The organism is Dysgonomonas sp. 37-18, from assembly GCF_001899125.1.
GTDB lineage: Bacteria > Bacteroidota > Bacteroidia > Bacteroidales > Dysgonomonadaceae > Dysgonomonas.
Genome location: NZ_MKVC01000040.1, coordinates 1 through 230,686 on the forward strand (window position 1 = coordinate 1; position 230,686 = coordinate 230,686).

Genomic DNA, 230,686 nt, shown 5'->3' on the forward strand with positions numbered 1-230,686 from the left:
AAACCGATATACAGAAGCTCTTCAAACAGAGAAAGGAGCATATATAGTGGAGGAAGACGCGAACTACGACATCATCCTGCTGGCTTCAGGATCGGAAGTATCGACACTCGTTGACGGGGCAAAACTGCTGAAAGAAGACGGCATAAAAACTCGTATTGTTTCCGTTCCATCCGAGGGAGTATTCCGCACACAAAGTAAAGAATACCAGGAAACCGTATTGCCGCAGGACAAGAAAAAGTTCGGATTGACGGCCGGGCTACCCGTGACATTACTTGGGCTCGTTGGCGACAATGGAAAAATTTGGGGTATGAATTCTTTCGGGTTTTCCGCTCCTTACAAAGTACTTGACGAAAAACTAGGCTTTACACCTGATAATGTATATAAACAGGTCAAAGAATATCTGAAGTAATATAAAAAACAAAAAACAATGACAATTACGATACAAGGAGATAAACCGATAGGATTGGCTAGCGATCATGCTGGATATTCTATAAAGCAATATATTATCAGCCTCTTTGATCAACAGGGAGTTAAATATATTGACTATGGAACTTATTCTACAGAAAGTACCGATTATTCTGACTATGGTCATAAATTGGGAACAGCTATTGACAATGGCGAATGCGATTTTGGTGTTGCTGTTTGTGGTACAGGCAATGGCATTAATATGACATTGAACAAGCATAAGAAAGTACGTAGCGCGCTTTGCTGGAATGTAGAAATAACTCAATTAGCAAGAGCACACAATAATGCGAATGTACTTGCATTACCGGGAAGAATGATTTCTCCTGAGGAAGCTTCTCAAATGGTAGAAGCCTTCTTCAATACTCCTTTCGAAGGAGGAAGACATCAGAGACGCATCGACAAAATCCCTTGCATCTAATCTGGTTATTATAAATAAAATAAATGGAGGCATTTCGTTAGAGTGCCTCTATTTTTTATATATTCTAAACTTCTATTTTGAGTAAATAGTCAACATCGGCAAAAAGAGCATGCAACAATAAACTATTCTCGATATATACTCGAATCATACGCTAGATTTACTATTTTTGTGTATTGCTATTTATATAAACATAAACACTATGAAAGGAATTATTCTTGCCGGAGGAAGTGCTACACGACTTTTCCCACTCTCTAAAGCAATATCGAAACAGATAATGCCTGTGTACGACAAGCCAATGGTTTATTATCCGCTATCAACACTTATGCTGGCAGGTATTCGGGAAATATTGGTTATATCTACTCCTCGTGATCTCCCTATGTTCAGAGAGCTACTCGGCACAGGGGAAGAACTAGGCATGAAATTCGAATATGTGACACAAGAGGTTCCGAACGGGCTTGCACAGGCTTTTGTTCTTGGAGAGAAATTCTTGGATGGTGAGCCGGGTTGCCTTATCCTCGGCGATAATATGTTTCATGGGCAAAACTTTTCGCAGATGCTAAAAAAAGCGGCCTCTATCGAAACCGGCGCCTGTATATTCGGATACTACGTAAAAGATCCTCGTGCATACGGTGTTGTAGAGTTTGATGAGTCAAAAAAAGTGTTATCTCTGGAAGAAAAACCTCAAAAGCCAAAATCAAACTATGCTGTACCGGGACTATATTTTTATGATAAAACGGTAACAGAGAAGGCTAAAGCTTTAAAACCATCGGCAAGAGGTGAGTATGAAATTACAGACCTAAATAAATGCTACTTGGAAGAAGGAACGTTAGAAGTACAATTATTTGGTCGTGGTTTTGCATGGCTTGACACAGGAAATTGTGATAGCTTACTAGAGGCAGGAAACTACGTAGAAACAATACAGAATAGACAAGGATTCTATGTTTCTTGTATCGAAGAAATTGCATGGCGCAACAAGTGGATTGATGATGATCAGCTGGCTACCCTTGGGCAAAAACTAGATAAAACAGCTTACGGACAATATATCTTAAGTTTGGTCAAGTAAAAATCACATAAAAATAGAAACACATTATATCAACAAGAAATCGTATACTGAAAAATGAAATTTACGGAACAATCCATCAAGGGAGTCTGGGTAATAGAGCCTAAAGTATTTAATGATGAGAGAGGATACTTTATGGAGTCATATAAGAAAAATCTTTTCGATGAGCACATCGGTAAGATTGATTTTATTCAAGATAATGAATCTAAGTCTACTCGTGGAGTACTAAGAGGATTACATTATCAAATAGGAGAATATTCTCAGGCTAAATTAGTTAGAGCACTTAAGGGATCTGTTCTGGATGTTGTAGTTGATTTAAGGAAAAGCTCTCCTACTTTTGGACAATATCTGGCAGTAGAGCTAACAGAAGAAAATAAAAAGCAACTATTTATGCCAAGAGGTATTGCTCATGGTTTTTTGGTGCTTAGTCAAGAAGCGATTTTTTCTTACAAAGTAGATAACGTATATGCTCCTGCACATGAAGCGTCTCTACTGTGGAGTGATCCATCAGTCGCTATCAACTGGGGAATAGATGAAAAAGAACTAATCTTATCACCCAAAGATAAAGCCGGAAAATTGTTATCCGAAGCTATTTTATTTGACTAAGAGTAAATGGCAAAAACAGTACGAAAAAGGGTAAACAGGAGAAAATCTAAAAAAAGTAATTTAAAGAAATATATCCTGTCGATGAGTGTAGCTGTATGCTTAGGTATTGCAGCTTTCTTCGTTATTAAAGGATTTTTTGAAGAACCCGAATCTTTCGATTCTAGTAAATATTTTGTGAAGGGTATAGATGTTTCACATCATAATCCAATTCTTAATTGGGATAATGTAATGGAACAAGATATAACATTCGCTTATCTTAAATCGACAGAAGGGACGACACATGAAGACCGGAATTATCCTTTCAATTATGATCTGGCTCGAAAGTCTAATATAAAGGTAGGCTCATATCATTTCTATACGTTTGCCTTATCGGGAGAAGAACAGGCAAAACATTTTCTTAAAACAGCAAAATTTAATAGCGGAGACCTGATTCCTGCTATAGACGTGGAACATTCTCCGGCAAACCCGTATAGCAAAGACAAAGAATTTGTAGGTACTGTTGTCAAAGAGCTTAAAATAATGGAAAATAAGCTCTATGAACATTTTGGAGTTCATCCTATAATTTATACCAACAGAGACTGTTATAAGCTATATATAAAAGGTAATTTCACTAAGAATATTATATGGATGTGTGATCTACACAACGAGCCATCAGACGATGTTAATAACTGGAAAATATGGCAATTTTCCCATAAAGGAGAGTTACCGGGAGTAGACGGGCATGTTGATTTGAATTACTATCGATATACATTCAACGAGTTTAAAGAATTATTACTACCTTGAACACTCAAAATTAAGCTGATGAAGTATCTATATATTGCCATATTCGCCTGTTTCTTTTTTACATCTTGTTTTAAGGAAGATAAGTTCGAGAGCTCAAAGAAGGGAAACTTCGAGGCTCTTTGGCAAATTATGGATGAGCATTATTGCTTTTTTAATTATAAGGACGTAGATTGGAACGAGGTCTATAATCGTTATTCGCAACGTATAAGCGAAAATATGGATAACGATGCATTATTTGCTGTCTTAGGCGAAATGCTTGCGGAGGTACAGGATGGACACGTAAATCTAGTTGCCTCGCACAATGTAGCTCGTTATTGGAAATGGTTTGAAGATTATCCCGACAACTTCGACTCTAAGATACAAAAAAACTATCTCGGAACAGATTATGGTATTGCGGGAGGACTTAAGTACAAGCTGTTGGATAATAATATAGGATATATATATTATGGCAGCTTTTCGAGTGGTATCGGCGAAGGAAATATCAATCAAGTGCTCGACCGGTTTGCACTATGTGATGGTATCATTCTCGATGTGAGAGATAATGGAGGAGGCCTGATGTCCAATAGCGATAGACTGGCATCCCATTTCTTTAACGAAAAAACATTGGTTGGTTATATGAGACATAAAACTGGAAAAGGACACGATGACTTTTCCAAACCATATGAAATATATGTAGAACCGACAAATGGTGTCAAGTACCAAAAGAAAGTGGTTATACTTACAAATCGTAGTTGCTACAGTGCAGCGAATGATTTTGTTAATGCTATGCGATATGCTCCCAATGCAACTATAGTTGGCGACAAAACCGGCGGAGGAAGTGGACTTCCATTTTCTTCAGAATTACCGAACGGTTGGTCTATACGTTTTTCTGCATCTCCTATCATGGATGCAGAAATGAATCAACTGGAATTTGGAATCGATCCGGACATTAAAATAGACATGACAGAAGCAGATATGGACAAGGGTATAGACACAATAATAGAAAAAGGGAAAGAAATAATTAAAAGCTCTAGCGAAAACCTATCTTTTTGAAATTAAAAAATCTAAATACAAACCAATTACAAAACATATAACGCCACACAGGTGTTATACAACATATAATAAAGATCAAAATGATTTATTAAAATATAAATATTTTGAAATTCATTTTGTATAACTTTGTATAAAGCAGAGATTTCATCTACAAACCTGTAAAACATTAATAATCATGCCTAAAGTTACAAAAGAAGCCGCCTTGAAATATCACAGAAGTGGAAGACCCGGAAAAATAGAGGTTGTACCTACTAAGCCGCATAGTACTCAAATGGATCTGTCTCTGGCATATTCTCCGGGGGTGGCAGAACCATGTCTCGAAATAGAAAAAGAGCCTCAATTGGCGTATGAATATACGACCAAAGGGAATCTAGTTGCTGTTATTTCGAATGGGACAGCAGTACTTGGGTTAGGCGATATTGGCGCACTGGCAGGCAAACCTGTCATGGAGGGCAAAGGGCTCTTATTTAAAATATTCGCAGGTATTGATGTTTTTGATATTGAGGTGGATGAAAAAGATCCTGAAAAATTCATCCAAACAGTAAAGGCAATTTCTCCTACTTTCGGGGGTATTAACCTAGAGGATATAAAAGCACCCGAATGTTTCGAAATAGAAAGAAGATTAAGAGAAGAGCTTGATATTCCGGTAATGCATGACGACCAACATGGCACAGCAATCATTTCTGCAGCAGCTTTGATAAATGCATTAGATATAACGAATAAAGATATATCCAAAATAAAACTTGTAGTAAATGGAGCCGGAGCTTCTGCCATAGCATGTACAAATCTGTATATGAGATTTGGTGTGAAAAAAGAAAACATCATTATGTGCGATAGCAAAGGTGTAATCACTACCAAACGCCCTAACTTAACAGATACTAAAAAAGAATTTGCGATCGATAGCGATATTACAACGCTAGAACAGGCGATCGAAGGAGCAGACGTTTTCTTAGGATTATCTACTGCTGATATTCTTACAAAGGAAATGATACGGAAAATGAATAATAATCCGATAGTATTTGCTTTAGCGAATCCGAATCCTGAAATTTCGTACGAAGAAGCAATGGAATCTCGCGATGATATTATTTTTGCTACCGGCCGTTCCGATTACCCCAATCAGGTAAATAATGTTTTGGGATTTCCATACATTTTCAGAGGCGCATTAGATGTAAGAGCTACAACAATAAACGAGGAAATGAAACTCGCTGCATCTAGAGCGATAGCCGACCTTGCAAAAGAGCTGGTTCCGGATGTTATTAATTCAGCCTATGAAATAAAGAAATTGACTTTTGGAAAAGACTATATTATCCCGAAACCGCTAGACCCAAGATTGTTAACATCAGTATCCACCGCCGTAGCCAAAGCCGCAATAGAGAGTGGAGTAGCTCAAAAGACAATCACCGACTGGGTAGAGTACCAAAACAGGATATCAGAGATGATGGGATACAGCAACAAGCTAATCCACCGTCTGACAGCTCTTGCCAAAAGCGAAAGAAAACGTGTTGTATATTGTGAAGGAAACCACGTTAATACTATAAAAGCTGCCATTATTGCGTATAAAGATAATCTGTGTGAACCTATTTTACTGGGTAGTGAAGAGCGAATACAAAATATAGCCAAAGAGAATGGACTTGACCTCAATGGAATAAAAATAATAAATCACAGAAATATATCTGAGGATGTACGCAGAGCACGCTATGCTCAGCTATTGAGCGAGAAGAAGTCTAGAGAAGGTATCCGCTACCAAGAAGCATTCGAGAAAATGAGTGACCGCAACTATTTCGGAATGATGATGGTAGAGACTGGCGATGCTGATGCAGTTATCACAGGGATATATAGCCACTACCGTGAGTTTGCAAAAACAGCATTGGAGGTCATCGGATTAAAACCTCAGTATAAACATTTTGCAGCCATGCATATTGTACAAACAAAAAGAGGCCCTTATTTTCTTGCTGACACACTTATTAATCGTTGGCCGGAAGAAGATGTATTGATCGAAATAGTAAAACTGGCACACGACACTGTACAATATTTCTCTACTGAGCCGGTGATTGCAATGCTCTCGTTTTCCAACTACGGAGCTGATGATAACGGAAGCCCTAAAAGTATAGCAAATGCAGTAAGATATTTTCATGAAAATTATCCAGATTATAATATTGATGGAGAAATGCAGCTGAATTTTGCGATGAATAAAGAGCTAAGAGATAAAGCATTCCCATTCAACACTCTTAAAGGAAAGGATGTAAATACATTGATATTCCCCAATTTAAGCTCAGCCAATATATCCAGTAAGCTATTGATGGAGTTGGGTATTGCAGGTGAGAGCTTAGGACCAATTCAGATGGGATTGCGCAAAGCTGTCCACTTTACAGATATAGAAAGTTCAGTAAGAGACATAGTCAACTTAACGGCCGTAGCTGTTGTAGATGCAATTGCAAACAGCCTACAAAATAAGTAAGTATGTTGCTTCGGGAAATATTGAAGGGTAAAAAGCTATATTATACTGATCATAAGAAAAAGAATGCAACTGACTTTAACTCCGGTACAAGATTCGGACATCGAGTTATTAAGCGAATGGTTACATAAGGACTATATCCTGCAATGGTACCATGATGCTGATGAATGGATTCATGAAATAGAAGAAAGAGAAGGAAGCTTTAACTTCTTATCTCACTATATTGTCCTTGAGAATAATAGGCCTATTGGATTTTGTCAATTTTATGATTGCTTCGACGCCAAGGAAGATTGGTATTCGGTGGAATGTCCAAACAAAATATATAGTATTGATTATTTAATTGGAGAAGAAAATTTTCTAAGGAGAGGATATGGCAAAGAAATTGTGAGAATTCTTACAAATAAAATAATCCGGGACAAAAATCCAGAGGCAATAATAGTTCAACCGGAACAAGAAAATGTAGCATCATGCAAAGCTCTTTTAGCCAACGGTTATATTTATGACTTAGATAATAATTATTACATACTAAGATGCTTATAAGTATTATTCAATTGAATGTGTAATAACTAAGGTTTATTCTTTAGTGAAGATTTCATGGAAATTGTTAGCTTTACACAAAACAAATCAGTATGAATAAAAAACATAAAGGAACCTGCTTATGTGGTAAAGTTGCGTTTGAAATAATAGGGACTTTTGAACGTTTCTTCCTCTGCCATTGTGAATATTGTCGTAAAGATACAGGCTCTGCCCATGCTGCAAACTTATTTTCTACGACAGCTAAATTAATATGGTTATCAGGAGAAGACAACATTAAGACCTTTGATTTCGAATCATCAGGACATATTAAAAGTTTCTGCCTCGATTGCGGCTCTGCACTTCCAAATATTCAGATGCATGGAAGTTTGCTTGTTGTTCCCGCAGGCTGCCTTTATACAGATATTTCTATTGTCCCACAAGGTCATATATATTTTTCGCACAAGGCTAATTGGGATAATGATTTACACAAAATTCAAATATTTGAAGAGCTCCCATTATAAGTGATATAAGTCGTTCATAAAATATTAAGTACTTGTTTGGAAATAGAACAAAGAATCTAACTCTTTTGTGAAGATTGGAGAGAAATTGTTAAATTTATGGAATATTTTAAAAGATAGTTATGATAACCAAACAGAAAATTACAATATATTTAAAGTATCAAAATATAGATAACTTTGCTCGTTTTGCTAATGCTAAAGAGAAAAATATATTGGTAGATAAAGATTGGGCTCTTATCGAAAATTTAATACAAGATATCCATTTATTAAAAAACAATATGTTGTCTAGTGAAATGAGAGATAAAATAGAAAACAAAATCAAAGATTATACGGAAGACGAAAATGAACTTCATGAGAAATATAATATATGACTTTGCTCGTTTTGTAAGAGCCAGAATCAGATTTTACTTCCTTAAACTCATAGGGTTTCCTAAACCACTTAAATATTTAGAAGGTAATTCTAATGACTATGCAAATAAGATTAGCCACGGATGCATTAATACTATTATAGGAATTGCTTACTTATATTTCACATATTTTAATTAAAATAAAATCCCCACACATTTCTGTATGAGGAGTTTAAAATTATTGTGGAGCATATCGGACTCGAACCGATCACCTTTAGACTGCCAGTCTAACGCTCTAGCCAGATGAGCTAATGCCCCCGATGAAAGCTGTGCAAATATATACAATTTTCGCTAATAATGCCAGATGTATAAATAAAAAGAGAACTTAACTCTATTTAACTGTATACTGCGAGCAATATTCCACAGCAGACTTAATATCTTCCGGATTATCAAAATCCAGCTTATTTTCCTTAATATATTTCTTGATTTCTTCTTTGTGAACTTTAAATAACTTTGCTAATGAGTCTGGTGAAGAAAAGCGCTTCTGTGTATTATTGATCTTTATATAATAGAAATTATCAGGCTTGTAATTAAATTTCTCGGAAACGTTCAGTGGAATAGCACGTCCTTCTTTGTTAATTACACTTACACTCGTAATAGCACTTGTTGTAGATGTCATACCATAACCACTCGGTTTTCCCTCCGATACAGCTTTATATCTCCATTGTATATAAAAAATGAAGTTATTATAATTAATCCGTTCGTAGAATAAATTGCCTTTTATTTGCTCAAACATTCGCCCTTCAATATTGATATATGAAATATCCGAAGGATTGACTATCTCTAGTAAAGCATTATCCGAAGGTGAGAGGAAGAGCATTCTTTGATTTAAAGGATCATAATTAAGTTTTGCATATACAACTGCGCCATTTTTATATACAGCTTTTCCATTTTTAAATTCATCGAATATATATACATTGTCTTCTTGAGCTTGCAGTTCCAATGATACCCAGAAGAGACTAAAGAATAATGATAGAAGAAGATATTTGTTTTTCATAACAGGCATTTATTTAAAGCTTTAACAAAGAAAATAAAGTATTTATTAATCTACAAATAATTCAGTATTTATTCTACTTAAACAGTGAAAGTCCTGATAGTTTCAGGACTTTCTTATATTATGTTATACAGAAAATTCAGATCAAATATCCACAACGAACTTTTTTAGCTCTAAACTCAATAGAGGTTGGGGTACCGATTGCTTTATTTCCGAAATTATTATATCCAAAACTCTTTCTCTCAAAAATTCTTTACGAGTAACCAAGCTGATTTCTCTTACCGGCGAAATACCTTTCAGTGGACGCACATTCTTTTTTTGTTGTTCGGTAAGATCTTCTATTGCCATTTCGGGAATAATAGTAAGCCCGCTATTGTTATCTACAATATTGATCAATGTGCTTATGCTTCCTGCTTCATAAGAGAATAAAGAATGTGAGCTTTTACGCTTACGCATATTACAGATTCTCAATATTTGCCCTCTGAAACAATGAACTTCTTCAAGCAACCACAAACGGTTTATATTCAGATCATCTTCTTCCAGCTCTTTTTTTGCATAGAGTGACGTTTCGCGGGGAGAAACGTAAGCATAGAATCGTTCGTAATATATAGGATGTTCCGATATTTTGTCATTTTTCAGAGGTGTAGCCAATATCGCTCCATCTAAAGCCCCATTCAACAACTTCTCTATTATCTGACCGGTTGTAGTTTCTTCTATTACCAAAACAATATCATAACCATTTTCGTCATGAACCTTCATAAGTTTCGGCAATAAATAAGGCGCGATAGTAGGGATTATACCCAATTTAAACACTCCTTGTACTATTCCTTTTTCTTCTTGGATTATTTCTTTTATCTGCTTTACTTGCGATACAATGACACGAGCCTGATTTATGATCTGAATACCAATAACAGTTGGCTGAACAGGCAACTGACTACGATCAAATATTTTAACCCCCAGTTCATCTTCCAATTTCTGGATCATCATACTTAGGGTAGGCTGCGTTACAAAAGAGGCTTCAGCCGCTTTTGCAAAGTGGCGGTGATTGTCCACTGCAATAATATACTCCAGTTGCTGTATGTTCATATCTACGGTATTTAGTTAGTGTTAGTATTCTCTTTGTCCAAATATTGAAGAACCTACTCGTACTATAGTAGCTCCCTCCTCCACTGCTATTTCATAATCATCAGACATTCCCATAGAAATTTCGGAAAACGAATCAAAATCATGGAAATAATCTGCTTTAAGTTCATCATAGAATAGTTTCAGGCTACGAAACTCTGTTCTTATGAGGTCTACATTGTCCGTAAAGGTAGCCATACCCATTACCCCTCCAATATATGCACACTTCAACTGCTCCCAAAGACCTTCATCCAGCATCTGCCGACAAGTATCAAATGATAAGCCATATTTAGAATCCTCTTCTGCAATATGAATTTCTAAAAGACAGCAAATACGCTTATTTACACTTGTTGCCTGCTTATCTATTTCCTGTAAAAGCTTCCAACTATCAACACTATGAATAGTATGAACATATGGAACGATTGCTTTCACTTTATTTGTTTGAAGATGACCTATAAAGTGCCATTCTATATCTTGTGGCAACTTACTATGCTTCAGATCTACCTCTTGCATCCGACTTTCACCAAAAACCCGTTGACCGTTATCATAAAGTTTCTGTATAGCTTCTACAGGATGAAATTTAGATACAGCGACAAGTTTTACAGTCTCAGGTAAAGTCTCTTTTATTTTATGTAAGTTATCTGATATATTCATTTCAAGCCGGTAACACAATATAATTTATCAACCATAATTTTATGGCAAATCATACCAATACTACTTTCTTCTTTTCGTCTTCTGAATAAGGAAACACATCCATAATAGTAGTCTCGGATAATGAAGCAATAGTATAATCAGCCAAGGTTCCCTCCATGCCTTTTTCTACAACCTTCAGTGCTTCTTTTATATCAGATGCCTGAGCTAGCATTTGTACTGCTGTTTTCTTTTCCGTTCCACTTTTTTCATCCAAACTAATAAACATTACTTTAGCTTTAAAAAAACGATCTCCATTATCATTAAAGAATAATTCAGACAATTTAGCTCTTTTAATATCTGCTATTGTAAATTCTCCGGATATATAAGGTTTTATTTCTTCAATTATACGGGCTTCCGCCTCGGTGAAAGATAGTGCATCTACTAAATATGGTTCAGTTACTTTCTTTTGCATACCATTTTCCAGTACTTTTTCGTAGCTTACTTTGCATTCAAACCAATTATGCATATAGTCTAGGTTATTGTTTTAATCTATAATTTATTGATACAAATATAAACAATTTAATTCATTATATCTATCAATTGATAAAAGTTCTCTATTGCTTAATTATAAGATTCTTCTATCACAAAAAAAAGAAAATAAAGAACAAATCTATGTATATTTAAGCTATAAAAATCTATATTTCTCAAAAAATATTTAACCTCATCTTTTTTATTATTATTCAACTTATGAGATAGTAATAATAACATAAAGGCAGGATATTTTAAAATAATAAATTAATATATATGTTAGAATAAAGAGAGCTTTCTGTCTCAAAAAAAGCCTGCAATTACACTGCAGGCTTTCGTTTATTATTTAAATAATTTCTATATTATTCTCTGTCTTGATATTTATAATCGTTCAGCAGTTCTTGAAGACGTTTACGAGCAAAGAAAATACGACTCTTAACCGTACCTATTGGTAAACCTAGTTGTTGAGCAATTTCTTCATATTTATAACCCGACACGTGCATTGTAAAAGGAACTTTATATTCGTCGGCAAAACTATTTATCACTTTTACTATTTCAGATACCGTATATGCGCCTTCTGGTGTATCAAAACCTGAATCTTGAGGTAAATTTAAATGATATAAATTTTCAGTTTGATCTATCATAGTCTGACTGCGAACTACACGACGATAGTTATTCACAAAAATATTATGCATGATAGTAAAAACCCAACCTTTGAAGTTTACGTTTTCATAATATTTCTCTTTGTTGTCCAAAGCACGTAAAGTTGTTTCTTGCAACAAATCTTTCGCCTCTTCTCTATTGGATGTTAGAGTTAGTGCAAAGTTCAACATATTATTTTGCAAGTCTATTAACCTGTCTTCAAATCCTTTATAAGTATTATTTAGTGTTGTCATTTTTTTGTAATTTTTAGTCGGCTAATGCAAATTAAGTAATCTTGTATGGCTTTTTAAGCCAAAATATAGTAAAACAACGCTTTGTTTTATAATCTCTTTTCATTAATTCTTAAAACAAATATACTCTTTTTTTCATCAACCAGAAAAAACTTTATAAAAATATACTTTTTTTCAGAAAAATAAGCAAAGACAAAACACATAAACAACTGATAATATGCATTCTCAAATATTATTTGAATATTAATATAAGTTATAAATTATTTCTATAAACTTCATTAATTAATCAAAATAAACCTAACATACTACGACAAATTGTCACTCAGGTACTCTTTGGCATTTATTTTGTCTTAACAATACATAATTAACAAATATAACTGGTAAAATATTATACAACATGGAAAAAACTGGTAAAATTGGGGTTACGACCGAAAACATTTTCCCTATCATCAAAAAATTCTTATATAGTGATCATGAAATATTTCTTCGTGAATTAGTATCTAATGCCGTAGATGCTACTCAAAAATTAAAGACATACGCATCTTTAGGAGAATTCAAAGGAGAAATGGGCAGCTTGTCGGTAAGTGTATCTATTGACAAAGACAAAGGTACTCTTACAATCTCAGATAAAGGTATTGGGATGACCGATGAAGAAATAGACAAGTACATCAATCAAATAGCATTTTCTTCAGCAAACGAGTTTCTCGATAAATACAAGAAAGACGCTAATTCTATTATTGGACATTTTGGATTAGGTTTTTATTCATCTTTCATGGTATCCAAGAAAGTAGAGATCATCACCAAGTCTTTCAAAGAAAATGCTCAAGCGGTAAAATGGAGTTGCGACGGATCTCCTGAATTTACGTTAGAAGCTGTAGAAAAAGCAGAAAGAGGGACTGACATTATTTTATATATAGATGATGAGAATAAAAACTTCCTCGAAAAAGCAGAAATAGACAAACTATTAAAAAAATACTGTCGCTTCTTACCTATACCCGTAATATTCGGAAAGAAAACAGAATGGAAAGACGGCAAATCTGTAGAGACAGAAGAAGACAATGTTATAAATGATACAAATCCCCTATGGACACGCAAACCTGCCGATCTGAAAGATGAAGATTATAAGAAATTCTACCAAGACTTATATCCTTTCTCTGACGAGCCGATGTTCTGGATACATCTAAACGTTGATTATCCGTTCAAGCTGACAGGAATATTATATTTCCCTCAAGTTAAAAGCAATATAGACCTCAATCGCAACAAGATACAATTATATAGCAATCAAGTATTTGTTACCGATTCAGTAGAAGGTATAGTTCCCGAATTCTTGACATTGATGCATGGAGTCTTGGATTCACCGGACATTCCTCTTAACGTTTCTCGCTCGTATCTGCAAAGTGATCAGAATGTAAAAAAGATATCCAATCATATTACTAAAAAGGTTGCAGACAGGCTGGAAGAAATATTCAAAAACGATCGTAGTCAATTCGAAGACAAATGGGATAGTCTCAAGCTCTTTGTTGAGTATGGCATGCTTACCGACGAGAAATTCTACGACCGTGCTCAAAAGTTCTGTTTATTGAAGAACGTTGACGGTAAAGCATTCACATTTGAAGAATACAAAACACTTATATCTTCTGATCAAACAGATAAGGATGGCAATCTGATTTATCTATACACCAGCAACAAAGAAGAGCAGTTCTCTTACATAAACACAGCGAAAGACAAAGGATATGATGTAATCTTATTTGATGGTCAACTAGATGTACATATGGCAGGACTGCTTGAACAGAAGTTTGAGAAGAGTCGCTTTGTTCGAGTAGACAGTGACACAGTGGACAATCTGATCTTGAAAGAAGACAGCAAAGAGATCAATCTAACTGATAAACAAAAAGAAGAGTTGAATGAAGCCTTTACTTCTCAACTACCGAAGATTGATAAAACTGAATTTACTGTCGACTACAAATCGTTGGACGAAAAGGCACAACCAATACAAATAACTCAGAATGAGTTTATGCGCCGTATGAAAGAAATGTCTGCTATGCAGTCGGGTATGGGATTTTATGGTGAGATGCCGAACAATTATAATCTTGTATTAAACATCGAGCATCCATTAATAAAAAAGATAATGGCTGATATAAATAACAAAGATAAAGAGGCGGTAAGTGCTTATGCTAATGAGAATAAAAATATCCGTCAATTGATAGATTTAGCTCTGCTGTCAAACGGTATGCTGAAAGGTGAAGCTTTGAGCAACTTTATCAAGAGAAATATGGAAAATATATAATCTACAGAATATATTAAATTTAACAGGCAATAGCGGAGCTTAATGTCACTAAATAAAGAAGACATTTTGCTCCGTTTATTTATTGTAATAAATTTTCAAACCAAAGTTTACTTCCGTCCAAAATCTGCGGGAATCTCACCCCATTCATCAGTTTTCCATTTAAGGATTGTAGTTGTATAAGTATTTGTTTTAAGCCAGTTCTCGGCACGTTCTATCATGTAGAAAAGAGATTCATTTTCGGGAATCCGCTCCAGCTTGGTCTTACATTTCTTTTCTTTTACCCACTTTATTGCATTTACACTATCTGAATAAATGGGAATAGAAAAGCCTTTCTGCTTCAACAAAGCCAAGCCGTGTACCAATGCGAGGAATTCTCCAATATTATTTGTCCCTTGCTCAAATGGTCCTTGTTTGAAAATCTCCTCCCCGGTCTTCACATATACTCCGCGATACTCCATCAAACCGGGATTGCCACTACAGGCGGCATCGACGGAAAGGCTATCTTTTATAATCTCGGGAATGTTATGTATCGAAACTTGCTTCTTTTTTTCAGCATTCTTACCTACATACAACCAAGGACTTTCATTGTAAGCTTTCTCAGCCTCGAGTTTCGATGGAAATGATTTATAAATAGCACCATCATAACCTTCTACCTGAGCCTTGCATTCTGCCCATGAAGAGTAGACACCGGTCTTTACTCCATTCCACACCACATAAAAATTCTTCTTCGCCACCTTATTCCAACAGTATATATCACAAAAATATCCGTAAGCTGTACTTACAGATATTCTAAATCTTTTATTACTCTAATTATTTTTCGTTAAAAAAATCAGAAGCTTTTTTTCGTGCCTTATCTGCAAACTCATCAACCTTATCTACAAATTTTTCAGTATAACTTTGCGTATGCTTCGACACGTCTTCAAATAAATCTTTAGCCTTAGTTAAAAAATCTTCTGTTTTTCCTTTAAAGAATTTATCCCAGTCTATATCAAGACCTTCCTTATCCATATAATCTTTAACTACAGAAACAGCTTTAACGGCCTGTTCGTATGTAAGCCCAACCTCATCTTGCAGTTTTTTTATCAAGTTTTCCATGATTATAATTTTTGATGGTTTTTATTTATAGAAAACAACAATCAGACAGACAAAGTTCAGACTATAAAACACATACCAATAGGCTAGAATCTGAATCCGAACGAAACAAAAAAGTTTCGATTTTTTAATTCAGGACCGGTATATGCAATATTGTAGAGCCCATATTCGTACCCTATGTTTATTGTATATATATCATACACCAGACCAACTTTCGCGTTCAAGCCATAATCGAACCTTCGCCATCGGTCAGGAGTAAATGATTCGAATTCGACCTCAGGAACCGTTGTAACAACAGGCTTCCCTATATTATCGGAAATCACTGTAACGCTGCTTGTTGTACCTGTCCCTTTATATCCATAAGCGGCATATAGTCCTCCATTAATATTAAATGCCCATGACTTCGTGAAATACAATTCATATCCCAAATTAAAAGGCATCTGTATATAATTGCCTGTGGCATTATAATATCCGTCATAGGTAGTTACAGAAATATCACCATTTTTCTCTACAGTATGAATATGTCTTTTCAATCCTTTCTTAGTAACAAACAACCCTGTTTGAAGCTGCATATTACTCCAGAATTTATAATTTACATTGAACCCGATATTAACTCCTACTTTGGCTTGCTTATATGTATTTTCATTCTTAATATCCATTCCGGCGAGGTTTAATCCCACATGTATATCCGAAGTGATACGTTTTTTAGGATACTGAGCATTTATAGTTCCAATACTGCAAACAAACAAAGATATAAGTAAAAATATTTTTAAGATTGTTTTCATAAAGTTAGTATAGTTAATGCAAAGTTAAGAGAATTAATCATATATTAAAGTAAACAAACCTCTTTCATCAAAAATTTCGTTACTCACAGCCAGTATTTGTTCTGCCGTCACGGCTTCTATTTTTTGAGCGGTTTCCGCCAATGTATTGAAGTGATTATGATGCAAAAAATTCTTACCCAAGGCTAATGCCAGATTCTCATGATTGTCTCCCATCACACCTATCTGCCCAATGAGTTGCTTCTTGGCTGTACTTAGTTGACTTGATGTAAGCTTCTCTTTTCTTAATCTATTTAATTCTTTATGCACCAAACTGATACACTTATCCACATTTTTCTTATCACAGCCAAAATAAATTGAAGTTATCCCCGTATCGGTATATGATGTGATCGACGAGTCTACGTTATATACATAGCCTCTTTTCTCTCGTAAAGAGATATTCAAACGGCTATTCATTCCCGGGCCACCCAAAAGGTTATTCAAAAGATTCAAGACTCTTCTATTGGGGTCACACAATGAATATGAACGTCCGCCAATCAGAACATGTGCCTGCGAAGTCTCTTTATCCTCCCTCTTATTTACTGATGAGATGTCAACCGGCTTTATCCGCTGTATATCTGATTTTATATCAGGAATAGCCGACAAATATTTCTCGGCATAATAAACAATCTTCTTAAAGTCTGTTCTTCCAAGTGAAAAAAACACCATATTGGAAGGATTATAGAATTTGTTCACGAAAGCCTTAGCCATCTGCCCATCAAAGTTCTGCAACAGCTCGGCACTTCCTAATATATTATGCCCTATCTGGGACTGATCAAAAACAAGGTTTTCGAATTCATCAAAGATCAGTTCTGATGGACTATCTTCATACGAATGTATTTCGTCTATTATAACCTCTACTTCTTTTTCGATTTCCGATTGAGGAAAATTCGAATGAAAAGTAATGTCTGAAAGTAACTCTATCGCACGGCTAAAGTGTTGCTCAAGAAAGACTGAGTAAACAACCGTTTCTTCTTTATTAGTAAATGCATTGAGCTCTCCACCCACATTTTCCATACGGTTGATAATATGATACGCCCGTCTTTTATCCGTACCTTTAAACAGCATATGCTCTACAAAGTGAGCCATACCGTACTGATCGGGAGCTTCATCGCGTGTACCTGCATTGACTATAAAACCACAATAAGAAACATTACTTTCTATTGGTTTGTGCACAATACGAAGTCCGTTGGATAATGTATGAGTGAGATAATTTATCATTTCTTCATGTAAAACGCCCTTTCTTCAGGGCTTAATTTTTCTATTGAGTAACGCAACATCGTACGAGGCATCTCTTTACTATAACGATCGAGAAAATCAGTTAATTGCATTTTATCTCTCTTACCCATCTCTCTTAGCATCCACCCGATAGCTTTATGCATCAGATCGTGCTTATGATATAATAATCGTCGGGATAAATCTAAAATATCTTGATAATCGTTTCGACGGATAAATGCGAATGTGGCAATAATAGCAATACGTTGATCCCACAACAGAGAACTGTCTGCTAATTGATATAAGACTGACCTATCTTTATCTACAAGATACTCTCCAACAATATCTTTTGCACTGAGATCTACCAAGTCCCAGTTATTGATACGATGTGTATGAGCCAAATAAAAATCTACAATCTCTTGTTTTCTTGTCTCGTCCTTTGTCTTTTTAAATAACTCTACGAGAATAAGCAAAGCGCACAGGCGACACTCATGATATTCATTATTGAGAAGTTTTGCTACCTCTGTAAAAGGAATATCTTTATATTTCTTAGCTACTTTTCGAGTATCAGGAACAACAACTCCCAGAAACTTGTCACCTTCTCCATATTGACCTTTCCCTGTTTTGAAAAAGTACGGGAGAAATTCCCGTTTTTCAGGAGTTGAATAAGCATTTAGCTCTTCTTGTATCTGTTTAGCTATCATTATATTCTCTATAAAAGGTGACAAAAGTGACAGATTTCAGGCTATTTTCATTTGTCACTTTTTAAAGTTCATAAAAATAGCCTTCGATGTATAATAAGATAAATATTGATGTTTCAGATAAAGAGAAAACGGCTTATTTCAGTTTCCATTCGGCACCATCCTTGCCATCCTTTATTTCAAATCCAGCTTTAGCCAATTCGTTGCGAATCTGGTCTGATGTTGCCCAATCTTTATTTTCTTTTGCTTTTTGGCGAATCTCGAGCAATAAGTCCACAGCTTTACCAAACGCTTCATTATTACCACTGTTTGCACCTATTGCATCGTTACGGATACCGAGTATACCGAACAAAAAGATATCAAAGACTTCTTTAAGCTCATTTATATCTTCCTGACTCAATGTTATATTACCGGCATTTGCAGAATTGATTGTTGTTCCGGCTTCACATAGATGCGCTATTACAATTGCCGAATTCAAATCATCATTTAATGCCTCATAGCACTTGTTCCTAATATTTTTGACATCTACAGAAGATGTAGCTGAGACAGGAATTTTCTCTATACGTGCGTATGCATCATAAAGTCGTTCGAGGCTCTTTTCCGCAGCTTGCAGGGCTTCATTACTGAAATCTACTGTACTACGATAATGCGCCTGTAAAATAAAGAAACGAATTGTCATAGGGCTATACGCCTGTACCAGCATTTTATGAGAGCCTGTAAAGAATTCATCCAGTGTAATGAAATTCCCTAGAGATTTACCCATTTTCTGCCCGCCGATAGTTATCATATTGTTATGCATCCAGTACCTTACTACCTGATGCCTTTCCATTGCCGTATTCTGGGCTATTTCACATTCGTGATGGGGGAACATAAGATCGAGCCCACCTCCATGTATATCAAATTCTCGGCCAAGATATTTTATACTCATTGTTGAACATTCGATGTGCCACCCGGGAAAACCATCACTCCAAGGCGAAGGCCAACGCATAATATGTTCAGGTGCAGCTTTTTTCCACAGAGCAAAGTCAACTCTACTCCGTTTCTCTTCCTGACCATCGAGCTCACGTGTAGTGTTTAGCATTTCTTCGATATTGCGATGAGAAAGAATACCATAATCGTAATCCTTATTATATTTTTCTACATCGAAATAAACCGAGCCATTACTTTCGTATGCATATCCGGCTTTCAATATACCTTTGATCGCCTCTATCTGCTCTATGATATGCCCCGAAGCATGAGGCTCTATAGATGGAGACAGTACGTTCAAGGCATCCATTGCCTTATGGTAGCGATTTACATAATACTGAACAACTTCCATTGGTTCCAACTGCTCCAAACGTGCTTTTTTGGCTATTTTATCTTCACCCTCATCGGCATCGTTCTCCAAGTGCCCCACATCCGTGATATTGCGAACGTAACGCACCTTATAACCTAAATGTGTGAGATAACGAAATAGTATATCGAATGTTATAGCAGGACGGGCATGTCCGAGATGGCCATCTCCGTATACGGTTGGTCCACAAACATACATCCCCACATGCGGTGCATGAAGCGGTTCGAATACTTCCTTTTTTCGTGTCAGAGTATTGTAAACCAATAATTTTTGTTCCATAAACAGTCTGTAATTTTTTTAGCAATACAAAAGTAAGAAAATTATATAGAAGTAAGGAGGTTACACACCGAATATTAAGTGTGTAACCAAACCTATGTATTATTAAATATTTAGGGGTTATAGGTTTCTTTATTCCTATTACCGAAAACTCAATTTATATTCAATTGTTTGATTCCATCTGAAATTGCTCTGGTATAGTATCCATAATTTCAAAAAGTTCATCAACGGACTCTGTTCGCAACATCGCCACTCTTACTTTCTTAAAATCGGGCAACCCTTTAAATAATGAGCTTGCAGCCAAATGACGCCGACTGTGAATAATTCCGCCACGTTCCCCTGAATGAGCAACATTTTTGCGGATCATCTCTTTTAGAACATCCAAATACCATTCGAATTCTTTCTTCGGAAGCGTTTCACCTGTTCTCAAATAATGCTTCACCTCTTCAAATATCCACGGACTGCCGATACTCCCCCGCCCTATCATTACGGCATCTACTCCTGTTTCGTCGAAACGACGTTTGCATATTTCGGGACTAGTTACATCACCATTTCCTACTATCGGAATATGTATACGAGGGTTATTTTTCACATCGCCAATCAATTTCCAATCGGCCTCTCCTGTGTACATCTGTGAGCGTGTGCGTCCATGTATTGTCAAGGCTTGTATCCCTACGTCTTGCAATTGCTCTGCCAGCTCCACAATAATCTTTGACTCATGATCCCAACCTAAACGAGTTTTTACTGTTACAGGGATTTTTACGGCTTTTACCACTGCAGCAGTTATTTCAACCATCAGTTCGGGGGTTTTCATCATACCCGAACCAGCTCCTTTCCCTGCTACTTTCTTTACCGGACATCCAAAGTTTATATCCAAAATATTCGGATTGGCTTCTTCACAGATTTTTGCAGCTTCCACCATTGCATCGACTTCCCTTCCGTATATTTGTATAGCCACAGGACGCTCTTCTTCACTGATGGTGAGCTTAGCCTGAGTTTTATTCACATGACGAATAAGTGCATCGCTGGATACAAACTCAGTATATACCATATCTGCCCCAAATTGCTTGCACATAAGACGAAATCCCATATCTGTTACATCTTCCATAGGTGCAAGAAAGACAGGGTTTTCAGAGAATTTTATATTGCCTATTTTCATTATATTATAGTGTAGATTCTTATAGATATTTATTAAATATCGGGCACAAAGATAAGTATCTTTTATCAGAAGATAAAAAGATAGAATTGATCTTAACTATATTATAAACGCTGAGGAAATGAATATAAAAAGAATACAGAGAACAGAGACGAGACATCAACCTGTTTTTGTAGCACGCAGCATTTCTCTTTTTCCGGGAGGTCCGGGAAGTCTTTCAGTTTTGTAGCCTGCTTGTTGTAACATTCTACGCACAACACCTTTAGCACAATAAGTAACTAATATCCCATTCTGGGCTGTAACAGAGTACAATGAATCAAAGATTGATTGCGTCCACATTTCGGGCTGCTTATCGGGAGCAAATGCATCGAAGTAAATGAGATCGAAAGAAGATCTTAGTGAGGAGAAATCAAACTTTGTAAAATCACATTCTATCTTCGACAAATAAAACTCAGGTAAAATTTGAACTTCCTTATCCCAATCAGCATCATGTAGTTTATTATATAACACCTTAGCTTGCACTGAGTGTTTATCCGAATAGTTCAACTCCTCTATAATTGATTTAGGCAAAGGATATAACTCTAACCCTGTGTAATGAATAACTCTTTCAGTATTGGTTACATCCAATGCTGTCAGAAAAGCATTTAAGCCTGTTCCAAAACCAATTTCAAGAATATTGACACTCTCTTTTTTGCAATGATGCAATCCTGTCTTAATAAATACGTGGGTTGATTCTTGTATAGCTCCATTTACCGAATGATAGTGTTCATTCAGGTCGGACATGAAAAGAGTGTGAGACCCATCAGCGGTTAATTCTATTTTGGGTTTCACACTCATTTCTTTTTGTGTCTAATTATCACTTTTTTTCAATTAAAGCAACGGCGTATGCGGCAAAACCTTCCTCACGACCTACAAACCCCATTTTTTCTGAAGTTGTTGCTTTTATCGATATATCATCTACCGAGATTTCTAAAATCTCAGCCATCACTTTCTGCATCTGAGGGATATGAGGGTTTATTTTAGGACGTTCGGCACAGATAGTTGCATCTATATTGCCTATACTATATCCTTTTTCGGTTATCACCTCTAATGTTTTCTTCAATAAGATCTTACTGTCTATATCTTTATACTCTCCGGCTGTATCAGGAAAATGAAAACCTATATCACGTAAATTTGCCGCACCAAGAATAGCATCGCAAATAGCATGTATAAGCACATCAGCATCGGAGTGTCCTAATAGTCCCTGACTATGTTCTATCTTGATTCCACCTAACCACAAATCTCTATTATCAGCGAGGCGATGCACATCATAGCCAAAACCTACCCTTATCTTCATTATATCAAATAACTTTATCTACGAAACAATAATTTACTTAAATAAATTTTTCATTGCATCAATATCAAAACCTAGAGAAAAACGCAATGTTTGGTCTAGTGGATTTTGTTGAGCGGTAGCCAACAAATATGCTACATCCAGTTGGAATGCACTTAGCTTAAATCCTGCACCAAAAGAAAGATACTGACGATTACCTTTCATCTTGTTTTCGTGGAAGTAACCGGTACGTAAACGAAATTTATCATTATAATCATATTCTGCACCAAGCGACCATGCGATCTCTTTCATTTCTTCCGAGAATCCACCGGGAGCATCACCAAATGATTTGAAGATACCCGCTATCGGGTTAATATCTCGATAATCTGCCATGCGTTTACTGAATTCATCATTGGTTTCCCCTTCTTTTTTAACAGGAGGAGTTGGAACCAAATACTTGTTCAAGTCTGCACTGAATGATATTGTACTCACCTCGTTGATTGGATACATAAGAGAAGCACCTAAACGCAGATTGGTTGGTAAGAACTCGTTTCGAGAATCTCCGTTGGTAGAAATTTTCGTACCAATATTAGAAATATTGAAACCAAAACTTAGTAGACTTTCTGAACTCCCTGTACGGATATAAGATTCGTTATAACCCGAAATATCTGCGGCAAAAGCATTACCTACTGAAGTTTCTTCAGAAGCTCCTGTATAATCGGCACGAATATAACGCACAGTTACAGCTCCGGAAAAAGTCTCTGTCAATTTACGGGAATATGCTAAGTCAATAGCCAACTCGTTCGGACTTAATACAACACCATTAAAGTCATTCAAATCTGTGACAACCTTCACATCTCCGATAGAAAAGTAACGGATAGATGCACTTAATGCCTGATTATTTTCATTCCCTAATTTATAGTAACCAACACCATAAACTAGTGCTATATCATTAATGATCTTTCTCAACCATGGAGTATATGATATTCCAAAACCTGCCTTACTTGGGCTAAATGCATATTTAGCAGCATTCCAGTGTTGGGAATACACATCCGGTGCTGTAGCCACTCCGGCATCTCCCATCCCACCTGCACGGGCATCAGGAGCTATATTTAATGACGGCATAGCCGTTTGTATCGGATTCACGTCATCTTGTGCATACGCGCCTAATGCAAGTAATGCAAAAATATTTACAAATAAGATTTTTCTCAAAAGACTCTTCATTTATTCTACTATTTAAGTAATTAATTTATTTGCTAAGGTTTAATTATAGTTTGTTCGGATTTCTTATTTAATTATTCAGTATGTATAGATAACAATTTTTTATAATATTTATTGTTATCTAGTATAAATTTAACATTCTAATTTGTCAGCAAATAGATATTTCCAACAATTTCTCTCCTTCTATCTCTCCTGACAAATGATTTCCTATTTGCACCTTCCCTACTCCGGCGGGTGTGCCTGTAAAGATTAAATCGCCGGTTTTGAGCGTAAAAAACCGACTGGCGTATGCAATTATTTTATCTATCGGATGTATCATTTCGGTAGTGTTAGCCGATTGCACCGTCTTACCGTCAATAGACAAACTGAAGTTCAAATCATCCATCTGTTTGTCCCATTTACCTTTCGAAACAAACTGTCCTACGGCTGCCGAGTTATCAAAGGCTTTAGCTATTTCCCAAGGAAGTCCTTTTTTCTTAAGTTCAGATTGTATATCTCTTGCCGTAAAGTCGATACCAAGAGTAACTTCTTCGTAATACCGATGAGCAAATCGTTCTGCTATATTTTTACCCATCTTACTTATCTTAACTACAACTTCAGCCTCGTAGTGTATATCGGCAGAAAAATCAGGAATATAAAAATCTTTCTTGTCTCCCGAAAGCAAAGATGTATCGGGTTTCATAAAAAGAACAGGATCATCGTCGCTATTCGATAATGCCCTGTTCATTTCTTTATTATGTGATTGATAATTTTGCCCTACGCAAATAATCTTCATCTTTTTGCTGTATAAAAAATATACAACAAAGATACACAAGTTTTTATTTCTTTCTGTGAATTCCGCCAAACATTTGCCTCAAGCGCATTGTAATTACACCGATTACACCTTCAGCAAAAATACCGGAGCTCATTTTTGAAGTACCCAACATCCGATTAACAAAAATAATAGATACCTCTTTTATATTAAATTTCAAACAATGTGCCGTATACTTCATTTCCACCTGAAAGGCATATCCTTTGAAGCGAATATTGTCCAAATCAATAGTTTCTAGAACTGCACGCCGATAACAAACAAATCCGGCTGTAGAGTCATGTACCTTCATGCCCGTAATAAAACGCACATATCTGGAAGCAAAATAAGACATCAAGACCCTGCCCATAGGCCAGTTTACAACGTTTACGCCACTACAATAGCGTGAGCCTACCGCTAGATCGGCTCCTTGATTAACACATGCCTCATACAAGCGGAGAAGATCGTTCGGATTGTGAGAAAAATCAGCATCCATCTCATACACATACTCATAACTGCGTCCCAAAGCCCATTTAAACCCTGCGATATACGCCGTTCCAAGACCAAGTTTACCGGCTCTTTCCACAAGATGTAACCTTTCGGGAAACTCTGTTTGAAGCCTCTTTACAATAGAAGCGGTTCCATCAGGAGAACCATCGTCTATAATCAGAATATCGAACTCTTTTGGTAGATCGAACACTGCCCTTGTGATGGCCTCTATATTCTCCTTTTCGTTATAAGTCGGGATAATAACTATTGAATCTGACATTTCCTACAATATATTAAGTTACAAATGTAGCATTTTAAGTATTGATAAATAAAAATTTGCCCGACAAAAAAAACTAAAATATTACGATATCCATTTCGCTAAAAGAACTTTTTCAATGAGATTAAAAAAAATTAATACCTCTTTATGGAATTTCAGAGACTTTAATATCTATTAAGTAGAAAAAGACAAGATTAAGTAACAATTTAAAACATACAGTTATGAAAAACGCAGTAAACCTAAACTCAACAGAATGGTGTGACATAGTTTTTGAAGGGAGAAACAAATCATATGGTGCATTCGCTTTAAGGCAATCTTCTTGGAAACGACACATTCTCGCTTTTGCTATCATCTTAGTTTTTGTAGGTTTTGTAACAGCTCTACCGTTAATCATCAGTACAGTAAAAGCTGCAACAGGTATAAAGCCGGATAATATAACAGATAAATATACAATAGTAGTTATCGATCCGCCATTAAACAAAGTGGATGAGATTGAAAAACCACCAATTCCTGAACCACCTAAATTTATACAAATGACGAAGTTTGTTCCACCAACAATTGTTGATGACACTAAAGTCAATAATGAAGAAGAGATGGTGACAATGGAAGAGGTTGCAAAAGGCAAAGACGCCATTGGAAAATACAAGGTAGAAAATGGTTCTACTGACCCTGATGCTGTCCGAAAAGATATAGAAATCATAATGACACCAACAGATAAGGGCGGAACAGAAAAGAAACCCGAGACATTTATTGCAGTAGAAATCATGCCCCAATTCCCTGGTGGTGAATCCGAAATGTATAAATTTATAAGTGCCAACCTTAAATACCCCGTTGTAGATCAAGAGATAGGAACACAGGGACGTGTTATAGTAAGATTCGTTGTTAGTAAAACCGGTGAAATATCCAACTTGGAATTATTAAAAGGTATCAGTCCGACATGCGACAAGGAAGCAATGAGAGTTATAAAAAGTATGCCAAAATGGATTCCTGGGAAGCAAAGCGGAAATCCTGTTCAGGTATATTTCACAATTCCGATTGTATTCAAACTGAAACAATAGAAGTACTCTGCCCAAGAAGGCTGTATAGCGTTTTTACCTTATCCGATATTGATTTCTCTTCGATCAGGATGATAAAGGACAAGAAAAACACTATTATAGCTTTCTTATTGCTTTTCAGTAAGGTATTTCCAAAAACGTTTTGGCATGTGCTGACGATGCAGTTTTGGATTTATACGTTCTTTTATGGTCATCGACTTAAAATAACCTTTCCACAACTCTTGAAATAACTTTTCATCTTCAGCCATCAACTTTTCATCTAATTTTCCACCCAGCAAATGTTCATCATTATCAAGGGTAATCTCTACCATTGTATCCAGATCATAGTAATACCCATATTTTCTTTTCATATCATAGATAACCCATTTTTGATCCGAAAAGCGATCTTTGAAATGACCAATAGCCAAAGGAAGAGCATTATATCGGGAAAATACAGGTGCAAAGAATATATCGTCAGCAGCTTTTTGAAAACGCACAAACTGTTTCAGATAGAGTTCCTCGTGGGACACTTTCCTAGCCAGTTGACTCATCTGCAAAACATCGCTATCTGCAAAATTCGTTTCTATAGAGATTTTATTATCAAGCGCTTTACGAATATAACGGAACATAAGATCGTCACTTCCTTCTTCCTCCGAAAGCCAAACATAGGTAAGCATGTTGCATGCTCCTTTCGATAGTTTATTTTCTAATCCTTTCCAAACCCGAGTAGCTTTGTCTTCTTGCGTAACCACCGTATAGCTATCATCCATAAACATGGGAGCAATATCTCCTTCTGCAAGTAATTTGTCGGGAAATACTTTTCGGCTATATGCATCAAAGATGGCGGTCAATAAGCCTTCGAATGTTTTATCGTAAAAAAACACTATCATCAGTCGGGGAATATTATAGACAACTGGCTATCATCACCTTTTCGCTTTTTAGGTTCAGTAAGGATTTTGCGAACATACTCCGGCGTAGCTTCGTTGACTGTATACATGGGCAGCTCGTTGCAAGTAATAAAATACTGCGCTTTCTTCATCACCACTCCAATCTTTTTAAGATGTGAGGCATTCAATCTACCATGCCGACGCGAAGTTACAATATACTGGGCTGACTTAACCCCAATACCGGGCACACGAAGAATCATTACATAGTCGGCTTTGTTAATATCCACCGGAAACATCTCGGGATGCCGCAGTGCCCATGCCAATTTCGGGTCTATCTCGAGATCAAGATCAGGATATGCATCGTCTACGATTTCGTCAGCTCTATACTGATAAAAACGCATCAGCCAGTCGGCCTGATATAAGCGATTTTCCCTCACCAATGGAGCCTGCTTTAGTGCTGGCAAACGAGTATCATAACTATTTACCGGAATAAAGCCCGAATAGTATACACGCCTCATCTGTGTCTGTTGATAAAGAACGGAAGATACGCGCAAGATATCCTTATCCTGCTCATTGGTTGCACCTACTATCATTTGCGTACTCTGTCCGGCAGGAACAAAGCGTGGTGCAGAACGAAACTTCCGCCTGTCTTCTATACTTTGTTGCATCCCCTGCTGAATATAACGCATCGGCTTGTATACACTGCGATGATCTTTTTCGGGAGCCAAAAGTTTCAGATTTACCTCTGTAGGTATTTCCAGATTTACACTCATACGATCGGCATACAATCCAGCTTCACTAATCAATTCCTGACTAGCACCGGGTATGCTTTTCATGTGAATATATCCGTTGAATCGTTGTACAGTTCTGAGATTTTTTATGACTCTCACCATACGCTCCATCGTATAGTCTGGGTTGTTGATAACGCCCGAACTAAGAAAAAGACCTTCGATATAGTTGCGACGATAAAACTCAATTGTAAGATCAACCAATTCTTGGACGGTGAAAGTAGCTCTACGAATATCATTACTCCTACGGTTGATACAATATGCACAATCATAAATACAGTAGTTGGTTAGCATAATTTTCAACAAAGAAACGCAACGCCCATCTTCCGTAAAACTATGACATATCCCCATACCACCTACAGTATTCCCGAGTCCGCCCGCTTTATTTTTGCGGACAGTTCCACTGGAAGAGCAAGAAACGTCATACTTTGCCGACTCTGCCAATACCTTCAGTTTTTCGAGTACATTATCATTCATAGAAATACAAAGAAAAGCATTTTAAAAGAGAGGCTATTATAAAATAATTTAAAATAAGACCTTTTGTTGAAAAATAATTAAAGCACTAATTACATGCAATTTACAATAAAATATTTTATTACTATTAAGCAAAATGTATCGTTAAAGTCGAGCATAAAGGCACATGCATCAAATTAGTGTTTAGATATATATTTTAAACTATTTTAACCATGCAAAAAGAGAAAACACAAAGTAAAACTCTGCGGAAATCCTTATTTTGCATATATTTGTAATATCACATCTAATAAATTATTCAGGCCTGCCGTTATGAAAAAAATATGCACACTGATTGCTTTATGTATATGTTATTCTGTATTATATGCGCAAAATACAGACAAACAAATTTACAAGCATGCAGAACTAGAGACAATCCTCAACAATATCAGAGAGAAACATATCCCTGACAAAAGAGTAAAAGTGTTTGATATAAAAGTAGATGATCACGAAAAGAATCCTACATTATCAGGAGTTACATCCGACATTGCTGCATATAATGAATTAATAAAGCAGTCTGAAAAAATCTATGGGAAAAACTTCACGGATAAGATAAAATTATTACCCGATAAAGATTTAGGAGACAAAACTTATGGTGTGATAACCTTATCTGTTGCCGACATCCGAGTTGAAGGCAAATTCTCGGCAGAAATGGCTACTCAGGCTACCCTCGGAACACCAATCCGAATTTTGCAAAAAGATGGATGGAGTCGCATACAAACACCTGATGGATACATAGCTTGGACTCAGGAAATAAATTATCACCCGATGACTAAAACTGAATTTGAGAATTGGAACTCGGCTAAAAAAATAATATTTACAGACTATTTTGGGTTTGCATATTCTGCACCTGATACACAAAGTCAGACTGTATCGGATCTAGTCAGTTGCAACATCCTGAAAGAGGAAGGCGAGGTTGGAGATTTTTATAAAGTATCATACCCCGATGGACGAAAAGCATATATACTAAAAAGCCAAAGTAAAAAATATGAAGACTGGCTTGCCGGAATTACAATATCAGGGGACGACTTTGTGAAAAAGGCATACACCTTGATGGGGATTCCCTATGTATGGGGTGGTACATCGGTAAAGGGTATGGATTGTAGCGGATTTACCAAAACAATAGCACTGATGCACGGTATTATTCTGATGAGAGATGCCTCACAACAGGTACATACGGGCATACCGATTGATGTAAGCAATGGATATGGAAACTTACAACCCGGAGATTTGATGTTTTTTGGAAAAAAAGCTGAAAAGGATAAAAAAGAACGCATACGTCATGTCGCATTTTATATTGGCAACAATAAATTTATTCATGCATCAGGGTATATACGTATCAGCAGCCTCGATCCTAAAGACAATGATTATGACGAAGTGAATACAAAAGAATTTATCAGAGCTTCGCGCATAATAGGGGCCATAGATAAAGAAGGATCGGGAATATGGTCTATATCAAACAATTCATTCTATAAGTAATTCATCATACCTAATATATCGAATCATGTCACAATCGAGACGTAATTTTCTAAAAACAGCAGCTTTAACAACAATAGGAAGTGGATTATTCCCCGGCAATCCATTAGCAGCATTTGCTCAAAACAATAAGAAGACTATTTCATTAAATAAGAAAATGAAATTAAGCTTTAAGCCATACGATCTGCAATTGCGCCATGTATTCACTATTGCTAATTCTTCACGCACAACAACACCTGTTGTACTGACTGAAATTACATACGATGGTATAACAGGCTATGGAGAAGCTTCTCTCCCTCCCTATTTGGGCGAAACCCAAGCTTCGGTAATCGAATTTCTGAAAAAAGTAGATCTCGAACAATTTTCCAGTCCGTTTGAACTGGATGATATACTCACCTATATCGACAAAATAACAGAGAATAATACTGCGGCTAAGGCTTCTATAGATATTGCATTGCATGATTTGGTAGGCAAAATAATGAATCAGCCCTGGTATAAAATATGGGGGTTGGACAAAGAGAAAACACCATCTACAACGTTTACGATTGGTATCGATACGGATGAGATTGTTAAACAAAAAACCAGAGAGGCTGCACCATTATACAATATACTGAAGGTAAAGCTCGGAAGAGAAAATGACAAGCAGATGATAGAGGCTATACGGACAGTAACCGACAAGCCTATAGCCGTGGATGCCAATCAGGGATGGAAAGATAAACATTATGCATTGGACATGATCAACTGGCTAAAAGAAAAAGGTATAGTCATGATCGAACAACCAATGCCCAAGTACAATCTGGAAGATGCCGCATGGATTACAGAAAGAAGCCCGCTACCTATATTTGCTGATGAGTCTTTTCAACGTCTTCAAGATGTGCTGCGGCTAAAAGGAGCTTTCACCGGAGTAAATATCAAGTTAATGAAGTGTACAGGCATGCGTGAAGCTTGGAAAATACAAACTGTAGCACGGGCAGCCAACATGAAAGTAATGATAGGCTGTATGACCGAAACGTCTTGTGCCATCTCTGCCGCAACGCAATTATCACCGGCTGTAGATTGGGCCGATCTGGATGGGAATCTATTGATCAGTAATGACTGCTTCAAAGGAGTAACAGTTATAAATGGTAAGTTACATCTGGATGATAAGCCCGGAATCGGAATAGAGAAAGTCGGGTGATCTAAATAGTTTTTTGATGATGAATTATATTTATTTATCTATCTTTGCATAAATTTAATACATAAGAATACGTGATATTACTAGCTGAAAGCGGCTCTACAAAGACAGAGTGGTGCCTGGTGGACAGAAGTGGAATTGTAGAACATTTCTTGTCCGATGGTATTAATCCTTTTTTCCAGACAAGAAAGGAGATAAGTCGTTCTATTCGGCTACAATTGCCACCGATCTTTTTTAAGACTAAATTCCATACCATACATTTCTATGGTGCGGGCTGTTCTTCACTTGAAAAGAAGAATGTAGTAAAAGCTTCACTTGAAGCCCAGTTTAAAACACCATCGATCATCGAAAGTGACCTTTTGGGTTCGGCTCGTTCCCTATTTAAAAACGAAGCCGGCATTGCTTGTATTTTGGGAACCGGCTCTAACTCGTGTCTATATGATGGGGATACTATAATAAAGAATGTGAAACCTTTGGGATATATCCTTGGGGACGAGGGAAGTGGCGCTTCCTTAGGTAAGATATTTCTTGCAGATTGTTTAAAAGGATTAGCTCCTACTGAGCTTATAGAGCCATTCTACAGAAAGTATAAGATTGATCCGGATGAGATCATGGATTATATTTATTCTAAGCCATTCCCAAACAAACTCTTATCCGTCTTGTCATTCTTTCTATACGAATATCTCGAACATCCTTATATCAATAATTTAGTCAGAAAGAATCTACGATCTTTCTTTGAAAGGAATATCCTTCAATATGAATATACGGAATATCCTATACGCTTTGTAGGATCTATAGCAAAAATGTACTCCTTCATCTTAAGAGAAATAGCTCAAGACTTAGGAATATACATTGATGTTATTATTGAAAATCCGATAAAAGGACTGATTGAATATCATAAGGAAAACGGACAGTTAATATAGATAAGGTATCTATATTACTTTTTATCTTCCTTATTAGCCAGAGTGATTCTTACAGCATTCATACCTTTTTGGCCTCGCTCCAATTCGAATGTCACCATATTGCCTTCTTCAATGGGAACTAAAGTGCTGCTTACATGGAAAAAGTATTTTTCTGTGCTACCTGTGTGTTTAATAAAGCCATACCCCTTATCCTGATTAAAGTATTCTACACGGCCATTGAAGATAGGATCTTCTACATCTTCTTTCTTAGGCGTTGAAATAGCGATATCTTCTATTTCTATATCTTGTTTATTTGTCTGAGTGGGAGGTGTACTGGTTATAACACCATTTTCATCCACATAAGCGATCATATCTTCAAATGAATCGACAGGAGCATTTCGCCTTTCCTCTCTTTTCTGTTGTTTTTCTTTTCTCTTTTGCTGTTTGTTTTTTTCTATTTCTCTTTTGTTAAATGAATTTGATTTTGCCATTAATTATATATTTATGTTTTTATATTTGTTACGCTGGAATTGATAATTGATTCAACTTCTTTCCTGTTAGTTTCTGAATATCATTTAGCATTGCATTCTCTTCCGCCGAACAGAAAGTAAGAGCAGTTCCACTATTACCTGCACGTCCGGTACGGCCGATACGATGCACATAAGTTTCGGGAACATCGGGCAAATCATAATTGATAACCAACTCCAGTTGATCCACATCTATCCCCCTTGCAGCAATATCCGTAGCAATGAGAACTCGTGTTTTTTGCGACTTGAAATTATTCAACGCACGTTGACGTGCATTTTGAGATTTGTTGCCATGAATAGCTTCGCTACCGATCCCTGCTTTACAAAGAAGACGTGCAATTTTGTCTGCTCCATGCTTCGTGCGGGAAAAAACTAAAACAGATTGCTTTTTATCTTTTTTCAACAAATTGATTAACAAGTCTTTCTTTTCTTGTTTCTCTACAAAATACAAATATTGTTTAATAGTATCTATAACAGATGATGCAGGTGTAACTTCTACCTTAAGAGGATCTCGCAGAATAGAGCGAGACAAGGAAGCTATTGTAGATGGCATAGTAGCAGAGAAAAACAAAGTTTGTTTCTCTTTCGGCAACTTAGGCAGCAGACGTTTAATATCATGAATAAAACCCATATCTAACATACGGTCAGCTTCGTCAAGAACGAAATGACGTATAGAGTCCAGATTTATAAAACCCTGATTAATCAAATCCAATAGTCGTCCCGGTGTAGCAACTAATATATCAATTCCTGTTTTTAGTTCATCTGTTTGCGCTTTTTGCTTCACTCCTCCATATATAACACAGTGACGAAGTCCTGTATACTGAGTATAGTCATTGAGGCTGTCGTTTATTTGGATTGCCAGTTCTCGTGTAGGAGTTAATATTAAAGCTCTTATTTCTCTCTTTTTGCCACTAACTTTATTCAAATAAAGTTGCTGAATGATAGGCAGTGAGAAGGCGGCGGTTTTACCTGTACCTGTTTGTGCCAATCCTAAAATATCCCGATTAGTTAAAGCCGGAATAATAGCTTTTTCTTGTATAGGAGTTGGCGTTGTATATCCTTTTTCTTCCAGAGCCTTTAATATCGGCTCAATAATATTTAATTCTTTAAATGTCATAAATAGTTTAACTGTAATCTACTACAGATTTTATAATTGAATAATGTGTTACGAACACTGTGCAACACATTTCCGTAACTTGTTAATAAAATAAACAAGAAAGTTAATTTTGACGTCATTTTTTACGATGGGAAGTTCCGCTAAAACAGTGGCGGAGCAAAACATTGCGAAGAAAGATACAATATAAACTCGATTGTTCAAAAGACAAAGATACGAAAACAAATCGACTTATTGTATTCTTCGGGTTTTATTTGATAAAACCCTCTAGTATATAGGGGAATAAAACGACATAGACGAAATAAAAAAGTGTCCTGAAATAATTTGTATTATTCCAGGACACTTCCTCCTTTTTCCTTTATTTAAACATAAAAGAAAGAATATTTGACATCAGACTGTCTCTTTCTGCTTGATCTTTTATCGCTTCGAAAGGAAAACCAATTACACATGTTTTGTAATCGCCATCATGAGCAATACCGGCACTAAGATTATTCTCTGTATATCTGAATACTGTATAACTATTATCTCCGGCTGGTTCTAAAGCATCAGGTGATTCTACAGCATAAGCTAAGGAATTGAGTTTTGTATAAAACTCATAGTTACCAGAAAATGCAGGGAATGGAGACGCTATTGTTTTTACTTTCCCCTCAACGGCTGCACGCCCTACTCTCCATTTATATTTTAACACATCAGCAGCAAACTTTTGATCTTCTATTTGAGGTTTTTCCGTATCCCACAGATCAGAAGCTACATAAGCTCCGCTTATAAAGATATTTCCTCCTTGTTTACAATAATCAGTAATTTTGCTTTGCAACTCTTTAGTAAATGTCTTGAACTCAACAGGACTTACTCCTCTACCAATTTTTGTCTGTCGTTGTTTCCCTAATATCAAATCTACTAATTTGTAAGAGTTCATATTCACAGCTCCGTCCAATATAGCATCACGGCTTACAGACACGAACGAGTATCCTGCTGCAGCAATAGATCGCCCATGCATAGACGGATAGTCAAATGTATTTCCGGCAACAACTGTTGTTTCATAATTCGCATTGCTTGCACCAAAGCCTGCTGCATCGTCATCCATCCAAGGTATTACCCTCCTGAATTCGTATTGGCTTCCAATATAATTATACTCTACTTTATCCGGCACTCCATGGTCAATAAAGTCTAAAAATCCACCAATGCTATCTCTCGAAGCAAAACTATAAGGAGCAGATAGTCTATCAAATCCATTGACAATAAGCACTTGCCCTTTCTCTTCCGACTTCTTACATACCGAAAGTATTTCAGAAGGAAAGCTTTGCCCTCCTTTGTTTACAGCGGTTATCTTGAAGCTATATAATACTTCTTTTTCGATCGGCATAATCGCACTTGTACCATTCACCACCTTCCCATTATCAAAGTCTCCATCGCCTATACGTGTATATACGATATATTGATCAGGCTTTGCGCTTGGCTCAGTAACATCATCTACCGGCTTCCATTTTAATTCCACCTGAGTATCCCCGGAAAATTGCGCACTAAACGATCTTACAGGTAATGGCTGCACAACATAATCATAGCCATATTGATGAGCCACGAATTTGAGCATACCTTTATATATGGAACGGCTAACGGTAAAACGAAAACGAGGATCGAGCCCATATTTCATATCTGCAAAATTCTGATGCGACAGTAATTCCAACAACATGGTAGGCACATGCGGAACACGGGCTTCGCTATAAGAACGGTTCCACATCTGACGACGAGTCCACTGCGGTTCATACTCGCGGCGAATATCTTTTACGATCTCATCCATTATCAGTTCGGTAAGGTCACGAGAAGCCCAGCGAGTCTTACCATTTTCAAACTTTTCATCATTGTGATGAGTCATATAAATACCGAGGCTTCCAATAATAGAATCGTTGAAGGTAGTACCGGCATCGGTATGAAAAGCCATCGCAAGGTCTATCGGAATATTCAGTCCGTCCTTTTTAGGTAATACCGAAGAACCCCCTGCAATATAATTTACCCAGAAACCTCTACTTTGATAATCGTCGGTATAGTCATTTTTTCCTTCGCTCTTGTTGTATATACTATCGGGAGCACCAGCCCATTGCAACCAGTAACGAGCACCCTCTGTATAACGAGGATAACCGCTCACCTCAGGTTTATAATCTATCGCCGGAAGTTTCTTTATATTGTCATTTTCAATAGTTTCGGAACTTTTAGTATTGTCGGTTACAACACCGCTGGCATGAGGCAGTCTTGCAATATTACCCATTCCTCCTCCTATTTTAACAGCATCAGCAGTCAATATACGTCCGGCTTTATTGCTTTTATTGGTCAATACAACCTTACAATTTTCATTTATACCCTTATCAAAAGAAAAATAACCCAGAAATATCCATGTACCTCCACCCATCTTTTGATTAATACTAAAGTCAGTTTTTCCACCCTTATGATATACTGTATATCGGGCATCATCTGTACTATTAGCTAATGTCTTATAAGATATATACACCCCATATTTACCCTTTTCAGGAATATCAGGAATCCATTCACATCGACTTTCTTCTCCGTTCTTCATTGTCTTTACTTCTTTGTAAGAGCCTGATCTGAATGGATTTTCTCCATCCAGATATGACTCTTTCAAATATGCAAATCCTTCATAGTAGCCAGCTGTCCAGCTGTCTTTTCCATTAATTTCTTTATATATCGATTTATCTTTGTTTCTATCGTTATCTACAATTATTTCATGTCGCTGTATATCACGTTCGCGAGGCAACAAAACATTTGCACCTGCATTTTCGAGCATAGGTACTAAGTATGGCAATACATAACTTTGAGTATATAAATCTTCCACAGTCTGAAAGATACGAGCCCGCTGCCACTCCCAGCGTGCTAACTTTTGTTCGTAATACCATCCGTGGCTTTGCCATATAGCCAGGTGATGATTCAGCAACCCTTGGTCAGCAATGTACGGTTGAGAGAGGTTTGCCACTAATGGTTTATCAAGCATGTTAGCAAATAGCTGCTTTTTTTCTTTTCCAAACAAAACCAAATCTTCTACTTTTCGGGTATCTGTAATCAATTCGACTTTGTATTTTTTATATTTTTCAGGAAGTAGATTTTTGATTTTATTATAAATGGCATCTACTTCATTTTTCTGAAAAGGAATATAGGAAAGGTTTACTCCAGCAAAGAAGCTTATAGTTTTCCCTTTCATGTTGACAGAGTCTATTTTTATTCTCCCTGTTTTTACATCCTTGTTGGCAAATTCTGTCAGGTATGTTCCAATATTATCTTTAATACTATCGGGAATAATTTGAGCTTTTATTTCATTCACTATAAAAAATGAGAGAAATAAAAGAGAAACATTGAAAAAAAAACTCCTTTTCATTATAATTTAATTTATCATAAACGCTCAAAAGAATAACCTCTTTTTGCTAAACCTTTTATAATTTCATTTAATCTCAAATATAATTTATCTTTTCTATCAGGATGAGTTCCTGGATGAATAAGAATTATAGCGCCATCCAATGTATTTGCTTTTTCATATGCAAACAGCTGGTCTATTATCTGTTGAGAAGACATGTAGTTTTTCATATCCGGGGTCGTATAATCGGCAGCTGTTCTCAATCCGGGAGTAAAGTTAATCGTTATCTGATTTTGCGATTCAATTAAGTTCACATTTTCCTTATTATACCACTCATACGGAGGCAAATAATAATTCACATCAGATTGTTTTACTCCATGCTTTTCGAGTTCTTTCATATTTTGCCTTAAATCATTAATAAGGCTATCTGATGTAACAAGAGACTGACCCCTATTTCCCCAAGATGCATACAACAGATGCTTATCTGAATGTCCTCCTACATAATGTCCTTTTTTAATAATTTTATTAATCATTTCTTTATGTTCTTTCATTCGCAGGCAATTTCCTGTAAGAAAAAAAGATGCTTTAATTTTATTATTATCTAAAGTATTGAGAATAGATGAAGCTCCCTCAAATACTGAATCTGCAGAAAAAATTAAATGAATTACTTTTTTATCCGTATTGATTCTAACAGTGGCTCCATAGGCATCAGTTACCGTATTATTTAGTTTACTAGACTGTTTTCTTCCTAATTGCTCCATTATGGAGAGGTAATATATCATGTAACAAGTACCATCGATCACAGGCTCATTAGTTCCATAAGAATCTTGATGAAATACAGCCGGACCATTCTGAAAGGCAGCTAAAGGATCATTACTGCGACTCACTTTTGGGACGCCCAAGAATGTATCATGCCAACCTTCATTAATGGGACCGTCAACCAATCCCCCCAAACGAGTTTCGTCTGTTCTGGAAGAAACGCCTCCTTCAGGAAAGCCTCCTATAAAAGAGAATCCCCAAAGATTACAACCTAAAATCCAATCACGTAAAGCAGCTTCCATCTCTTGAAAAGAACTATCTCCTGAGACCTCTTTATATTGATGAGCATAAGAAGCGGCACCAATAACGGCAAAGTTAGCACACCACACATAAGGCACACCATTCATAAACGGCTCATTTCCTGCACGGTTTCGAATAGTTTGTAATCCTTGACGCATAAAGTCGGTGAATTTTTTACTTGTTACTGTATCTTGAGATTTTGCCATCAGGTGATGTCCTTGATTAACAAAAGGATAGAATTGATAGTGACGTGCAAATCCAAATGCCCACAAAGGATTAACGGGTTCAAGTTGTCCCCAATAGTCTCCTTCGGCACGCCATTTAGGCTCTTTGGTAAGAGTATAAAATGTAGCAGCCGCTAACTCTATATCATCCACATAATTGTCTTCTTCGTAAAAATAAGGGGAAACTACACAAACTGTTTGAGTATTTCCGGGATGCTCAAGAGCAAATTGATAGGCAGGCTCTGCCTTATCTGATAGTACTTGAGCAAAAGTAGGATCTATATTCTTGAAAAGTTCGGCTCCCAAAGCAAAACAGGAAGCAAATTTACCTGCAGAGGAAGCCACTCCGGTAGTACGGTTCAGTTGAATCTCTCCATTTCTGGGATTAGGTAAATCTTGAGGCTCTCCGGTAATAAAATAAACCGGTCGCCCCTTACCAGGTCCCCAACCATAATCAACATTATCGTTTTGAGGCAACCCATAACCGGCATGGTCTCGATCATCAGCTATCTGGTTATACATTTCTTTAGGCGCAGGGTTCATTCTGGATAGCCAGTCTAATCCCCAACGGATTTCATCTAAGATATCCGGAATTCCGTTACTGCCAGGACTAGCATCAGCACGATAATTGTCTTTAAAAATTGTTTTATCTTTTGCCTGATAATAAGCTAACATCATGTGATAGATAGCACTTGCTGTGGTAGTAACATATTGTAATTTATCGTCTGCGTCATGCCAACCACCACGAACATCAATATGTTCCCCAGTACGGGTAGGATGCTCAACAATAAAACCATCATGTTGGTGACAAACGGTACCTAAAAAATTATTATGCCCGCAACGTTGACGGCGCATATAATTGAGCATAAAGTCAACAGACCCTTCGTAAATATCTGCTCCAATCTTAAATTGAGGAGATTTAACGCCGGCAGCTTCAATATAATAATCGCCTTCTCCCTGAACAGAAGAAAAATCGAGACGAAAAGCCGATTTTAATCCCCAATATGCAGCATCTGCAATTTTTCCCAGTCCGCTGTATACTACTTTTCCGGTTTTTGCATCAACAAGAGAAAAATCAGGGGTACCATGTTGAGTTGTAGGCAACACGGGAGGTTGTCCTCTATTGCCACGAAAAGATAAATCGGGGGTAATTTCTTCAGTTGAGATCAACACTGCAACTTTGATATCTTTGGGTAGATATCCCAATTGATTTATCCTTACCCATGAAGATTGTCCATAAGACAGGGAAACCATCATGCAAAAAATAAAAAAAGCGACTAAGCGATGCTGTTTCATGTAACAAAAGATTAAGATAAAAGAAGGAGACAACTTGGCATCCCACGATGTCTCCTTCTATACAGAATGTATAAATCTAATTATATAAAGAAGGTAGAATTTATAACATTATTTATTCCATCCTGGATTTTGAGGTAAATCAACACCTTCCCCTTTATATAAATCGATTTGCCCTGTTGGAATTGAATTTAAATAATTTTTACCAGCATCAAATACTCTATTGTTACTAGGATATACTTTAATATAACCATCATCGTTTAACGTTATATTTTTCTTTTCATTCTCTGATAATTTACTTTTATCTAAATATGCACCTAAAGCAACATCGGGATTTGAAGTATAATCAAGATAATCTCCCTTTTTCCAACGCATAAGGTCATAATAACGAAGCTCTGTCCATGTCATAAGTTCTGCTCTGCGCTCACGACGAATTTCCCATATAATAGAAGAAACAGCTCCTGTCTTATTTTCTAAAACACTTGTACGTTTTGGATCATTGATTGTTACTCCGTCAACCTGAACATTATCCTCAGTTACATATGTAAGTTTTTTTATGCCTGCTCTGGCTCTTAATAGATTGATAGATTTATCCAAATCCGCTTGTGTAATTTCCTTTAGCTCCGCACTCGCTTCTGCATAATTTAGCAATACCTCTGCATAACTAAATATTGGAGCATCAATTGTATTTTGTCCTGTGGTTGTTATATTAGGAGATGCAGAGTTATAGAATAAACTAATAACATATCCTGTAGACGATTTTCTCGATCTTGATAATGATTTATCAGAACCTCTAAAACTTATACCCTCTTTTTCAACCGCTGCTAATAAACGAGGATCCCTATTCTTTAATGTTTCTTGAAAATCCTTAGTTGAAGTATACAATGGTGATTGAGAGATTGGAAGACCATCAGCACACACATAATTTTCAAAAGCTGCCTTTGTCATCCCATTTACAACTGTAGATGTGTTCGTATAAGCCTGAATAGAATTAGCCTGTACTCCAAGAATATATGACTTATATAAAATCATTTCTGAGTTTTTGCTTAAGTCTTCCGAATTATAAACAGACTGATAGGCATCTGCTCCTGTAACTAATTTAAATTTCGTTGAAGCAATAATATCCTCAGCAGCACTTTTAGCATCTTGTAAGAAAACCTTTCCATCCCCAGCATTATGATATTTTCGGTAAGTACCCTCATAAAGACCAATCCTAGCTTTAAGAGCAAGCCCTACATATTTATTTACAGAATTAGCTTCATCGGCTTCCCTTAACAATGTTACGGCTTTATTTATATCTTCACGAACCTTATCCATCACATCGCTACGGCTAGTTCTAGGAAGATACACTACCTGCACATTATTAATATCCGTCACTCGTTTATCGTAATATGGGACATCTCCAAAGCGTTGAACCAATTTATAATACGCTAGAGCCCTATAGAAACGAGCGACACCTTCCCAATGATTTTTGGCTTCATCTGTCATTGGTACAGTAGGTATCTTTTCGAGCATAATATTTGCTCGATTAATATACTCATAATTATCTCTCCATTCTGTGTTAGAGCTACTTGGATTGGGCTGATATGGCAAATAAGAGTTTGCTGTTATATCATCTGAGAAGTTAGCACAAGTTGTAGCTCCTGCACTTTGAAAAAAGAACTCAGCAGTTGTGCCTGTACCGATACCATACGCTTTAAATTGATTGTAAAATTTCCATGCATATGTTTTCACATTGGCTTCACTTGTCCAATAATTTTGATCTGTAAAACCATCGAGAGGGTCTCTTTCAAGGAAATCATTACATGAAGTAAAGAAAGCCATTGTTCCTCCGATTATAGCCAGACTTATATATTTTTTAATTTTCTTCATAATCGTAAAATTTAGAAATTAACTTGTAATCCAAATGACAATGTTCTTGGATATGGATATGTACGCCCCCAAGCAGCTTCTGTCTCATTAATCTCAGGATCGACAGGCAAACGGCTATTCTTAAATTCAGCAAGGTTTTGACCACTGAAATAAACCCTTACTTTATCTACGCCTATTTTGCTAGTTAAAGTAGTCGGTAAAGTATAACCAAGTGTTACATTCTTTAGACGAAGATATGCCATACTTAACAGATATCTTGATTGAGACACAAAATTATTTGATCCGGTTACACCTTGACCTACAGCATTACTTGCATGAGGAAAATATGGATTCGGGAAGAATGCGTCAGTATTATCTTCTGTCCAATAATCCATTTGATGGGCATATAAAGCATCGGCACGGTTATATAAAGGCAAAATTAAGTCAGAACTAGCCCAATAATCACGTTTACCTACTCCTTGGAAAAATACATCGATATCAAATCCATAGAAATTAGCCCCAACACGGAAATTATATTGATAGCGAGGTGTAGAATTTCCTATCACTTTCATATCTCCAGGATTATCTGCAGTACGATCTCCCGATGTGATCTCTCCATCTTTGTCTAAATCTTTATACTTAACGTCTCCAGGACCATATTTAAAGCTACCAGTTATTAATTTCGATTGACTTGCAATTCCTGTTTTAAATGTTCCATCAGCATTAAAATCATCTTTCTGGAAAAGGCGATCAGTCTCAAATCCCCAAATTTCTCCAACCTTCATCCCTTTATAAAATTCGCCTAAAGAATTTGTAGGATTATCCCATTTTGTTACCTCTGTTTGATAATCAGATAAAGCAGCACTAGCATATATCGTTATATCCTTGTTGATCGGATAATTAAAATCTACAGAAAGTTCATACCCTCTAGTTCTTATATCTCCTGCATTAGTTAATGGCGCTGTAGTCCCTGTACCTTGAGGTAGAGTCTTTCCATATCTCAGAATTCCCTTATTTTCGCGTTGATACCAATCAAAACTTATACCGAACATATTGTTTAAGAACTTTGCATCGAGTCCGATATCATATGTTCTTATTTTTTCCCACGACAAGTCTTTATCTACTAAGCCCGGAGCAGCAACTGTAGGAACTAATGTTCCTCCAACAATCCAGTCAGCACTTTCAATGTTCATCATTGGTCGAAAAGCATTTGCCTTTACATTCTGATTTCCAACAGATCCCGCTGATGCTCTTAGCTTCAAGTCATTCATAATATTTTTAATCCCTTGCATAAATGGCTCTTCTGTTATACGGTATCCGACTGACCCTGAAGGGAAAAATGCCCATAAATGACCTATAGGGAAATTAGAAGACCCATCGTATCGTCCGTTAAGTTCTAGTAAATATTTTCCTTTATAATCATAATTCACACGTCCGAAAAATCCAGCAATAGCATATTCGTTGTGCGCAGGTTTTAATATATTCCAAGTCGATGTTGTATATTGAGCCCCCGTTGCAAGCTGTATATCTGGTAGAGCTTGATCCATAACATTTCTACGTTCTGCATAAAAACGCTTGAACTCATTCTTTTCAATATTCGTACCTGCTGTTACTTTTAAATTATGATTATCTGATATTCTTTTAGAATATGTTCCGTACGCATTCAATACATGAGTTTGATCTTTACTATTACCTAATGCAATTTTATCATATGCACTACCTACTGCCTGTACATATTTATATGCTGTTCCCATTATGTTATTAGGATCCCAACCTCCAGACCAAAAGTCTAATAATTGAACAGGATGTCCATTTATTGTACGATCCATTGTTTCAGTTGTAAAACTATATTCTGCTTTAAACTGCAAATCTTTTGTTATATCAGCAGTTAAAGATGCATTAAGTCTCATCAAGTCTGTTTGAAGGGTATTCATATTAGCTGCGTTCATAAAGCCTGGAGCATGACGGAAATACTTTCCTTGATATGTTCCATAAGGGAAATATTGTCCCCAACGCATATAATACCCAAAATATCCGTTTTCCCCTTCGATAGTATTAAGACCGCTGGAATTATAATAATTGAAAGGCTCTTTAAAATCTTTACGAGTAAATAACATACCAACACTTGAAGTCAACCATTTTGCTAGCTTTGTATCAAGACTCAAATTTGCATTATAACGCTTCAATTTATCTGTGTTGATTCTCATGAAACCAGACTGATCAACATAACCTAATGAAATAAGGAAAGTCGAGTTATCACCTAAGCGACCTTGTGCAGAAAGATTATGAGTCTGTTGCGGAGTCCAATCTTTTAACATTTCTTTGTGAGCATCCCATACCCGATAGGTATAAGCACGCCCATCAATAATTTCCCAATCTTCACCATAAATCATTTCTTTGTTATCAAAGGATCTGCTAGAGGCATATTTTTCCTTCCATTTTATAATTCCTGGAAGCAATACATCATGATACATCCCAAAAGATTCAGACCTTGATCCTGGAGTATTACGCTGAGAGGCAGCCATTAGCACAGGAAGCTCATCAACGGGATCTACAAATTTAACCAGATTGCTAGGTTTACTAAAAGCCATATTACCACTATAACTGAATTTAACCTTGTCTCCTTCTGCCCGTCCTTTTTTGGTGGTAATCAATATCACACCAAAAGCAGCTCTTGCTCCATAAATAGAAGCAGAAGAGGCATCTTTTAGAACAGATACATTTGCAATATCAGCCGGATTTATTAATGTCAAATCAGTAGGAACACCATCAACCAATACTAGAGGCTCTCCGGCTTCCTTTCCGTCAATAATAGTTCCAACACCACGAATGTTCATTTTAGCTCCTGCACCTAAATTTCCACTATTATATGTAATTGTCAAACCAGGCGTAATACCTTGCAGCGCTTTTGTCACATCAGTAAGAGGCTTACTACCTAATGCCTTCTCTACATCAACAGAAGCCACAGCCCCTGTTAAGTTTTCTTTTTTCTGCACACCAAAACCAACAACAACAACCTCGCTCATCATTTGAGCATCTTCTATCATTGTTACATTAATTGTTTTTTGATTCCCTATCGCTATTGATTGTGGTTTATACCCCACATATGTAAAAGTCAACGTTGCATTAGCTGTAGTGGAAATACTATATTCCCCATCCATATCAGTGAGAGTTCCGTTTGTTGTTCCTTTCACGGTTACGCTAACACCAATCAGTGGTTCTCCTTTAGAATCTATAACTTTCCCTTGAATAGTTACCTTTGCTTGTTGTTGCTCCATAAATGTATTTAACTTCGTCCCCGAAGCATAAACACTCATGGCAAATGAGCAAACCAGCCCAATAGCTAACAAACAAAGAATTCTCTTTGACAGTGTTTTTCTGTTTGTTTTTGAGTTATTCATAATACTTTGTTTATTAAAATTTTAAAAATACTTTTTCTTAATAAGTATAAAACATGAGAAGATTAAGGATTAATTTTAGGCTTATAGCTTTTTTTTCATACGTTTATTTAATAAAAGGTTATACAAATATTTAATTTCTGATTTTCTTTTTTTATTGAGCAGACAGAACACCAACAATCCCTTCACTAGAAGAAAATAGACATTCTTTATTGCCTACAGGAACTACTGTATTTATTAATGAATTACCTTTTTTATGTTTCCATAATAGTTTGCCCGTTCTCGCATCTAAAGCGAAAACAACTCCATTCTTGGTACTGCCATATACAATATTATCCTTTTCCACTGGCATTGATGGGGCATGATCATATCCATAAACGGCATTAACAGACCATATTTTATTCGGTGTATCACTTAATGCTGAATAACAAACAACACTATCTTGCATTGTTTTACTATACAGTCTGGTTTTATCGATGGATAGGCCTATTGTCTCACGAACCATTGATTCTTTTGTGCGCCAAACTGTGTTGCCCGTTTGTGCATCTACAGCGGTCATTACCCTATCCGGAGCTGTAAAAAACACCTTACCATGTGCGGCTACAGGCCACACTGCTGCCGGAGAAAAATGCATACGAGTCAAACCGCCATTCCATTTCCACAAAAGACCACCCGTCTTTCTATCCAAAGCGTACATATTATTATCCCAAGCTCCGAAAATAACCTTGTCTTCATAAATTAAAGGACGAGTCTCTATATACCCTTCAACCTGACTGTACTCCCAGACAAGCGAGCCATCTTTTATATTTATAGCTCTCATTGTATGATCACTAGCCCCAATATAAGCAATTCCATCTTCAATTGCGACGGCTCCTAAAACAGCTTCTTTAGCCGGATATTTCCATATCTGGTTACCGGTATTTGCATGTATTCCATATATATACTTATCTGCAGACCCAAAAACAACAATATTATTACTTACAGCTGGAGTACCAACAATTCTGTTATTTGTTTTAAAGCGCCAAATCTCCTTCCCGTCTCGCAAAGCCAAACAAGATAGAATGCCCGAATCATCTCCAACATAAACTTTATTCTGATAAACAACAGGGGATGAATATATAGTGTTGCCTATATTTGTAATCCATTTTTCTTTTACTTGAGGATAAATGTGATTTACAGAGTCTGACGGTCGCTTATAAATAGAATTATCTTCAGTGTAATATTTTTTAGATAAAGAATACCCGCCCCATTTTTTAGGCTCTTGTCCTATTTTATGTTCATAAACCAATATTGAGTCTGGTGTTACTCTATATAAGGAATAGCCTCCCAATCCATCCGATTTATCTCGCAAGTTAGATCTATTCAAAATACCGGGTATCCCATCATAAGAAAACAATAGGTTACGATGATAATGACCTCCTAAAATTACTTTAACGTTGTATTTCCTTGCCAAATCTGTTACTTCATACCAATTATCGACATCTCCATCTTGTAAAGGATAGTGTGTTACAAGAACAAAAGGAGTGTTTGGCTTAGCAGATGAAAATTCATTTTTCAACCATGCGATATCTTGCGGAGCAACATGCCCATCCATCATCCGAATTATTGGCCCTGTAGCAAATCCTAGAAATGTAATTCCATTATATTCGAACTTAAATCGTTCTGAGCCGAAAATATGTCCAAAATCAGTAGCACCGGATTCGCTCCATTTAGTCTCATGATTGCCCGATAACGGATAATATTTCACATTAAGTTGATCCAACAAACTTTTTACCTTTTCTAAAGATGCCCTATCTCCCTCTTCAGTTAAATCACCCGTAACCAAAACAAAACTAATATCGGGCGTTTTATTGATCTGATCAACAGTACGTTTTAAATCATTACAAGCCAAAGAATCTTTCGTTACATGCGTATCTGTTACTAGAGCAAAATTGAAACTTTGCCCTTTTATTATTCCAGCAAGCAACAATAAGGATATTAATAGAGGTAAACGGCAAGATAGGTTCTTCATATAAACAAGGTTTGTATAGATTAAGCTGAATAAATAAGATCACTTCCCGACTTGAACTATACAAATATATAAGGTTTTTAGATACATTTTTTGAGTCATTCATCAATTTTAATATTTATTATATTTTATACATAAATTTTATACAATATAATATTCACAAGAGTAAAATAGATACCTAATAGATAATATGTTAGACATATAAAAGAGAAAAAGCACACGAACCCAAATAAGCAGAAAACAATATATATTAATATCATCAAACCACTCCAAATACTAAAAACAACTATAAAAAGAGAAAATACAGACCAAAAATAAGAACTAAACAAAGATACTTAAAGAAATAAATATATAGCAGCATTGCCAACAAAGCAAATATTTGTATATAACACTAAATTATTGTTAATTTAACAATTTATTATAACGATAAAGATGCCTAATTAAAGATATCCTCTTATATTTGTTGTGTAATCCTAATAAAATTAAAGCCACTGAACTATATAATCTCTAATCTCTTATCTTTGGAGTTCGAATTAGAATTAACAATCAAAGGATTAAACTATGAAAAAACTTTTGAATATAGCCCTTTTATTGCTTTTTATGGCAAACATGTACGGACAAAATAGCCCGACGGTTGCTGCGGAATTAACAGAAGAATACATACCATTATTAAAAGATAAACGTATAGCTGTATTATCTAACCATACAGGCATGGTTGGAAATAAACACTTAGTAGATATATTAGTACAAGAGAAAGTTAATGTAACGTCTATCTTCTCTCCCGAACATGGATTTAGAGGTGATGCTGACGCAGGAGAACATGTTTCGAATTCGGTGGACAAAAAAACAGGTATACCTATAAGATCCTTATATGACGGCAATAGTCGCAAGCCAAGTAAAGAAGCGATGGATTCATTTGATGTTATGCTATTTGACATACAGGATGTTGGTCTTCGATTCTACACCTATTATATTACAATGGTAAGACTTATGGATGTATGTGCAGAATATAACAAAAAATTTATCGTCTTAGATCGTCCTAATCCAAATGGACATTATGTAGATGGGCCGATACTAGACATGAAATATAAATCTGGCGTAGGATGGCTCCCGATACCCGTAGTACATGGAATGACTTTAGGAGAGTTGGCTCTGATGGTGAATGGAGAACATTGGCTTAGTGAAAACCATATATGTGACCTGACAATCATTAAATGCAAAAATTACACTCATAAAACTCTTTATGAATTGCCGATAGCTCCATCTCCGAATTTGCCGAATATGAAATCAATATATCTGTATCCATCAACGTGCTTATTCGAAGGGACACCTGTGAGTTTGGGACGAGGTACAACTTATCCATTTCAGGTATATGGTCATCCTCAAATGAAAGGATACGCATTCTCTTTCACACCCAAAAGCATACCCGGAGCAAAGAATCCGCCTCTTTTAAATCAAAAATGCTATGGAGTTGATTTAAGAAACATATCCGACGAAGATATATACAAGAAAGGAATTGATCTCTCGTATATTATAGATGCATATAAAAATTTAAACATGGGAGACAAGTTCTTTACTCCTTTTTTTGAAAAACTCATTGGAGTAAGCTATGTACGAAATATGATCAAACAAGGAAAATCTGCCTCAGAGATTAAAGAAATGTGGAAAGATGACGTTGAAAACTTCAAGAATCAGCGGAAGCCTTATTTATTATACGAAGAATAAAAAAACAGTTGAATGAGTCCTATATTAGTACTATTAACTATAGCATTTTATTTTAGCATACTCTTTGCCATATCATATATAACAGGACGCAAAGCAGACAATCAGGGATTCTTTACCGGAAACCGTAAATCGCCATGGTATGTCGTTGCCTTTGCTATGATTGGATCTGCTATATCTGGAGTAACTTTTGTATCTGTCCCGGGTATGGTTGCCACCAGTGGATTTTCGTATATGCAAATGGTGATGGGGTTTGTTGTTGGACAATTTATTATTGCATTTGTTCTGGTTCCTTTATTTTACAAGATGAACCTGACATCCATATATGAATATTTAGAAAACCGCTTTGGCATTGCATCATATAAAACAGGTGCTTGGCTGTTTTTCATATCAAAGATGCTGGGGGCTGCCGTACGATTATTTTTAGTGTGCATCGTATTGCAATTATTAGTTTTTGCACCACTTAAGCTTCCGTTTATTTTGAATGTGGTATTTACAGTAGGGTTGGTATGGTTGTATACGTATAAGGGTGGAGTAAAATCATTAATATGGACGGATTCTTTAAAAACATTCTGTTTGATTGTTTCGGTAGGATTATGTATCTATTATATTGCATCAGACTTAGGGCTTAATTTTTCGAGTATGTTATCAACCATTAACGAAAATGATTTCTCCAAAACTTTCTTCTTTGATGATATAAATGATAGACGCTTCTTTTTCAAACAGTTTCTTGCCGGCATATTTACTGTGATAGCCACAACAGGACTAGATCAAGATATGATGCAGAAAAATATGAGCTGTAGGAATTCCAGCGATTCTCAAAAAAATATTATTATCAGTGGTTCAATGCAATTAATAATTAATCTATTGTTCTTAATGCTTGGGGTTTTATTATATACCTATGTATTTCAGAACAATATATCTACTCCCGGAAAAAGCGATGAAATATTTCCCCTACTAGCCACGGGCGGATACTTCCCTACCATAGTCGGCATATTGTTTATTATCGGTTTGATATCTGCGGCCTATGCTGCTGCCGGATCGGCATTGACAGCTCTGACTACATCTTTTACAGTAGACATACTGGAAAGCACAAAGAAAAAATCAGAGAAAGAGGTTGCACTGATACGGAAAAAGGTCCACATAGGCATGGCTATAACGATGGGAGTGACAATCATCATAATAGACCAACTTAACAACACCTCCGTTATTGATGCCGTATATATTCTGGCCAGCTATACGTACGGTCCTATATTAGGCTTATTTGCCTTTGGTATTTTTACGAAAAAGGCAGTCAAAGACAGATATATACCATTAGTTACAATTATAGCACCTATAATCTGTTTTATTCTGGATAAAAACTCCGAAATATGGTTCAACGGATATAGGTTCAGCTACGAAATATTGATTATAAATGCGATATTAACATTCATAGGATTATTTATCCTTACAACTAAAAATAAATCAACAGTAGAATATTATCAAACGAAATAAACTGAAAACGATGAAGATCAATTGTTTTATACCTTTTCAAAGCGTAAGTCAAGTAAAAGAGACTGTATTATCTCTTAAGGAATCTGAGTTAGTAAATAAAATATATCTGCTAAAAGAAAACGATAATCAAGAAACCATTGAAGGTTGCGACATATTAGATATAGATACGCTACGCTCAACAGCAACAATAAAGAAAATAGCATCTAAAGCCGATGCTGAATATACCCTGATCTACACCAAGTCTGCAAGTCTACGCCTTGGCATGTTCGCCTTAAACCGTATGTTGCAAATAGCGGCTGACTCAGGTGCAGGAATGGTGTATGCCGATCATTATCAAATAGCAAATAACGAAAAGAAAAACAGTCCTGTAATCACATACCAGAAAGGGAGTTTGCGGGACGATTTCAATTTCGGGTCTGTATTAATATACAAGTCTGATAGATTGAAAAAAGCTGTAGCCGATATGGAGACAGAGTATAAGTTTGCAGGCATATATGATCTTCGATTAAAAGTATCTCAAGAATCCGAGATTGTACATATAAATGAATATTTATATACAGAAATAGAAAACGACACTCGCAAAAGCGGCGAAAAAGTTTTTGACTACGTAGACCCAAAAAATCGGGAGGTACAAATAGAGATGGAGAAAGCATGCACAAAACACTTGAAGAAAATTGGTGCATACTTAGCTCCTAACTTCCGAAAAGTAGAATTTGATCAGGTAAACTTTGAGTACGAGGCTTCGGTAATAATTCCTGTCAGAAACCGTATCAAAACAATTTCTGATGCGATAAAATCTGTACTAAGCCAGAAAACAAACTTTAAGTTCAATCTTATTATCGTAGATAACTATTCTACCGATGGCACCACCGAAGCTATTGACAAATTTACAGACGAACGCCTTATACACGTTATTCCCGAAAATAAAGAACTGGGAATAGGAGGTTGTTGGAATGCCGGTGTACACCAGCCGAAGTGTGGAAAATTTGCAGTCCAATTGGATAGTGATGATGTATATTCTGATGAAAATACCTTGCAAAAAATAGTAGATGCATTCTACGAACAAAACTGCGCCATGGTAGTAGGAACATATATGCTTACCGACTTCGATATGAAAATGATACCTCCGGGTATTATTGATCATAAAGAATGGACACCAGACAATGGACGAAACAATGCTTTGCGTATAAACGGCTTGGGTGCTCCACGTGCATTCTACACGCCTGTTCTGAGAGAAATCAAAGTACCTAATACCAGTTACGGAGAAGATTATGCGTTAGGCTTACATTTTTCGCGCAACTACCAAATAGGACGTATATATGATGTCTTATATCTCTGCCGCCGTTGGGATGACAACTCTGATGCATCATTAGACATAGTGAAGATGAATGCACACAATACATATAAGGATAGAATTCGCACATGGGAAGTTGAAGCTCGTATTGCTCTTAACAAAAGCAATAGGTAATTGTAATTAAAAAAGTTTGAAAAAATGAGGGTTGGATTTACTACTCATGAAAAAGCCCTCATTTTTTGATGCCAAATAAAAAGATATGGATCGTACATCTAAAGAAGCAAAAGAGCTATTACAATCTCAGTTGAAAGAATGGGATTTGGCAAGAATAAATTTTGAAGTTCTTAACCGTGTAAAAACAAAAGAGTTTCATTTTGATGGATTTAAAATAAGGGTTCAATTCAATCCTGCACGCATTCAATCATCTGCTGCAAAAGTAGATGCGAAATCCATACAGGAAAGAAAATGCTTTCTTTGTCCAAATAATCTACCAAAAGAACAAAGAGGAATTGACTTTGCCAAAAACTATCAGATACTTGTAAATCCATTTCCTATTTTTCCTGAACACTTTACAATACCAACATACGAGCATACCGATCAACTTATCTTCAACAGATATGGTGATATGCTCGACTTGGCAAAAAGCCTGTGTGAATATACTATATTTTACAATGGACCTAAATGTGGAGCTTCAGCACCCGACCACGCGCATTTTCAGGCGGGGATAAAAGGATTCTTGCCAATAGAAAATGACATAGAGTCCCTGCCAAAAGAAACGATATATACAACCGAATCAACAGCGGTTTCTGCATTAAAAAACTATCAAAGAAATTGTTTTTTGATTGAGACAAAAGATAGAGAAGAAGCCATCCGTTTTTTTAAGCTGTTATATAACCTCCTTGAAGTAAAAGAAGACGATCAGGAGCCAATGATGAATATCATCACTTGGTACAACAATGATATATGGTACAGTTGCATCTTTCCTCGAGAAAAGCACCGTCCGGCTTGTTTCTTCGCCGAAGGTGAAGAAAACTTGCTAATCAGCCCTGCCTCTGTAGATTTGGGAGGTGTATTTATCACTCCTCTTGAAAAAGATTTTGAAAAGATTACGAAAGAAGACATTTCTCTCATATTAAAAGAGATATGTATCGACAGCCAACAAATGCAGTCTATTACCGATAAGATAAAACAAAGCGTATGGAACCAAAAGTAAGTGTCGGCATTTTATGGAATAAAAAAATAACTTTTATTCTCAATCAAGCCTATTTATACCAAGGACTAGAAACTTCGGGAGAAAACACCGTTTCTTTCAGCGATGGAAAAATCGTATGGAATGGAAGTGCTTATGATGAATTATATTTCGAACCAAAACATAAAGATGCATCATTCACTATTAAAGATGTAGTAATTGGCATCAACTTCCACTGGGAACGCAAGGAAGATCAAGAATTTCAAGGAGCATTGAAACTAATAGTAGAGAATGATACAATCTCCGCAATCAATATTATCGGTGTAGAAGATTACCTGACAAGTGTTATATCTTCCGAGATGAGTGCTACCGCTTCCCTCGAATTACTAAAAGCTCACGCAGTGATATCTCGTAGTTGGCTCTTAGCCCAAATAGAAAAGAATCGCGAGATTATTGCACAAGAAGAAAAATATACCACTTTCATCGAAACCGAAGATGAAAGAATTCGTTGGTACGATAGAGAAGACCACGTCAATTTTGACGTATGCGCAGACGATCATTGTCAGCGTTATCAGGGCATAACAAGAGCCAACTCAAATATTGATATCGTTAAACAAGCTATAGAAGAAACCAAAGGTCAAGTACTAAAGTCTGAGAACAAAATATGCGATGCTCGTTTCTCTAAATGTTGCGGAGGAATTGTCGAAGAGTTTCAAAACTGCTGGGAAGATACAAAATTCCCCTACCTAGTAAAACTAAGAGATGATGACAGTACAAAGGATATACCTGATCTGATACAAGAACAGGAATCCATAAAATGGATACATACTCGTCCTTCTGCATTTTGCAATACGCAAGATAAAAAGATATTAAGTCAGGTTCTGAATAATTATGATCAGGAAACAACCGACTTTTATCGTTGGCAAGTAGTATATACTAAAACAGAATTATCCGAATTGGCATACAGGCGTTTGGGTATAGATTTCGGAACAATTCAAGAACTAATCCCTATAGAAAGAGGAACATCAGGACGATTAATCAAGCTGAAAATAGTAGGATCAAAGAAAACCATGACCATCGGCAAAGAATTGGAAATCAGGCGTACTTTGTCCGAATCTCACTTGTATAGTTCTGCTTTTACTGTCGACAAAAAAGATGATCAATTCATCTTAACAGGAGCCGGCTGGGGACATGGTGTCGGTCTTTGCCAGATAGGTGCTGCAGTGATGGGTGAAAAAGGCTATCAATACAATCAAATATTGTTGCATTATTATATCGATGCAACTATTGAAAAGTTATATTAAATAAATTTATACGAAGGATAAAACCATGAAAGAAAATAAAAAATCACCGTGGGCATGGATTCCATCTCTTTATCTGGCTGAAGGACTGCCTTATGTTGCCGTAATGACTATTTCGGTGATCATGTATAAACGAATGGGTATATCTAACACAGATATAGCCTTGTATACCAGCTGGCTATATTTACCGTGGGTGATCAAGCCCTTCTGGAGTCCATTCGTAGATTTATTAAAAACAAAACGTTGGTGGATAGTAACTATGCAAATACTTATCGGCGCAGGCTTTGCAGGAATTGCTTTTACTATTCCCCTACCCGTCTTTTTCCAGGCAACACTGGCATTCTTCTGGCTATTAGCCTTTAGTTCTGCCACTCATGATATTGCAGCCGATGGATTTTATATGCTAGGATTGAACACTAACGACCAAGCAAAATACGTAGGAATCAGAAGTACATTTTATCGTATCGCTAACATTATGGGGCAAGGTGTACTTATTATTCTTGCCGGCTTTCTGGAAAGTACATCCGGATGTGAACCTCTGAAAGTGAATATCGATGTATCCCCACAATACACCCAATCTACTTTATTTGTACCGGAAGTACAAAATATTACTGAAAAAGATGGGGATATACACTTCATCGTAAATGAAGCTGTAGTAAAAATCGGTACGCATGGAGTAAATAAAGATAGCCTCAAGGTCTTTATGGATAGTGTTGCAAAATTGAATCAGAACAATGGATTTACAGCAAAAGAGCATACTTCGAATACACTAATTATAGAAAAGGAAGAAAGCTTATGGAGTAAGAATGTATCCAAACCTTTGGGAAACTGGATAAAAACAAATTTCGGCGAAAAACGATTTGTAGCCAAGTCTGAGCATACCGGCAACATAGCCTTAGTTGCTGTATGGTTATCTAAACGTCCCGAAGATGGGAAAGAGATGGTTTTAAACACGTCGATAAATAGAGGCGACAATAGTATTTCGCTGATACATGGAGAAAGACTCGCCTTTACCGAAAGCAACTGGAATAAACCCGCATACCTTATTTTTCAGGTAGATCCCAAATTAACTACTGCTAGTTCAGCAGAATATAAGGGACTATCGGGAAATATTCCTTTTGCATGGTCTATTACCTTCTTCGTATTAGCAGGATTATTTATATTCTTCAGCTTTTATCATCGGGTTGTGTTACCTAAGCCTGATTCAGATAAACCTCACCAACATATTACAGCCAAATCTATATTCAAAGAGTTTGAAGTTACATTCTGTTCGTTTTTCAAGAAACCTCAAGCAGCAGCAGCAATATTTTTTATGTTGACATATCGTTTCTCCGAAGCCCAATTACTAAAACTGATCAATCCATTCTTATTAGATTCGAAAGATATCGGAGGATTGGGATTAACTACAGGTGAAGTTGGATTGGTATACGGTACAATCGGTATTATCGGGCTTACACTAGGTGGTATTATCGGCGGATTTGTGGCGGCAAAGGGCGGATTAAGGAAATGGTTGTGGCCAATGACACTAAGCATGCTGCTTACTATTGCTACATTCCTATATCTAAGCTTTACGCAAACCGATAGCCTTATAATAATAAATATCTGCATTTTTATTGAGCAATTTGGTTACGGATTCGGATTTACAGCTTATATGTTATATCTCATTTATTTTTCAGAAGGAACACATAAGACTGCCCATTACGCTTTCTGTACAGGCTTTATGGCATTGGGTATGATGATTCCGGGTATGTTTGCAGGATGGCTTCAAGAACAATTAGGATACAATCACTTCTTCATTTGGGTAATGATCTGTAGCATTATTACGATCATTGCAGTTTCTTTACTGAAGATAAATCCAAACTATGGTAAAGCAACGGATAAAGAATCTTAAAAACAATAAAAAACAATCAACAATGAAAAAAGTATCTATAATATTATCACTATTATTCTTGTTCTCTTTCACAACCTTCGCCCAGAAGATAAAGATTAAGACAGGAATTGAAGTTCTAAAAGAACAAAACTTTAAAATATTGGAAGGAAAGCGTGTGGGACTTATAACAAATCCTACAGGAGTAGACAATAATATGAAATCGACTATTGACATTCTTCATGAAGCAAAGAATGTACAGTTAGTTGCACTTTTTGCTCCCGAACATGGAGTAAGAGGCGATGCGCACGCCGGAGACCATGTAGATAATGTAACAGACCCGAAAACAGGATTACCCGTATATTCATTACATGGAAAAACCCGTTTTCCTTCTGCCGAGATGCTTAAAAACATTGATATGCTAGTATACGACATACAAGATATAGGTTGCCGATCATTCACTTACATTAGTACAATGGGACTAGCAATGCAGGCTGCTGCGGAAAACAATGTGGAGTTCGTAGTTCTCGACAGACCAAATCCTCTGGGTGGTTTAAAAGTTGAAGGCGGACTGGTTGACGAAAAATTTATTTCCTTTGTAAGCCAGTTCAAAATACCTTATGTATATGGGTTGACTTGCGGTGAATTAGCATTGCTGCTAAACGGAGAGAATATGCTAAGCAAACAGTGTAAACTGCAAATAGTAAAAATGAAAAGCTGGAAGCGTAAAATGACGTACGAGCAAACAGGATTGCAATGGATTCCATCTTCACCTCATATTCCACAACCAATTTCAGCAGTTATGTATCCCGTATCCGGAATCTTAGGAGAATTAGGCTATATGTCTATCGGTGTAGGTTATACAATTCCCTTCCAGATGTTTGCTGCCCAATGGATCAAAGCTAGCGATCTGGCAGATAATCTCAACAAATTACACTTGCCGGGAATACATTTCAGACCAATATATTTGAAACCGTTCTATTCTGTAGGACAAGGAGAGCAACTGGAAGGTGTACAAGTACATATTATGAATTATGAAAAAGCTCGTTTATCCGAAATACAGTTTTATGTGATGCAGGAAATAGCTAGATTGTATCCTGAAAAAGCTATTTTTGACAATGCGAATGATAAACGCTATAGAATGTTTGACCAGGTTTCGGGAAGTGACTATGTAAGACTTACATTTTCTAAGAATAATAGATTTGATGATATAAAAGATTTTTGGTATAAAGAAACAGAACCGTTTAAAAAGACATCTAAAAAATATTATCTATATAAATAGTTATTTGAGATACCAATTTGAAAATTACATAGCAAAAGGTTACAATATAAACATACCGAAAAAGTGTCACTTTTGTCACCTTTTAGCACCATAATACTTGATTATAAGCAATAAAAAAAAGTAACAAATGACTCAAAAACCAAGCAGCAGACTCCTATCTCTCGACATACTGCGGGGAATAACCATTGCCGGAATGATAATGGTAAATAACCCGGGTTCGTGGAGCTATATATATGCGCCTCTGGGACATGCAGCGTGGCATGGACTAACTCCTACCGACTTGGTTTTCCCATTTTTCATGTTTATTATGGGAATATCAACTTATATCTCGTTACGAAAATTCAATTTTGAGTTCAGCAAGCCTACACTCTTCAAAATTCTAAAAAGAACGTTAGTGATATTCCTCATCGGGCTTGGATTGGGCTGGATTTCATTGTCATTCAGAACTTTTAATAACCTGTTGAGTGAAGATATTGGCTTTTTTGAAAGATTTATAACAGCCATTACAAACTTCGAGCATATCCGAATACTCGGAGTTATGCAACGGCTGGCACTAACATACGGAGCTACAGCTCTGATAGCTATATTTGTAAAACATAAGTATATCCCTTATATCATAGTTGTTACACTCATTGGATATTTTTTACTGCTCTTATTTGGCAACGGATTCGACTTTAGCGAGGATAATATTATCTCAGTCTTTGACAGAGCTGTTTTGGGTACAAATCACATGTATAAAGATAGTGGTTTGGCAATTGACCCTGAAGGGCTATTAAGTACAATTCCTGCAATCTGCCACGTACTAATTGGATTCTGTTGCGGAGAAATTCTCCTAACAACCAAAGACAATAACGAGCGAATACAACGTTTATTTATAATCGGAGCGGTAATGACATTCTTGGGCTTTTTACTTAGTTACGGTTGTCCGATTAACAAAAAAATATGGTCTCCTACATTTGTTTTGGCAACATGTGGGTTAGCATCAACGTTGCTTGCTCTTCTGATATGGATCATAGATATAAAAGGGCATAAAAAATGGAGTGTATTTTTTGAATCATTCGGTGTAAATCCTTTATTTATATATGTTGCGGCAGGCATTTTCTCTATTTTGCTCGGAAACATAATTTTTACATATGACGGAAATATAATTAATTTAAAAAATTTCATATACCAAATCTCCCTACAACCTTATCTGGGTAATTACCTCGGTTCGCTTGTATATGCCCTTTTGTTTGTAGGATTTAATTGGATAATAGGAAACATATTGTATAAAAAGAAAATCTATATTAAAATATGATATTATTAGCAGATGGCGGCTCTACAAAGGTCGATTGGCGTTTAGTAGAGGGTACTAAAGAGATCAAACAGATTTCTACCAAAGGAGCAAATCCATTTTTTCGGTCTCGAGAAGATATTAGTGAAGAAATAAAGAAAGTTATTAACCCCGTCCTCAATGGACACACAATAGATTCTGTCCATTTTTTTGGTGCAGGATGTGCATCCCCCGAAAAGAATAAAATTGTAAGAGATGCGATAGCAGATAACATAAAGACATCTCACATTGAAGTAAATAGTGATTTGGTTGCAGCGGCAAAAGGATTATGTGGGACAAAAAAAGGTATCGCTTGCATACTTGGCACAGGATCAAACTCTTGTTTTTACGACGGAGAAGAGATTGTTGAGAACGTTTCACCTCTTGGCTATGTATTAGGTGACGAAGGAAGCGGTGCTGTACTTGGCAGGTTATTCTTAGGAGCATGCCTGAAAAACCAATTAACAAAAGGGTTGAAAGAAAAATTCCTGAAAGAATTTGATCTCACCCCAGCAGCTATTCTGGATATGGTATACAGACAACCTCTTGCAAATCGTTTTTTGGCAAGTTTATCACCGTTTTTGGTAGAGAATATACACGATAAAACGGTGTATGATCTAGTATACAATGCTTTCAAAGACTTTTTTGTGAAAAATGTGATGCAATATGACTACAAAAATAATGATGTGCATTTCACCGGGTCGGTAGCATACTATTATAAAGATTTGGTGCGCAAAGTTGGTGCTGACTTGCATATTAAAGTAGGTATCATCTCTCAGTCTCCGATGGAGGGCCTCATAAAATACTATGCAGGCGAATGTCAAACAATACATAATTAATTCAACATGGCTTTTGTAAAGATAACAGAGCAACCGTCGCTATATGACAATCTTGAGAACAAGTCTGTACTTGAACTCTTGACAGATATAAACAATGAAGATAAAAAAGTAGCTTTAGCTGTAGAAAAGGCGATACCACAAATAGAAAAACTTGTTTCGCAAATAGTACCCCGGATGCAACAAGGAGGGCGTATTTTCTATATGGGAGCAGGAACTAGCGGACGTCTTGGTGTATTGGACGCTTCCGAAATTCCACCAACATTTGGTATGCCAAAAACATTGGTTATCGGGCTCATTGCAGGAGGTGATACAGCATTGCGCAATCCGGTAGAAAAAGCCGAAGACAATATGGAATCTGGGTGGACAGAGTTACAAGCTCACAACATTAATGATAAAGATACAGTAATTGGGATTGCAGCATCAGGTACAACGCCATACGTTGTAGGAGCTTTACGTGAAGCTCGCAAACATGGAATTCTTACAGCATCCATCTCTAGCAATCCCGATTCGCCTATTGCTCAGGAAGCAGAAATAGCAATAGAAATGATAGTTGGTCCTGAATATGTTACTGGTAGTTCGCGTATGAAATCCGGCACAGGTCAAAAAATGATATTGAATATGATCACTACGGCTACCATGATAAAGTTAGGACGGGTGAAAGGTAACCGAATGGTCAACATGCAATTATCGAATGCAAAACTTGTAGACAGAGGAACACGCATGGTATCCGAAGAGTTAGGCTTGGATTATGAACAAGCAAAGCATTTACTGTTACTACATGGTTCTGTTAAAAAAGCTGTGAATGCATACAGAACTGACAATAAATAATCACTCTAAATAGTAAACATATAGATCACTACTATACAGAAGATTATACACTTATTCGATACGTCAGCATTATTGGGTCATTCGTCCCAAAAAGTAGATTTATACAAAGTGTTGCTGCTGAGCAGTAAGTGTTTTATACATAATTCATTATCTTTACCGATAAGTTTAACCTATTTATAAACCAAAATCAAATATGATGTTTACAATTAAAAAACAGACTCCTAAAATCCTACTGACACTATGCTCCATTGTGGCAGTATCTTTTACAGCCTGCATCGGTGGAGAAAAACCCAACACTCTGACCGAAAAAGAGAAGCAAGAAGGTTGGCAACTTTTATTTGATGGAGAAACACTTAATGGATGGCGCGACTACAATGGCACATCACTCACAGAGCCTTGGCATGTTGTAGATGGCTGCATTCAGGCTAAAGGTGATGGTAGCGATGCCAGTGGATACATTGTTACAGAAAAAAAGTATGAAAATTTCGAGCTATCTTGGGATTGGAAATTATCGAAAGGTGGGAATAGTGGTATGCTATATCATGTAGTGGAAAGACCCCAATATAAAGTTCCGTATGTTACAGGACCTGAATACCAATTGATAGACACCCCTAATTTCGCGGAAAAACTTGAAGCCTGGCAAGATCTGGGTGCAGATTATGCTATGCATATTCCTGATACAACAAAAATGAAAGTCAATCCTCAGGGAGAATGGAACAATTCTAAAATTGTATTTGACAATGGACATGTAGAACACTGGTTGAATGGTGTAAAAATATTAGAGTTCGAAGCATGGACTGATGATTGGTTCGAACGAAAGAATAGTGGAAAATGGAAAGATGCTCCAGAATACGGACTGGCGAAAAAAGGTGTATTATGTCTTCAGGATCATGGATATCCGGCATCGTTCCGCAATATAAAGATTAAAGAACTACCAACGAAATCGAAAGAAGTAAATCTGTTCAACGGGACTGACCTGAAAGGCTGGGACGTTTATGGAACAGAAAAATGGTACGTACAAGATAAACTTTTGGTATGCGAAAGCGGCCCTGACAAACAATATGGATATCTCGCTACGCGCGAATATTATGATAATTTTGATCTGACTGTTGAATTTAAGCAAGAAGCAGATGGTAATTCGGGAGTATTTATCCGTTCGTTTATCGAAGAAGATGTAAAAGTGAATGGCTGGCAAGTAGAAGTAGCGCCTAAAGGTCATGGAACAGGTGGCATCTACGAATCGTACGGTAGAGGATGGTTGATTCAAATACCTAAAGAGAAAGAAGAGTTTCTTAAGGTTGGCGACTGGAATACTATGCGTATACTCGTTCAGGGTAACAAAGTAACGACATGGCTTAATGGACAAGAGATGGTCAACTTTGATGATGAGAAAATCGGTGCAGGACAAGGACGTATAGCTCTTCAAATACATGATGGCGGCGGCATAAAAGTTCTATGGCGTAATTTAAAGCTAAAAACACTGTAATAGAAAAGGTAATTCATATAGAATTAATAGAGTGGCGGTTATATCTTAATCGCCACGCTTATTTTAGAATCCTAAAAAAATATGCAATTGAGTATAAATATATGATTCCTACAGACCAATTAAAGTTGTATGTATTACAAAAAACCAATACCTTTGAAGCCATAAAATAAATAAGTATATGAAATATAAATCCATTATGGCATTAGTTTTAGGTGCAGTCTTGGCCGCATGTAATTCTGCCGACAAGAAGGCAAGTACAGAAAAAGATGAACCCATCATAGGTAAAGCCTCCGTAAAGGTAGAAAACGGAATAATGACGCCCGAAGTATTGTATAGTTTTGGACGTGTATCTGATGTTCAGGTCTCACCTGACAAATCGAAGATATTGTATGGTGTAACTTATGTAAGCATTGAGCAGAATAAAACAAACAAAGAACTATTTACGATGAATGTAGATGGTTCTGACAAAAAACAAATTACCCAAACGCCTAAAAGTGAAAACAACGCTATCTGGGTGAAAGGCGGTAGTAAGATTGCCTTTTTGAGTAGCGAAAGTGGATATTCTCAAATATGGGAAATGGATCCAGATGGTAGCGGCCGTAAACAAATAAGTAATATAGAAGGTGATGTTAATGGGTTTTCTTATTCTCCTGACGGAAAAAAAATTATGTACATCAAAAACATAAAATTCGGAGAGCGTACAACAGACCGTTACAAAGATCTTCCTAAAGCGTCAGGACGAATTATTGATGACCTGATGTATAAACACTGGTCTGAGTGGGTTGAAGAAATCCCTCATACTTTTGTAGCTGATTTTGATGGAGAAAAAGTATCAGACGGAATTGATATTCTTGGCGATGAACCATACGAATGTCCAATGCTTCCATTTGGAGGTACCGAGCAGTTGGCTTGGAGCCCTGATAGCAAGTCCATCGCATACACATGTCGCAAGAAAAAAGGATTGGAATACGCTTTGTCTACCAATTCAGACATTTATCTATTCAATATAGAAAGTAAGCAAACAGTAAACCTCACAGAGGGGATGATGGGATATGATATAAACCCTGTATTCTCTCCCGATGGCAGATACATAGCTTGGCAAAGTATGGAACGTGAAGGCTACGAGTCAGACAAAAACAGAATGTTTGTCATGAATTTAGCAACAAAAGAAAAGACATACGTGACCGAAGCATTCGATTATAATACCGATTTCCTTTTATGGAGTGATGATAATCAAAGCATTTATTTTGTTTCTTGTGTTGAAGCTAAAACTCAATTGTTCCAGGCTTATATTCACACAAAAGAGATAAAACAAATCACCAAAGGCGATCATGATTATGAATCATTTGAGATAGCCGGAGACAAACTTATAGCACTTCGTCACTCATTATCTAAACCGAATGAAATATACTCTGTAAATATTTCTATAGGAGAAGCGACTGAACTAAGTTTCGAAAACAAAGATATACTCAGCCAATTAACGATGGGTAAAGTAGAGGAACGCTGGATAGCGACTACCGATGGGAAGAAAATGCTAACATGGGTTGTTTATCCTCCAAACTTTGACCCGAATAAGAAATACCCTGCAATATTATACTGCCAGGGAGGACCACAAAGTACTGTGAGCCAGTTTTGGTCTTATCGTTGGAATTTACAAATGATGGCAGCTAATGGATATATCGTTGTAGCCCCTAACCGTAGAGGTTTACCTGGCTTTGGTCAGGAATGGCTGGAGCAAATAAGTAAAGATTATGGCGGTCAGAATATGAAGGATTATCTTTCTGCAATTGATGCTTTAGCAAAAGAGCCTTATGTAAATGCGGACAAATTAGGATGTACAGGCGCTAGTTATGGCGGGTTCTCGGTATATTGGTTAGCCGGAAATCATAACAAGCGGTTTAAGGCATTCCTTGCGCATGCAGGAATCTTCAATTTGGAAGCACAATATCTTGAAACTGAAGAAATGTGGTTTGCAAATTGGGACCTAGGCGGTTCTTTCTGGGATAGAAGCAATTCTATTGCTCAACGCTCGTATGCTAACTCTCCTCATAAGTTTATAGACAAGTGGGATACACCTATTATGATCACTCATGGCGAACTTGACTACCGAATTCTTGCATCTCAAGGTATGATGGCATTCAATGCTGCAAAACTTAAAGGCATTCCAGCCCGAATGCTGATTTATCCAAACGAGAACCACTGGATATCTCAACCTCAAAACGGAATCCTGTTCCAGAGAGAGTTCTTCCGTTGGTTTGATGCATATTTAAAATAAAAATTTAGCACTCATAATAAAAGGTTATTATCTTAATTGGTAATAACCTTTTTTGTTTGCTCTATTTAATTCTATTATTATTAATCTACACAACGAAAATTTAACTATTTTAGAACAAACATTTGTTAGATTAAAAAATATAAAAAGTAACTTTGTATATAGAGAAGTATACAGTTTTCACATTGAAGTTTACGAATTATGAGATATATAAGATTATTTATTATTCTAATCTTAGCCTTTACGTGTTTTGCATGTAACCCCGGATCAGAAAATGCTGAAAGGTATATTTTTGAAGCAGAATCGCTTATAGACAACAAGCCCGACAGTGCTCTTGCTCTATTAGATTCTATTTTATATCCCGAAAATCTGAATAAAGAAAAATTCAACAAATACAATCTCTTAAGAATTCAGGCTAGAGATAAAAGCAACAAAGATATTTCGAAGGATACTATAATCTTCAATGTAAAAGACTATTATATAAAACACAATGATATGGTTAACGGAACCCTCGCTAGCTTTTACTCCGGCAGGGTTCTGAAAGATCAAAAAAAGAACAAAGAGGCTATGAGTGCCTATATGGAGGCTGAAACCTATGCAGAGCAAACAATAAATAATTTCAATATTAAAGGGCTAATTCAATCCCATATAGGATATTTGTATTATAATGAACTCTTACAAGATGAATCTCTCATTCGTTTTAAGAGAGCTGCCAACTATTTTGAAAAAGCAGGAAACTATAAGAATGAAGCATTTTCACTGAGAGATATAGGAAATAGTTTTTTATTGAAAAAAGAAAATGACAGTGCGTTCTATTATTATCAAAAAGGACTTGAAATTGCCGATATTACAAAAGACTCGATTTGTCAATCAAGCATAAGGCATAATTTAGGACTCATATTTAAAAAAGAAGGGAATTTTGCTAAATCAAAAGAATATCTGAATAAAGCGATCCCTTTCGCTAACAGCAGCATTACCAGAGCTAAAATATACTCGTCTTTGGCGCAAGTACTTTATAGTGAAAATAAAAGTGATTCAGCTATTTTCTATTTTGAGAAATCTCTGAAATTTTTGAAAGAGAGTAATGATCCATTTCTAACATCTAGAATATATGAATCTTTATCTATGATAGAAGAAGAAAAAAACAATTATAGACGAGCATTAGACTATAATAAAGATTGTATTAATAATCTTTATAATATTTATGAAAACAATGAAAATCAAGCTATTCTGGATATACAGAAAAAGTATGATTATGAGCTGGTAAAAAACACGAATAACCGACTGTTAATTCAAAGGCAATTTTTGTTTATCATATTATTAGGACTTGGACTTACTACGCTTATTATAGGGTTCTTCTTTTATTATAAAACACAGAAAAATGGTCGAGAATTATTAGAAGCCGAACAAAAAATAAGCCAATTGAACCAAATGGCTAAAAGTTACGATAAAAAAGAAGATTCATTCAGAAATAAATTACTACACCACTTCGATATCCTAAAGAAATCAGCTCTGCTGGAAGGTTTTTTACGCGAAGATGAAAAGAAGCATGGAGAAAAACTACTAAAGAAGTTTAATGAAATTGTATATAATCAAGCTAGTCTTGATTGGGATTTGCTATATCAAACAATGAATGAACTACACGATGGATTCTTTGATTCGCTGAGAGAAGCCTTTCCTCAGCTAGATGAATCTGAATTTAGAATATGCTGCCTTATATATTCAGATTTTACGAATGCTGAAATAAGCATTATCATGGAACAAAGCATTAATACCATTACTTCGAAAAGATCATCGATTAGAAAGAAAATTGGGGTAAAAGATTATGGAAATATAGTCGATTATTTGGATAGTAATGTTGCAAAGAACCAAAACGAGACATTTTCAACACCGACTAAGTCAAAATAAAAGTCATATTTCAGTTCCTCTCTAACAGAAATAAACAACTGTAACAAAAAGACTTATCAAAAATGAATAGTCAAAAAAAGTCATATCCACCTATATATATAGCACAAGCATAGCATATCTTGAGTAATTTAGTGTCTGGAATTACAAACATTAAATTAATGCATGTTATGAAAAAATATCTTTACCTTCTATCATTTATTTTTCTTTTACTGCCGGCAACTATAAATGCTGATACAACTTCTATCAACGATAACAAAGTACAAATAAAAGGTGATATTAGTGATGAAGGGATGACTAAGACTTCAGGTGTAGAGCCTATCGATATGTACATCGAAGGGACTAATCTAGATTTGTATTTTTATACGAAGAGTGAGTTTAAGATAGAAGTATACAATGCTGCAAATACATTAGTATATACTAAAACTGTTGTTAAATACGGAGGTAAAGTATTATCAATTGACATGGCAACCTGGGCTTCAGGATCTTATAAAATTGTATTAAATAACGTTACCTATAAAAAGTCTGCAACAGCTAATTTTATCTTATAAAGTTAGCATAAAAATATAGAGTGGTTTTTCTGATTTTCATTACCGTAGTGCGGCAATTATTTTGCTTTTCAATACTTCTTATTTACAGCTTGCACTACGGTTACTTATTTTCATTCAATTAAATTATTGTAAAAGTCTATCGTTGTGGTAATGACAGACTTTTATTTTTTTATTTAATTGATCTTTTCTATTTTAAACCCTGCTTGCTGAACAGCATTGACAATATCTGATTCCACAACCTCATCAGATATAACAGACAATACTTTATTTTTATCAGCTGTATCTACGTCCCACTTAGTTATACCTTTCACAGAGTTTAGATAAGGAGTAACTTTAGCTATACACCCGCCACAATTAATGCTTGTTTTGAATTTCAAAATATTATTTTCCATAACTTTAATATATAAATTAACTATTTAGTCCATTTCAATCTCAAACTATTACTTACAACACTCACGCTACTTAATGCCATTGCTGCACCGGCTATCATAGGGTTTAATAAGAATCCATTTATTGGATAAAGAACTCCTGCAGCCAAAGGAATGCCAATCAGGTTGTATACAAACGCCCAAAATAAATTTTGGCGAATAGTAGCGATTGTTTGTTTTGATAATTTTATAGCTTCAGATATCTTTGTCAGATCCGAAGAGATAATGGTCATTTTAGCCACATCTATGGCGATATCACTCCCCTTTCCCATCGCAATACTCAAATCCGCCTGTGCTAATGCAGTACTATCATTTATACCATCTCCAACCATAGCCACAACTTTACCCTCTGATTGTAACTGCTTCACAAACTCAGCTTTATCCTGAGGCAAAACTTCTGCATGAAAATGATTTACACCTACTTTTGAAGCTATTTCTTTTGCCGTGGCATAATTATCACCTGTTAGCATATACACTTCTATACCTGAAGATTGAAGCTGTTGTATTGCTGATAAAGATGTGGTCTTTATTTCATCTGTAATAGCTATTAAAGCAATGGCCTTTTTACTGTCAGAAAACCATATCATAGTTTTTAAAGAATGGCTTGAATTTTCCATCTTTTCAAGTAGCACCTTGTCGACAATTACGCCGTTTTCATCGAGGAATTTCTCATTTCCAACAAAATATTTTTCTCCATCAACAAGCCCAATCACACCCTTTCCTGTAATACTCTCAAATTCCCAAATAGGCACTGAAACAATACCAGCCAAATAATTTGTTACAGCATCAGCCAAAGGATGTTCAGATTGTTTTTCTAGGCTATACAAAACATCTTTTTTATTATCATCGCCATTCAGCCAATAAATATCAGTAACAACTGGTTTACCTTCTGTTATGGTTCCGGTTTTATCTAACACTACGACATCTACTTTTTTTGCTAACTCAAGACTTTCGGCATCCTTTATCAATATCCCTTTTTCGGCACCTTTTCCTATTCCAACCATAATAGCTGTAGGTGTAGCCAATCCCAAAGCACAAGGACAGGCAATGATTAACACGGCAACCAATGCTAAGATACCATGAGTAATCCCATCAGAGCCTCCATATATAAACCAAACAGCAAGAGAAAGGAGGGCAATAGACATCACGATGGGAACAAATATACCTGCAATTTTATCTACCAACTTTTGTACAGGGGCTTTACTTCCCTGAGCTTCTTGTACCATCCTGATAATTTGAGCGAGTATTGTATCCGCTCCTACTTTTTCTGCCTGAAACAAAAAAGCCCCTTTCTGATTTATTGTTCCGGCATAAACCTTCTCCCCTTCTTTCTTTAATACAGGTATCGGTTCACCACTAAGCATACTTTCATCAACATAAGATGAACCTTCTATCACCACTCCATCAACAGCGACTTTTTCACCGGGTTTCACAACTATTATATTGCCAATATTTACCTGCTCTATGGGAAGCTCTGTATAATTCCCATTTTCGGAAACTGTAACTGTTTTAGGTTGGAGCCCGATCAGTTTTTTTATCGATGAAGATGTATTCCCTTTGGCTTTTTCCTCTAATAATCGTCCAAGCAAGATAAATGCTATAATAACACAGGCTGCCTCGAAATAAACATGAGGATGGACTCCCCTATCTAGCCAAAATTGAGGAAATAAGGTATTGAAGACACTAAACAGATATGCGACACTTGTACTCAGAGCAACCAATGTATCCATATTAGCCGAACGATGCTTCGCCTGCTTCCATGCGTTGATAAAAAAATCCCTTCCGAGCCAGAATATAACAGGAGTGGAAAGCATCCACATTATTTCATTGGCATACGGAATATCCATAAAGAGCATGCCGATAATAACAACAGGCAGTGAGAAGATAACTGCAAAAATTGTCTTCTTTTTTAAGACATTAAACTTTTTGATATGCATATCTTCTAATACATCAGCCGCAGCATCCTTGTCATCCTCTATTAACAAGTCATATCCTCCATCTTGAACGGCTGTTCGTATTTGCTCAGGGGTAATCACATCTGGTTGGTATTCTACGCTTAGAGTTGCCGTAGCAAAATTGACTGAAGCATTGTTTACACCATTCAACCCTTTCACTATGCTTTCGGCACTAATAGCACAAGAAGCACAACTCATTTGCAATACAGGAAATGTTTTTTTTACTCTATTATCAGTTCTCATAATTGTATTCTTTTGTGGTACAAATATGGAAACAATAGCCTAGAAGGCTGTTATATTATTCCTAGAAAAGTTTATGAGATTTACACCTCATCTAAAGGTTTGCGCTTATTGGTTTTGATCTGTTTAAAATGACTAGGCGTCAGTCCTGTTACTTTTTTGAACTGCGAACTTAAGTGTGCCACACTCGAATAGTTTAACTTAAACGCAATCTCATTCAACGTCAGTTCATCATATACGAGTAGCTCTTTTACCCTCTCTATCTTTTGTGCTATAAAGTATTTTTCAATTGTTGTGCCTTCTATTTCCGAAAAGAGGTTACTAATATAATTATAATCATGATGAAGCTTATCGCTTATATAATCAGATAGATTCACCTTCAGATCATTATTATTATAATGCACCAGTTCTATAATTGCATTCTTGATTTGCTCTATCAGGCGTGCTCTTTTATCGTCTATCAGAGCAAAACCCAAGTCTTCAAGTTTTTTACTCAACGTATCTTTCTGTTCAGGACTTAAACCTCCCGACAAGGTTACTTCACCTAATATAATAGATGCAGGGCTTATTCCGAGTTTTTCAAGTTCGGATTTCACAACCATTATGCAACGATTGCAAACCATATTCTTTATATATAATTTTTCTTCTAACATATCCGCCTCCTAGTTTACTAACTATTTATATACAAAAATAGCACCAAATAATGCAATTATCAATGCTTGTCTTCTATTAGAAAAGGTGACAAAGCAGAAAAATATAACACACTAATAAACAAAATAATACAATCAAAAGGTGACAAAAGTGACAGATTACAACATGTTTTTTAATGTCACTTTATTAATTACCTCTAATTACATAAAAGTTACTTTATATTAGATAATTATAATTATCCAATATAAACAACTGATAGGATTAATAAGACCAAATATAAAAACAAAGAAAAGAATAGTGTGTAAAAAAAGAGCTAGAAGCTATAAAAACTTCTTATAGGAGTTTATCGAAGAGAGGAAGGGCTAAAATAAAACAATTAACTACTTATCATTAATTATTTTAGAAATATCAACATGTTTGAATATTTCTTTAAATATTTTCAGTATCTCCATATATGTTGGTGATAAATTATTTATAGCTTCATAATTATCAAAGATATTATAATCATTCACGTTCATATTCTGAGTTGTTTTTATACTGTAGACTTTTGACATAATATTTTATATTTTATAAAGTTTATAATCCCATCTGTAATAATAGCAAAACAACAAAATAACCCGATCTGAAATTATAAATAGTTCTACTACTATACTCTATAACAAATATACGAATAATATACTTTTTTTACTAATTTTAGGACAACAAAAAGCTTCGAAAAGTTTCGACTCGAAACAAACCAACATCTACATCTATAAAACAATCAATTACAAGACTTTGAAAACGCTATAAGATACGATGCACAAATTAAAAAAGTAAATCATCAGCTCTATATGAAAAAATATAGGATAAGATACCTTTCGCTATCCTATAAAACACCAAAATGATCGAAACCCTATTCGAAACCACGTTATACTCTACTTAATTTATCATCTCCATCTCTAAGCCAAAGCTTCTGCCAATATAGAAATTGGATGTTCACAACGTTTTGTAGTCGACATTTCTATCTGCCACTTACAGGTTTCGCAATCCGTCACTATATAATCATAATCCTCTGCTTCAATTTGGTTAAAGAGAGACTCTCCTATATCTTGCGATGTTTTATAATTTTCTTTCTTGAAACCATAAGTACCGGCTATACCACAACATTGAGAGTCTAATACTTTGAGCTCGATATTCGGAATTAATTTCAACAGCTCTATCGAATAATATGACCAACCCAGCTTCTCCATGTGGCACGGTGTATGATATGCTACCTTTATTCTTTTATCTCCCAACTTCAGATTTGTATCAGATGTACTCAATAACCTGTAGATATAACGTGTAGCAAGCTCAACATGCTCTCTGACATCCTTGGTATCAATTCCCAATAAGTGCGGATATTCATCTCTTATCGTGAAAGTACAGGTAGATGATGTTGCAACCACTGGAATATTTTTCTCCAATATAGATTCACGGATAGATGCAATATTTGTCCTAGCCTGTTTTTTGGCTTGATCAATAAACCCATTAGAAATCAATGCAACTCCGCAACACTTTTCTTTCTTTAGCAACTGTACACCTATTCCCAATGAGTTGAAAACCTTAACCAAATCTTTCCCCAACTGCGGATTATTATAATTGGCATAACAACCATGAAAATAACTCACTTGTTTCGGAAATACCTTTTGTTCATAAGCATGCTTCTTATACCAACCCTCAAATGTACCCAACGAATACTTAGGAAAAGTTCTGCGATGATCTATCTTAAATACAGAATCGAGTACAGACTTTACAGGGCTCAAACCGAGTGTTGCATTCACAATTGGAGCAAATGGAGTAGCAAAGCTACCAACCAGATCCGTATTTGCTAAAATAAAATCCCGAACCTTGGGTTTCTTTTTACTATATTTAATTCTGGCAGATTGTATTATATCGCCAATCTTAACATTCGACGGGCAAGCAACCTCACATCTTTTACAATTGATACAATACTTCAAAGCCTCATCATAAAAATCAGCTTCTTTCAAACGCAAGCGTTCACCATCCGGCCCGGCTTGCTTAGGCCCCGGATAATCGGGATTAACAGCAGCTACAGGACAATAAACAGTACAAACGGTGCATTTTATACATTGTTCAAAGTTGTTTTCACTTATATTATGTTGTTGCAAATTCATAATTCTCCCTATTTATTTTTATTATGCTTTCGGCTATACTTAGTGCACTCAGAATAGACACACCGGCTCCACAGCCTTCTTTTATAGGATTGAATCCTTCGAGGATAGCTCCTGAAACATATAGATTATCCAATGCAGTTCCGTTAAAAAGTCCTCTGAAATTATTATCTATTTTAACACCAAACTGCTGATAACCTTGTGTATCAAACATTTTTGAGCTATACCATTTTTGCCTGTTATCTGAATATGCGACATCCAGGTTAAAAATCGGCTCATATATCCGATCCGATGTGGCAATCAGTCCTTGACTGAAATAGCTTCCGGTAGCCAAAATATAGTTTTTACCCACAAAAGGAATGTCTCCATGATTGAATGAATAAACCCTCTTTATCGTATTATTCTCAATTTCTGCTTTTTTGATACTATCACCAAGCATATAAACTCCCCCCAGCTTCAAAAAATGATCATGAAGATATTGTTGTGTATAAATCCCAACAATAGAAGGCGGCATCGTGGGAATCAGGAAGATTGGTTTATTTACCTCTTTTTGTAAATTCTGAAAGGCTATTGCATTTAGCCCTATACATGCAGGTAAAATAATAGCTTCAGCATCTGCACTTTTATCATTTAATATTTCAGCCACAAGGCTTATATTTCGATCCAAAACCCGAGCAATATTAGTTGATCGCATTTCGGTCGGATTACGCCTGAGATAATCTAAATCGGGAATATCAAACAAATGAATCTCGCTCTCTGTGCCTAGCTTGAAGAATTCATCAGCTATAAACTGCGGATAAAAATCAAGAAAGCCTACAGGATTGAATATCGAAACTTTTTTCCATCTTAGCCTATCAACTTGTTCGCTTGTCGCAAAGCCAAAAGAGGTCAACCATGTTGGCCTTAGTGTCCCCATTGGAGTAATTCTGTAGTGATTCGCATCACCACTCCCAAACATTGGAAGCCCAACATTTGTAAAAAAACTTTCTGCATCAGAAACCAAACGTCGAAATCGTTCTACTCCCAGTTTTGCATAAGGATGGTTGGGCATTTGCTTTATTAAATCAGGCAAAGCGGACAAAGGATTATCCACCGCTGTTCCGTCAGGTAATGCATTCAATAGATCGCACGAACCGGAAGAAAAATGTAAAGCACTTTGTCCGGAAGATACAATAACACAACGTTCCCCCTGTTGAGCCAATTTGATACCACAAATAAGCCCCGACAATCCACCTCCTATTATAATTGTATCAAACTTCATAATATTATTATTTTTCAACTGAATCTAACCCGCACACACCCTGATAAACCCAAGCAGTATATTCGCTTTCACGCAAAGTATCACCCCATGATATAGGATAGATACCCTTCCAACGTTCAGTCAAGAAAGATGACAAATCATCTTTTGCTCTCTTGGTACAAAACCGTTCAGTACTTCGCATTACACCGGATGCCCGACAAGCACAAAGCTCACCTTGGCAAGTCCCCATTCCAATACGTGTTCTTCGTCTTAGATCGACAAGACTTTTCACATTCAATTCATCCAAAGCATATTTTACTTCACCTACCGATACGCCCTCACACTCACAAACCAGACTATTATCTAATTGTGTATTGTCTATGAGCTTTTCAGCTAAGTCTCCATGGCGATATATTGCAGCTTTTCGTTGCGTAGCGGGTAACGAAACTATTTTTTTATTTATTTCTTCTATATTTTCTCGAGATCCCGGCAATCTCTCTTCGGCCGTAGTGCATGGCGACGAAACATTCAACTTCTTACACACAAGGTCTGTTGCCCATTCTGCCATCAAACGATAAGTCATCAGCTTACCTCCCGTTATCGTTATATAACCTTGCAGCCCATCACGTTCGGCATGGTCTAGCAGTACGATACCACGACTAACATTTCGTCCCGTAGGATCATTATCGGATGCAACTAACGGTCTGACTCCGGCATAAGCTCTCAAGATGCGAGTTTGCGCCAATCGTGGGGCAAGCTTTTCTCCTTCCCTTATCAGAATATCAACTTCTTGGGGAGTCACTGTCATGTTATCAATTTCATCGTATGGAATATTCATCGAAGTTGTACCGATCAGAGAAATAGTATCTCCCGGAACCAAGATATCCGAATCGGCAGGTTTTCGGCATCGATTAAGCACCACATTATTAACACGGTGACCAAAAATCAATAGAGAACCTTTGGCGGGTAACATTTTCACTGTAACACCTGCAAATATAGAAATATGCTGTCCCCAAATTCCTCCGGCATTGACAACAATCGAACCGTATATCTTTTTTGTTTCTTTCTCTTTATGATCAAATACCTCTACTCCAATTATGCGATCCTGTTCTCTCAACATCCCTATTACTTCATGGTATGTCAATATCTTTGCTCCATGATCTCTTGCATCTATCATGTTGGATGCCGTCAGACGAAACGGATCTACTGATCCATCCGGAACTTTTACAGCTCCTACTATCGACGGATTGGCAGAGAGCTCGAGTAAGAGTGCTTCTTTTGGATCTATTATATCAGCTCTTATCCCTGCAATGTTACAAGCCTCTACAAATTTTGCCTGATAGTTTATATCATCTTCCGGAAGTGTTAGAAACAAACCATTGGTTTCTTCGATACAATGGCTGGCTATTCGTTTCAATATTATATTTTCTTTGATGCATTCTTCAGCAGACTCTCTATCTGTTACAGCATAACGCGCACCACTATGCAACAATCCATGATTACGTCCTGTAGCACCTGTAGATATATCGTAACGCTCGAGCAAAACAGCATTCAATCCCCTACGGGAGCAATCTCTAGCAACACCCGCTCCGGTAATTCCGCCACCGATGACTATAACATCAAAAACATCTGAAGAATATTTCATAAGAATAACTTTTATGATGATTCACAAATATACGAAACTATTCGAAATACAAAAGAAATATATCGAAACATTTTATAAATAAAATAAGAGGATAGAAATTAAATCTACCCTCTTATTACGATGTTGATATATAAAACTATATATAATTAAAAGACAACTTGAAGCCTGCCTTGAATAGCATTAATAGTTTCTCCTGCAGCTAAAGGGTTTGTATTACCTAAAGAAACATTAGAATAGTCTAATCTTAACATTATATATTTATTTAAATAATAATTTGCGGCAAACGTCCAATCACTCATTCTACCTCCTTTTACCCCTGAGTTTTTATTATCAAGATCGGTATAGTTATACCTCAATGCAAACTCTAAAGACTTCGGTTTTGGAGTACCCATCCTCGCCCAAGAAGATGAATAAGTATAATTGCCACCAATAGCCAAGAAACCGATTTGAGCATAAGCTCCACTGGCTTTATATGCAGGCAGATCATCTTTCCTTTCCACATTACTATGAAAATATTCAGCTTGAAGATACAAAGGGCCATATGCTCCAATGAGTTCCACAGCATATTTAGCCTGATAATCGGCATTTGATATACTCGCCTGAATAAATTTACGCTTTTCTACATTTGTGATCAACGAACTTCCATAGCTGATTACTTTGGGCTTCTGTATACCGTTAGCATCAAATCCATTAGCATCAGCCTTACGGTAAGAACCGGCTAAGCCGATATGGAATATTTTACCATCTTGCTGCAACGGATTAAAGACAACACGACCTGTTGCCGAATATCCATCATCTCCTTCAATGGAATTAGTCATAGAATCTCCATCTGCAAATGCTCCTATGCCTACCCATGCATATTTATTCCAACCGATATACTCAACTCCCAGTTTTCTTCCCGGAGAGAAAGCAAACGATGTAGCATTGGCTGTAATAAACTTGATGTTAGCAGAACTCTCCATATGATCGATACCAAATGGTTCGGCAAAATGTCCACCTCTAACATAAGATGTTTTATTCAGATTATACTGCAAGAAAATATCCTTATAACCTACTTTCCCTCCGGCAAATCCGAGATCAACTTTCATATCGAAACTTTTATATTTCGCTTTCAGTCCTAACCGGACATCTGACATAGCTACCCCATTACTTAGGTCTGTTCCGTCTTCTATATAAGTTGCTCCGTCAAAATAAAAACGACCCATTGGAGTTATTTTCACGGTCTCGTCTGCGATTTTCACATCCACAGATTGGGCAAACAACGAAGAGAATGCAAACAGAGAAAGAGCAGCCAATATAGTTAATCTACAACTAGACATGGCTATTGTTTCTTATTGGTTTTATTAACTTTCACGCCCCATTCCTGAGTAGTATATTTATAGTTTCCTTCGGGAACATCGTTACAATAAACAATAACACAATTAGGATCTTTATCCCAATATTGTTTTACTGTCATACCTTCCATATTTCCGGCATGTTCTTTTTCTATCTTCACATTATCAGGGTTAACCATTAACTTCAATCCTACGGACTCATCCATCATTTCCATATCACCACGGCTATTACCACCAACGATAATCGGACGAGCTTTTATAAACGTGTGAATAGTTTCAGCTTTACCCCAATCCTGAGGTGTTGGCAATACTAATTCGTCTGTTGTCTTTCCATTTCTTACAGCAGATTTCACTCCGATAATACGGTCTACAGGAATACCTAGCTGTTCGTGAACAAAGCGTTGATATAAAAACTCGGGAGATGCAGTCAATACCCATATTTCGATTCCATACTCTTGTAGATTTGCCAAGAACTCTTTCATCTCAGGATAGAACTTTCCTTGAAATTTTTCGTGATAGCAATCATTCCCTATTGTAGATATTTCGTCTGGAGATAATCCAGCAAAAAATCTCACACGCTTTTGCACATAAGCGATTCCCACGTTATCTTTTCCATGAAGCATATCATCTACAATTGCCATTTTTTCTTTTGCTTCTTTGTCTGTTCTGTTTCCATAAGTTTTTTGTGCAAAACCGAAAAGAGCTTCGTCCGCCAGATAATAAGGGACCTGACCAAACAGTGTACCATCGCAGTCAAATATGGCTACTTTGCGTTCTTTCATAGGAATCGTAGAGTTCAAAAAGCTCTCAATACGATCGTTAGCTTCTTTCGGCCAGCCTTTTATATAACGGTATGTTTGAGCCGTTAAAGCGAACGAAGAAGTCAAAATCATCACTACCGCAAGACATAATGCCTTACGCATAAAATTAATCTTTTTCATAACTTAGTAATTTAAAAAGGTTTTAACAACTAGATTTTGGTATTAGACATAGTTTCTACTTGATTAATAAATATAGTCCCGAAGCTAGAGCAGCACCAACTATCGGCCCGAGAACAGGTATCCAAGAGTAGCCCCAGTCGCTATCTCTTTTATTTTTTATAGGTAGTATTGCATGTGCGATACGTGGCCCAAGGTCACGTGCCGGATTAATAGCATATCCCGTAGTTCCCCCTAATGACATACCTATAGATACTATAACCAACGATACCGGAAGCGGTCCATCTATTTGTGCACCGCCGACCATCAACACCCCAAACATGAGGACGAATGTTCCGATTACTTCACTGATAAAATTATAAGTATAAGCCTTTATTGCAGGACCCGTACAGAATACCGCTTTTTTAGCATTTGGATTTTCTTCAGCATCGAAATGAGGCTTATACATCAGAAAAACTAAAGATGCACCAAGTATAGCACCCAACATCTGCGCTACTATATACCCGATTACACTCCCTTTGAAACTGCCTGCAATTGCCAAGCCTATAGTAAGAGCCGGATTAAGATGGGCCCCCGAATATGGAGCAGAAATAAAAGCAGCAACAAAAACAGCCAAGCCCCAACCGAAAGAAATCACAACCCAACCGGAACTATTACCCAATGTCTTCTTGAGATTAACATTTGCACAAACACCTGCACCCAATAAAATGAGTATAGCTGTGCCTATAAATTCGAATCAAATATCTTGTCCCATGGTATATAGATTAGAATATTATCTCACCCACGATTGGGCACGGTAAACAGCTTCAGACCATTTTTTCTTAGCCAAATGCATATCAATTTTAAGATCAGGCTCGAATTTAGTATCAATATGCCATTGTTTCTTTATCTCCCCTACATTCTCCCAATAGCCAACAGCAAGCCCGGCAAGGTAAGCAGCCCCCAGAGCGGTGGTTTCGGTAGTTTGAGGACGAATCACTGTTTGCCCAAGCACATTAGCCTGAAATTGCATCAGTAAATTATTCTTAGCAGCGCCACCATCTACTCTGAGCTCTTTAAGCCCTACGCCTGCATCCAAGATCATTGCATTGATTACATCCATAGTCTGATAAGCAATACCTTCAAGTGCAGCACGAGCAATATGTGCAGAAGTAGTTCCTCGCGATATTCCAACAATTGTACCCCGTGCATATTGATCCCAATAAGGAGCCCCCAAGCCAGTTAAAGAAGGCACGAAATATACATCTCCATTGTCTTTAACCTGTGTAGCCAATTCCTCTATTTCGGAAGAAGAGTTTATAATTTTAAGGCCATCCCTGAGCCATTGTACTATTGCTCCACCAACGAAAATACTTCCTTCGAGAGCATAAGTTGTTTTTCCATCCAACTGCCATGCTATCGTAGATATTAAATTATTTTTTGAAACAACGGGTTTATCCCCTGTATTCATCAAGATGAAACATCCTGTTCCGTATGTATTCTTCACCATTCCTTGTTCAAGGCACATTTGCCCAAATAGTGCGGCTTGCTGATCGCCGGCAATACCCGAAATAGGAACTTTGGAAGCAAAAATTGTAGTTCTCGTATGTCCATACACCTCACTGGAAGCACATACCTTAGGCATCATGCTCACCGGTATGTTAAACAACTCGAGAAGATCATTATCCCATTGCAAAGTATGAATATTGAACAACATTGTACGTGAAGCATTCGAAACATCAGTTACATGTACCGAACCCCTTGTTAATTGCCATACAATCCAAGTATCAACCGTACCGAACACCAATTTTCCTTTTTCTGATTTTTCTCTCGCCCCCTGAACATTATCCAGTATCCATTTTACTTTTGTAGCACTGAAGTATGCATCAACAATCAGGCCTGTTTTTTCTTTGATAACAGGAAGTAGCCCTTCATTTTTCAGAGCATCGCAATACTCGGATGTTCTTCGGTCTTGCCATACAATAGCATTGTATACGGGCTCTCCTGTTTCACGATCCCAGACAATGGTAGTTTCGCGCTGATTGGTAATTCCGATTCCTGCGATATTCGTACCATTGATTCCAATTTTTGTAATAGCTTCAGCAGCTACGGCAGCTTGCGAAGCCCATATTTCGAGAGGGTCATGTTCTACCCAACCACTCTGTGGAAAAATTTGCGGAAACTCCTTCTGGGCTACAGAGCATATCTCCCCCTTGCGATTGAAGACGATAGCCCTTGAGCTGGTAGTACCGGCATCAAATGATAAAATGTATTTCTGTTCCATGGTATATTAGTTATATGATTAGTTTTTCTGCTATCATTCCATATGCTAAGGTATATAATTCGGCTTATAGTCTACTAATAAATAATGCTGAGCCAGTTCCACAAATTCACGAACTTGTATCGCCTCCCACTCCTTATCTTTGTCCATCTCTATAGCCATAATCGATGCAACTTGTGGAGCCATATCAATTGCTGCACGTGCATCTAAAAACAAAATTCTAAAACGTCTTGCAAGTACATCTTCTACAGTCAAAGCCATTTCTTCTCGAACAGCCCACAGAACCTCAGCCACCGTATAATCATAATCGGGATGTAATTTTTCGGCAAATTTCAGAGATTGGTTCTGAAGCTTAACGATCTTATCAATATCACTTCCGTAAACATAGTTAAAGTTGGATCTGTCTACCTTTTCCTTGTATCCATGTATTCGCAGATCTTTGGTAACACACTCTTTGCGAGGCAATCCCCCTATAGTAATACCTTTATCAACAACATCCTGAGCCATATCTCTATAGGTAGTCCACTTACCACCTGTAATAGTAATGAGTCCACTATCTGATATTACAATTTTGTGGCTTCTTGATATTTCTTTTGTTTTCTTACCGTCAGATTCCTTTTTAGGCGCAGCCAAAGGTCTCAAACCAGCAAAGACAGAAAGGACATCGTCCCGTGTTGGCTTCTTCGCTAAATATTCTCCGGCAGTTCTCAGAATAAACTCTATCTCCTCTTCCAATGCCTGAGGTTCAAGAACAAACTCTTTTAATGGAGTGTCTGTTGTACCTAAAACAACCTTATCGTGCCATGGCACACCAAACAGAACACGTCCATCACTCGTTTTTGGGATCATTATTGCTGTATCTCCTCCTAAAAATGATTTATCTACAACAAGATGGACACCCTGACTCGGACGAACTATATTGTCTTTTTCCGGAGCATCCATCTTCATTAAGCCATCCACAAATATTCCGGTAGCATTCACCACAACTTTTGCTTTTAGCGAATATGGCTGCTTACCTATTTCATCATAAACATTTACTCCTGATATTTTGCCAGAATCATCCTTTATCAAATTGGTCACTTTAGCATAATTAATAACAACTGCACCTTGTTCAGTTGCAGTCTGCATCAAGTTGATCCCCATACGAGAGTCATCAAACTGACCATCATGATAAACAACACCTCCTCTTAGTCGAGTCTTATTTATTTGAGGTATCTCACATTCTACAGCCTTCTTTGTCATTGGCAAAGAACGCCCCAAACCTCTCTTCCCAGCCAACAGATCATAAATGGTAAGACCAATTGTATAAAATGGCTTTTCCCACCATTTATAATTTCCGATGATAAAACGCTGATCTTTCACAAGATGTGGAGCATTCTTTTTCATCAGACCTCTTTCGCGAAGAGCCTCAACAACCAAACTCACATCTCCTTGTGCCAAATAACGCACACCACCATGCACAAGTTTTGTACTGCGGCTGGAAGTGGCTTTTGTAAAATCAGCCTGCTCCAACAGCACAACCTTGAACCCTCGTGAAGCAGCATCAACTGCAGCACCAAGCCCGGTTGCTCCGCCTCCGACAACAACAAAATCCCATATTAGAGATTTATCTGCTATTTGTTTTATATAATCATCTCGTTTCATTGTATCACATCTATATACACACAAAATTAATTAAGAGTTTGAAATAAACAAATAAATTCGAAACTTTTTTATTATAATTCGGAGTTATTTATAGTTAATTCGAAATAAAAACATACAATTACGAAATGAAATACATATAACAAAATAAAAAACTTAACAATAAAGATGCAAGGCATATTACATAAACAATAGAAATATTTATACCTTTGCAGCAAGATCTAACAACTAATTAGCAAATAATATGGGAAATATAGCTAAGCGACATAAATATATACTGGAGCAACTTAAAGAAGACGGATATGTAAAAGTTCTGGACTTAAGCGAAAAACTGGGAGTTTCGGAAGTTACGATACGAAAAGATTTAAAGTTTCTCGAAAGCAAAAAAATGTTATATCGTAATCATGGAAGTGCCAGTAGTCTCAGTTCAATTATATCAGACAAACATATAGATGTGAAAGAAAAGCTGAATATGGATGAAAAATCATCGATAGCAAAAGCAGCAAGTAAATTATTGGAGCCAAACGATAAAATTATAATAGCATCGGGAACAACCCTACTCGCTTTCGCAAACGAAATAAATGCCAGCGAAGGTATTACTGTAATCACATCTTCGGTAAAAGTTTCATTAAGCTTATGCTACAACCCGAATATTGAGATCATTCAATTGGGAGGCATTATGAGAAAAAACTCGGTATCAGTGATTGGACACTATGCTGAAAACATACTGGAAAGCCTCTCCTGCAACAAGCTATTCTTGGGGGTAGACGGAATTGATCTCGATTACGGACTGACAACCAGCGACATGAGCGAAGCTAGAATCAATCAGCAAATGATAGATGCCGCACAAAAAATTATTGTACTTACAGACTCGTCAAAATTTGGAAGAAGAGGGTTTTGTAAAATATGTGATTTAAATAAAATACATCACATCATTACAGACAAAAACGCACCGGCCCATATAATTGAGATGATGAGAGAAAGAGAAATAGAAGTAACCCTTGTCTAAACTAACATTTAATATTGAGTTCGAGCAATACGTTTCTTATTTGCTCATAGGTAGTTATACGTGTAGGAACTAAAGGCAGACGAAGTTTATTTTGAATATAACCCATCATATTGAGCATACATTTTACTCCTGCAGGATTTCCATCCACGAAAAGAAGGTTGAATAGCTCGTTGAAACTATGATGTATAGTCAAAGCACTGGCATAATCACCTTCAAGTGCCAAACGAGTCATACGACTAAATTCGCGAGGGAATGCATTGCCAATCACTGATATGACACCAACAGCGCCGAGGGTTATCAAAGGAAAAGTAACCCCATCATCACCTGATATCACATCAAAATGTTCGGGCTTACGCTTTATGATATCATCCATCTGAGTCATATTTCCGGAGGCTTCTTTTACCGCAACAATATTTCTGAACTCATTAGCAATACGCAATGTTGTATCAGCCGTCATATTAACCCCTGTCCGTCCCGGAACATTATAAGCTATAATAGGCAGGGAAGATGCTTCCGAGATAGCTTTATAATGCTGATATATACCTTCCTGCGATGGTTTGTTATAGTAAGGAACTACCGAAAGGATACCATCTATGCCGGCATAATCATTTTTCTTTAACTTATCGACAATGGCACGTGTATTATTTCCACCTTCTCCTATAATAACAGGAATTTGACCGTTGACTTTATTTACCACCAATTCGACAATCTGTTTTTTTTCTCCTTCGGTCAATGTTGGGGTTTCTGCTGTTGTACCAAGTACAACCAGATAATCAGTTCCATTTTGCAACTGATAATCAACAAGCCGAAGCAGGGCATCATAATCGACACTCTCATCTTCTTTAAAAGGAGTAATTAAAGCAACTCCCATTCCTCTCAGATTTATCCTGGACATAAAGTCAATCTTTATCTTTAGAAAAGTGTATATCTCTTTTCAGTTTGTGCAAAATTAAGAATTAATTTACACCCTATAGCACTTTGCTCAGGTAATTTTTTATTTGCTGATAAGTTTCCTGTAGATTCATTTCATCAGTTTTGAGCACCAGAAAGTCATAGTAAGGCTGATCCGGCTTTGTAATACCGATACTAAATTCAGAAGAATTATGGGCCAACAGATATTCATAAACCTTACTTTCGGTAGTAGTCAAGTCAATAAGCGTATCATATTCCAATACCTTGAATTCATTCAAGACGGATGGAGCAAGTATCTGAAGGAAAGACATTTCCTGAGGATGAATAATTCTCACATTCGCCGGAAATATTGTATTCCCCGGAGCCTTCTTTGTAGATTGATACGTCCACAAGACAACTTTTTTACCATTTGCTGCTAAATCTTTTGATATAGCATCTATAGCCGACCAATCGTTATATGAGAACAGAATAAGTACACTTTTCATGCTCTCTAAATTTCGGAAAGCATGTTTTCTTTTATTATCTCGGAAAGCAGAATTTATTTTCCATTTTACTAAAAAATCAAACATAATAATTTTGTTGTGTTAGATATCATAATAAACCAGCAGTCGTATATTTCGTTTTCAACCGGGAAAAATAAATTCTGCTTCTATTACTTTTTATAATTTTCTGGCACCATCACTGATCACCACATCGTATACCTTCGGCTTGATTCTGAACTTTTGCTCATAGCTTTCGGTAGCACGTTTGATGAAATCATCATGAAGCTCATTTTTCACAAGATTGATAGTGCAACCACCAAAGCCACCTCCCATCACACGAGATCCGGTTACGCCACACTGACGTGCGATATCATTTAGGAAGTCAAGTTCTTCGCAGCTAACTTCATACTTACGGCTAAGCCCGATATGCGTTTCGTACATTTTCTTACCAACGGTTTCGTAATCACCTCTTTCCAAAGCATCACACGCTTCGCTCATACGTTGAATTTCTTCGATAACGAATTCGGCACGCATGTAATCTTCGGCACTAACTTCGTTAGCCACTTCTTTCAACATGTCGATTGTAGCATCACGCAATAACTGCACTTCAGGATGATACTTACGAATGTATGATGCCGCATTTTCGCACGATTCGCGACGTTTGTTATAAGCAGAGGAAGCCAACTCATGTTCTACGCAAGTATTTAACAACACCAAACGGTATCCTTCCGGATTGAACGGAATATATTTATATTCAAGAGAGCGACAATCTAGGCGAATTAATGATCCGGCCTTACCAAAACAAGACGCGAACTGATCCATAATACCACATTTGACTCCTACATAATTGTGCTCTGTAGCTTGCCCTATTTTGGCTAGTTGAAAACGGTCTAAGCCAAGATTATACATATCATTGATCGCAAACCCGAAACAACTTTCCAAAGCTGCTGACGAAGACATTCCTGCTCCGAGAGGCACATCACCGGCAAACACGCAGTCAAAACCTTGAACTTGTTTTCCTAGCTTCATTATTTCGTGACATACGCCGAAGATATATTTCCCCCATTGTTTGATCGGAATATCATCTAGTCCGAACTCATCCATTTCAGACAAGTCCATAGCGTATGCTTTAATACGGTCGGGCGTTCCATTGGGCTTGATCACACAATACATGGCTTTGTCGATTGCTCCCGGCAACACAAATCCGCCATTGTAGTCTGTATGTTCACCAATAAGGTTGATACGCCCCGGCGATGTATACATTGTACCTTCAGTTCCGAATAGCGATTTAAATTTTTCTTTTAATAAATTTAGCTCCATGGTCGATTTTAATTATTTAGGGTTTATACAAAAAATTATTCCAACATTTTGAGAAAATCATCTTCATTAATAATAGGAATACCCAGACTTTTCGCTTTCTCGAGTTTAGCAGGCCCCATATTGTCACCGGCTAAGACATAATTAGTTTTTGAAGATATAGAACCGCTGTTCTTACCTCCATTCTGTTCTATCATACTCTTGTATTCATCGCGGGAATATTTTTCGAAAGTCCCGCTAATTACGATTGACAAGTCTTTCAGTTTTTCTGTTCTCTGGGCAATAATAGATTCACTAAGCTCAAATTGCAATCCAAATGTACGAAGTTTATTTATGACTTCAAGATTGTTAGGATTACTAAAATATTTAACGATGCTTTGAGCTATCCGATCACCAATTTCATCAACCTGTGTCAAGTCTTCTATTGTAGCGGCTTGTAACAAGTCGATATCAGGAAAAGCCAATGCTAGTTTTTTCGCTACGGTTTCGCCGACATAACGGATACCCAAAGCAAAAAGCACTCTTTCGTAAGGTACGGATACCGATGCATGAATGCTATCTATTAGATTCTTGGCACTCTTCTCAGCCCAACGCTCAAGACGAGAGACATCCTGCCACTTTAGTGTATATAGGTCTGCAATATTTCGAATATATCCGGCATTGTAGAGATGTTCTACAGTCTCTGTTCCTCCGGCAATATTCATCGCTTTTCGGGTCAGAAAGTGTTCGATACGCCCTTTTATCTGAGGTGGGCATGACACGTCGTTGGGGCAATAATATATAGCCTCTCCTTCATCTTTGACAAGAGGTGTACCACATTCGGGACAATCTTTTATAAACTCGACTTTAGCATCAAATATATTTCTTTGGGCAACATCTACCCCGGTGATCTTAGGTATTATTTCTCCTCCTTTTTCTACATAAACCTGATCATTGATATGTAAATCAAGAGAGTTAATATAATCTTCGTTATAAAGTGACGCTCGCTTAACGGTAGTTCCTGACAGCTTTACCGGTCTAAGGTTGGCCACAGGTGTAACAGCTCCTGTTCGCCCCACCTGATATGAGACAGACTCTAGCGTTGTAACAGCCTGCTCTGCCTGAAACTTGAAGGCAATAGCCCAACGAGGAAACTTAGAGGTAAAGCCTAGATTCTTTTGCTGTGTCAGCGAATTTACTTTAAGGACTATTCCATCTGTAGCTACAGGCAGGTTTTTACGCTCCTTATCCCAATAGTGTATATATGCGAATATTTCGTCTAAAGTCTTACACTTCTTGGTTGCATCCGAAATTTTAAAGCCCCATTCCTTCGCTTTCATCAGATTTTCGTAATGTCCGTCAGTAGGCAATTCTTCTCCTAACAAATAGTAGAGATAAGAGTCAAGCTTACGTGAAGCCACTATTTTAGGGTCTTGCTGCTTAAGTGTTCCTGATCCGGCATTACGCGGATTAGCAAAAAGGGCTTCTTCCTGTTCGGCTCTTTCCTTATTTATTTGATCAAACACAGACCACGGCATCAGAATCTCTCCTCTGATTTCAAACTCGGCAGGATAATCTGTTCCATGCAATCGCAAAGGAATACTACGAATAGTACGCACATTAGCTGTCACATCATCACCCTGCACACCATCGCCACGTGTAACGGCCTGAGTTAACTGACCGTTGATATATGTAAGAGAAATAGATGTTCCATCGTACTTTAATTCACATACAATTTCGAAATCATCATTCAACCCTTTCTTTACCCGATTGTAAAAATCTGTAATTTCTGCCTCTGTATATGTATTTCCCAACGATAACATGGGATATTTATGAGGGACTTGTTTGAATGATTTATTAATATCGCTGCCAACACGTTGACTCGGAGAATTAGGATCGAAATACTCAGGATATTGAGTTTCCAAATCGGTCAATTCTTTTAATTTCTTATCAAATTCAAAATCTGAAATAGTTGGTGCTGAAAGTACGTAATAGTCGTAATTATGTTTGTTCAACTCTTCCCGAAGAGTATCAATTTGGTGCTTTATATGATCCATTATTTCGTTAAAATCGTAAATACAAATATAAAAAGAAATAGGTTGAAAATGTGCAAAATTAGATATTTTTCAGAAATCTATTTACACATTGACTTATCTTCAGCTAACGGAATATCAAGTTACTTCTCATATTTTCTTTTTCTATACAGAGAAATCGAACCCATGACCAAAGCAATAAAAAACACAGGAAAAGCAATATTTAGTATAGCATATTGATTTCTTTTCTTATAAGCCTCTTTTTTGTTCAGGATATATAGCTTTTGTTGCTTTGTCCTCAACTGCATCAGTCCATCATCTCCTGTCAGCCAATTTACGGCATTCACAATAAAATCACGATTACCGAACTGCTGTTGCGAAACTCTATCATAACCCATAGGTAATACCTGTGAGCTTTGTCCATGCCCCTGAATCTCATTTGTTATGATATCGGAAGATGAAACAACGATCATTTTTGTTCTTTCACTTATATTCTTAGTTTTATAACTATCAGCTTTAATGCTATCAGGCATCATCCTATTTTGGAACACAGAAGTAAATACACCTTCGAGACTTACCGCCACAGGGACAAATTGCAGATCGAAATAGTCTTTATTATTTTGTATTTTTGCAATATCAAAATCAATCGCATCAGGCACTTTTACTAAATGCGTGTTAGCTGAAGTAGTCAATAATATATGCTTTGTCACATTAGTAGAATTGTTTACAATATCGATAGAACTGGCAAACCCGGCTTTTACGTCCCTTATATTCTTTGTAATGGGAAAATCCTGGGACGGGATCAACAGTGGCTGAAAATAACTGGGCACAACCGAAGCTGACTGACTTCCGCCATCACTCATTAAGTATGTAGAAACACACTGGCTATCCTGAATAAGGTTTGAATTTATGCGTACACCGTATGAAAAAAGCATATCATCGAGATTGACATCATTTTTCATACTTGCAGAATGTCCTAATTGAGCGAGATCCTGATGAGAGTAAAAAGCTCCATCGATAAGCCATAAGACCTTACCTCCCGACATTATATACTGATCGAGGATATACTTATCCGTTTCGCTATATTTTGATAAAGGCCCGGCAATAATCACGGCATCAAAGTTGTCCAATATATTAATTTCGTTACCAATCTGCCCCCTATTCACTGTGTAGTATTTAGATAATACTTCCTCGGCATCATATACATACGTACGTGAAATCTCATTATGACCTTCAATAAAGGCAATAGACTTAGATGCTTCCTGATTTAGTAAGCGAATAGCGTCTGTAAATTCAAACTCCAGACCTTCGATAGATGCATTTATGTTTTCTTCCGCTGTGTACCCTGCAATATTTTTGAGCAAAGGAACAACCAGAGTATCTTTTCCATTTGATATCTGGGCGCATGGATATATTATTTTTTTGCTGGCTTTCCCTTCCCTATCGATCTCGTTAAGAATAATACCAGGCATACCTCTTTGTGCCATCGCCTCATATATCTCGGAGGCAGAGCTTTCGGACTGATATATATTCGTTTGTCTTATTTCGAGATTACTATTCACATATCGGTTATAATCATTTAATAGATTAACGGTTGCATCCTGCAAACGCTGGAATCCATAGTTGAGATCTCCACTCAAATATATATTTATATTAAGAGGAATCTCATTCTTCGTACCCTTCAAGAGGTTTATTGTATAATCACTTAGTGTATAACGCTTATCGGATGTAAAATCAATTCTATAATTAGGTATAAAGTACAATCCAACATTAAGTATAACAAACAAAACTCCCCCCCTGACTAAAACTCTTAATTTGCTCCCACTTAATACTACAAGAGCAAGAATTACAAACAAAACCAAATAATTAACAACAACAAGCAAGTCCTTAAATCGTATAACCCCCTTTTGCATCAATTCGTAATGATGAAGCAGTCCCAGAGATGACACGGCAGCCTGTGTTTTTCCGGTAAGAAATAAGCCGGAGAGCAAATCGAAGCCATAGTAAACAAAAACACTTAAAATTACTGAAGTGATAAGTGCTACAACCTGATTCTTAGACAAAGCCGACCCAAATAGACCGATAGATACAAAAACCATAACCAATAATAGCAAAGAAAAATACGAGGCAAAGATAGCATTAAGGTCAATGTTTCCTACCGGATTGGCTAGTTGCGATAAAGAGTAAACATAAATATATGTAGACAGTAAGGTAATAAATACGAAGATAACTGCAGCCAGGTATTTACTCAGATAGATATGGAAGATACTAACAGGTCTCGTCATTAGAATATCTAAAGTTTTTCCCTTTCGTTCTTCTGAAAAAGAGCGCATGGTAAGAGCCGGAATCAATACCAAAAGTAGTATGGGAGACAAAGCGAAAAAGCCGCTCAGATCAGCGTAACCGGTATCCACCAGATTGTATTTCCCTGAGAAGAACCACAGTAAACCTCCTATAATGAGAAGAAAAGCTAAAGAAAAGAACGCTCCGAAAGAAGAGCAAAAAACAGACTTAAGTTCTTTAAATACTAAAGCTTTCATATATCTTTGTATAAATTGATGTTTAATTACACAATGGCTAAACGAGAGATAAAGATAGTTATTTTATTTGTTCTGATAATTGCAGTCCTTATCGGAGGATGGCGATTATATAATAAACTTGAAAAGAACAAACAATCTTTCTCTGTTGATATTTATGAATATATATCTCCTCAGGCAGTGGCTGTAATAAATATCAATAGAGAGTATAATCTGGATATGCTATACCAGTATGATCCTGCGCTTCGCAGCTTAACGGGTGTACTCGGAGAAAATTTATCTTTTCCTACGATTATTTCAAAGTATAAAGACAATAGTGGTATTTTAATAACAAAAATAAAACAAGAGAAAGAATCGGAGATAGCAGATTATATAAGAAATCAGATAGCATCGGATTTTCCTCCTTACAAAAGAGAATATAAAGATGCAATCGTATGGTATTTTACTCAGCCGGATGATAAATTTCTCGTTTGCTCTTTTTACAAAGGAATGCTTGCCATCAGCAACCATCTCAGGCCTATTGAAATATTTATTGATTCTGACTCGGAAAACACATTCTTTTCGGACGAAAATAACATCGAGCTTATAACCAAAATTCGAAATAGCACACCTGTCTGTATTTTCACAAAAGTGCAGGAAAAAACTTTGGCTCTTAATTATCTTCCTTATGACAGCTCAATACAACTAATAGGCTATATACTAGAAAACAAACAGAAGGCAGCAAATGACTCGATGGCATTCGATTACGCAACAATCCCCTTATTAATGGATTTGCCGGATAGAATGTGCATCGATAGCATAAACATACAAAATGGTAGCAAACCGGTAAGCGTAAAAATATTTCTAAACAAAAAGTTTTAAATTCGTGTTTATAAAAATATATTACAATTTATCAATTTAATAAAATAATTATGTCGGTATTAAAAGAATTAAAGGAGTTTATGATGCGTGGCAACGTAGTTGATATGGCTGTCGGTGTCATTGTAGGTGGAGCATTCGGCAAGATTGTATCATCGCTTGTAAGCGATATTATCATGCCTCCAATTGGAGTTGTACTTGGCGGTGTCAATTTTTCGGACCTGAAGGTAACGCTAAAAGATGCAGTAGGTGACGCAGCAGCTGTAACAATCAATTATGGTTCTTTTGTACAAACTGTTTTTGATTTTGTTATCATAGCCAGTGCCATATTTTTTGCTATCAAGGGTATCAATATGCTACAAAAGAAAAAAGAAGAAGCCCCTGCTGCCCCTCCGGCTCCAACTAAAGAGGAAACGTTACTAACAGAAATCAGAGATTTATTGAAGGAACAAAATAAAAATTAAATATATACCTTTTATAAATTGAACTTAACAAACAAGCATTATGGTAAAGTATTTCCCTATTTTATTTATAGCGATGTCGCTATTGTTCTCCAGTTGTGGCAGCGTACCTGTAACCGGACGTAAACAATTGAATCTGGTTTCGAACCAAGAGGTTCTTTCGTTGAGTTTACAGCAATATCAACAATTTATAAAATCTGCGCCAATATCAACCGATAAGAAGAATACGGCATTGGTACAGAAAGTTGGTAGAAATATAGCGAATGCTGTTGAAACTTATCTGAAAAACAATGGTTATGCAGATGAATTAGCATCGTATGCATGGGAATTCAACCTCGTGAAGAGTGCTGATGTAAATGCTTTTTGCATGCCCGGCGGGAAAATTGTCGTATATGAAGGAATACTGCCTTATACTCAGGACGAAACTGGTCTGGCTGTTGTCTTAGGACATGAAGTCGCGCATGCTGTTGCAAAACACGCAAATGAACGTATGAGCCAACAAATGATGACTGAATATGGTACAGCTGCAATAGGTACAGCTCTCGGAGGAACTTCTACCAGGGTGCAGCAAGCCGCTGCGGCAGCAATTGGGCTCGGTTCTCAATATGGAATTTTATTACCTTATTCGCGCAAACAAGAATTAGAAGCTGATAAACTTGGTCTGATATTTATGGCAATGGCAGGATACAACCCGAGTCAGGCTGCTGCATTTTGGACTCGCATGTCGCAGCAAGGAAGTAGCACTCCTGAATTTATGAGTACTCACCCTTCAGACAACACACGTATCCAACAGATAGAAAAAGATTTGCCTGAAGCTATGAAATACTATAAAGGTGGAACAGGAGCAACGAATACGAATTCGTCAAAAACATCTAACAAATGGAAGTTCTAATTGAATAAAACATAAAACAGAAGAGGCTATTTCGTGTAAGAGGTAGTCTCTTTTATTTTAGAATTCTTTATAAAACGGAAAATCTGCAATATCTAATAACGGTTTATCCCCCCTACTGTCCCCGTATACATATAGCTGATAAGTATCTCTATAAGGATAAAGTTCCAGGAAACGTTTGACCTTCTCTACTCCGTAGCAATTTTCACCTTTGAGCTTCCCTGTTATTACGCCTTCTTTAACTTCAATCTCCGTACTGATAACGTTCTCAATACCGATTGATTGAGCCCAAGGCAAAATCCAATTGTAAATAGATGCGCTATTAATGAGCACTATATGCCCGTCCTGTTGATGAAATCTGATCTTATCGATCGCTTGTGATCTTAATGTCTGATTTATTCGATTCTTGTATTTTTCACAAATAGCATTAAACTCCGATAATGTCTTTCCTTTAAAGAAATAAGAAAACAGCCGTTCCTTTGCCTTATCATTTGGGATAAACCCTAGTTTAAATAAGATCAGAACAGGAGAGAGAGCAAACAACCCCCAAATCAACCTTGGAAATCCATAATAAAAGCGAATAAAATCGAATAAGGTATCTTCGGTCGTTATGGTTCCGTCAAAGTCGAAAACAGCTATTACCTTCGATGAATTTACATCTATCATTACCTAAAGAATTTTGTGATAACAAAGAAAGATATAATCCATAAGATTATAATGATACGGATAAAATTATCTTTGAGGAATATCAATGTTGGATTACCACTCCTATCTTCCACAAATATAATTTGTAAATATCGGAACAACCCGACAAACACAAAAAAGGAAGTCAAATAAAGATTATCTCCATTACGTTCTGTTACTTCCTGCGAAATAGTATACATAATATAAGCAACCATCATTACCGCGGCTACAACCACAATCGCCACATTCAGAAATGGAATATTATACCCATCGACATTCTTACGTACTTTATCACCTGTTTCCTCATAAATTACTACATCATCACGCCGTTTACCCAAAGCCAAGAATATAGCCAACAAGAAAGTCATAACCACAATCCAGCGAGAAAGAGGAGTATCTGTAACAACCCCACCTATAAATATACGGATAACAAATCCTATAGCCACAATACTAATATCAATAACCGGTATATGTTTTAACCTTAGCGAGTAAAATATGTTTAGAATAAAATAAGACACTAATAATGCCAATGCGATATAGTTTCCTAAAACAAATATATACACAGATAGACTGACCGCCACTAAACTAAGAATCATCAACAATGCCTCTTTTTTATTTATAGCTCCCGAAGCCAAAGGTCTATTTCGTTTCTCGGAATGAAGCAGGTCTGTTGCAATATCGTTCCAGTCGTTGATAATGTATATAGAACTAGCTATTAAACAAAAGCCGACAAAAGCCCATAAATCGGCAATCAACAATGAAATATGATCCATTTTAAAAGAAAAGAATAGAGGTAAAAAGATGAAAAAATTCTTTACCCACTGATGTAGTCGCATCAATTGTAAATAGTGTTTTATTTTATTCATTATTTGTTTATTCTGTTGGATATAAAGATTGTGCCATATTAATAAAATCCGTGAGATGATACAGATTGTTTATAATCAAACCGACAAACATGCATATCAAGAATACGACAAAGGCCTTTGCTTGTTTTTCTTCCAACTTATTATACAGCCATCCGAATAATAAAGGAATACAATACACCCAGTGTGCACCGTAGATAAAGGGCTGATTGATACCAAATTTCATTACACAGTGTATAATGATATCGATAAGGAATAGTAAGAAAATCATTTGTACAAAAGGGTTCTTATAATTCTTTACCAAAGCAGCTACAATGATTGCCAGTATTAAAGCAACGAAGGTATATTGCCACCAATAAGAATAATTTCCTTCGATTATATACTGCATCGTTGAATTGTAAGCTGTATAATTCATCATTGGAGGAAAGAAGATTGGAGAGCCAAAAAAATGAGTAAAAACCATCTGGAATAAAGAGGAGCCTCCCAAAGCACTATTGGTAAAAGATTCTCTGTGTATGAAAATCGACTCAAAAAAAATTCTTCGAAAGAAAAACTACACTAATAAGCTGAACAATAGATAATATTGCAAGAAATATTACCCCCAATAAAACGACCTTCTTTAATATACTTATTTTCTTTTCTTTAAAAAATAACACAGGGACAATACCTTTTGCAACATTAGTAAGTGTAATTCCTCCTAAAATAAAATCTGCTAAAACTATATTTGAAAGAAATGGGGGTGATTTTTGTTTCTTTATATAAGATGAATTATAATAAACATTAAATGCCAAAAACATAGCAGATAGCGTAAAGCTTTCAGGTGTAAAGCTCAAGAGTAGGTTTGTAGAAAAAAATGCGAAAAATAATGTCATCAAATAAGCTACAAACCTTTTTATTTCAATAATCTCTCTCAGATATCGAAAAATATAAACAGAGGACATACTTATCATCGAGGAGGACAATAAAACAAAGAGGAGAGTTTTAGCTTTGAATGTAACTAAATATGCAAGTCCGTTGCCAATAAGAACAAAAGGGTAATAAAATAACATCAGGAGAGGATGCCCGCTTATCTGTGTCCGTCCAAGCTTTAAGATTAAGGGGTTATCATAAGAAAAATAAATATCTGTTTCATACGACATATTATCTATCACAGATGTGCTTAATGCTATATATATCGAATAGGATAAATAAATTAATAGCAGTATAAGGAATAGTAATTTTTCTTCTTTTTTCTGGGGCAAAAGGGCTTTCGATAAAAATTTAAAATCAGAAATTTTAAAACGAATACTTTTATTCATATTTTATGCAAGTAAGTGTTAGTCTGGGATACACCGATCTTTATTAAGTTTGATAGGCAAGCTCAAAAAATAAAAGCCAAAATTACATTAATTATTTTTAAATTACACAGATAATAATTGAAAATTAAAGAATTAGACTGTACAAGCTGTGTCAAAAATTTATTATTAAAATCTGATCTCTGTAGAAATAAGAAGTATAGTATCTTGTTTTGTTTATAAAATAATGGAGTTTCGTGATGAAGTTGCTTCAAAAAGAATCCTGCTAATCTCACGACTTGCAGGACCCCAACCTTAACACAAACTTTACAAAACTACACAATATATTTTTATTTATTTTTCTATCCTTTACGAAGCATTTATTTACCTCTGATCAATATTCTAAAACATACCTATCTGAGCGTCGAGCCTCGCCCTATATTCCGACGGAGACTGCCCTGTATGCTTTTTGAAAAATCTACCTAAAGAAGCTTGACTCGAAAAATGTGTATCCAATGTTATTTCCTGAATATTTAACGCTGTATTATTTAACAACGATTTTATTTCCAACAAAGTATATTCTACAATCCAGTCTTTGGCAGATCGACCACTTACATCCTTTATCACCTTAGAAAGATACTTGGGTGTTATACCCAATTGCTTCGCATAAAAAGACATTTCTTTATTTTCGTGGTAATGCTTTAGTATTAAAAGAAAAAATTGATATGCCAAGTTCTCTTTCCTCGAACAAGGAGTAGCATTCGTTGACAATAAGCTATTCTTAAAACTATAATAAACATCCAAATAAAAAAGTCTTATTAAACTTACTATATATTCCCGCTGAAACATACAGTCTGACGTAAGAAATCTTTCATTAACAAGATTATAGTATTCAGAATACCGAGACATCTCATTCTTAGTCAGTTTGTAAAAGTGCTTTTGCCTCATATATATGAAGAATAGTGGCGAAAAGCGTGAAATACCACCTAGAATATCATCTGTTATTGTTTGGGAAAGTAAAAAATAATCAATTTTAAAGTCGTCGCTTTTATCTTTTACCGATATAGTCTGATTTGGCAATAAAACGATCATCTCTCCTTCTACAAAACGATGCTCTTCTTGACGCTGATGGACTTCGATAGTAATAGCTCCTTCATGACAAATACCAACTATACCAAAAGTCGCACAAAATGCTAAATGAGGAACTGGTAAAGAGTGAGCATTCTTATATAATTTAAATTCGTTCTCTAACGAATATCCAAGCTCGTTACTTTCCTTTTCTAGCATGACTTTTGTTTAGTTTTGTTATGTGTTATTTATCATGAAATATTGCTCTTAATATTTCACGGTGCAAATATAGAATTTAATTTCTTAATAGCGAAAATAAATGGACTTTTAGTATAATATTTATAATTATTTAAAGCTTTACTCTTCACTTCTTTTACTGATAGAGATTTTCTGTCATTTTCGATCCTTTTTCTTCATTCATTGACAGTTTTAATAAAATGTTCAATAACAGATCATTAATATAAGAAGAAAGATATAATTACTCTCAGTTGTATTAAACTATAAGTCTACTAATCTTTAAACTCATTATTTTGATAAATAGTTATTTTTTTTTGAAGATAAACTCCCAGCAGAACCTGGATATATATTTAGAAAATCTCGTTTACACGAATATCATCCTAGTGTTTCTATTTGTTTTGTTAATCTTTTGAATGATACCAATCGATTAAATAACTCATAAAAAACCGTCCTGAGACGGGCAATCTCAGGACGGTGAGAGGACAACCAAAGCAATCCTCATTTTCGGGAACTTTATAACTACCTTATAACAAGGCTTTGTCATATAGACAAATGTTTCACTAAAAATTATTATCAATATTTATATGCCTTGCTAGATTATCATCAGTGTAAGAATGGATATATTATTCTATTTCAAGATTCTGATTATTTTATAATTATAATACATAGTTAGCAAAGACTCGCTTCAATAACAATAGGATACAACTTTTTGGCACAGCACAAAACGCATAAGATTCTACAGATAAAGAGATTAACCCCTTTCTTAAAACATTAAAATATGACTTTTTAAGGAGTAAAAAAAATGCTATAACTTTTACCTTATAGCATCATATATCTCTTTGATTGTAATTTACTCTTATATTCAGCCTGTGTATTATTTCATTTGATGTATTTTCATTTCCAAAAACTTAAAAAAATCATCCGCATAAAAATCATCATCTTCATTCATATAATCACGACAAAAGACTCTATACTCATTGCCTTTTAGCCCGGGCTCAATTAAGAAATAATACAAAGCATCCCCCTCTCCTTCTTCCAAAATAGTCAATTCATTCTGAGATGTGGCGTTATTTATCGTCTGAGACTTGTATAAATATAAAATGCTATCTACATCTGCAATATTATAATTTTCGGGAGGAGATACATATTTAACATATTCATCTTCCACTTTGAAGTACTCAAACTCCTGCGACCACCACTTATAAGAGTCAGGTAAAGAAAATCCTAATTCTTGCTCCGTGTAGTCAATCCACTCTTGCTTTACTACACCCTTCTTTCCGTGTTTTATTTTATATTCATTAGCTCTGAATAACTCAAGGAACTTATGATACGCGGGGGTCATCTATACTAATTTTAATTGTTTGAGATACAGAATACATTTAGTTTAAAAGTTAACAAATGGCCAATTAAACTAATAATTCGACGTAAATATATTTACAAAGATACAATTCAAAATCAAATACGACCTTACTTGTCAGTGGCAAAATAAAACTTTCGAGATCAGAAACATTCTGCTATTAAATGGAAAAGGCATGCTTTAAGCATGCCTTTTCCATTTAATTTTGTTTTCAAGAATGGCCTAATTCATACTAAACTTATACCCTAAAGTCAATAGACCTTGGAATGAGTTTGTCTTCAAAGAAGCTTTATCTGCTCCTGCAAAAGAATACAAATCTGCCTTTTGAGATTTCATTACAAAGGCAACATCTGTGTAAAAGTAACCATTCGACCAATCGGATTTACCTCTTCTTTCAGGAATAAATTGATATCCTAATCCATAAGTGATATAGTGAGTATCGGCATCGAATGCATATTGTGTAACAGGACGAGGATCTGTAGTGACCTCATTTCCATTATTCTTTATTTTTGAGTCAAAAGGACTTTGCACCCATGAATAACCTACGCGACCTGAAAATTTGCTGGTAAAACGATATTCAAGACCAACACGTAAGGCTGATGCCATTTTGAAATCGTTTTTAATATATTCATTCGGATCCGGGGAAAATGCTTTACTGTTACGATTAAACAGCTTCATATTATTCTTATAGTTTGTCAATTCATAATCTGCACTTATGATAGCCTTTGTCCCTATAACTCCCGCCATACTAAATGTCCATTTATCGGGTGTACGCAATTTATAATCAAAAACAGCATCTTCCCGCCCATCATAGCTTTTTACTGTTCCTGCTACATAATCGGGATCAAGACTAGAACTCGATACTCCTGATAAATTATGACTCAAATCGGCAGCAAAATGATCTGTCATTTTATACCATGTTGGTGAGTGGTAAGCAATACCTATACGGAATTCTTGAACCGGTTTTATTATAACTCCGGCTTTTACTTGCCAACCTGTTCCATCCGTTCTATTCCAATTATACAAATCAAATCTGCGATTATCTGCCAGTGCACCATTTCCATCAGGCATATACTCTGTATATTGAGAATAGAGACGATAGTTTATATCTGTCATAGAAATTGTAGCACCAACGCTCACAATATCAGAGAAAGAAGTTCCGATATTGAAATCATATGAACTAATATAACCTTTCTCTTCCACAAACAAATCATTAGAAACGTTGTTTGATATTGCCGGACTATAGCTACTTCCGTTAGAACCTTCATTTATCAAAAAAGAATTGTAGCCTAATACCGTCAACCAATCCTGACTGTCCCATACTCCCCAAAAGTCATTATCTTTTAGAGATAGGCGTGAAGCTGGAACTTCATTAAAATTCGCTCTACCAGCCATATAACCCGTAAGAGATCGAGTATTATCGCCCATTACGGCATATTTCCTATCAAAGCTTTTTAAACGGTTATAAGAAAATCCAAAATTAAGAAAAGGAACTACGTCATCATATAAAGGAAAAGTTCCCACAAAGGCTAAATTATCAAAAGCAAAAGTAAATTTATTTTCATTTTGCTTACCTATATTCAACTGACCTTGTGACTTTGTATTCTGAAAATTCATTGTTGTCACAATTTCAGACTTTTGATAAACTCCTATACCGGCAGGATTTATTGCAATACCGGAGATATCACCTCCCAGTGCACCAAATGCACCCCCCATAGCCACAGATCTTGCCGTACCGGTTAAATCATTCTTGGAAAATCTGTATGCATCCATTTCATTTTGAGCATAAACCATTCCTACCGAAAAGGCAACAGCAAGCATTAATAATGATAATTTTTTCATATTTCAATATTTTTTATCTAACAGATGAAATTTGCATGTTTAAACTCTTTCGAAACGAAACATACACATTTCAGAGTATATTAAATGTTCTATTTTCTTATATTTTCCATAAAAAGCTGTTCCAATAACCACGTTTGTTGAAACAGCTTTTATATTTTTTATTATGATACGATCGTATTATCTGCGTCCGCTACTACTTCTACCACCGCCACCACTGTATGATCCTCCACCGGAAGAACGTCCCGAAGAAGAACTACCGGAGCTGTAAGACCCCGAGCTTCTTGAAGAAGAGCTACTGGAAGAACTACTACTATAACTTGGGCGTGAACTTGAAGAAGACGAACTGCTGCTATTATAGCTTGGTCGGCTACTAGAAGAGCTACTAGACGAACTGCCACTGCTGTAACTTGGACGGCTGCTACTAGAAGAGCTCCTTGATGGGCTACTACTGTTATAGCTTGGTCTTGAGGAACTACCGGACGATCCACTATTATAACTTGGTCGGGTACTGTTGGACGAACCACTATTGTAACTTGGACGGCTACTATTTGATGAACCGCTGTCATAACTTGGGCGTGTGCTCGGACGAGTACTTACATCGGATGAAGAACCTCTTCCCGAAGATGTTCCGCTATTGTAACTTGGACGAGTAGTAGGTCGTGTACTAATACCACTTGACGATCCTCTACCTGTAGATGTTCCACTATTGTAGCTTGGACGAGTAGCCGGACGGGTGCTCACACCGCTTGACGACCCTCTACCTGTACTATATGATGGTCGAGTACTTACGTTACTTGATCCTCTACCCGAACTATATGATGGTCGAGTACTTACACTAGAAGAAGAACCACGTCCTCCGCTATATGAAGAATATCTGCCGGAGTTATTATATCCGGAGTTGTAGCGTCCTGAATTATTGTAAGCCGAGTATCTGCCGCTTGAGCTATATCGTGGACGTCCAGAATACGAATAGTTTGAACGATGATAATGTCCACCGCCATACCAGCCTCCGCCGCCGTACCAGCCGGAATACCAGCCACCATACCAAGGACTATTCCATCCCCAACCCCAAGAGCCTCCATACCAAGGTCTGCTCCACCCCCAGCCCCAAGAGCCATAGTACCAAGGATCATACCATCCCCATGCATAAGAAGGGGAATACCATGAATCGTACCAAGGATAATATCCATATCCTCCCCAGCCCCAGCCGAAGTTTACGTTAAAATTCCAACCTCGATTACGATAATAGTTGCTATATGTGTCATTTACAACATATACATTAATCTCGTTATCACTAGAAATTTTAACACTATTAGCGGGATCGTGGAATCTTACTATACGATCGGTATATTCATAATCATTATATCCATCTGCGTTTACAATAGAGTCGTCAGGCATCTGTGTTTGCTCGGCATCGTATACGCTTACATTTCCTCTACGGTTATAAGCATCTACATCGATATTCACATTTCCTGTTCGCTCCAATGTTATATCCCCATTGTCTTTCACTACCAAAACCTGAGTTTGGTCTACTTGCTTTTGGGGAGCAGTAGTCTTTACTTTTACTTCTTTCTGTTTCGATTCTTTCGATTTAGAAGTAGCATATATGTCATCCCATTCCTGAGCAAAAGCCAAGAACGGTATAGCTGACACGAGAATCATTAGAAACATTTTTTTAGCTTTCATAATCTGCTCTCCTATAATTATTATTTACTAATTTAGTTTTGTATTCACTTACTGTACAATATACTTTCATGTATATATCTTAGACTAAACATTCGTCAAAAGGTTTAAAACTTACAGTAAGATCTTATGGTATATAAAACAAATGTACGACTTTTATTTTTCAATTCAATATTATATATACTAAAGATGCGAAGAAACAAACCGATGTTGCTCCCTATTGTGTTAAAAATAGTTATCCTTAGGTTATTTCTTCACATAACCTCGTTTATACCAATAAAAAGATGCTTCTTGGTTTAGAAGTTACTTTTAGCTACGTTTATTTTTCGAATTATAGAGAACGTGATGAGGTAAAAGAAAAAGCGTATTTATAAAAGTCACATTAAGCGAATTCATGATTGAATTTTCTCTCCATTACAATATAATCATAGCCATTTTTAGAGAAAAATTCATCGGTTTCACTATAACCAAATTTTTTATAAAAATCGGTTGTTTCACTGCGAGCATTGCACCATAGACAATCTAGCTTTAAATCGTTTGCATAAGATATAAGCCACTCCATTAGAGCTGTAGCATATCCTTTACCTTGCATTTCGCTGCGAGTTGCTAGTTTTCGGAACTGAACGTCTCTACCATGCAGAAATATAGACATTACAGACACTAAGTCATCATTTTCGTATACACCAATATGCAAACCTCTGTCATCGTCAGGCAATTTTACGAACTCAATATCTTTATCCGGATACATCACTTGCCTGCGCAAGCCCAAAACATCTTCATATGGGGCTTCGGAAATAATCATTTTATTAAAATTTATATGTTAGCATTAATCGACCTTCTGATGTTTTAGAAAACACATCATCAAAATATCTATAATTTGTGTCGCGCATATAGTTGTAATATATACCCGTTAAAAACAAATGGCTTCTTAATTTTATATCTGTACGAAGACTGATCGCATGTAGAATTGCTTGCGATCGATCCCCCTGATAATTAAACTCATGGACATCAATATTATCCCAATCTATATCTTTGGGATATCCCTTCCAAGTAAACATACGATAGACCTCATAATTACCCGACATACTGATCCAATCCTTGTACGTCAGATTAAAACCTAACTTTGTACTGAAACCACTGGCAAGGTTATAATTACGCATATCTACCACATAATGATCGCTAAGTGCTCCACCAAGCAACACCAGATTTGTATGCATAAATGCATTAAATCCTACATTCTGTATACGTTTACTTTGATAGATGAACCCCGCCCCGAATGATGCAGGAGTACAAAACTTGTATGGAATTTTACCCGAAACATCTGATATTGTATCCGAATCATAATAATCGAAATGTTGATAGAATCCTAAACTTAGAAAATCATTTTTTGTATCTACCAATTCTGTTACATACAGTCGACCAATAATATTTAGTTGGCTAAGCATTGGCTGCGAACTGTGTATATTGAGATTACTCTTAAAGGTGAAATAATCATAGGGTTTTTCATTCTCATCTGAAAATCGATCACCATATTCGATGTTTACATCCATTGCAGCCCCTACCCCCTTGTCGAGAATCTCACCTTTCAGCTCCAAAACTCTAACTCCGGCAGATACCTCTACACTTACATCGGGCACTCCAAACTGTTTGCCAGTAGTAGAACGTCTACGCCAAGCATCTCCATTCAGTATTCTTGTCAGCCCTCTGGTTGGAGCTATTACAAAGGCTGCTAATTCGCGTCCAAAGCGATGGCTTCCTTCGCGGCGATCATCCAACACTAGATCGGACGTCCGATAAAGCACCTCTCCAAGCGATAGACCACCAATAGGCGTTGCTATTATATCATTTATTGATGGATACTCATTTTCCATAAACAACTCCCACATGGCACTACCACCGAGAGCAAAAAGCCCCGACTCCCAATAATTAAAGCCTCTGGAACGAGCCGAGTTGTAATATAGATTACCATGATAAGGGTGCAGAAACATATTTGTTCCCATCTGGTCATTATCCCAAACAAAACCACCCTTTAGATTTTTCTTTATGGTATGCATATTTATATATGCAAAATCTTCCTTCATTACAAACCGATCAAATCCCCAGATAGCCATATTCAGACCAAAATTCTGAGTTGTCGCTTCCCAAAACTTTTTCTTAGAATAAAAAGCTATGTCAATCGAATCAGCCGGCTTGGGTGGAGCCACCTGATAACGAATAGCAAACTGAGCTTGAGCGTAAAATGAGATTAATAAAAATGTAAAGAATAAGAGAAACTTATTTTGCATCGATTAACCTGATTTATTAAAAATATTAAATTCAAATAGCAAATATAATTCATTGCTTCTTCTAACGATACATATAGTATCGCTTTTTTATTGAAATCGCTACTTTAACTTAAATCTAACTTTTAGCAATACCTCTGTAGGCCTCAACATATATGCAGAATAATAACGACTGACATCGTTGTATGAAGCAGAAACAAACTGTTTGGAATTGAATATATTTGTATAATCAAACATAAACTCTAATTGTTTATACTTGTACTTTGCACTTATATCACCAAATGTCATAGATCGACTTCCCGATATAATTGCATTATTATAAAAACTTTCACACTTCAGGTTTAGCGACAACCCCTTGAATGGAAATATACTCAACTGAACATTATGAGACATTGTGCGTATTGGATCAAATGTTTTTTCCTCATTTTTCACCTTACTGATACTTTGTGAATATTTAAACTCATATTGTAAATTAACAGAAGGGCTTATCTTAGTTATTATACGAGGAGAAAAAGAGTATCCCTGATTATTATAATCGATAAGTCGTCGTTGTGTAACCTGAGATGAGCGACTAATCGTATAGTTCCCTCCCAGAAAAACAGTTGAGCTTAACGTTTCAATATCTTTACTGAGTTGTATATCTGCTCCTAGCCTTTCGGAAGTAGAAGGGGCTAAAATTGAAGAACGTAAGGTAAGGGTTCCCAAATAAGAATAATCAGACAAAAGGTTCGTCCTAACATTGGAATAGCTAATATTAAACATCCCAAATAGAGTTGTAATAGGATCCCTATAATACAAAGATGCGCTTGCATTATGCGCCTTTTGTTCAAAAACATCCCCATCATTTTTCAACAAGCTACGATACGACGATAGAATATATCCTTTATACAGTTGGTTGATCTTACCGATAGAAGTTTTATAGCTGTAGTTGCAGTAAGACGTCCAATAACCAGATATCTTATAATGAAGAAATAAAGAAGGATTAAAAGAAAAATTATTTTTGCGGCGCTTATCATCAGAAATATTGTTCTTTACATCAAGAAGTGTGTAATTAAAAGGTAATGACAATACAGAGTTTAGCTTTCCTTTAGCATAGGTATAAACGGGGCTAAATATTAGCTCATATTTACCTTGTCGGAGATCATTCTTCAATGAATCAGCCACATTTGTAGTATTACCTGTTCCCAATTCAGAACTTAAACCTTGTATATCGGCACGCATGCTTACAGCATACTCCTGCTTCCAAGTTCCTTTGCCGAACCCTAATGAGACCTTATTGTATGCAGCCAAATTATCTTGTTCTACACTCTGTATCATCCTTGATGAATAAGCTGAAGGACTTAACAAATCTTGATACAACACAGGCTCTATAGATAATGTATGCGCAGATGAATTGTATCCGAAAAAAGAATAAAAGTTCCATGTATACTTTTCTCCTGTTTTCACCATATTGAAGGTATTATTAATACTATAGTACGGCTTTTTAAGATATTGACTAACGTTATCAGCAGAAATGACATCACCCCTCTCCCTATCCCATATACCCTCAAGCTTCAAAAGGTTATTAAAATAAAATTTGTCTTTATTCGCATTCAATTGAATATCTCCAGTCAACCGGTCTTTTCTTAGGCGAGAGTTCATATATTCTTCTATCTTCAAAACACTATCATTTGCCAAATAATATTCAGTAAAAGCATAGCTATCTTTCCGTTGCAGATCGTTCAGGTAGCTAACGTTGGTGGTCAATTGATAATCATTCTTTAAAGACCACAAATTATTCGCAGACAATATATTTGCTTGATTATTCAGATAGCGTTTTTCTGCTATGGATGGAGATAAGGGGCTCTGCACAGCCAGAAGACCTCCTTTATCCATATTGGAAGCATCATTCGAATAAAAAGAAGTCAACTCTCGAGTGACATCATCACCCGAATTGTTTCCCTTATAGATTGTTATATTCTGCAACTTCTTAGCTATGTACATCCCTGTCAATTCGTTGTTCCAAAGCAGAGGTGAACCGCCTAATCCTAGCTGTGTATTCGCAATGATAGTTCCTTTGGCCGAATCTTTCAGTTTCAGATTAATAGCCGCATCTTCCGACAATTCCTTGTCTTTTAGAGCTTTAATTGGTTGGTGATTTTCCAACACTTGCACCGTTGATACATCTTTTGCATCGATATTGTTTGTAGCAATACCATAACGCCCTTGCAACAGATCGGCATTCTCTATATAGAATTTGTTTATAGGACGATTCTGATATAAAATCGCGCCATTTTCCTGAACCTTTATTCCGGGCATCTTTTTCAGCACATCACCGATTGTTCTATCATTAAGATCTGAAAAGCTTTCTACAAGATAATTCAACGTATCACCCGCTTGCCTGATTTTAGGGGGCGTTATTTTCACTTCGTTTAATAAAATTGATGCCGATTCTATAGAAAAATCTATATTCTGATTTCTATTTTCTACAATCTTAGTTTGCTTCTGCACATTAAAGCCAGATACAGTAATTGCAATACTATCAGCCTTGCCTTTATATTCGAGCTTGTATGCACCCTTCACGTCAGTCATAGCAAAGCCAAGAGTCAATCGCCCCGATTTCTCTTGCAAGGTTACATTTATGTCTGCCATAGGATTACGCTTCTCATCACGAACTATTCCGATTATTATAGTTTGAGCCTGAGCCATAGCCGAAATCAAAATAAGAAAGAGGGAAAAATATCTTTTCATGTTTTATGTCACATCAAGCAACCGGTTATTCCTTTTCTAATGATATGTACTCATTATTATTCTTTTTACGAACCATTATAACATTGCCTCCATTAACATTCACTGCCATACCCCCGGATCTCTTTTTTTTGAGCTTATCTAAATCCTTAAGGCTGGCGTTGATATAATCCTCTTTTGCCAATAAAATTTCTACAGTTGGGGTTAAATGCTCCAAACCTATAATCTCAAAAGAGAAAATATTTTCGGTATCATTCACTTTTAAAATCAGCCCGGGTAGTCCATAAAACTTCCAAGGACCATCGTTTACCGGAATATCAGAGGCAAACCAAGCATCATACGTTCGGCCTCTAAAAGTTGTACTCGCTTTCTGACATAAATAGCCCAAAATAGTCAAGGTATCCGTTTTTATATCCCATTGAAAAAAAACCTTATCTATACATTTATATTTATTAGGAGCATCTTCGGATCTGTCTATAATTATAATCTCACCGACTTGCTTCTTTTTATACAAATGTGCAGTCTCACCTTTCTCTTCCGATTCGAATGTTGTCCCCACGTTGCTATCAAACGACGACATATCTCCATTCTTCACAACCGAAATACTCTGTATTGTTGCCGGATTCAGCTTATTGTTCATAAAATCACCAAAAATCGAATCGCGTCTAGCTCTCGTAGCATCATAATAATGGGACACTTTTGCTCCGATATCGAGTGTTAGAGTGTCTATCTTCTGTTCAGTTTTCTGACTTATCGTTACCGGCTGCACGAACTTGTAGTAGCAACGAATACCGGCTTCATCAAGATTTTCGGATGAAACATTACCTTTATCAAGTTTAACAACTTTCACATTATTTGCAGATATATTCTGTGAAAAAGCTTGCATACAAGCAGATAAAAGGATCAATAAAACAAATATCTTCTTCATATTATTTCTTTCTTTAAAGTTCTCCGACAAATATAGTCTAAAAAATTAGACAGACAATATTTAGGTCTAACAAAATAGACTAAATACCAAAATAAAAGTTTTGCTGCTAAGAATGACTGGAATATGAAATATATCAGTTACTTCTATTTATCATCTCTAAAAGTAAAAAGTTAGAAAATATTGAATTAATTTTGGAAAATGATTAAGCAAATATTATTAGTAGGACTTGGCGGGGCTGTAGGAAGTATATTGAGATTTCTTACATCTGCTTTTATCGTAAGGATTGAGCCATTCCCTTTTCCATTAGCTACATTTCTAATCAACATTCTCGGATGCTTCTGTATCGGCTTATTTGCAAATCTGGTTCCCTCCAACAATTTACGAATGCTACTTATTACAGGATTTTGCGGAGGCTTTACTACATTCTCTACTTTTGCTAGCGAAACTTTAACATTGGCAAACAACAACCAATCAATACTGGCATTTGTTTATGTATTGGCAAGTTGTGTTATCGGAATATCTGCCGTTTGGCTAGGAATGTACCTAACAAAATAACACATTATATATATTTAACTTTTTTGATTGTGCTTTTGGCACCTCCTTTTCATCTATAATATATTAATAAGAAATACAAAACATAATAATATGAAAAAGCATTTATTCTTTATTCTTTTATTCTTTTCATTAAGTAGCATTATGAGATCACAAACTTCTAACAATAAATATGAAAATGAATGGAAAAACATAGAGCAACTTGCATCTGAAGACTTACCCCAATCTGCATTACAGTCGGTAGATGATGTACTGAAGATGGCAATCGCCGAAAAGAACAATACACAAGTAATAAAGGCACTTATATATAAGAATAAGTTCAAAAAAGAAATCGATTTTAGTGATAATGAAGGCATATTAAGTGACCTCCAGAACCTCCTAAGGCAGTCAAATGATGTTACAGAAAAAGCACTGTTAAACTCTATGCTTGCCGAAGCTTATCTAGACTACTACAATGCAAATAGCTGGGAGATCAATAGACGTACCAACCTTTCTGATGTAATTCCGGATGATATAAAAGAATGGACAGGAAATATATTTGTTAATAAAATTGCATATCATCTCAAGCTTTCAGTTGCAGATATTGCAACACTAAAAAAACATACAACAAAAGAATATGATGATATAATCAACCTTGGTAAGGATACTCAAAGATTTCCCACATTGTATGACTTCTTGATAAAAAGAGCCATAGAGATAGCAGAGAATATACAAAATATTGATAACAGTGAATTTGACCCTACCCTTATAGATTTAGACATCAAACAACTAATCCTCCCGGCTGATGAGTTCGTTAAGCTTAACATGAAGTCAGCTTCGGGTAATAGAATGCTTGCATATATATATTATCAGCAATACTTGAAAGATCTATTGGATAGAAATATGACTGCAACAATCATATCAATGGAGATTGGTAAGATAACTTTTACTCAAAACAAGTCGAATTCATTTACGCCAAAAGACGTATTGGATACATATTTGAAACTTGAGAAAAAATATGAATCAAACGAAAACTGTTCCGAAATAATAGCTAAAATAGTTGATGCTTATAATTACGGAGCGGATGGTATGGACATAGCTAAAAGAAATGAAACCATATATGCATGGTTGAAAAAAGGATTAGATAAATATCCTAAATCGTATGGAGCGAGAATTTTACGACAACAATTGAACGTTCTTGAATCTCCAATCCTTCTAGTCAATGGTAAAAATCTGCAATATCCGAATGAGGAAATCCGACTAAAAGTAGAATATAAAAATGTAAAAACAGATAGCATCGCACCATTCAAACTATTGAGAAAATTAAATGGGAAATATTCCTTAATAAAAGAATACTCACTGAATCTGACATCTAAAACAACATACAACGCTGATACATTAGATTTGAATATAGGAAAACTTCAACCCGGCGAGTATACATTCACAACCCGAACTATTGAAGAACTTAACAAAGAAATACCAAAAGGTGAAGAAGAAGATATGCTTTATAATAGGTGGGATGACAACAAATTCAAATTTATTGTTTCTTCTCTAATGACATTCTCTCGCAATAGCGCAAAGAATGAATACGAAATATTTGTAGTTGACCGAAATTCGGGCAAGCCTATAAAAGATGCTACAGTAAGAATACATTCTATAGTCAGAAAAAAGGATGATAAAAAAATATTGCTAGCTCGATTAAAAACAAATGAAATAGGTATCGCAACATTCATAGATTCGCGCGATATCAAAGACCTATACTCTGTAGCTAAATACAAAGTAGAACTTGGTGCAGACTCGTGCTTGCAAGCAGAAAATTTGAATTCAAACTCATACAGATGGGAACGTACTGTTCCTTACAGCACCCAAGAGAATACGATTAATATATTTACCGACAGAAGCATATATCGTCCCGGGCAAACTGTTTACTTCAAAGCCATCGTAATCGACAAAGAGTCCAAAACATTAGCAAATCATACTTGTACAATAGAGTTACTGGATGCGAATAATGAAACGGTTTCAGAAAAAGAAATCGTCACAAATGAATTCGGTTCTGCATCAGGAGAGTTTATCTTACCGCAATCGGGTTTATTAGGTCAATATAGCATAATGGTAACCGACGGCGGAGCAGGAACTAACTATTTCAATGTAGAAGAGTACAAACGACCAACCTTTGAAATCACCTTTGATAAATTAAAAGAAACGTATGCTTTCGGAGAAGAAATAAAGCTGAAAGGTTATGCAAAAAATTATTCGGGTGTAAGCCTCCAACAAACGGATGTAAACTACACTATAACCCGTAAAAAGCTGGATATCTGGCGCTGGGGAAGAGGCTATAAAGCTCCTTTTGCTGATGGTGTAGTAAAAACAAATGAAGATGGTTCATTCGAGGTTGTATTTACCCCACAGCCTGGAGATGAAAAAATATATACTCCTTTCAACCAACAGAATTACACATTTGAAGTTACAGCCACAGTGACGGATGTAAATGGAGAGACTCAGTCGAACCAATACTCTATTAACGTTGGTAATATCTCGATGGCTATCAATATAGATATACCTAGCCAGATAGAAAAATTGGGAAATGATAAAATAAATATAGGCGCAAAAAATTTACAAGGGGAAGACATCAGGACTTCCGGAACTTATATTCTTTATAGTTTATCGGAAAATGACTCTATCAATAAGAAAGTATTTGACGGCACATTTGAAACAGGAGAACAAACTAAATTAAAGTCTTTTTTACAAAGTCAGCCTTCAGGTAAATACCAACTAAAAGTAAAAGCCCTTGATAGTAAGAATAACGAAATAGAAGAAAAGGCTAATTTTATTTTATACAGCTTTAAGGACAAAAAGCCGCCGATAAAGACGAACGAATGGCTTGTGAAAAAGAACACATCTTTTAGTCCCAATAAGCCGGCCGAGGTTATATTCGGAGTATCAGACAAAGATATATATGTATTGTACCAACTAAATAACAATAAAAAAGTATTTGAACGTCGCTTCATAAAAATGAGTGAGGCGAATCAATTGTTCACTGTTCCTTATAAGGCTGAATATGAAGACGAGGTATATATGTCATTTACTTTTGTAAAAGATGGAAAGCTATACAATCAAAATGTATCACTAGCAAAAGAAACCGAAAAAACCGACACGAAGTTAAATCTTAAGCTTGAGGTCTTCCGTGATAAACTACGTCCCGGACAGGCAGAGACATGGACAATCAGTGTAAAAGATACAACCAACACCCCTTCTATAGCCGAAGTGTTGGCATCTATGTACGATGTATCACTGGATAAGCTATATCCGTATATGGCTTGGAATTTCAATCACCCATACATCGGAAAAGAAGCAATATATCCTATTTCGTTCGACTATCCATCACGCTATTGGAATGTAGATCAATCTAAGTGGTTTTATGCAGGCTCGTTATATGTGGTAGAAATGAATACGTCTGAAGAAAAAACACCTGCGAGAAGATTTGACCAACTAAATTGGTTTGGATATATCAATCAATCTTTTGAGGAATATATTTATGAAAAAAGTAATCTAAGTATCGGAATTATCACCTCTAGCGGTATAGGTTCTGACGGGATATTTGCAGCAGATATGGCTGTATTAAATGAAAGTATGGTCACGGGGGTAGAATCAACGCCTGCACCTCCACGCCTAGCTCAATCAAAAAGGTTAGATGGTTACTTCGCAGCAGACTCGATCACTAGACAAGAGGAAACTGTCAACGAAGAAAACAATGCACCCACACCTCAAATCCGTCAAAACTTTAATGAAACCGCATTTTTCTATCCTCAATTGAGAACAAATGAAAAAGGCGAAACTCTGATATCCTTCACTGTACCCGAAAGCAATACGACATGGCGTTTCAGAGCATTGGCGCATGACAAGAATTCGAGAGTAGGGACATTGGAGCAATTTGTAACAACACAAAAGGAGCTGATGGTGACACCGAATATGCCTCGCTTTGTTCGTCAGGGTGATAAGACTAGTATTTCTACCAAAATATCCAATTTGTCAGAAAATGCTATCTCGGGAAATGTAAAAATAGAATTCTTCGATCCTGCTACAGATAAAGTGATTGACCTCAGAATTCCAAATCAAGATCAAACATTCTCTGTAGACAAAGGTGCATCAACCTCTGCCCAGTGGACTTTTGATGTACCCGAAAGCATTGAACTGATCGGTTGCCGCATTATAGCACAAAACGAAACATTCAGTGATGGAGAACAGCATGTTTTGGCTGTACTATCAAACCGTATGATGGTGACAGAAAGCATGCCTATAGATGTTACAAAAGCAGGAACTAGTACATTTACTTTCGATAAATTATACAACAATACGTCATCCACTGCAAGTAATTATAGACTCACTTTGGAATATGCATCCAATCCTGCATGGTATGCTATACAAGCACTGCCTTCATTCAGTAATCCTACCAGTGAAAATGCGGTGAACTGGTTTGCTAGTTATTATGTGAATACGCTCGGTTCTTCTATCATCCGTCAGTATCCGAAAGTGGGTGCTATGATAGAAGCATGGAAGAAACAAGGAGGTGATAAACAGACATTCGTATCGAAACTACAGAAAGATGAAGAGTTGAAGAACGTATTGTTAGAAGAAACACCGTGGGTGCTAGATGCCAAAAACGAAGCAGAACAAATGCAGCGCCTTTCTTTATTATTTGATCTGAATAATACAAAACAGATGACCGATGCAGCTACCAAAAAACTACAAGACCTACAAAACAGTAACGAAGGCGGATGGTCGTGGTACAAAGGGATGTACCCTAGCCGTTCTGTTACCCAATATATTCTGTATGGCTATGCTAAACTACAGCAAGTTGGGCAAATAGAATATCCTGAGGATGTGAAGATGATGCAAATGAATGCTCTCAAATTTATTGACAGTCAGATATTGAAAGACTTTGAAAGCCTGAAAAAGAATAATAAGAATTGGGAAAAAACATCGTCTGTGTCAACCAATCAGTTAGAATACGCCTATGTCCGTTCATTCTACCGAGACATACCGATTGATCAGGGAACACGTGCCGCCGAAAGGTTCTACACGAATGTTGCAAGTAAAAACTGGCAAAAACTCGATTTGTACGAAAAGTCTATCCTTTCGGTTGTATTAAAAAGAAATGGAGAGAAAGAACTTGCCAATAAGATCATCAAATCAATACGCGAATATGCTGTTAAAAATCAAAAGACAGGTATGTATTGGCCAAATAATCGTAATCAGGTATTTATGTCCCTATCTGCAATCAGTGTACATACATTCTTAATGGATGCACTGCAAGAAGTTGGTTCATCGCAAGAAGAAATGGATATGCTGAAACGATGGTTGATAAATCAGAAACGAACTCAGATATGGGAATCAACGCATGCTTCGATAGACGCTATCACTGCATTGTTAAGCACAGGATCTGATTGGTTTGCAAGTGAAGGAACGCCAGCAATCTCTGTAGGGAATGAGAAAATAGAACCTGAAAATAAAGAGGTAGGAACAGGCTATTTCAAAAAAGTATGGAACAAAACAGAGATTAAAAACGAAATGGGTAAAGTAGAGGTGACAACACCAGATACCCGTCCGGCTTACGGAGCTTTATACTGGCAATATTATGAAAACTTGGATAAGATCACAGCGCATAAAGGAGACCTGAATGTAGAGAAACAGTTATTTAAAGAAATCAACACAGCGACAGGTAAATCGTTAAGTCAAATTACAGAGAACAATCCGCTTGCTGTGGGAGATAAAGTAGTAGTACGCCTAACTGTTAGGACAGACAAGGATATGGAATTTGTTCATCTGAAAGACATGCGGGCTTCTTGTTTCGAACCTATTCAAACGATATCGGGTATAAAATGGAATGAAGGATTGATGTATTACCAAACGTCAAAAGATGCATCTACTAACTTCTACTTCGATATTATGCCAAAAGGTACTTATGTATTTGAATACCCTGTATATGTAAACCGTACAGGTGAATACGCTAATGGAATCACAACAATACAATGTATGTATGCGCCTGAATTTGTATCACATACAGCCGGAATAAAAGTAACTGTAAAAGAAAAAGAATGAAAACATATCTTCCGATAATAGCTGTAATATTGCTTTTTACCGGTTTTGTATCTTTCATTTGCTATAAATCAAATAATAAATCGACAAAACAAAGCGAAGAAAGGGAAATAGTAGAATCCTCGGAATCGAAACAAAAGAAAGAAGAAAGAAAAAAACTTTATGCAAGGCTTAAAGCAAAAGCAGATGAAGCCAAGGTATATAGTAAACAACAAGGACTAAGCTCGAAACACTGTATACTGATTGATTTCAGTATACACTCGGGCAAGAATCGTTTCTTTGTATGGGATTTTGCAAAAGACAGTATAAAGTACGAAAGTCTTTGTTGTCATGGATACGGACAGAAGAGCACACAGTCTAAACCCGTATTCAGTAATGTTGAGGGCAGTTATTGTTCTTCATTAGGTAAATATAAAACAGGAGCACGATCATACAGCACTTGGGGTATAAATGTACACTACAAACTGCATGGTTTAGAGAAAACCAATAGCAATGCATTCAAACGGATCATAGTGCTTCATTCGCACAATCCGATTGCGAATAAAGAAGTTTACCCAAATCATCTGCCATTAGTTTGGAGTCAAGGATGTCCTGTAATAAATAATGAGGTAATGCGCAAATGCGATGCTTTACTCAAAGAGAGTAAAAAGCCTCTACTGTTATGGATATATAATTAGTACAATACTAAATATTGCTAAATTCTTAAAAAATAGTCATATTTATTACTAACTTTGTAAGACGGTTATAGCTAATGCCTAACTACATAGTTAATAACTTAAAGTAAAATAAAGAAAATTAGGTATATGAAAAAGATTGGTTTTATACTATTGGCTTTGGTATTATCTACCAGCTTTATGATGGCTCAAAATGGAGATAAAGCTCCCAAGGCTGTCTTTACAAAAGATGTACACGACTTTGGAAAAGTGGATGAAAGTGCCGGTTCTGTTACTTGCGAGTTTACGTTTAAAAACACAGGTACTGCTCCTCTTCTAATTCAACGCGTACAAACAACATGCGGATGCACAACTCCAGACTACACAAAAGAACCGGTTCTTCCTGGAAAAACAGGGGTAATAAAAGTAACTTATTCGACAACAGGTCGTCCGGGAATTTTCACTAAAGAAATTACAGTATTTACAAACGTTCCTGATTCGGTTTACAAAGTTCGTATCAAAGGAGAAGTTATTCGCAACAAATAAAATAATAGGTTCCAGCATAGTACAATAAACAGCTAAGAACCTATAAAACAATTAAAAACAAAACAGGAGAAAGACTAGTCTTTCTCCTGTTTTGTTTTTTAATATCTTATTAACTTCACAAACGTTTTATTTATAACCATCGGAAGCTTTAAATAGAATCTACGTATTACTCTTTACTCTTTCGGGTCGGGTCCGTATTGATTTTGTCCATGAGTACCATCAGTACAAAGAAGGATTAACAACCAAATACCACCAATTAGAGGTATAAGTGAAACAAAATACATCCAGCCACTATGATTTGTATCATGCAACCTTCTAACTGTAACTGCTAAACTTGGTATAAAAACGGCCAAACTGTATAAACCAACCAGTACCATGCATATTATAAAAGGAATTGAAGATTCGTTCATGGCGAATAATATGCCGCCAATAATCATCAAACCTATCGGAATAAAAGAGTTGAAAAGATAAAACATCCAATATTCCGTGCGCCTAGCCCTACCACTAAAGTCAGCATACTGCTTCAATACTTTCAGATACCATTCCATAATTTTATTGTTTTTATAGTATTAAAAAAATATGGGATAAAAATAATATAATATTCTGAAAATGAAAGGAAAAAGAAATGTTATTTATAACACATCTTTTTCCTTTCTCACCTAAAAAAAACTACTTTAATAAAATACTACATTGTAAGAACAATGTTATTTTCTTCTGCCATACGGCGCATATTAAGGATGGCATAGCGCATACGGCCCAACGCCGTATTGATGCTAACTCCTGTTTGGTCTGCTATTTCTTTAAAACTAAGATCTTGGTAATAGCGCATTTCTAAAACTTCGCGCTGATTTTCAGGCAAAAAAGATATTAACTTTCTAATATCAGATGTTATTTGCACCTTGATCAGTTCGTCCTCAATAGTGCCATCACATAGTGTAGGGTTATTTAATAAGTCAACCGGAGCCTCGTCATTTGATACCGTATTTTCGTTTTTCTCCTGACGAAAATGGTCAATAATCAAATTATGGGCTATCCGGGAAATCCATGCACGAAACTTACCCGATTCGGTATAACGTCCCTGCTTGATAGTAACGATTGCTTTTATGAATGTTTCTTGGAAAATATCTTCTGCAAGTTCTCTATTACGCACAGTAAAAAAAATGTAATTATATACACTTCTTTTATGACGTTCTAGCAGGATATCAAAAGCAAGATTGTTGCCGTTAGAATAATCACAGACCAATTGTTCATCAGTCATAGTAATTAATGTTTCCATTATCTCTTATATTTAAAAAATTTAGAGTAATGTCTATTCTATAGGCGTTTATTTTTTGAGGTTTATAAATAAAACTATGTTAATGATGCAAATAAAGAATAAATTTACCAAACTTACAAATACAGAAAGAATATTTAACAATAAGGAGACGATGCATCAGATGTAGTCTCTTGTTGGCATGTTGATCGATAGGATAATAAGAATGAGACTGTTTTATCTATGCCAAAATAGAAGACGCTTACGAGTGCATAAGATTCGAACAATAAATTGGAATGTTATAAGAAAAAAGAAAGTTTTTTAGCTTTCGAATATTTTCTATTAACGTCATTGTATATATTTGTATAGAAATCTATTAAACACTAATCATTATGAAAAGACATCTGTTATTCCTTGCAGTATTTACGGTTTTAACTACAAGTTTGTTAGCTCAGGGATATGAAGTTCCTAAGAATTATAAATTTGAAAGTAAAGACGCTTATACGGCATACGAACCCCAAGTAAAAGAGACTATAGACTGGTTACTAGACACGCCGTTAGGAAAAGAGCCTATTAAAAGACAAGAAGCAAATGCCTTTTTTATGGCCTGGCTTACAGGTACACCGAATGTTAGTGTGGGTGTAGATAGCCGAGTTGTAGATTTCATAAAAGTCAATCCAGAACTATTAATGCCTTTTATGCTGGGTTGGACTAGATACTCTTTTGATAACAACTACTCAAAAGATAATATCCTATGCACAAAGGCGGCATTAGAAACGGTTGCAGCGTTTTATCGAAAAAACAGAGGATATCTGAAAAAAGATGGAAGCGTGGAAAAGTTAGAAAAATCAATAGAGAAAGGGAAATTAGAAGAAGAAATAAGAAAGAAACTTAAATAATAAGTTCAACGAAGGAAAGGCTTAAGTATAAATTTCTGAAAGATAGAAACAGAACTATAAATATAAAACAGATTATGAAAAAAATTGTATTCCCTTTATTATTAGGATTAATCCTAATGGCTGGCTGTACACATAAGACGCAGACAGGACAAGACGATACTATTGTAATAAAATCGGATATGGAAGACGAAAGAACAGGAGATGAGCTCAAAATAGTTGCAATAATGACCGTTAAACCGGAGGCTATAAAAGAAATTCTACCCATTTTTCAGACATTGGTTCAGGGTAGCCAAGAAGAAGATGGCTGTATCAGTTATAATCTGCATCAAGATATTAGCGACTCTACAAAGTTTGTAATGCTTGAAGAATGGAAATCACAAGCAGCTATAGATTATCATAATAACACCGAGCACTTTAAAACATTTAAAGAAGCTTCGAAAGGTATGATAGAAAAATCGGAAGTAAGTATTTTAAAGTTGGTGTATTAATCACCTACCCCTCCTTTTATAGATATCTTAGATTTGTATTTTTAGATAACAAGATTGTCTAATATAAAGATCTTTGATATAACAGATAGGTAGCTGACAGACAAAAAGTGATACAGAAAGAATAGAGTAAATACTTGATGTCTCAAAACACATAAAAACAAAGCGAGACAAGAAAAGTAACAAACAGAAAATATACTTATATCTGTTACTTTTGTTACTTTTGTAACCTTAAAGATTATAAAAGAATAAAAGCTATGACAGAATTGAAGATTGTTGCTGTAATTGTAGTTAAAGCCGAATTTCAGGAAGAATTGGAAAAAGTGTTTCAAAACGTAGTAGATGGCACACGTAAAGAAGATGGGAATATCTCATACGATTTGCATCAAGATGTAAAGAATCCTTTAAAGTATACAATTCTAGAAGTTTGGAAGTCTCAGACTGCAATAGACGAGCACAATAATACAGATCATTTCAAGGCTTTTGTAAAAGCGATAGAAGGAAAAGTGGAAAGTCTGTCTGTAGATATAATCAAAAAAGTGTATTAAATATCATCAAATAATATATATGTATAGGAATCATACGTGCGGAGAATTAACTCTTGCAGATGTTAACAAAGAAGTAACGTTAGCCGGATGGGTAAACGCTGTTCGCAAGCTTGGTGGTGGAGTGACATTTATCGACCTCCGCGACCGTTACGGTATTACTCAATTGTCATTCAGTAAAGATATCAATGCCGACTTGTACGAACGAGCGAATAAAATAGGTCGCGAATACGTATTGCAGGTGACAGGAAAAGTAGAAGAGCGTTCGAGTAAGAACCCCAATAGGTCTACCGGCGATATTGAGATTATCGTAAACGAACTTGTAATATTAAATACATCAGATACACCACCATTTACGATAGAAGACAATACTGATGGCGGCGATGATTTAAGAATGAAATACAGATATCTCGATTTACGTCGCGATGTGGTAAGAAAAAACCTTGAACTTCGTCACAAAATAGCATTCGAAACACGTCGTTATTTAGACGAGCGTCAATTCCTTGAGGTAGAAACGCCTGTTCTCATTGGTTCTACTCCTGAGGGGGCACGTGACTTTGTTGTACCATCCCGTATGAATCCGGGTGAATTTTATGCACTTCCACAATCGCCGCAATTATTCAAACAATTATTGATGGTTTCGGGATTTGATCGATATTTCCAGATCGTTAAATGTTTCCGTGACGAAGACTTGAGAGCAGACCGTCAACCTGAATTTACTCAGATCGACTGTGAAATGTCGTATGTTAATCAGGAGGATGTGTTGAATATGTTTGAAGGATTAACAAAGCATCTGTTCAAAGTTGTAAAGGGAATTGATATTCCTGATTTTCCTCGTATGACTTATGCGCATGCCATGAAGTATTACGGTTCAGATAAGCCGGATACACGTTTTGGTATGGAATTCGTAGAAATAAAAGACTTGACAGAAGGTAAAGATTTTGTCGTATTCGATTCATCTGAATACGTAGGGGCTATTTGCGCTAAAGGAGCAGCTTCATATACCCGTAAGCAGATTGATGCTCTGACTGACTATGTAAAACGTCCGCAGATAGGAGCAAAAGGGCTTGTCTATGCCCGCTATGAGGCGGATGGCTCATTAAAATCTTCTGTAGATAAGTTCTATAGCCCTGAGGATTTGAAGATGTGGGCAGAACGCTGTCAGGCAGAACCGGGAGACCTTATACTAATTATCTGCGGTGAAACAGAAAAGGCACAGAAACAGCTAGGAGAACTTCGTCTAGAAGTAGCAGATCAACTTGGGCTAAGAGACAAAAATAAATTTAACTGTCTATGGGTAATCGACTTCCCTCTGTTAGAGAAAGATGAAGAGCTGGGACGTTATTTCGCAAAACACCATCCGTTTACAAGTCCTAAAGAAGAAGATATAGCTTTGCTTGATAGTGATCCGGGAGCAGTTCGTGCCAATGCCTATGATATGGTAATCAACGGCGTAGAAGTAGGAGGAGGCTCTGTTCGTATTTTCAACAGTCAACTACAGAATAAGATGTTCCAAATACTTGGCTTCACTGAAGAAAAAGCTCAGGCACAGTTTGGCTTCCTGATGAATGCATTTAAATATGGAGCACCTCCACATGCCGGTTTGGCATTTGGTTTAGATCGTTTGGTGTCATTGTTTGCAGGATTGGATAGTATCCGTGACTGTATTGCATTCCCTAAGAATAACTCGGGACGTGATATGATGATAGATGCTCCGGCAACTCTTGATCCGGCTCAACTTGAGGAGCTGAACTTGAAAGTAGAAATAAAGGAATAAAACAGATCCTATATAAGTCAAAAGCGCTCTAACTATCAAGTTAGAGCGCTTTCTCGTTTTAAAAACACGTGTTGTTATCGGTTGGATAGTCTCAGTCGATAAGAAGCTCCGGTCTATATTCAAAGTGCATTGTATCATAATGATACCACTTGCCTCCCCAAATAAATCCATACTTCTCGAATATATCGACTATAAGTTGCGGTATTCTGTTTTTATACTGTAAAGTTGCGTCCTCTGATTTACAACAACAGTCCCATTGCCAATAATTGGAATATTTCACATTCAGATCAATAGCAGTACCAAAGCTATGGCTGCTCAGCCTGTTTGTTCCTCTTATCTTTCGCCAGTTAAATACGCCCGAACTATACAGGTATTCCCGTAATTCGGGATGCTTATCTAATTCATCTGATACTTTCTGCAATTGCTTCGCAACACCATTTATCTTCGTCACTCTCAGAGTCTGGTTTACAAGCGTTGGACACCAAGTGATGGTAACCAAATTAGCTTGCACTTCCGCTGAAGTAGACCCATACATTAACTTTAAGAGCTCTTCATTTCTTATTCGTCCCGGATCGTAATTCTTAGAAATATTCTCAACCTTTCCTTTGATGTAAGGATATGTAAAGATATCTCCTAGATCATTACTGTTCATCAGGTCAGAGTGAGTCTTCGTTCCTCCTTCGTTATATTTGATAGTTCTTCCGTCTTTTAAGACAATATTAGAATTATCAAAAGCCACAATACTCTCGGGATAAGCCTTCATAAGCTTATATACAGCTATGGGATATTGATCTTTATTCTGAGAAAAGCTTATTCCGGCAATGAAGAGAAAGAGCAGGACTATAACTGTCTTTTTCATATACTAAAGATAAAAATTTAAAAGGATATATCATGATAATATATCCTTCTTTTATCATTAAAAACGGATGTTTTTTACTTCAGTATTTTCTCTATCAAGGTCAACTCTTCGTCAGAAAAGTTGGCATTATCTTTAGCCTTCAGATTATCTTTCAACTGATTCAAAGAACTTGTTCCAATTATGACAGATGTAACCTGTTCGTTATGTAACAGCCATGCTAAAGCCATTTCTGCTAAAGTTTGACCACGCTGTAGAGCCAAGTCGTTCAATGCAGAAACCTGTTTTATCACATCCTGAGTAATTTCACTTTCCTGTAAGAAGCCATGACTTTTATGAGCTCGGGAAGTTTCAGGAATACCATGCAGATACTTATTCGTAAGCAACCCTTGCGCTAATGGAGAAAATGCAATAAACCCTACTCCATATTCTTTATTAATAGCCATATGCTCAATTTCGGGATTGCGAACAAGCATACTATACTTGTCCTGATAAATCAAACAAGGCACATTCTGTGACTTCAATATTTCATAAGCCTTTATCAACTGCTGCGGAGGATATTTTGATACACCTACATACAAAGCTTTCCCTTGGCGAACAATATCGACTAAGGCTTGCATCGTTTCTTCTATCGGAGTCTGAGGATCATACCGATGAGAGTAAAATATATCGAAATACTCCAAACCGGTACGTTTCAGGCTCTGATCAATACTTGCCATAATATATTTTCGCGAACCGCCATCACCATAAGGGCCATTCCACATCAAGTGACCTGCTTTTGATGATATAATAAGCTCGTCTCGGTGTCCTTTAAGCTCTTTAGCTAACACTTTTCCAAAGTTAGTCTCTGCACTTCCGGGAGGTGGACCATAATTATTGGCTAAATCAAAATGTGTAATACCACTATCAAAGGCATGTAAGATCATAGATGTAGCCATTTCAAAATCATCTACATCTCCGAAATTATGCCACAGTCCTAATGAGATTTCAGGAAGCTGTAACCCACTGTTTCCGCAAAAGTTATATTTCATCGTTTTCGTTTTATTTTGAATAAAGATAGTTTATTTTCTTTTAGGATTCTCGTATTTATTAAATTTTTAGATGATACTATTTACCCCTTATCTATTCATAATATTTAACAATGGAGCATTAATATTTCCATAATCGAAAAGAATTATGAGCCGAATCTTTATATACTTTTACCCGATTTTTTAACATACATAACATTTATGAAAATTATAAACTATCTAAAATTAACTTTAACAGCTGTAACACTCTGTTTGATTACCGTTTCTGTTTATGCTCAAGAAGCAAATGAAAATCCTTTAGCTCTACTTAAAGAAGGAAACCTCCGTTTTGTATCAAGTACTCCATTACACCAACATCAGGATATGGCTAGAGTTGACGAACTCAAAAGTGGGCAACAGCCTTTTGCTGTCATTGTCAGCTGCTCCGATTCCCGTGTATCTCCTGAAATCATATTTGACCAAGGACTCGGCGATCTATTTTCAATCCGTACAGCCGGTAATGTTATGGCTGACTTTGAAGAAGGAAGCATCGAGTATGCTGCAGAACATCTTGGCTCAACGCTTATAGTTGTTTTAGGACATACCAGTTGTGGTGCAGTAAAAGCATTCATGGATATCAAGCACAATCCGGATCACCAGCATGCGGATCATGCTGAAAAATTAGGTCATATAGAATCTATTGTAAATAAGCTAAACAGTGAAGATGAAGAAAACGAAGTCTTCAAAACAGAAGGTTCGGATAAGTACCAAAAGGCTATCGAAGCAAATGTTATACATGGAGTAAAGCAATTAAGAGAATCTACACCTATATTATCAGAAAAATATAACGAGGGAAAGATTCAAATAGTGGGAGCTATTTACCACATTGAATCAGGAGAGGTTGAATTTTTAAACCTTTAATAAAATCTTCGTTTTTGATCATAAAAAAGCTCAGCCTTTGCGGCTGAGCTTTTTCATTATATGCTTTATTTTAGAATAACATATTCTTAATATCTGGATTTGTAAGAAACTTAGCAAATTCGATATCTTTCGCTATCTCAGCTGGAGAAACTCCATTCTGAATAGCAGACTTCAAGTTTCCGGCAACACCTGATGCACTATTTGTTCTTGCAGCTACAATAGCAGCCAAATAATATGTAGTAGCATCTTTAGTTGGTACTGCATCCAATATTTGTTGAGCACGGCTATAATTCTTAGTCAAAATCTGAGCCAATGCAGCATTGTTAGATACAGTGTTACCAAACGATTGAACTGCACGGTTATATTCTCCTTTTTGGATATACATCAATCCTATTGTTTCACCTAACGAGTTAGCTCCTGCTGCATTACCAAGTAGTTGCTCTGCTTTAGCAGTATTTCCATCAGCCAATGACACTAAAGCTAAGTTCATATTCGCTTCAGCTGCACGAGACGAAACTTCAGCAGCCTTATTGAAAGCCTGAACCGCTCTGCTGTTTTGTCCATTCTTATAATAGTATGCACCTAGGTTATTCCATCCACGATAGTCGTTAGGGAATTTTTGAGTAACGAAAGTATATACTTTCTCTTTAGATACACCATTCAAGTTAGCAGCATATAACAATTCTTCTACTGTAAGGTCTCCAAGGTTACCGCTTACTGCAACATTTTTCAGTTCCTCATCAGTTTTACCAATTATTTCTACATTAGCCAAAAGGCGAGAACGACGAAGTTTTGGTAAAATAGTTTCAGCTAGATCAGAGTATACAACTGAGATATTCTTAATTTCTTTTTCTCTGGTTTCTGGATCTGGATACATAGACAATACTCTAAGAACAAGATCTTTGTCTTGTAAGCTAGATGCTTGAACTAATTTTTGGAATCCATCCCAGTCTTGAGCTGTATATTTAGCATTAATTTCAGTATCAATACTATTTTTCTTGAATTCTTTAGTCAAATAGTTTGTTGTATTCTTCTCACGTTTTTCAGCTAGCTGATCATTCAGTTTGAACCCTCCATCAGGAGATGCATATGCCGAAATTTCAACATCTACTTTCTTGCGCTCGTTGCTATCTGCTTCTTTTACCAATTCTTTCCATGCATTCAGGTTTGTAGAATTCAATTCGCTAGAACGCAATTCTGCACGTTGGATCAAGAACATTATATCAGCATCATAAGCTTCTTTGATTATGCGTTGGAAAGCGTCAGGAGCAACAGCAGGAGCTGAAGTGCCCGCATTTGCAAGCGCTTGAGTTGCAACTACACCATCAGCAATTTTTACATCGCCAAAGCCAACCACTTGTTTTCCGCCTCTGTAAAAATCGAAGCGTAAAAATAATTCCGATTTTTTCATTGCCGGAATATAATCAAACTCAGACTTCATTGTTATAGCACTACCAGCTTCATAAGGTACTACGATTCCGTTTCCGGCTACCTTTTCGCCCTGATATGTATAAGGAGTTCCAAGAGTTTCACCTCCTGTATACTTCAATACCGGTGTAACTACAACTGTTGTACTTTTCTCGAACCATTTAGCAGGAAAGCGTCCGTTTATTGTAACAGGAACTTTAGTCCCTACCAATTCTAACGGCGAAGGATTTGTTGTAAATAAAGAATTTGCCAAAGGAGGCATTGTTTTTTTGCCGCACGATGTTGCTATGATAGCAACAAAGGCTACTAACGAAAGGAATTGAATGAGTTTCTGCCTTTTCATAACACTTAAGTAATTTAGTTTTATATATTTATTAAATTCCGATTCTTCGTATCACAAAGCTACTTGATTTCCATCTGAAAATAAAATACAATTACCTTATTTTGAATATTCCTAAGACTTTTAATTTTTTTTAATCTTTCAGCATTTTCACACTCAGTGTTGATGCGGTATAGATCCCTTTTTCGGAGAAAGACTTATATATATTCTCGTTCAAACAGACACTTGTATTTCCATAATCCTCACTATTCACCCATACCCGTATTGTTACATTGATAACGCCATTCGAAACATCTGTAACACCCACAAAAGGTGTAGGGGTATCGTTTATTGATTTGTTTTCTTTAATAACTGATAGCAATAAACTTTTTACAAGGTCAATATCTGTTCCATAATTAATATTAAACGTGAGGTCAATACGCCTCTGTTTCTGGGCTGAATAGTTCGTTATATTCCCGGTAGATAAAGGGCCATTGGGTATAAATATAGTGACATTATCGCCTGTCAGCAAAACAGTATATAATATTCCAATAGACTGAACGACACCATCCGTACTTTGGGCAACAATACGATCTCCGACTTTGAACGGTTTGTTTATTAACAGCATCACACCTCCTGCAAAATTAGAGAGATTATCTTTCATAGCCATACCTACGGCTAATCCGGCAGCAGCTAATATAGCAGCAAAAGAAGTAGTTTGAATGCCTAGTATATTTACTATAAAAAGAAACAATACAATCTTTAATGAAATATTGATCAGGCTATCCAAAAACGAGCGTACTGTTTCCTCTATCCGTCGGCGAAGTAGAAACTTATCAAAAAACTTTCTTATCCACCCAATCACCCAGCGGCCAACAATAAATACAATAATTGAAGCTACAATTTTTGTACCTAGCGCCACCGAAACATCAAGCAGGTAGTCAAGCAACTTATCGAGGGTTGAAACCGTGGCTTCTGCATTCACAACAGACAGACTATCAGTAGAAAATATATCTAACAACATAAACTATATAACAAGTGCAATAATTCGAGCATAAAATTATATATTTATACAATACAATTGTCATTTTATTCGGGATTAAAATAGATTTTTAACAATCAAATTTTACAGATTCGAATGGTATATTTCTAAGAGTAGATAAATGATCTCGCATTTGTCGAACATCCAACAGACAAAGAGCAAGACTTTCTGCTCTTTTGTTTTTTATATCTTTGTCCTACCAAAATAGATTGACAAGTGAAAGGTATAAATATATTTGATCTCAAAAACTTCCTCGACCAGAAAGTAGAACAGTACAACACCCCTGCTTTTATCGATAACGATCCGATCTCCATTCCTCATAGCTTCACAAGCAAACAGGATAAAGAAATAATGGGTTTCTTTGCTGCTATTTTTGCATGGGGACAACGCAAAACCATTATCAATAAATGTAAAGAGTTGGCAGAAAGAATGGACAACGATCCATATAACTTCATACAAGGACACAGTGAAGAAGACTTGAAAAAGCTCCTACAGTTTAAACACAGAACATTCAACGATACAGACTTGCTATACTGTATCGACTTTATGAAAAGACACTTCACTCAATACAACAGCCTTGAGGAAGCTTTCTTCCCATCCTCCGACATGAATGTAGAGGCAGCCCTCAATCACTTTCAGGCATACTTCTTTTCTCATCCCGATGCACCTCACCGTACACGAAAGCATATCCCCTCCCCCGTTCAAAAATCAGCATGCAAACGACTGAACATGTACTTGCGATGGATGGTAAGGAATGATAACAAAGGGGTCGATTTCGGGTTATGGAACCAAATCAGCCCATCTAAGTTGATTTGTCCACTCGATCTTCATGTAGAACGTACCGCCCGCAAGCTAGGTCTGCTGGAACGAGACAAACCCGATTGGAGGGCAGCGCTAGAACTAACAGAAAGCCTAAAAACACTGAATATCAACGACCCTGCCAAATATGACTTCGCTCTATTTGGTATTTCTATTGAAGAAAAATGTATTATCCCTTAGAATAAAAAGTAACAAAGGTGACAAAAGTGACACATTTTACACATATTTTTCATGTCACCTTGCTGCTCTCAAATTTCAGTTGTTATAGATGTCAAAGACCTCATTATATGACAATTTTATTCTAAATAAATAAACACAAATAAAATTTCTGTATTTTTTTTATTTGCAATATACAACACCTTTCTCATTTTGAATTCAAAGCAAAAAAAACTATCTTTGAGCTAGTTTTTTAGTAGCTATTAAATCCAATAAACACATATGCTCCCTGAAGATATTATTGACGAACCAGAGAATTTAGATAACGACGAACCAATATTGGATGATGAGTTGGAGAACGCTGATGCAGCATCCCATTCAGACTATAAAGTCCCGATAAAAGATACGGCTGACAATCAGACACATCTTTCGGGTATGTTCCAAAACTGGTTTCTCGACTATGCATCGTACGTAATACTCGAACGTGCGGTACCTCACATATCTGATGGTTTCAAGCCGGTGCAACGTCGTATCATGCACTCTATGAAGCGCATGGATGATGGTCGCTACAATAAGGTCGCTAATATCATCGGGCATACTATGCAGTTTCACCCCCATGGTGACGCCTCTATAGGGGATGCATTGGTGCAACTGGGACAAAAGGATTTATTGGTAGACTGTCAGGGAAACTGGGGAAACGTGTTTACAGGAGACGGAGCTGCAGCTCCTCGTTATATAGAAGCTCGCTTATCAAAGTTTGCTTTGGAAGTGATTTTCAACCCCAAAACCACAGAGTGGAAACCATCATACGATGGACGTAATAAAGAGCCTATTACGCTACCGGTTAAGTTTCCTTTACTTCTAGCTCAGGGTGCAGAAGGTATTGCTGTGGGACTTTCGTCGAAGATTCTTCCTCACAACTTCAATGATCTTTGCGATGCAGCCATAGCGCATCTTCAAGGGGAAAAATTTGCATTCTATCCCGATTTTCAAACCGGGGGCTATATAGACGTCAGCAAGTATAACGATGGCGAGCGAGGCGGATCAGTAAAAGTTAGGGCTAAAATATCTAAACTGGACAACAAAACGCTTGTTATAAGTGACATTCCCTACGGACGAACATCATCGTCTGTTGTGGAATCGATCTTGAAAGCCAACGATAAGGGTAAAATTAAAATCCGCAAGGTAGATGATATCACTGCTCAGAATGTAGAAATACAGGTACATCTGGCAGCAGGCGTCTCTTCCGATAAGACAATAGATGCTCTATACGCTTTCACCGATTGTGAAATAAGCATTTCGCCAAACTGCTGTGTGATCGAAGATAATAAACCTTATTTCCTAACAGTAAGCGACATACTCCGTCATACTACAGACAATACGTTAAGCCTGCTTCGTCAAGAACTGGAGATACAAAAGAGTGAACTGGAAGAAAGCCTTCACTTTTCTTCGCTGGAAAAGATTTTCATCGAGGAGCGTATATACAAAGACAAAGAGTTTGAGAATGCTGACAATATGGATATGGCTGTAGAGCATATCGATAAGAGATTAGCTAAATATGCAAAACAGTTTATCCGTGAGGTTACACGTGAGGATATACTCAAATTGATGGAAATCAAGATGGGACGTATTCTCAAGTTCAATTCCGACAAAGCAGATGAGCTGATAGCCAGATATAAAGACGAAATAGAAGAAATAAAGCACAATATAGAAAACATTGTAGACTATACGATCTCGTGGTTTGTAATGTTGAAAGAAAAATACGGAAAAGATTTTCCTCGCAAAACAGAAATCCGCAGCTTTGATACCATCGAAGCGACAAAGGTGGTAGAAGCAAACGAAAAACTGTATATCAACCGCGAGGAAGGCTTTATCGGTACATCACTGAAAAAAGATGAATTTGTCTGCAACTGTTCCGACATTGACGATATAATTATTTTCTTCAAAGACGGTAAATACAAGATTGTAAAAGTGAGCGACAAGATGTTTATCGGTAAAAATATTCTTTATCTATACGTCTTCCGCCGCAACGACAAGCGCACGATCTATAACGTGGTCTATCGCCACGGCAAGAATGGCCCTTCATACATCAAGCGTTTTGCCGTAACGGGCATAACCCGTGACAAGGAATATGATGTTACACAAGGTGAAGATGGTTCTCGTATCACCTATTTCAGTGCAAACCCGAATGGTGAAGCTGAAACCATACGTGTAATACTGAAGCCAAAACCTCGTCAAAAAATACTTGTATTCGAAAAAGACTTTAGCGATATTGTCATCAAAGGACGTCAGTCTATGGGAAATATCTTAACGAAAGCTGAAGTACATAAAATATCACTGAAACAAAAGGGTGGATCAACACTTGGCGGACGCAAAGTTTGGTTCGATCAGGATGTGTTGCGCCTAAACTATGATGGCAGAGGCAAATTCCTTGGAGAATTCCAAAGCGAAGATCAAATATTGGTTGTACACGACAATGGAGAATTTTACACCTCCAATTTCGATGTAACGAATCACTACGAAGCCGGAATCATCCGTATCGAGAAATTCGACGTAAATAAAAATTGGACAGCCGTTCTGTTTGATGCCGACCAGCAATTTATGTATCTGAAACGCTTTACATTCGAATCTTCTGCAAAAAAACAGAATTTCCTTGGAGATAATCCGAACTCGAAACTGAAGATTCTTACAGACGTTGTTTATCCTCGTATTCTTGTCACTTTTGGCGGGCGCGACAGTTATCGTGAAGCCTTGGAAATAGATGCGGATGAATTTATTGCAGTAAAAGGCTTCAAGGCTAAAGGTAAGCGTTTATCGACATTCGAAATAGGCGACATCAAAGAACTTGAACCTATCCGCTTTCCTGAACCGGAAGAAGAAGAGGAAAAGAAATTTGAAGTACAGATAGACGATGACGATGATGAAGTGGATAATCGCCCTATCTCGGATATTTTGGATGAAATAACAGGGCAGAAATCGTTATTTAAAGATGATGATAAGGAGGAGGAAGAATAAATATATATTTCTATTATTTCTGAGTGTATGCGTTTTTATTAATTTACAAGCTCAAAACCTTGTTGATAAAACACATGCTCTTGATTCAGTAGAAATTGAAGGTTATGCCCCTCAAAAGAGAACGATAGTTATCGATGATTCCTCTTTAGGGGTTCCTATACCTTTAAGGACGAACAATACCCTATCGGTCTCTATAGGTTCTGCTAACATGTATGACACATACCTATCGCCATTAGAATATAAGGGTTTCTCTATTCATTTGATGTATGAGCAGATGCGCCGTACGACGTGGTTCGATTATAAGTTCTATAAACAGCAGATATTCGAAGTGGATCTTTCGAAAGGAGATAATCCCGCAAAAAATGTATCGGAATACTGGGCACTTCTTAGCTATAGGATAGGCGGTCATTATATGGTGTATAATACCGACAACTTCCGTGTCGGGCTGGGAGGACTATGGGATATAAATGGCGGTGTATTATACAATGAACGAAATGGAAACAATCCGGCTTCTGCCCGTGCATATTCCAATCTCAATCTGTCTGTTACCGCCTCATATAAATTCAAATGGGGTGCTGTGCGCTGGCAGATAGATTCTCCGTTTATAGGAATATTGTTCTCTCCTAAATACGGACAATCGTACTACGAGATTTCGTTAGGCAACTCTGTCGGACTTGTCAATTTCGCATCCTATCACAATCAACGAGCATTGCGCAACTACATATCGATGGATATCCCGATAAACAAATATACAATCAGAGTCGGGTATATGGGCTCATGGTATCAGACAAAAGTAAATGAGATACAAACGCATCAGTATACAAACAGCTTTGTGATTGGATTCCCTATAGAAGGGGTAAAGAAACCAAAAGAAAAAGCCCGTATCGACTATTGGAATGGGAAATAAGCAGTAAAAGGCTTAAATGAGAGATATAAAAGAAATAGAGAAAAGATATAAAGATCCGAACAGGATACCTAGAAGGGGCTCACATTTATTAAAAAAGAGGTATCTTCTTTTTATCGTATTGCTTATTGCCTTTATTACAAATCCGAATGAAGAAAAACACAGAGAAGCCGTTAAACATAAAATAAACAGCATTGTGCTTCCACCTGACCCTTCGGGTTCGGGATATGTAGGCCGCCATCCGAGTGTAGACCCATTGGTGAATAATCATATCTCTGTTAATAATTACTTTCTGTTCTCTACTACAAAAGCTTTCTGGAATAATGAGGAAGCAACGATCGGACTGGGAATTTTTGGGCATGTATTTATTTCCGATATGGTAGACAAAGCTATAAATAGAAGATTAAATAATTAGTATTTAAAACAATATGTTCAGAGAAGTAAGAAGACAAAATAGAATACTTGAAGATAAAGCTCGCATAAGCGAACTATTGAACACATCAGAATACGGATTTCTTAGCTTAGGAACATCCGAGAATGGATATGGCTATGGCATCCCAATCAGTTATGTTTATGATGAGGAAGCTAATACACTTTATTTTCATTGTGCTCCCGAAGGTCAGAAACTAGACCTGATAAACCAAAACAATAAGGTGTCATTTTGTGTAGTAGGTGTAACAAAACCCATTGCCGAACAATTCACCACCTTATACGAAAGTGTTATATCCTACGGTAAAGCTGATATAAATCTATCTGATGAAGAAAAACGAAAAGCTCTCAGACTATTGGTAAATAAATATTCAAAAGGATTTGAAGAAATAGGTGAAAAATATATAGACAAATCGTGGAGCCGTACAGCTACATTCAAAATAGAAATAGAACACATAACAGCCAAAGCAAAATATAGTCCACATTGAATTTCTTTTTACCCAAGCTCAGCTATATGTAACTCATAGCAGCAAGATAGAGGAGATCGGGAAAAGTAAAATATCGCTAAATTATACTTTCTCTCAAATAGATTTTCAAAGAAAGTGATTAGCTTTGCACAACTTTATAAATATATCGTAGCAACAATAAAAACTTATTAATTTGTTGATTGTGAGTTCATCTAATAATTCTTACTTCGGAAAAGCAATCTTGTTTATTGTTTTATCCGTAGGCTTCTTTTTACTCTGTAAACAGTTGCTTCCCAACCGCTTATTCCCTGAGAATAAAATAACAACCGAAAATATTGTTGTAGACAGCCTGATGCTGAATGCAATCAATGATACTACAGCCATTGACGATTCTCCACATATAGCCAAGGCTGACAGCACAAATACAACAGACAGCTTAAACATCCAACCCGAAGAAATCGACGAAGCTATAAACCCTTCGCTCAATGCAGATGGTTATCAAAATCTAAAACGATTTTATGAAAAGCTGCATCAGCTGGAAGCAAATAAGTCAGGCAAAATAAGAATAGCTTATTTCGGCGATTCTATGAACGACGGCGATTATATTGTACAAGACGTCAGAAGTGAATTTCAGAAAAACTATGGAGGACACGGAGTCGGTTTTGTTTCTATATCATCTCTTTCTGCTGCTTCACGGGGATCTATCTCTCACCAAGTTTCAAAAGAATGGATTGTGCAATCTTTTATAAAAGTAAAGAAACCAACCAGACCATTTGGGATAGATGGCCAGGTATTCTTTACACGTGGTTCAGGCTCTAATTATTGGGTAAAATATAAAGCTCAGGCTCAACCCTATTCAACTGCATTATATAATCCTATACTTCTATATGGTAGTTCCAATAATGCAAATGCGTCTATTACGATTCGTGCTGACAAAGACTCGGTATCTACCAAAAAGCTTACCCCTTCACATTTACTCAATACGCTGCCACTTACATCTTCAAGTGTAAAATCATTGCAGGTTACATTTGCGCATGCCGATTCTATACCTATTTATGGATTCAGTTTCGACGACGAACAAGGAGTACATGTAGACAATTTCTCCATGCGTGGCAACTCCGGCCTTCCACTTTCTATACTCAATCCATCGCTAATGAATGCGTTCGATAAAGTTTTAGGGTACGACCTTATTGTTCTTCAATATGGAACTAATGTATTGGGCTATGGTACTCTAAATTATAGTTGGTATGAAAAAAACATGACAACGGTTGTAAACAACCTACATCAATGTTTCCCGAATGCTGACATACTGATTATTTCCACAGCGGATAAGGCGAGCAAAATTGAACAAGAAATGAAAACAGATCCGGCAGTAGTTCCGTTGGCAAAAGCACAAAGGAACTATGCACGCAAAACAGGATCTGGCTATATAAACCTCTATGAATTAATGGGTGGCAATGGATCGATGGTAAAATGGGTCGATGAATATCATTTGGCAAATAAAGACTATACCCACTTTAATGCGTCAGGTTCGAAAAAGATAGCCAAACTACTTTATGACGAGATTAATAAAGGCTACCTGAAATACAAACAACATAAGACCGAAACAGAGATTAAGAAATGATATTTTCGAAAAAAATACGGACAATCTGTTTATTTACATTATTCTTATTCTACCCTCTTACATTTTTCTATTGTTCAACGAAAGATGCGAGAAGAGTTAAGGACATAAAGAATAATGTTTTTGCGAATCAGGAATTATTAAATCCCATCTTCAATAAGTTATACAACTTGGAGAAAAGCAAAAAAGGAAAAATTAATATTGTCCACATAGGTGACTCTCATATTCAGGCTGATTTTTTCACGAATGCCATAAGAAGCGAACTACAGTCAAAATTCGGAAACGGAGGATATGGCTTTACTTTTCCTTATAGTCTGGTAAAAACAAACGGAACCCGAAATGTAAGATACAGCAGCAATGCCTCTTGGCAGAGCCTCAGGAATGTACTACCGATAGCGGATGTAGGCGTAGGACTTAGCGGAATTGCATTATATACTTCTTCTAACGACTTCGTATTGCAGCTATATACAGAAGAAGGATATGAGTTTACCAATGTTAAAGTAATATATCCTGATAAAGAGTCTCATTATAAAATGAGCATATCAGCCGACCCTCTTGAAGTAACCGGAGCAGCACCAACTGGCTCAACGTCGGGCACAAGCATTAAATATCACAAGGTAAAAAAAGGAGAAACACTGTCTTCCATAAGCCGGAAATACAGAGTTACGGTTACTCAGGTAAAAAAAGCAAACGGAATGAAATCGAATACAATCCGATTGAACCAATCGCTTAAGATACCAACGAAAACTACAGCCAAGCCTGTTCAGGTTAAATCGAGGGAAACCAACTTGGATACGGAGAATCTGAAATTTGTGAATATGTTATCCAAGCCATATTACTCATCGTATACGAGTGATTCAGCCATAAACAGGATTACCCTTGTACCCGATGGTAAAACGGCGATGTACAACCTCAACGGATTTGTAATAGAAAACAATGACCCGGGAGTTGTATATCACACAATAGGTGTAAACGGCGCTAAAATGACGGATTACATTAAATATCCTCTATTTTTCAAACAACTACCGATACTCGAACCCGACCTTATCATCCTATCTTTTGGAACGAATGAATCCTTCGGAAAAATGAGCGACACGGAGTATATCTTTCAGCTGAATGAGTTTATCAACAATATAAAAGCATATTGTAAAAATGCAACTATACTCGTAATGACCCCTCCTCCGTCTATGTTTCGAAAAGGCAGGCAAAATACATTCGTTGCCGACTATAGCGTTGCCCTTATGGGGATTAATTACCTACCGGTATGGGATTTATACTCACGCATGAGTGGCGATTCTGCCATCAGACCAAGAGGAGATTATGCTTCGATGATAGCTCGCGACAAAGTACACTACACAACCGGCGGGTATGAAGCTCAGGGACAATTATTTATTTCTGATTTTCTTGACGCTTACAATAATTATAAAAGCAAATATGATAAGTAATATATTTGAAAGTATAAGAGATTTCTACTTACCTGATTTTTTAGAAAAGGTAATCAACGATATAGCACCATATTTTATTTACGACCCGTCGCGACCACTCCTGTTCAATAGTGCCTTCTTTCTTGGGTTCTTCCTTGTCTTCTATATGGTATATGTAGCCAGTAAGAAACACGACCATTTCAGGAAAGTATACCTTATCGCTTTTTCTCTTTACTTCTACTATCTGGCAGGGGGAAATACAATGGATATAAATCTTTTCGGATTTCATTTTCCGCTCAACTATTTTGTACTACTGGTTATCTGTGCTGTAGCAACACACTGGCTAGCTGTAAAAATGCATGAGTCAGAGAAAACGGGAACACGAAAATTATTTTTGACTCTTATTATTGTCGGCAACTTATTGATGTTGGCATACTTTAAGTATACGAATTTCCTTATCGATAATATCAATGCAATTTTCAATGGGAACTTTGCATTACATAATATTATATTACCAATCGGTATATCATTCTTTGTATTCGAAGCGATAAGCTATGCTGTAGATTTGTATCGCAAGCAAATGAAACCAGCCGATTCCATTTTGGATTTCTGTTTTTATATAACTTTCTTTCCGAAACTGGTAGCAGGGCCTATTATACGAGCGAAAGATTTTCTGCCGCAGATGAAGAATAAACTGCATCTGACCAAAGAAGACGCAAGTGCTGCTATATTCCTTATACTTATCGGTTTGATAAAGAAAGCGATTATATCAGATTATATCTCTACCAACTTTGTTGATCGGGTGTTCGATTCACCAATGAGCTATACTGCATTCGAGAACCTTATGGCTGTATATGGATATACGCTGCAAATATATTGTGACTTTTCGGGCTATTCAGACATTGCGATTGGATTATCCCTCTTGATGGGCTTTACAATACCGCCTAACTTTTTAACGCCATATAAATCCCAATCAGTCACCGAATTCTGGCGTCGCTGGCATATATCCCTATCTTCTTGGTTGCGGGACTATCTGTATATTTCGATGGGAGGTAATCGTAAAGGCAAGATTAGAACTTATTTCAACCTATTCATGACAATGCTGATAGGAGGATTATGGCATGGTGCATCGTGGAAATTTGTTATTTGGGGCGGATTGCATGGAACAATGCTGGCAATAGAGCGATTCTTTAAGCAATTTATAAAAATACCTGACAACCGCTTCACCCGGATAATCTGTATCTTACTAACTTTTCACTTCGTAGCATTTTGTTGGATATTCTTCCGTGCCGGAAGTTTCGAATTGGCTGGAAGCGTTATTTCAAATATTGGTAAACTAACATTTGCTCCGAACGAATGGCTGGTTATTATAGAAGGATACAGAAATGTATTTATCTTACTAATTGTAGGATATATTATGCACTTCTTACCCGAAAAATTGGTTAACAATATAAAAGCGGGCTTCGATTCTATCCCATTATTCGGGAAAGCTGCTTTTGCAGGTCTTATCTTTTGGATGATATTTGCAACAGCATCTAGCGGGCCGCAACCATTTATTTATTTCCAATTCTAAAAATATATTTAGTTGAACATCCACTACTTTAATCCCGGACACGAGACAGCAGTCAACAATGCGTCGCCTTACTATACACCTCCGGCGAATATAGCGGCTATGCAAGAAGAATTGTCTTTTCTGCCAGCGTGGTACGCCGATCGGGGAGATAAAGTTTTGGTCGATAGGAAGGACGAAGTATATTATTCATACTTAACAAAAAAATTCTCTACCCTAGCTCAACCAGTATCTAAGAACGAGCTGAAACTATATAAAGATGCAAATGTATCATTATGGGGAGTATCTCCTCAAGCGATTCGCTACTTCGAAGAACAAAATAAGGAATTAGAAATTAATCTGAATATTCCTCAATGGAGTGAAGAATATAAATATCTTAACAGCAGGCTCGCAGCGAGAGACTGTCTGTCTGAATTAATAAACTCTATCCCCCTACTCTCTCAAGCAGTCATACCGCAATTCTATACAAACCTGGACAATATAAACAGGGCTGTAAATGCCTCGGCATATCAACTATTAGCAAAGGCTCCTTATTCATCCTCGGGCAGGGGATTGCTATGGCTACCGGCAATAGGATTAACCCGCACCGAAAATCAGATATTACATGGAATTCTAAAAAAACAAGGGAGTGTCTCTATCGAAAGAGTTTTAGATAAACAAATGGATTTTGCCATGGAATTTATGGCAGATGGAAAAGGAAATATTGCCTTTGCTGGCTATTCTCTTTTTTATACCAATGCGAAGGGCGGCTACGAAGCAAATTATATAGGCTCACAAGAAAGCATAATAGAACAATTGTCTGAAAAGATATCGCTAGACCTTCTTGATTCTGTAAAGGGCAAGCTTATCAACATATTATCAGAAAAGCTTACAACACTTTACAATGGCTGTATCGGCGTGGATATGCTTATTTATTTAGAAGACAATGAGTATAAATTACATCCTTGCGTTGAAATCAATATGCGATACAATATGGGATTTCTCACTTGTCGGTTGTATGAAAACTATATAGCTACGCAGTCTTGCGGGAAATTCTATATAGATTTTAATCCTAAATCAGAAGAGATGTATAACAACCATCTCTTGATGGAGGAAAAGCACCCTATCCGAATAGAAAATGGCAAAATAACCTCAGGATACCTTTCGTTATGCCCAATCAACAGAAGCAACAGATATAGAGCTTATGTATTGGTTGAAAAAGGCTTTTAATACCCTCTCCTATTAATAACTACAAATTTCTTCTTCTGAATTCAGCGCAAATAATTGCTGTAGCTATAGCTACATTTAACGACTCCGATGTGGGATTACCTACAGGGTAGTTTGGTATATACAGTTTCTCGGTAATCAATTTTTCTATTTCAGAACGGATTCCATTGCCTTCATTTCCCATAACAATAATCCCATCTGATGTAATCTTTTTTTCGTACATATTTTCTCCATCGAGAAAAGTTCCGTACACGGGCAAATGTTTATTCCGAGTCAAAAAATCTGACAAGTCTGTATAATGAATATTAACCCTCGCTAAAGCCCCCATTGTAGCTTGTACCACCTTCGGATTGTAGACATCAACAGTATCTTGCGAACAAAATATATGATGAATACCATACCAATCAGCCAAGCGTATGATTGTACCCATATTACCGGGATCTTGAATACCATCCAATGCCAAAACCAGCTCATCATCAATCTTTATATCAGCCACATTTTCTGATTGGTAGAAGACAGCTAACACCTGTTGTGGGTTTTGCAAAAAACTCGCTTGAGCCAGCTCGCTATCATTCACTTCTATTACTTCTTCGGCATTCGCCACATCTGTCGATCTCAAAAATTCGGAAGTAGCAACGAGTAACTGACATTTTATAAATGGCAGTAAATCGCTTACCATCTTATGACCTTCAGCGACAAAAGTTCCGAACTCGGTACGATATTTCTTCTCTTTCAAAGAGCGAATATATTTCAGTTTATTTTTGCTTAAACTCATTTATTTATTATCCAAATTTTACTTCACACGATACCTTAATCTAACTAAAACATTACCTCTAACCTATTTCCTTCAGGATCTAGCGTTTCAAACTCATAATAGCCATCGCCTGTTTGCCGAGGACCTCTTAATATCTGATATCCCACATTCTTTAGTTCCTCAGCTTTCTTATCCACCTCTTCTATAGAATCAACAACAAACGCCAAATGAATAAGTCCTTTGTGCTGGGTTCCCACAACATCATTTGCATTATCAGGAATATCCGTTCTGTGCATTATTTCTAATTGCCCGCCTGATTCGAAACTTAAAAAATAGCTTCTGAATCCTGTGGTTTTATTTTCGTACAGTTGATTCGCTTGGGCTCCAAAATATTTAACATAATACTCCTTTTCTTTTTCAAGGTCTGTAACCCAAATTGCAGCATGGTGAAGTTTCATAAACTATTCTATTTAAAATCAATTTATACTCTTTTTAATAACAAAACTACAAAAAGAAACAATTAAAACCCTAAATTTGTCGTTCAATTGAATAAATAGAGTTTGCTTCAGGTTATTTTCTATGAGACATAAGTTTTTGATTCCCTTCTTTGTAGTAATACTTCTTACGATCTTCATACAGTCGTGCAGTACAACGAAATATATCCCGGACGGAGAATATTTACTGGCAAGCACTACAGTAAAGAGTGACAAAAAGGTCATGTCAACCATGGATATGGAAACCTTTATCAAACAAAAGCCTAACTATAAAACCTTTGCAATATTCAAGCTACCTCTTTTCTTATATAACCTATCCGGAAAAGATAGTACAAAATGGGTTAATCGTACGTTGCGTAATGCGGGAGATCCCCCTGTACTATATGATAGTACTATGCTAGAGCAGACAGTAGTCAACCTGGAACGTATGATGACAAACAAAGGGTATATAGATGCAAGAGTTACCCCCATAGTAGAGCTAAAAAATAAAAAGGCAAAAGTAATTTATGATATAAAAGCAGGTGCGCCTTATCGTATAAAGGATTATACTATCAACATCAATGACAGTGTAATAAAAAAAACAATAATACCTGCCCAGCAATACCAGCCATTGATTAGCCGAAAACGAGACAGAGGAAATTTGCCAATGAGCATCGATAGTATTTTATCTCGGAACACATTAGTACACAAAAACTCTTTACTGGATTTAGATGTTCTCGATCAGGAAAGAGAACGAGTATCATCTTTATTCCGTCGAACGGGATACTATGCATTTAATAAAGAGTACGTAGGATTTGATGCAGATACCACACTCGGCAATAATATGGTTAAGCTCGATCTCACTATCGAGCCATTTGCTACACGTGCCGCAGATGGACAAATAACAGAAGTTCCTCACAGACAATACATAGTAGAAGACGTAGTCTTTCTGGTTGACTATAATCCTTTAACAGACCAAAGCGTTAATGAATTTGAACCTACAAGTGTATACGAAGAAGGTAGATATAAAATAAAGTATGGACCAAGAGAGCGTTACATCAGTCCTAGAACGGTTTTGGATAATTGTTATATCATGCCGGGAGCATTGTTTAATGAGAATGCAACATCCCTTACATACAGCTCGCTAGCTCAACTTAAGATATTAAAAAACATAAATATCAGTTATTACGAATTTATCGATAATGATTCGACTAAACTGCATTGCGTAATTACCTGTGTTCCGGATAAAAAACAAGGTATTTCTGCCGAGGTGGAAGGCACTAACTCAGGAGGTTATTTTGGTGTAGGAGCCAGCGCAGGATATCTTCACCGAAACGTATTTAAAGGATCGGAGCTGTTCAGCGCGCGTTTGCGTGGAGCCTACGAAGCTATTACCCCTAGCTTCTCCAGCTTCTCAGACAACTATTTTGAAATTGGAGGAGAGACCTCACTTACATTCCCAAGCTTTATGTTTCCACTTTTGAGTAAAGAACAAAAACGAAGGATACACGCCTCTACGCAATTAAATGCGAGCTATTCATTCCAACGGCGACCGGGATTTTTCACCCGTACCGTATTAGGATCGGGAGTGCAGTATATATGGCAAGACAGACGACAATCTCTTAACCGTCATATATTCGACTTGATAGAGATCAGCTATATTCACCTTCCATCTATCGACTCAACATTCGAAAGCAAACTTTCTGCGGCAGCTAAACAGTATAGTTTTAAAGACCACTTTATTCTGGGAACAGGGTATACTTTTTCACGTACCAATGTAGCAAATGTAAACAGACGATCTTATCAACCGATATATTCGTTACGAGCATCGATAGAAACTGCCGGAAACCTGCTCTCTCTAGCTGCTAAAATGTCAGGAGCAAAACCAGATTCTTTAGGTTCCAGACAAATATTCGGGACGAACTTTGCTCAATATGTACGGGCAACTATAGACTATAGTAAAGCATACCAAATAGACGAAAAGAACTCACTGGCATGGCATCTCGGCGGAGGCCTAGCCTATCCGTATGGAAATAATCAGCAGATACCTATCCAAAAACGCTTCTTTGCAGGAGGTGCAAACAGTGTAAGAGGGTGGTCGATAAGAGAACTTGGCCCCGGGTCTTATTATTTTAAAAAATCGGCAGATGGTAATGATAAGGACAACTTTTATTATCACTCGGGAGACATACGGCTCGATGCAAGTGTAGAATATAGAAGTAAGTTATTTTGGATTATAGAAATGGGAGCATTTATCGATGCCGGAAATATATGGACTGTGAAGAACTATGAAGATCAACCCGATGGGGCTTTCAAATTAAATAAATTTTATAAAGAAGTTGCTGTAGCATGGGGATTAGGATTACGCCTTAATTTCGATTTCGTACTTATTCGCTTAGATTGCGGATGGAAAGCTTATGATCCTTCGGGAGATCCCAATATAACCCGATGGCCTATTAAGGAACCTTGGCGCATAGCCAAAAATACAGCTTGGCACATCGCCGTGGGCTATCCTTTCTAATACTACATTAGCAAATTATAACATCTTAAGACTCCGCCCTATAAGTTTTAATTCTTTTTAGGCAATATGTTTTAAGCAAGCGAGTTAATAAGATGTACTTTTGCAATAAATAAAATTTCTATTTATTTGATGAAAAAATTATACATACTATTACTACTCCTTACTTTCGCAACTATTACGTGGGCTCAGACATACGAAGATATGGTGAATAGAGCCATGGACTACATAGATATGAAGGATTATGCCGCTGCGGAACAAGCGCTAAAGGCTGCATTGCGTAAAGAACCTGCAAACCCGAACAATATCATGCTGATGGTTAACCTGGCTACAATACAACGAAACCTGGGAGAATACGAAGAGGCTCTTGTATCTTATAATGTAGCAATAGAACGATACCCCGATCGGGCTTTCCTGAAACATAGCCGTGCAGCATTATATTGCGATATGGGACGATATGACGATGCCATGAAAGACTACAATACCGTATTGCTAAACGACCCGAAAGATATAGAGGCGCTTTATCGACGAGGTCTGTTGCATCTCAATAACAATAATATATTTGCAGCCGAAGAAGATTTTGAAAAGACCTTAAAAGAAGCACCGGATAATCTACAAGCTAAACTGGGACAAGCTCTGATAATGAAACGAAGGGGCGAATTTAAAGAGGCAGAAGAGCTATACAGCGATTTAATATACAAACACAAAAACAACGCAGACCTGTATTTCAACAGAGCAGAATGCTACTTGCAGTTAAACAAACTGGCACGGATGAATGAAGATATAAATAAGGCTCTGGAACTAGGCTTCAGCGATCCGATTATCTATCTATTGAGGGGTCAGTTAAGACTGGCTCAGTATGACAAACGTCTGGCTAAAGAAGACTTTCTGAAAGCACAGGAAATGGGAGTTAGCCAAACAATTGTAGCCGACTTTCTCAAATTGTGCAAATAACAAAAAGCCTCTCCTTCATCAAACATAACATTTATCAATATTAACATAATTATTATCTATTTGATTTATTAAGATTATGCTTCTATATTTGCAAGTATAACAAATAAACTAATAATTAAAATTAAGTAATTATGTCAGTATTAGTAGGAAAGAAAGCACCCGTATTCAATACAAGTGCTGTAGTGAATGGAAATGAGATAGTAGAAGGCTTCTCTTTGGAACAATACAAAGGGAAAAAATATGTATTGTTTTTCTTCTACCCTGCAGATTTTACATTTGTATGTCCGACAGAAATTATCGCATTCCAAGAAAAAATTGCAGAATTCGAATCACGTAACGTAGCTGTTGTTGGAGCTTCTACCGACTCAGCTTTCTCTCACTGGAAATGGTTACAAACAGAACAAAATGATGGAGGTATCAAGGGGGTTAAATATCCATTGGTATCAGACCAATCACTCATGATTTCTACTGCTTATGATGTACTGGCAGGATCATTTGACTACAACGATGAAGGTGAAGATGTATTCAACGGTGCGCCTCAGGCTTATCGCGGACTTTTCTTGATCGACAAAGAAGGTGTTGTACGCCATCAGGTAGTAAATGACATGCCGCTGGGACGTAGTGTAGACGAAGCTATACGTGTAATCGATGCACTTCAATTCACTGAAGAATACGGCGAAGTTTGTCCTGCAAACTGGAAGAAAGGAGATAAAGCTTTAAAAGCAACCCAAGAAGGGATTTCTGATTATTTATCCCATAAACATTAGTTCTGTCTTGTTTATAACGGATATAAGTTTAAGTTAATTTAGTTCATAAAAGCCGTAGTCCTTCTGATTACGGCTTTTTAATACATAAAAGGAATATATTGCCCTTATTTTTCATACTTTTGTACTCGTTATTTTTAATTTAACTCAAAATGAAATATAATTTCGATGAAATTATCAATCGCAAGGGGACCAATGCCTTAAAAACAGATGCTCTTGCGGCACGTTATGGTAATGCCGAACTCATTCCTTTATGGGTTGCAGATATGGACTTCAAGTCCCCACCGGCAATAACGGAAGCCATCATCGAACGAGCTCATCACGGCATTTTTGGTTATACTTGTGCATCTCAAGAATATTATAATTCTATTATAAATTGGGTTAATCGCCACCATAACTGGCAAATCCAACAAGAATGGATTACATTTATTCCCGGAATAGTAAAAGGAATAGCCTTCGTTTTAGATTGCTTTACGTCCAAAGATCATCAAATAATAATACAACCGCCCGTATATCACCCTTTTCGTATAATCCCGACTTTGCACCATCGTATTGTTGTAGACAATCCTCTAACATTGGAAGCCGGACAATACAAAATGGATTTGGAAGGATTGAAGAATATAATCAATCCGGCTAGTAAAGTACTGATACTTTGCAATCCTCACAATCCGGGTGGAAGAGTCTGGACACGTCAGGAATTAATTGATATAGCTGAAATATGTTACGAGCACAAAATATTGGTTATATCAGATGAGATTCATTCAGATTTGGCCTTTGCTCCACACAAGCATATTCCATTTGCCAGTGTGTCAGAGAAAGCTGCGCAAAACAGCATTACATTCATGGCTCCTAGCAAAACATTTAATATAGCGGGTATTGTAAGCTCATATTCAATTATTCCGAATGACGAACTCAGAAAAAAATTCAACAAATATTTAGAAAGCAGCGAGCTTGACGAAGGTCATATATTTGCTTATTTGGCAGCACAAACCGCATACGAGCACTGCGACGAATGGTTGGCACAAGCTAAAGATTATATATGGAATAATATCAAGTTTGTGGACGAATATCTAAAAGCGAATATTCCTCAAATAAAAGCAATGACTCCTGAAGCATCATTTCTTGTATGGCTAGACTGTAGAGAATTGAATCTTTCTCAAAAGGCATTAGTTTCTCTATTTGTAGACGATGCCAAATTGGCACTGAACGATGGCGAGATGTTTGGACAAGGGGGAGAAGGATACATGCGCTTAAATGTGGGTACGCCTTTGGTCAACATACAAAAAGCGTTGGATAATCTTAAAAAGGCAGTATACGCAAAACAAATACATGACTAGAATTGTTTCTATTACAATTTTGGGCACGATTATTGTCATACAAAAATAAAGTAAAAATAGGTCTTAGGACTTGGTTATTAATCCATATAAACAATTAATAAATAAAATGAAAATTTCAACTAATAAGTTTGTTGCTCTATCTTATGACCTGACAGTTGGTGAAGGTGAGGAACGTGAACTAATGGAAAAGGCTACAGCTGAGACTCCTCTTGAATTTATCTTTGGTACAGACTCTATGCTTCAGGCTTTTGAGAAGAACATCGATGGATTAGCTGAAGGAGATTCTTTCGATTTTACACTCACACCGGAAGAAGCATACGGCGAATACGATGATGATCATGTGGTTGATCTCCCACGAAATATATTCGAACAAGATGGTGTATTGAATGAAGAAGTAATCTTTGAAGGAAATACAGTTCCAATGATGGATACAAACGGAAATCGTTTGAATGGTTCTGTTGTGGAAGTAAAAGAAGATGTTATAAAAATGGACTTCAATCACCCATTAGCTGGAGAAACATTAAATTTCTCAGGAAAAGTACTAACTGTAAGAGAATCTACACCTGAAGAAATTGCAGCATTGTTTGCACCTCAAGGTGGTGGATGCGGATGCGGTTCAGGATGTGGTTGTGGCGACGGAGAAGAAGACTCTTGCGGATGCGGCAGCGAAAAAGAAACAACTGGCGGATGCGGTTCAGGATGTGGATGTCACTAAAATTTGATTGACATTATATAATATATAAAAGACAGATGCTAAAAAACATCTGTCTTTTTCTTTTATCCGATTATTTCAATCCGGGCAAACTTTAATAATAATTGCTTTACTCCGGAATTTTCAAATTCTACGGTTGCCTTACGACTATCTACATCACCTGTTACTGCGGTGACTTTTCCGATGCCAAAACGTTCGTGTTTGATAATAGCCCCTACACCTACCTCGCCTGCATTACTACCCGCCGATGTTTTAGGTGTAGCTGTTCTAGCATTTACAAATTTAGGTTGACCGAAGCTTTCATTTTTCGGTTGGGGTAGAAGAGTTGATTCTCTTTGTAAAGAACGTTCCGCATGAGTAGTCCGAGTATTAGATGAGTAGTCAAACAGCTCTTTGGTATATGTCTCTGGACGATTGAGAACACCAAAGCCTCCCGATCCGAGTACTCCGGCATTTACATTCAGATAATCCGTATCGATATCCCTTAAGAAACGACTTGGATTACATGCATTAATCTGACCATTACGAAATCGGCTTTTCGCATAAGTTATCATACAAAACTCCTTCGCCCGTGTTATTGCCACATAGAACAAACGCCGTTCTTCTTCAAGTCCTCTGAACTCATCCTTTGCCATAGCCGAAGGAAAAAGATCTTCTTCGAGCCCTACGACAAAGACATTATTAAATTCCAATCCTTTAGCTGCATGGATTGTCATCATGGTCACCTTCTCTTTATCTGCCTCCTTGTCGGTATCTTGATCACTAAGAAGAGATACTTCGGACAGAAAGTCCATCAATCCAATTCCGCCGAGCCCTTCTTCCTGACGGCTCTCACAGAACTCATGAATACCTCCGAGCAATTCCTGTAAGTTCTCCTGACGGCTCATACCTTCAGGAGTCTGATCTTGGTATGCATCAGAAGCAATACCACTTTCCTTCACAATACGGGTAGCCAGTTCGTAAGCAGAGAGTTCTTGCAATTGAGCGATAAAGCTTTCTATCAGTTCTTTGAATCCGGCCAATTTCTTTGCAGTACCGGCATTAACATCCAGATTGAAACCCAACGGATTGCTGATTACCTCCCATAAGCTTACATTATGCAGGCGTGCTGCATCAGCAATTTTATTTAAGGTTGTATTGCCTATACCCCGGGTAGGGAAATTAACGGTACGGCGAAAAGCTTCCTCATCGTACGGATTTACCACCATGCGAAAATATCCTATTACATCTTTTATTTCTTTACGCTGATAGAAAGATAGTCCACCATAAATACGATAAGGTATATTCTTCTTTCTCAATGCTTCTTCAAAAATACGAGACTGAGCATTTGTACGATATAGAATTACAAAGTCACTGTATGGAGCATTCTTATCACGGCGCAGATCCCATATCTTATTAGACACAATCACCCCTTCCTCAAAATCGGAGAAAGCACTCGCCACTTCGAGGCGATCTCCTTCTTCATTTTCGGAATATATTGTCTTTTTTATTTGATCTTTATTTTGTTTTATGAGACTATTTGCTGCATTTACAATATTCTGGGTAGAACGATAGTTTTGCTCCAGTTTAAACATCTTAGCTTCCGGGTATACCTCCTTAAACTTTAATATATTTTCAATATTGGCTCCACGAAACGAATATATACTCTGGGCATCATCTCCTACCACACACACTCGATGATGTGCATCAGCAAGCTGTTTCACAACAAGATACTGTGCAAAATTCGTATCCTGATACTCATCTACAAGTATAAACTGATAACGCTCCTGATAGGCAGCTAACACATCCGGGTGATCTCGAAACAAGCGGTTGGTATAAAACAGAAGGTCATCAAAGTCCATTGTATTCGATGCCCTCAACCGATTGTTATATTCTCTGTATAGATCTTTTATCATGGGCATCTTTGCTCGCTGATCGTACTCTATAAGCTCTTTGTTCTGAGCATACATTTGTGGAGATATCAGAGCATTTTTTGCATTCGATATGATCGATTGCACACGTGCCGGCTTGTAGACTTTATCATCAAGCTGAAACTGTTTTATTATGTTTTTTATAAGATTACGGGAATCAGCAGAATCGAAAATAGTGAAGTTGGCTGTAAATCCTATTCTTTCTGCTTCGGTGCGTAAAATTCGTGAAAAAACAGAGTGAAACGTACCCATCCATAAGTAACGGGCATATTTCCAGCCAATAAGTTGCGCGATACGTTCTTTCATTTCACGTGCAGCCTTATTGGTAAATGTTAGTGCCAATATACTTTGAGGATGATAGCCTTGCTGCATCAGATAGGCTATTTTGTATGTCAATACACGAGTCTTGCCCGACCCTGCTCCGGCAATAATTAGAGAAGGTCCGCTATTATATTCTACAGCTTCGCGTTGTTGCTTATTTAATTGATCGAGTAAGTTATTCATAAAAAGTTGAGATAGGATAACAAAGGTAATGCTTTTTCAGCGAACAATAATAAGCTTATCACCTACAGAAGTACATGTATTTTTCATACTCTTCAAATTAATCTATATAAATATTATAAGGTAGAAAGAATATATCTACTAACTTTGTTTTTGTTACAGTAAAATAAATATCCAAGAGTATTAATCATAAATCGAAATAGATAGATGTATGTATTTATATCTCCACATTTTGACGATGCCATAGGGTCGGCCGGAGGTGTTATAAACAGACTCGTTGAATCTGGGGAAGAATGTTGCGTAATGACTATTATGACAGCGATACCATGGTATCATCCCAAATATGCATATTATGTATTACACAGACAATCTGAAAACAAAAGAGCAGCCAAGGCATTAAAATGCAGTGTAAAAAATGCCCCGTTTCTGGATGTTGTATATAGAAAAGGGATGAGAAAACAGATGAAGCAGGCGAAGAAAAAGTTGTTCACTGTAGAAGTTACAGAGTATGATTTGATTGAAAAAATCCGAGATTATATTCTGATAAATACAAAGCCTGATGATATATTGATTGCTCCGGCAGGACTCGGTAATCATATAGATCACCGTATCGTGAATATCGCAGTTCAAGATCTGGATAGACGTGTTTATTTCTACGAAGAATTCTATTATGATATTGAACAGACAGAATCGCCATTGACAGCCGATTATGCATACGTGTATTTAACAAAGAATGAAATTTCTGAAAAATTAGATGCAATGTTGATGTACAAGAAAACCCTACGAAAACTATTTCGCAGAAATTGGAAAGAGAGAATGGCCCACTATTATATGAAAGAACGTATACATGCAGGCAAGCCTTATGAACGGTTTAACGATATTACTTTTCTAGATGGAAAATAAAAGAATGATAGGATCATTAACTTCGTATCCGGCTAGGATAACAACTGTTCACCGTGTAATTGTAACTATTTTAAATCAATCGGTACCGCTGGATAAAGTTATTCTGTATCTGGCCGATGAACAGTTTCCCGATCGACAATTGCCACAAACATTAACTGATTTGGCAAAAAATGGAAAATTTGAAGTCCGTTGGTGGGCACGCGATATAAAATCATTTAAAAAATTGATTCCGGCATTAAAAGAGTTTCCGGATGATAATATTGTTACATTCGATGATGATATTTTGTATCCGCCCAATATAATTGAAAGATTGATAAAGAAACACCAGAAATACCCACATGCTATTTGCGGATGCCGCATTAGGTTAATAACCACTAAAAATGGGGATATTGGAAAATATGAAACATGGAAGCGATGTAAAAGATGGCGACTATTTTTGTACGGAGGCAAACCAAAATTTAGAAATCTAGCGACAACAGGTGGTGGTACTTTATTTCCGCCGCATTCTTTACATTCGGACGTTTTCCGCGATGATATATTTATGAATCTTTGTCCAACAACTGATGACCTATGGTTTTGTGCAATGGCAATTCTTAATGGTACAAAAACAGCTCCGGCAGGAAGCTCTGAGAAAATAAGAGTCATAGAAGAGTCTCAGACTGAGGCTTTGATGTATGACAACACGCAAGGGAAAAAACTCAATGACAAGAATATGAAGAATATTATAGATGCATATCCCGAAGTAAGAACTCGCCTCATCAATCGGAATATAAAGTGACAAAAACAACGGTAAAAAAACGCTGTTTTTTTACCGTTGTTTTTCTTTCGAATATGTTCTACTCTTCTATTTTATAACTAATGAGTACAAACTTTACTTACATCTACAGTAAATCCATTATCATTTGAAGGCATAAATTTCCCTTTATTCTTTAAAAACACTATTAATTCATCAATATCCATATCTTCTGCTGAACAAGCATAAAACTTTTGATCTTTACCAAATTGTTCAATAATGGCCTCCTTTAAAGAAGACTCCGTGTAATTATTTCCTTCCATCATATGAAGTACTTCATGAGCATGCAATTGTTCCATAATTATCTTATTCTTAGTTTTCCATACAAAGATAAGGAGTAAACACCCAGAGCAAACGTAACATATGTTACACAAATATTCCTCTTTACTTAAAAATATTTTTATTTAGTTTTCTATTTTGTTGTATCTTTATGTGTTCAAATCTAAAATCAAAAAAGTTCATGAGAAAAACCCTTAAAACCATTTGTTATTTTTTACTTGTAACCGCTACATTAGCCGGATGCGAGAACAAAATTCCACTAAAGGCTAATTACGAGGTTATACCATTACCTCAAAGTATAACTTTGGCGGGAAATGAAAGTTTCACGTTAAATAGTAATACTCAGATTAGTTATTCGAAAGGCGATGAGATACAAAAGCAAACAGCCGAATTTCTGTCCGAGTACCTCAAATTGAGTACAGGTTTGAGCCTAAAAGTAACAGATAAAAAAGTATCTAAAAACTCGATTATACTGAAAGCTGATTATCAGGGAGAGAAGCCTGAATCATACAGTCTTATTGTAAACAGCAAACAGATAATCATTAATGGGGAAGACAATGCCGGAACATTTTACGGAGTACAAACATTAAGAAAATCGATCCCCGAAGATGCATCAAACAGTACAATTATCTTTCCGGCTGTAGAAATAAAGGATTACCCACGTTTCCAATACCGAGGAATGATGCTTGACGTAGGTCGCCATATGTTTCCTGTAGAGTTTATAAAAAAATATATAGATATCTTAGCTCTACACAACATGAACCGTTTTCACTGGCACCTTACTGATGATCAGGGATGGAGAATAGAAATAAAAAAATATCCCGAACTCACCAAGGTAGGGTCTCAACGTGCTCAGACTGTTATCGGAAGAAACTCTGCTAAGTATGATGGAAAACCTTATGGTGGTTATTATACACAGGAGCAAATAAAAGAGATAGTAGCGTATGCTCAAAAACGTTTTATAACCATTGTTCCGGAAATAGACCTTCCGGGCCATATGTTGGCAGCATTATCAGCCTATCCTAATCTTGGTTGTACAGGAGGCCCATATAAGGTGGGTGAATCTTGGGGTGTATTTGACGATGTGCTATGTGCCGGTAATGAAGAGATATACACTTTCCTGGAGAATGTATATTCTGAGCTTATAGATCTATTCCCATCTAAACTTATACATGTAGGTGGTGATGAATGTCCTAAAGTGAGATGGAAGGAATGTCATAAATGTCAGGCTAAAATTAAAGAATTAGGACTTAAAGGAGATGCAAAACATACGAAAGAAGACATGCTACAAAGCTATGTAATATCTCGTATGGAGAAATTCTTGAATAGTAAAGGACGTGAAATCATTGGTTGGGACGAAATACTTGAAGGAGGATTAGCTCCTAATGCTAAAGTCATGTCGTGGAGAGGTATGGAAGGCGGTGCATCTGCTGCAAAAATGAAACACGAAGCAGTGATGACTCCTACATCGCATTTATATTTCGATTATTATCAGACAGATGACACAACGGGAGAACCTCTTGCTTTCGGAGGGTTTGTTTCTGTAAAGAAAGTATATAGCTTCGAACCTGTTCCTAGTGAACTTACTGCGGAAGAAAGCAAATATATAATAGGTACTCAGGCTAACTTATGGACAGAGTATGTAGTAGACTCTAAACAGGCAGAATATATGGTATTGCCTAGAGCTGCGGCATTAAGCGAAGTGCAATGGACAATGCCGGAAAAGAAAAACTATGAATTTTTCCTACCTCGCCTTGGCAAATTGATGGACCTATATAAAAAGCTGGATTACAACTTTGCAACGCATGTAGTAGACATTAGTTCCGAAATTATTCAAGATGCAGACAAAGGAGTAGTAAATGTAAAACTTTTCACCTATGATAACGCACCTATATACTATACTCTAGATGGTAGTACGCCTTCGACTAAGAGTATAAAATATGAACACCCTATCGAGATTAGTTCAACAGCAACTATAAAGGCTATAGCATTCCGAGAAAAGGAACAAAGTAAAGAATATACCGAATCTTTTGAGTTCAATAAGGCCACATTCAAAAACATCAAACTGGAGAATGCCCCTCACAAAAATTATACTTACAACGGAGCAATCACGTTGGTAAATGGAAAAAGAGGCGGCACCTCTCACGCGAATGGTGAATGGCTCGGCTTTTATAATACAGACTTCGTTGCAACTATTGACATGAAAGAACCGACAGAAATGTCAGAGGTTATTACCGGGACTTTTGTTAGTCCGGGATCGTGGATTTTTGGAGCAACAGGATATATTGTATCTCTTTCTGAAGATGGAGAATCTTTCAAACAAGTATTCGAAGAAAAATATCCAATAGTGGATAAAGATAGCCCAAGTGACAGAGTGCAAGATTTAGTAGCGAAATTTCCAACACAGAAAGCTCGTTATGTAAAAATAACAGCAAAAGTTACCAAGTCAATCCCTGAATGGCATGTAGGGAAAGGAAGTCCCTCATTTGTATTTGTAGACGAGATAATCATTGAATAAGAAAATGTAATGATAAAAAGCAAAGGAGCTGTCTGATTAGACAGCTCCTTTGCTTTTTATATAGAATTATACTTATTTCAACAGTTATACACAACACTATATATTTTACTGCGAATATCTACCAAGTTACGCTCAATATCAATGTCTCCGTAAGACATTAGTTTCATCGGAATGGCATTCCCATCATTATGATAAGCCGGTTGCTGATATTGTACATTCTCCCACAATCTGAATCCTAAACGCTGATAGAAACCAACACGACGCTCGGATAATATAGTCGTAGGAAGTTCTACTTCAAGAATTATAGGCCTAGGGGCTTGCATAAACAACTCCATCACTTTACGTCCGTAACCTCCATTACGAAAGTCGGTTGAAATAGCAAAGTGTTCTGCAAAAATAAATTTATCTAAGTCCCAATATGTGAGAAAACCAACTAATTTGCCATCTTCTATCGTTACAGATATAACAAATGGGCTCTTGCCTTTATGCAAATCCAGCATTTTCTCGAAAGGACGTCGTTCGCTAAGAGGAAAAGATTCGATATAAAGATTTTCTATAAACGAAACCTCTGCATGATTTGATATATCTAATTCCTTAATCTCCATTTTCTTGTGTTATTTTTATTAATTCCCTTGGCTGGTTTTTACTTCTTTCAAGTAACCGTCTTCGCATTTTACGATGCGCCCAGGATATTTTTGTACAACGGCATAATTATGCGTCGACATGACTACAGCCGTACCATTTCCTGCTATGGTATGAAGTAATTGAACAATCTGCCCCCCCATCTCAGGATCTAAGTTTCCGGTTGGCTCGTCAGCCAATATAACCTCCGGTGAGTTGAGTAGAGCACGAGCAATAACAATTCGTTGCTGTTCTCCACCCGAAAGTTCATGAGGCATTTTATAGCCTTTATTTTGCATACCAACCTGAGTCAGTACTTCATTAATCCGTAGACTTATTAAATCTTTGTTTTTCCATCCGGTAGCCCGTAATACAAATTCAAGATTCTTTTCTGCCGAGCGGTCGATCAATAATTGAAAATCCTGAAAAACAATACCGACCTTTCTTCTCAGATAAGGAATTTGTTTCTTTTTGATATTTTCCAACTCATAGTCCAAGACTTTTCCTGTTCCTCTAACTAAAGGTATCTCATGATACATACTTTTGAGAAGAGTACTTTTCCCTGAACCAACTTTGCCAATCAGATAAACAAAATCTCCTTCTCTGATAGTCAGATTAATATCACTTAATATTGTGTTGCCATCTCGTTCGAGATCAACTCCTTCGTATTTTACAATTACTTCTTTTTCTGTATCCATAATTACTCTATTTCAACAGTTAAACAATTAGCAGATACTATTTGCTCACAGTCTACGTCTTTTATTTCTTATGCCTCTTCTGAAGCTCTCTAGCTAAATCTTCAATACTCAAACCTTTTGATGTTAGCAAAACAATCAAATGATAAAGCATATCGGCAGATTCATAAATCAGGCGATCATCAGTACCATTACATGCTTCTATTACAGATTCTAATGCCTCCTCTCCGACTTTCTGAGCCATACGGTTTATTCCTGACTGAAAAAGAGATGTTGTATATGAGCCTTCGGGCATTTCTTTGTAACGTTTCTCTATAAAATGCTGCAGATATTTAAAGAAAAGAATATCTTCTTTATTATCCTCCTCAAAGCAGGTATCAGCACCTGTATGACACACAGGGCCAACAGGATTCACCTTAATGAGTAGCGTATCATGATCACAATCGTCTTTTATACTAATCACATGAAGAAAGTTTCCACTCTCCTCTCCTTTTGTCCACAAACGTTGTTTCGTACGGCTGAAGAATGTAACCTTTCCTGTCTCCTGAGTTTTATTCAGAGCCTCTTCGTTCATGTAACCCAGCATTAGAACTTTGTTTGTTACATTATCTTGTATAATTGCAGGGATAAGTCCGCCTACTTTATCGAAATCAAGTTTCATCTTACATTTATATTTTCTTTTTTCAAATACTCTTTCAAATCTTTTATCGCAATCTCCCCAAAGTGAAAAACACTTGCAGCAAGTGCTGCATCGGCTTTACCTTCCACAAAGACATCCCGAAAATGTTGCATGTTTCCTGCGCCTCCGGATGCTATGATGGGGATATTTAATGTTTCGGATAACATGCGTAACGCTTCATTCGCATAGCCTGTCTTCACTCCATCGTGATCCATACTAGTAAATAGAATCTCTCCTGCTCCTAAATTTTCAACTTCTTTTGCCCACGAGAAGAGTTCTTTATCAGTCTTGTTGCGCCCACCACTCGTATAGCAAGACCACAGTCCATCTTTGAGACTGGCATCTATCGCACACACACATACCTGAGAACCAAAATTCTTGGCTATCTCTTCTATTATCTTCGGATTTCTGATAGCCGTAGAATTTACCGATATCTTATCAGCTCCCGCATTCAAAAGTCTGTCTACATCAGAAAGCTCATTGATACCACCACCTATAGTAAAAGGGATATTAATATTTGCAGCAATACGCTTAACAAGATCTATAAAAGTTTTACGTTCTTCGTGCGACGCTGTAATATCGAGAAAGACCAATTCATCGGCTCCTTGCTCACTATAACGTACTCCCAATTCGACCGGATCTCCAGCTTCTCTGAGATTTACAAAGTTCGTCCCTTTTACGGTTTTCCCATCTTTTACATCAAGACAAGGTATAATTCTTTTTGCTAACATTTATTCTTTTTATTTTATCTCCTACTCAGTTCTTTTAGTGTCACTCTATTCTCATAAATAGCCTTTCCTAAAATAACGGCAGGCACTCCCGATTTTTCTAAATCAAGTATGTCCTGAAAACAACTGACACCACCACTGGCTATGAGATACAAATTCGGAAAAACATTTAATATATCCTTATACAAATCAATTGATGGCCCCTGTAACATACCATCTTTGCTTATATCGGTACAAACAACTTTCGATATACCTTTTTGGTTATAATCGCCGATAAAAGGAATTACCTCAACTGAAGTTGCTTCCTGCCAACCCGATACGGCAATCTTATGATCCTTACAATCGGCACCAAGGATAATCTTGTCTGCTCCATATTTGGTTATCCAAGAAGTAAAAAGCTCCTTATTTCGGATAGCAATGCTGCCTCCGGTAACCATCGATGCGCCCGAATTAAAAGCGATTTCAATATCCTCATCACTTTGCACACCTCCTCCAAAATCAATGATAAGAGATGTGTTGGATGCGATTTTCTCCAATACTGATTGATTGACTATATGCTTTGCCTTAGCTCCATCAAGGTCTACCAAATGCAAGCGCCGAATACCGGCACCTTCAAACATTTTGGCAACCTCTAAGGGATCTTCATTATATACTTTTTTGGCTTCATAATCTCCTTGCGAAAGTCGTACACACTTCCCATCAATGAGATCTATAGCCGGAATTATTTCTATCATTTATATCAGGTAAAAAACGGTATGCTTAGAGGATATTTCCAATACTCTCCATTATTGGCTTTTAAGGCAGCAATAATAATGAACACAATCTCAATTATTCCTAAAGCGATAAGCATAGGTATACCAATAAGGACGAGACAAAGTATGATTGATATAACTATATAGATAAGCATACTCAACATAAAGTTGGCGATATTCTTGCCATGCCTGCTTACAGCCTCACTCTTATCTGCATTAACCAACCACATCACAATTGGTATAACAAAACCCAATCCGGCAATAATGAATCCGGCAAACTGAGAAAGGTGCATCAACATCAAGTATGTGTTTTCTTCCATACCGAGTGAATTTTTCGTTTGGCCACTAAAAGAGGAATTCAGGATTTTATCCTTTTCCCTTTGATATTCTTCTTCTGATATGGCTCCTTTCGATCTTAGATCTTCCAATATTCTCAAATCCTCATATTTATCCATAACAAAATGACGTTTTTTTAAAGTAAAACGATAATCCTGTAAAGATAATATAAAGTTGTAAGTTATAATATAAGTGTTAGGCGTTTATTACACGTACTTTACCCGATATCATTCCCAATTCGCCACGATCAACTAAAAAGCGGATGGTATCCAAGATGTCTTTTTGATTATATTCCGGCAAAGAACCGACAATATGATCCACAGACAATAAATCACTTTTTATCAACTCCTTTACAGCCTGAGATATTTCATTAAACGTCTTATTATTCAGCCCCGAACCATTCTTTGCCAAGCATATATCACACTGTCCGCAATCATTTATTTTCTTTTCTCCAAAATAAGAAAGTAAGATACGGCTTCGACAGATTTCATTTTGTTCTGCATAATGACTAATCGCCTCTATGCGTTTCTCGAAGCGAAATCTACGATCTTCGTTCACTATTCGGGGGATATTAAGGTACTTAACATCTATACGAGGTTGGGTATAAGCAATCAGTGGAGTTTTTTTATGAGGTATAAAATCAATAATATTTCTTTTATCTAGCACCTTGAGCATCTCATAAACTGCATTCCGCGACTTATCCATCCTTAAAGCTATCTCAGCCTCATTTATAGCTGCATAATTAGTAAAAAGTCCGGTATAAAGTCGCAATATTGTGTTTACCAATTGCTCATACTCCTTATCAAAATTATAATGGTATAAATCGTCTCGGTAAACAGTAAACATGAGCCTAGAGCGATTATCTACTTCATCCGTATATTCAATATAACCGGCAAGATCAAGAATTTTCAAAGCATTATGTACAGGTAATATCGGTAACTTATACACCGAACAGAACTGATGAATATTAAAATCATAGATCATACCTGTTCCATAGCCTTCAGCTATTTGAAAAAAATAAGCCAAAGATTGATATACATGAAAGATAAACTCTCTTTCAGGAAATTCATCTCTTATGCGCTTTTTGAGTTTAGCAGTGTCATTTCTATCGTACAGTATAACTGCATAAGACTTTTCTCCATCACGCCCTCCACGTCCCGCTTCCTGAAAATATTCTTCGATAGAATTAGGTAGATCGGTATGTACTACCAAGCGGACATCAGGCTTATCGATTCCCATTCCAAAGGCATTTGTACAAACTATTATTCTGATCTCATTATTCTTCCATGCATTTTGCTTGCGTATTTTATCCGAAGCATTCAATCCTGCATGATAGAAATCGGATGAAAAACCATTTTTAATTAAGAAATCAGAGACATCTTTCGTCCGCAGCCTGCTACGCACATATACAATGGTAGACCCTCTTATTTTTTCGAGAATCCGAACTAACTCTTCTTGTTTTCCCTCTGTGCCACGAACGATATATGCCAAATTCTTGCGCTCGAAACATTTTCGGAATACATTTTTTTCCTTAAAGTGAAGCTGCTCTTGAATATCTTCGATCACATCAGCTGTTGCAGTCGCTGTAAGAGCCAATACCGGCACTTCTGGTATATGCTGACGTATTTCTACTATCCGGAGATAAGACGGACGAAAATCATACCCCCATTGAGAGATACAATGCGATTCATCGACTACAAGCAAGCAGACATTCATATGTTGAAGCTTACTCAGGAAAAGTTGTGTAGCAAGTCTTTCAGGGGATACATATAGAAACTTATAATCACCAAATACTGCATTCTCCAGTGTAGTTATAATCTCTTGGCGAGTCATTCCCGAATATACAGCCAAGGCTTTAATTCCTCTTTCACGAAGATTATCCACCTGGTCTTTCATCAATGCAATAAGAGGGGTAACAACGATACAAATACCCTCCATAGCCATTGCCGGCACCTGAAAAGTTAGAGATTTTCCTCCTCCTGTGGGCATAAGCCCCAATGTATCTTTCCCTTGGCTAACGGAATGGATAATATCTTCCTGTAATGGACGAAACTCATCGTAACCCCAATATTGCTTTAATATTTTGTGATATATATCCATTCTAAAAAAACCTATTAATAAATATGCCAACATCCCAATTTGATTATAATATTGGCATATTGGCACATTAAATTCAGTTTATTCCTATATTAGTTTTTCATTGGACGAATCTCTAATTTTATATTAGTACCATCCAAGGATTTTCCTATTTTTTCCTGATCAAATTCTGACATGTGATAAGGGTAAAGAACTTTCGGCTGTACTTTTTTAGCAGCGTCAATAAACATGTCGTCATTCATTGTATAAGGAAGATTTTTGGGTAAGAAAGCGATATCTATTGTACCTTTCAACTTATCCATTTCAGGAATATTTTCGGTATCCCCAGCTACATATACTCTTTTATCTCCAAATGCTATAATGTATCCGTTTCCTCTACCTTTTGGATGATAGGCTTCTCCATCCGGCTTTTTATTGACGATGTTATATGCAGGCACAGCATCTATATGCAGATTAGCCCAGTGAACATGATCACCATTGTTGATTACATCACCGTATTTAAGGATTTCATTACATACTTTAGATACAATAAAATGTGTATTTGCTTTTTTCACGGCAGCAATAGCAGCACTATCGAGATGATCTCCGTGCTCGTGAGTGAGCAGTATCAGATCGGCCTTAGGCAACTTCGAATAGTCTGCGACTTTTGAGTACGGATCTACATGTATTATTTTCCCTCCAAACTCGAACATAAGTGAGGCATGACCAACCAGAGTGACTTTCAAAGGCCCAGCAGTGGTTTCATACACATCCGCTTTAATATATTGAGGTTGAGTATTCATACTTAATGAATCGGTTGGCGCTACAGATGAATTTGCTGTAGATTTATTACCACAAGAAACGAATAAAACTGTAGTTAATACGAATATTGATAATAATGATTTCCTCATAAGCTTATAATTTTGAAGTTAGCAAAATTGTCCGGTATCAATATCTTTCACATAAAGCTGAATATTAGTCTTGCCATTATGCGTATTTTCTTCCAATGTATAACATATATCGAAAGGCTTACCACTTTTAACCTTATCTGAACTATCCTGTTGCCTGAAAGCAATTCCATTAACAGGTGTCGACATTGTATCGTCTATCATTTCAAGCTTGAGATGAACATTATCTTTTCCCACCAATTTGCTTGTACCGTAATCCATAACATTGCACGTAACAAATATAGGATTCAGGTTTTCAGGACCAAAGGGAGCAAAAGCAGCTAAATCTTCAGTAAACTTCTGATTTATTTCCTTAAACGAGAGTTCAGCATCGACACGTATCTGAGGACGCATCATCTCGGGAGCAATCATTTCGAGAGAAAGGGCTTCGAAACGGCTTTTGAATTCCTTTAAATTTTCTTCTTTCAATGATAATCCGGCAGCATAGGTATGTCCTCCAAAGTTTTCTAAGATATCTTTGCAGGCTTCAATCGCCTTGTAAACGTCAAAACCCATTACAGAACGGGCAGAACCGGTAATTAACCCCTGAGACTGGGTAAGAACGACTGCCGGCCGTAAATATTTTTCAGTCAAACGTGAAGCGACAATCCCGATAACACCCTTGTGCCATGTTTCATTGTAGATAACGATACTTTTCTTCTCTTTCATATCTACATTTTCATCGATAAACTGTATTGCTTCTTCTGTAATTCGTTTATCGAGCTCGCGGCGATCATCATTATAATGGTCTATATTCATACTTTTCTCACGAGCATCTTCGATCGTGCTTGACAAAAGTAAATCTACAGCCTCTTTTCCTTTCATCATACGACCCGAAGCATTGATACGTGGTCCGATTTTGAAAATTATATCATTGACTGTAATGCTCTTATATGTTAAGCCACAAATATCAATTATACCTTTCAATCCTAAACTGGGATTGGAGTTTATCTGTTTCAATCCAAAATAGGTAAGTACCCTATTTTCTCCTGTAATAGGTACAATATCGGATGCCACACTTACAGCTACCAGATCTAGCAAATCTGTAATTTCTGAAAAATCGATTTTATTACTCTGAGCCAATGCCTGCACAAGCTTAAAGCCGACTCCGCATCCCGAAAGATGTTCGTAAGGATAGGTAGAGTCTAAGCGTTTGGCATCTATTACCGCTACCGCATCGGGCAAGACATCATCGGGCATGTGGTGATCACCGATGATGAAATCGATCCCCTTGCTTTTAGCATAGTCTATCTTCTCATTTGCCTTTATGCCGCAGTCGAGCGCAATGATCAACTTAACGCCTGTTTCCTCTGCATAGTCTATACCTTGTTCGGATATCCCATAACCTTCATCGTAACGGTCGGGAATATAATAATCCAGATTGGTGGTAAACTTCCGAAGAAACTTGTACACAAGAGCAACCGCAGTTGTTCCGTCTACATCGTAATCTCCGTATATAAGTATACGTTGTTTTTGTCCCAGTGCCTTTTCTATTCTCTTTATAGCCTTATCCATATCAGGCAACAAGAAGGGGTCGTGCAAGTCTCTCAAGCTAGGATGAAAGAACTTACGGGCCTCTTCGGCAGAAGATATCCCTCTCTGAATCAAGAGCTGGCAAAGAACAGGGCTTATGCCTAATTTCTTAGCAAGCTCATCTCTCTGCTCTTTTTGCTGGGTTGTTAGGGCTTCGTAATTCCATTTGTAAATCATTATATATAGTTTTTCTTTCTTCTGTCTCAAGAGAGATCGGCTAGCATTTTTTTGTTAAATATGACAACAATATGCCCTTTTGCCAATCTCTTAGTACGGCTATTTATATCGAAAAGTAGCCTAGTACGAATTCGTAAAGATAATATATATAAGTGAAATCAGTATCGCCGATTTTACTTTTTATTTTTTATTATGATAGAATAATCTATGCGCAAAACACAAATACAATCAGGCTATCGAGTGATTTATATGTATAAAAAAAGTCTTACTATTTTGAGTAAGACTCTATATCATTCGGAGCATATATTACTTTACATTACTTGCTTTCAATCCTTTGATAACCGATGAAGTAAACCCCGCATGCTCCATTTCATTAAGTCCCTTTATTGTTATACCTCCGGCAGTGGTTACCTTATCAATCTCGGCTTCGGGATGGGAGCCATTTACCTCAAGCAGCTTCACTGCACCCAACAACGTCTGCATCACTATTTCTTTAGCCTGATTTGGATACAACCCCATCTCCACACCACCTTCCATCGCCGCTCTAATATAACGAAACGCGTAGGCTATACCGCACGATGCTAAGGATGTTGCTGCAGATAGTAACTTTTCATCGATTAATTCTGTTTTTCCTAATTCATTAAATATATCTACAATCTGTGATATATCTTCTTTTTGAGCATTCAGAGTAGAGACAAAAGTCATACTTTGTTTTTCGGCAATCGCTGTGTTTGGCATCACCCGAAAGATGCTTTTCCCGACTACCGACCAACTCGCTAACTGCTCTAATGAAATACCGGAAGCAACAGACACCAATATCTGAGCTGGATTTTTCAATCTATCTTTGTTTTGCAACAATACTTCCTCTATAAGCCATGGTTTAACTGCAACAATTACAATATCGGCTGTATCTAATGAATCGTACTCACTGGCGACTACATTTAAGCCTGAACCCGAGTCTTTCATCCGAGTAGCCGAAGCCGAGGTCTTCGTAACGACCGTTATATCCTGTGCTTTAAAAAGTAAGCCGGTAGACAATCCTCGAGCAATAGCTCCACCCATGTTTCCTCCGCCTATAATCGATATTTTCATATACTTATTTATTATAGTGTTTCTTTATATAGTCTTTATAATCTTCTTCCAATTTATCTATCTCATTTATGAGGAAATCATAGAAATTACCATCAAATATAATCCCTTCCTCTTTTATTCCATTTTCTAAAACAGTTATTATTCCTTCACTGTTTATATATGCCCTATAAAGATTTCCACTTCGTTTATAAAACATCTGTCCATAATCCCCATTGCCAGAACTTGCCGTCTCCTTGTATTTTTCATCATAAGTAAGCCATGATAGCATATCTTTATCTGAGGATAATCCATAAATAAACATTCCATACCCAAATTCCCATGCCGGAACTACATCATATTCTTGAGGTCTAGGCCAAATTTTCTCTTCTACTTCGAGTATTACAGCACCTAATGAGAGTAAAAACGTCTTTACTTCTTCGTTAAAACTTATCCCATAGGATCTTTCATAATCTTCAATTTGTTCTATTGTTGCCGGACTGTTTTTATAATTGTACCACATAAAATCATCGTTCAACAATTCTATACGGTCTAAAAAGTCATCTAATATAGCCATTCTTCGCTGTTAAGCTTCTTTTGTTGTAATTAAAAAATAGTTAATGTTTTACTCGTTATATTATTTCTTTATCACCATTTACTTTTTTTTGCATTCTCTATTTTAATGCCTGATTGATATCAGTAAAACGTAAAATTATCAAAAAATATTTCTTTTTTATCTAAAACACCTCCATTTACAAGATAATTATTTCATTTTCCTTACTTTTGCACAAATTCTAAATTATGCTCGATAGATTATTCAAGAAAAAAGACATTTCGGTTATACTTACAGAGCCTTCAGAAAACAAAGAAGGGCTTAGAAGAAGTCTGACTGCTACCAACCTTATAACCTTAGGAATTGGAGCCATTGTAGGCACAGGTATTTTTGTTATTACCGGTCAGGCAGCTTCAATGTATGCGGGCCCGGCTTTAACTATTTCTTTTGTTATATCAGCACTGGGATGTGTTATGGCTGGTTTATGCTATGCTGAGTTTGCCGCAATGATACCGGTATCAGGAGGAGTGTATTCCTACAGCTATACTACAATGGGCGAAGTATTAGCTTGGTTTGTAGGTTGGATTTTAGTTCTTGAATATCTTTTTGCATGCTCCAGCGTTGCTGTGGGATGGTCTGGTTACATGCTCAGCTTATTAAATGAATGGGGAATACATTTTCCCGAGCAAATAGCAGGAGCAACTTTCGATCACCTGAAAGACGGAAGCTGGGTGTGGACAGGGAAAATTATCAATTTTCCTGCTGTATTTATCGTAGCCATAGTTTCCGCATTTCTTATAGGAGGCATAAAGCAATCAGCTCTTGTCAATAATGTCATTGTTGTTATAAAAGTCGGTGTTATTCTATTATTCATAGGTTTTGGTTTATCATATATCGACACAAGCAACTGGGTGCCATATATCCCTGAAAATACAGGAGGGTATGGAAACTTCGGATGGACAGGAATCCTTCGTGGGGCTGCTGTTGTTTTTTATGCATATTTAGGTTTCGATGCCCTGTCTACTGCTGCGGGAGAGGCTCGTAATCCTCAAAAAGATATGCCAAAAGGTATCCTCATATCATTACTGATCTGTGCTGTTCTTTATATTGGTGTAACAACAGTATTGACAGGAATAGTAAATTATAAAGACCTCAACGTAGATGCACCCATCGCATTAGCGATCGACCGTGCAGGTGAAGGTCTGGCATGGCTGAGTCCCTTTATCAAGCTTGGAGCTATTGCCGGACTTAGTTCCGTAATCTTAGTTATGATGTTAGGACAATCGCGAATATATTATGCTATTTCAAAAGATGGTTTATTACCAAGTATCTTCTCTAAAGTAAGTCCTAAACATGGTGTTCCTCATAATGCAACTATATTCGCCAGTATTGTAACAGGGTTAATAGCGGGTCTATTTCCATTGCATGTACTCAGCGAATTGGTATCAATCGGTACGTTAATGGCATTCACTATAGTTTGTATATCAATTGTTATACTACGTAAAACTCAGCCAGACCTAAAGCGTCCATTCAAAACACCACTTGTACCATTTGTTCCACTCTTAGGTGCTGCTATATGTATCGTACAAATGGTATCTCTACCTTGGAGCACATGGGAAAGAATGATTGGCTGGACTATTCTAGGATTCATTATATATTTCACTTATGGCATTAAGCATAGTAAACTGAATAATAAGTAAGGCATTGTGCAGAAGGAGTAAGTTCGTACAATCCTCTCAGCACCAATATGCACCTTTAAGAAATTTAATTTCGACATTTACAATCATTTTGACACACAACTAATACAAAATATTTCAAAAAGTTATTATTTTTGTCAACACGCATAAAATATAACAACTTAATGAAAGAACAACTACTCCGCAAGAAGGATATTGCATCCATTCTCAAAGATTCCCTCCAAGAAAAGGGTGGGTTGAAAAGGACCTTATCGGTCAGGCATTTAATCGCCTTAGGCATAGGAGCGATCATAGGTACCGGAATATTCGTTCTTACAGGAACTGCTGCTGCAAACTATGCAGGCCCTGCGCTGACAATTTCTTTCATTATTTCTGCATTAGGATGCGCAATGGCCGGCCTTTGTTACGCGGAGTTTGCATCCATGATTCCCGTAGCAGGAAGTGCCTATTCTTACAGCTATTCTACATTAGGAGAATTCTTTGCCTGGTTTATAGGATGGGATCTAATACTCGAGTATCTGTTCACGGCCGGAACTGTAGCTGTTGGGTGGTCGGGATATTTTGTGAGTTTCCTCGACGACTTCGGATTGCATATACCAATGAATATGCGCCTAGCTCCATTCGATCACACCTCCGCCGGAGGTTGGGTCACAACCGGTAGCATTATAAACTTCCCGGCTATGTTTGTTGTGGCAGTTATGTCTGTACTGTTGATTCGGGGAATAAGTCAGTCTGCTACGTTAAACAACATCGTAGTTGTCGTTAAAGTTGTTGTTATACTATTATTTATAGGTTTTGGGCTATCATTTATAGACACTGCCAACTGGACACCTTACATTCCTCAAAATACAGGAGAATTTGGCCATTATGGTTGGAGCGGAATATTTCGTGGTGCAGGAGTTATCTTCTTTGCTTACATTGGATTTGATGCTGTATCAACAACTGCGCAAGAAGCCAAGAATCCACAAAAAGATATGCCCAAAGGAATACTGCTATCGTTACTTATATGTACTATCTTATACATTGCCGTTACGGTTGTGTTAACGGGAATAGTAAATTACAAAGAATTGAGTGTCCCTGCTCCCATCGCTCTAGCTATAGACAATGCGGGAGAAGGTCTTGTATGGCTGCGTATGCCAATCAAAATAGGTGCCATAGCAGGATTAAGCTCTGTTGTTTTGGTTATGATGCTTGCCCAATCACGTATATTCTATACTATATCCAGAGATGGGTTACTTCCTAAATTCTTTTCGAAAGTACATCCTAAGTATAGCACACCTCACAATTCAACGATTGTAACCTGTATTGCTGTTGGTCTTATAGCAGGGCTTCTACCGATAAATGTACTCGGGGAGCTTGTGTCTATCGGAACTTTAATGGCTTTCACGCTGGTATGTATATCAATAATAATTCTACGCAAAACGCGTCCGGATGTAGAGCGTCCATTCAAAACACCTCTTGTTCCTCTTGTTCCTATATTAGGCGTTCTAATATGTCTGTCACAGATGCTTGCCTTGCCTTTGGATACTTGGCTCAGGTTGATAGTATGGATGGTTATAGGTTTCGTTATTTACTTCACCTACGGAATTAAGCATAGTAAACTAAACAAGAGATAACATAAAAGAGGTTGTACCAAAAGTAAAATACTTTTATCATTATCCGTCTTGTCATTTTTAGTGTAATGGAGAATCTCGGCTATTGAGATACGAGATGTTTCACTTCATTCAAACTTGACTGGTGATAAAAAATATTTTCGGCACAACCTCTTTAATCTTTATAATTAGTAGGTTTATTACTTCAGCTCCTTAATTTTTACATTTTTAAACCACACTTCATCTCCATGATCCTGTAGTAAAATATTGCCTTCCGCTGCATTTCCAAAGTTAGCCCAGTTTGCGTATTTACTGTAAGCAACCAATGCATTCCATTCCTGACTGTTACGTTCATACTCAACAATTTTAACGCCATTCAACCAATGTTGAACTTTATTATCAATAACTACAACAGTAGCAGTGTTAAAACCATTCTTGATAAAAGGTTTATCTGCCGATGCAGGAATCAGATCATATAACGATCCTAAAGTTCTATTCCCTTTTACGCCCAATTTTGCATCCGGGTGCTTTTCATCATCAAGTATCTGGAACTCACAGCCAATTGCAGAACCCTCTCCTTTATTTAAATCAGGGTTTACAAAATATTTTATTCCACTGTTTGCTCCTTCTGTAATTTTAAAATCTACTTTCAGTATAAAATTCTTATACTTACGGGTAGTTACGATATCTCCGCCATTCGTTGATTCGCCGCCACCGCTTTTCAGTACTTTCAAAATACCATTATCTATTACCCAACCCTTATATGGGAAAGTACTAATTCGGGCTCCTTTCCATCCTTCTGTTGTTTTACCATCCCACAATAATTTCCATCCATCTCTTGTTTCCTGCTCGGTCAATACATTATCTTGAGCAAACAGAGACATCGTAAATAAACTTATAGCAACCGCTAATATATATTTCTTCATGTATGATATCTGATTTTATATTTTATAATATTGTTCCCAATCTTTGCGCGGAGGAATTCCGGTCAGCATTGCGTTGGCAAACGCATTATTTGTTATTTGTTTTGTTCTACTGTCGAAATAAAATTTCGTATTCAAGCGTTGAGCCATTACTCCTAAAGAGAAAACCTGACTTAATGGACCATGAATTTCAAACGGAGAACGAGTCTTTTCTACTCCTGTACATGCTAGCAAGAAGTTTGCGAAATGATTTGAAGGGCTCTTCGGTACTTCCGGCAATTTAGAAGCCATATCCCTAGCCTTGCTTTCCGGTATGATAGAAAGTGTAGTACCATGTGAAGCTCCTTTGAAAATCAAATCTTTACTATAAATAATCTTTCCCGGATTTAGAGACGTTTTCTTTATTTCACCTGCTCCCGAGGCAGGAATATTAGGGTCGAGAGCCGACTCTCCATATCCTTCAGGGATTGGAGGAAGGTTATCCACGCCATCGTACCATGTTATATCACAAGCCGGCATCTCACCTCTCGGACCAAATTTAAACTGAATAGTCGAAGATGTTGGGAAAAAATAATCATTGTGGCCTGTCAATTTCACGGGATTGATTTCATAAGGTAGTCCTAAATCCAGAAATTCATGTACAGTATCTAAAATATGAGCACCCCAATCCCCTAAAGCTCCCATACCAAAATCGTACCAGCAACGCCATTCTCCATAATGATATTTTTCGTTATAGTCATGGTACGGAACAGCACAATTCCAAGTCATCCAGTCTAGTGTGGACGGAATAGGTTGCGCCTCAGGCAGCTTATAAATATTGGTATCCCATGTATGCCATCTGCGGGGATTATTCATATGAGCTACTACAGAAGTTACGTCCTTTATTATACCTGCTTCCTGCCAAGCTTTGAATTGAAAGTAATTAGCTTCAGAGTGACCTTGATTTCCGACCTGAGTCACCACATTCGGATATTTACGGGCAGCTTTCATCATCAATTCAGCCTCATAGAAAGTGCGAGCCATTGGTTTCTCTACATACACATGCTTACCGTTAGCCATAGCCAACATTGTGATCGGGAAATGTGAATGATCGGGTGTAGCGATAGCAACAGCTTCAAACTCGTTTGCTATTTTGTCGAGCATCACCCTAAAGTCTTTAAACTGCTTTGCTTTAGGATATTTGCCCATCACTTTTTGGGTATGCTTCGCGCCCATATCTACATCACATAGAGCAACGACATTCACCAAGCCCGTTTTTTCAAAGTCATCGATTATCTGTTCGCCTCTATTACCTATACCTATATAAGCAATATTCACCTTGCGATTTGCTCCCGCTACTCTGCTATAACTTGCCGCATTCAATGGGTTCATCGTACCTACAGCGATACCGGCAGAGGTCATTGCAGCGGTTTTTAAGAAATTTCTGCGTGTTACCATGTATTATATATTTAGTTTTAATAGTCACCAAGTGTTATATAAATATGAGCTATACAAAATAAGGCATATATTTATTAAAATCAAAACGTGTGTGCGAACACACAGCTGCGAAATACTTGTAAAAAACTAATATTCAAGCATATAAAAAAAACAGGCTTACAACCTTATTTTTTATGTTTTATAACATAAAATCATTATTCAGCCACAAACTACATATCGCCCTACTATTTTATTAAAGTTAACAATAAGGGTTATCTAAACATTGATTAATAATGATCTTAAAGAAGCTATTCTTTTGCTATCTTAATCCAGGTTGCTTTTTTCCACAGCCATTCCAATGGCCCATGACGATGAGAACGAAGCCACCAATGACAAAAGAAAAACTGAATAAGGAATATTCCAATACCCATCAAGAAACATACAGTAATACCTGTGTATTTATAAAGACCTAATCCCCAATTGTAAAACAGGAAGCTACCTATCAAAGACTGCGACAGATAGTTTGTCAAACTCATGCGTCCATAAGGTGCTAATTGGTGAAGAATATTTTTAAACTTTGTCAAATAATAAACAAGTATTATTCCGGCAAACAATATTCCCGTAAAAGCAAGATTCGAAAGAGATTTAAGTATAAGGATAGAAGGAACAAGCAATGCATCCCGACTCACAAATTCAGGAAGAGTAGCAATCAAGCCATAAATTGGAAAAAATGCTATGACTGCTATAATAAATACTTTAATCCATAATTTTATATTTTTCTCGGAATAAAGAAATATTCTTCCACGTCCTATTAACATACCGATCATAAATAATCCTGCAGTTTGTGTAACCCTCCCATGTAATAACATCCACCCCATATTGGCAATATTACCTGTCCATATAGCTGTTTTGCACATTTCGAAGAAAGATCCTTCTTTCTGAGCTACATTGACTATCTCCCAATATGGAGCGTCAAACTGAGCATTAATCCCGGTATATTGGGGATTGAAGAGAGCATATATTATTTGTCCCCATTCAAAAGGTTGCAGAAGAAGAACAATAGCTATAGCCATTACCGTACGAGTAGAAAAACGACAAACTGCTATCAGCACATAACCGAGTAAAGCATAGAGCACTAATATTTCACCCGGAAATAAAGTAGAATTGATACACGCTATAAAAAACAGCAATACTAATCGCCAAGTAAACCGTCCACGAAAATCTTTTCTTTTTTCTTTTTGTGAATTGTCTTGAATAAAAAAACTGAAGCCAAAAAGTAATGCAAAAATACAATAAGCCTTACCGGAAAAAGTAAAAAATATACTATCCCAAATTATTCTATCGGTAAACATCATAAAATTTGATGTTTCCTCCGGAAAACTATAGAGACTAAAACGTTCAATAAAGTGAATAAGGGTAATTCCCATTACAGCGAAACCGCGCAATACATCTGCGATCTCAATACGATTATTACTGATTAGAGTAGTAGATACGGGCATTTTTTAAGATTTAAATGTTAAGATACTCTTCTATTTTGAGATGCAAATCTAACATAAACCTTTTATGTAACCTAAAAAACACGACTTATCTCATCAGAATCTTTATTTTCTTAAATTTGTTATAATGTAGTATCATCTGCTAATTTATACTCATTATTAAAATCGATAACTTTTAGATGTTGTGCTTCATAACCTTTCTAATATGCAGAGAAGATTGTATTGCCAAAACAAATGATTAGAGTTTAGAGTTTAATAATAGACAACTCAGTAAGAAAAAAGAATTATCAATAAAAAAATGAAACTGACTTATATTTTTCATAGCGGTTATGCAATAGAAGGTAATGATTTTACGATCATTATAGATTATTACAAAGACTCGTCTGATATATCCGGCGAAGGTATCGTTTACAAAGAACTTCTGAAAAAAAAGGAAAAGATATATGTCCTCTGTACTCATTCACACCACGACCATTTCAACAAAGAAATACTAAAATGGAAATGGGAACACCCGAATGTTATTTATATCTTTTCGAAAGACATCTTAAAATACAGGAAAGCTAAAAAGAGGGATGCTATATACCTTGACAAATCGGATACATACAGTGACGAAACACTCTCGATTGAAGCTTTTGGTTCTACCGACTTAGGCATTTCTTTTTTGATAAATATAGAAGGAAAAATCATCTTTCATGCAGGAGACTTGAATAACTGGCATTGGAATGAAGAGTCTACTAAAGAAGAGATAGATGAAGCGGAGGACTTTTATCAGAAAGAACTGAATTTAGTAATCGACAAAGTTAAACATCTCGACTTAGCCATGTTTCCTGTAGATCCCAGGTTGGGGAAAGATTATATGAAAGGTGCTGAACAATTTTTAGATGCTATACAAACAAACCTTTTTGCACCAATGCACTTTGGAGAAGCTTATGATAAGGCAAACGCATTTGCTGAATATGCAGAAAGCAAAGGTTGTAAGTTTATAAAGTGGCAGCACACAGGGGAAAGCTTCGAATTTTGACATCAACAAAATATATTCAATTTATGGCGTAATTTATTCTATTTTCATTAGATTTGTACATAACAATGCTACTGTACAAAACATTTGGATACAATAGGTAAATCCATTACATTATGAAAAATATAATATCTCTATTATCGTTATCACTGACATTCTTATTTGCTTCTGCACAAGAGGGTCATAAGCTTAATGCCGGGATAGATATGTCTTGGGGAATGCATTATTTCAACAGTGAGAAGAACAACCCCACAGCTGTTGGTGGTAGCATAGGATACGAGTATGATTTTATCTTTTTCTTCGGAGTAGAAGCCGGATTTCGTTTTGGTGGATTCAATCAAAAGGTAGGTTACACAGATCCTAATATAGGACAAGGAGGGATAGGTGAAACCAACGGAGATTTCAAAGACATATACAGAGGCACATATTGGGCACCCTATATTGCCCCCAAATTATATTTCCCGATAGGTTATGACGACAAGAGAGATCGAGCTCAGTATCTGTATCTTGAGAATAGATTATCGTATACCCGAATGAATCTCAATCTGGACAAGATAACCAACATGGAGGGATCTGCTCACAAATACAGACTTCAGTACGAGATTAGGGCTGGCTATCAATTTCCTGTAACAGAAAGATGGGCTATTAACTGTTGGTTAGGCTATAATACTTTCGATTTCTCAAAAGTTAAACCGGAAGCTATTAAATCCAAAAACTCTACACCTATACAAATAGGAATAGGATTTAATTACATTATAAAACAATGACAAGCCATGCTACGAAATGCCTCCCTGCTGATTTTTCTGTCGTTTTGTTTGTTATCTATACAAGCACAACAGAATAAAATAACCAGTATTCTTGAAATACTGAATATCGAGACAGGTGAGCGAACCACAGTAAAAGAATTCCCTTATCTGATAGAAGCGCCAAACTGGACTTATGACGGACAATGGCTTATTCATAATAGCGGAGGTAAACTTTGGAAGCTCTCCCCTGCCACTCCTGATGAGCCACAAGAAATACACACAGGTTTTGCAACCAATTGCAACAACGACCATGTATTGTCTTTCGACGGAAAACAAATAGCAATCAGCCACGGCACAAAAGAAGATGGGCTGTCACGCATCTATACATTACCCATTGGCGGTGGAGATCCTCAACTCATAACCCCATTAGCACCAAGTTACCTACATGGCTGGAGTCCTGATGGAATATACCTAACTTATTGTGCCGAAAGAAAAGGCAATTATGATGTTTATTCTATTCCGGCTAAAGGTGGTGTAGAAAAACGACTCACACATTCGGACGGTTTGGATGATGGTCCGGAATACTCGCCCGATGGAAATTATATTTGGTTCAATTCAGTGCGCACAGGCCTAATGCAGATATGGCGAATGAAAGCTGACGGAACGGAGCAAACTCAAATGACATTTGACGAAACACGTAACTCTTGGTTTCCACATATATCACCCAATGGTGAGCTTGTTGTATTTATTACATATTACAAAGATGATCTAAAGCCCGATGAACACTTGCCTAATAAGAATGTAGAATTACGAATCATGCCGACTAATGGAGGAGAATCTAAAACATTGGCAAAACTATTTGGAGGGCAGGGTACTATAAATGTTAATTCATGGTCACCCGATAGTAAATATATCGTCTTTGTAAGTTATCGTCTAAACAATTAATAATAAAATGAATTATAATCCCGAACCGGAGAAAGTTACCAGTATACTCGAAATATTCGACATCTCTACAAACAAAAGTATATTAATAAAAGAATTTCCTTATCTCATAGAAGCTCCCGACTGGACGTCTGATGGAAAATGGCTCATATATAACAGTGAGGGATTAATATATAAACTATCTGCATCGGGAGGCGAACCGCAATTAATAGATACCGGCTTTGCAAACCAATGTAATAATGACCATCTCGTTTCTCCCGATGGCAAGTGGCTTGCAGTAAGCCATCGTTCATTGCCTCAAGGGAGACCTACTGTTTTTATACTGCCCGCCGAAGGTGGTACTCCCAGACAAGTGACACCATCAGCTCCGAGTTATCTGCACGGGTGGAGTCCTGATGGAAAATCACTGACGTATTGCGCAAACCGAGAAGGAGAAATGGATGTATATACTATAAATATAGATGGAACGAATGAAACTCGTCTTACTTTCTCGGAAGGATTGAATGACGGGCCGGAATACACACCTGATGGTAAATACATCTGGTTCAACTCAGTCCGTACCGGATTGATGCAACTATGGAGAATGAAAACAGACGGTTCGGAACAGACTCAAATGACTTTTGATGAAGATAGCAACTCATGGTTTCCTCATATCTCACCCGATGGCAAACATGTAGTTTATATAGCATACAAAAAAGGTGATCTTGAACCTCACGAGCATCTACGCTACAAAAATATAGAGATTCGCATAATGCCGGCTACAGGAGGCAAACCTCAGACATTAATAAAAGTTTTTGGAGGTCAAGGAACATTCAATGTCAATTCTTGGTCGCCAGACAGTAAACAGTTTGCTTATGTAAGATACAAGACAGAACTTAACTCTAAATAACTAATATGAAATCTATTAAACTTTTATTACTTGCAATACTACTTTCTACAGGGAATTATATTGCAGCTCAAAGCTCTCCATTGTCTTTTACTATAAATGCCGGAGGAAGTCTTTCCGATATGCGGGTAAAGGGTAGTTCTACCGATTCCAAATATGGATTTCGAGGAGGGGTAGGCCTGGAAATGAATCTCCCTAATAATTTATTTTTGCAAACAGGATTGGATTTTGCTATGAAAGGAGCAAATTCGAATTCAATGGCAGTCGGAGATATTAACGGAGATAGCTATTCTCCTGATTTTTATATGGCGGAAGAAAAGGTGAGAGCTTCATATCTTGTCTTACCTATTAAAGCGGGCTACAGACTGAATGTTTCAAGGGCGGTACGCCTCAATTTTACTTTTGGACCATATCTTGCCTACGGTATTGGTGGAAAATATAAAGCAAAAGAAGCTCTAAAAATGGCTCTACCGGGGGATCGTGAATTATCGAATGGTACTTATACCGAATATTCAGAGTTTGAATATGACACTTTTTCAAGCGAAACACTGAAACGCTTCGACATGGGCTTAGCCGGATCTGCAGGAGTAGAATGTAAACGTATATTACTGAACTTTGGTTACGAACATGGTTTGATCAATTACTCCAGAGGCAGTTCTTCGTCATATAACAGGGCTTTGTTTTTAACTTTAGGTTATCGGATATTTTGAATTCAGAAATAATACAAGACTAGGATTTGATTAAAAATATTTTTTGATTTATAAGATTCAATGCTGTATAATTATTTTATAGATTTGTAGATTAATAATTACACCAGAACAGATGGAAAACATTAAAGCTCAGTACTGGAAATATTCTCTTATAATACTTATTCTTTTCATAGGCGTTGTCCTGTTCCGAGAACTTGCACCATTTATGAGTGGGGTACTAGGAGCATCTACCATCTATGTTATGGTAAGAGGGCAAATGAGATACCTTACGCAGAAAAAGAATTTGGGACGGGCTTTGTCTGCTATTCTTATTGTTATCGAGGCAATATTATGTTTTCTTATCCCCATTTCTGTGGCAGTATGGTTATTAGTAGGAGAACTGAACAATATAAATCTTGACCCGTCGTCTTACATATCAGGAATACAGCATTTCAATGAGTTAATTCAACAAAAGACAGGGTATAATGTACTCAGTTCAGAAAATTTGATAAGTGCAGCATCTTATTTACCTAAAATAGGCCAGATATTACTAGATAGCGTCAGCAGTTTTATCATCAATTCTCTGGTACTTGTCTTTGTGCTTTATTTTATGCTAATCGGTGGTGAACGAATGGAGAAATATCTTTTCTCACTCCTTCCTTTCGATGATGATAATAAAAAGAGCGTTATACATTCTGTAAAAATGATGGTTACATCAAATGCTATCGGAATACCTTTATTAGCTATAATACAAGGCGTTGTTGCCACAATCGGATACATTATATTTGATGCGCCCAGCCCTATTCTTTTCGGATTCCTTACATGTTTTGCCACAATTATACCATTAATTGGTACATCACTGATATGGTTCCCGTTGGCTGTCTATTTAGCACTAACCGGCGATTGGTTTAATGCTATTGGCTTAGCTATATATGCTCTGATCGTAATATCCAACTCCGACAATCTGATCCGTTTTATATTGCAAAAGAAAATGGCCGATACGCATCCATTAATAACTGTATTCGGAGTTATAATCGGTCTTACATTATTTGGTTTTTGGGGTGTAATATTCGGTCCTTTACTGCTTTCCGTATTTATCCTTTGCATTGATATATTCAAGAGAGAGTATTTAGATGAAAAAGACACTGCAATGACTATTGACGACTATAAAGATGATGAAAACCTAAATTAATAAATATGAAAAGAACTTTTTTATTTACCATTACTTTAATCATATCAATGGTATATATCCATGCACAACAGGCATTGGGTGAGGGTTCGGACATTACGTCCCCGGAAGTGCACAGTAATAATACTGTTACATTCCGTCTATATGCTCCGAATGCAAACACGGTAGAAATAACCGGAGATTGGATTCCTCGAGATAATTGGAAGCCGGGAATGGTAAGCCTCACTAAAGACGCAAAAGGACTTTGGTCTTACACGACAGAAGCTTTACCTTCTGATCTTTATAGCTATTCATTCTTTGTAAACGGAGTAGAAACAAAAGACCCTAATAATGTATATCTCAACAGAGATGTAGCTACTGTATCTAATATATTTATAGTAGGTAACGGCAACGGAGATCTGTATAAAGTGCAAAACGTACCTCATGGTTCGGTTACTCGTCGTTGGTACGACTCTCCCGGAAATAATAAAACACGCCGTATTACAATCTATACTCCTCCGGGATATGAAACAGGTAAAGATAAATACCCTGTTTTATATTTACTACATGGAATGGGTGGAGATGAAGAAGCATGGATGGCTCTGGGGCGAACTTCACAGATCGTAGATAATCTTATTGCTCAAGGCAAAGCTAAACCGATGCTTATCGTGATGTCGAACGGGAATGTATCTCAAGAGGCTGCTCCCGGAGAATCTAGTCTGGGATTCTACAAACCCGTATTCCAGTTACCTCAAACCATGGATGGAAAGATGGAAGAAACATTTCCTGATATAATAAAATTCATAGAAAGCAATTATCGCGTCTACACAGACCGTTCGGAACGTGCTATAGCCGGTTTATCAATGGGAGGATATCATTCGCTGCATATCTCACGATATTATCCGAATACATTCGACTACATTGGCTTGTTTTCTCCTGCGATAAATCCGCCAAATAAGAATTCAAAAGTTTATGAAGATATTGATGGAACACTATCAGGACAAATAAATAATGGCTATAAACTTTATTGGATAGGAATAGGAAAGACAGACTTTTTATATAAAGATGTAGAAGCATTCAGAGCCAAACTTGATAATATGGGAGCTAAATACACTTATGTAGAATCTGAGGGTGGACACACTTGGAGCAACTGGCGTGTATACTTATCAGAATTTTTGCCATTACTATTTAAGTAATTAAAATATAATATAAGTGACGGCTGTAAAAGATGAGATATCAACTTCTTTTGCAGCCGTTCGACTTTTTTACCCACACGGAAAAACAATCCTCTTTAACTGCAAATTCTCCATAACCATACTTATCTATAAGTATATCATATTCTACATTCCGGGTTAAATCAGACCAAACTTCGCCACCTCGGTGAATGCCAACATTCATCATTTTACTCCCATCTTCACCATTGGATATGAGTAAAGCCAGACCTGAATCTAAATGATCTGTATCACCCAGTCTCACAAAACCAACAATAGCTGCATGATCGAAATAATCAACCTGATGACCGTATGCATATTTATGTCTGGCTTTTAGTAGTGTATCTATCGTTTTTCGATGATTAGATATTTTACCATTCACACCATAATAGTCTCCATAAAAAATACATGGATACCCGTCTTTCATTAATAATATCAAGGCGTATGCCGATGGCTTGAACCAATCTTCAACCTCAGACTCTAACGAACTTCCTTTCTGCGAATCGTGATTATCAACAAAAGTCACACCTAACTCAGGATGCATAACCGACAAAGAGTCTTTCAATAGATTTCTCATATCATACTCCTTTTTCTTTCTGGAAGCATCGTACAGACTATAGTGTAAAGGCACATCGAAAAGATCGATGCTCTTATCCACTGCTTCTAAATAGTTATTTAAAGTATCTACATTACCACTCCAATATTCGCCTACCGCATAGAAATCTTCGCCTCTATTCATTCTAACCCACTGGATAAACTGTTTGATAAACTTATCGTCCATATGTTTAATGGCATCCAAACGCATCCCATCAAGATTCAGTTCGTTAGCAACCCAGATTCCCCAACGATTGAGTTCGGTAATGACCGCGGGATGATTCAAATCCAGATCGTTGTACATCAAGAAATCATAATTCCCGTGTTCTAAATCTACCCCTCTACTCCAATTCTTATTTTCACCTATAATTCGAAAAATACCGCTTCTCCTTTTTATATCATCGAACCCGACACCCGAAAAGTGATACCAATGCCACTTGAAACTAGAATATTTATCTGCGCGTCCCCAAAAATCATACCCCGTCCAAGCCTGTATCTCAAAATCATCAGAAATGTCACGATTTCTTTCTTCAGGATCTACTTCTCTAACTGTAAACTTTTCAGTATAATCCCCCTCTGCCTTATGATTCATCACAGCATCAAGGTATACAGAAATATTATATTTATGCAGCTCGGCAATCATAGACTTCAACTCTTCCCTCGTTCCATATTTTGTCCTTACCGTATTATTTTGATAGAACTCTCCCAAATCAAAGAGATCATACGTCGCATACCCCTCATCTTGTTGTTCATCAGCTTTGTAGGCAGGAGGTATCCAAACAGCAGTAATACCAATTTCATGTAGATGCCCGGCATCTGCACAAAGTTGCTTCCACAGTTTACCGTCATTTGGTAAGTTCCATTCGAAGTATTGCATCATCACTCCGTTTTTCATAATCTACGATAGCTTTGATTTCTTTATTCTACAAAAGTAGATTATTTTTCAAAAGCTTAGGACATCCCCCCATTCTAATGATTAAAATAGAACGTATTTTTCAATAAAAATAGCAGCAAGTAAATTTACTTGCTGCTATTTCATCCTATATCTTATATCTTTATTATGGTGTATTAATACCGTTTAATTCAGCTTGTTTTATTGCCCACGCCAGTGCATTTGCAAAGAAAATTGAATTACAAACAGAATACATCATATTCATCCTAGAATCGATTTTATTTATGCCAAATCTAAATCTTTCAATTGGAAGCAATGTCCCGACTTCAAGTCTGAATGGCATTTTATCAGGACTGACAGGTATTGCTGGAACATAAGAGAAAAAGCCACCATCTCCTACATATATAAAATTTAGTTTTTTGTGCTTAAATGCTGTTACCGACTCAGTTTCATTTACAATTAACTCTCTAGTTGGAGTAAAACCATAACTATAAACGTCTATTTTATCGGAAGGGATTCCCTCCAATCCGCAAGTTGGAGACAAATCCTTACCCCAGTATAGTGTTCTCACATCACCAAATGGACCATTTAATATTTCATCATTTACCATTCCAAATTTATAAATAACTCCACCATTATGCATCCTTCTTTGGTAAATAGTCGTTTTACCAAATACAGCTCTCATTATATTGCCAACAGATCCTGCATCCTCACCACCATCACCATCGCTAAAGAGTAACACTACTCCTTTTTTGTTTATATAATCAGAGAGATATCCTGCTTGTTCTGCGCGAATATGAGTTACCCTGCCAATAATAACAATATCCGGTTTAGCATCTAATAGTGACTCTAAGGTTGCAGCCGGGGGAATTGAATCTGAAATAGATGTAATCTCAAATCCTTCTGAAGCTACAATACTGCTGGTAAGGGTTCCAAATGCCCGAGGATTATTCATTAAAACGTTCCCTCCTGATTGGTAATTAGCGACGTTGTTGATCCCTTGCCCTAAAGCTAATATTCTCTTTTTAGGGATCGATGTTGCAATAGTAGCTTCGCATATTGCCGCCGACTTCGTACTATTGGAAGTAATAGTCATCAACTTTTTTTTTGTATTGGTCGGTATCCCTGTGCCTATCAACCGGACTGTCTGATTAACAGATGTCAATAACCCTTCTCCACTAAACGAAATTCCATCAACTTCATTCGTTCTGAGGACATAAGTTGAACCAAGAGCCTCGCTATCAACCTTTAATGGTACATCTATGTAATGTTGACTAGCTATTAGAGAATAATTAACCTTATACACTCCCCCCACTTTAATATCTAAGCAGTTCATTAAGAATGAAGCTTTTTTTGAAGAATCAATAACATCTATATATTTTTCACATCCGGTTATTTCTTTACCATTAATATTTACTTTCATTAAATCCCCTGAAGTACCTGTCGTATGCTTGTTTGGAGTACCTGCACCGGGAACTGAGACATAATAATATCCGGTTGTTAAAAAGATTCCGCTCGTTGTAAAATAATAGCCATTGTCTTTATCTGATTTTGCAGAAATCGTATACCCACCGGGCTTAGTCACATGTAGAGGAATATTCATATAGTTTTCACTTTTTAGGGATACTCCATTCTGATATTGACCTAGAAAGAGTAAAGAATCACAGTTACCTAAAACTGCAATGGCATTTCCCATTTTATATTGGAAACAATTCCACTGATTACCATCCCATTGATTAAGACCTCGGCACAGATCTTGACTTGCATCTTCTGTCAAATTATAAACAATAAGCCCGATATGCGCAATCTTAGCATCTTTATAAGCTTGGTTATTCAAATCCACTTCATCTTGTGTAGCAAAAGGAAGTAGTTGATCCTTTTTTTTCAATTCGACTCGAGGCAACAACAGCCCACCCTTCTCGGACGTTACCCCACCCAAATCATTTAAGCTTTGAGATGTCTTATCTCTAATTTGCAAAGTTGCATACTTTTCAGCAGGTTCTCCTGCTCCTATAGTTACCTGAGAATAAATCTCCGTCATCCCTCCTGTAATATACAACAGAAAGAATAACAAAATTGATAGTTTTGTTTTCATAAGTTAATTAAATTAGTACAGTAGCAACTACAACTTTTCGAACAAAAAGTTGAAATAAATAGATTATATTTCTAATAGGATAAGTTAATTACTGTGCTATATATTTGTCTTCTCTATATTATGTTGTTTTGTATCGGATGCGAAATTAAGACATTTAGCAGACTTTTACAAATGTATTTATAAGAAAAGGATGAACAGTTCATCCTTTTCTTATAAATCATAATCTATTTATTAAAATTGTCTGATATTTTTTATTTTTCAGGATATAAACTATTCCACCAAGCAGTATCCTCCTTTAGCCATTTGCTAAACCAAGCCATTATAGAATTATTCCATTCCACACGTCTTTTATAATTTACTACTCCATGATTTTCATCTTTCACCTGAATAAATTCAACCGGTTTTCCGAGTATTTTGAGAGCCGTGTACATTTGAATGCTTTCTCCAATAGGAACATTCGTATCAACTGTTCCGTGTGTCAACAAAAGAGGTGTTTTTATTTTATCTGCACTAAACAAAGGGCTCTGTTTAACATATAAGTCCGGATTATTCCAAGGATAACTATTGGCACTAGCCCCCGAACTATATGTATAGCCCCAATATCCTTCACCCCAGTAACTACTGATAGAGCTGATTCCGGCATGGGAAACAGCAGCAGCAAACATATCAGTCTGGGTTTGAAGATACATCGTCATAAAGCCGCCATACGAAGCCCCGATACAACCAATTTTCTTATCATTCACATAAGGATGTTCTTTCACAAACTGCTTCGTTCCTTCTATTATATCTTCAGCAGTACGCTTTCCCCAAGCATTAACATGAAGAGCCGAAAACTTCTGTCCAAAGCCGGTAGCTCCACTTGGCTGCACAACATAAACAACATATCCCTGTGAAGCAAACACATGACCGGGATACGGTCCTTCGAATGTACGGGATGTAGGCATGGTGCCACCATAATAATAAACAATCATTGGATATTTTTTCGTAGGATCAAAATTCGGCGGTAAGTAGAACATTCCGGTAATCTCTGTTCCGGCTGAATTTGTAAAATTCCACCCCTCAACCTTACCTAATGTCATTTGAGATAATCTCTCTTCATAAGGGTCGGCTATCCGGATGGACTTCTGGGTCTTAAGATCATAGATATAAGCTCTGGTAGAGTTAGATACGCTAACACCGGCGTAAATACCTAAAAGGGCATTCCCCGCAGTACTAAATGTACGAATAACTTCTTCGTCTAAAGGGAGTTTAGAAAATACTTTAGTCGAAAGGTTATAAGTATACATATTCACACAATCTTTATCCGTTGTGCGAAAATATATAAGGTTATCTTTTTTATTCCAAAAATAGGTATCAATACTTGGATTAAAATCTTTAGTTATCGGATCTATCTTTTTCGTTTCTAAATCCATTATGAAAGCCAAAGTATTATAACTATTCGCAACCTGCCCTTCATCAATATTCAATCCTATACCATGAAATGCTTCACCGGCTCCCGCAACAAGGATTTTCTTTCCATCAGGAGAAAATGAAGCACTATATGCAAAGTCTTCTTTTGTCCAAAGAGTATCAACGGTCATAGTTGATAAGTCCAGTTTATACATAGAATTTGTACTGAAGGGCCTGCTAGTAATAGTCTCTTCTGATATTGAAATCAATAATTGTTTCGAATCTGCACTTATATCATTCAGTGCTGTAGAATGAGAGCCAAATGTCAATTGTTGACTTAGCCCTGTAGCCAAATCATATTTATATATAAAAGACCTGTTTCCATAACCGGATTGACGATCTTCCGGTGACCTTAAAAGCTTCAGATCACTTTTATTTTCAGCTTCTTTCTCAAGCTTAGTATAGAATAGAGTTTTCTCATCAGGCGAAAACATGATGCTTTCATCCGGTATGTTCTTTGCGAGAACAGCTTCCTGCAATGTTGCAGGATCTATTGCCCTTAGATCCGAGCCTGAATCATCTTTAGAAACATAAAACAGTTTGTCGCTCTTGGGCATCCAGGCGAGCTGGCTTTTACGACCGTCGGTATCAATCAAGAGACTACTACGAGTCTTTAGGTTATATAGCTCAGTGGTTGTAGCATTTCTTTCTCCAAATGTTTCTCTATAAGATAGCAAGGCATATTGTCCTCCTGCTGATAAACTTACATTTGTCACTCGTTTCCCCAGAAGCATGTCTGAGAAGTTTACATTTCGGTTTACAGTATTTGACATTGTAAAATTAGAGACAGAATCAGTTTTTTCGTTTTCTATTTCAATTTTCAAAGTAGGGGGTACTTCATCTTTAGCCGAAGCCAAGAGTTTTATTACAACGCGATTTTGTAGAGGATAAGGATTTATCGAAGCCGTTATATCTTTTTTGTCAGACCGAAAAGTTTTTTCTTTTGTTGTCTTTGAAGCAGCCAACTTTCCATCAATGTATATCTCCAACATATTAGGACTAGTCACCCTCAATGTTCCCTTCGCATATCTATCTGAAGTAATATAAAATGATATCAATTGCATAGAGAAGGCTCCATCCTGCGGTTTTTCAGGATATAAAAAACCATCACTATCGGCTTTCAGTGGCCTTACAAAAGCAGACTGCTCAGGTATTGATATCGACATTTTTAGCAAATCTGATTCAGAAAACTTTTCTCCTTTCAGGTTTACACTATCAATCTTTAGTGGGTTTACGATTGTTACCGGAGGGGTGGTATATGCCTGTAATAAGCTCTCTTTTTTCTGCCCAAACAAAGTGAGTGCGACAATCAAATTGAGCAATAGAATAACTGACCTGAACTTCATATCTTTAATTTTAGTGTTTTTATATAGTACAAATGTACAAATTATAGAATGAGTTTGTGTCTCTTCATAAATCTGATTTTTGAAATATTTCATATCATACCTTTAACAAATTAGATTACTTTTTAATATTATATTTATTATCTTTGTGTGTCTAATAGTAAAGCCTAAACAAAACTAAGAAAATGAAATTCTCCTCTTTTGTAATATCTAGTATAATACTTATTATCACATGCTTATCCTGCTCCGATGAGTCTATAAGATTATACCATCCTCCGCAAGAAGATCCTGAACCTGAGCCCGAAATACCTGAATACTATTGGTTATTAAAAACGGTTACTTATCCGGAAGATAATCCCGGGTTTTCTTTTCGTTATAGTCAGGAATTTACATATACAGATAATGACTTGATGAAAACGATACAAAGTTCTAACATCAAAGATTCTGCAATAGTAGTAGACTATATAAGCGACAAAAAAGTATCATATTCCAGATTAATAAAACAAAGCGAGTCTACCATATATTATGATAGCTTGTTAGTCTTTCGTAATGATAAAAAGCAAGCTGAATATGCTTTACATGTAAGATACACAGAAAGAACATCAAACGAAAAGGTCTCAAAACAGGTGACTATCAACGACTCTACCACATTTATTTATGATGATGCGGGATATATCAAACAGCTTGATCATTATGACAAAACTGGTGTTACCTCATCTTTGAATTATACGGAAAACTACACTATTAAGGATGGAAATATAACAGAGATCACAACAACTAAAGGATACAGGTTTGTGTATACATACGATGATAAAGAATACGCAGCACCATCGGACTATTGCTATGAGATGCCACGCAATACATTCAATATGGCAAGTACATGTTGGCTAATGGCAAGTCTTCCGTTTCTGTCGGAACATATGGGGACAAAAAATAAAAACAATATTATCCAAGCAGAAATTATCCAAATGGAAGGGGAAAGAAAGTATGCTGATATAAAATACAATTATACTTTTGACGAAAACAACCTTGTTTCTCAAATCGTAATGTCTGGAACAACAAAGTATAACAAAACATTTGAGAATTATATAACTTCATTCTCATACATTCAAAAAGAGAAAAAGAAAAATTAAAAAGATATACAAATGCCCCCTGATTGCAAGTAATGAGGACAGAGAAGACATTCTATTTTCATCACCCAATTAGGGGCGAGACTAAGGTTAATAGCCATATAGCGAAAGTTACTTTCCATGAGAAATGTGGATTATCTTTCCTGTTATTTTATCTATTTTAATTTCTGAAACGCCACCTTTTCCAGCATCTTTTGATGACCCGACAACAGTCCATATATTATTTTCAAGACTTACCAATAAAGGTTTTTCGGAATCGACTATTTTTGCTCCATACATAATCTTTAATTCAGATTCTGCTCTTTGTAAAACGCTTTCTATAGTGGGATAGGCAGATGTATCAATGGTTAACGGATTAGGCTTAACAGAAGCCTCTTCAAAAGGAATACTTCTAAGAGATCTACTTTTGAAGTGATATAGGGGAATGGACACAATAAACCCGATTAGACATACGGCGAACACAGACGATCGGTTACTCATAATTTATACTATTAGCGGTTAATATTCAATACCTTTTATTTAGTAGAGATTTATTCGTTTGATTTTCCATAAAAGAATAAAAAAACGCTGAAAGTATTTTCAGCGTTTCTAATCAATATGTCTTTCTCCTCTATTTTTCTAATAACCTAAGAAGCAATTCGGGCTCATCTGTTGTTATAAAATCCAGTTTTAATTTGAGTATTGATTGCATATCCTCTTCTTTATTCACCGTCCAAGCATTAGTAAGCAAATCCATTGACTTCGCCTTATCAGCTAATTCCGGATCTTTCTGAAATAATGAATAATGAAAATCAATACCATCTATATCTGCTGCTTTTAATTCCTCCAAACTTTTATCGGATCCTAAATAAAGTACCTTTGCTGCAGGGTCTAATTCTTTAACTCGAGTAAGGTATTGCATACCGAAAGATATATAATCTACCCACGCCTGAGCTTTCATACGATGTACCAAATGCACAACAGAGTCAGCGATAGCCTTTCCTTTATTTGTTCCTTTTATTTCTATGATTAGTTTTGTTTTATTTTGTGTTTTTATATAGTTGATATACTCTTCTAGAGTTGGTACAAAATCTCCATTCTTCAATGCTACAGCAGACAATTCTGCTGCTGTAGTTGATTCAACATCCTTCCCGCCTATCGAAGGATCGTGTGAAAGCACAACAACATCGTCTGATGACATCCATACATCCAGTTCTGAGCCTTCACAACCTATCTCTACTGCATGCTTCAATGAGCTCATCGAATTATGGCTAAAATCACGATCTTTCCAAGCTCCTCTGTGAGCAATCACCCTATTTTGTAAAAACTCATCTTTTACCAGCTCGAATGATTTTTCGGCGTTTCCATCTTTCAATATTATGTTATAAGAAATAGGCGAATTTGCAGTTAGCAGTTTTCCTTTCTTTAGCCTTATATTTTTTTCTTTATCGATTTCAAATAGCCCGGAAGGATCTTTTAATGTAATCTTTTCACTTCGCTCTGAAATGACTTTTCCTACCAGAGCACCCTTTTTATTTACCGGGATAGTATAACTATCCAATACAAGAAATTGGTTCTGAGAGTATGTATGGATAAAACAAACACTTAGCAACACGAATAACAAAATAACTTTTTTCATAATAAAAATCTCATCTTTTATATTGACTTGTAAAGATACCAATAATCTTTTTTTCGCTGAAAGTTTAAATTGGATATATTGTACAATAAGCCCTCTTTTTGCTTATCACGCCTACAATCTCAAACAGAAGTGCGCTATACTGAGTTAAAGGATAAGATAGAGATACTAATAATGACATCGAGGACACTATTTTTAAACATGTTGACACTTTTAGTTAGTAGCATTTTATTACCTTTGTTTCAAAAATATAATTATCATGAGCACTTATTCTGGTTTTCAAAAGTACCAACAAAACGAATTAGCTGACATTCAGTCAGCAGGATTATATAAGAACGAACGTATTATTGTATCACCTCAGGGTGCTGCAATCAAAGTAAATACCGGACAAGAAGTCCTTAATTTCTGCGCAAATAATTATCTGGGATTATCTAACAATAAGGAACTTATACAAGCAGCCAAAGATGCTATGGATGAACGTGGTTTTGGCGTTTCTTCCGTGCGTTTTATTTGTGGAACACAAGATCTGCATAAACAATTGGAAGCAGCTATTGCTAAATTCTTCGGCACAGAAGATTCAATTTTATATGCAGCATGCTTCGATGCCAACGGTGGAGTGTTCGAACCTCTTTTGAACGAACAAGATGCTATAATTTCTGACTCACTAAATCATGCTTCAATAATAGATGGTGTACGCCTATGTAAGGCTGTACGGTATCGTTATGCAAACGCAGATATGGCTGATCTGGAAAAACAATTGCAAGCAGCCCAAGCCCAACGTTTCCGAATAATAGTGACCGATGGAGTTTTCTCTATGGATGGAAATGTGGCTCCGATGGATAAAATATATGAACTGGCACAAAAATATGATGCCATGATTATGATCGACGAATCGCACTCTGCGGGAGTGGTGGGTAAAACAGGACGGGGAACAACCGAACTATTTAATCTTCGTGGAAAGGTAGAAATCATTACGGGTACGCTTGGCAAATCCTTCGGTGGTGCTATTGGAGGCTTTACGACAGGAAAGAAAGAAATCATCGACATGTTGCGCCAACGTTCCCGCCCTTATTTATTTTCAAACTCTATTCCTCCGGCTATAGCTGCAGCAGGTATTAAAATGTTTGAAATGATGGATCGCACAAATGAGTTGCAAGACAAGTTGCATGCTAACACCGATTATTTTGTAGAAAAAATGAAAGCAGCGGGGTTTGATATCAAACCTACTCAGTCTTCTATCTGTGCCGTAATGCTCTATGATGCAAAACTATCGCAGGATATGGCTGCAAAATTATTAGACGAAGGTATTTATGTTACAGGCTTCTACTATCCTGTAGTACCTAAAGATTTAGCTCGTATCCGTGTGCAAATATCAGCAGGACACGAAAAAGAACATCTCGATAAATGTATCGCCGCATTTACGAAGGTAGGAAAAGCACTGGGCGTTATTAAGTAAGTGGAATATTGAAACAAGATACAACTAAACAATCACCCTTTTACAATCAGATTTTTCTTTTATGAAAAACATTCTTATCGTAGGCAGTACGGGCCAGATAGGCTCGGAATTAAGTATTAAATTACGCTCTATTTATGGAGAGAGTAATGTTATCTGCGGATATTACAAACCTCCTTTTCCTGAAAACTTTTTCGAATCGGGCCCTACTGTAGAAATAGATGCTACAGACATACAGCAAATAGCTGACGCAGTAAAAAAATACAAAATTGATACTATTTACAATCTAGCAGCAATATTATCAGCTACAGCCGAAAAAAATCCTAAGTTAGGGTGGGATGTTGGAGTAAATAGCCTGATGAATTGCCTCGATGTAGCACGCGAATTTGGTTGTGCCGTTTTTACTCCAAGTTCTATAGGTGCTTTCGGTCCTAACACACCAAAAGACAAGACACCTCAAGACACTATCCAACGTCCGAATACAGTGTATGGAATTACGAAAGTAATGGGTGAACTACTTAGTGACTATTATTATACCAGATGGGGAGTAGACACTCGCTCAGTACGTTTTCCGGGCATCATATCCAACCTTACTCATCCCGGTGGAGGTACAACAGACTATGCCGTTGAGATATATTACAATGCAGTAAGAGAGGAAAAATTTATGTGTCCTCTTAAGCCGGGAACATTCATGGACATGATGTATATGCCCGATGCCCTAAATGCAGCAATAAATATAATGGAAGCCGACCCGACAAAACTTATCCATCGAAACTCGTTCAATATTGCATCTATGAGCTTCGACCCGGAAATGATCTATACAGCAATAAAGAAACATTACCCTAGCTTCGTAATGGAATACGAAGTAGACCCTCTAAAACAAGCTATAGCAGATTCATGGCCAAACTCACTTGACGACACTTGCGCCCGTCACGAATGGGGATGGCGTCCTGAATATGATCTGGAGAAAATGACTGCTGATATGATAAAAGTTTTGAAGGAAAGAGAAGTGTTTTTAAACGCCTAACATAGAGAACTCGTTTAGCGATAATTAAAACTTAAAAACTCCCTGCTTATACAAGATGTTAAGCAGGGAGTTTTTCATTCTCTGTCTCTATAAAAAATTTCGGTTATTTTGTTGCACAATCAAAATATATCATATTACTTTGTATTTCAAAGTAAATATTATGGATACAAATTTAGATGATATAAAGCACATACGTTCCATGATGGAACGTTCGAGCAAATTCTTATCGATCAGCGGTATGTCTGGTGTTATGGCAGGTACATTTGCAATATTGGGTGCTATATCGGCTTATTTTGTATTGATAGGCAAATTTACTTTTACAGGGAATCTTCTATATGATCTTATTTTGATTGCCACGGTTGTACTCATTAGTGCTGTTGCAGTGGGATTATATTTCTCAGCCCGCAAGGCTAAAAAAAGTAATTCAAAACTTTGGATGCCTGTAACGTTAGAGATAGCTAAAGATTTTAGCGTGCCATTAGTATCAGGAGGTCTATTATCCATTATCCTTATTTACAAAGATATTTACTTTATGGTAGCACCGTGCATGCTCATCTTTTACGGACTAGGGCTCATAGCTGCGGGTTCTCGCACATTCCGTGATGTAAAGGTATTAGGAGCATGCGAAATAATATTGGGATTGGCTGCAGCTATAACTGTAGGCTACGATCTTATATTTTGGGGAATAGGTTTTGGTATTTTACACATTGTATATGGCATACTCATTCATTACAAATATGATTTAAAATCAGAGAAAAACGGTTGATTATGAAAGATATTATATCAGGATTGAATAAAATCTTCGACAGCCGCATCCGATTAGGTATAATGTCGGTACTAATGGTAAATGACAGTGTAGACTTCAATACAATGAAAGAGCTGCTTGACGTTACCGACGGAAATCTGGCCAGCCACTTGAAGGCTTTAGAAAAAGAGGAAGTAATTGAGGTTAGAAAACAATTTCTGGGAAGAAAACCCAATACATCTTACAAGGTAACTCCTCTGGGACAGAAACTATTTAAAGAACATATAGACGCTCTCGAGAGATTGCTTAATCCTCTGTCGTAATTTTTTTTATTTATAAACTTTGAATTTCAAAGAACTTTTATATATATTATTAATTTAATTATTTATGAAAACAAAATTCGATATCGGAGTGAACATGATTTTTGTAAAAGTCATTGTTGTTGCAGTTTTAATTGCCGTTATGCTATTACCGATCAATCTGGTAAGATCACTCGTTGAAGAACGCGAAGGGAATCAGAAAGCAGTTCAAGACGAAATAAGCCAGAAATGGAGTGGGATTCAAACTATATCTGGTCCTGTATTGGTACTACCTGTACTGAGTGAGACTGATAAAAATCAAAATGTAATTACAAATTATGCTTATTTCCTTCCCGACAGCTTCAATGTTGAAGGAAATATAAAAACAGAAGAACGCTCTCGCACACTCTTCAAGACATTACTATATCAGTCTAATTTGCATGTAAGTGGAACTTTCTCTCTACCAGACTATGCTAAGTTAAACATAAAACCCGAGCAAGTAATGTGGGATAAAGCTTTCGTCCTGATTGGTATCACGTATCTGCAAGGGATTAAGAATAAAATTGTTTTTAATGTAAATGGAAAGCCACAGATCGTTCAACCGGGGATCAAGAATAATTCTTGTGTAAGTTCCGGAGTGACTGTTGAAACACCTTTAGATCCCGCTATCAACAGTTACGATTTCAATTTCGAACTGGCTCTAAATGGAAGCGAAGGATTATACTTCAACCCTGTGGGAAAAGAAAGCACCATACACCTTAGATCGTCATGGAATACCGTATCTTTTGATGGCAACTTCTTACCGACAGAACGCACCGTGAATAAAGACGGCTTTGATGCTAAGTGGAATATATTCGATTACAACCGTAATTATGTACAAATGTGGGTTGGAGATAACAACGTATTAAAATCATCTGCCTTAGGTGTAGATATGAAATTCCCGGTTGACAAATACCAGATGACGATGCGTTCGGTAAAATATGCAATCATGTTTATAGTATTCACTTTTGTTGTGTTTTTCTTAGTTGAACTTCTTAGTCGAAAAAGGATTCACCCTGTACAATATTTATTAGTAAGCAGTGGGCTCGTTATATTCTATGTACTATTACTTGCGATATCAGAGCACCTCAGTTTTGGTTTATCATATCTGATTTCGAGTTCTGCAACTACTATCCTCATTTCCTTATATTCAATAACAATGTTTCGGAGCACCAAACAAGCAGGTATGATGGGGCTATTCCTTGCGGGACTATATACCTATCTGTATATAGTATTACAGTTAGAAAACCTCTCTTTGCTATTCGGAGCTATTGGGCTGTTTATAGCATTAGCTATCGTAATGTTTGTATTGAGAAGAGTAAATTGGTACAATGATGATAATAAATCAGACCAAATAGCAGACGAGCATTCTAATCATAATTAAAAGATGAAAATAGTAGTATAAATTAAGTTTAAGATAAATCTGGGGCCTGTCTCCTATTTTCGCTGACATACCCAACTCTTTAAGCCGTGTGAGTAAGATATATAGTATCTCACTAACACGGCTTTCTTTATTATTCATATATCATTTTTTCAATAATGAACGAACAGGAAGAGTTAATTAAAGTTAATTATTCAACAGCAAAAAAACACATAAACAACTATATATCAATAATATAAACAAAACATATAATTCACCCACAGGTACTATGTATTGCATGGTACTTATATTTATTTATATATTTGCATTACAAACAACATTGTATAGGATAATATTAGGTAATAGAATACAAAAAAACAAATAGTCTAAAATATGAAAAAGGTTATTGAAGTAAGTATAGGAGGCATCAATTTCACAATGGAAGACGATGCATATTTCAGATTAAAAGATTATCTGAAACGATTCGAAGAAACTATTCCTGACAAACAGGAAGCTCGTGAAGTAATGGAAGATGTTGAAGCTCGTGTAGCTGAGATATTGCAAAAAGAAATGAAATATTCAAATCAAGTTGTAGACATGAAACAAGTACAAACAGTAATAGACCATTTAGGCGAAGTAGATTCTAAATCGTCAGAACAGGAAACTGAATATAAAAATTATAAAAGTTCAGATAAAGAATATACAAGAGGAGATAAACGCATGTATAGAGATATTGACGAAAAAATGGTATCAGGTGTATGTAGCGGTTTAGCGCTATACCTTGGTATCGACGTAACTATCATCAGGGTGATTTTTGCAGCTACATCTTTCTTGTATGGTACAGCCGTCCTTGTATACTGTGTTCTTTGGATTGTAATGCCTAGGGCTATAAGTGTAGCTCAGAAGCTGGAGCTGAGAGGTTATGCTCCGACAGCCGAAAACATTAGAAGATTTACATCACAACACAAATAATTGAACAATATGGAAACTATAAATGTAGACAATATAAAGGCTCAGATGCGTAAGGGCATATTAGAATATTGTATCCTCAGTATTCTATCTAAAGGAGACGCATACGTATCAGATATAATAAATGAACTGAAAGATTCGGAGATGATTGTAGTTGAAGGAACATTATATCCGTTACTTACCCGACAAAAAAATCAAGGGTTACTATCTTACAGATGGGAAGAATCGACACAAGGTCCACCCCGCAAATATTATGCAATCACAGAAAAAGGAAATGCCGTATTAGGAGAATTGGATGGCGCTTGGACTGATCTGGTAAGAGTAATAGACAATATTAGAAATAAATAAAATCTGATAACAATGAAACCAACAATTAGAGTTAGCATAGGAGGTTTAGCTTTCAATCTCGAAGAAGATGCATTCCGTGTCCTCGACGATTACCTGAAAGCCTTAAGAAGGCATTTTGAAAAAAATTCAGAATCGGGAGAAATTATATCTGACATCGAACTTCGTTTGAGCGAATTATTACAAATGCGTGTAAGCTCGGCTGATGGGGTCGTATCTATGGCGGATGCGTTGGATATTATAAAAATTATGGGAAGCCCAAAAGATTTTGACGATGCTCCTCAAGAAGAATACACTGAAGAAGATTCTGAAAAGAAATCTTTTGGTAAATCAGACTATGCAACCGACGACACACAAGATTTGTTCAAGAAAAAGCTATACAGAGACACTGACAACAAATTTATTGGTGGAGTGTGTAGCGGATTGGGGCACTATTTCAGAATAGACACAACTATCATGCGCCTTATATTCTCGGGAATATTCCTTTTCTTATTATTCTTCATGCACAAAGGCCCGTCATGTATGGTGATAGTGTTGATATATGGTATACTATGGGCAGTAATGCCTGCGGCTCACTCTTTCAAGCAAAAACTATCAATGACCGGATCGGATCCTTCTATTTCAAATATTGAAGAAGACCGGACTCAATCAGCCCGAAAATATAAAGGAAGCTCCTTGGCTTCGGCAATAGGTATTCTTGTGAATGTATTCATTGGTATTTTAGCTGTAAGCTTGTTTCTCATCATCATTGCGATGATTGGTTCCTTTATTTGGTTGTATTTTGACACAACAATCCTAGGTCTGAATAATTATCTTATATTATTAGGATTAAGTTCGATTAATTTAAAGATTGCATTCTTATTAGCATCTTTAATCCCACTAATGGGGCTGCTATCTCTAATGATTAAAATCTTGAAAAGATCTCCATTTACAACTCAGACATTAATAAGTTTTGTTATAGGATTTGTATTATGGTTAGGGGCTTCTTTTTATTTAGGAAATACCGGATTTAAATTCGGATTAAACCATCGTCACACTGCCGAAGCTATTGAGAGTGTAGATGCAAATACAACCTCAGATTCACTATACGTAAAATTGGGTAGCGAATATTTAAGCGCAGAATCACAACCGAACAATCCATTTGTTTTATATACCGGATCTTCGGACAATAAAAAGCTGTGTGTGTTACCTTCGATACAAACCAGTGTGGATACAACATTAACTAATTATGTAATTGAAATACATAAGAAGAATTTCGCAGACAATGAAATGACGGCTAAAAGAAAAGTTGAAGATTTACACTTAGATTACACCCTGACTGATTCTTTATTAACGATTAATCCTACATGGCATACAAATTCAAACCCATGGAGTTTAGAAACGTTTGAGATTGTGATAAAAACGCCACGTGATAAGAAAGTTATAAAAGAATATCCCTTAAACAGATCTTATAAAGATTTCAATATAAATATAAACAGATATGGTTATAATCGTTGTTTTTACAATTTTACTATTGATTGAAGTCATAATAGAACATCTTATATAAAAGATGCATTACCTACTGAATGATAATAGATAATAAGTTTGGTGTTAAGAAATCGGATAAATCTTTTTGTCCGATTTTTTATCGAAAAAGATGCAACATTTTAGCTATTTTTACGTTTAATATATGTACATTTGTAAATTATTATTAATATTAAAGCTGTGAAAGCGAAATTTTTAACATATATACTGATGGCCTTTTCTATAGGTCTCTTTATGCTGTCTTGTGATGGAGACGAAAACCCACCTACAAGCACCATAGAAGGGCATTGGATATATACAGCAACAAAAGTTGATATCTCCGTCACAGACCCGGCGTTAAAAGCAAAAGTTGAAGAATACATCAAACAAAATGTAATATCCGAGCATACAAGCTATGAATTTAAGAATGATAAGACCTATTATTATTATCTTAATTTCGCAGACCCGCTAAAAGGTAAATATAAAATGCAGGATAAAGATTATGCAACACTGGATGACTCAAGGGGATTAAAGAAAGTAATTTGCGAAGATCCTTTGATTTACGTTCAATCTGATTTGAAAAGCCAAATTGCAAAAGATTTAAAAATCAGTGAAAGCAAGATCATAGAAGCTACAATTACAGAAGTTTTCGAAAAAGGGTTGAAACCCTCGAATTAGAGAATATCATACAAACCTAAAATAAAACCTCAAAAGCTTCATTCTGCTTTTGAGGTTTTATTTTTTATATCAATACAAACGTTTAATCTTTCTTTGATCCAATCCACGTTGCCTTTTTCCAGATATATTCCAGAGGCCCATGCTTGTGGTTTTTCATCCACCAACAAGAGAATATATATTGTACTATAAATATTCCTACTCCGATGAGAAAAGACATTGTTATACTCACAGATAAACCAAGTCCCCAACTGTAAAATATAGCTCCACCGAGCAAAGATTGAGTTATATAATTGGTAAGGCTCATTTTACCATAAGGTATCAACTTTCTTAATAAGGATTGCCCTTTTTCAGTAGAATAATAAACAATAAGGACTAATGATACAAGGAAAAACAGAAATGAAACATTGGCAAAAGATTGAACTATTATACCCAAAGGCTCTAAAACTGCTTTATTTTCAATAAAGCCCGGAAGCATAAGAGTCAGCCCCTTGAGAGGGAAAAAGCAAACAACTCCAAGAATTAGCATACGAACCCATTTGCGCATATTGGTTTCGGGATGAAGGAAAAATTCTGTACGCCCTATAAGCATTCCGAACAAGAAAAGTCCGGCAACCTGACAAAAACGTCCATTTTCCCATGCCCACATAAAGCTGCCCCATTCTCCATGATGCAACATTACATTAAATATCTCACTCAAACTTGCCGATTTATCTATCAAGATAGGATTTAACTTACCATAATGGTATCCTACCATACTTTCGCCCATTACATAGTCCGGATTAACCAAAGCATATATCACCCGCCCCCACTCTATAGGCTGAAGAATAAAGATTGTAGCTATAATCAATACAGTCTTGGTAGACAAACGCGCTGTTAATATAAGCACAATACCAATGAGTGAAAACATCACCAGAACATCGCCTGTATAGAAAAGAGAATTGATCATTCCCCAAACAAAAAGTAAAACTAAACGCCATAAAAAACGAGGGCGAAAATCGTTACCTCTTTTCAACTGATTATTATCTTGAATAAAAAAACTAAAGCCAAATAATAAGGCAAATATACCATAAGCTTTTCCTGCAAAAATAAAAAAGGTAGAATCAAACAGAACCGAATCCAAAAACTTCATAAATGGAGTATCTATCGGAGTAAAATTGAAAAGATTATAGTTTTCGAGGCTATGTACTAACACTATGCCTAGTACCGAAAGACCTCTCAGGGCATCGGCAACATCAATACGGTGGACACTTTTTGTCATTTTTCTAAAATATGTTTTTTGGTATTAAAATTCGAAATACAAAATTGCACTCTCTGCATGATGCGACAAAGATAATATTTTATATAAAAAGAAAAAGCATGAGACTATAGACTAGCCTCATGCTTTACAAAAAATATCTTTCTCTTTTAATCCCAGATATGCTTTTTACTAAGAGCATATTTGCCACCACCGGTAAACACTAAAGCCAAAGCCCCAAAGAAGTACAATCCTTGCAATTCCAGCATCCAGCCTCCGGTCTCATTTAGCGAGAATACATCACCGCTATGAGCGAGCGAAACTGCAACCAACATATTAAATACAAATATCGCTGCAGCAACACGTGTACCGTATCCGAAAATTATAAACAAAGGTGCTATAATCTCTCCAACATACACTCCATAAGCGATAAAAGAAGGTAGTCCTGCACCCTTTACCATTTGTTCTATCATTCCTGCCCCATGTGATAATTTAGCTATCCCATGCAAGAGCATTAATATACCCACACTTAATCTTAGAATAAGTAGTCCTAAATCTGTATTACGTTCTAATGTTTTCATCAATATATACTGTTACTATTTACATTACAGATATAAAACAATGAAAAGTTAAATTAGTTCACATGAGAGTTATTTTCTATTTAGGTAATTCAAATGAAATAGGCAACATCACCTGCTTTGTGACAGGCACCCCATCTTTCAATCCGGGAATCCATTTAGGCATTTTCTTTATCAAATAATAAGCTTCTTCATTACAATCCGGAAACACGCCTTTAAACAACCATATCTTTGATATCTCACCTTCTGCCGACACCTCTATATTAAATATAACCCGACCTTCTATTCCATATTTAATGGCACGCTTCGGATATTTCATATTAGTCTTCAAGTAAGTATCTAGTGCCTCCTGCCCTCCCGGATATTGAGGATCAGTGTTTAAAGAGTCAGACTCTTGAACAATCTGTTTTTCTTCTATCTGTGTCAAGGTATCTGTCGGAATCATTACCAAAGATGACTCATTTGTTAATTTCTGCTCTTCGTTTTTAGGCTGTTCCTTTGCTTGTGCTATTAACGCATCGGTCAACTTGAAAGTGACAGAAAGATGCTGAGTGAAATCCACAGGATTACCATCAAGCAAGGCAGGCGACCATTTGGGCATCGCTTGCAAAACACGTATAACCTCGTCATCTGCATCCGGATCAAATCCTCTTACTATTTCTACATCTTTTACACTTCCATCTTTAGCTACGTTGAACTTCAATTCCAGATCCCCTTCCATCTTTATTTTTATCAAAATAGGAGGATATTTTATATTAGTCTCTAAAAATTCGTATAACGCCTTCTCGCCATCCTTATAGAGAGGAGGAATAACACCATTTAATGACGATGTTTCTTTTGTCAAAAGCTTTGCAGTAATAGCCTTCTGTGAATAAACAGGGGTTAATATACAAAACAAGAATATAAGTAAGGCAGTATGTACAAATTTCATTTTTGGCTCTTTTTTACAAACAAATATATACAAATTACTCAAGTCTAGTATGTATTTATATTTTATTAAACCCGTAAAATATATTTATGTTAATATTAACGTTTTTAATATTTGGAAACAATATTTTTAACAATACTATATATATCTTTACAGCCAAATAAAAAAACAATATGTGTGGAATTGTAGGATATATTGGCTTTAGAGAAGCCTACCCCATTTTGATAAAAGGTTTACATAGACTAGAGTATAGAGGTTATGACAGTGCCGGAGTAGCAATAATAAATAGCGAAGACAACCTTTCGGTATACAAAACAAAAGGCAAAGTACAGCACCTTGAGGAATATACGAAAGGAAAAGACACAACCGGCACAATCGGCATAGCACATACCAGATGGGCCACACATGGCGAACCGAGCAACTGCAATGCACATCCCCACTACTCTCAATCAGAATCTTTAGCCCTCATACACAATGGAATCATAGAAAACTATGCAGTACTTAAGGCTCAGCTAACACAAAACGGATACAGTTTTCAAAGCAGTACCGACACGGAAGTACTGGTACAGCTAATTGAATATATCAAAAGCTTAAATAATTGCGATCTGTTTACAGCAGTTCAAATTGCACTCAATCAGGTAGTAGGTGCATACGCCATAGCAGTGATAGAAAAAGGAAAGCCCGACCAGATAATTGCAGCACGCAAAAGCAGCCCGCTAGTTATCGGAATTGGTGATGGCGAGTTTTTCATCGGATCAGATGCTTCTCCTATCATAGAGTATACCAACAAGGTTATTTATTTGGATGATGAAGAAATAGCTATACTCAAAAGAGATAAAGAGCCTAAGATAATTACGATCTCCAACATACAGAAAACACCAGAGATCAAACAATTGGAAATGAATCTCAGCCAACTCGAACGTGGCGGCTATCCACACTTTATGCTAAAAGAAATATTCGAGCAGCCTGATACGCTCCAAAACTGTATGAGCGGGCGCATTAATATAGAAGGCACGAACATAACTCTATCGGGGATAATAGACCATAAAGAAAAATTCATAAATGCACGACGTATCATTATCATCGCATGTGGAACTTCATGGCACGCCGGACTAATAGGAGAATACTTATTCGAGGAGTTTTGCCGCATTCCCGTTGAAGTAGAGTATGCCTCAGAATTTAGATATAGAAATCCTGTTATCTATGCCGACGACATCGTAATCGCTATTTCTCAATCGGGAGAAACTGCCGATTCACTTGCAGCAATCGAGTTGGCACGCAAAGCCGGAGCTTTTGTATATGGAGTATGCAATGTTGTAGGATCATCAATTCCTCGCAACACCAATTCGGGCTCATACACGCATTGTGGACACGAAATAGGAGTAGCATCGACCAAAGCGTTCACAGCACAGGTTACAACCCTCATATTAATGGCCTTGACTATTGCGAAAGAGAAAAAGGTGATAGAGGACGAAAAATATATAGAAATCACCAAAGAGCTTCTGTCTATTCCGTCAAAAATAAAAAAAGTTTTATCAAGCAATGAAAAGATTAAGGAACTATCCAATATCTTTACTTATGCACAAAACTTTATTTACCTCGGTCGTGGATACAATTATCCTATAGCTTTGGAAGGGGCCCTCAAGCTAAAAGAGATATCGTACATACATGCCGAGGGTTATCCGGCAGCCGAAATGAAACACGGACCAATAGCGCTCATAGACAATGAGATGCCGGTGGTAACGATTGCAACTCATAGTGCCATATACGACAAAGTAGTCAGTAACATACAAGAAATAAAGGCCAGAAGAGGCAAAGTAATAGCCATAATAAACGAAGGCGATGAAACAATGAAGGCAATAGCCGACCATTATATTGAAATACCTACGACAATAGAATGCCTCGACCCTTTACTAACCGTCATACCCCTACAACTACTTGCCTATCATATTGCTGTAAATAAAAACAGAGATGTAGATATGCCGCGCAATCTGGCAAAATCTGTAACGGTTGAATAGACAGCTTGTTTTCACAATATATATCAAGTTTTGAATCCGATATTCAAAATATTTCTATCTTTGCATAAACTTTACACAAAAACATAAAATTATGAAAACAAACATTTTGATACTCACGTTTCTTTCTTTGTTTGCACTGAATCTGAGTATTAATGCCCAAAACTATCTTGCAACAGGAACTCAAATAACAATGGGAGACGATCTAAGAAAAGGAGTGGAAGATGTTACTGTGGGCGACGTTATTCTATCTTACGACTACACAAAAGACTTATATGAAAAGAAAAAAGTAACAGGAGTAGACAAAATCATGTTCAACAGATTAGCTCGCATTGTCTTGGAAAACAAGATGCAGGTACTTGTTACTTCTCAATATCCCTTCTGGAGCGAAAGAGGCTGGGTTTCTATCGATCCGGAAATGACAATTCAAAATCCCAAATATGCATCAGTAAAATCATGCAATGTGGGCGATTATTTAAAATTCTATGATATACTGAGTACCGGTTCGGATAGAATTGCTATTATAGAAGGCATACTCGAACCAATCATGGGCTATAATATCCAGCTCGAAGAAGGAGGCTCTATTATTGCCAACGGCTTTATCATAGGCGTTGATTAATAAAATTAAATGAAGCTGAACACCAATAACATTCAAGAACGTATTAAAGATACATTGATAGAGACGTTGAACATCACATTCATAGAATCGGATGATCAAACGTCTCTTGAAGCTATTATGCCTGTAGAAAAACATTTGAGTCAAACGATGGGCGTATTACACGGAGGAGCAACAATATCTCTGGCAGAATCTGTTGCCGGCGTAGGTTCTAACACACTATGTGCACACGATGAGCAATGCTTTGGCATGCAAATAAGTGCCAGTCATATATCTAGTGCAAGACTAGGCGATGTGGTAAGAGCCATAGGTACCTTACAACACAAAGGGCGATCTACTCACGTCTGGAATGTTGACGTCTTCTCGGAGACAACAGGAAAACTAATTTCGTCTGTGCGTGTCACAAATGCAGTTGTAAAAAAAATATTATACACAAAAGGAAAATAAAGGCAAGGAATGTAATAGGGGTTAGAATTTTTTAACCCTGGTTATATTTTCCGCTATTTCGTCCTGATTAAAGCGAAGTATCTCGAATAAGAAAAGCGAGATGTTTCACTCCATTCGGTGTGACATAATAGATTGGATGTTCTACCCCCTATTACACCCTTGCCTTTTACGAATTGAATTCTATTAAGCAGGAATGAGATTTATAAATTAAGTATTATAGAGAAGATACTATCATCTCCATTATTTGAAATATCATTAGAATAAAACAAATAATAACGACTGCAATCATAATATTTAAAATTTTGTTTGTATATTTTTTCATTTTACTTCCTTTTTAAATTGTTCGTACTGCTTTACTATATCATCGATACTTATATCGAGTAAATTCATAGAACGAAAAGTTTCGGGTAGTACTTCTTCAAAAAATTCTTTTTTCTGAAGCTTCGATATCTGTCCTCTAGCATTTTCTGCGACGTAATATCCCATCCCACGTTTCGAATATATAATTTCCTCAGACTGCATATATTCAAATGCTCTCATAGCCGTGTTAGGATTCACCTGCAATGTCATAGCCAGCTCCCTCACAGATGGAATCCGATCATTTTCGGGCCATTCTTCTGTAAGGATATGCTGAAAGCAGAAATCTACTATTTGAAGATATATTGGTTTATTTGCTTTGAAATCCATAATACTATACTTCTGTTTCTCTTAATTTGAAATACGTCAACACCCACATTCCAACAGGGAATATCGCTGCCAGTATATATTTAGCTACATCATACAGCAATGTTGCCTGTGTTGCTACAAAACGCGATGAATCGCCTTCGGGAATCCAATAGCCATTAAAGCTTAGAATAGAAATCGGATCCATAGAACTTCTTATATAGGATACCTCCGGATAGAATTGACTTATAATAATCTTAGAAACAATTATTATAAAAATAAAAAACACAGCGATTAATGACAATGTCTTCACAAAAGACCTTTTCTTCAAACATGCATACCCAAACAAAAAAACTGATTGAGCAGCATACAGCATATGATAATCCCACCAATCGTTAAACTTAACTACAGGATGTGTAGTGGATACAAATAGAGAAGATATAAAATCTAAGCACACTGACACGCCAAAAACCAGCAAAGGTATAATAACAATATATTTGATCCACAGACCCAAAAATCGTTCAAAAGTAGATACCGGCAACGTAAAATAAAAAGTACTATTAGCATCGCTTAAATTCTTATCAAAAGAAATGCTACAAATGATAATCGCAACATAAACGGGAGGAAGCATATTCCATAGCCATCCGGTATCGATAGATTCCCAAACAGTCGCAATTGTATAATACGCAGCTATACCGCATACAATAAAAAGGTATTGCTTCCAATACATTGCGAGCTCCCTCTTCTGCAAATTCCAAAAACGTTCTATATTAAATACAGCACTCATATCCATTTCGTTAAGCGTTAAATATATTTCTTATTTTTTCCTTATTCGTAACCACCGCATTAAACAAAGCTTCAATATTTAATGTACTTTCTTCATTATACTTGTTCTCCAAGACCGAAGTGTACCCCAACATAGTTTGCTCTGAGAATAAAGCGTCTTGAGGCCTTGTTGTAGAATAAGTAAACAGTAGTTTTTTAGATATCTCCTCAACCGTATTATTAAGTAGCACCTGATTGCGATCAAGAATAATGATAGGATCTATCAAACTTTCCAAATCTCGAACTTGATGAGTGGAAATCAAGATACATTTGTCTTCGTCAAATGCCGAGGCTATTACTTTTCTAAATTGAGATTTAGAAGGGATATCCAGCCCATTAGTAGGCTCATCCAACAAGGTAACCGGTGTATTCAGAGATATAGCAAAAGCAATAAGAACTTTCTTCTTCTGTCCAAAAGACAATTCTTTCATCCGAGAATCAATATCCAAATGAAAATCATTTAAATATGAATTAAACTGTTCATTGCTAAAGTTGGGATAAAATACCGAGTTCAACTTTACAAAGTTTTTAACTGTCTGCGATGGCACAATGAACTCTTCTGGCAGATAGTACAATTGCTTCAGCATATCAGGATTTCTAAATGCCGTTTCAGCACCTAATACTTGACAACTTCCTTTTTTAGGAAAACACAACCCACTAATAATGCGCAACAATGTGGTCTTTCCAACACCATTTTCTCCGAGCAAACCATAAATACCATTTTTCATTTCAAATGAAACATTCTCAAAAATAGGCTTACGCTCTCTGTAATAAAAAGTAAGATTATTTATTTCTACCATAACAGTGTACTAGTTTATTAATACACTGCAAATATATTATATATTTTGATTACACCAAAACATTTGAATATTTTTTATGCTGATTAAAAAACTTAGAAGCGATGCATAATTACTATAATTGTAAAAACAGGGAAAATATTTTTAAATCAACAAAATTTGTCTCACAAATTACCACCTTTTTCTCAAAAAGATAAAAGACAGCTTAACACTATTGAATATTACAATAAGCCATGATAAAAAACTAAATAAAGACAAAAAAGTAATTATGAAGAAAGGAAATAGATTTTCTCTTTTACAATAGAGAGAAGCCTTATGCACAAATAAGCATTATCAGTAAATATATTTAGGAAGTAGTGGTTTTTTATATACTTTTGCTGCCAAATAACATAAACGACATGGAGATCTGAAACCATACAAAAAAACGAGGCGGAACCGAAAAGCCAAAAGAGTAGGATAATTTTTTACAAAACTAATATTATAATGGAGTGGTTTTTAAAAGTAGTGAAAGAACATTACGCAGACTTTAATGGAAGAGCTAGACGAAAAGAATTTTGGATGTACAACCTTTTTGTGATGATAGGATATTTTGTCCTATACATAGTAGGTATTATCCTAGCATCAGTTTCCACAACTATTGGATCAATCGTTTTAGGATTAGTCGGATTGGCGTATCTTGCAATCCTGATCCCTTCAATCGCTGTTTATGTGAGAAGAATGCATGATGTTGGCAAAAGTGGATGGTTTATATTAATCCCTATCTACAATCTCATTTTAGCAATTACAGAAGGGAATAAAGGGGACAACCAGTATGGTTCGGATCCTAAAGCTCAATAGTCTCAGGATCTATCATAGAGTTTACACTATAAGAAAGAAGGACATAAATAATATTATTTATGTCCTTTCGCTTTATAAGATATTGATATTTATAAATTTATCCTATCAAGAATTTAATAACAATTATTTATTTAACTACTCCTGTTATTATTATTTTTTATTATATTTGTGACGTTGGTAAAAAGCGTATTCAACACTTATAGTATTAAAGCCAGAAACACATTATTCTTACTTAAACGTAAAGAATAAATAACAATAATAGAGTATACATCATAATATCCGGTATGGAGTTATTATACAAACAAGAGCATCTCACTTGCTACAATTATGAAAAAGGTAACCGGCCAACAATTGAGAAAATATCTTTACAAGATGGACAATCTTGGAATATATTTTCAGTTGAGAACAAAGTTATATTTATCATAGAAGGGTCTTTATCTTTTTCTTTGGATGAACTAACTAACCAAGTCTTTTCTGAAAAAAAAATGATGATGATACCAGCAGGTTGTCACCTAAACAGTAAAGCAAATAAAGATACCACAGTAATTATTATGAGGTTGCATAACACTAAGATGCTATGCGATTGCTTCTCGCTTGATTTACTACTAAAAGAAAAAAATGAAGAATTCGAACCAGGCCTACACTATCTGGCTATAAATGAAAGAGTAGACTCATACCTCACATTCTTAAACACGTGTATGTCGGAAGGCTTAAAGTGCACATATTATTTCGCACTGAAAGCAAAAGAATTTTACTTTTTACTAAGAGCATATTATACAAAAAGAGATTTACTGGCATTCTTTTTTCCTCTCATTAGCCACGACCTTTCTTTCTCCGAGTTTGTCCTTAAAAACCATCACAAGGCAAAAACAGTACAAGAGCTAGCTGACATGATGCACTATAGCCTTTCAGGATTTCAAAAACGTTTCAAAAAAGTATTTGGAGTACCTGCTTATCACTGGATGAAAGAAGAGCGATCAAAATCAATTTTTTATCAAATAAACAGTACCGATAAATCATTTAAAGAAATAAGTGACGAGTACGGATTCTCATCTCCCTCACATTTTAATGACTTCTGCAAAACCAATTTCGGCAATACTCCGGGCAAAATTCGCCAACAAAAAGCGACTATGAACCCTAGCCATTAAGAAAAGGCACGAATTCTGAAAAAGCAGGCAGATATCTGTAATAAACAACCCTTCCAATCTTCATATCTTCGTAGCGTAAATATATGAGGAGTATATTTATAATTCTAAACCTGACTAGATTTAGAATTTAACTCTATTATTGTGTAGTTTTGTAAAGTTTGTGTTAAGGTTGGAAAGTCTGCGAAGTGAATTTGCGGGCTTTTTGCATTTTATAAAAGATTTCAATGTAGTTAGAATACAAGAAGGCTCTTCCCAAAAATTTTCGACAAGAACCTTTTTAAACAATAAAATTTATGCTTATTTCAGAAATAAAGGACGATAGGGTCAAAACCCGCTTCGTTGCTCTGCCAAATGAATCCTTTTGCGCTCTTTCATTACAGTATACATTTGAAGTAATACAGAAAGTATGATTAACAGCAAACCGGTATAAAATGAAAAGTTTAACTCCTTAGCCTCTCCAAAAATAATCATAGCCAATACAATACTATATATAGGCTCTAAGTTATAGCTGAGATTAAGAGTAAAAGCAGATATGCTCTTCAATGCTTGTATTTGCAACATATACAGACCGATTGTACAAACCACTGAGAATATTAACAAATAGATTAAATCTGTATTACTCGGAAAAAAAGACATGACAGGAAACAATTGCAAATAAAAAGGAAGTATAATACTTAAACTAAAGAAACCTCCAATCATTTCATAAAACAAAGTAACATCCCATGAATAATTAGTATTTGTTGCAACTCTTTTATTGGCAATCACAAAACTAGCTGCCAAAGCTGACGAAATAGCCCCACATATTATACCTGTTCTGTAACGGGTATCGAAATGAAAAATCAGCGCAATCCCCAAGAGAGCAATAATGCTAAAAGACAATTCTCTGACAGATATTCGCCGACGGCTCACGACAGGTTCTAAAACAGCCGTAAAAAAACCTGTCATCGAGAAACAGACTACACCGATAGAAACATTCGAATATTTAATACTGGCATAGAAAAACAGCCAATGCAGTGTTAATAATAGTCCTACAAAACCAATCTTATAGAAATCTTTCATCGGCAATCGAACAAACCGTTTTGTCACCGATAGCATTATTAATAGTAACACAGAGGTAATCAATAAGCGGTACCAAACGAGCATACCTTCGTTCAGGGTAATAAGCTTGCCGAATATACCCGTAAATCCGGCAATTAGAATAGATAAGTGCAACTTAACAAATGCTTGTTTCATCGTTGATAAATATTCTGCAAAGATACCCTTTTAATCAAAAAAAGCCCCAAAGATTCATTCTCTTTGGGGCATATATTATTAATCAAACCGTTTAGTTTTGACCTCCAGCACTTCCTCCACTTTGTTCTCCTTGTCCTCCAGACATAACATCATCATTCTTGATACCACGTCTTGCTTTTTGTATTTGAGATTTCATCTCTCCAAAACGGAAAGATACAGAGATTCCAAAATTTTGAATTTTATTAGACATGATTGTTTCTGAATAAAACGCTTGATTATTCATTGTGCTTCTGAAATCATGAATGCGTTTAAATGGATTCTGAGCATAAGCAGATATATTCAATTTGTCATTATTAAAGCCTTTACTTACATTAAATCGGTGAAAGAAAAACGAAGAGTTTTCACTTTGTAAATTTATGTATGGAGAAAAATAGCCTACATTAACAAAAGCTTTCCACGATTTAGGAAATGAATATTGCGCACCTCCAAAGACATTCGCGGATACTCCATCTTTCTTTAATCCTGACCCATTATTTGCTTTTATATCCACATACCGTGCCCCCATATTAGAGAATATACTCAGTTGTTCCAGCCATTTATATTTATCTCCACCCATTTTAGGAGTCCATCGCAGGTTTAAAGATAAACCAATATCTTTTCTTTTTCCTATATTTTCGTAGGTAGAGGTCACTACTTTATTTTGCTCTGTCGTAATTTGTTCAATTCCATTATTCTCGAAGCTATAAGCCAAATTCACATTCAAAGTCAGATTACGGTTGAAAAGCCCATAGTTGGTACTTATCGTATGATTTTTCACAGCATCTAATGCCGGATTCCCCTTTTGTATATTATTCGGGTCGGAAGTATTCTCATAAGGATTTAATTGCCAGATACCCGGACGTGATATACGCATATTGTACCCAAAACGCAAGTTTTGCATTGGATTTATCTGATATGTAACTGTTGCAGAGGGTACGATGTTAGAGTAGTCTACTTTAAAATCTTGAGCTTTATCCTTTGGGAATTCAGCATTCAACCATGTTGCTTCATAACGCAATCCGGCTTTGAATCCCCAAACATTTCTAAACTTGGCATTGTAACCGCCATACGCAGCCAATATATCTTGTGTATGCCTAAATCTATCAGTCGGACGTTCTATGGCTACCCAATTACCTGTAGCATTAAGGCTATCTAAACCACTATTGCTATTATTTATACGGATGATATACTTTACTCCTGTTTCGACACTATGAGATAGGATATCAGACTTATTCAAAGGGGTTACAAAATCTACCTGAAAGGTATGTTCTTTCATATCTGCATCAGAATATTGTTTGTTAGTATATACATACTTAGGTAGTTCACCAAATAGTTCAGTAATATCCGAATTTGATTCCGAATCGTTAGGGTTCATACTGAATTTATAAGAAGCTGTCAGCAATTGTTCTTTTTTGTGGAAAGTGCGCTGATAATCTACATTCAGATCTGTACCGCCATACGTTTGTTTCACATGGCCTTTTTGATCATATCTATATTGGCTATCCTTATTTATTCCGAGCCCCTCATTAAATATATTACTTCTTGATTTATAATTACCTTCAAACCTATTGAATCCGATATTAATAAGATTTAAGGTATCTATCTCGTAACTTAACTCTCCTGAACCAAACTGTCCGAGTCCGTTATTCTTTGAAGGGCCTACTCCTGTAAGATATTTCGGATTATTGCTTAAGTTATATTCTCTAAAAGAAGAAGAGGTTCCTTCCGGACGTTTCCATTCGTAATAGTTATAATTCCCGGTGAAGCCAACTTTGCCATATTTCATGGTCCAATAAGCGCCTAAACCATATCCACCTTGCGAGTCTACCCTACCATTCAATGTGGCAGTATATCCACCCATAGAAGTATTGGTTATAATGTTGATAATACCTGCTACACCCTCAGCATCATATTTTGCTCCGGGATCGGTAATCACCTGTATATCTTTCACCGTATTGGCAGGCATGCTGCGGAGAACTTCCTTCGGATTGTTGGAAATCATGTTAGACGGTTTTCCGTTCAGATATATTTTAAAATTAGTAGAACCTTTCAGCTGTACATTATCTTCGCCATCAACGGTTACCATCGGAACTTTTTTCAACATTTCCAATAGGTTATTCGTCGTTGATTCAGGATCACTCTCCATACTATATACAATTTTATCGAGATCAACTTTTACCAGTGGCTTCTGTGCCGAAACTACAACCTCCGATAAGGCATTTTCATTGTCACTCATATATATTGTACCTAGGTCTACTATCTTTGCGTCACCTACAACAACAGGCTTAACAAGGGTCTTTTTGCCGATATATTCTACCGAGAGCAGATACTCTCCCTTTTTATTCATCGAAAACTGAAAGTTTCCATTATCATCGGCTGCTACAACCTTTAACGGGCTTCTCGGATTTGCCTTACCTAACAATTTAACTGTCGCGTAGGGAACTGTTTCATTTGTTAATGAATCTGTTACTACACCTTTAATCTGGACATTTATTAGTGGGCTGGATTGAGAGAATGCTAATGATGAAATTAGCAATGATAGAAAAGTTAATAAAATGCGGACATTCATAAGTTTAGTATAATTATAAATATATTTCGTTTTTTTAGTTGTTTTTCAGCTGACTAAGATATACATAGATTTAATCCGTTTGACTGAGATATGCTTACTAGTCGCCATAATTATACATTTATCACTAAAGCAATAAATATTTTATCATTTTTAACAGAACGACACTTTTTTCACAAAAAAAAGACACCAGGCTCTGCTTACCTGATGTCTCTTGCCAACTCATCTACAGATAAATTTTATTTACTAAATGGAATATCGTTTATCGGCATCACCTTACCATAGATTTCTACATAGCGAACATTTGCTGTATCTAAATACATCTCTATCCTAGTGTTCTGCCTATTTCTTTTTAGTTTCAGGTCTACGTGTAGAATGTCATCATCATGACGAGAAGCACTCCAGCCCGAAACCGTATAGATTGGATTTTTAGAATTAAAGTACAAGGTATCTCCTGTTACATTTCGGCATATATTGATATCATTTGCCGAGCTACGAACAAACCACCCTTGATTACGCCCAATCAGCCAACCACCTATAACTACGGCCACAATAATTAGAGTAAACAGAATTGAATGTAATTCTTTGTTCATATACGGAACCAATTATTCGACCTCTTTATCCTGTTCTTTCTTAGAATCTTTCCTCTCTATAAAGTAAGCAATAACAAGCCCTATACCACCAAATATGGCAGCGCATGCCGGATATAAAATAGATATAGTATTGCGAAACTCATAGAAGGCTCTTTCGTCCGCACTTGGAGGAGCGACAGCCAACAAGTCTATAACAGCGACGATAGCAACCCCTAGTCCAACGCCTACTAATAAGAGCCCAACACGAATAGCCCATGAGGTTACATAGTTGTTTACATTGCTTTTATTCGGAGACATATCCAATTGCCCTTTCAGTAGATTCGGGTCTATCCCTTCTGAAATTTTTTCGATAAAAGCTAAGCGTTCTCTACGACGAGCAAACAACTCAAACAAGCGGTAGATTGCATATGCTATTGTAGCCACAATAACCATTGCCATAATTTGATCCATAATTTTCTATTTTTATTAATTAAACATTTTTGTTTCATCCGTTTGCTCATTTTGACGCAAGCATTTTTAAAAGGTTACAACAAAATAAAAAAATATTTTTTTGAAAAGATTTTACATTACATTTGTAACCTATCAAATATTCTTGCGTCATACGGGTATGGCTGAATTTGATGATATCTATTTTATACGCCGAATAAAGGACGGACATACCGATGCTTTTATACACATTGTACGTCGATATGAGAGAATGGTATTTACCATTGTCAATAAAATAGTTTCTCGTCGGGTAGAAGCCGAAGATATTGTTCAGGAGATATTTATAAAGGTATTTCAGTCATTAAAACAGTTTCGTGAAGAATCGAACTTTGCAACATGGTTGTACAGAATCGCATACAACACAACTATATCAGAATTGCGAAAGCGTAAACATGAATTTACTGCCATTGACGATAATTTCTCAAATATCCCTGATGACGAAATATCAGAAACACTGGATGAGATTACAACTGAGGATAAGTTACAGCTTTTGGATACAGTACTAAAAAAACTGCCCCCGGACGATGCTTTGCTGATCAGTATGTTCTATATAAACGACCAAAGCGTAAAAAATATAAGCATCATCACGGGAAATAGTGAAGCTAATGTAAAAGTAAAGTTGTACAGAATCAGAAAAATTATAAACTTTGAAATAAATAAGCTCATACAATCATGAATACAGAAAATACAGATAGGCTAAAGAGTTTATTTCAGGAAATAAAACTAGACGAACCATCGACAGACTTCGAGAGTCGGTTGATGCAACGAGTACATATTGTTGCGGCAAAACAAAATCGGAAGAGAAGCATTATTTCAATTCTTTCTATTACGTTCGGCATTGTAGGAATGCTTGGAATACCGACGCTTATCTTTTGGCTTTTAGGATTACCTCTCAAGGAAGGCATTCAGAGTATGGGGGCAAATATCACATTCAATGTCCCATCAGTAGGGTTTAATCCTTTCGTGGTATCTGTAGCTTGTGTCGGAGTACTACTCCTTATAAGTGACTCGCTGATCCGCAGACGGATTAAAGAAAGGAAGCACAAAGATTAACAGAAGCTTACGGTAGAATTTAAATATAAGCAAACTATCAAACATCTAACTTCCCGGCTTTATACTCCTTATATTTAAGAGAGAGTAACCTCAAGAATGAGCTTATTTGCGATAGGGCAGATTGAGTTTCGCCCGAAATCTCTTTCTTTTGCAAGCGCATTAACAAGAAACCATATAGAGCGGCAAGGCAGGTTTCGAGTTCGGGAGTATTTTTATCTTGCGTCTTGGAACGTAACTCAACAATAAAAGGCAAGGTTTTATAATAGGCTTCAGTATATTCGTTTTCTTGCGGCGACTTCAGCAGTCTGTTGTGTAGTTCGGTCAACTCCGATATTACATTCTTATTTATAATCAGATGCCCTTTTTCCACCACGTCTTCTCTCCTCATCATGTCAATAAGGTTTTCGTACCATTCCCTTATTTCATTTTTCACATTTTGAGGCTGTTCGAACCCTGATATTATTTGCTTATCAATTATATCGATGTCTAATTTATTGGCTCTTATAATATCCTCTATCTGCCACATATACAATAGATATTCGGCGATATTTTCTTCTTTTAGTTTTTTAGCTATCAGCATAATTTATTTTAGATTTCCTTCAGTTTGACTTAACCGATTGAAGAATAAACGTTTTATATTTTTTAATTCCAGGAGCAACGATTTACAAACTATACATATTGAGCTTTTACAATAAAATACATTCAAATAATTGGGAGATAAAAGTAAATAATTTCATGGAAATCTCAAGTATATGTTTTCCCCTTATCTAATCAATAACTCTCTTATAGAAAGGAATAAAACAAACTCCTTCTTAAAATCCCATCGCTTTTTTTACTACTGTCATTTCTTCTTCCGAGGTCAGCATCTTTAATAATTCAAATGCAACAGTTGGAGCTGTTTCAGGACAATAAGACGTTATAATTTTACCATCAACTACTATTCGTTCATTCACAACATTCACCCCAAATTCTTTCAGCTCTTTTTGCCTATAGCCATTATTTAAGTGATAAGTTGTAGCCTTCCGATCTTTAAGAATTCCACTTTTTCCTAAGGGGAACGCTCCAGTACAAACTGTAGCTATGATTTTATTTTTTGCATCAAAATCCTTAATTAAGTCTAAAAATCTTTCGTCATATGCTTCTTCATAAAAGCCAAATTCGCCAAATCCACCAGGTATTGCCAATGCAGCATACTCGTCAACGTTTATCTCTTCAATTGTTTTATCTACTCTTACAAGCACATTAAATGTGCTTATAACTTCTTTAGTAAAAGCGCAGGTTTCGACAAACAAACCATGACCATAACAAACTCTTGCCCAACCAATAACATCTATGAAAACAGAAAACTCCATAGTCTCAAATGCCTTTGCCAGAAACACTAAAACTTTCTTATTTTCCATAGTTGTCAAAATTATTATTTTTAAGAATAAATGATAAACAATAATAGATTATGCTTTGTTTATATACAAAACAGAGTACAAAAGTAGTATTTTTTTATATATAAAGTTTAAGATGAATTTATACGCTATTATATAAACCTTATCTATCGCTACATAAATAAAACAAATACAAAGTATTCTGAACAAACATGTTGTCTTTGATGTTCTAATGTAAAACAGGTATGATTTACTTTTTTCATAGTGTGTTAGATAGATTGTTTAGTTGATTTTTTACCTGTTTTATCATAGTATATGTTAGTTTTATATTAGTGTTAAGAGGGGAAGGGATGATTGTGATAATCATCTCTTCTTTTTTGTATATTAGCTGAATATTTACAAAAAATGGTTGACATAAAAATAATAGAAAGCGGCTATATCCAGGCAGACGGAGGTGCCATGTTTGGAGCTATACCAAAGCGTGCCTGGCAAAGAAAATACACAAGCAATGCCGACAACTTGTGTACATTAGCTATGCGGTGTACACTCGTCATATCCGAAGACAGGGTAATATTGATAGACACCGGTATGGGAGATAAGCACACCGAGAGAATGTCTTACTACCAACCACACTCTCTGATTAACATTGAAGAAGAAATAAAGAAATATGGCTTCTCGAGTGAAGATGTCACCGATGTGATATTGACCCACTTGCATTTCGATCATTGCGGATATGCAACTAAAAGAGATAAAAATGGCAAAATAATCCCTTCTTTCGCTAAAGCTACTTATTGGTTAAGCCGCAAACAATGGGACAATTATTTAACTCCTAACATACTGGAAGCAGATTCTATCTTAGCTGAAAATATACAGCCGATACACGATGCCGCACTCTTACGCTTTGTTGACCAAGACATGCAGATATCTAAAGAGGTAAGTGTGAGATTATTTGACGGACATAGTATAGGGCAGTTAGTTGTATATATCAAGACAGATACGGGTGTATATACATTTCCCGGTGATCTGATACCGACAAGTGCTCATGTCCCGTTAGAATGGATTTCAGCTTACGACATCTGTGCGTTAAAATCGGCTCAAGAGAAGCAGCGATTTCTCGTTGAAGCAGAAAAAGAAAACTACACCCTTATTTATTGCCACGATGTAAAAGTAAAGACGAGTAAAGTAAAACGTCTGAATGATAATTATAAAGCCTACTGACTTTTATTATAAAAAAAGGATCTCAAAGCTCGGCTTTGAGATCCTTTTACTAATGTATATAATTTAACCTCTTCTATTAAAATACCATCGGCACATCTATCAGCAGTATGCGTGCATTGTCAGATTCTGCAGTGATATTTATACCATCTGTATCCCATACTCCAAGTGCATCTCTGTGATATAGTTTTTGCCCTTCGACAGAAAACTCTCCTTCAACAACCATAGCAAATACACCGTTCCCTTTTTTCTTCACCTGATAGCTTGTGTTGACACCTTTATCGAAAGTACCCATATTAAACCAAGCATCCTGATGTATCCAAAGTGCTGTATTTGAAGGATCACTCTTCGGTCCAACAATTTGGATGAATTGATTTTTATTATCTATAAAATCAAATTCACGTTGGTCGTAACGAGGTTCTACATTCTTTTGAGATGGAAAAACCCATATTTGGAAAAGACTTACCGGTTTGTACTCATTAGCATTGTATTCACTATGTGTTATACCCGATCCGGCACTCATTACCTGCACTTCTCCGGCCTTTATCACTTCTGTATGTCCCATGCTATCCTTGTGTTCCAAATCACCATACAAGGGAATAGTAATTATTTCCATATTGTCGTGAGGATGAGTCCCAAAGCCTTCTCCTCCGGCAATTATATCGTCGTTTATAACCCTTAATGCGCCAAAATGTATACGGTTGGGATCATAGTAGTTTGCAAAACTGAATGTATGGTGTGTGTTCAACCATCCATGGTTTGCTGATCCTCTTGAAGATGCTCTAATTAATGTTGTTTTCATAAAACTACCCTTTCTGTTATATCTGATGAGTAACTATTTATAATATAAAGTATATCATAGGAATACACCTTATTTTTATATTACAAAGATAAGCACTATCCATCTATTATCAAAATAAGATAAATCATACATATATATAAATATATTTATACAATATTGCAATACATAGACCAGAAAGGCAATGCAATAGAACAAGGATTTATATAAATTTATTTATGCTAATTTTATCTTATTATATAAATAACAAAAAAGAGTATGGGTAAATAAAAATGAGTAAAAGTGACAGCACAAAAACAGATAAAAACTGTTACTTTTGTCACCTTTTGGTAGGGAAACATTTACTAGATGAGCTATAAAGTATAAATCTATCAGCTATTTACAACTTCTTTTTGCAAAAAAGATATGTTTCTTTCACAATTATTTATTAACTTTACTGTTGTAGTAATTAAAAACAAGAAATCATGAAAAATCTAGTCTTTATACTACTTTTACTCGTCTCAGTTACCTCTTATTCCCAAACTGAGATTCCTAAAGATAGCTTTCCTCCTCTAAAGAAAGGATCTTTCAAATTTGATGAAAGGTTAGAGAATTATTTGAACCTGGATGTATCGGGCAACAACAAATCATCTGCAAGCAAATATGATTTGTATAAACCTTTAGAAAAAGGAGATGATGCAACTATAGACTTAATACTTCCTCCGCTTGATGTATATCCTGGACCTCCTGTAGAAAGCAATACAATTACACGGTATCCTTTTGCCAATGATTACAGCTATTATTCGGGAATGAATCTGAATGACGAAGCTTGGCTCAGTTCGTCTTCTATACAGAATACATATCCATCCATAGGCGCAGTAAGGTCTGTAAGTATGTACTTTAACTATCAACCAACAGATTGGCTGGTAATTTCGGCTGGTCCTTACGCCTCAAAATATGCACTATATGGAGGGAACTACAACGATGTGGGTGCAGGAGGAAATATGAAATTCATCTTAAGCGACAGAATAAGGATAAATGCCCGAGGACAATATTCCGTGAGAGGAAAACATAATGGTGTAGAAGGCCCAATGATGGGTATGTATCCTCAAACATATTACGGAGGCACGCTAGAGGTCAAAATCACTGAAAAATTTGGAATCGAAGGCGGTGTAATCCGTGAGCTTAATCCATTCAACGGGAAATGGGTGAACAGGCCATACTTTGCGCCGGTATTCTACAAGAAATAAACTCTCTGGATGTATATAATCAGTAATGAAAATACATTTATCTTATTTGTATATTTTAGTATCTTTATCACAAATTCCAAAATAAAGAATGAGACTTAGCCTAACAATACTCTTTACATTCATTATATCCGTCTTTATTTCTGCTCAGGAAAGCGATTTCTATAAAAGGTTATCAAATGCAGCTATAGAGCTGACTAAGGATAAAGTTGTTTATGATCCCGGCTATTACACAATCCCTTATCCGAATGGAGATGTGCCGGCAGACAAAGGTGTCTGTACTGATGTGATAATAAGAGCATATCGCAAACTAGGTATAGACTTGCAGCAAAAGATACATGAAGATATGAAAGCCAACTTTAGCAAGTATCCTAAGAAATGGGGTATGAAATCAACGGATAAGAATATCGATCATCGAAGAGTACCTAATCAAGCCACTTTTTTTAGTAGGTTTGGCTCTGTAAAGAAAATTTCAGATAAAGCAGAGGACTATATTGTCGGAGATATTGTTACATGGGATCTAGGCGGAGGGATTACACATATAGGCATAGTTACAGACCGCATGTCTGCGGATAAGAAACGGCCGCTAATAGTACATAATATAGGGCAAGGACAAGTCTTGCAAGATTGCTTATTCAGCTATAAAGTGACAGGACATTATACATACAAAAGCAAATAAATATAATATTCGCCTGTGCAAAAAAACTCAGTGTACTTAAATATAACATAACTAGATATTGAGAATTATCTTATTATATTAAAAAAATCAGTCGATAAACATATCTCGTAGAATCTTTCTCTGATTATTAAAAAATTCTGTTCTGTATAAATCTCCACTTTTAGAGATCAATGTAGAATAGCGTTTCAATGATTCAATCCATTTCTTGTTAGCTTGACATATTTCAGGAGTAAACGACCTCACTACATTAATAGAAAATACACGTATCGTAGACAATTCGAATTCAGGACACTGCATATAACTATAAGTGGTATCAAAATCGATATTGGATATGTAAAAGTTAAATTCAAAGTCATCCATCCAAATTCCTGAGACAGACATCGACTCCAGTCTCTCCAACATGCATAACAGCTCATTCTTAATATCTTCTATATCCTGATTGTTCAACAAATTAAGTTTATAAAAGTATTTTACTGTATTCAGAAATGAAGACAAAACATTTTGAGATAGGATAGATGTTGTATGACAAGAAGAGTTAGCTTCTGAAATATACTTTTTATTCAGGTCGATAACTCTCTGAGGCAAGTAGAACTCAGAAAATGGAACAGTAGGCTTGGAAGTCTGAAGCTGATATACCCATTTGTATAAATAGAACTTAGCTATTTTTTCATGAGAAAGGTAAAATGAAAAAGGTAACTCATTATTAGCACCTTGTACCTGAGAACCAGGGTACACCTTCATTCTACTAAAAATATCTGTATAAAAAATCAAAGAATTACAATATTGCTCAAAAAATGATTCTTCTTGAATCATATTTATGCTAAATAACGCTGTAGTATCATTCTTTCCCAAAACATCATCAATTGATATGCTTAACGCTTTAGATATTACAGAGAGCTCCTCTAAGTCAAAAGACACATCCCCTCTTATCCTACGATAAACAGCTTCACGCCCGATAGAAAGCAAATCCATTAAGTAGGTTGCAACCTTTATCTGAGGAGGAAGGGCTTCTTTGATAGATATAATTAATTTACTGTTTAATTCGTTTTTCATGATATTTATGTTGTAGAGAGAAAAGATTAGAAATAAATCTTGATTATTAATAATATTAAAGCCTTAATTATATTGAATATTCATCATATAAAAACAAGAGAATAATATGTTTAGTTTTACAAAATCACATAAATATGTAAAAGTAGGCCTGGAAACAATTACAAGGAATCCTAATTGTATTTTTATCACATTTTCTAGAGCCCAAAAATACGGCAGAAAAGTATAACATCTTGCCTCACTCATAGGGTTACAAAAAGAGGAACACACACCAAAAACATATTGAAATATGCATATCATAATGCAAACTTCTACAACAAATCCGCATAATAAAAGAGCAACAAATAGATTTTCCCTATTTGCTGCTATACGTTTTATATATTATTTAAAGAGATTAGATATTATTAAGCTCCCTTCTGAAAAGAAGACTATATCAAATAGTCATATCATCTTTTTCGAGCCAATATTTTTAATTTCCTTATAGACTCCTTAGTCTTAATTCGTGCCTTATACAAATCATGCCTATCCAAGTCCAGAACTTTTTCATAATCAGCGATAGCCTCATCGTATTCATTTTTTCGCTCATAAATTGCAGCACGCTTATAATATAGGCGTATATTCTCAGGATCGAGAATAAGTCCTTTATTACAATCGTCTAAAGCTTTATCAAATTCCTGGCGGAGTATATATATTTCGGCTCGGTTGGTATATGCATTTATATTCGCAGTGTCTATTTCCAATACTCTCGAATAGTCGCTTAATGCTTTGCTGGTATCTTTCATAGACAAATATATATTTCCTCTATTATTATAGATATCTGCAACATTTTTTGGTTCTTCTTTTATCGCCCGATTGTAGTCTTCAAGTGCTTTCTCACATTCTCCACCTACTTCATAGATTATACCTCTATTGTAATATGCATCGGCATAATTATTATTTAGTCTAATAGCCTGCGTATAATCCCTCATGGCAAGGCTATCATCTCCTATCGATTGGTAAATACTTCCCCGATTATAATACCCGGTAGCATCAGTAGTATCAAGCCCTATGGCGATATCGGTACATTCTATTGCCTTTTTATAATTCTTGACATTAAAATATTCATTGCTCAGATAAAAATTTGCCTCTATCAGCAACTTATTTTTTTTTCGAGGAGTTATCAAATCCTCATCGGCTTCTATGTTCTCCAATATTGTCTTCAATGCATTAATTCTTTCGGCCGGTGTATCCAAGCTATCTGCAACCCGTCCCATCTGATGCTTAAAAGAGACAATATGTTTATCTTGCCTGATATCTTTATCAAACAATCTACACGAGCCAAAAACCAAAGGGAATATAATAAGAATCAGAAAGTATAACTTACTGTGTGTTTGTGAAATCTTCTTTGTCTTGCGCATAAATTGTATTGATATATATGTTGGCAAAGGTATAAAAAAAACGGATATTCAAACTCAATTGATTTATATAAAAAAGAAGCACTTATCTGTCTCAGTTAAGTGCTTCATGGTAGTGTTTAAATAAAAAAGTGATATTATAATTATTTCTAGAAATAATAATGTTATACTTCTTATTATAAATAACGCATAAAGTATAAAGAAGTTACTCTTTTAACATAAAATATGATATTATTCTCCTTTATAACCTTTATAAAAAACAAAAAAAGACTAAAAGCGATCCACTCTTAGTCTTTTTAGAAGATGAAGCTATTGAAGTATTCTATAAAGAAACACTCAAACAGTCTTCACCCCTCTAACAACTCTTTATATAAATTACCTAGCCTCTCTCGCAAATGAAGCACGGCATAACGTTTGCGAGAGATCAGTGTATTTACACTTACTCCGGTAGCTTCTGATATTTCCTTAAAGGAAAAGCCATCAAGCTCTGTGAGCTCAAATGCCTCCCGTTGTTCAATCGGAAGTTCGGACAAAGCAGCGTCTAATTCTTCCCAAACCAAAGCCCGCAAATATGTAGTCTCGGGAGATGCATCTTTATCAAACATAAGGCTAGAGACCTCCGCCAAGAATGTATCTTCATCATCTTTAGCTGTCACATAAGGCATATCCACCTCCCTATGTTTGCGACTACGGTCTATGATTTGATTATTGGCCACAGAATACAACCACGCAGACATTTGCTCGATTGGTTTTTCTATCATATCTATTTTTGATAATTGATAAAAAACATTCTGCAAAATATCTTCTCTATCCTCCTTCGAAAAGACTCGTTTAGCTATATAATTTTTCAGCTGCACGCGATATTTATAGAAAATATCGGTAACATTCTGTTGTCCTTTAGCTAAATCGTTCGTCATTCTTTATTGTCGTTGGCCATATCTGATTCAAAACCTCTTCTTTCACATCTTTCTCTCATGTGCTTCCGAATATATTCGCGTCGCTCACTAAGAGGCATATCTTTCATTTTTGCTCTTAATGCATGCCAATAGTAGAAATCTTCATTCCGCTTATCATGGCGAGGATGTCTTCCAAATTTACCAAAACGTCCAAATCCGCCCAACAGTAACCTCGACAGTATCATAAGCCCGGCCGCCTGCCAATAATTAATAGACGTCCACCCTATTATTGAAGGTATCAGAGCATTCCACAGAAGCATTACAACAGCTATGGATGCTGCAAAAACAGCAATGAATATAAAAAAGTACGCGATCTTTTTTCTTTTAAAATTTTTCATATTATTTATCTTTTATTTCTCAAACTCTTACTTTATCACACTGAAATACAAGTGAAGTATACTAATCGTTGCCATCAGTAATGAAGCAACTATAATTGCTATAGGGACAGCCATTTTACTTATATCTTTCTTTTCCATTATTTATTCTATCTCAAAAATATCTCTATTATTTATGACGAATGAGGCAATAAAATATTTTAGAAAGATTTTTATTAAATACAAAAAAAACTAAATCTAATTCACTTACAACAAACATCAAGCCGAATATTCTATCGAATATATTTACTTTTATGCCCTTTAAAAGATAAAGAATGAGAAAAACATTACTGATAGCCGTCTTGGCTTTACTGAGTTACTCAATATTTGCTCAAAAGAACAAAAAGCAAGAGATAGATATTCACCCATACGACAGCACTAGAAACTTTCTAGGAAAAGATGTTCTACAATATACAGGACAAGAATTATTTCTTAAAGGCCTTGATAAGCCTTCACAAAAATATGGATACAGTGGATTTATTCTCAAGTATAAAAAGGATGACGACATACTAAACGACGAAAAGAACATCTATAAGCCGAATGATAATTACAATTCTCGCTATGAAGATCTGGCAGGAAAATATTTCCAGATTTTAGAAGTTTTGAATCACCCGAAAGCAAAATCAAACAAACAAGACTATGCAGATGATTATTATCTGAAACTTCAGGAAAAATCGAGTGGAGACGTATTGTTTTATAAATACAATGTCGATTCCGAATATACATTTCCATTTATCGTTACAGGATTTTTCCTAAAACAGAAAGCAATACAAACGGGAAAAGAATATGTTCTATCCGACGACATCCTGAAAATGTCACGTAATCTTTCTACCGGAAAAGCGCTATCGTTTACAACAGGTCAAACGTGGAAATGTACCGATCTGACAATAGATAACACAAACAATGAATTATCTCTGATATTAGAAAGCAAAGGTGGATTAAAAACCGCAATCCCCTACTCTCTTTTGAATAACAACGAAGGTATAAAAAAAGTATACACTGCAACTGAAGCTAATGAGTTGACAAAGAAATATAATGCAAACAATTTCCGCCGTATATTGCAAAACAAAATCAGGGTTGGTATGACCAAAGATATGACTCGCCTGGCATGGGGTGAACCTACAGAAGTCATAAAAAATGGCAATGCGGAACAATGGCTTTATCCGGCAGGACAATTAAACTTCAGAGGCGATAAAATAGTAAGTACAAAATAGTAATTTTCTTCTGCCTTAAGATATAATCAAAGACGTCATACTCAAAGATCCGGCTATAACCTTATCATTAAAAAATCGGACTTCCTCTCCTTTCTTTTGCAAGGCTAAGATATAGAGTAGCGGAATATAATGTTCCGGGGTAGGAATAGCCAGTCGTGCGGAATCGTGCAGATGGCTAAAGTCAATCAAAGCATTGTGATTCTCTTCTTGGATTTTATTTTTGAAAATATCATTCAGTTCAAACGCCCAATCATAACCATATTCCGTATTGAAGTCTCCATTTTCTACTTTCACCATTCTGAGATTATGGATCATATTGCCACTACCGATTACCAAAACACCTTTAGAACGTAGAAAAAACAGTTCTCGAGCCAGTTCATAATGATACTCTGGTCCTTTAAAGTGATCTATACTAAGCTGTACAACAGGCACATCAGCCAAAGGATAGATATGCTTCAACACACTCCAGCTACCATGATCTAAGCCCCATTCGTAATCAAGCTCTACTGCTTTTACATGATCTTTCACAATAGCTGACAAGTCTTGTGAACCGGGCGCAGCATAGCGCTGATTATATAATTCTCTTGGAAAACCGTAGAAATCATGAATTGTTTTCGGCATATCCATTGCTGTCACAAATGTCCCCCTTGTTTCCCAGTGCGCTGAGACACAAAGAATAGCACGAGGCTTTGGTAGTTCACTTCCCAGCCGATTCCACTCATGCACAAACTCATTATCTTCTATTGCATTCATTGGGGTTCCATGTCCCACAAAAACAACAGGCATCAAAGGAGTATCATCAAAAGACATAACCTTTTTATGTAATTCTTTCAGAGTCATAATTCTAATCTTATATACAAAAACAGCTCTGACCTACGATCAGAGCTGAATCTCATCTACCTATTTATAAATATATTTATTGTTGCTGAGCTGCCTTTGCTACTATAGTTATCTGTAGTTCAATATTATCGTTTACGATATTCTCTTTCAAGTCTGCAAAAAGAGTTTTAGATCCATATTTTACATTCCATTGCGTACGATCTATAGAGAATGGAACTGTAACAGCTTTATATAGACCTCCTTCTTTTGTTATCTTAGCTCCAAATGTAATATTTTTCTCTACATCTTTCAGTTTCAGGTTGCCACTCACTTCATAGTTTACACTATCGGTAGGATGAGCAGCCTTTGCTATTTTAGTAATAGTAAATGCACTTTCGGGATAAGCAGCGACATCAAAAAAATCTCCACTTTTAAGGTGACCTGTCAGTTTATCTTTTAATATCTGCGTAGGAAGGTCTTCATCTACAATATTATTCATATCAATCACAAAACTACCTGAAGCTACTTCTTCTCCATTTACAGCTAACTGTCCACTCTTCAATGCGATTGTTCCTACATGGTCTCCTCCAACCTTAGACCCTTTCCATTTAATGGTAGACGCTGTTGTATCTACTACCAACTGTTCACCTGTTCCTGTTGCTGCCGACTGAGCATCTGTTCCTTCTACTTTGTTCTTCGTTGTTGTATTGCAAGACACAGCAAACAATACTACCGCAATAGCTAATAAATATGTTTTCATATTATTTATAATTTTTAAATACTAATCGATTTGTTCTATTAAATATGATGCAAAGTTAAATTATCATTTTCTATTTACAAAATAGCAATATTTATACATTATCATAAAAAAATTTATAGATTTGTATTTCATTAGTCTTTGGTTGCTAATAGTTTCTAATAAATATAGAACTCTGTAACCCTGAATATTGTTCAATTTCAATTCATGAATTTATAATTTGCAATCAAATAGTAATGGTAAACTTAGAATGGTACAGGACATTTAAAGCCATTTATCAATATGGTACGCTCACAAAGGCTTCACAAGAGCTTATGGTATCTCAACCCAATGTCAGCATTCAATTGGCATCCCTAGAAAGCTATATCGGTCAGCCTCTATTTATACGAATGCCTCGCAAGATGGTTCCAACGGAGTACGGCAAACAGCTTTACACGCAGATAGTAGAATCAATAGACAACCTCGAACGAGTTGAAACCGAATTTAAAAGGACTGTACTCAACAAAGCTCCAAGCATACGCTTTGGCACTCCAGCAGAACTCTTTTCGGATTATCTGGCCGAACATATAGGTAGTCAAGATGATCTGCACCTAACCGTTGAATACGGATTGGCAGACGAACTCACAGGCAAGCTTATCAACAATGATCTGGATATTGCAATCATCACCAGGCAGAGCAAATCAGATGATACGCTCACCTATGAGCCTCTATTCACCGAGTCATTTATGATTGTATGCAATTCGAGTATGGACACAACAGTATTTGATGACCTAATAGCAAAAAACAATTTGAGCGAAGCCGAGAAATGGCTTAAAGCCCATAAGTGGTATGCCTACGACAATAATCTGCCTCTTATCAGGCGCTTCTGGCGAGAGAGCTTCAAGAAACGCCCTATACTGAAATTACATGCTGTAATTCCGGATAACGTATCTATCCTAAAAGCCATAAAAAACAATAGTGGTCTTGCTGTATCATCTGACATAATAGCAGGAAAGGCTTTAGAAAACAAATGGGTAAAGACATTATGGAAAGGAACAATTACGGCAACGAATACACTCTATTTGGCTTACAATAAGAATAAGATACAGCCACAGTATGTAGAAAAAATCAAATCTTTCATATTAAAACATGTTGATACGAATAAGGAAGATTTAACAACTGTATAGCAACCTAAAAAACAAAATTAAGTTATGATTCTATCTAATTCACAAAAAAGTTAGTTTTTTGTGTATATTTGTATACATTACCTAGTACAATTTAAAATATGGAAAGCGGAAAATTTCTAACCCTCATAAAAGACGGAATATGTAACAACTGGGAGCGACCGGCTCTCACAGACTATAATGGCGAAACATATCTATATAAGGACTTCGCCACAAAAATGGCTCAATTGCATATTCTATTCGAAGATATGGACGTCCAAAAAGGTGATAAAATAGCTATTTGCGGACGAAATTCAGCAAACTGGGCAGTTGCCTTTTTTGCATCCCTCACCTATGGTGCTGTGATAACAACAATATTACATGATTTTAGTGGAGAAAGTATACATTCCCTAGTAAATCACTCGGAATCGAAAGTATTCTTTGCCGATGAGTTTGTATGGTCGAAAATAGACCCGATACAAATCCCGACTGTGGAAACTATCCTTTTGATAGATGACTTTTCTGTACAGAAATCACGGTCTGCCAAATTGTTAGCATCCTGTGCCAATTTAGATCAGGCACTACTGAAAAAATATCCCAATGGCTTTACGAAAGAAGATGTAGTTGTACACGACGAGTCGCCCGACGAATTAGCCGTACTAAATTATACATCAGGTACAACAAGCAACCCGAAAGGCGTTATGGTTCCTTATCGCAGCCTATGGTCTAATACACGGTTTGCTATAGATAATATCGAATTTGTAAAAGCCGGTGACGGTATTGTATGCATGCTACCGATGGCTCACATGTACGGATTAGCCTTTGAAGTTTTATTATCCATCGCCAAAGGCTGTCATATTCATTATCTGACACGTGTTCCTTCTCCTCAAATTATAATGGATGCCTTTGCGAAGGTAAATCCGACTTTGGTACTGGCTGTGCCACTGATTATTGAAAAAATCATACAGATGCGTGTGTTTCCTGAGTTAAAGAAGCAGCCGGTGAAAACGCTGATAAAAATTCCTTTCTTCAGAAAAAAAGTATATCAAAAGATTGCAGACAAACTAATACCGATGTTTGGTAGTAAGCTGGTCGAAGTTGTGATTGGCGGTGCTGCACTCAACAAAGAAGTAGGACAGTTCCTTACAGATATAAAATTCCCATACACCGTTGGATATGGAATGACAGAATGTGGACCGCTGATTTCTTACGAGTATTGGGAAACCTACAAACCCGGATCTTGCGGACGTCCTGTAGATAGAATGAGTGTACGTATCGAATCATCGAATATGGAAACAGAGACAGGCGAAATCATGATCAAAGGACAGAATGTAATGCTTGGCTACTACAAGAATGAAGAAGCGACAAAGCATGTCATAGACGAAGCCGGATGGTTACGCACAGGTGATTTAGGCGTGATGGACAGGGATGGTTTTATATTTATCAAAGGTCGTAGTAAGACGATGATACTAGGAGCTTCAGGACAAAATATTTATCCGGAAGAGATAGAAGGCTTTTATAATAATTCTCCATTTGTATCCGAATCGCTCATCATAGAAGAAAATGGAAAACTAATCGCTCTCATATACCCGGACAAGGACTATATGAAGAAGCATGATATAAAAGAAAGTGAGTATTCCGATATTTTCCTTACTGAACGAAAATCTATTAACAAGCGACTGCCAAGCTATAGTCAAGTTGCAAACTTCAGAATACAGGAGCAAGAATTCGAAAAAACGCCAAAACGGAGTATAAAACGATTCTTGTATCAACGATAAATAATATTCCAAGGTGGTATATATTGCGTTCCTCAAGGGAATTAATGTTGGAGGGAAAAATATCATAAAGATGTCCGACCTGAAACTAATGTTTGCCAACATGGGAATATCGGATGCTATAACATATATCCAAAGTGGCAATATTCTTTTCACATCAGATGATACAGAGGAAGCATTAGTAAAGAAAATAGAGGCTTCTATTTTTAAAACATTCGGACTAAATATTGCGGTTATATTAAGAACCCTATCAGAGTTAAGGCAACTTTTGAATTGTATCCCATTTTCAGAGAATGATATTCAAGAGATAGAGCAGAATGCAGAAGGTGAAGTGTTCTATTTGTTTCTGTATAGAGAAGCTTTATCTGAAAGTAGCAAAGAACGTATATCAGCACGAAAACAAGAAAATGACAGGCTTGAAATAATCAATCGGGATGTATATGTTTTATTTGATAAAACGATCAGAAATTCGAAATTAACCAATGCTTTGCAGAAAGCAGATGAATATTGCACTTCTCGAAATATAAAAACAATAAATAAATTAGTAGAATTAGGTACAAATAATTTTATATAACAGACATGTCAGTAGACGATAAAAAAATCATCTTTTCAATGATTGGCGTAGGTAAAACGTACCCGCCACAAAAACAAGTATTAAAGAACATCTACCTCTCTTTTTTCTATGGGGCTAAAATTGGCATCATCGGGCTCAACGGTTCGGGTAAGTCAACATTACTAAAGATCATAGCCGGTATAGACAAAGAGTATCAGGGAGAAATTGTATCAGATAAAGGATACTCGGTTGGGTACTTGGAACAAGATCCAAAACTTGACCCTGCAAAAACCGTTAAAGAACTTGTGCAAGAAGGTGTACAACCAATAATGGATGTACTAAAAGAATACGAAGGCATAAACGAGAAATTCGGTCTGCCTGAATATTACGAAGACCCGGACAAAATGGATGCCCTCTTTGCACGTCAGGCTGAATTGCAAGACAAGATAGATGCAAGTGACGCTTGGAATATAGATAATAAACTAGAACGTGCGATGGATGCTCTTCGTTGTCCGCCTGAACACCAATTGGCAGCCAACCTGTCGGGAGGAGAAGCCCGCCGTGTAGCATTATGCCGTTTGCTACTACAAGAACCGGACGTATTATTGCTGGATGAGCCAACCAACCACCTTGATGCAGAATCAATTGACTGGCTGGAACAACATCTCCAACAATACAAGGGTACTGTAATTTGTATTACCCACGACCGCTACTTCCTAGACCATGTAGCCGGATGGATTCTTGAGCTCGACCGCGGTGAAGGTATTCCTTGGAAAGGAAATTATACCTCATGGCTCGAACAAAAGACCAAACGTATGGAACAAGAGGAAAAACAAGCAAGCAAACGCCGCAAGACCCTCGAACGTGAATTGGAATGGGTGAGAATGGCTCCTAAAGCTCGTCAGGCAAAAGGTAAAGCCCGCTTGAACGATTACGAGAAACTCTTGAATGCCGACCAGAAAGAACGTGAAGAAAAACTAGAAATATTTATTCCGAATGGTCCTCGTTTAGGAAACAAAGTGATAGAAGCACACGGTGTAGGCAAAGCATTTGGAGATAAACTATTATTCGACAATCTCGAGTTTATGCTTCCACCATCAGGCATTGTGGGTATCATAGGACCGAATGGTGCAGGAAAAACCACGCTCTTCAGACTGATACAAGGACTCGAACAAGCAGATAAAGGCACATTCGAAGTGGGTGAGACAGTAAAAATAGGATATGTAGATCAATCGCATGCTGATATAGATCCTAACAAAAGTGTATATCAGGTAATATCCGGAGGGAGTGAATTTGTTCGTGTAGGAGGAAAGGAAATCAATGCGCGTGCCTATCTTTCTCGTTTCAATTTTTCGGGAGGCGATCAAGAAAAGCTGACAGGTGTATTGTCGGGTGGTGAGCGCAACCGCTTACATTTAGCACTCACACTGAAATCGGAAGCGAATGTGTTGCTACTGGATGAGCCGACCAACGATATTGACGTAAATACTTTACGTGCACTTGAAGAGGGGCTCGAAAACTTTGCAGGTTGTGCAGTGGTTATTTCCCACGACCGTTGGTTCCTCGACCGTATTTGTACTCATATACTGGCATTTGAAGGAAACTCGGAAGTTTTCTTCTTCGAAGGCAGCTATAGCGAATACGAAGAGAACAAAAAAGCACGATTAGGCAACGTTGAACCAAGACGTATACGCTATCGTAAGCTTATGAATTAAAAAAAGATAACGTTTATGCAACGTTACAGAAATTACATAGTCTAATTAGTATTGATAATCAAGAGTAAATATCGATATTTACTCTTGATTTTTTAAATACAAAAAACAAATGTGATTCCCCAATAAAAGAATGAGTAAAACTCCACAATATATAATACTTAGGAAGACAGTTTTTCTCTTTTTATTCTGTTGTTTTTGTGGCATAACATACGCCCAATCCCTCACAGTGGTACGTGGTGTTGTAAGAGATGCTGTCACAAAAGAAAAGTTACCTTTCGTTAGTGTTACGATCGACAATACATCTGCGGTAACATTTTCGGACGAAGATGGTGAATATAGACTAAGCTATAGGGGAAATAGAACGGCAGTTTCGGCGTCACTGTTGGGATACAAAAGCCAATCATTCACTATACATCCCGGTGTAACCACCACAAGAGAGATACTATTAGAACCCGAAGACAAACAACTGAATGAAGTAATAGTACGGCCACAAAAAGAAAAATATTCTAAAAAGAATAATCCGGCTGTAGAACTGATCAAGAAAGTAATAGCCCACAAAGATATCAACAGTATTTCGGCATTAAAGTACTATCAGTATGAAGAGTACGAGCGTACATTTATAGCTCTGAATGAGTTCAAGCCTGAACAATCGCAATTTAAGCGTTACAAATTCCTCCCTAATTATATAGACACATCTTTAATAGACAAAAAACCGATCTTGCCGGTATCAGTAAGAGAAAAGCTAACAGATGTGTTCTATCGTAAAGATCCGAAAGGCAACAAACGTATTGTAAAAGGCTATCATATAGAAGGTCTTGACCAGACTTTCGAGACCGAAGCTCTCGATGCCATTATCAAAGAAGTTTTTAAGGATATTAATATTACAGACAACTCAATCACTTTACTATTCCAGCAGTTTGTCAGCCCGCTAAGTGATCACAGCTCTGTAAATTTCTATCGCTGGTATATATCCGACACAGTTAATATAGATCATAACCGATATGTGAAGCTCGACTTTGCCCCGTTCAATTCACGGGATATTGGCTTTACAGGGAACTTATTTATTTCTCTGGATAGTATGTATGCTGTAAAAAGAGCAATATTGAGAACTCCCCAAAAGATGAATATTAATTTTGTAGATGAACTGATCATACAACTCGATTTCAAAAAAACAGCAGACAACAAATGGATTCCGGACAAAGAGCGCATGGCCATAGACCTGTCGATGATAAACATGGTAAAATTCTATGTAGATAAAGTAAAGTCATACGAGAGATTTGCAATAGACAATCCGATGGATCCCGTTTTTGCTTTGGCTGCTCCCGAAGCATTTGAAAAAGACTACCTGAAAAGAGATAAAAAATATTGGACTAACAACCGCCCTCCGGATTTCAAGAAAGATTACCGGATGGATCAGATGATGGAAGATGTAAACAAAGTAGCTCTCTTTAAAGTTTTGCTGAATGCCGGGAGTGTTCTATCAACAGGCTATTTTCCTACTACCAGAAACAAGGAGGACACAAAACTGGAAATTGGAAGACTCCCTACAATGTATAGTTTCAACCCTGTTGAAGGGAATCGTTTTAGGTTGACCCTCAATACAACGAAGAATCTGCATAAACACCTCTTCTTATACGGATATGCGGCTTATGGTACTAAAGACGAAAAGTTTAAATATTATGGCGAAGCAACATGGGCATTTAACGATGTAAAATATACCAAAGACGAATACCCAAGAAACAACCTTACTGTAGCTTATAAATATGATGTAAACACGCTTGGGCAACGACAGACACAAGCCGAAAAAGATAACATATTTATGTCGTTTCGCAGATCGAATAATGTGAAGATGACATACAATCGCCAGACTGAAATATCGTACGATAAGGAATTTTACGGTGGATTCTCATTCACGCTCACCGGGCATACTTTCGATGAAGAAGCAGCCGGAAAGCTTCTTTTCGAGAAGATGGACGAAGAAGGGAACAAGTACAATGTAAATAGAATACGTACCACCGAAACAATGCTTACCTTACGCTATGCAACGAATGAAAAATTCTACCAGATGCGTCGAAAGAGAAGTTCGTTAACTTCACCACGAACCATCTATACCTTATCGCATGTGATGGCCGTAAATAATCTTTTTGGGGGACAATACAATTACAACAGAACTTCATTATCATTCTTCAAACAAATGTGGGTAGCTCCTTACGGAAAGCTGACCTTATCGGCACAGGCTGAAAAGCTGTGGGGCGAAGCTCCTTTTCCATTCTTGATTACACCAAGTGCTAACAATTCATATACAGTTCAGCGAGGTAACTATTATTTGATAGAGCCGTTGGAGTTTGTGCACGATGCTCAGGTATCATGGGAAATATATTACCATTTGGGAGGCTGGTTATTTAATAGAATACCTGTGCTTAAATGGTTGAAATGGCGAGAAGTATTTGGGTTTAGGGGGTTCTATGGAGATTTGAGTAAGCGCAACAACCCTCGGTTTAATCACAATTTATTGTTATTTCCACAAGAGACCTTTGCAACCACAAATACCCCTTATATGGAATATAACATTGGTATTGAGAATGTCTTTAAATTCTTCCGAGTAGATTATGTTAGAAGGGTAAACTATCTCTACCATCCGAATGTAGATAAAGACGGAATCAGAATATCATTCGAGCTAACCTTCTAAAGTTAGATAGAGCCTAAAACTCTCAACAGTAGTTCTTGAGGATCAAGAGGGTGTTTCTTTTGTGGTTTTTTAGGAACGAGGACTTTCAATCCGAATGGAATTATTTTCACATGTATTTCTTTCCCCATCTCTACCGGATCACCGTCAATGTGCATCACCCCGGCTTGCTCTCTGATAATAGTAACTTCATTGGTCAAAAGCTCAACCATCTTACTATTCTCATCTATTTTTTTTGTAAACAATTGTACCGAAGTTTGAGGCACATCCAATATCGAAAGGGGTTTCAATATCGCCACATTCATCAACCCGTCCTGTATATCGGCATGAGGTGCAATATGAGCATTGTATCCGTACTGCGAAGCATTAGCACAAGTAACAACGAAGGCTTTATCTTTTATTGTACCTTCGGGGCATGTAACTATATACTCTTGAGGCTTTTGTTGAAAAAAGATTTCAAGCATATTTCTGAGATACATCAAAGAGCCTCTATTTTTCCTGCCCGAGACCTTAGCTGCCACTTCAGCATCGAACCCTACTCCGCAAGTACAAAGGAATATGCGGTCATTCACTGTTCCGTAATCGATGGATATTATATTTTCTTCCAATATGATCTCCATTGCTTTCTTCGGATCGGTTGGGATGTTCAGGTCGCGTCCTAAACCATTTCCCGAACCCATTGGTATAATACCAAGAGCTACATCTGAGCCTACAAGAGCCCCTCCTACTTCATTTACGGTACCATCGCCCCCCACAGCAACCACATAGTCTGCCTTATCTTTTATTGCCTGAGTGGCTATTTCTGATCCATGACCGGGATAACCGGTAACAAAAATATGCACATCAAACTTATGGGCGTCAAATGCTTCAGCAATCTTATGCGGAATATTTTGCTTAGCTGAAGTACCCGATTTAGGGTTGATTATTACATATATTTTTTTCTTCTGAACCATAATGAAATGAATCTGTTTTGCCGTACAAAAATACTCTTTTAACTATCACGGTCAAAATAAATGAGTATTGAATTATATGACACGTAAAAAGGCTATTGATGCTATCCTATTATCGTTCTCCCGATAAAGTTATATTCTAAATTTATCTTATATATGAAGAAAGGCTTTCATCGATTACTATAGTATTTGGTATGCAAAATGAAAAGTGACACAATAAAATAACATCAAAAACTGTCACTGTTACATACGCTTTGCTCCTGTGACCGTTGGTTGTCACCTTTTGAGTATAAACAATTGTTTATATGATGATTGCAAAAAATAACTTTAGTTACATTTTTGATAAACTAAAACATGATCTATTGTTTGACTTATTGTCAATTATTTCTTTGCTTTTCCTTTTTTATGAAGCCTTTAACAATAAATAGAAAGAAGAACCTGTATCTTTGTCTCAATAAAACCTAAATCAGCTAAATGAGCATGCTAAACGAATGTGAACGTAGTCTAATCATCAGTTTAATCAAAAAAGAAGTTGTTCCGGCTATCGGATGTACAGAGCCTATAGCGGTTTCATTATGTGTAGCCAAAGCCACTGAGGTATTGGAAACCGTGCCGGAGAAGATAAAAGTATATCTGAGCGCCAACATATTGAAAAATGCAATGGGTGTTGGTATTCCGGGGACAAAGATGGTAGGACTGCCCATAGCGATTGCACTAGGTGCTTTGATAGGTAAAAGTGAATATGGATTACAGGTGCTGAAAGACTTGAAGCCGGAAGATGTAGATACAGGGAAAAAATATATTGAGGAAAAACGGATAGAAATAGGGCTTAAAGAAGATATAGATGACAATCTATATATTGAGGTGCACTGCCTTAAGAACGAAAAAGAAGCTGTAGCCATAATAAAAGGAACACATACACACTTTTCTCATATATCTAAAAATGGCGAAGTAATTATAAACGAATGTGATAGCAACCATTGCGAAGAGAGTAAAGAGGAGATAAAATTATCCTTTTCAAAAGTATATGAGTTTGCAACTACTACTCCGATAGACGACATTCGCTTTATTCTTCAGGCGGCAGAACTAAACCGCACTGCTTCGAAACTGTCGGCTCAAGGAAGTTATGGTCACAATGTCGCTAAAACAATGACAGGAGCATTGGGCAAGCAAATATTCGGAGATTCAATGCTCACTCATATGATGTCGTATACCGCCGCTGCATGTGATGCACGTATGGATGGTGCTATGATACCGGTAATGAGCAATTCGGGCAGTGGGAATCAAGGAATTACGGCAACGCTGCCAGTTCTGACGTATGCAGAAGATACAAATTGCTCGGAAGAGAGTCTGATAAGGGCGTTAATTCTCAGCCACCTTACAGTAGTATATATAAAGCAGAAACTAGGACGTTTATCGGCTCTATGTGGCTGTGTTGCAGCTGCGACGGGCGCTAGTTGTGGCATAACCTATCTAATGGGAGGAGATTACAACCAAATAACATTTGCCGTAAAAAACATGGTTGGTAATATAACAGGAATGATCTGTGACGGAGCAAAGCCTAGCTGTGCCTTGAAAATATCCAGCGGAGTGTCTACAGCCGTGCTTTCGGCAATTATGGCAATGGAGCAGAAAGTAGTTTCTTCGCTAGAGGGTATTGTTGATGACGACGTGGACAAAACCATAGAGAACCTGACAAGTATAGGTGCCGTAGGCATGCAAGAAACAGATAAATTGGTATTGAAAATAATGACCAGCAAATAACACTCATGAGTCATTAATTGGAATAAATGCAATAAAAGAGCCGCCCCAAATGGAGCGGCCCAAACCTAG

At 36.5% G+C, this 230,686-nt stretch carries 197 protein-coding genes, 1 tRNA gene and 2 pseudogenes; 95 read left to right on the forward strand and 105 right to left on the reverse strand.

Translation table 11 applies throughout. From position 1 onward, the window contains the following. The 10 genes from BGO84_RS14255 to BGO84_RS14300 all read left to right on the forward strand — a co-directional run. Window positions 1-409: transketolase C-terminal domain-containing protein (locus BGO84_RS14255; protein WP_291030172.1), on the forward strand; the 409-nt coding region annotated here is incomplete at its 5' end. 18 nt (window positions 410-427) lie between these two features. Beyond that, a complete protein-coding gene (gene rpiB / locus BGO84_RS14260) occupies window positions 428-883 on the forward strand; it encodes a ribose 5-phosphate isomerase B (RefSeq protein WP_291030175.1) in 456 nt (151 codons plus the stop codon). 199 nt (window positions 884-1,082) lie between these two features. Then, window positions 1,083-1,946 carry a glucose-1-phosphate thymidylyltransferase RfbA gene (gene rfbA, locus BGO84_RS14265; RefSeq protein WP_291030176.1) on the forward strand — a complete coding sequence of 288 codons (864 nt, stop codon included), beginning with the start codon at window positions 1,083-1,085 and terminating at the stop codon, window positions 1,944-1,946. A gap of 54 nt (window positions 1,947-2,000) precedes the next feature. Beyond that, window positions 2,001-2,549 carry a dTDP-4-dehydrorhamnose 3,5-epimerase gene (gene rfbC, locus BGO84_RS14270; RefSeq protein WP_291030178.1) on the forward strand — a complete coding sequence of 183 codons (549 nt, stop codon included), beginning with the start codon at window positions 2,001-2,003 and terminating at the stop codon, window positions 2,547-2,549. Window positions 2,550-2,555: 6 nt separating this feature from the next. Further along, window positions 2,556-3,332, forward strand: a complete 777-nt coding sequence (locus BGO84_RS14275) for a GH25 family lysozyme (RefSeq protein WP_291030180.1) — start codon at window positions 2,556-2,558, stop codon at window positions 3,330-3,332. Window positions 3,333-3,350: 18 nt separating this feature from the next. Continuing rightward, window positions 3,351-4,364, forward strand: coding sequence for a S41 family peptidase (locus BGO84_RS14280; protein WP_291030182.1), 1,014 nt, complete (start codon window positions 3,351-3,353; stop codon window positions 4,362-4,364). Window positions 4,365-4,539: 175 nt separating this feature from the next. Next, window positions 4,540-6,822, forward strand: a complete 2,283-nt coding sequence (locus BGO84_RS14285) for an NADP-dependent malic enzyme (protein WP_291030184.1) — start codon at window positions 4,540-4,542, stop codon at window positions 6,820-6,822. Between the two features lie 63 nt (window positions 6,823-6,885). After that, window positions 6,886-7,359 carry a GNAT family N-acetyltransferase gene (locus BGO84_RS14290; RefSeq protein WP_291030186.1) on the forward strand — a complete coding sequence of 158 codons (474 nt, stop codon included), beginning with the start codon at window positions 6,886-6,888 and terminating at the stop codon, window positions 7,357-7,359. An 89-nt stretch (window positions 7,360-7,448) separates the two neighbouring features. Continuing rightward, window positions 7,449-7,856, forward strand: coding sequence for a GFA family protein (locus BGO84_RS14295; protein ID WP_291030188.1), 408 nt, complete (start codon window positions 7,449-7,451; stop codon window positions 7,854-7,856). A 119-nt stretch (window positions 7,857-7,975) separates the two neighbouring features. Continuing rightward, entirely contained in the window at window positions 7,976-8,224 is a 249-nt protein-coding gene (locus BGO84_RS14300) for a hypothetical protein (RefSeq protein WP_291030190.1), read from the forward strand. A 220-nt stretch (window positions 8,225-8,444) separates the two neighbouring features. On the opposite strand, the gene BGO84_RS14305 is transcribed toward BGO84_RS14300, so the two are convergent. From BGO84_RS14305 to BGO84_RS14330, 6 genes are all read right to left on the reverse strand, one after another. Continuing rightward, window positions 8,445-8,518: transfer RNA gene (locus BGO84_RS14305), tRNA-Ala, on the reverse strand. Window positions 8,519-8,591: 73 nt separating this feature from the next. Continuing rightward, the gene (locus tag BGO84_RS14310; protein WP_291030192.1) at window positions 8,592-9,257 is read right to left on the reverse strand and encodes a hypothetical protein; all 666 of its coding nucleotides are present in this window, start codon (window positions 9,255-9,257) and stop codon (window positions 8,592-8,594) included. Window positions 9,258-9,398: 141 nt separating this feature from the next. Next, the gene (locus BGO84_RS14315; RefSeq protein ID WP_006842748.1) at window positions 9,399-10,340 is read right to left on the reverse strand and encodes a hydrogen peroxide-inducible genes activator; all 942 of its coding nucleotides are present in this window, start codon (window positions 10,338-10,340) and stop codon (window positions 9,399-9,401) included. 21 nt (window positions 10,341-10,361) lie between these two features. Then, window positions 10,362-11,030: a YggS family pyridoxal phosphate-dependent enzyme gene (locus BGO84_RS14320; RefSeq protein ID WP_291030194.1), complete on the reverse strand. Its 669-nt coding sequence runs from the start codon at window positions 11,028-11,030 to the stop codon at window positions 10,362-10,364. 49 nt (window positions 11,031-11,079) lie between these two features. Then, window positions 11,080-11,535, reverse strand: coding sequence for a DUF4494 domain-containing protein (locus tag BGO84_RS14325; RefSeq protein ID WP_135104100.1), 456 nt, complete (start codon window positions 11,533-11,535; stop codon window positions 11,080-11,082). Window positions 11,536-11,899: 364 nt separating this feature from the next. After that, the gene (locus BGO84_RS14330; RefSeq protein ID WP_006842745.1) at window positions 11,900-12,433 is read right to left on the reverse strand and encodes an RNA polymerase sigma factor; all 534 of its coding nucleotides are present in this window, start codon (window positions 12,431-12,433) and stop codon (window positions 11,900-11,902) included. Between the two features lie 394 nt (window positions 12,434-12,827). Between BGO84_RS14330 and htpG the strand changes: the two genes are divergently transcribed. After that, window positions 12,828-14,717, forward strand: a complete 1,890-nt coding sequence (gene htpG / locus BGO84_RS14335; protein WP_291030196.1) for a molecular chaperone HtpG — start codon at window positions 12,828-12,830, stop codon at window positions 14,715-14,717. 107 nt (window positions 14,718-14,824) lie between these two features. Here the strand turns inward: htpG and BGO84_RS14340 are convergent, their stop codons facing one another. The 12 genes from BGO84_RS14340 to BGO84_RS14395 form a co-directional block, all read right to left on the reverse strand. Then, entirely contained in the window at window positions 14,825-15,451 is a 627-nt protein-coding gene (locus BGO84_RS14340) for a viroplasmin family protein (RefSeq protein ID WP_018074830.1), read from the reverse strand. Window positions 15,452-15,527: 76 nt separating this feature from the next. Beyond that, the gene (locus tag BGO84_RS14345) at window positions 15,528-15,812 is read right to left on the reverse strand and encodes a hypothetical protein (protein WP_135104098.1); all 285 of its coding nucleotides are present in this window, start codon (window positions 15,810-15,812) and stop codon (window positions 15,528-15,530) included. Between the two features lie 83 nt (window positions 15,813-15,895). Then, window positions 15,896-16,594 (reverse strand): porin family protein, encoded by a 699-nt coding sequence (locus BGO84_RS14350; protein WP_291030198.1) that lies wholly within the window; start codon window positions 16,592-16,594, stop codon window positions 15,896-15,898. 33 nt (window positions 16,595-16,627) lie between these two features. Next, window positions 16,628-17,851 (reverse strand): pitrilysin family protein, encoded by a 1,224-nt coding sequence (locus tag BGO84_RS14355; RefSeq protein ID WP_291030200.1) that lies wholly within the window; start codon window positions 17,849-17,851, stop codon window positions 16,628-16,630. Further along, on the reverse strand, window positions 17,848-18,549 hold the full coding sequence (locus tag BGO84_RS14360) for a DNA alkylation repair protein (protein ID WP_291030202.1): 702 nt from the start codon (window positions 18,547-18,549) through the stop codon (window positions 17,848-17,850). The genes BGO84_RS14355 and BGO84_RS14360 overlap by 4 nt, the downstream gene beginning before the upstream one ends. 133 nt (window positions 18,550-18,682) lie before the next feature. After that, on the reverse strand, window positions 18,683-20,158 hold the full coding sequence (gene cysS, locus BGO84_RS14365) for a cysteine--tRNA ligase (RefSeq protein ID WP_291030204.1): 1,476 nt from the start codon (window positions 20,156-20,158) through the stop codon (window positions 18,683-18,685). Window positions 20,159-20,318: 160 nt separating this feature from the next. After that, on the reverse strand, window positions 20,319-21,314 hold the full coding sequence (gene dusB / locus BGO84_RS14370; RefSeq protein ID WP_291030206.1) for a tRNA dihydrouridine synthase DusB: 996 nt from the start codon (window positions 21,312-21,314) through the stop codon (window positions 20,319-20,321). A 156-nt stretch (window positions 21,315-21,470) separates the two neighbouring features. Next, window positions 21,471-22,148 (reverse strand): tRNA (5-methylaminomethyl-2-thiouridine)(34)-methyltransferase MnmD, encoded by a 678-nt coding sequence (mnmD, locus tag BGO84_RS14375; RefSeq protein ID WP_291030208.1) that lies wholly within the window; start codon window positions 22,146-22,148, stop codon window positions 21,471-21,473. Window positions 22,149-22,167: 19 nt separating this feature from the next. Next, window positions 22,168-22,647, reverse strand: a complete 480-nt coding sequence (gene ispF / locus BGO84_RS14380) for a 2-C-methyl-D-erythritol 2,4-cyclodiphosphate synthase (RefSeq protein WP_135104091.1) — start codon at window positions 22,645-22,647, stop codon at window positions 22,168-22,170. A gap of 33 nt (window positions 22,648-22,680) precedes the next feature. Further along, window positions 22,681-23,847 (reverse strand): type IX secretion system outer membrane channel protein PorV, encoded by a 1,167-nt coding sequence (gene porV, locus BGO84_RS14385; RefSeq protein ID WP_006842734.1) that lies wholly within the window; start codon window positions 23,845-23,847, stop codon window positions 22,681-22,683. A 145-nt stretch (window positions 23,848-23,992) separates the two neighbouring features. Beyond that, a complete protein-coding gene (locus BGO84_RS14390; RefSeq protein WP_291030210.1) occupies window positions 23,993-24,619 on the reverse strand; it encodes a fumarylacetoacetate hydrolase family protein in 627 nt (208 codons plus the stop codon). 43 nt (window positions 24,620-24,662) lie between these two features. Then, a complete protein-coding gene (locus BGO84_RS14395; protein WP_291030212.1) occupies window positions 24,663-25,400 on the reverse strand; it encodes a polyprenol monophosphomannose synthase in 738 nt (245 codons plus the stop codon). 218 nt (window positions 25,401-25,618) lie between these two features. Here BGO84_RS14395 and BGO84_RS14400 point away from each other — a divergent pair, with 218 nt between their 5' ends. Then, entirely contained in the window at window positions 25,619-26,455 is an 837-nt protein-coding gene (locus tag BGO84_RS14400; protein WP_291030214.1) for an energy transducer TonB, read from the forward strand. 104 nt (window positions 26,456-26,559) lie between these two features. On the opposite strand, the gene BGO84_RS14405 is transcribed toward BGO84_RS14400, so the two are convergent. Then, window positions 26,560-27,321, reverse strand: a complete 762-nt coding sequence (locus tag BGO84_RS14405; RefSeq protein ID WP_291030216.1) for a TIGR03915 family putative DNA repair protein — start codon at window positions 27,319-27,321, stop codon at window positions 26,560-26,562. Then, on the reverse strand, window positions 27,321-28,583 hold the full coding sequence (locus BGO84_RS14410) for a putative DNA modification/repair radical SAM protein (RefSeq protein WP_291030218.1): 1,263 nt from the start codon (window positions 28,581-28,583) through the stop codon (window positions 27,321-27,323). Before BGO84_RS14410 ends, BGO84_RS14405 begins: the two co-directional genes overlap by 1 nt. A gap of 306 nt (window positions 28,584-28,889) precedes the next feature. On the opposite strand from BGO84_RS14410, the gene BGO84_RS14415 reads away from it, so the two are divergent. The 3 genes from BGO84_RS14415 (at window position 28,890) to BGO84_RS14425 (ending at window position 32,189) form a co-directional block, all read left to right on the forward strand. Continuing rightward, window positions 28,890-30,095 (forward strand): SH3 domain-containing C40 family peptidase, encoded by a 1,206-nt coding sequence (locus tag BGO84_RS14415; RefSeq protein ID WP_291030220.1) that lies wholly within the window; start codon window positions 28,890-28,892, stop codon window positions 30,093-30,095. Between the two features lie 25 nt (window positions 30,096-30,120). Then, window positions 30,121-31,269 carry a dipeptide epimerase gene (locus tag BGO84_RS14420; RefSeq protein WP_291030223.1) on the forward strand — a complete coding sequence of 383 codons (1,149 nt, stop codon included), beginning with the start codon at window positions 30,121-30,123 and terminating at the stop codon, window positions 31,267-31,269. 71 nt (window positions 31,270-31,340) lie between these two features. Then, complete coding sequence (locus tag BGO84_RS14425; protein WP_135104082.1) at window positions 31,341-32,189, forward strand: hypothetical protein; 849 nt, start codon at window positions 31,341-31,343, stop codon at window positions 32,187-32,189. 14 nt (window positions 32,190-32,203) lie between these two features. Here BGO84_RS14425 and BGO84_RS14430 read toward each other — a convergent pair whose 3' ends face one another. From BGO84_RS14430 to BGO84_RS14460, 7 genes are all read right to left on the reverse strand, one after another. Then, on the reverse strand, window positions 32,204-32,659 hold the full coding sequence (locus BGO84_RS14430; RefSeq protein WP_291030225.1) for a cold-shock protein: 456 nt from the start codon (window positions 32,657-32,659) through the stop codon (window positions 32,204-32,206). Window positions 32,660-32,687: 28 nt separating this feature from the next. Further along, on the reverse strand, window positions 32,688-33,812 hold the full coding sequence (locus BGO84_RS14435) for a DEAD/DEAH box helicase (RefSeq protein ID WP_291030227.1): 1,125 nt from the start codon (window positions 33,810-33,812) through the stop codon (window positions 32,688-32,690). A gap of 355 nt (window positions 33,813-34,167) precedes the next feature. Beyond that, the gene (locus BGO84_RS14440; RefSeq protein WP_291030229.1) at window positions 34,168-37,191 is read right to left on the reverse strand and encodes a xanthan lyase; all 3,024 of its coding nucleotides are present in this window, start codon (window positions 37,189-37,191) and stop codon (window positions 34,168-34,170) included. Window positions 37,192-37,205: 14 nt separating this feature from the next. Beyond that, on the reverse strand, window positions 37,206-39,746 hold the full coding sequence (locus tag BGO84_RS14445) for a glycoside hydrolase family 9 protein (protein WP_291030231.1): 2,541 nt from the start codon (window positions 39,744-39,746) through the stop codon (window positions 37,206-37,208). Window positions 39,747-39,854: 108 nt separating this feature from the next. After that, window positions 39,855-41,615 carry a RagB/SusD family nutrient uptake outer membrane protein gene (locus BGO84_RS14450; protein ID WP_291030233.1) on the reverse strand — a complete coding sequence of 587 codons (1,761 nt, stop codon included), beginning with the start codon at window positions 41,613-41,615 and terminating at the stop codon, window positions 39,855-39,857. An 11-nt stretch (window positions 41,616-41,626) separates the two neighbouring features. Further along, window positions 41,627-44,995 (reverse strand): TonB-dependent receptor, encoded by a 3,369-nt coding sequence (locus BGO84_RS14455; protein ID WP_291030235.1) that lies wholly within the window; start codon window positions 44,993-44,995, stop codon window positions 41,627-41,629. A 151-nt stretch (window positions 44,996-45,146) separates the two neighbouring features. After that, entirely contained in the window at window positions 45,147-47,003 is a 1,857-nt protein-coding gene (locus tag BGO84_RS14460) for a PQQ-binding-like beta-propeller repeat protein (protein ID WP_291030237.1), read from the reverse strand. 558 nt (window positions 47,004-47,561) lie between these two features. Between BGO84_RS14460 and BGO84_RS14465 the strand changes: the two genes are divergently transcribed. The 14 genes and pseudogenes from BGO84_RS14465 to BGO84_RS14530 all read left to right on the forward strand — a co-directional run bounded on the left by BGO84_RS14465 (window position 47,562) and on the right by BGO84_RS14530 (window position 66,342). Continuing rightward, a complete protein-coding gene (locus BGO84_RS14465) occupies window positions 47,562-48,725 on the forward strand; it encodes a DUF1343 domain-containing protein (RefSeq protein WP_291030239.1) in 1,164 nt (387 codons plus the stop codon). A gap of 12 nt (window positions 48,726-48,737) precedes the next feature. Further along, window positions 48,738-50,216, forward strand: a complete 1,479-nt coding sequence (locus BGO84_RS14470) for a sodium:solute symporter (RefSeq protein ID WP_291030241.1) — start codon at window positions 48,738-48,740, stop codon at window positions 50,214-50,216. 10 nt (window positions 50,217-50,226) lie between these two features. Continuing rightward, complete coding sequence (locus BGO84_RS14475) at window positions 50,227-51,684, forward strand: glycosyltransferase family 2 protein (RefSeq protein WP_291030243.1); 1,458 nt, start codon at window positions 50,227-50,229, stop codon at window positions 51,682-51,684. A gap of 85 nt (window positions 51,685-51,769) precedes the next feature. After that, complete coding sequence (locus BGO84_RS14480; protein ID WP_291030245.1) at window positions 51,770-52,723, forward strand: DUF4922 domain-containing protein; 954 nt, start codon at window positions 51,770-51,772, stop codon at window positions 52,721-52,723. Next, complete coding sequence (locus tag BGO84_RS14485) at window positions 52,708-54,003, forward strand: SpoIID/LytB domain-containing protein (protein WP_291030247.1); 1,296 nt, start codon at window positions 52,708-52,710, stop codon at window positions 54,001-54,003. The genes BGO84_RS14480 and BGO84_RS14485 overlap by 16 nt, the downstream gene beginning before the upstream one ends. A gap of 25 nt (window positions 54,004-54,028) precedes the next feature. Further along, window positions 54,029-54,529, forward strand: a pseudogene (locus tag BGO84_RS18745) (MFS transporter); the annotation flags it as partial. Between the two features lie 1,384 nt (window positions 54,530-55,913). Beyond that, complete coding sequence (locus BGO84_RS14495; protein WP_291030251.1) at window positions 55,914-57,149, forward strand: DUF1343 domain-containing protein; 1,236 nt, start codon at window positions 55,914-55,916, stop codon at window positions 57,147-57,149. A 127-nt stretch (window positions 57,150-57,276) separates the two neighbouring features. Then, on the forward strand, window positions 57,277-58,446 hold the full coding sequence (locus tag BGO84_RS14500; protein ID WP_291030253.1) for a heparan-alpha-glucosaminide N-acetyltransferase domain-containing protein: 1,170 nt from the start codon (window positions 57,277-57,279) through the stop codon (window positions 58,444-58,446). Further along, on the forward strand, window positions 58,443-59,300 hold the full coding sequence (locus BGO84_RS14505) for a BadF/BadG/BcrA/BcrD ATPase family protein (RefSeq protein WP_291030255.1): 858 nt from the start codon (window positions 58,443-58,445) through the stop codon (window positions 59,298-59,300). The genes BGO84_RS14500 and BGO84_RS14505 overlap by 4 nt, the downstream gene beginning before the upstream one ends. A 6-nt stretch (window positions 59,301-59,306) precedes the next feature. Then, window positions 59,307-60,128 carry an N-acetylmuramic acid 6-phosphate etherase gene (gene murQ / locus BGO84_RS14510; protein WP_291030257.1) on the forward strand — a complete coding sequence of 274 codons (822 nt, stop codon included), beginning with the start codon at window positions 59,307-59,309 and terminating at the stop codon, window positions 60,126-60,128. Window positions 60,129-60,321: 193 nt separating this feature from the next. Next, window positions 60,322-61,614 carry a DUF1080 domain-containing protein gene (locus BGO84_RS14515; RefSeq protein WP_291030259.1) on the forward strand — a complete coding sequence of 431 codons (1,293 nt, stop codon included), beginning with the start codon at window positions 60,322-60,324 and terminating at the stop codon, window positions 61,612-61,614. Window positions 61,615-61,810: 196 nt separating this feature from the next. Beyond that, a complete protein-coding gene (locus BGO84_RS14520) occupies window positions 61,811-63,889 on the forward strand; it encodes a S9 family peptidase (protein ID WP_291030261.1) in 2,079 nt (692 codons plus the stop codon). A gap of 198 nt (window positions 63,890-64,087) precedes the next feature. Further along, entirely contained in the window at window positions 64,088-65,794 is a 1,707-nt protein-coding gene (locus BGO84_RS14525) for a hypothetical protein (protein ID WP_291030263.1), read from the forward strand. Between the two features lie 167 nt (window positions 65,795-65,961). Further along, on the forward strand, window positions 65,962-66,342 hold the full coding sequence (locus BGO84_RS14530) for a DUF3244 domain-containing protein (protein ID WP_291030265.1): 381 nt from the start codon (window positions 65,962-65,964) through the stop codon (window positions 66,340-66,342). Window positions 66,343-66,515: 173 nt separating this feature from the next. Here the strand turns inward: BGO84_RS14530 and BGO84_RS14535 are convergent, their stop codons facing one another. The 12 genes from BGO84_RS14535 to BGO84_RS14590 all read right to left on the reverse strand — a co-directional run bounded on the left by BGO84_RS14535 (window position 66,516) and on the right by BGO84_RS14590 (window position 80,827). Beyond that, window positions 66,516-66,734 carry a cation transporter gene (locus BGO84_RS14535; RefSeq protein ID WP_291030267.1) on the reverse strand — a complete coding sequence of 73 codons (219 nt, stop codon included), beginning with the start codon at window positions 66,732-66,734 and terminating at the stop codon, window positions 66,516-66,518. A gap of 20 nt (window positions 66,735-66,754) precedes the next feature. Further along, window positions 66,755-68,968: a heavy metal translocating P-type ATPase gene (locus BGO84_RS14540; protein WP_291030269.1), complete on the reverse strand. Its 2,214-nt coding sequence runs from the start codon at window positions 68,966-68,968 to the stop codon at window positions 66,755-66,757. 80 nt (window positions 68,969-69,048) lie between these two features. Further along, on the reverse strand, window positions 69,049-69,618 hold the full coding sequence (locus tag BGO84_RS14545) for an AraC family transcriptional regulator (RefSeq protein ID WP_291030271.1): 570 nt from the start codon (window positions 69,616-69,618) through the stop codon (window positions 69,049-69,051). Between the two features lie 378 nt (window positions 69,619-69,996). Continuing rightward, the gene (locus BGO84_RS14550) at window positions 69,997-70,170 is read right to left on the reverse strand and encodes a hypothetical protein (RefSeq protein ID WP_167755419.1); all 174 of its coding nucleotides are present in this window, start codon (window positions 70,168-70,170) and stop codon (window positions 69,997-69,999) included. A gap of 384 nt (window positions 70,171-70,554) precedes the next feature. Further along, window positions 70,555-71,769, reverse strand: a complete 1,215-nt coding sequence (glpC, locus tag BGO84_RS14555) for an anaerobic glycerol-3-phosphate dehydrogenase subunit GlpC (protein ID WP_291030273.1) — start codon at window positions 71,767-71,769, stop codon at window positions 70,555-70,557. Further along, window positions 71,750-73,027: a glycerol-3-phosphate dehydrogenase subunit GlpB gene (gene glpB / locus BGO84_RS14560; RefSeq protein ID WP_291030275.1), complete on the reverse strand. Its 1,278-nt coding sequence runs from the start codon at window positions 73,025-73,027 to the stop codon at window positions 71,750-71,752. The genes glpC and glpB overlap by 20 nt, the downstream gene beginning before the upstream one ends. Before the next feature lie 7 nt (window positions 73,028-73,034). Then, window positions 73,035-74,651: an anaerobic glycerol-3-phosphate dehydrogenase subunit A gene (gene glpA, locus BGO84_RS14565; protein ID WP_291030276.1), complete on the reverse strand. Its 1,617-nt coding sequence runs from the start codon at window positions 74,649-74,651 to the stop codon at window positions 73,035-73,037. Window positions 74,652-74,797: 146 nt separating this feature from the next. Then, window positions 74,798-75,970, reverse strand: coding sequence for a porin (locus BGO84_RS14570; RefSeq protein WP_291030277.1), 1,173 nt, complete (start codon window positions 75,968-75,970; stop codon window positions 74,798-74,800). Between the two features lie 2 nt (window positions 75,971-75,972). Beyond that, a complete protein-coding gene (locus tag BGO84_RS14575) occupies window positions 75,973-76,926 on the reverse strand; it encodes a haloacid dehalogenase-like hydrolase (RefSeq protein ID WP_135104054.1) in 954 nt (317 codons plus the stop codon). A 55-nt stretch (window positions 76,927-76,981) separates the two neighbouring features. Next, window positions 76,982-77,650 carry an MIP/aquaporin family protein gene (locus tag BGO84_RS14580; RefSeq protein ID WP_291030549.1) on the reverse strand — a complete coding sequence of 223 codons (669 nt, stop codon included), beginning with the start codon at window positions 77,648-77,650 and terminating at the stop codon, window positions 76,982-76,984. 45 nt (window positions 77,651-77,695) lie between these two features. Then, the gene (gene glpK / locus BGO84_RS14585; RefSeq protein ID WP_291030279.1) at window positions 77,696-79,186 is read right to left on the reverse strand and encodes a glycerol kinase GlpK; all 1,491 of its coding nucleotides are present in this window, start codon (window positions 79,184-79,186) and stop codon (window positions 77,696-77,698) included. Window positions 79,187-79,231: 45 nt separating this feature from the next. Continuing rightward, on the reverse strand, window positions 79,232-80,827 hold the full coding sequence (locus BGO84_RS14590; RefSeq protein WP_291030281.1) for a glycerol-3-phosphate dehydrogenase/oxidase: 1,596 nt from the start codon (window positions 80,825-80,827) through the stop codon (window positions 79,232-79,234). Window positions 80,828-81,068: 241 nt separating this feature from the next. Here BGO84_RS14590 and BGO84_RS14595 point away from each other — a divergent pair, with 241 nt between their 5' ends. Beyond that, window positions 81,069-81,833 (forward strand): DeoR/GlpR family DNA-binding transcription regulator, encoded by a 765-nt coding sequence (locus BGO84_RS14595; RefSeq protein ID WP_006842690.1) that lies wholly within the window; start codon window positions 81,069-81,071, stop codon window positions 81,831-81,833. A gap of 1 nt (window position 81,834) precedes the next feature. Here BGO84_RS14595 and dapA read toward each other — a convergent pair whose 3' ends face one another. The 5 genes from dapA to gldG all read right to left on the reverse strand — a co-directional run bounded on the left by dapA (window position 81,835) and on the right by gldG (window position 89,096). Then, window positions 81,835-82,728 carry a 4-hydroxy-tetrahydrodipicolinate synthase gene (gene dapA, locus BGO84_RS14600; protein WP_252636471.1) on the reverse strand — a complete coding sequence of 298 codons (894 nt, stop codon included), beginning with the start codon at window positions 82,726-82,728 and terminating at the stop codon, window positions 81,835-81,837. A gap of 73 nt (window positions 82,729-82,801) precedes the next feature. Continuing rightward, the gene (locus tag BGO84_RS14605; RefSeq protein ID WP_291030283.1) at window positions 82,802-83,230 is read right to left on the reverse strand and encodes a hypothetical protein; all 429 of its coding nucleotides are present in this window, start codon (window positions 83,228-83,230) and stop codon (window positions 82,802-82,804) included. A gap of 174 nt (window positions 83,231-83,404) precedes the next feature. Further along, window positions 83,405-84,547, reverse strand: a complete 1,143-nt coding sequence (galK, locus tag BGO84_RS14610; protein ID WP_135104048.1) for a galactokinase — start codon at window positions 84,545-84,547, stop codon at window positions 83,405-83,407. A 35-nt stretch (window positions 84,548-84,582) separates the two neighbouring features. Beyond that, the gene (gene ligA, locus BGO84_RS14615; protein ID WP_283686498.1) at window positions 84,583-86,580 is read right to left on the reverse strand and encodes an NAD-dependent DNA ligase LigA; all 1,998 of its coding nucleotides are present in this window, start codon (window positions 86,578-86,580) and stop codon (window positions 84,583-84,585) included. Window positions 86,581-86,699: 119 nt separating this feature from the next. Beyond that, window positions 86,700-89,096: a gliding motility-associated ABC transporter substrate-binding protein GldG gene (gene gldG, locus BGO84_RS14620; protein ID WP_291030285.1), complete on the reverse strand. Its 2,397-nt coding sequence runs from the start codon at window positions 89,094-89,096 to the stop codon at window positions 86,700-86,702. Window positions 89,097-89,129: 33 nt separating this feature from the next. On the opposite strand from gldG, the gene BGO84_RS14625 reads away from it, so the two are divergent. The 3 genes from BGO84_RS14625 to BGO84_RS14635 are packed head-to-tail and all read left to right on the forward strand — an operon-like array spanning window position 89,130 to window position 91,304. Further along, window positions 89,130-89,954, forward strand: coding sequence for a hypothetical protein (locus tag BGO84_RS14625; RefSeq protein WP_252636476.1), 825 nt, complete (start codon window positions 89,130-89,132; stop codon window positions 89,952-89,954). 50 nt (window positions 89,955-90,004) lie between these two features. Further along, window positions 90,005-90,415, forward strand: a complete 411-nt coding sequence (gene mscL / locus BGO84_RS14630; RefSeq protein WP_291030287.1) for a large-conductance mechanosensitive channel protein MscL — start codon at window positions 90,005-90,007, stop codon at window positions 90,413-90,415. 40 nt (window positions 90,416-90,455) lie between these two features. Next, complete coding sequence (locus BGO84_RS14635; RefSeq protein WP_291030289.1) at window positions 90,456-91,304, forward strand: M48 family metallopeptidase; 849 nt, start codon at window positions 90,456-90,458, stop codon at window positions 91,302-91,304. A gap of 57 nt (window positions 91,305-91,361) precedes the next feature. On the opposite strand, the gene BGO84_RS14640 is transcribed toward BGO84_RS14635, so the two are convergent. The 12 genes from BGO84_RS14640 to BGO84_RS14695 form a co-directional block, all read right to left on the reverse strand. After that, a complete protein-coding gene (locus BGO84_RS14640) occupies window positions 91,362-91,967 on the reverse strand; it encodes an HAD family hydrolase (protein WP_291030291.1) in 606 nt (201 codons plus the stop codon). After that, the gene (locus tag BGO84_RS14645) at window positions 91,967-92,851 is read right to left on the reverse strand and encodes a UbiA prenyltransferase family protein (protein WP_291030293.1); all 885 of its coding nucleotides are present in this window, start codon (window positions 92,849-92,851) and stop codon (window positions 91,967-91,969) included. The genes BGO84_RS14640 and BGO84_RS14645 overlap by 1 nt, the downstream gene beginning before the upstream one ends. A gap of 7 nt (window positions 92,852-92,858) precedes the next feature. Next, a complete protein-coding gene (locus tag BGO84_RS14650) occupies window positions 92,859-93,335 on the reverse strand; it encodes a DUF6080 domain-containing protein (RefSeq protein ID WP_291030295.1) in 477 nt (158 codons plus the stop codon). Window positions 93,336-93,375: 40 nt separating this feature from the next. Next, on the reverse strand, window positions 93,376-94,146 hold the full coding sequence (locus tag BGO84_RS14655) for a DUF6080 domain-containing protein (protein ID WP_291030297.1): 771 nt from the start codon (window positions 94,144-94,146) through the stop codon (window positions 93,376-93,378). A gap of 378 nt (window positions 94,147-94,524) precedes the next feature. Then, window positions 94,525-95,409, reverse strand: coding sequence for a helix-turn-helix domain-containing protein (locus tag BGO84_RS14660; RefSeq protein WP_291030299.1), 885 nt, complete (start codon window positions 95,407-95,409; stop codon window positions 94,525-94,527). Window positions 95,410-96,301: 892 nt separating this feature from the next. After that, window positions 96,302-96,769, reverse strand: a complete 468-nt coding sequence (locus BGO84_RS14665; RefSeq protein ID WP_291030301.1) for an SMI1/KNR4 family protein — start codon at window positions 96,767-96,769, stop codon at window positions 96,302-96,304. 237 nt (window positions 96,770-97,006) lie between these two features. After that, window positions 97,007-98,626, reverse strand: a complete 1,620-nt coding sequence (locus BGO84_RS14670) for an outer membrane protein transport protein (protein WP_291030304.1) — start codon at window positions 98,624-98,626, stop codon at window positions 97,007-97,009. A 177-nt stretch (window positions 98,627-98,803) separates the two neighbouring features. Then, window positions 98,804-100,312, reverse strand: coding sequence for a hypothetical protein (locus BGO84_RS14675; protein ID WP_291030306.1), 1,509 nt, complete (start codon window positions 100,310-100,312; stop codon window positions 98,804-98,806). A gap of 379 nt (window positions 100,313-100,691) precedes the next feature. Further along, window positions 100,692-101,111 (reverse strand): GNAT family N-acetyltransferase, encoded by a 420-nt coding sequence (locus BGO84_RS14680; protein ID WP_291030308.1) that lies wholly within the window; start codon window positions 101,109-101,111, stop codon window positions 100,692-100,694. Window positions 101,112-101,115: 4 nt separating this feature from the next. Next, the gene (locus BGO84_RS14685) at window positions 101,116-102,594 is read right to left on the reverse strand and encodes a DUF3943 domain-containing protein (protein WP_291030310.1); all 1,479 of its coding nucleotides are present in this window, start codon (window positions 102,592-102,594) and stop codon (window positions 101,116-101,118) included. A 99-nt stretch (window positions 102,595-102,693) separates the two neighbouring features. After that, window positions 102,694-105,321: a hypothetical protein gene (locus tag BGO84_RS14690; protein ID WP_291030312.1), complete on the reverse strand. Its 2,628-nt coding sequence runs from the start codon at window positions 105,319-105,321 to the stop codon at window positions 102,694-102,696. Between the two features lie 25 nt (window positions 105,322-105,346). Further along, window positions 105,347-106,246, reverse strand: coding sequence for a GLPGLI family protein (locus tag BGO84_RS14695; protein ID WP_291030314.1), 900 nt, complete (start codon window positions 106,244-106,246; stop codon window positions 105,347-105,349). 198 nt (window positions 106,247-106,444) lie between these two features. Here BGO84_RS14695 and crcB point away from each other — a divergent pair, with 198 nt between their 5' ends. From crcB to BGO84_RS14715, 4 genes are all read left to right on the forward strand, one after another. After that, entirely contained in the window at window positions 106,445-106,801 is a 357-nt protein-coding gene (crcB, locus tag BGO84_RS14700; RefSeq protein WP_135104032.1) for a fluoride efflux transporter CrcB, read from the forward strand. A gap of 90 nt (window positions 106,802-106,891) precedes the next feature. Continuing rightward, window positions 106,892-112,876 carry an alpha-2-macroglobulin family protein gene (locus BGO84_RS14705; RefSeq protein ID WP_291030316.1) on the forward strand — a complete coding sequence of 1,995 codons (5,985 nt, stop codon included), beginning with the start codon at window positions 106,892-106,894 and terminating at the stop codon, window positions 112,874-112,876. After that, window positions 112,873-113,550 (forward strand): murein L,D-transpeptidase catalytic domain-containing protein, encoded by a 678-nt coding sequence (locus BGO84_RS14710; protein ID WP_291030318.1) that lies wholly within the window; start codon window positions 112,873-112,875, stop codon window positions 113,548-113,550. The genes BGO84_RS14705 and BGO84_RS14710 overlap by 4 nt, the downstream gene beginning before the upstream one ends. A gap of 126 nt (window positions 113,551-113,676) precedes the next feature. Further along, window positions 113,677-114,072 carry a DUF1573 domain-containing protein gene (locus tag BGO84_RS14715; RefSeq protein ID WP_006842670.1) on the forward strand — a complete coding sequence of 132 codons (396 nt, stop codon included), beginning with the start codon at window positions 113,677-113,679 and terminating at the stop codon, window positions 114,070-114,072. Window positions 114,073-114,245: 173 nt separating this feature from the next. Here the strand turns inward: BGO84_RS14715 and BGO84_RS14720 are convergent, their stop codons facing one another. Together BGO84_RS14720 and BGO84_RS14725 are read right to left on the reverse strand one after the other, a co-directional pair. Beyond that, window positions 114,246-114,620 (reverse strand): DUF805 domain-containing protein, encoded by a 375-nt coding sequence (locus tag BGO84_RS14720; protein ID WP_135104029.1) that lies wholly within the window; start codon window positions 114,618-114,620, stop codon window positions 114,246-114,248. 137 nt (window positions 114,621-114,757) lie between these two features. Further along, window positions 114,758-115,348, reverse strand: coding sequence for a sigma-70 family RNA polymerase sigma factor (locus BGO84_RS14725; protein WP_006842669.1), 591 nt, complete (start codon window positions 115,346-115,348; stop codon window positions 114,758-114,760). A 368-nt stretch (window positions 115,349-115,716) separates the two neighbouring features. On the opposite strand from BGO84_RS14725, the gene BGO84_RS14730 reads away from it, so the two are divergent. The 4 genes from BGO84_RS14730 to aspS all read left to right on the forward strand — a co-directional run bounded on the left by BGO84_RS14730 (window position 115,717) and on the right by aspS (window position 119,030). Continuing rightward, window positions 115,717-116,223, forward strand: coding sequence for a hypothetical protein (locus tag BGO84_RS14730; RefSeq protein ID WP_291030320.1), 507 nt, complete (start codon window positions 115,717-115,719; stop codon window positions 116,221-116,223). A gap of 74 nt (window positions 116,224-116,297) precedes the next feature. Then, the gene (locus BGO84_RS14735; RefSeq protein WP_135104027.1) at window positions 116,298-116,711 is read left to right on the forward strand and encodes a putative quinol monooxygenase; all 414 of its coding nucleotides are present in this window, start codon (window positions 116,298-116,300) and stop codon (window positions 116,709-116,711) included. A gap of 254 nt (window positions 116,712-116,965) precedes the next feature. Continuing rightward, window positions 116,966-117,256, forward strand: coding sequence for a putative quinol monooxygenase (locus BGO84_RS14740; protein WP_291030322.1), 291 nt, complete (start codon window positions 116,966-116,968; stop codon window positions 117,254-117,256). A 19-nt stretch (window positions 117,257-117,275) separates the two neighbouring features. After that, window positions 117,276-119,030 (forward strand): aspartate--tRNA ligase, encoded by a 1,755-nt coding sequence (gene aspS, locus BGO84_RS14745; RefSeq protein ID WP_291030324.1) that lies wholly within the window; start codon window positions 117,276-117,278, stop codon window positions 119,028-119,030. A gap of 91 nt (window positions 119,031-119,121) precedes the next feature. Here aspS and BGO84_RS14750 read toward each other — a convergent pair whose 3' ends face one another. Both BGO84_RS14750 and BGO84_RS14755 read right to left on the reverse strand, forming a co-directional pair. After that, window positions 119,122-119,889 carry a M15 family metallopeptidase gene (locus BGO84_RS14750; RefSeq protein WP_291030326.1) on the reverse strand — a complete coding sequence of 256 codons (768 nt, stop codon included), beginning with the start codon at window positions 119,887-119,889 and terminating at the stop codon, window positions 119,122-119,124. Between the two features lie 74 nt (window positions 119,890-119,963). Next, window positions 119,964-120,917 carry an aldo/keto reductase gene (locus BGO84_RS14755; RefSeq protein WP_291030328.1) on the reverse strand — a complete coding sequence of 318 codons (954 nt, stop codon included), beginning with the start codon at window positions 120,915-120,917 and terminating at the stop codon, window positions 119,964-119,966. 198 nt (window positions 120,918-121,115) lie between these two features. Here BGO84_RS14755 and BGO84_RS14760 point away from each other — a divergent pair, with 198 nt between their 5' ends. After that, window positions 121,116-121,814: a carbonic anhydrase gene (locus BGO84_RS14760; RefSeq protein ID WP_291030330.1), complete on the forward strand. Its 699-nt coding sequence runs from the start codon at window positions 121,116-121,118 to the stop codon at window positions 121,812-121,814. Between the two features lie 70 nt (window positions 121,815-121,884). Here the strand turns inward: BGO84_RS14760 and BGO84_RS14765 are convergent, their stop codons facing one another. Then, window positions 121,885-123,585 (reverse strand): hypothetical protein, encoded by a 1,701-nt coding sequence (locus BGO84_RS14765; RefSeq protein WP_291030332.1) that lies wholly within the window; start codon window positions 123,583-123,585, stop codon window positions 121,885-121,887. Window positions 123,586-123,715: 130 nt separating this feature from the next. After that, on the reverse strand, window positions 123,716-124,585 hold the full coding sequence (locus BGO84_RS14770) for a mechanosensitive ion channel domain-containing protein (protein ID WP_283686471.1): 870 nt from the start codon (window positions 124,583-124,585) through the stop codon (window positions 123,716-123,718). 234 nt (window positions 124,586-124,819) lie between these two features. On the opposite strand from BGO84_RS14770, the gene BGO84_RS14775 reads away from it, so the two are divergent. From BGO84_RS14775 to BGO84_RS14815, 9 genes are all read left to right on the forward strand, one after another. After that, window positions 124,820-125,602, forward strand: coding sequence for a TIGR02757 family protein (locus BGO84_RS14775; protein WP_291030334.1), 783 nt, complete (start codon window positions 124,820-124,822; stop codon window positions 125,600-125,602). Window positions 125,603-125,860: 258 nt separating this feature from the next. Beyond that, window positions 125,861-128,593, forward strand: coding sequence for a DNA gyrase/topoisomerase IV subunit A (locus BGO84_RS14780; RefSeq protein WP_291030336.1), 2,733 nt, complete (start codon window positions 125,861-125,863; stop codon window positions 128,591-128,593). Then, window positions 128,568-129,500: a DUF3316 domain-containing protein gene (locus tag BGO84_RS14785; protein WP_291030338.1), complete on the forward strand. Its 933-nt coding sequence runs from the start codon at window positions 128,568-128,570 to the stop codon at window positions 129,498-129,500. Before BGO84_RS14780 ends, BGO84_RS14785 begins: the two co-directional genes overlap by 26 nt. Before the next feature lie 16 nt (window positions 129,501-129,516). Then, entirely contained in the window at window positions 129,517-129,912 is a 396-nt protein-coding gene (locus tag BGO84_RS14790) for a hypothetical protein (RefSeq protein ID WP_291030340.1), read from the forward strand. 13 nt (window positions 129,913-129,925) lie between these two features. Then, the gene (locus tag BGO84_RS14795; protein WP_006842654.1) at window positions 129,926-130,414 is read left to right on the forward strand and encodes a pyridoxamine 5'-phosphate oxidase family protein; all 489 of its coding nucleotides are present in this window, start codon (window positions 129,926-129,928) and stop codon (window positions 130,412-130,414) included. A gap of 181 nt (window positions 130,415-130,595) precedes the next feature. Beyond that, window positions 130,596-132,017, forward strand: a complete 1,422-nt coding sequence (locus tag BGO84_RS14800) for a GDSL-type esterase/lipase family protein (protein ID WP_291030342.1) — start codon at window positions 130,596-130,598, stop codon at window positions 132,015-132,017. Window positions 132,018-132,184: 167 nt separating this feature from the next. After that, window positions 132,185-133,459 (forward strand): LysM peptidoglycan-binding domain-containing protein, encoded by a 1,275-nt coding sequence (locus BGO84_RS14805; RefSeq protein WP_291030344.1) that lies wholly within the window; start codon window positions 132,185-132,187, stop codon window positions 133,457-133,459. Beyond that, window positions 133,449-135,011 (forward strand): MBOAT family O-acyltransferase, encoded by a 1,563-nt coding sequence (locus tag BGO84_RS14810; protein WP_291030346.1) that lies wholly within the window; start codon window positions 133,449-133,451, stop codon window positions 135,009-135,011. Before BGO84_RS14805 ends, BGO84_RS14810 begins: the two co-directional genes overlap by 11 nt. Before the next feature lie 12 nt (window positions 135,012-135,023). Then, complete coding sequence (locus BGO84_RS14815) at window positions 135,024-136,217, forward strand: hypothetical protein (protein WP_291030348.1); 1,194 nt, start codon at window positions 135,024-135,026, stop codon at window positions 136,215-136,217. 19 nt (window positions 136,218-136,236) lie between these two features. Here the strand turns inward: BGO84_RS14815 and BGO84_RS14820 are convergent, their stop codons facing one another. Beyond that, window positions 136,237-136,989, reverse strand: a complete 753-nt coding sequence (locus tag BGO84_RS14820) for an RNA methyltransferase (protein ID WP_291030350.1) — start codon at window positions 136,987-136,989, stop codon at window positions 136,237-136,239. A 44-nt stretch (window positions 136,990-137,033) separates the two neighbouring features. After that, the gene (locus tag BGO84_RS14825; protein ID WP_291030352.1) at window positions 137,034-137,426 is read right to left on the reverse strand and encodes a VOC family protein; all 393 of its coding nucleotides are present in this window, start codon (window positions 137,424-137,426) and stop codon (window positions 137,034-137,036) included. Window positions 137,427-137,547: 121 nt separating this feature from the next. Between BGO84_RS14825 and BGO84_RS14830 the strand changes: the two genes are divergently transcribed. The 5 genes from BGO84_RS14830 to BGO84_RS14850 all read left to right on the forward strand — a co-directional run bounded on the left by BGO84_RS14830 (window position 137,548) and on the right by BGO84_RS14850 (window position 143,729). Beyond that, a complete protein-coding gene (locus tag BGO84_RS14830; RefSeq protein ID WP_291030354.1) occupies window positions 137,548-139,962 on the forward strand; it encodes a BamA/TamA family outer membrane protein in 2,415 nt (804 codons plus the stop codon). A 129-nt stretch (window positions 139,963-140,091) separates the two neighbouring features. Then, complete coding sequence (locus BGO84_RS14835) at window positions 140,092-140,913, forward strand: tetratricopeptide repeat protein (protein WP_291030356.1); 822 nt, start codon at window positions 140,092-140,094, stop codon at window positions 140,911-140,913. Between the two features lie 131 nt (window positions 140,914-141,044). Then, a complete protein-coding gene (locus tag BGO84_RS14840) occupies window positions 141,045-141,680 on the forward strand; it encodes a peroxiredoxin (RefSeq protein ID WP_135104006.1) in 636 nt (211 codons plus the stop codon). Between the two features lie 149 nt (window positions 141,681-141,829). Continuing rightward, window positions 141,830-143,014, forward strand: a complete 1,185-nt coding sequence (locus tag BGO84_RS14845) for a PatB family C-S lyase (RefSeq protein WP_291030357.1) — start codon at window positions 141,830-141,832, stop codon at window positions 143,012-143,014. 106 nt (window positions 143,015-143,120) lie between these two features. Continuing rightward, window positions 143,121-143,729 carry an FKBP-type peptidyl-prolyl cis-trans isomerase gene (locus BGO84_RS14850; protein ID WP_291030358.1) on the forward strand — a complete coding sequence of 203 codons (609 nt, stop codon included), beginning with the start codon at window positions 143,121-143,123 and terminating at the stop codon, window positions 143,727-143,729. Window positions 143,730-143,791: 62 nt separating this feature from the next. Here the strand turns inward: BGO84_RS14850 and BGO84_RS14855 are convergent, their stop codons facing one another. Continuing rightward, on the reverse strand, window positions 143,792-146,140 hold the full coding sequence (locus BGO84_RS14855; RefSeq protein WP_291030359.1) for a UvrD-helicase domain-containing protein: 2,349 nt from the start codon (window positions 146,138-146,140) through the stop codon (window positions 143,792-143,794). Between the two features lie 204 nt (window positions 146,141-146,344). Between BGO84_RS14855 and BGO84_RS14860 the strand changes: the two genes are divergently transcribed. After that, window positions 146,345-147,040 carry a PIG-L family deacetylase gene (locus tag BGO84_RS14860; RefSeq protein ID WP_291030360.1) on the forward strand — a complete coding sequence of 232 codons (696 nt, stop codon included), beginning with the start codon at window positions 146,345-146,347 and terminating at the stop codon, window positions 147,038-147,040. A gap of 4 nt (window positions 147,041-147,044) precedes the next feature. Continuing rightward, window positions 147,045-147,818, forward strand: coding sequence for a glycosyltransferase (locus BGO84_RS14865; protein ID WP_291030361.1), 774 nt, complete (start codon window positions 147,045-147,047; stop codon window positions 147,816-147,818). 77 nt (window positions 147,819-147,895) lie between these two features. Here the strand turns inward: BGO84_RS14865 and BGO84_RS14870 are convergent, their stop codons facing one another. Further along, window positions 147,896-148,132 (reverse strand): YecH family metal-binding protein, encoded by a 237-nt coding sequence (locus BGO84_RS14870; RefSeq protein ID WP_291030362.1) that lies wholly within the window; start codon window positions 148,130-148,132, stop codon window positions 147,896-147,898. A 161-nt stretch (window positions 148,133-148,293) separates the two neighbouring features. Here BGO84_RS14870 and BGO84_RS14875 point away from each other — a divergent pair, with 161 nt between their 5' ends. After that, entirely contained in the window at window positions 148,294-150,630 is a 2,337-nt protein-coding gene (locus tag BGO84_RS14875; RefSeq protein WP_291030364.1) for a glycoside hydrolase family 20 protein, read from the forward strand. A 77-nt stretch (window positions 150,631-150,707) separates the two neighbouring features. Here BGO84_RS14875 and BGO84_RS14880 read toward each other — a convergent pair whose 3' ends face one another. From BGO84_RS14880 to BGO84_RS14930, 11 genes are all read right to left on the reverse strand, one after another. Next, window positions 150,708-151,235 (reverse strand): GNAT family N-acetyltransferase, encoded by a 528-nt coding sequence (locus BGO84_RS14880; protein ID WP_291030366.1) that lies wholly within the window; start codon window positions 151,233-151,235, stop codon window positions 150,708-150,710. Between the two features lie 18 nt (window positions 151,236-151,253). Continuing rightward, window positions 151,254-151,949, reverse strand: coding sequence for an ATP-binding cassette domain-containing protein (locus tag BGO84_RS14885; protein ID WP_135104000.1), 696 nt, complete (start codon window positions 151,947-151,949; stop codon window positions 151,254-151,256). 61 nt (window positions 151,950-152,010) lie between these two features. Then, entirely contained in the window at window positions 152,011-152,607 is a 597-nt protein-coding gene (gene hisIE, locus BGO84_RS14890; protein WP_135103999.1) for a bifunctional phosphoribosyl-AMP cyclohydrolase/phosphoribosyl-ATP diphosphatase HisIE, read from the reverse strand. Beyond that, window positions 152,604-153,356 carry an imidazole glycerol phosphate synthase subunit HisF gene (gene hisF / locus BGO84_RS14895; RefSeq protein ID WP_135103998.1) on the reverse strand — a complete coding sequence of 251 codons (753 nt, stop codon included), beginning with the start codon at window positions 153,354-153,356 and terminating at the stop codon, window positions 152,604-152,606. The genes hisIE and hisF overlap by 4 nt, the downstream gene beginning before the upstream one ends. 14 nt (window positions 153,357-153,370) lie before the next feature. After that, window positions 153,371-154,087, reverse strand: coding sequence for a 1-(5-phosphoribosyl)-5-[(5-phosphoribosylamino)methylideneamino]imidazole-4-carboxamide isomerase (gene hisA, locus BGO84_RS14900; RefSeq protein WP_291030368.1), 717 nt, complete (start codon window positions 154,085-154,087; stop codon window positions 153,371-153,373). Window positions 154,088-154,092: 5 nt separating this feature from the next. Continuing rightward, a complete protein-coding gene (locus BGO84_RS14905; protein ID WP_135103996.1) occupies window positions 154,093-154,560 on the reverse strand; it encodes a DUF4870 domain-containing protein in 468 nt (155 codons plus the stop codon). 76 nt (window positions 154,561-154,636) lie between these two features. Then, on the reverse strand, window positions 154,637-156,541 hold the full coding sequence (locus BGO84_RS14910) for an ATP-dependent DNA helicase RecQ (protein WP_291030371.1): 1,905 nt from the start codon (window positions 156,539-156,541) through the stop codon (window positions 154,637-154,639). A gap of 89 nt (window positions 156,542-156,630) precedes the next feature. Beyond that, window positions 156,631-157,428, reverse strand: coding sequence for an MBL fold metallo-hydrolase (locus tag BGO84_RS14915; protein ID WP_291030373.1), 798 nt, complete (start codon window positions 157,426-157,428; stop codon window positions 156,631-156,633). A gap of 18 nt (window positions 157,429-157,446) precedes the next feature. Next, entirely contained in the window at window positions 157,447-159,174 is a 1,728-nt protein-coding gene (gene recJ, locus BGO84_RS14920) for a single-stranded-DNA-specific exonuclease RecJ (RefSeq protein WP_291030374.1), read from the reverse strand. A gap of 306 nt (window positions 159,175-159,480) precedes the next feature. After that, window positions 159,481-160,266, reverse strand: coding sequence for a pyrroline-5-carboxylate reductase (gene proC / locus BGO84_RS14925; protein WP_291030376.1), 786 nt, complete (start codon window positions 160,264-160,266; stop codon window positions 159,481-159,483). A 4-nt stretch (window positions 160,267-160,270) separates the two neighbouring features. After that, window positions 160,271-160,819 carry a hypothetical protein gene (locus BGO84_RS14930; protein ID WP_291030378.1) on the reverse strand — a complete coding sequence of 183 codons (549 nt, stop codon included), beginning with the start codon at window positions 160,817-160,819 and terminating at the stop codon, window positions 160,271-160,273. 224 nt (window positions 160,820-161,043) lie between these two features. On the opposite strand from BGO84_RS14930, the gene BGO84_RS14935 reads away from it, so the two are divergent. Continuing rightward, window positions 161,044-162,495 (forward strand): amino acid permease, encoded by a 1,452-nt coding sequence (locus BGO84_RS14935; protein ID WP_291030380.1) that lies wholly within the window; start codon window positions 161,044-161,046, stop codon window positions 162,493-162,495. Between the two features lie 161 nt (window positions 162,496-162,656). Next, a complete protein-coding gene (locus BGO84_RS14940) occupies window positions 162,657-164,108 on the forward strand; it encodes an amino acid permease (RefSeq protein ID WP_291030382.1) in 1,452 nt (483 codons plus the stop codon). A 176-nt stretch (window positions 164,109-164,284) separates the two neighbouring features. Here the strand turns inward: BGO84_RS14940 and BGO84_RS14945 are convergent. The 3 genes and pseudogenes from BGO84_RS14945 to BGO84_RS14955 all read right to left on the reverse strand — a co-directional run. Continuing rightward, window positions 164,285-164,968, reverse strand: a pseudogene (locus BGO84_RS14945) (DUF1080 domain-containing protein); the annotation flags it as partial. 57 nt (window positions 164,969-165,025) lie between these two features. Next, entirely contained in the window at window positions 165,026-166,444 is a 1,419-nt protein-coding gene (locus BGO84_RS14950) for a Gfo/Idh/MocA family oxidoreductase (protein WP_283686440.1), read from the reverse strand. A gap of 287 nt (window positions 166,445-166,731) precedes the next feature. Beyond that, complete coding sequence (locus BGO84_RS14955) at window positions 166,732-167,922, reverse strand: DUF418 domain-containing protein (protein WP_291030384.1); 1,191 nt, start codon at window positions 167,920-167,922, stop codon at window positions 166,732-166,734. Between the two features lie 295 nt (window positions 167,923-168,217). Between BGO84_RS14955 and BGO84_RS14960 the strand changes: the two genes are divergently transcribed. The 7 genes from BGO84_RS14960 to BGO84_RS14990 all read left to right on the forward strand — a co-directional run bounded on the left by BGO84_RS14960 (window position 168,218) and on the right by BGO84_RS14990 (window position 174,564). After that, the gene (locus tag BGO84_RS14960) at window positions 168,218-168,940 is read left to right on the forward strand and encodes an MBL fold metallo-hydrolase (RefSeq protein WP_291030386.1); all 723 of its coding nucleotides are present in this window, start codon (window positions 168,218-168,220) and stop codon (window positions 168,938-168,940) included. Window positions 168,941-169,053: 113 nt separating this feature from the next. Next, entirely contained in the window at window positions 169,054-169,704 is a 651-nt protein-coding gene (locus tag BGO84_RS14965; RefSeq protein WP_291030388.1) for an outer membrane beta-barrel protein, read from the forward strand. A 6-nt stretch (window positions 169,705-169,710) separates the two neighbouring features. Then, window positions 169,711-170,628 carry a transporter gene (locus BGO84_RS14970; protein WP_291030390.1) on the forward strand — a complete coding sequence of 306 codons (918 nt, stop codon included), beginning with the start codon at window positions 169,711-169,713 and terminating at the stop codon, window positions 170,626-170,628. 7 nt (window positions 170,629-170,635) lie between these two features. Next, entirely contained in the window at window positions 170,636-171,514 is an 879-nt protein-coding gene (locus BGO84_RS14975; protein WP_291030392.1) for a transporter, read from the forward strand. A 5-nt stretch (window positions 171,515-171,519) separates the two neighbouring features. Continuing rightward, on the forward strand, window positions 171,520-172,221 hold the full coding sequence (locus BGO84_RS14980) for a porin family protein (RefSeq protein WP_291030394.1): 702 nt from the start codon (window positions 171,520-171,522) through the stop codon (window positions 172,219-172,221). A gap of 112 nt (window positions 172,222-172,333) precedes the next feature. Beyond that, complete coding sequence (locus BGO84_RS14985; protein ID WP_291030396.1) at window positions 172,334-173,392, forward strand: AI-2E family transporter; 1,059 nt, start codon at window positions 172,334-172,336, stop codon at window positions 173,390-173,392. A gap of 5 nt (window positions 173,393-173,397) precedes the next feature. After that, window positions 173,398-174,564: an esterase gene (locus BGO84_RS14990; RefSeq protein WP_291030398.1), complete on the forward strand. Its 1,167-nt coding sequence runs from the start codon at window positions 173,398-173,400 to the stop codon at window positions 174,562-174,564. Between the two features lie 40 nt (window positions 174,565-174,604). Here BGO84_RS14990 and BGO84_RS14995 read toward each other — a convergent pair whose 3' ends face one another. The 3 genes from BGO84_RS14995 to BGO84_RS15005 all read right to left on the reverse strand — a co-directional run bounded on the left by BGO84_RS14995 (window position 174,605) and on the right by BGO84_RS15005 (window position 180,955). Beyond that, complete coding sequence (locus tag BGO84_RS14995) at window positions 174,605-176,068, reverse strand: alpha-amylase (protein ID WP_291030400.1); 1,464 nt, start codon at window positions 176,066-176,068, stop codon at window positions 174,605-174,607. Window positions 176,069-176,231: 163 nt separating this feature from the next. After that, window positions 176,232-178,160 (reverse strand): hypothetical protein, encoded by a 1,929-nt coding sequence (locus BGO84_RS15000; protein ID WP_291030402.1) that lies wholly within the window; start codon window positions 178,158-178,160, stop codon window positions 176,232-176,234. Between the two features lie 251 nt (window positions 178,161-178,411). Further along, window positions 178,412-180,955 carry a S9 family peptidase gene (locus BGO84_RS15005; RefSeq protein WP_291030404.1) on the reverse strand — a complete coding sequence of 848 codons (2,544 nt, stop codon included), beginning with the start codon at window positions 180,953-180,955 and terminating at the stop codon, window positions 178,412-178,414. Between the two features lie 182 nt (window positions 180,956-181,137). Between BGO84_RS15005 and BGO84_RS15010 the strand changes: the two genes are divergently transcribed. Beyond that, window positions 181,138-182,085: a hypothetical protein gene (locus BGO84_RS15010; protein WP_291030406.1), complete on the forward strand. Its 948-nt coding sequence runs from the start codon at window positions 181,138-181,140 to the stop codon at window positions 182,083-182,085. Window positions 182,086-182,193: 108 nt separating this feature from the next. On the opposite strand, the gene BGO84_RS15015 is transcribed toward BGO84_RS15010, so the two are convergent. Further along, complete coding sequence (locus BGO84_RS15015) at window positions 182,194-182,562, reverse strand: NTF2 fold immunity protein (RefSeq protein ID WP_291030408.1); 369 nt, start codon at window positions 182,560-182,562, stop codon at window positions 182,194-182,196. 130 nt (window positions 182,563-182,692) lie between these two features. Then, the gene (locus tag BGO84_RS15020; protein WP_291030410.1) at window positions 182,693-183,700 is read right to left on the reverse strand and encodes a glycerophosphodiester phosphodiesterase family protein; all 1,008 of its coding nucleotides are present in this window, start codon (window positions 183,698-183,700) and stop codon (window positions 182,693-182,695) included. A gap of 256 nt (window positions 183,701-183,956) precedes the next feature. Here BGO84_RS15020 and kbl point away from each other — a divergent pair, with 256 nt between their 5' ends. The 9 genes from kbl to BGO84_RS15065 all read left to right on the forward strand — a co-directional run bounded on the left by kbl (window position 183,957) and on the right by BGO84_RS15065 (window position 192,115). After that, window positions 183,957-185,153: a glycine C-acetyltransferase gene (kbl, locus tag BGO84_RS15025; RefSeq protein WP_291030412.1), complete on the forward strand. Its 1,197-nt coding sequence runs from the start codon at window positions 183,957-183,959 to the stop codon at window positions 185,151-185,153. 61 nt (window positions 185,154-185,214) lie between these two features. Next, window positions 185,215-186,177 carry an NAD-dependent epimerase/dehydratase family protein gene (locus BGO84_RS15030; protein WP_291030414.1) on the forward strand — a complete coding sequence of 321 codons (963 nt, stop codon included), beginning with the start codon at window positions 185,215-185,217 and terminating at the stop codon, window positions 186,175-186,177. A 160-nt stretch (window positions 186,178-186,337) separates the two neighbouring features. Beyond that, window positions 186,338-186,943, forward strand: coding sequence for a hypothetical protein (locus BGO84_RS15035; protein ID WP_291030417.1), 606 nt, complete (start codon window positions 186,338-186,340; stop codon window positions 186,941-186,943). 2 nt (window positions 186,944-186,945) lie between these two features. Continuing rightward, on the forward strand, window positions 186,946-187,245 hold the full coding sequence (locus BGO84_RS15040; RefSeq protein ID WP_135103971.1) for a transcriptional regulator: 300 nt from the start codon (window positions 186,946-186,948) through the stop codon (window positions 187,243-187,245). A 64-nt stretch (window positions 187,246-187,309) separates the two neighbouring features. After that, window positions 187,310-188,644, forward strand: a complete 1,335-nt coding sequence (gene creD / locus BGO84_RS15045; protein WP_291030419.1) for a cell envelope integrity protein CreD — start codon at window positions 187,310-187,312, stop codon at window positions 188,642-188,644. Window positions 188,645-189,013: 369 nt separating this feature from the next. Continuing rightward, entirely contained in the window at window positions 189,014-189,592 is a 579-nt protein-coding gene (locus tag BGO84_RS15050; RefSeq protein ID WP_291030421.1) for a PspC domain-containing protein, read from the forward strand. 9 nt (window positions 189,593-189,601) lie between these two features. Next, window positions 189,602-189,937 (forward strand): PadR family transcriptional regulator, encoded by a 336-nt coding sequence (locus tag BGO84_RS15055; RefSeq protein ID WP_006842604.1) that lies wholly within the window; start codon window positions 189,602-189,604, stop codon window positions 189,935-189,937. Between the two features lie 12 nt (window positions 189,938-189,949). Continuing rightward, window positions 189,950-191,455, forward strand: coding sequence for a PspC domain-containing protein (locus tag BGO84_RS15060; RefSeq protein ID WP_291030423.1), 1,506 nt, complete (start codon window positions 189,950-189,952; stop codon window positions 191,453-191,455). Between the two features lie 213 nt (window positions 191,456-191,668). Continuing rightward, window positions 191,669-192,115 (forward strand): hypothetical protein, encoded by a 447-nt coding sequence (locus tag BGO84_RS15065; protein WP_135104460.1) that lies wholly within the window; start codon window positions 191,669-191,671, stop codon window positions 192,113-192,115. 82 nt (window positions 192,116-192,197) lie between these two features. Here the strand turns inward: BGO84_RS15065 and BGO84_RS15070 are convergent, their stop codons facing one another. The 3 genes from BGO84_RS15070 to BGO84_RS15080 all read right to left on the reverse strand — a co-directional run bounded on the left by BGO84_RS15070 (window position 192,198) and on the right by BGO84_RS15080 (window position 194,858). After that, window positions 192,198-193,373, reverse strand: coding sequence for a DUF418 domain-containing protein (locus BGO84_RS15070; RefSeq protein WP_291030425.1), 1,176 nt, complete (start codon window positions 193,371-193,373; stop codon window positions 192,198-192,200). 146 nt (window positions 193,374-193,519) lie between these two features. After that, window positions 193,520-193,930 carry a DoxX family protein gene (locus BGO84_RS15075; protein ID WP_135103966.1) on the reverse strand — a complete coding sequence of 137 codons (411 nt, stop codon included), beginning with the start codon at window positions 193,928-193,930 and terminating at the stop codon, window positions 193,520-193,522. A gap of 76 nt (window positions 193,931-194,006) precedes the next feature. After that, window positions 194,007-194,858, reverse strand: a complete 852-nt coding sequence (locus BGO84_RS15080; protein ID WP_135103965.1) for an energy transducer TonB — start codon at window positions 194,856-194,858, stop codon at window positions 194,007-194,009. Between the two features lie 170 nt (window positions 194,859-195,028). On the opposite strand from BGO84_RS15080, the gene glmS reads away from it, so the two are divergent. From glmS to BGO84_RS15095, 3 genes are all read left to right on the forward strand, one after another. Then, on the forward strand, window positions 195,029-196,873 hold the full coding sequence (glmS, locus tag BGO84_RS15085) for a glutamine--fructose-6-phosphate transaminase (isomerizing) (protein WP_291030427.1): 1,845 nt from the start codon (window positions 195,029-195,031) through the stop codon (window positions 196,871-196,873). Window positions 196,874-196,964: 91 nt separating this feature from the next. Further along, window positions 196,965-197,489 (forward strand): hypothetical protein, encoded by a 525-nt coding sequence (locus tag BGO84_RS15090; RefSeq protein WP_135103963.1) that lies wholly within the window; start codon window positions 196,965-196,967, stop codon window positions 197,487-197,489. A gap of 9 nt (window positions 197,490-197,498) precedes the next feature. Beyond that, the gene (locus BGO84_RS15095) at window positions 197,499-197,933 is read left to right on the forward strand and encodes a PaaI family thioesterase (RefSeq protein ID WP_135103962.1); all 435 of its coding nucleotides are present in this window, start codon (window positions 197,499-197,501) and stop codon (window positions 197,931-197,933) included. A gap of 318 nt (window positions 197,934-198,251) precedes the next feature. On the opposite strand, the gene BGO84_RS15100 is transcribed toward BGO84_RS15095, so the two are convergent. Genes BGO84_RS15100 through BGO84_RS15110 form a run of 3 tightly spaced genes read right to left on the reverse strand, consistent with a single transcriptional unit; the run spans window position 198,252 to window position 200,221 of the window. After that, a complete protein-coding gene (locus BGO84_RS15100) occupies window positions 198,252-198,620 on the reverse strand; it encodes a GntR family transcriptional regulator (RefSeq protein ID WP_135103961.1) in 369 nt (122 codons plus the stop codon). Between the two features lie 4 nt (window positions 198,621-198,624). Further along, window positions 198,625-199,383 (reverse strand): hypothetical protein, encoded by a 759-nt coding sequence (locus tag BGO84_RS15105; protein ID WP_291030429.1) that lies wholly within the window; start codon window positions 199,381-199,383, stop codon window positions 198,625-198,627. Between the two features lie 10 nt (window positions 199,384-199,393). Further along, window positions 199,394-200,221 (reverse strand): ABC transporter ATP-binding protein, encoded by an 828-nt coding sequence (locus BGO84_RS15110; RefSeq protein ID WP_291030431.1) that lies wholly within the window; start codon window positions 200,219-200,221, stop codon window positions 199,394-199,396. A gap of 480 nt (window positions 200,222-200,701) precedes the next feature. Here BGO84_RS15110 and BGO84_RS15115 point away from each other — a divergent pair, with 480 nt between their 5' ends. Together BGO84_RS15115 and BGO84_RS15120 are read left to right on the forward strand one after the other, a co-directional pair. After that, window positions 200,702-201,055: a DUF805 domain-containing protein gene (locus BGO84_RS15115; RefSeq protein ID WP_283686407.1), complete on the forward strand. Its 354-nt coding sequence runs from the start codon at window positions 200,702-200,704 to the stop codon at window positions 201,053-201,055. Between the two features lie 284 nt (window positions 201,056-201,339). Then, window positions 201,340-202,203 (forward strand): AraC family transcriptional regulator, encoded by an 864-nt coding sequence (locus BGO84_RS15120; RefSeq protein ID WP_291030433.1) that lies wholly within the window; start codon window positions 201,340-201,342, stop codon window positions 202,201-202,203. A gap of 324 nt (window positions 202,204-202,527) precedes the next feature. Here BGO84_RS15120 and BGO84_RS15125 read toward each other — a convergent pair whose 3' ends face one another. From BGO84_RS15125 to BGO84_RS15140, 4 genes are all read right to left on the reverse strand, one after another. Further along, a complete protein-coding gene (locus tag BGO84_RS15125) occupies window positions 202,528-203,436 on the reverse strand; it encodes an EamA family transporter (protein ID WP_291030435.1) in 909 nt (302 codons plus the stop codon). Between the two features lie 91 nt (window positions 203,437-203,527). Next, window positions 203,528-206,044: an outer membrane beta-barrel family protein gene (locus tag BGO84_RS15130; protein ID WP_291030437.1), complete on the reverse strand. Its 2,517-nt coding sequence runs from the start codon at window positions 206,042-206,044 to the stop codon at window positions 203,528-203,530. 236 nt (window positions 206,045-206,280) lie between these two features. Beyond that, window positions 206,281-206,634 (reverse strand): hypothetical protein, encoded by a 354-nt coding sequence (locus BGO84_RS15135; protein ID WP_291030439.1) that lies wholly within the window; start codon window positions 206,632-206,634, stop codon window positions 206,281-206,283. Window positions 206,635-206,646: 12 nt separating this feature from the next. Further along, window positions 206,647-207,084 carry a DUF6249 domain-containing protein gene (locus tag BGO84_RS15140; protein ID WP_135103953.1) on the reverse strand — a complete coding sequence of 146 codons (438 nt, stop codon included), beginning with the start codon at window positions 207,082-207,084 and terminating at the stop codon, window positions 206,647-206,649. 100 nt (window positions 207,085-207,184) lie between these two features. Here BGO84_RS15140 and BGO84_RS15145 point away from each other — a divergent pair, with 100 nt between their 5' ends. Together BGO84_RS15145 and BGO84_RS15150 are read left to right on the forward strand one after the other, a co-directional pair. Beyond that, entirely contained in the window at window positions 207,185-207,796 is a 612-nt protein-coding gene (locus BGO84_RS15145) for a sigma-70 family RNA polymerase sigma factor (protein WP_291030441.1), read from the forward strand. Then, on the forward strand, window positions 207,793-208,173 hold the full coding sequence (locus BGO84_RS15150; RefSeq protein ID WP_291030443.1) for a hypothetical protein: 381 nt from the start codon (window positions 207,793-207,795) through the stop codon (window positions 208,171-208,173). The genes BGO84_RS15145 and BGO84_RS15150 overlap by 4 nt, the downstream gene beginning before the upstream one ends. Before the next feature lie 37 nt (window positions 208,174-208,210). Here BGO84_RS15150 and BGO84_RS15155 read toward each other — a convergent pair whose 3' ends face one another. Both BGO84_RS15155 and BGO84_RS15160 read right to left on the reverse strand, forming a co-directional pair. After that, window positions 208,211-208,753 carry a DUF4924 family protein gene (locus tag BGO84_RS15155; protein WP_291030445.1) on the reverse strand — a complete coding sequence of 181 codons (543 nt, stop codon included), beginning with the start codon at window positions 208,751-208,753 and terminating at the stop codon, window positions 208,211-208,213. A gap of 232 nt (window positions 208,754-208,985) precedes the next feature. Further along, window positions 208,986-209,573, reverse strand: coding sequence for a DJ-1/PfpI family protein (locus BGO84_RS15160; protein ID WP_291030447.1), 588 nt, complete (start codon window positions 209,571-209,573; stop codon window positions 208,986-208,988). 381 nt (window positions 209,574-209,954) lie between these two features. Here BGO84_RS15160 and BGO84_RS15165 point away from each other — a divergent pair, with 381 nt between their 5' ends. After that, complete coding sequence (locus BGO84_RS15165; RefSeq protein WP_291030449.1) at window positions 209,955-210,767, forward strand: MBL fold metallo-hydrolase; 813 nt, start codon at window positions 209,955-209,957, stop codon at window positions 210,765-210,767. 76 nt (window positions 210,768-210,843) lie between these two features. Here BGO84_RS15165 and BGO84_RS15170 read toward each other — a convergent pair whose 3' ends face one another. Continuing rightward, window positions 210,844-211,566, reverse strand: a complete 723-nt coding sequence (locus tag BGO84_RS15170) for a pirin family protein (protein ID WP_283686395.1) — start codon at window positions 211,564-211,566, stop codon at window positions 210,844-210,846. Window positions 211,567-212,027: 461 nt separating this feature from the next. On the opposite strand from BGO84_RS15170, the gene BGO84_RS15175 reads away from it, so the two are divergent. Together BGO84_RS15175 and BGO84_RS15180 are read left to right on the forward strand one after the other, a co-directional pair. Then, complete coding sequence (locus tag BGO84_RS15175) at window positions 212,028-212,792, forward strand: hypothetical protein (protein ID WP_291030451.1); 765 nt, start codon at window positions 212,028-212,030, stop codon at window positions 212,790-212,792. An 88-nt stretch (window positions 212,793-212,880) separates the two neighbouring features. Further along, entirely contained in the window at window positions 212,881-213,468 is a 588-nt protein-coding gene (locus BGO84_RS15180) for a DUF1287 domain-containing protein (protein ID WP_291030453.1), read from the forward strand. Between the two features lie 87 nt (window positions 213,469-213,555). Here BGO84_RS15180 and BGO84_RS15185 read toward each other — a convergent pair whose 3' ends face one another. The 4 genes from BGO84_RS15185 to BGO84_RS15200 form a co-directional block, all read right to left on the reverse strand. Continuing rightward, a complete protein-coding gene (locus tag BGO84_RS15185; RefSeq protein ID WP_291030455.1) occupies window positions 213,556-214,521 on the reverse strand; it encodes a hypothetical protein in 966 nt (321 codons plus the stop codon). 443 nt (window positions 214,522-214,964) lie between these two features. Beyond that, window positions 214,965-215,915: a tetratricopeptide repeat protein gene (locus tag BGO84_RS15190; protein WP_283686391.1), complete on the reverse strand. Its 951-nt coding sequence runs from the start codon at window positions 215,913-215,915 to the stop codon at window positions 214,965-214,967. 344 nt (window positions 215,916-216,259) lie between these two features. Next, window positions 216,260-216,829 (reverse strand): RNA polymerase sigma factor, encoded by a 570-nt coding sequence (locus BGO84_RS15195; RefSeq protein ID WP_135103944.1) that lies wholly within the window; start codon window positions 216,827-216,829, stop codon window positions 216,260-216,262. Further along, window positions 216,826-217,206 carry a hypothetical protein gene (locus BGO84_RS15200; protein ID WP_291030457.1) on the reverse strand — a complete coding sequence of 127 codons (381 nt, stop codon included), beginning with the start codon at window positions 217,204-217,206 and terminating at the stop codon, window positions 216,826-216,828. Before BGO84_RS15200 ends, BGO84_RS15195 begins: the two co-directional genes overlap by 4 nt. Window positions 217,207-217,517: 311 nt before the next feature. On the opposite strand from BGO84_RS15200, the gene BGO84_RS15205 reads away from it, so the two are divergent. Beyond that, window positions 217,518-218,456, forward strand: a complete 939-nt coding sequence (locus tag BGO84_RS15205) for a hypothetical protein (RefSeq protein ID WP_291030459.1) — start codon at window positions 217,518-217,520, stop codon at window positions 218,454-218,456. 15 nt (window positions 218,457-218,471) lie between these two features. Here the strand turns inward: BGO84_RS15205 and ygiD are convergent, their stop codons facing one another. Both ygiD and BGO84_RS15215 read right to left on the reverse strand, forming a co-directional pair. Continuing rightward, window positions 218,472-219,296 (reverse strand): 4,5-DOPA dioxygenase extradiol, encoded by an 825-nt coding sequence (ygiD, locus tag BGO84_RS15210; protein WP_291030461.1) that lies wholly within the window; start codon window positions 219,294-219,296, stop codon window positions 218,472-218,474. Window positions 219,297-219,372: 76 nt separating this feature from the next. Further along, complete coding sequence (locus BGO84_RS15215) at window positions 219,373-220,035, reverse strand: YceI family protein (protein ID WP_291030463.1); 663 nt, start codon at window positions 220,033-220,035, stop codon at window positions 219,373-219,375. A 233-nt stretch (window positions 220,036-220,268) separates the two neighbouring features. Here BGO84_RS15215 and BGO84_RS15220 point away from each other — a divergent pair, with 233 nt between their 5' ends. From BGO84_RS15220 to BGO84_RS15240, 5 genes are all read left to right on the forward strand, one after another. After that, complete coding sequence (locus tag BGO84_RS15220) at window positions 220,269-221,198, forward strand: LysR family transcriptional regulator (protein WP_283686384.1); 930 nt, start codon at window positions 220,269-220,271, stop codon at window positions 221,196-221,198. 98 nt (window positions 221,199-221,296) lie between these two features. Beyond that, window positions 221,297-222,952, forward strand: coding sequence for an AMP-binding protein (locus BGO84_RS15225; RefSeq protein ID WP_291030464.1), 1,656 nt, complete (start codon window positions 221,297-221,299; stop codon window positions 222,950-222,952). A 13-nt stretch (window positions 222,953-222,965) separates the two neighbouring features. Beyond that, window positions 222,966-223,523, forward strand: a complete 558-nt coding sequence (locus tag BGO84_RS15230; RefSeq protein ID WP_291030466.1) for a DUF1697 domain-containing protein — start codon at window positions 222,966-222,968, stop codon at window positions 223,521-223,523. 5 nt (window positions 223,524-223,528) lie between these two features. Further along, on the forward strand, window positions 223,529-225,217 hold the full coding sequence (gene ettA / locus BGO84_RS15235) for an energy-dependent translational throttle protein EttA (protein WP_291030468.1): 1,689 nt from the start codon (window positions 223,529-223,531) through the stop codon (window positions 225,215-225,217). Window positions 225,218-225,347: 130 nt separating this feature from the next. Then, a complete protein-coding gene (locus tag BGO84_RS15240; protein ID WP_291030470.1) occupies window positions 225,348-227,906 on the forward strand; it encodes a DUF5686 and carboxypeptidase-like regulatory domain-containing protein in 2,559 nt (852 codons plus the stop codon). Between the two features lie 2 nt (window positions 227,907-227,908). On the opposite strand, the gene BGO84_RS15245 is transcribed toward BGO84_RS15240, so the two are convergent. Then, window positions 227,909-228,856, reverse strand: coding sequence for a diacylglycerol kinase family protein (locus BGO84_RS15245; RefSeq protein WP_135103934.1), 948 nt, complete (start codon window positions 228,854-228,856; stop codon window positions 227,909-227,911). 477 nt (window positions 228,857-229,333) lie between these two features. On the opposite strand from BGO84_RS15245, the gene BGO84_RS15250 reads away from it, so the two are divergent. Then, on the forward strand, window positions 229,334-230,617 hold the full coding sequence (locus BGO84_RS15250; RefSeq protein WP_135104458.1) for an L-serine ammonia-lyase, iron-sulfur-dependent, subunit alpha: 1,284 nt from the start codon (window positions 229,334-229,336) through the stop codon (window positions 230,615-230,617). The last annotated feature ends 69 nt before the right edge of the window (window positions 230,618-230,686 follow it).

Bases quoted from the DNA above. Each gene is read 5' to 3' on its own strand.
- BGO84_RS15000 (WP_291030402.1), bottom strand. From the start codon at position 178,160: ATGAAAACAAAACTATCAATTTTGTTATTCTTTCTGTTGTATATTACA.
- BGO84_RS14285 (WP_291030184.1), top strand. From the start codon at position 4,540: ATGCCTAAAGTTACAAAAGAAGCCGCCTTGAAATATCACAGAAGTGGA.
- BGO84_RS14915 (WP_291030373.1), bottom strand. From the start codon at position 157,428: ATGAGGAAATCATTATTATCAATATTCGTATTAACTACAGTTTTATTC.
- BGO84_RS14955 (WP_291030384.1), bottom strand. From the start codon at position 167,922: ATGCCCGTATCTACTACTCTAATCAGTAATAATCGTATTGAGATCGCA.
- BGO84_RS14860 (WP_291030360.1), top strand. From the start codon at position 146,345: ATGTATGTATTTATATCTCCACATTTTGACGATGCCATAGGGTCGGCC.
- BGO84_RS14410 (WP_291030218.1), bottom strand. From the start codon at position 28,583: ATGAATGATAATGTACTCGAAAAACTGAAGGTATTGGCAGAGTCGGCA.
- BGO84_RS15015 (WP_291030408.1), bottom strand. From the start codon at position 182,562: ATGAGTAACCGATCGTCTGTGTTCGCCGTATGTCTAATCGGGTTTATT.
- BGO84_RS14480 (WP_291030245.1), top strand. From the start codon at position 51,770: ATGGATCGTACATCTAAAGAAGCAAAAGAGCTATTACAATCTCAGTTG.
- murQ (WP_291030257.1), top strand. From the start codon at position 59,307: ATGGCTTTTGTAAAGATAACAGAGCAACCGTCGCTATATGACAATCTT.
- BGO84_RS15245 (WP_135103934.1), bottom strand. From the start codon at position 228,856: ATGGTTCAGAAGAAAAAAATATATGTAATAATCAACCCTAAATCGGGT.
- BGO84_RS15035 (WP_291030417.1), top strand. From the start codon at position 186,338: ATGGATACAAATTTAGATGATATAAAGCACATACGTTCCATGATGGAA.
- BGO84_RS14595 (WP_006842690.1), top strand. From the start codon at position 81,069: ATGGGAAATATAGCTAAGCGACATAAATATATACTGGAGCAACTTAAA.
- BGO84_RS14330 (WP_006842745.1), bottom strand. From the start codon at position 12,433: ATGACAACACTAAATAATACTTATAAAGGATTTGAAGACAGGTTAATA.
- BGO84_RS14685 (WP_291030310.1), bottom strand. From the start codon at position 102,594: ATGCAAAATAAGTTTCTCTTATTCTTTACATTTTTATTAATCTCATTT.
- BGO84_RS14975 (WP_291030392.1), top strand. From the start codon at position 170,636: ATGAATTATAATCCCGAACCGGAGAAAGTTACCAGTATACTCGAAATA.
- BGO84_RS15040 (WP_135103971.1), top strand. From the start codon at position 186,946: ATGAAAGATATTATATCAGGATTGAATAAAATCTTCGACAGCCGCATC.
- BGO84_RS15060 (WP_291030423.1), top strand. From the start codon at position 189,950: ATGAAACCAACAATTAGAGTTAGCATAGGAGGTTTAGCTTTCAATCTC.
- BGO84_RS14485 (WP_291030247.1), top strand. From the start codon at position 52,708: ATGGAACCAAAAGTAAGTGTCGGCATTTTATGGAATAAAAAAATAACT.
- BGO84_RS15150 (WP_291030443.1), top strand. From the start codon at position 207,793: ATGAATACAGAAAATACAGATAGGCTAAAGAGTTTATTTCAGGAAATA.
- mscL (WP_291030287.1), top strand. From the start codon at position 90,005: ATGTCGGTATTAAAAGAATTAAAGGAGTTTATGATGCGTGGCAACGTA.
- BGO84_RS14690 (WP_291030312.1), bottom strand. From the start codon at position 105,321: ATGAAAAGATATTTTTCCCTCTTTCTTATTTTGATTTCGGCTATGGCT.
- BGO84_RS14455 (WP_291030235.1), bottom strand. From the start codon at position 44,995: ATGAATAACTCAAAAACAAACAGAAAAACACTGTCAAAGAGAATTCTT.
- BGO84_RS15220 (WP_283686384.1), top strand. From the start codon at position 220,269: ATGGTAAACTTAGAATGGTACAGGACATTTAAAGCCATTTATCAATAT.
- BGO84_RS14460 (WP_291030237.1), bottom strand. From the start codon at position 47,003: ATGAAGAACCTATCTTGCCGTTTACCTCTATTAATATCCTTATTGTTG.
- BGO84_RS14645 (WP_291030293.1), bottom strand. From the start codon at position 92,851: ATGAATAAAATAAAACACTATTTACAATTGATGCGACTACATCAGTGG.
- recJ (WP_291030374.1), bottom strand. From the start codon at position 159,174: ATGATTTACAAATGGAATTACGAAGCCCTAACAACCCAGCAAAAAGAG.
- BGO84_RS14405 (WP_291030216.1), bottom strand. From the start codon at position 27,321: ATGATAGTGTTTTTTTACGATAAAACATTCGAAGGCTTATTGACCGCC.
- BGO84_RS14605 (WP_291030283.1), bottom strand. From the start codon at position 83,230: ATGAAAAGTGTACTTATTCTGTTCTCATATAACGATTGGTCGGCTATA.
- BGO84_RS14680 (WP_291030308.1), bottom strand. From the start codon at position 101,111: ATGATTATTTCCGAAGCCCCATATGAAGATGTTTTGGGCTTGCGCAGG.
- BGO84_RS15080 (WP_135103965.1), bottom strand. From the start codon at position 194,858: ATGAAATTTGTACATACTGCCTTACTTATATTCTTGTTTTGTATATTA.
- cysS (WP_291030204.1), bottom strand. From the start codon at position 20,158: ATGGAACAAAAATTATTGGTTTACAATACTCTGACACGAAAAAAGGAA.
- BGO84_RS15065 (WP_135104460.1), top strand. From the start codon at position 191,669: ATGGCCTTTTCTATAGGTCTCTTTATGCTGTCTTGTGATGGAGACGAA.
- BGO84_RS15115 (WP_283686407.1), top strand. From the start codon at position 200,702: ATGGAGTGGTTTTTAAAAGTAGTGAAAGAACATTACGCAGACTTTAAT.
- BGO84_RS15195 (WP_135103944.1), bottom strand. From the start codon at position 216,829: ATGACGAACGATTTAGCTAAAGGACAACAGAATGTTACCGATATTTTC.
- BGO84_RS14885 (WP_135104000.1), bottom strand. From the start codon at position 151,949: ATGGATACAGAAAAAGAAGTAATTGTAAAATACGAAGGAGTTGATCTC.
- BGO84_RS14765 (WP_291030332.1), bottom strand. From the start codon at position 123,585: ATGAAAAGGCAGAAACTCATTCAATTCCTTTCGTTAGTAGCCTTTGTT.
- dapA (WP_252636471.1), bottom strand. From the start codon at position 82,728: ATGTCCAGGATAAATCTGAGAGGAATGGGAGTTGCTTTAATTACTCCT.
- dusB (WP_291030206.1), bottom strand. From the start codon at position 21,314: ATGAAAATAGGCAATATAAAATTCTCTGAAAACCCTGTCTTTCTTGCA.
- BGO84_RS15170 (WP_283686395.1), bottom strand. From the start codon at position 211,566: ATGAAAACAACATTAATTAGAGCATCTTCAAGAGGATCAGCAAACCAT.
- BGO84_RS14495 (WP_291030251.1), top strand. From the start codon at position 55,914: ATGAAAAAAGTATCTATAATATTATCACTATTATTCTTGTTCTCTTTC.
- BGO84_RS14960 (WP_291030386.1), top strand. From the start codon at position 168,218: ATGAAACTGACTTATATTTTTCATAGCGGTTATGCAATAGAAGGTAAT.
- BGO84_RS14450 (WP_291030233.1), bottom strand. From the start codon at position 41,615: ATGAAGAAAATTAAAAAATATATAAGTCTGGCTATAATCGGAGGAACA.
- BGO84_RS15070 (WP_291030425.1), bottom strand. From the start codon at position 193,373: ATGACAAAAAGTGTCCACCGTATTGATGTTGCCGATGCCCTGAGAGGT.
- BGO84_RS15175 (WP_291030451.1), top strand. From the start codon at position 212,028: ATGAAAAATCTAGTCTTTATACTACTTTTACTCGTCTCAGTTACCTCT.
- ispF (WP_135104091.1), bottom strand. From the start codon at position 22,647: ATGAAGATAAGGGTAGGTTTTGGCTATGATGTGCATCGCCTCGCTGAT.
- BGO84_RS14515 (WP_291030259.1), top strand. From the start codon at position 60,322: ATGATGTTTACAATTAAAAAACAGACTCCTAAAATCCTACTGACACTA.
- mnmD (WP_291030208.1), bottom strand. From the start codon at position 22,148: ATGAGTGTGAAACCCAAAATAGAATTAACCGCTGATGGGTCTCACACT.
- BGO84_RS14715 (WP_006842670.1), top strand. From the start codon at position 113,677: ATGAAAAAGATTGGTTTTATACTATTGGCTTTGGTATTATCTACCAGC.
- BGO84_RS14985 (WP_291030396.1), top strand. From the start codon at position 172,334: ATGGAAAACATTAAAGCTCAGTACTGGAAATATTCTCTTATAATACTT.
- BGO84_RS14475 (WP_291030243.1), top strand. From the start codon at position 50,227: ATGAAGATCAATTGTTTTATACCTTTTCAAAGCGTAAGTCAAGTAAAA.
- creD (WP_291030419.1), top strand. From the start codon at position 187,310: ATGAAAACAAAATTCGATATCGGAGTGAACATGATTTTTGTAAAAGTC.
- BGO84_RS14850 (WP_291030358.1), top strand. From the start codon at position 143,121: ATGAAAATTTCAACTAATAAGTTTGTTGCTCTATCTTATGACCTGACA.
- BGO84_RS14760 (WP_291030330.1), top strand. From the start codon at position 121,116: ATGAAAATTATAAACTATCTAAAATTAACTTTAACAGCTGTAACACTC.
- BGO84_RS14575 (WP_135104054.1), bottom strand. From the start codon at position 76,926: ATGAAAAAGATTAATTTTATGCGTAAGGCATTATGTCTTGCGGTAGTG.
- BGO84_RS14755 (WP_291030328.1), bottom strand. From the start codon at position 120,917: ATGAAATATAACTTTTGCGGAAACAGTGGGTTACAGCTTCCTGAAATC.
- hisF (WP_135103998.1), bottom strand. From the start codon at position 153,356: ATGTTAGCAAAAAGAATTATACCTTGTCTTGATGTAAAAGATGGGAAA.
- BGO84_RS14845 (WP_291030357.1), top strand. From the start codon at position 141,830: ATGAAATATAATTTCGATGAAATTATCAATCGCAAGGGGACCAATGCC.
- BGO84_RS14315 (WP_006842748.1), bottom strand. From the start codon at position 10,340: ATGAACATACAGCAACTGGAGTATATTATTGCAGTGGACAATCACCGC.
- glpC (WP_291030273.1), bottom strand. From the start codon at position 71,769: ATGAATTTGCAACAACATAATATAAGTGAAAACAACTTTGAACAATGT.
- BGO84_RS15125 (WP_291030435.1), bottom strand. From the start codon at position 203,436: ATGAAACAAGCATTTGTTAAGTTGCACTTATCTATTCTAATTGCCGGA.
- BGO84_RS14545 (WP_291030271.1), bottom strand. From the start codon at position 69,618: ATGTTAGAAGAAAAATTATATATAAAGAATATGGTTTGCAATCGTTGC.
- BGO84_RS15190 (WP_283686391.1), bottom strand. From the start codon at position 215,915: ATGCGCAAGACAAAGAAGATTTCACAAACACACAGTAAGTTATACTTT.
- BGO84_RS15165 (WP_291030449.1), top strand. From the start codon at position 209,955: ATGGTTGACATAAAAATAATAGAAAGCGGCTATATCCAGGCAGACGGA.
- hisA (WP_291030368.1), bottom strand. From the start codon at position 154,087: ATGATAGAAATAATTCCGGCTATAGATCTCATTGATGGGAAGTGTGTA.
- hisIE (WP_135103999.1), bottom strand. From the start codon at position 152,607: ATGAAACTTGATTTCGATAAAGTAGGCGGACTTATCCCTGCAATTATA.
- BGO84_RS14435 (WP_291030227.1), bottom strand. From the start codon at position 33,812: ATGACATTTAAAGAATTAAATATTATTGAGCCGATATTAAAGGCTCTG.
- BGO84_RS15110 (WP_291030431.1), bottom strand. From the start codon at position 200,221: ATGGTAGAAATAAATAATCTTACTTTTTATTACAGAGAGCGTAAGCCT.
- BGO84_RS14705 (WP_291030316.1), top strand. From the start codon at position 106,892: ATGAAAAAGCATTTATTCTTTATTCTTTTATTCTTTTCATTAAGTAGC.
- BGO84_RS14770 (WP_283686471.1), bottom strand. From the start codon at position 124,585: ATGTTGTTAGATATATTTTCTACTGATAGTCTGTCTGTTGTGAATGCA.
- BGO84_RS15240 (WP_291030470.1), top strand. From the start codon at position 225,348: ATGAGTAAAACTCCACAATATATAATACTTAGGAAGACAGTTTTTCTC.
- BGO84_RS14325 (WP_135104100.1), bottom strand. From the start codon at position 11,535: ATGCATAATTGGTTTGAATGCAAAGTAAGCTACGAAAAAGTACTGGAA.
- BGO84_RS14750 (WP_291030326.1), bottom strand. From the start codon at position 119,889: ATGAAAAAGACAGTTATAGTCCTGCTCTTTCTCTTCATTGCCGGAATA.
- BGO84_RS15130 (WP_291030437.1), bottom strand. From the start codon at position 206,044: ATGAATGTCCGCATTTTATTAACTTTTCTATCATTGCTAATTTCATCA.
- BGO84_RS14725 (WP_006842669.1), bottom strand. From the start codon at position 115,348: ATGGAAACATTAATTACTATGACTGATGAACAATTGGTCTGTGATTAT.
- BGO84_RS14640 (WP_291030291.1), bottom strand. From the start codon at position 91,967: ATGATAGATGTAAATTCATCGAAGGTAATAGCTGTTTTCGACTTTGAC.
- BGO84_RS14865 (WP_291030361.1), top strand. From the start codon at position 147,045: ATGATAGGATCATTAACTTCGTATCCGGCTAGGATAACAACTGTTCAC.
- BGO84_RS14940 (WP_291030382.1), top strand. From the start codon at position 162,657: ATGAAAGAACAACTACTCCGCAAGAAGGATATTGCATCCATTCTCAAA.
- rpiB (WP_291030175.1), top strand. From the start codon at position 428: ATGACAATTACGATACAAGGAGATAAACCGATAGGATTGGCTAGCGAT.
- BGO84_RS14300 (WP_291030190.1), top strand. From the start codon at position 7,976: ATGATAACCAAACAGAAAATTACAATATATTTAAAGTATCAAAATATA.
- BGO84_RS14535 (WP_291030267.1), bottom strand. From the start codon at position 66,734: ATGGAAAATAATATTTTGAAATTCAAAACAAGCATTAATTGTGGCGGG.
- BGO84_RS14735 (WP_135104027.1), top strand. From the start codon at position 116,298: ATGAAAAAAATTGTATTCCCTTTATTATTAGGATTAATCCTAATGGCT.
- BGO84_RS14310 (WP_291030192.1), bottom strand. From the start codon at position 9,257: ATGAAAAACAAATATCTTCTTCTATCATTATTCTTTAGTCTCTTCTGG.
- BGO84_RS14730 (WP_291030320.1), top strand. From the start codon at position 115,717: ATGAAAAGACATCTGTTATTCCTTGCAGTATTTACGGTTTTAACTACA.
- BGO84_RS14675 (WP_291030306.1), bottom strand. From the start codon at position 100,312: ATGAAAGCTAAAAAAATGTTTCTAATGATTCTCGTGTCAGCTATACCG.
- BGO84_RS15055 (WP_006842604.1), top strand. From the start codon at position 189,602: ATGGAAACTATAAATGTAGACAATATAAAGGCTCAGATGCGTAAGGGC.
- BGO84_RS14825 (WP_291030352.1), bottom strand. From the start codon at position 137,426: ATGAAACTTCACCATGCTGCAATTTGGGTTACAGACCTTGAAAAAGAA.
- glpB (WP_291030275.1), bottom strand. From the start codon at position 73,027: ATGAAGTTTGATACAATTATAATAGGAGGTGGATTGTCGGGGCTTATT.
- BGO84_RS15075 (WP_135103966.1), bottom strand. From the start codon at position 193,930: ATGAAAACATTAGAACGTAATACAGATTTAGGACTACTTATTCTAAGA.
- gldG (WP_291030285.1), bottom strand. From the start codon at position 89,096: ATGAAAGCTTTAGTATTTAAAGAACTTAAGTCTGTTTTTTGCTCTTCT.
- BGO84_RS14875 (WP_291030364.1), top strand. From the start codon at position 148,294: ATGAGAAAAACCCTTAAAACCATTTGTTATTTTTTACTTGTAACCGCT.
- BGO84_RS14280 (WP_291030182.1), top strand. From the start codon at position 3,351: ATGAAGTATCTATATATTGCCATATTCGCCTGTTTCTTTTTTACATCT.
- aspS (WP_291030324.1), top strand. From the start codon at position 117,276: ATGTATAGGAATCATACGTGCGGAGAATTAACTCTTGCAGATGTTAAC.
- BGO84_RS14970 (WP_291030390.1), top strand. From the start codon at position 169,711: ATGCTACGAAATGCCTCCCTGCTGATTTTTCTGTCGTTTTGTTTGTTA.
- BGO84_RS14965 (WP_291030388.1), top strand. From the start codon at position 169,054: ATGAAAAATATAATATCTCTATTATCGTTATCACTGACATTCTTATTT.
- BGO84_RS14830 (WP_291030354.1), top strand. From the start codon at position 137,548: ATGAGACATAAGTTTTTGATTCCCTTCTTTGTAGTAATACTTCTTACG.
- htpG (WP_291030196.1), top strand. From the start codon at position 12,828: ATGGAAAAAACTGGTAAAATTGGGGTTACGACCGAAAACATTTTCCCT.
- BGO84_RS14740 (WP_291030322.1), top strand. From the start codon at position 116,966: ATGACAGAATTGAAGATTGTTGCTGTAATTGTAGTTAAAGCCGAATTT.
- BGO84_RS14345 (WP_135104098.1), bottom strand. From the start codon at position 15,812: ATGGAAAACTTGATAAAAAAACTGCAAGATGAGGTTGGGCTTACATAC.
- BGO84_RS14880 (WP_291030366.1), bottom strand. From the start codon at position 151,235: ATGGAGATTAAGGAATTAGATATATCAAATCATGCAGAGGTTTCGTTT.
- BGO84_RS15225 (WP_291030464.1), top strand. From the start codon at position 221,297: ATGGAAAGCGGAAAATTTCTAACCCTCATAAAAGACGGAATATGTAAC.
- BGO84_RS14870 (WP_291030362.1), bottom strand. From the start codon at position 148,132: ATGGAACAATTGCATGCTCATGAAGTACTTCATATGATGGAAGGAAAT.
- BGO84_RS14470 (WP_291030241.1), top strand. From the start codon at position 48,738: ATGAGTCCTATATTAGTACTATTAACTATAGCATTTTATTTTAGCATA.
- BGO84_RS14695 (WP_291030314.1), bottom strand. From the start codon at position 106,246: ATGAAGAAGATATTTGTTTTATTGATCCTTTTATCTGCTTGTATGCAA.
- BGO84_RS15205 (WP_291030459.1), top strand. From the start codon at position 217,518: ATGAGAAAAACATTACTGATAGCCGTCTTGGCTTTACTGAGTTACTCA.
- BGO84_RS14720 (WP_135104029.1), bottom strand. From the start codon at position 114,620: ATGGAATGGTATCTGAAAGTATTGAAGCAGTATGCTGACTTTAGTGGT.
- BGO84_RS15005 (WP_291030404.1), bottom strand. From the start codon at position 180,955: ATGAAGTTCAGGTCAGTTATTCTATTGCTCAATTTGATTGTCGCACTC.
- BGO84_RS14835 (WP_291030356.1), top strand. From the start codon at position 140,092: ATGAAAAAATTATACATACTATTACTACTCCTTACTTTCGCAACTATT.
- BGO84_RS15180 (WP_291030453.1), top strand. From the start codon at position 212,881: ATGAGACTTAGCCTAACAATACTCTTTACATTCATTATATCCGTCTTT.
- BGO84_RS15135 (WP_291030439.1), bottom strand. From the start codon at position 206,634: ATGAACAAAGAATTACATTCAATTCTGTTTACTCTAATTATTGTGGCC.
- BGO84_RS14635 (WP_291030289.1), top strand. From the start codon at position 90,456: ATGGTAAAGTATTTCCCTATTTTATTTATAGCGATGTCGCTATTGTTC.
- BGO84_RS14400 (WP_291030214.1), top strand. From the start codon at position 25,619: ATGAAAAACGCAGTAAACCTAAACTCAACAGAATGGTGTGACATAGTT.
- crcB (WP_135104032.1), top strand. From the start codon at position 106,445: ATGATTAAGCAAATATTATTAGTAGGACTTGGCGGGGCTGTAGGAAGT.
- BGO84_RS14415 (WP_291030220.1), top strand. From the start codon at position 28,890: ATGAAAAAAATATGCACACTGATTGCTTTATGTATATGTTATTCTGTA.
- BGO84_RS14990 (WP_291030398.1), top strand. From the start codon at position 173,398: ATGAAAAGAACTTTTTTATTTACCATTACTTTAATCATATCAATGGTA.
- BGO84_RS14820 (WP_291030350.1), bottom strand. From the start codon at position 136,989: ATGAGTTTAAGCAAAAATAAACTGAAATATATTCGCTCTTTGAAAGAG.
- BGO84_RS15140 (WP_135103953.1), bottom strand. From the start codon at position 207,084: ATGGATCAAATTATGGCAATGGTTATTGTGGCTACAATAGCATATGCA.
- BGO84_RS14445 (WP_291030231.1), bottom strand. From the start codon at position 39,746: ATGAAACAGCATCGCTTAGTCGCTTTTTTTATTTTTTGCATGATGGTT.
- BGO84_RS14550 (WP_167755419.1), bottom strand. From the start codon at position 70,170: ATGTCAAAAGTCTACAGTATAAAAACAACTCAGAATATGAACGTGAAT.
- BGO84_RS14790 (WP_291030340.1), top strand. From the start codon at position 129,517: ATGAGAGATATAAAAGAAATAGAGAAAAGATATAAAGATCCGAACAGG.
- BGO84_RS14465 (WP_291030239.1), top strand. From the start codon at position 47,562: ATGAAAAAACTTTTGAATATAGCCCTTTTATTGCTTTTTATGGCAAAC.
- BGO84_RS14950 (WP_283686440.1), bottom strand. From the start codon at position 166,444: ATGGTAACACGCAGAAATTTCTTAAAAACCGCTGCAATGACCTCTGCC.
- BGO84_RS15100 (WP_135103961.1), bottom strand. From the start codon at position 198,620: ATGGATTTCAAAGCAAATAAACCAATATATCTTCAAATAGTAGATTTC.
- BGO84_RS14390 (WP_291030210.1), bottom strand. From the start codon at position 24,619: ATGAAGATTATTTGCGTAGGGCAAAATTATCAATCACATAATAAAGAA.
- BGO84_RS14910 (WP_291030371.1), bottom strand. From the start codon at position 156,541: ATGGATATATATCACAAAATATTAAAGCAATATTGGGGTTACGATGAG.
- kbl (WP_291030412.1), top strand. From the start codon at position 183,957: ATGAGCACTTATTCTGGTTTTCAAAAGTACCAACAAAACGAATTAGCT.
- ygiD (WP_291030461.1), bottom strand. From the start codon at position 219,296: ATGACTCTGAAAGAATTACATAAAAAGGTTATGTCTTTTGATGATACT.
- BGO84_RS14905 (WP_135103996.1), bottom strand. From the start codon at position 154,560: ATGGATAAATATGAGGATTTGAGAATATTGGAAGATCTAAGATCGAAA.
- BGO84_RS14810 (WP_291030346.1), top strand. From the start codon at position 133,449: ATGATAAGTAATATATTTGAAAGTATAAGAGATTTCTACTTACCTGAT.
- BGO84_RS14320 (WP_291030194.1), bottom strand. From the start codon at position 11,030: ATGAATATATCAGATAACTTACATAAAATAAAAGAGACTTTACCTGAG.
- BGO84_RS15050 (WP_291030421.1), top strand. From the start codon at position 189,014: ATGAAAAAGGTTATTGAAGTAAGTATAGGAGGCATCAATTTCACAATG.
- rfbA (WP_291030176.1), top strand. From the start codon at position 1,083: ATGAAAGGAATTATTCTTGCCGGAGGAAGTGCTACACGACTTTTCCCA.
- glpK (WP_291030279.1), bottom strand. From the start codon at position 79,186: ATGGAACAGAAATACATTTTATCATTTGATGCCGGTACTACCAGCTCA.
- BGO84_RS14840 (WP_135104006.1), top strand. From the start codon at position 141,045: ATGTCAGTATTAGTAGGAAAGAAAGCACCCGTATTCAATACAAGTGCT.
- BGO84_RS14540 (WP_291030269.1), bottom strand. From the start codon at position 68,968: ATGAGAACTGATAATAGAGTAAAAAAAACATTTCCTGTATTGCAAATG.
- BGO84_RS15095 (WP_135103962.1), top strand. From the start codon at position 197,499: ATGAAGCTGAACACCAATAACATTCAAGAACGTATTAAAGATACATTG.
- BGO84_RS14295 (WP_291030188.1), top strand. From the start codon at position 7,449: ATGAATAAAAAACATAAAGGAACCTGCTTATGTGGTAAAGTTGCGTTT.
- ettA (WP_291030468.1), top strand. From the start codon at position 223,529: ATGTCAGTAGACGATAAAAAAATCATCTTTTCAATGATTGGCGTAGGT.
- BGO84_RS15030 (WP_291030414.1), top strand. From the start codon at position 185,215: ATGAAAAACATTCTTATCGTAGGCAGTACGGGCCAGATAGGCTCGGAA.
- BGO84_RS14590 (WP_291030281.1), bottom strand. From the start codon at position 80,827: ATGAAACGAGATGATTATATAAAACAAATAGCAGATAAATCTCTAATA.
- BGO84_RS15215 (WP_291030463.1), bottom strand. From the start codon at position 220,035: ATGAAAACATATTTATTAGCTATTGCGGTAGTATTGTTTGCTGTGTCT.
- rfbC (WP_291030178.1), top strand. From the start codon at position 2,001: ATGAAATTTACGGAACAATCCATCAAGGGAGTCTGGGTAATAGAGCCT.
- glpA (WP_291030276.1), bottom strand. From the start codon at position 74,651: ATGAAATATTCTTCAGATGTTTTTGATGTTATAGTCATCGGTGGCGGA.
- BGO84_RS14855 (WP_291030359.1), bottom strand. From the start codon at position 146,140: ATGAATAACTTACTCGATCAATTAAATAAGCAACAACGCGAAGCTGTA.
- BGO84_RS14660 (WP_291030299.1), bottom strand. From the start codon at position 95,409: ATGCTAGAAAAGGAAAGTAACGAGCTTGGATATTCGTTAGAGAACGAA.
- BGO84_RS14355 (WP_291030200.1), bottom strand. From the start codon at position 17,851: ATGATAAATTATCTCACTCATACATTATCCAACGGACTTCGTATTGTG.
- BGO84_RS14995 (WP_291030400.1), bottom strand. From the start codon at position 176,068: ATGAAAAACGGAGTGATGATGCAATACTTCGAATGGAACTTACCAAAT.
- BGO84_RS14785 (WP_291030338.1), top strand. From the start codon at position 128,568: ATGATGATAAGGAGGAGGAAGAATAAATATATATTTCTATTATTTCTG.
- BGO84_RS14795 (WP_006842654.1), top strand. From the start codon at position 129,926: ATGTTCAGAGAAGTAAGAAGACAAAATAGAATACTTGAAGATAAAGCT.
- BGO84_RS14440 (WP_291030229.1), bottom strand. From the start codon at position 37,191: ATGAAAAGGAGTTTTTTTTTCAATGTTTCTCTTTTATTTCTCTCATTT.
- BGO84_RS14530 (WP_291030265.1), top strand. From the start codon at position 65,962: ATGAAAAAATATCTTTACCTTCTATCATTTATTTTTCTTTTACTGCCG.
- BGO84_RS14430 (WP_291030225.1), bottom strand. From the start codon at position 32,659: ATGGCAAAATCAAATTCATTTAACAAAAGAGAAATAGAAAAAAACAAA.
- BGO84_RS14980 (WP_291030394.1), top strand. From the start codon at position 171,520: ATGAAATCTATTAAACTTTTATTACTTGCAATACTACTTTCTACAGGG.
- BGO84_RS14570 (WP_291030277.1), bottom strand. From the start codon at position 75,970: ATGTCTAGTTGTAGATTAACTATATTGGCTGCTCTTTCTCTGTTTGCA.
- BGO84_RS15160 (WP_291030447.1), bottom strand. From the start codon at position 209,573: ATGGAAAATAAGAAAGTTTTAGTGTTTCTGGCAAAGGCATTTGAGACT.
- BGO84_RS15090 (WP_135103963.1), top strand. From the start codon at position 196,965: ATGAAAACAAACATTTTGATACTCACGTTTCTTTCTTTGTTTGCACTG.
- BGO84_RS15250 (WP_135104458.1), top strand. From the start codon at position 229,334: ATGCTAAACGAATGTGAACGTAGTCTAATCATCAGTTTAATCAAAAAA.
- BGO84_RS14360 (WP_291030202.1), bottom strand. From the start codon at position 18,549: ATGATAGCTAAACAGATACAAGAAGAGCTAAATGCTTATTCAACTCCT.
- BGO84_RS15010 (WP_291030406.1), top strand. From the start codon at position 181,138: ATGAAATTCTCCTCTTTTGTAATATCTAGTATAATACTTATTATCACA.
- BGO84_RS14780 (WP_291030336.1), top strand. From the start codon at position 125,861: ATGCTCCCTGAAGATATTATTGACGAACCAGAGAATTTAGATAACGAC.
- BGO84_RS14350 (WP_291030198.1), bottom strand. From the start codon at position 16,594: ATGAAAACAATCTTAAAAATATTTTTACTTATATCTTTGTTTGTTTGC.
- BGO84_RS14670 (WP_291030304.1), bottom strand. From the start codon at position 98,626: ATGAAAAAATTATCATTATTAATGCTTGCTGTTGCCTTTTCGGTAGGA.
- BGO84_RS14290 (WP_291030186.1), top strand. From the start codon at position 6,886: ATGCAACTGACTTTAACTCCGGTACAAGATTCGGACATCGAGTTATTA.
- BGO84_RS14665 (WP_291030301.1), bottom strand. From the start codon at position 96,769: ATGACCCCCGCGTATCATAAGTTCCTTGAGTTATTCAGAGCTAATGAA.
- BGO84_RS14395 (WP_291030212.1), bottom strand. From the start codon at position 25,400: ATGTCAGATTCAATAGTTATTATCCCGACTTATAACGAAAAGGAGAAT.
- BGO84_RS14525 (WP_291030263.1), top strand. From the start codon at position 64,088: ATGAGATATATAAGATTATTTATTATTCTAATCTTAGCCTTTACGTGT.
- BGO84_RS14275 (WP_291030180.1), top strand. From the start codon at position 2,556: ATGGCAAAAACAGTACGAAAAAGGGTAAACAGGAGAAAATCTAAAAAA.
- BGO84_RS15185 (WP_291030455.1), bottom strand. From the start codon at position 214,521: ATGAAAAACGAATTAAACAGTAAATTAATTATATCTATCAAAGAAGCC.
- BGO84_RS15020 (WP_291030410.1), bottom strand. From the start codon at position 183,700: ATGAAAAAAGTTATTTTGTTATTCGTGTTGCTAAGTGTTTGTTTTATC.
- BGO84_RS14710 (WP_291030318.1), top strand. From the start codon at position 112,873: ATGAAAACATATCTTCCGATAATAGCTGTAATATTGCTTTTTACCGGT.
- BGO84_RS15155 (WP_291030445.1), bottom strand. From the start codon at position 208,753: ATGCTGATAGCTAAAAAACTAAAAGAAGAAAATATCGCCGAATATCTA.
- BGO84_RS14505 (WP_291030255.1), top strand. From the start codon at position 58,443: ATGATATTATTAGCAGATGGCGGCTCTACAAAGGTCGATTGGCGTTTA.
- BGO84_RS14655 (WP_291030297.1), bottom strand. From the start codon at position 94,146: ATGAATAAAAGTATTCGTTTTAAAATTTCTGATTTTAAATTTTTATCG.
- proC (WP_291030376.1), bottom strand. From the start codon at position 160,266: ATGAAAATATCGATTATAGGCGGAGGAAACATGGGTGGAGCTATTGCT.
- BGO84_RS15200 (WP_291030457.1), bottom strand. From the start codon at position 217,206: ATGAAAAATTTTAAAAGAAAAAAGATCGCGTACTTTTTTATATTCATT.
- BGO84_RS15120 (WP_291030433.1), top strand. From the start codon at position 201,340: ATGGAGTTATTATACAAACAAGAGCATCTCACTTGCTACAATTATGAA.
- BGO84_RS14625 (WP_252636476.1), top strand. From the start codon at position 89,130: ATGGCTAAACGAGAGATAAAGATAGTTATTTTATTTGTTCTGATAATT.
- BGO84_RS14935 (WP_291030380.1), top strand. From the start codon at position 161,044: ATGCTCGATAGATTATTCAAGAAAAAAGACATTTCGGTTATACTTACA.
- glmS (WP_291030427.1), top strand. From the start codon at position 195,029: ATGTGTGGAATTGTAGGATATATTGGCTTTAGAGAAGCCTACCCCATT.
- ligA (WP_283686498.1), bottom strand. From the start codon at position 86,580: ATGGATCATATAAAGCACCAAATTGATACTCTTCGGGAAGAGTTGAAC.
- BGO84_RS14520 (WP_291030261.1), top strand. From the start codon at position 61,811: ATGGCATTAGTTTTAGGTGCAGTCTTGGCCGCATGTAATTCTGCCGAC.
- BGO84_RS14930 (WP_291030378.1), bottom strand. From the start codon at position 160,819: ATGGCTATATTAGATGACTTTTTAGACCGTATAGAATTGTTGAACGAT.
- BGO84_RS14420 (WP_291030223.1), top strand. From the start codon at position 30,121: ATGTCACAATCGAGACGTAATTTTCTAAAAACAGCAGCTTTAACAACA.
- BGO84_RS14500 (WP_291030253.1), top strand. From the start codon at position 57,277: ATGACTCAAAAACCAAGCAGCAGACTCCTATCTCTCGACATACTGCGG.
- porV (WP_006842734.1), bottom strand. From the start codon at position 23,847: ATGAAGAGTCTTTTGAGAAAAATCTTATTTGTAAATATTTTTGCATTA.
- BGO84_RS15105 (WP_291030429.1), bottom strand. From the start codon at position 199,383: ATGAGTGCTGTATTTAATATAGAACGTTTTTGGAATTTGCAGAAGAGG.
- galK (WP_135104048.1), bottom strand. From the start codon at position 84,547: ATGGAGCTAAATTTATTAAAAGAAAAATTTAAATCGCTATTCGGAACT.